This window comes from Bacillus siamensis KCTC 13613, assembly GCF_000262045.1.
GTDB classification, from domain to species: Bacteria; Bacillota; Bacilli; order Bacillales; family Bacillaceae; genus Bacillus; species Bacillus siamensis.
The window spans coordinates 1-230,686 of the sequence record NZ_AJVF01000039.1; the positions used below are offsets into that span (position 1 = coordinate 1).

Here is a 230,686-nt window from a genome sequence, read left to right on the forward strand (position 1 = left end):
TTATTTAAAACTTTGAATTAACAGGTACGTTTTGTCTTGTTTAGTTTTCAAAGAACTTTTTTGCTTCTCTTGAAGCGACCTCTTAATCATAACATTTTCAGTTTGATAGGTCAATACTTTTTCGAAAAAACTTTTTTTAGCAGACTGTCTTTATGTTGAAAAGACAACAAAAAGAATTATATCAGCATCATCGCTGTGTGTCAAAGCTTTTTTCGTTTCTTTATATAGAAAAAGCGCAGCCTGTTACAGCTGCGCTTTTTCATCTATTCTTCTTCCATTTCTTCCGGCTCTTCTTCATTCTTTTCCACTAGTGCCACAGTGGCCACGTGCTCTTCATCGGACATGCGGATCAGACGGACGCCTTGTGTTACACGTCCCGTAGTGGAGATATCGTTAATATCCATTCTGATTAACACGCCGCTTGCCGTAATAATCATTAAGTCTTCTTCGCCTCTTGTAGCTTTTACTGTTACTAGCGGACCGTTGCTGTCAGTGATTTTACATGTTTTAAGGCCTTTTCCGCCCCGGCTTTGGACTCTGTATTCTGAGGCCGGCGTACGTTTGCCGTAGCCGTTTTCTGTCACTATGAGAACATGGGAGTCTTCTTCAAGAATCTCCATGCCTACCACGACATCATCATCTGTCAGCGTGATGCCTTTGACACCTGCAGCGGTGCGCCCCATTTGTCTTACATCTTCTTCAGGGAAACGGATCAGCAAGCCGTTCTTCGTTCCGATGATGATTTGTTTCTTGCCGTCAGTCAGACGGACGGCCATCAGTTCATCGTCTTCCCGAAGACCTAAAGCGATCAGTCCGTTATTCCGTATATTCGCAAACTGGGACAGTGCCGTACGTTTCGACACCCCTTGTTTGGTCGTGAAGAAGAGGTAAAGCTCCTCATCAAATGTGCTGACCGGAATAATGGCATTAATCCATTCGCCTTTTTCAACCTCCAGGAGGTTAATAATCGGAATGCCTTTTGCGGTACGGCCGTATTCAGGAATTTCATATCCTTTTGAACGATATACCTTCCCTTTATTAGAGAAGAATAGAATCGTATCGTGCGTCGATGTAGAAATTAAGTGTTCCACAAAGTCATCTTCATTCGTTCCCATTCCCTGCACGCCTTTTCCGCCCCGTTTTTGGCTGCGGTATGTGGACGCTGGGAGACGCTTAACATAGCCGTTATGAGTCAGCGTGATGACGATGTTTTCTCTCTCGATGAGATCTTCATCCTCAATTGTTTCAAGACCGGACGTAACGATTTCAGTGCGTCTCTCATCATTGAACCGCTCTTTGATTTCGTTGAGTTCTTCACGGATGATCTCGAGCACTCTTTCTTCATTGGCTAAAATATCTTTCAGCTCGGCGATAAGCGCAACAAGTGATTGATATTCCTCTTCGATCTTTTCGCGCTCCAGACCGGTTAATCGCTGAAGACGCATGTCCAGAATGGCTTGCGCCTGTTTTTCAGTCAGTGAAAATTGTTCGATTAAACCCGTTCTCGCAATTTCAGCCGTCTGAGAACTACGGATAAGAGAAATCACCGCGTCTAAATGATCGAGAGCGATTCTTAACCCTTCCAGAATGTGAGCTCTCGCCTCCGCTTTGCGAAGTTCGTAAGCCGTTCTGCGTCGGATCACGACCTTTTGGTGATCAAGATAATGCTCCAGACATTCTTTCAGGTTTAATACCTTCGGCTGTCCGTCAACGAGCGCCAGCAGGTTGATTCCAAAAGACGTCTGCAGGGCCGTTTGTTTGTACAGGTTATTCAGAATGACGTGAGCATTGGCGTCACGGCGGATCTCGATGACGACTCTCATTCCGTTACGGTCGGATTCGTCACGCAGATCGGTGATTCCTTCGATTTTTTTGTCCCGGACGAGATCTGCGATTTTTTCAATTAATCTCGCTTTGTTGACCTGATAAGGAAGTTCCGTGACAATAATTCTTTCTTTTCCCGAGGATGTCTCTTCGATTTCAGCCTTAGCCCGGATCGTGATTGATCCCCGTCCGGATTCATATGCCTTGCGGATGCCGCTCCGGCCTAAAATCTGACCGGCCGTCGGAAAATCCGGGCCCGGAATATATTCCATCAGCTCTTGGATTGTGATCTCAGGATTCTCACTTACGGCAAGCACGCCTTCAATGACTTCTCCAAGCTGATGCGGGGGAATGTTTGTCGCCATTCCGACCGCAATACCGGCAGCTCCGTTTACGAGCAGATTCGGAAATCTCGAAGGCATGACGGCAGGTTCTCTTTCTGAACCGTCATAGTTGTCTTGATAGTCAATCGTGTCTTTCGTAATGTCACGCAGAATTTCCATTGCGATTTTTGACATTCTCGCTTCTGTGTAACGCATCGCAGCCGCAGAGTCGCCGTCAACTGAACCGAAGTTGCCGTGTCCGTCAACAAGCATGTAGCGGTAGTTAAAATCCTGCGCCATTCTGACCATTGATTCGTAAACCGCTGAATCACCGTGCGGGTGGTACTTACCGATAACTTCGCCGACGATACGGGCAGATTTTTTATATGGTTTGTCACTGGTCATGCCTAAATCATTCATTGCGTACAAAATCCGTCTGTGAACCGGCTTCAGACCGTCACGCACATCCGGAAGCGCCCGGGATACGATAACGCTCATTGCATAGTCCAGGAAGGATGTCCGCATTTCCTGGCTGATATTGACTTCACGTACTTGTGGTGTGTTTTGTTCACTCATTAAAAAAACCTCCCTGAAGTATCACATGAAATAATGTGGGAGTAGATTGTCCATTATGATCTTCAATACGATTTCACTATTCTCCATTATATCAATAAACTTGTGTTTATACACATTAATTTAGCAGAATATACGGGTTTTGCGGGTTTGCAGAGGCTGCTTGAAGCCGCTTTGAGAAAAAAGCCTTATTTCTTAACGAAAATAAGGCTTTCATGGTTAAATATCAAGGTTTTTCACATATCTGGCGTTTGCTTCTATGAAGTTTCTGCGCGGTTCTACTTTGTCGCCCATCAGCATTTCGAACGTCTCATCAGCATCCATCGCATCTTCAAGATTGACTTGCAGAAGCGTTCTGGTCGCCGGATCCATTGTCGTTTCCCAAAGCTGAGTCGCGTTCATTTCTCCGAGACCTTTATAACGCTGGAGGCCGGGCTTAGGCGATTGCGGAAGCTCTTTTAAAAGCTCGTCAAGCTGCTTATCGTTATAAGCGTATTCCACCCGTTTTCCCTGCTGCACTTTATAAAGCGGCGGCTGGGCAATGTAGACATAGCCGTTTTCGATGATTTCCCGCATGTATCTGTAGAAGAACGTTAATAAAAGCGTTCTGATGTGGGCGCCGTCGACATCGGCATCCGTCATGATGACTACTTTATGATAACGCGCTTTTTCAAGATTAAAATCTTCTCCGATACCCGTGCCGAGAGCCGTAATCATTGATCTGACCTCATTATTTGAGAGAATCTTATCAAGTCTGGCTTTCTCAACGTTCAGAATCTTACCGCGCAGCGGCAGAATGGCTTGGAAATGGCGGTCCCGTCCCTGTTTCGCTGATCCGCCCGCAGAGTCACCCTCTACGATATAGAGCTCGGAAATGCTCGGATCTTTAGAAGAACAGTCCGCCAGTTTGCCCGGCAGATTGGAAATCTCAAGCGCGCTTTTGCGGCGGGTCAATTCCCGCGCTTTTTTCGCCGCCATCCGCGCTCTTGCGGCCATTAAGCCTTTTTCAACGATTTTGCGGGCTGAATCCGGATTTTCAAGAAGGAATGTTTCCAGCGCAGCAGAAAACAGCGTATCAGTGATCGTTCTTGCTTCAGAGTTGCCGAGCTTCGTTTTCGTCTGCCCTTCAAATTGCGGATCAGGGTGCTTAATTGAAATAATGGCAGTCAGCCCTTCTCTCACATCATCCCCGCTTAAATTCGGATCATTTTCTTTGAAAATCCCTTTTCTTCTTGCATAGTCGTTTATGACACGGGTCAGACCGGTTTTAAATCCGGCCTCGTGCGTGCCGCCTTCGTATGTGTTGATATTATTCGCGAAAGAATAAATATTGCTTGTATAGCTGTCGTTGTATTGCAATGCAACTTCAACCGTAATGCCGTCTTTCTCGCCTTCGATATAAATCGGCTCTTCGTGAACGACTTCTTTGGAACGGTTTAAGTACTCAACGTAGCTCTTGATTCCGCCTTCGTAGTGGTACTCGTTTTTCCGTTCTTGTCCTTCACGTTTGTCTTCAATCGTGATGTTTACGCCTTTTGTCAGGAAGGCCAATTCGCGGACACGGTTTGAAAGCAGATCATAGTCATATACAGTTGTTTCTTTGAAAATTTCCGGATCGGGAACGAAGTGCGTAATCGTCCCGGTCTTGTCAGTGTCACCGATCACTTCAAGATCAGCCGCCGGAACACCGCGTTCATACGCCTGATAATGGATTTTCCCGTCACGATGAACCGTAACATCAAGAGTGGTCGACAAGGCGTTTACGACAGACGCCCCTACACCGTGAAGACCGCCGGATACTTTATATCCGCTTCCGTCAAATTTACCGCCGGCGTGAAGAACGGTCATGATGACTTCAACCGCAGGGCGGCCCATCTTCTCTTGGATACCGACCGGAATTCCGCGCCCGTTGTCTGTAACGGTAATGCTGTTATCTTTCTCAATCACGATGTTAATATCTGTACAATAACCGGCCAGGGCTTCGTCTATACTGTTGTCGACGATTTCCCATACCAAATGGTGAAGGCCTTTGCTGTTAGTTGATCCGATGTACATCCCCGGTCTCTTTCGAACAGCTTCCAACCCTTCTAATACCTGTATCTGATTCTCATCATAACTATTTTGCTGCTGTTCCATAGCCATGCACATTCACCTACACTTTTCTTAAACGATATATTCATTGTAAAGATCCGCTAAGAATCTATTTCTAACATAAATTGCGCACGTTTCTTCAGTGTGCCGGAAGATAAGGGAGAGTAATATATATTCTCAGTCGTGACTACGATAGACTTTGGCGTGCCGTTTACGGACGGCACTACTTTTTCTTTCTGTCTGTCCAGAAATTCTTCAACGATCGGCGATACATTGACCTTGCAGTCAAAAATGCCGACGATATCGCGTGTTGAAACGACAAAGTCGTCACCTAAATGAATATACAATCGCTCACCTCATTTCTTCACTTCACTAACGCACCGTTTTCCACACGGAACATTCCTGCTTGATGTAAGGTTTCGTGGTCAATGCCATCCACGCTCGTCGTGGTGACAAATGTCTGCACACGGCCTTGGATTGTATGAAGCAAATGGGACTGGCGGTAATCATCCAGCTCGCTTAGTACATCATCCAAAAGTAAAATGGGATATTCTCCGATTTCTTCATGAATCAAATCTATTTCGGCCAGTTTCAAAGACAAAGCCGTCGTACGCTGCTGTCCCTGCGAACCGTAAGTCTGCACATCGCGTCCGTTCACATAAAAAAGGACATCATCCCGATGCGGTCCGAATAAGGTGACGCCCCGTTCTATTTCTTTTTCTTTTAATTTCGAAAAAGACTCCTGGTAGCTGTTACCTATTTTCGACAAATCTTTAGGATCTGATACATCAAGCGCCGTGTGATACTTAAGCGTCAGTTCCTCAAGCCCCCGGGAAATGCCCGAATGGATCGGCTGCGCCCATTTTTCAAGCTGCGCCGTAAACTGCAGACGTTTGGCGACAACTTTTGCGGCTGCCTCAATCAGCTGATCAGTGAGAACGTCAAGCATAGTCCGGTCAGTCTGTTTCCGGCTTTGCAGCTGTTTCAGAAAATGATTCCGCTGGGAAAGGATTTTTTGATAAAGAGATAAATCATACAGATAAACAGCAGAAACCTGCCCGATCTCCATATCAAGAAATCTCCTCCTGACCTGCGGGCTGCCTTTGACGAGATTTAAGTCCTCCGGGGCGAACATAATGGTGTTCAGCGCTCCGACATACTGACTGAGTTTTTGCTGTTCTATGTGATTGACCTTGCCCTTTTTACCTTTTTTGGAGATGACTAACTGCATCGGGATGTCCCCGTTGCGCTTCATCACTCTTCCTTCTATTTTAGCATAGTCTTCGTCCCACCGTATAAGTTCTTTATCATTTGAGGTGCGGTGTGATTTTGCCATCGAAAGGACATAGATGGCTTCCATCAGATTGGTTTTGCCTTGGGCGTTCTCTCCGATGATCACATTCACCTTGTTTTCGAATTGAAGCTCAGCGCGCTCATAATTACGGTAGGATGTTAATTCTAAATTTTGGATATACAACCGCTGTCACCCGCTTTAATTGACGACTTGAAATGAACCAAATCCTTCAATCGCGACCACGTCTCCAACATAAAGCTTTCTGCCGCGGCGATTGTCAGGTTCATTGTTGACTGTCACCTCATGCTCGCTCAGAAACCATTTCGCCATACCGCCGGACTGAATCACATCGGCTAATTTTAAAAACTGGCCAAGCGTAATCATTTCTGTGTCAATCGAAATCGGATTTGCCATAATATCGACCTCTTTCAAATATCACTAATATCTAATTGTACTAAAAAATCCTGAAATAAGGAAAGGGAAAACTTGAGGGAGCTGGCTGATGAACAGAAAAGCTGCCGAACTAAGCCGGCAGCACATTCTGTTTGATTAATACGTTCGGACCGGAAGGATGAGCTGAACGATGGTTTCATCATTCGGCGTACGGATAAGAAACGGTCTCATCGCTCCCGTAAAGCTGATACGGATGTCCGCTCCTTCAAGTACTTTCAGTGCGTCCATCATATATTTTGGACTGAATGAAATATTTAATTCCTCACCGTCAATCCGGTCAGCGAGCACAGCTTCGACCACTTTCCCGATTTCAGGAGAATTTGATGAAATTTCAAGCGAGTCCGCCGGTTTGGCAGAAAGCTTTACAACGTTGTTGCGGCCTTCTCTCGCCAATAAAGAAGCACGGTCTATCGCCTGTAAAAATTCTTTTGTGTTCACGACGATTTCCGTTTTGCTTTCCTGCGGAATCAAGCTGGTCGTATCCGGATAGTTTCCGTCAAGCAGCCTTGAGAAGAACAAGACGTTTTTCGCTTTAAACAGAACTTGGGTTTCTGTAATGACGATATCCACCAGCTCTTGATTGTCATCAAGAATTTTGCTCAGCTCGGTTAAACTTTTTCCGGGGATGACGACGTTATAAGAGCTGTCTTCCGGAATATCAAGCTTTGCTTTTCTTAAAGCGAGCCGATGGCTATCCGTGGCAGTGCATAATAATTCACCGTTTTCCACTTTCCAGTTTACACCTGTCAAGATAGGGCGTGTTTCTGAGGCGGACACAGCAAACACGGTTTGACGGATTAAGTTTTTCAAAAGATCCGTCGGAATCTGAATGGCATGGTGCTCTTCGATTTGCGGAAGATGCGGATATTCATCTGCATCAAGACCGTTCAAATTAAATTCCGCTTTTCCGGAACGGATAATTGTTAAATATTGATTTTGAACTTCGATTTCAACCGTCGCCATCGGCAGTTTTTTAACGATTTCGCTGAAGAAACGCGCTTGCAGCACGATACTTCCCGGCTGATCAATCGTTACGATTTCTTTGTCATCATCTTCTTTCGGAATGAATGACTCGATTGAAATATCAGAATCGCTTCCCGTAAAAGATACTCCTTCATCTGAGGCTACGATCTTAATACCGGTGAGAATGGGAATTGTGGTTCTGGATGAAACGGCTTTTAGAACGTCTTGTACACTTTCAACTAAACGATCTTTTTGAATCGTAAATTTCATGTTTATCCTCCTAACGGATAATATAATTAATATATTTTAAAAATAGCAGTAGTAATAGTAGGGCCTGTGGATTTGTGGATAAGTTGTGAAAAAGACAGGAAACACAGCCTATCCACATGTGGACAGACTGTGCATGGCTAGCGAAAAGTTATTCACACTTTCCCCGATTCATCCGCGGGCTCTTTTATTTAAGCTGTTCTTTTATTTCTTTTACCTGCTGCTGAAGCTGCTCGTCATCAATCAGCAGTTTTGAAATCTTTTCATGAGCATGAATGACGGTTGTATGGTCTCTCCCGCCAAATTCTTCCCCGATTTTAGGCAAAGAAGAGTCTGTCATTTCTCTGGAGAGATACATGGCAATCTGCCTTGGGAACGCAACCGATTTCGTACGCTTTTTCGCTTTGAAATCTTCAAGCTTAATGTTGAACTGCTGTCCGACAATCCGCTGAATCTCTTTTATCGTGATGACCTTAGGCTTTGCGGAAGGAATAATATCTTTCAATGCCTCTGCAGCCAGGTCCGCATTAATGTCTTTATTGATTAAAGAGGAATAGGCAACAACCCGGATTAATGCCCCTTCCAGTTCACGGATGTTGCTGTCAATCTGATTCGCGATGTAAAGCATGACCTCGTTCGGAATATCAAGGCCTTCCGCCTTCGCTTTCTTTCTCAGGATGGCAATCCGCGTTTCCAGATCAGGCGGCGTGATATCCGTAATCAATCCCCATTCGAACCGCGAACGCAGACGGTCTTCAAGGGTCGGAATTTCTTTCGGCGGTCTGTCGCTGGAAATCACGATTTGTTTGCTTTCTTCATGAAGCGTATTGAATGTATGGAAAAACTCTTCTTGTGTTTGTTCTTTTCCGGCTAAAAATTGAATATCATCTATCAAAAGTACATCAACATTCCGGTAGCGGTTGCGAAAATCAACGGCTTTATTGTCGCGGATTGAGTTGATGAATTCATTTGTGAATTTTTCAGAAGACAGGTACACCACTTTGGCTGAAGGATTATGATCAATGACATAATGGCCGATTGCGTGCATTAAGTGGGTTTTTCCTAAACCGACTCCCCCGTAAATAAATAAAGGGTTGTACGCTTTAGCGGGTGCTTCCGCTACAGCCAGTGATGCTGCATGGGCGAATCGGTTTCCCGATCCGATGACAAATGTGTCGAATGTATATTTCGGGTTGAGCATGCTTTGGGGAAAATCAGACGGTTCCTCTTTTGCCGCTTTTTTCACTTGCGGTTTCGGCAAAAAGTCTTCTGCATCCTGATTTTGAGGAATGACAAATTTGACGCTCAATTCTTCCCCGGTCAATTCATATATGGTATCTGCAATGAGATGTAAGTACCTGGACTCCAGCCAGTCTCTGGCAAATTCATTGGGAGCGGTGATGGTTAAGGTATCTCCTTGCAGCGAATGGGCTTTCGTCGACTTCATCCAAGTTTCGAAGCTCGGTTTGCTTAACTTTTTCTCTATCTGAGCTAAAGCTTGATTCCAAAGATCTAATATATTCTCCATTATCCGGCACAGCCCTCCTTTTCTTTAAAATCAGCACTCTCCTCCTGTTATAGAACACAAAAAAAGAGCATATGGCTCTGACCATTCGTACACACGAAATGTTGAAAACATATAGTATAGTAGAAAAATAGCTTTTCGACAAATTCCACAAGTTGTGGACAACAATCTACACAAGCTGTGTGAAAACAATCCACAACTTATCCACACTTTGTGGATAAAGAGAACGGAGTGAATAAGTAATTAAGAGTTAAAACACAAATATAATATCAAATTAAGCGAGGACTTGCAATGGTTCTCGTAATCTTATCCACAAACCTGACAACTTGTTGAAAAATCTTTGTCCACAGGGGTTAGCAATGTGAAAATGTTGTCGATAACGGTTGTGGATATTAAAAAAAGGCCAAAAAATTATCCACATACCATTTTTTCTGGAGGGCGCGCGGCGTTTTTGCGTTAAAAAAAGGAATATGAAAATTAAGGTTTCTAATCTGGTTAAGGTATGTTATCCTATTATGGTTGTAAGAAATAAAAGCACTGCTGAAGTTGACAATGAATAGGCAGCACAAATATAATAAGTAAGACTGTCTTTAACAGCTATTCCTCGAGGGAGGTGTCATAAATGAAAAGAACATTCCAACCGAATAACCGTAAACGCAGTAAAGTTCATGGCTTCAGAAGCCGTATGAGTTCAAAAAACGGTCGTCTAGTATTAGCACGCCGTCGCCGCAAAGGCAGAAAAGTATTATCAGCTTAGGCCACTGAATAATGTCAGTGGTCTTTTTTCACATTAAGAGAAAAGAGATCATGCGTCGCCCGGTACTGGAGAAACTTCTTCAGTATTCCGGCGGCCCGTTTTTTTTAGATAGTAATAAAAGTTTCTGCGAGTGAATATCGGAGTGAATCAAAGTGAAGAAGCGAAATCGGTTAAAGAAAAATGAAGATTTTCAAAAAGTGTTTAAACGCGGAACGTCTATGGCAAACCGCCAGTTCGTGCTGTATACGCTTGATCAGCCGCAGCAGGAAGAGCTCCGGGTAGGGCTTTCTGTCAGTAAAAAAATCGGCAACGCCGTCGTGCGCAACCGGGTGAAGCGGTTAATCAGACAGGCGGTTCAGGAGGAAAAAGAGCTGCTCAAGCCGAAAGATTTTATTATTATCGCCAGAAAACCCGCCGCCGACCTCAGTTTTGAAGAAACAAAAAAAAGTCTGCAGCACTTATTCAGAAAAACCTCTTTATATAAGAAATCTTCGTCAAAATAGCTCATATTTTGTTTTCTTCACGTTTTTAAAAGCGCTTCCTTTTGTTTGGCGAAAAATGACCGCCATTTAAAACTGAAAGATGCTAAAATACATACAAGGTTTATAAAGAATGGTATAGGAGGAAACGTTCTTGAAAAGGAGAATATGGTTACTACTGAGTATGGTCGGTATGCTCGTCCTGCTGGCCGGATGCTCGAGTGTAAAAGAGCCGATTACGGCGAATAGTCCGCATTTCTGGGACAAATATGTTGTGTACCCATTGTCAGAAGTCATTACGTACGTAGCGAAACTGACGGGCGATAACTATGGTTTATCGATCATCATCGTTACGATTTTAATCCGTCTGCTGATTCTGCCGCTGATGATCAAGCAGCTTCGAAGCTCAAAAGCGATGCAGGCGCTTCAGCCGGAAATGCAGAAGCTTAGAGAAAAATACAGCTCAAAAGATCAAAAAACACAGCAGAAGCTTCAGCAGGAAACAATGGCCCTGTTTTCAAAGCACGGGGTAAACCCTCTGGCGGGATGTTTTCCGATCCTGATTCAAATGCCGATTTTGATCGGATTCTACCACGCGATTATGCGTACGCAAGCCATTTCACAGCACAGCTTTTTATGGTTTGATTTAGGAGAGAAAGATCCTTACTATATTCTTCCTATCGTTGCCGGTGTGGCCACTTTTGTCCAACAGAAGCTGATGATGGCCGGAAATCCATCTCAGAATCCTCAAATGGCAATGATGGTATGGATTATGCCGATCATGATCATCGTATTTGCGATCAACTTCCCGAGTGCGCTTTCTCTTTATTGGGTAGTCGGAAACCTGTTTATGATTGCTCAGACATTCCTTATTAAAGGGCCTGACATTAAACACGATCCGGAAACGCAGAAAGCGGGAGGAAAGAAAAAGTGAAGAAGGTGACTGCTGCGGGACGGAATGTCAAAGAAGCAGTTCAATCAGGCCTTCAGGAACTTCAACTGACGGAAGATCAAGTAGAAATAACGGTGGTGCAGGAAGAATCTAAAGGATTTTTGGGTATTTTCGGAAAAAAGAATGCGATCGTAGAACTGGAAGAGAAAAAAAATCCTGTTCAGGAAGCGAAAGCGTATCTGGAAGAAATCATCAATTCCATTGCGGGGCCTTCTGAGATTGTCACGGAAGAAAACAAAAAAACAGTTTGTTTTCATATTAAAGGTGAAAAAGCAGCGCTGCTTATTGGCAAAAGAGGACAAACACTCAATGCTCTGGAAACATTGACGCAGCTTGTTTTGAACTGCGGCTCCGGTCAGTATCGCCACGCCGTTGTCGACGCTGAAAATTATCGTCTGAAAAGAAGAGAAATTCTGGATCAGCTGGCAAACAGGCTGGCCAAGCAGGTGTCGAAAACAAAAAAAGATGTGCATTTGGAACCGATGCCGTCAGGCGAAAGAAAAATCATCCATGACGCTCTGTCGAGACACCCAAATATCAAAACTTTTTCTACCGGTGAAGGCCGGTACCGCCATCTCGTTATTTCCCATAAAGATAGCAGAAAACCGAAGTCCGGGTAAAATCGGAACTTCGGTTTTTTTATTGGCGAAAATGGCTCTATTCCTAAGCAGAATCGCATTTTTTGCGTTTAAGTTTTTTCTTTTTCGGTGTATGCTGTTGATAAAAAAGGTTTTAGGAAATAAAATTAATTGTTATTCACATGTGGATAAGTTAAAGTAATAAGGGATGAATTTCTGTCTTTGTGGATAACGTATCTTCCACTTCAAACCAAACTATGTTATCTTTTAATTTTGGCGTAAATCAATTTTTTATATAGATGGAAACAGAGATAAAGAGAGGTGAACAGCATGGATACAATTGCAGCGATTTCAACTCCGATGGGTGAAGGCGCCATCGCGATCGTTCGGCTGAGCGGGCCGGAAGCCGTGAAAATTGCCGACAAAATGTACAAGGGTCCGAAAGGCAAAACGCTCAGTTCGGCAGAATCGCATACCATTCATTACGGGCATATCGCAGACAGCACGACGGGACGGATTATTGAGGAAGTGATGGTGTCTGTTTTAAGAGCGCCCAGAACATTCACAAGGGAAGATGTCATTGAAATCAACTGTCACGGAGGAATTGTGACGGTTAATCAGGTGCTCCAGCTTGCTTTAAGAGAAGGTGCGAGACTGGCGGAACCCGGTGAGTTTACGAAGCGCGCATTTTTAAACGGACGGATTGACCTTTCACAGGCGGAAGCGGTGATGGATCTGATCAGGGCCAAAACGGACCGTGCCATGAATGTCGCCATGAACCAGATGGAAGGACGGCTTTCCGCACTAGTCCGCCGTCTTCGGGATGAATTGTTAGAAACACTTGCCCATGTTGAGGTTAATATAGATTATCCGGAATATGATGACGTCGAAGAAATGACACATCAGCTTCTAGTGGAGAAAGCGGGCGGCGTGAAGAAAGAAATTGAAGCGCTGCTTCGTACGTCTGAGCAGGGGAAAATTTTACGCGAGGGATTGTCTACCGTGATCATCGGCCGTCCGAACGTCGGGAAATCTTCTTTGCTTAACAGTCTTGTCCATGAAACGAAGGCGATCGTAACGGATATTCCGGGAACGACGCGTGATGTGATTGAGGAATATGTCAATGTCCGAGGCGTGCCGCTCCGGCTTGTCGACACCGCCGGAATCCGTGAGACCGAAGACATCGTCGAAAGAATCGGCGTAGAACGCTCACGCCAGGTTCTGAAGGAAGCGGATCTCATATTGCTTGTGCTTAACCACAGCGAAGAGCTTTCTGAGGAAGATGTGAAATTATTTGAAGCTGTTGAGGGAATGGACGTCATAGTCATTATGAATAAGACGGATCTTGAGGCTAAGATTGACGCTGAGCGCGTCAAGGAGCTTGCGAAAGGCCGGCCTGTCGTCACGACCTCATTGCTGAAAGAAGAAGGTATACAAGACTTAGAAGAAGCGATCCAGTCGCTATTTTATACAGGAGCGATCGAAAGCGGAGATCTCACATATGTCAGCAATACCCGTCATATCTCGATTCTGCATCAGGCAAAGCAAGCGATTGATGATGCGCTGAACGGAATTGAACAGGATGTTCCGATTGATATGGTGCAAATTGATCTGACAAGGTGCTGGGAGCTGCTGGGCGAAATCATCGGTGATGCCGTCCACGAAAGCTTAATTGATCAGCTCTTTTCACAATTTTGTTTAGGTAAATAAAAGGGAGGAAAAAACCATGGGGTATGAAGCAGGCCAATACGACGTAATCGTCATCGGCGCCGGGCATGCCGGTGTTGAGGCTGCCCTCGCATCCGCGCGCCAGGGAGCTAAAACGCTTGTTTTGACGATTAATCTTGATATGGTTGCGTTTATGCCATGTAATCCGTCTGTCGGCGGCCCCGCAAAAGGGATTGTCGTCCGCGAAATTGACGCGCTCGGCGGAGAAATGGCTAGAAATATAGATAAAACTCATATTCAAATGAGAATGCTGAATACAGGGAAAGGTCCGGCCGTACGGGCGCTGCGTGCGCAGGCGGATAAATTCCAATATCAGCATGAAATGAAGCATACGCTGGAAAAAACACCGAATCTGACACTTCTTCAAGGGATTGCCGAGCGTTTAATCATTGAAGACGGTGAGTGCCGCGGTGTCATTACGCAAACCGGTGCTGAATATAAGGCAAAATCGGTCGTGCTGACAACCGGAACGTATTTAAGAGGGCGGATCATTCTCGGAGATCTGTCTTACTCAAGCGGCCCGAATAACCAGCAGCCGTCTATTAAACTTTCTGAGCACTTAGAGGAGCTTGGTTTTGATCTCGTTCGTTTTAAAACGGGAACGCCTCCTCGCGTCTCAAGCGATTCCATTGATTACAGCAAAACGGAAATCCAGCCGGGAGATCCGGTTCCGCGCGCTTTCTCATATGAAACGGTTGAATACATTACCGATCAGCTGCCTTGCTGGCTGACTTACACGAGTCCTGAGACTCATGAGATCATTGACAGCAACCTGCATCGTTCACCAATGTATTCCGGTATGATTAAGGGAACAGGACCGAGATATTGCCCTTCCATTGAAGATAAAGTCGTTCGCTTTAATGATAAACCGCGTCACCAGATTTTCCTTGAGCCGGAAGGCAGAAATACGCAGGAAGTATACGTTCAAGGTTTATCCACGAGCCTTCCTGAGGACGTTCAGCAGCGGATGCTGGCGACCATTCCGGGACTGGAAAAGGTGCAGATGATGAGAGCCGGATACGCGATTGAGTATGATGCGATCGTACCGACGCAGCTCTGGCCTACACTGGAGACGAAAAAAATCCCTAACCTGTACACGGCCGGTCAAATTAACGGTACATCAGGCTATGAGGAAGCAGCCGGGCAAGGAATTATGGCAGGAATTAACGCAGGCCGCAAAGCGCTTGGAAAAGAAGAGGTTATCCTCAGCCGTTCCGATGCGTATATCGGCGTATTGATTGATGATTTGGTAACGAAAGGAACCAATGAACCGTACCGTCTGCTGACTTCACGGGCGGAATACAGACTGCTGCTCCGCCATGACAACGCGGATCTTCGTCTGACGGAAATCGGCCATGAGATCGGCTTAATTTCGGATGAGCGCTATGAAGCGTTTGAAAAGAAAAAAGCGGCGATCGAGGCTGAGAAAAAACGTCTCTGGTCTGTTATTATCAAGCCGTCTCCTGAGAATCAGGAATATATCCGTTCACTCGGCGGAAGCGAGCTGAAAGATGGAGTGCGCGGCACAGATTTAATGAAACGTCCGGAAATGAACTATGAAACAGTGACAAAACTTGCGCCTGCTGATTCTCCGGTTCCGCAAGATGTGGCGGAACAAGTGGAAATCCAAGTGAAATATGAAGGATATATCGAAAAATCCTTGCAGCAAGTGGAGAAGCTGAAGAAGATGGAAAACAAAAAAATCCCTGATCGGATTGATTATGACGCCATTAAAGGAATTGCTACTGAAGCCCGTCAAAAGCTGAAAGAAGTACGTCCTTTATCAGTTGCTCAAGCCTCCCGTATTTCCGGGGTCAATCCGGCAGACATTTCAATCCTGCTGGTTTACCTGGAGCAGGGCCGTATTGCCAAGGTAGCTGAATAGAAAGGATGACGGCATGAATATAGAGGAATTTACATCCAGTTTAGCGGAGAAAGGGATTTCCCTTTCTGACCGCCAGCTGGAGCAATTCGAGTTGTATTACCAGATGCTCGTGGAATGGAACGAAAAAATGAATCTGACGTCCATCACTGAGAAAAAGGAAGTATATCTAAAGCATTTTTATGATTCGATTACGGCGGCATTTTATATTGATTTTGAAAAGATCACCACCCTTTGTGACGTTGGCGCCGGTGCCGGTTTTCCAAGCCTGCCCGTCAAAATCTGCTTCCCGCATCTGCATGTCACCATCGTCGATTCACTGAATAAGCGGATTACGTTTTTGGAAACTCTCTCTGATGCTTTACAATTAGAGCATACGACATTTGTCCATGACAGGGCAGAGACATTCGGACAGCGGAAGGACGTCCGGGAAAGCTTTGATCTCGTGACCGCTCGTGCGGTGGCGCGTCTGTCAGTCCTGAGTGAGCTTTGTCTGCCGCTTGTCAAGAAAAACGGCGTATTTGCGGCACTAAAAGCAGCAGCCGCTGATGAAGAGCTGAAAGCGGGGCAAAAGGCGATTAAAGTATTGGGAGGAGAGCTTGAACAAGTTCATTCATTTACACTTCCCGTCGAAGAAAGTGAACGGAACATTATGATCATTCGCAAGACGAAAAGCACTCCGAAAAAATATCCGAGAAAACCGGGTACTCCGAATAAATCGCCAATTGAAGGGTAATTTAGACAGCCTGATGTGACAATTCCATCATATTTTCTGCAAAATTGATGAAGATACAGCAGGAAAAACCATGAGAAAATAGAATTATAAAAATGGCAGTTTTTAAAGGTGGTGTAGGTACATGAAGCATTCATTCTCTCGTTTCTTCGGGTTTGGTGAGAAGGAAGAGGAACCGGAGATAGCAGAGCATGATACAAACAAAGAAGAGATACTCGAAATACCGGTACATGCTATCGTTCCCAACCGTTTTCAGCCACGCACCATTTTCTCAGATGAAAAGATCAAAGAGTTAGCAATGACTATCCATACACACGGCATCATTCAGCCGATTGTTGTCAGACATACAGAAGATGAAGGACAATATGAGCTCATTGCGGGTGAAAGGCGCTGGAGAGCGGTACAGACGCTTGAATGGGAAAATATCCCTGCAATTATAAAGAACTTCTCTGATACGGAAACAGCTTCTGTCGCTTTGATTGAAAACCTGCAGAGAGAAGAATTGTCCTCCATTGAGGAAGCTCATGCGTACGCAAGGCTGTTAGAACTTCATGATTTAACACAGGAAGCCTTGGCGCAGCGCTTAGGAAAAGGCCAGTCAACGATTGCGAACAAGCTCCGATTGTTAAAGCTCCCTGAACCCGTCCAGGATGCGATTATGGAGAAAAAAATCACGGAACGCCATGCAAGAGCCCTGATCCCGCTCAAACAGCCGGAGCTTCAGGTCACATTGCTTGCGGAAATCATCGAGAAAAGCTTAAACGTCAAGCAGACGGAAGACCGAGTGGTGAAAATGCTTGAACAGAATAAGCAGAAACCGAAGCCGAGACGCAAAGCGTTCAGCAGGGATACAAGAATTGCGATGAATACGATTCGCCAGTCCTTGTCCATGGTGGAAGACAGCGGCGTCAGACTGAATACTGAGGAAGAAGAATTCGAAGAGTACATTCAGCTTACCATTCGGATACCTAAATAAAAACTCTCCTGATCAGCAGGGGAGTTTTTATTTTAGTCAAAAAACTATTTTAAAATAATAATAGATGTATTCTGCACTATGTATTATAAATGTAAAAATTTATCTTTTTGTGTCGCGAATTGTCTTTTTACAGTCAAAAAAGTCACTTTATCGGAGAATTTATAAGAGAAAGTGTCTTTTTTGTTTGCATTTTTTTCACTTGCTGATAAACAAATTATGAAAAAAATAAAACGCTTTACTCTTTTTTTGATAAGATAGAAACAAGACAGTACATGTTCATGTGAAGGTAGGTGACATCGTGGGAAAAATCATAGCAATTACGAACCAAAAAGGCGGAGTCGGGAAAACAACGACTTCTGTTAATCTGGGGGCTTGCTTAGCTTACATAGGTAAAAGGGTTCTTCTTGTTGATATTGATCCGCAGGGCAACGCAACGAGCGGATTAGGGATTGAAAAAGCCGATGTGGATCATTGTGTGTACGACATTTTAGTAGATGACGCAGATGTAACAGATATTATTAAACCGACTTCAGTAGAGAACTTAGATGTCATTCCAGCCACAATCCAGCTTGCGGGAGCGGAAATCGAATTGGTTCCGACGATCTCACGGGAGGTAAGGCTGAAAAGAGCATTAGAATCAGTGAAACAAAATTACGACTACATGATTATTGATTGTCCTCCGTCGCTCGGGTTATTAACGATTAATGCGCTTACCGCATCAGATTCAGTTGTTATCCCGGTTCAGTGCGAATACTACGCTCTTGAAGGATTGAGTCAATTATTAAATACAGTTCGGCTTGTGCAAAAACATTTAAATACAGACTTAATGATAGAAGGAGTGCTTCTGACGATGCTTGATGCCAGAACGAATCTCGGCATTCAAGTGATAGAAGAGGTGAAGAAATACTTTAGAGATAAGGTGTATCAAACCATTATTCCTCGTAATGTCCGTTTAAGTGAGGCGCCGAGTCACGGCAAGCCGATCATATTATACGATCCGCGTTCGAGAGGTGCGGAAGTATATTTAGATTTAGCAAAGGAAGTGGCAGCGAATGGCTAAAGGCGGGCTCGGAAAAGGGATTAATGCGTTGTTTAATCAAGTTGATTTGTCTGAAGAGACAGTGGAAGAGATTAAAATCAGTGATTTGCGCCCCAATCCTTATCAGCCAAGAAAACAATTTGATGATGAGTCATTAGCTGAACTGAAGGAATCCATCATTCAGCATGGCATTCTTCAGCCCATTATCGTGAGAAAATCACTGAAAGGCTACGATATTGTAGCCGGAGAACGCCGTTATCGCGCTGCAAAGCTTGCCGGCAAAGAAACAGTGCCGGCTATCGTGCGGGAGTTATCTGAATCGCTGATGCGGGAAATCGCTCTTTTGGAGAACCTTCAGCGTGAAGATTTATCACCGCTTGAAGAAGCTCTGGCATATGATTCACTGCTGAAACATTTGGATATTACCCAGGAACAGCTCGCTAAACGGCTCGGGAAAAGCAGACCTCATATTGCCAACCATTTGAGACTGCTGACACTGCCTGAAAGCATCCAAAACCTTATTGCAGAAGGTACGTTATCCATGGGGCACGGCAGAACCTTGCTCGGTTTGAAAAATAAAAACAAGCTTGAACCGCTGGTGAAGAAAGTGGTTGAAGAACAGCTGAACGTCCGTCAGCTTGAACAGCTCATTCAACAGTTAAACAATAATGTTCCACGTGAAACAAAGAAAAAAGAACCTGTTCAAGATGTGGTGTTAAAAGAGCGGGAATCATATTTGCAAAATTACTTCGGAACAACAGTCAATATTAAGAGACAAAAGAAAAAAGGGAAAATTGAGATTGAGTTTTTCTCAAATGAAGACCTTGAACGTATCCTCGAACTGTTGTCAGAAAGAGAAGCATAAAAACCATCTTTTTATAAAAGATGGTTTTTTTATATACGTCTTGTCAGCTTATGAAACGGACTGAGCCGTTCCTGCCGTTCTTCTGATTTATCCGTCAGCTGTAATCCCTCTGCCAAAACATTCGCCATGCTCATCACAAGATGAAGCCTCGTATTCTGCAGGACAAAATACTCCATAAACCCGCTGACATTGACGATTCCATTAATATGAACGTCACCGATCTCAGGAAGGTCTTTTTGAACACCGGCTCCGGGCTTCAGCGGTCCATCGCCAATTTGAAATGACCCTACACTTTTAACGCGGCCTAAACAAGCGTCAACCGCTATAATAAACGGATTTTTATGTATATGTTGAATATGTTTTAGTTTGTCTTTCATATTTACGGCGTGAACGGGGTCTGACAATGTTCCGTAAACGTGTAATCTGCCTAACTTCATGTTTTCTAACTTTGTTCCCACAAGCGGACCTAATGAATCTCCGGTTGATCGATCTGTACCGATACACACGGTGACTAACGGCCTGCCGCCTGCTTTACGTAAAGATGAAGCAAGGATCGCTTGTATTTGATTCGCGGCAGAGGAATCCGTGTGGGACACATATTGTTTTGCCCGTTCCTGAGAAAAAAGCCCGCCTTTTCGATTCATAGGGTTCACTTCCTTGTCATGTCATACGAGTATTACACTGATGTTTGTGGTGATGTATGGTTGTTTACAGTATATCCAGCACTGTCTTTTTTTATGCTTATGTCATAATCAATCTGCCGGGTAAAAAAATGAACCTGAAGCTGTTGTTCTTCAAGTTCATGAAAGGTATAAGACCATATGATCTACATCGACATATTGTTGGTGATCTAATTTCAGCGCTCTTTTTTCTGTAGAGAAGAGGATAAAACCTAACTGAGCGTAGAGTTTTTTTGCAGGTTCATTGGTTGAAGTAACCGAGAGGTGGAGCTGTTCCGTATCTTTCATCTTTTTTGCTTGGCTGATGGCTTCAGTCATTAAGGCTTTTCCTGCGCCTGATCCTCGATGTTTAGGAGAAACATACATAGAACCGATAACCGCAATGTGTCTTAGTTTATAAAGCGGATGATTGGATATTTTAATGATGCCTATAAGACTGTCTTTCTCAATGGCGCCAAGCACTATAGCATTGTCGGCTTCAAGCCTGGCTTTGAATTTTTCGGGCGGCCATTCTTTCTCCTCATCATAGCTGACCGCAAATGCGTCCGGGTGATCTTTTAATGCTTTGAGCCTGATGCTGGAGTAAAGCTGGGTGTCACTTGCGGTTAAACGCCTGATGTACATGATTTGAGCTCCTTACACGAATGAATTTTCTGTGTAGTCAATCATCTTTATCGTACCATATTTGTCCCGTTTGTATGAATGATTGCCGCTGTCGCTCAATATAGTAGCAATATGCGGGGATTATCAGAAATTTTATGAGGTGATAAGGTTGTGGAGAGCCGGAATGAGGTGGATGCTGCTCATATTAAGCAGCCAGATTGGAGCCGGGTATGCAAGCGGGCAGGAAATATGGCAGTTTTTCGGTGTTGAAAGCGGACTGGCCATTGTATTGTTTACAGTCATGTTCACCATTTCGGCTTATATTGTGCTGAAGATCAGCTATCAGGTCCAATCAACGCACTTTTTACCTGTGCTTGAGCATTTGATGGGGCCGGCTCTTGCCAAAATCTATGATATTCTTATCATGTTTTATTTATTTTCAACGACGACGGTCATGATTGCCGGTGGCGGTGTGACGCTGCAAATGTACAAGCTGCCGTTTTGGATCGGTATTTTTCTTCTGTGCATTGTGACCATCTGTTTATTCTTTTGGGATATAAAAGGAATATTATCTCTGAATAGCATTTTGATACCGATTCTTGTAGCGGGGCTGTTATATGCATTGATCTTTTTTCAGACAACCCATCACTATACGTGGACGATAGATTTGACCCGTCAATATAATTGGCCGGCGAGCATTACCTTTACATCATTAAATATCCTTTCTGTTGTGGCGGTTCTTTCTTCTGTCGGGAAGGATATGAAAGGACTTGGGGAAGCGAAAATCGCCAGTGTTGTCAGCGGGCTGATTTTCGGTGTGATTTCATTTGTCTACAATGAAACGCTTGTACAGCTCTCAGGCAGTCTCACACATTATGAGATTCCTCTCTTTGCTGTACTTGAAGGTGCTCCTTATCCGTTGTTTCTTTGTATGACAGCCGTGCTTTTTTTAGCCATTTATACGACAACCGTGACTGGTCTGTTCGGGCTGTCCAGCCGCATGCTTGTTTTTGTGAAATTGCCGAGATGGACGCTTGTTCTTCTTCTTTTAGCTGTGATGGTGCCTTTTACGACAATCGGCTTTTCAGATTTAATCGCCATTTTGTATCCCATTTACGGGCTCTTAAGTCTTTATTTGCTGGTATGTCTTCTTCTTTACCCTGTATTAGGGAGATGGAAAAAAGTATAATGCTCATTTTGAGTGCGGCCGTTGCTCTTATCCTGACTTTTTTTGTACAATGAATAAAGCAGTCTATGGAGAGAGGTGAAGGGTCTTGGCGGATAAAGACTTTGGCCTGAATGATATTGTTGAAATGAAGAAGCCGCACCCTTGCGGTGAAAACAGATGGAAAATCATTCGGATGGGAATGGATATTCGGATCAAATGCACGGGTTGTTCCCACAGTGTCATGATTCCGAGAAGAGATTTTGAGAGAAAGCTGAAAAAAGTACTCGTCAAGCATGAGGAGCCTACATCATAAAGGCTGACGCTCATGCTTTTTCATATAGAGGAGAGGAAGAGGCAAGATGAGCAAAGTGCATCAGTCAGCGTGTCCGCTGAATTGCTGGGACAGCTGCGGCTTTTTGGTGGCAGTTGAGGATGGAAAAGTGACGAAAGTAGACGGAGACCCGAGTCACCCCATCACAGAAGGGAAAATTTGCGGCCGGGGCAGAATGCTGGAGACGAAAACGAATGCACCGGAGCGGCTTCGTTTTCCTTTAAAAAAGAAAGATGGCGAATTTGTCCGCATTTCATGGGAGCAGGCGTTAGATGAAATTGCGGAAAAAATGGCGGAGATTAAGGAAACGCTGGGCACTGCCGCTGTGCTGCACAGTCATGATTACGCCAATAACGGTCTTTTGAAAGCGCTCGACCAGCGTTTTTTCAATGGATACGGCGGTGTGACGGAGATTGCGGGCAGCATTTGCTGGGGATCCGGAATTGAGGCGCAGCGCTGGGATTTCGGCCGTTCTTACGGGCATGGACCGCTTGATATTTATCACAGCAAGCATGTGATCGTATGGGGCAGAAACGTGTCACGGACGAATATGCACCTCTATCATCATTTGCAGCAGGTGAAGAAAAAAGGAGCGACACTGACGGTCATTGACCCTATTTTTAACCCGACTGCAAAGCTTGCCGACCGGTATATCTCCGTTAAACCCGGAATGGATGGCTGGCTTGCGGCGGGTGTTTTGAAAATATTATGCCAAACCGGCAGAACGGATGCCGATTTCATTCAAAAGCATTCGATCGGTTTTGAAGAAATAGAAAAGCTGCTGCACACGATTTCTTTGGATGAGATCATTGAGAAAACCGAAACATCTTTAGAAGTGCTTGAATATCTTGCTGATCTATATGCTGACGGTCCCGCTTCTACTTTTATGGGTCTTGGGATGCAGAGATATAAAAACGGCGGCGGGACGATACGCTGGATTGACGCTCTAGCGGCAGCGAGCGGAAATGTCGGTATTAAAGGCGGCGGAGCCAACTTTGGAAATGTCCAAGTCGGTGAAAGCTTTGCAAAGACCGAACTCACCCGTCCTGACCTGAAGAAAAACACGAGAACGTTTTCGATGATGACACAGGCCGAAGAGGCGCTGAACGCAGCCGACCCGCCGATTGAGATGATTATCGTGACGTGCGGCAATCCGCTGACACAGGTGCCGAATACAAAAAAAGTGAAGGAAGCGTTTGAAAAAACACCGGTCACAGTGGCCATTGATTCGGTCATGACCGATACGGCGAAGCTCTGTGACTATGTACTGCCGACGGCCGTTGTTTTTGAAGAAGAAGATATTTATTACTCCAGCATGTACCATCACTATGTTCAGTATGGCAGAAAGCTTGCGGAACCGCAGGGAGAGGCGAAATCAGACCGCTGGATCTGGACGGAGCTCGCCAAGCGTCTCGGATTCGGAGAGCTGTTTGATTACAGTACGGAAGATTTCTTGAAAATGGGGCTCTCTTCTTTGGAGAAAGAAGGAATCACACTTGAGCGATTAAAGGAAAAAGGCCATATGCCGCTTCCAGTCAAACAGGTTCCATGGAATGATTTCCAATTTTTAACCCCGAGCGGAAAGTTTGAATTCGTTTCGTCACTGGCAGAAGAGAAAGGATACAGCGGCCTCCCTCAATTGGAAGTGCCGGAAGAATCCGTTTATCACGACGCCGGGCTGGCCGGGAAATATCCGTATACGCTGCTGTCCATTCACCCGCAGCGCTCCAATCATTCACAGCACGTGCCGTTTATTGAAAAGCTTCAGCAGATTCAGGTGGATCTGTCGCCGGATATCGCCGAGGAGCTTTCACTTCAGGACGGAGATACGGCAGAGGTATACAATGACCGCGGACGTCTGCGCGGCAGGGTGAAAATCATGAAGCAGGCTCACCCGAAGACGGTGAATATAGATGAAGGCATGTGGTCGGCATTCGGAGGTTCGGTCAACATGCTTACAAAAGATTCAAATTCCGATAATGGAATGGGAAGTACGCTTTTTGACTGTCTGGTAGCGGTTAAAAAAGGATAATCTAAGGAGAGAGAGGGCAGGAAATGCTTTTTTCTCAGCTTGTCTTTTCCTATGAACCTCCTTATAATTGCTCTAGGTTTACAATACGTTTAATACGATGATGGTTTGATATAGAGGAGATGAAAGAATGGCTTTAACTGCTGGAATTGTCGGTTTGCCGAATGTGGGAAAATCGACGTTATTTAATGCAATTACCCAGGCTGGTGCCGAATCAGCCAACTACCCGTTCTGTACAATTGATCCGAACGTGGGAATCGTGGAAGTGCCTGATGAACGTCTGCAAAAGCTGACTGAATTGGTGAACCCGAAAAAAACGGTGCCGACTGCGTTTGAATTCACTGATATCGCGGGGATCGTAAAAGGCGCATCTAAAGGTGAAGGGCTGGGAAATAAGTTTCTTTCTCATATCCGTCAGGTAGACGCGATCTGTCACGTTGTACGGGCATTCGCGGATGACAATATTACGCACGTGTCAGGGAAAGTCGATCCGATTGATGATATTGAAACGATCAATCTTGAATTGATTCTTGCCGACATGGAGACAGTCGAAAAACGCATCACACGGGTAAGCAAGCTTGCGAAGCAAAAAGACAAAGAAGCGGTTATTGAATTTGACATTCTGTCTAAATTAAAAGAAGCTTTCGAACAAGAAAAGCCTGCACGTTCCGTTGAATTTACGGAAGAACAGCAAAAGCTTGTGAAGCAGCTTCATTTGCTTACGTCAAAACCCGTGCTTTATGTGGCGAATGTAAGCGAGGATGAAGTGGCTGATCCTTCAGACAATGAATACGTTGCGAAAATCCGTGAGTACGCCGCGGGTGAAAATGCCGAGGTCATCGTCGTCTGCGCGAAAATCGAGTCTGAAATTGCTGAATTGGAAGGCGAAGAAAAGCAAATGTTCCTTGAAGAGCTCGGCATTGAAGAGTCAGGCCTTGATCAGCTGATTAAAGCGTCATACTCTCTTCTCGGCCTTGCGACATACTTTACGGCGGGCGAACAGGAAGTGCGCGCTTGGACATTCAGAAAAGGCATGAAAGCTCCTGAGTGTGCAGGTATCATCCACACTGACTTTGAACGCGGCTTTATCCGCGCTGAAACGGTTGCTTATGAAGACCTCTTGGCAGGCGGCGGAATGTCCGGAGCCAAAGAAGCCGGAAAAGTGCGTCTGGAAGGTAAGGAATATATCGTCCAAGACGGAGATGTCATTCATTTCCGATTTAATGTATAGGACACAGTTGTAAAGGGACAAGAGCTTTGGTATAATATAAACTTGTGAGTAATAGAATTATTGCTCCTTGCCCATTTAAGGGCCGCTTAGACCAAAAGGAGGTGCAAACAGATGAAAAAGTACGAAGTTATGTACATTATCCGTCCAAACATTGACGAAGAGTCAAAGAAGGCAGTTATCGAGCGTTTCAACAACGTTTTGACTTCTAACGGAGCGGAGATCACTGGAACAAAAGATTGGGGTAAACGTCGTCTTGCTTACGAAATCAACGATTTCCGTGACGGTTTCTACCAAATCTTAAACGTTCAGTCTGAAGCTGCAGCGGTTGCTGAATTCGACCGTTTAGCTAAGATCAGTGACGATATCATTCGCCACATCGTTGTTAAAGAAGAAGAATAAGCAATTTGAAATATATAATGTTAAAAGGTGGTCTTTCATATGCTTAACCGAGTTGTATTAGTCGGAAGACTAACAAAAGACCCAGAGCTTCGTTATACGCCAAGCGGTGCGGCTGTCGCCACGTTTACTCTTGCTGTGAATCGTACTTTCACGAACCAGTCCGGAGAACGTGAAGCCGATTTCATTAATTGTGTCACTTGGAGAAGACAAGCCGAAAACGTTGCAAACTTTCTTAAAAAAGGAAGTCTTGCCGGCGTAGACGGCCGACTCCAGACGAGAAATTATGAAAATCAGCAGGGACAGCGTGTCTTCGTGACAGAAGTCCAAGCTGAAAGTGTTCAATTTCTTGAGCCTAAAAGCGGCGGTTCTGGTTCAGGCGGATACAACGAAGGAAACAGCGGCGGAGGCCAATACTTTGGCGGAGGCCAAAATGATAATCCGTTCGGCGGAAATCAGAACAGCCAGAGACGAAATCAAGGGAACAGCTTTAATGATGATCCATTTGCCAACGACGGCAAGCCGATTGACATCTCGGATGATGATCTTCCGTTCTAATAGATTATCGCTATATTCATAACAAGAAAGGTGGGAAATGACAATGGCAGGAGGACGCAGAGGCGGTCGTGCGAAACGCCGTAAGGTTTGTTACTTCACTTCTAACGGCATTACGCACATCGATTACAAAGATGTAGATCTTCTTAGAAAGTTTGTTTCTGAGCGTGGTAAAATCTTACCTCGCCGTGTAACTGGAACAAATGCGAAATACCAACGTAAATTGACTATCGCGATCAAACGCGCACGTCAAATGGCTTTACTTCCATACGTAACTGGCGAGTAAGCCGAAAGAAAAGAGCAAGAGCCTGCGGGCTCCTGCTCTTTTTTTATTATTCCGTCCCCATCCTGCCGAAATGTTTCACATGAAACATGGAAGGGCTTCTTACATCCGTCTTTGTTATCTTGCTCGCCTATTCAAATATGCGTACTTATAAAATGAATTTGTTTATACTGAAGAACAGGGGGTGACTGAGATGGAAACGGAAAGAAATATCCTGACAGATGAGAAGTGGAACACAATCATACACAATGATGTTTCCTATGACGGGGTATTTTATTATGCGGTAAAAACGACGGGGATTTTCTGCCGCCCTTCTTGTAAATCGAGAGTTCCGAATAAGAAAAACGTACTGGTGTTTGATACGGCTGAAGCAGCGATAAAGAGACATTTTCGTCCTTGTAAAAGGTGCCGGCCAAACGGCCTTCGCCTCCCAGATGAAGAATGGGTTGCGCAAATCACTGAGTATATTGACGGCCATTATCATGAACCCCTGACTCTGAGCGTACTGGCAGATATGTGTCACGGCAGCCCCTATCATTTACAGCGGACATTTAAAAAAATCAAAGGGACATCTCCGATTGAGTATATACAGAAAAAGAGACTCGCGAAGGCGGGGGATCTTTTAATGCATACTGATAAAACAGTTATGGAGATCGCTCTGACTGTCGGATTTCCAAACACAGCGCATTTTGCGACCCTTTTCAAAAAGAGAACCGGAAGTTCGCCCACAGAATACAGAAAAACTGCCGGAACGAGACAGGGAGGGTCATTATGAGTAAAGAGACGATGATCTATTGGACACGCTTCACATGGATGGATTGGAGCCTGTATACAGCCGCTACTTCTAAGGGGCTTTGCTTCATAGGTTCAAATCATGGGGACTTTGAAGAACTTGCGCAGTGGGCAGGAAAAGCCATGCCGGAATACCGATTGGTGCGTGATGATGAAAAACTGGCGCCTTACACAGCAGAGCTGTCTGAGTACATCAAAAATGACAGATCGGTATTTTCCGTCCCGCTCGATCTTTATGGGACGGAATTTCAGCTTGCTGTATGGAAAGCGCTTATGGACATACCGTATGGCGAGACATACTCCTATTCGGATATAGCAGAAATGATCCGGAAACCGTCAGCCGTAAGAGCCGTGGGCGCCGCAATCGGGAAAAATCCGGTATTGATTACGGTTCCGTGCCATCGTGTCATCGGGAAAAACGGGAAACTGACCGGATTCAGAGGCGGTTTAGAAATGAAAAAACAGCTGCTGGCATTAGAGGGCAGGCACAATAAAACATGGAAATAGACACATGCTGAATGTTAATACCGGCTGAGCCGGCGGGAGGGAACACATGAAACTGATTTCTTGGAATGTAAACGGCTTGCGTGCCGTGATGAAAAAAAGAGATATCAATACTTACGTTCAGGAAACGAAAGCCGATATTCTATGTCTGCAAGAAACAAAAGTACAGGACGGACAAGTATCATTACAGCCTGAAGGATATCATGCCTATTGGAACTATGCGGTGAAAAAAGGCTACTCAGGCACGGCTGTTTTCTCGAAAGAAGAGCCGCTGCACGTGTCCTATGGGTTGGGAATTGACAGCCATGATCAAGAAGGACGGGTAATCACGCTTGAATTTGAGCACGTGTTCGTCGTCAACTGCTACACGCCAAATGCCAAACGCGGATTAGAGCGAATTGATTACCGTCTTCAATGGGAAGCGGATTTTAAGGATTATCTGCAGAAGCTTGACCGGAAGAAGCCTGTGATCTTATGCGGCGATTTAAATGTCGCACACAGGGAGATAGACTTGAAAAATCCAAAAGCCAACCGAAAGAACGCCGGTTTCTCGGATCAGGAGCGGGAAGCGTTCAGCGCTCTGCTGAACGCGGGATTTACCGACTCGTTCCGCTATTTATATCCCGATCAGGAAGGCGCGTATTCCTGGTGGTCTTACAGGACGAATGCACGCGAGAAAAATATCGGCTGGCGGCTCGATTATGTTATTGTTTCAGACAGGCTGAAGCACCGGATCAGCCAAGCAGCCATTTGTGCCGATATCATGGGTTCTGACCATTGCCCTGTTGAAATGACAGTGGATTTATGATGAGATAGCAGTAAGAGAAATCCACTCTTGCTGCTTTTTTATTATCGAAAATGGAGGAGCACATGGCAAATATAAAAGAGATTGCGAAACTGGCGAATGTGTCGGTGGCCACCGTATCACGCGTGTTAAACCAACACCCGTATGTATCTGAGGAGAAAAGGCGTCTTGTGAATCAAGTAATGAAGGAGCTGGATTATACTCCTAATCGAACTGCCATTGATCTGATTCGCGGAAAGACCAATACGATCGGCGTAATATTGCCGTACAGTGACCATCCCTGCTTTGACAAAATTGTAAACGGTATCACGAAGGAAGCGTTTGCTCATGATTACGTGACAACCCTTCTCCCCACCAACTATGACCCCGCTATAGAGATGACGTATTTCGAACTGCTGAAAATGAAAAAGATTGACGGGCTGATTGTCACCTCCCGCGCGAATGAATGGGAAACAGCCGTGCCTTACCTTGAATACGGACCCATTGTCGCTTGTGAATATACACAGCACGAAGAGATTCCCTGCGCTTATAACGACAGACAGGCGGCTTACAGAGAGAGCTTTATGTATTTGAAAAACCGTGGGCACCAAGATGTTGCTTTTACATGTGTGCGGGAAGCGGAAAAAAGTCCGAGTACGGCCGACAAGGTAAATGCATATAAAGCGGTTTTCGGTTCTCTTGATGAAACCCGCATTATGGTCGGTTGCCATGATATGGACGATGGAAAGCGTGCGGGTGAGCATTTCTGGGGGTTCAGCAAGTCGCCGACGGCCGTCTATGCGCATAGTGATGATGTGGCTGCCGGCTTGTACCAATTTGCGAAAGAACAGAAATGGGACGCGGAGATCATCGGTGAAGGAAATTTGAGCGTCAGCCGGGTTTTGAATATTCCATCTCTGGAACTTCATTTAGAACGGGTCGGAAAAGAAGCATTTTTGCTGTTTTTGCACGGAGAAACGGCTAAAAAACAAATTATGCACCAATTTCAGCAGAAAAAGTCTTGAGCTGAAATGGATTTCATGCCTTATAACTAGATTGAGGAAAAAAGGGAGGCGGACATATGCGAATTGAACATGCAGCGATATGGGTGAAAGATTTAGAACGGATGAAAGAATTTTATGAGAAATACTTCGGGGCAAAGGCCAATGACCTTTACCATAATGAGAAAAAGGATTTCAAATCGTACTTTCTTTCATTTGACTCCGGATGCAGGCTGGAACTTATGAAAAAAGGCGGCATTGATGAAACTCCGTCACAGAATATGACCGGATGGGCGCATCTCGCATTTTCTACAGGCAGCAAGGAGCGGGTGAATGAACTGACGGAGACGTTTAAAAATGACGGATTTCAGGTTGTAAGCGGCCCGCGCGTAACGGGTGACGGATATTATGAGAGCGTGATAGAGGATGGGGAAGGCAATTTGATAGAAATCACAGTGTAACAGTGCGGGGTGAACCCGCACTGTTTTATTGATTATATTTGCTGTGCATTTGTTTTCGGGCCGAAGAGGATTAACAGAACGGAACATAGAAGCCAGCAGCCGCCGATAAACAAAAAGACACTGATGTATCCGAGTTTTACGGCAATAAATCCGACGAGCAGGGAACCGAATATGTTGGAAAAACGGCCGAGCCCGTACGCCAGCCCGCTGCCCGCCGAACGATATTCCGTCGGATACGGCTCTGATGTGTATGCGTATAAATTTGAGGTGAAAACCCGTTCCGTGACGTTGACGACAAATCCAAACACAATAATCATCACGGGAATAAATGTCATGCCGTACAACAGTCCGGCAATGGCAGTCAGAAAAGCGCTTGCGGCCAGAATCCATTTCCTTTGGAACTTTTCGGATATCATGGATCCGAGCAACGCGCCAAGCGGGGCGCCGACAGAGTGAAGCACATTGTACCACAGCGTTTTTTCCATGGTGATGCCGTTGCTTTTCAGCAGGCTGGGCACCCATGAGGCAAAGCCGTAAAAGCCAAAGGTTTCAAGAATCCATACTGCAGACAGGATGATGGTGATCTTTAAATTCCTGCCCTGAAACAGCCCTAAGTAGCCGGCGTGCTTCACTGTATGTACTTCTGCTGCTTCTTTTGGCGCGGGGAGCGGACCTTTTTCTTTCTCTACGCGGGCTTCAAGCCGATTCATAATGGCGTCTGCCTGATCATATGCCCCCCGATTTTCGTGCCAGCGCGGCGATTCCTCAAGCCGGCGGATAAAAAAGAAATAAATGAGACCGGCCGCGCCCCATACAAAAACGAGCCGCCATCCCCATGAGCCTAACGGAATGACAAAAGCGGATACGACGTTTGTCACGGGAACGCCGATTAAGCCGATCATGGCGCAAAAGGAAATGTATTTTCCCCGAACGGAGGATGGGAAGAATTCCGCCAAGTAGCTGTTAGTGACAATCATGGCGGCCGCGACGCCGAGACCTGTCAAAAACCTGAAAATCATTAAGGAAGGAATGTCCCATGCCAGCGCATTCAGAAAAGATGAGATCGAAAAGATAAGAACAAAACAATTCAGCGCTTTTTTCCTGCCGATCCGATCGGACAGCCTGCCGCCGAGCGAGGCGCCCAAAAACATGCCCAGGAAGGACGCAGCCGTGATGTCGGCAATGGTAGACAGCTTCACGCCCCAATGCTCAATCAGCGCAGGAGCCACGTTGCTGAGCGTAAACAGATCAGCGAGATCGAAAAAATAGATGATTCCGAGAGCGGTTAATACTTGATAGTGCACACGCGAAATGGGGAGACGGTCTAATCGGTTCGCTACATTTGAGAATGTCTGATGTTTCATAAAAAACCCCCTGACTTGGCAAAATGTAATCAGAAAATACTGTAAATTCATCTGACAAATACATTATAAAGGTCTTTTTATGGCAAAAACAGAGTGCAAATAACCAGAGCTGAAGGAAACAGCATAGCGCTTTCTTCTTAAAAATATATAACATTTCCTATATCTGATTCTGTTTATATTGTAAAATGTTGAAGGAAAGGAAGTTGATGCATAAATATGAATATGTTTATAAGGCCCGCAGAAGGAAGAAATAGTGTGTGGAGATATCTCCTTTCTCTGTTGGTCATTGCGGGTTTGTTCATTTTTGGAAGCATATTGACCGTGTTTTATATGTTTCTCACGTCCGAGTTCAATCCTTCATTGACGATAGATTGGGATGAAGCGGCATTAAGTGACCCGCTGGCGGATATTTATTTACAGCATATCGTCTATTTCATAGCCATCCCGGGCATTTGGATAGCGGTTCGTTTCATTATGAAACGGCGGTTTTTATCCATCATCACACCGAATCAGTCGCTGAACTGGAAGCGGATTTTCTTTGGATTCGGCACTTACTTTTTGTTGATGTTTATGGCGGGGCTGATTGATTTTTCAATCCATCCGGGTCGCTTCACGCTTCAGGAATTCCATGCTTCACGCTTTCTGCTGCTGTTAGTGGCATCCATCTTTTTGGTGCCGATTCAAACCTCCGCGGAGGAATTTCTCTTTCGGGGTTTTCTGCTTCAGTTCGCCGGAAAACTGACAGCAAATGCGGTGGTTTTGACTGTCATCGTCGGCGGATTATTCGGCGCACTTCATTTCGGAAATCCGGAGATGGAAAACGGGGCGCTCTGGGCGGGAATCGGATATGTCACCATCGGCATGATCTGGACCTTTATCACGATAAAAACAGGCAGTCTGGAGATGTCCTTGGGCGGTCACGCTGCCAATAATATGTTTTTATTTATCTTTCTCACAGAGGATCATTCGGTGTACAGCGGCATTCCGTCGCTATTTGCAACAGCAGCCGGCGGCTATGAAATATATGATTGCATATCGACTCTGGTGATCAATGTCATCTTCGCATGGCTCGCGTTCCGTTTTGTGAAAAAAGAAAAGCAGCAGGCCGCCTAGGCTCTGCTGCTGATTTGTAATGTGTTCATCGCTTCATCAATATCCGTCGTCGGCCTGCGGCAGGTAAAATTTTCACAAATGTAAACCGTCGTTTTACCGTCAATCATTTGATAGCCCGCGGCAAAATCAGAAATGCCTGCAAGCTCTGACGGATGTTCCGCGGCGAGAATCGTATAGGCGGGAGTGAAATGTTCCTGAAGCGCCTCAATGAAACGCTTTCTGTCCGGATCATCTTTGCTTCCGAACACAACGATTTCTTTTTGCGGCATTGTATACGCCAGTACGCTTTGCATGAAGAAAGCGTTGCTGCTCGGGTAGGCCTCTATTTCCCGTTTGAAAACAGAAAACATGGCTTCAGCTTTTTCGATCAGTGATACATCACCCGTCAGGCGGCCGAGGCGAAGCAGCTGGACGGCAGCCGCGCTGTTTCCGGAAGGCACGGCTCCGTCATAAACTTCTTTTTCCCTGACAAGAAGAGTCTCGGCGTCATTCCCCGTAAAGAAGAAACCTCCGTGTCCTTCATCCCAGAACAGATCGAGCATGCTTGTACATAACGTTTTCGCTTTTTGCAGATAAGACGCATCAAAATCCGCTTCATACAGGTCAAGGTAAGCCCAAATGAGAAAAGCGTAATCATCGATAAATCCTTTGTTTTTCACTTCGCCCTCACGGTAGCGGACCATGACGCGCCCGTCCGGCATGAGGTGACGTTCGAGAAAGCGGATCGCTGTTTCCGCCATGCTGAGAAAGTCCCGATCGTGAAATACCTTTGCGGCTTTTGCCAGCCCGGCAATCATGAGCGCGTTCCATGAGGTCAGCACTTTGTCATCTGTGTGCGGATAGCTTCTGTTTTCCCGCGCCTCCAGCAATTTTTTTCTTGCGCCTTCAAGACGTTCGGTCAGCTCATGTCCGGTGAGGCCGGTTTCTTCGAGGATGGCCTCACGCCGCGTGAAAATAAGGTTCGGGATGTTTTCTCCTTCGAAATTGCCTTGATCTGTGATGTTATATACCTTGCAATAAAGCGAGCCGAGTTCATCACCGAGAAGATCCATGATTTCTTTTTTTGACCATATGTAATATTTCCCCTCACGGCCTTCGGTATCAGCGTCTAAGGCTGAGAAAAAGCTGCCGTCTTCATGCATCATTTCCCGCTGAATAAACGTCACGATCTGCCTCGCAACCTGTTTGTAGCGCTCATTGCCCGTGACTTGATAGGCTTCGGTATATGCGGTCAGGAGAAGGGCGTTGTCATACAGCATTTTCTCAAAGTGCGGCACGAGCCATTCATTATCAGTCGAGTAGCGGGCAAAGCCGAACCCGATGTGGTCAAAAATACCGCCGTTCGCCATGCCGTCGAGTGTCTTGGTTACGCCTGCCAATGCCTGTTCCTTACCCGTATAGCTGTAGTAGCGAAGCAGAAACATGAGCATATGCGGCATCGGGAACTTCGGAGCCTGGCCGAACCCGCCGTACACCGTATCAAACCCGCCGGCCAGCTGGCGATACGTGTCATGGACCGCCTGTTCGCCAAGCATGCCCTCAGCCGGGTGAACCTTGACTTCAAGATGAGCGGCGGCGTTTTCAGCAATATCCTCGACATGCTGCCGGTCGTTTGCAAACGTTTCGGACAGATGTTCAAGCACATCGATAAAGCCAGGGCGGTTAAATTTGCTCGTCTTCGGAAAATACGTCCCCGCATAAAACGGCTTCTGATCAGGTGTGATGAACACATTCAGCGGCCACCCGCCCTGCCCCGTCATCAGCTGGCAGATTCTCATATACACGGAATCCACATCAGGCCGCTCCTCACGATCAACCTTGATGGCTATAAATTTATCATTTAGAATACCGGCGATCTCTTCGTCTTCAAAGGACTCGTGAGCCATTACGTGGCACCAGTGACATGTCGAATAGCCGATGCTGACAAGAACCGGCTTGTTTTCGCGTTTCGCTTTTTCGAAGGCTTCTTCTCCCCAAGGGTGCCAGTTTACGGGGTTGTGGGCGTGTTGGAGGAGATATGGAGACTTCTCTGTGATTAAACTGTTGGGTTTGCTATTGTTTGGCATGGGATCACCTTCTTTCGTAGTAAAGATTATTATTTAATTTATTATGAGCGATCTCCCTAATTTTATAACATAATTTCAACGATTACTTTCGTGAGGGTAATCTTTACTTGAATTTTTGCTCTAATAGCGCGAAAGCTCTTCTATAAGTGAAAAAATCACCCCATTGACAACTAATGTTGTTGATTTTATAATAAATTCAAATTTGAATAATAAAACCTTTATTTAGGACGTGGATTTTTCTAGAGAGAACTCTATTTTCGCCACACAACTGTCAGTAGACAATTGTGTGGTTTTTTTTGTGCAAAAAAAAAGGAGGGGGAAACTTTGAAGAAATGGCATTATGCGTTAATTGTTTTTTTAGGTGGATGTTGTTATGGAATATTATCTATGTTTGTTAAACTAGCTTATTTAGCAGGGTATTCGGTGACAGAGGTAACAGGCGGACAATATTTATTTGGAACCTTAATTACTTGGATTCTTGTTTTATTTACAAAAAAGAAAAATGTCACCCGAAGTCAAACACTCAAATTACTGTTATCGGGAATTCCTTTCGGTCTGACAGGTGCATTTTATTATCATTCATTACAAACTCTTAATGCGTCACTGGCTATTATCTTACTATTTCAATTCATTTGGATTGGTACACTTTTCGAGCTTATAATCTATAAGAGAAAACCAAACAAAGAAAAACTTATATCAATATTTATTCTTTTAGTGGGTTCCATACTAGCAGGAGGTATTATTTCTGAAGGCGGAATTGAATTATCATGGCAAGGTACAATTTGGGGACTTTTATCTGCTTTAACATTTGCAACGTCACTTTTTCTCAGTGGTTCAGTAGGGAAAGATACTCCCCCATTACTAAAAAGTGCATTTCTTTCTACAGGTGCTTTAGTGGTTGTATTCTTGATATTCCCACCAATTTATTTATTGGACTTACCCACGCTAGCGGGAGTTGCACCGTATGGATTTATACTAGGTTTGTTTGGAGTTTTCCTCCCTCCTCTTTTATATTCCATAGGAATGCCTCATATTGGTCCTGGACTTGGGACAATTTTAACAGCATCTGAACTTCCAGTAGCTGTTTCCATGTCTGCATTGGTCTTGGGTGAAAGTGTAGGTTGGTCGCGATGGATGGGAGTTATCCTTATATTAAGTGGAATTATTGTTAGTAATGTTAGACAATCATAAAAAACAACTGCAATTAATGCCGGGACAAGATAATCAAATTTGAAGATTGTCTTGTCTGTTTTTTTAAGGGTAGTTATACGAACGTGGCATCAATGACAAGTCGAATAGCCGATGCTGACAAGAACCGGCTTGTTTTCGCGTTGCGCTTTTTCGAAGGCTTCTTCTCCCCAAGGGTGCCAGTTTACTGGGTTGTGGGCGTGTTGAAGTAAATATGGGGACTTCTCCGTGATTAAGCTGTTGGGTTTGCTTTTATTTGGCATGGGATCATCCGCTTTCAATTTGTTTTTCATTCTTACTGTACCACAAGTATAAAATTAAATACTTTAAATATTTCCCCTTTCAAACGTGAAGGTGTTTTTCATTTATCCCATATTATGGGTTAGTCCCCACTGGTCTGCGACAGTTTTATTGTGGTGTGTTCCGGAAAGAGTGGTTATGTTAAGTTACGTTGCAAATAAACAAATTACTAATTCTGTTCTTTTGTTAGCTTTGAGCTTTTGTGATATATGATTTAACTGAAGGAGATTATATGTATTGAATTGATTTAATAAACCTTTGGTGACGGCGGCCGACTTGGTTAAAGGAAAAGAAACAAAGTTGGAAGAGTAGACTTTATGTCTGCTCATTTTTTTGTGCTTAAAATCTGTCAAAAAACAATAATATTGAATAGCACATTTTTAGTAAAAGAAACATAAGTCCAATTCGTTAAGATCGTTTTTTCATATTCTATAAAAAAACTGGAGGTGTATTTTTTGTCAAGTTGGTACGAGGGATTAATCTAAGAGTTGCATAAGAAGCGAGATATAAAATAGATGAAATAGCCCGTCCATACACTTAATTCAGTGCAAGAATTCAAAGCAGCCGCTTGAGTCAAGAAATGAGTTGCTGTTTCTGAGAATATTGCAAAAAACTGAACTATATCCTGAAACTGTATTAACAATGTTATGCGTGTTGCCAACTCTAGTTACGGTAATGAGAGAATGGCTAGGTTCGCCGTTCTTACAGATTGGGCACACTGGGCATTCCAATGCTGTTTTCCTTTTTTTGCTCATTGAGGAAGAGGAGTGAATGGTTGGGGAATTTGGTTTAGGAATTGATCCAGTTCTTTCGGTGTGGAACCTCGGGAAACCACTTGATGGTATTTAACAGTAACGAATGAAAAAAGTAAAAAAATTGAGCGTGTGAGAAAATAATTATTTATTCAAACAGATCATGATATTCATAGTTAGTAAGCAGATTAAATGAGAGGAAGTGGTATGTTTGGTTGTTATCGTACGTGGAACATGCGTAGGAGTGTCATACCGAGCGAGCAGCGGAGCTTCATGCAGGAATGGCTATTGTGTTCATAACGGAAGATTGGTAGGTGGCGTCACAAGTATAACGAACAACACCATCAATGTAACCACAAGTGTTCAAAACACAAACTTGTCGGCTTATCAGGGCATTCTTCTCAGTCACTTAGCGGTTAATCCTATAACTGGTCAAGTCACCCAGCAGTATTTATTCATTAACAGAAACCGATTACAAAGTGTTAGAGTAACTCCTTATACGAAATATAGAGATGCCAATTGTCACCGGGAAAGCCATTATAATATACCTGACATCATTTATCCAGGTGAATGTGTCGGAATTAGGTTTTTTGTAAATAATCGTTATGAAATCAGTAATGGCAGATACCTATATTGGCAAGGGGCAACGAACCACTGTAGATTCAATGAACGCCCTCAGAGTACGAACAGAAGATATGTAAGACAGATCTGGTATTCTCATTGGATACTTAATCCAAATAATCCTGCGGATATTATTGATCAAAAAAAATCAAGAGGGCGAGGGGCTCCTGGAAATGAGCACCGAATTTATGTTTTTAAACTGAGAGATCCATTTAATGGCGAGATCATACCAGTAACTCCAATACTCTCTAATAGAAGGAATTTAAGAATTATTTATCATTAGGTATGACAGAGAGTTAATCTTTGAGGGGGGCCAGTGCAGAAAGGAATTCCTAAAAACAGGCATGCTGGTTCCCCTCTAATAAAAAAGAGAATTGTTTCTTACTAATAAATAATTTAAAGATAAATGTAAATTGGCAATGGTTCCGATTTTGGAACGGAAACGCATATGCGTTAAGAAAGAGCTTTATACACTTATTGTAACTTTCTAGTTATAGTGACACCAATGACAGTCGAATAGCCGACGCTGACAAGGATGGGCTTGTTTCGTGTTTTACTTTTTCACTGTTCCCTGCGTCTGCCTAATGATTGAAGCAGGCTCAAGAGGTAAATCAGTTTGAAATTATTTTTACATACATCCCTTCCTCAGCTTTTTTCTTAGCATTTTCGTTCATCGTTTTAATTTCTTTTGATAATGCAGAGGAAGCGATAAGTTTGTCATCATAGAATACAGACGGATCAATAATCCTCATTTTATTCTTACGATGCAAATGATAATCAGCCTTATCTTCTTTAACAATGACTCGTCGATGTAAGCGGCTTACAAGATTTTTCACATCTATATCCCCGGAAGAACGCAAGATGTTCATTACTTCTTCATCTGTTCCGAGCAGTGTGCTTATGTTAATGATTTCTTTATCCAAAGCGGTTTTTAAAGTCTTAGCCAAATAATCATAACCGTAAATATTAAGAGGATTCATAAAGAAATCAATAACCTCTTTATAATAAATTCTTACAAACCATTCAGCAGTTTTTATATCTTTTAAGTATATTTTTCCTTCTTTAATTATTAGATGATCTAAGAAATGATCAACTTCCTCCATTGTGATGTTTTCGTACCGATACATATCTCTTAAGGTATAATCGATTCTGTCAGCGCATAACTCAGGAGCTGGCTGTTCGAGCAAATTCCAATTAGAGTTGTCTAATAGAATGTCTTTGTAATTTAATCCATATGTACTGAGAATATGGGGGATTTCTGAATCAGTTATGATATGATGATAAATGTTTTCGTGATAATCCTCATTTTTATTGTTAAACACAAAATCAATAACGTGTGAAAATGCAGTATGAGATACATCGTGAAGTAAACCTGCGATTTGTTCTTCTAAAGAGCCGCCCAATTTTTTTATGAGAAGCATTACGCCTATGGAATGTTCATACCTCGTGACATTCCACTTTTGATTCACAACATAACTTGCTCCTCCTTGGTAAATACCTTTTAGTCTTTGTACTGGATGACTGAAAATAAGCTCTTCAAGAATTCCATCTACAACATAATCGCCATAAATACTATCTGTTATCTTCATTTTCCTTACACCCCTTTTATGCGCCAAGCATGGCAAAGAAGCTGCAACCTATCGCATCATGGATTTTCTTTCTTTTAATATTGATATACTTAACATATCACAATTCTGAAAAATTCAGTTAAGCCTGATTTTATTTGCTTCCAAATAGATAAAACACACCCCGACGACTGTAACTGTTCCGCCTAAAAGAGAAATAAAGGCGGGCGCTTCGCCTATCCAAAACCAGGAAATGAGTAAGGATAAAGCGGGTGTTGCGTAAAGTGAAATGGATGCTTCTGAAGCGCCGACGATTGAAGTGACGTATGCAAGTGCAAAGTATGGGATAACCGTTGGGGCGGCCATTTGTGACAAGCACCGGCTGCGAATACATTCCTTTTAGTTGTGGGTTTCAGGATAAGAAAAAAAGCCTTTATAGAAGGCTTTCGGTAAATAATTCATACAGCCGTTTTGCTGTTATTCGGTTAAACCAACTCTTTTGTCATTAAAACATGCGGGATACCGTCTTCCATAAATTCCGGTGAATCTGTCTGATATCCCAGTTTGTGATAAAAGCCTTCCGCTTGTGTTTGTCCATGCAGTTTACATTGAGTGATGCCTTTTTCTTTTATCATGTTTTCTAATTCGCTTATGATTGCTTTGCCCAACCCGTATTTGCGGTAAGGCTTCAGGATGCAGATTCGTTCGAGCTTGCCTGTATGGTTTACGATGCGGACGCGTCCTGTGCCGGCAGGCTGATTTTCATGATAAACCAAGACATGCCCGCATTGTTCCTGAAGCGTATCAAACTGATCAAACTCATCGGATTCGGGTACTTGCTGTTCCTCAATGAATACTGCTTTTCTAATCTCAAGCGCTGCTTGTAAATCAATTTCCGTCGTTATTCTTTTTATCCTCATCATTAACCAATCCTTTTCACATATTAGTCTGGACTGCACGGCTTGCTTGTGGTCTTATAGAAGTAACGATAAAACAATTATATTGTAAATGCAACAAAAATACGAAGGGTTTGAAAAGATATGACTGATATTTTGCGGGAAATCGGCATGATTGCACGGGCATTGGATTCCATCAGCAATATAGAATTTAAAGAATTAGACTTAACAAAAGGGCAGTATCTCTATCTTGTTCGTATATGTGAAAACCCGGGAATAATACAGGAAAAATTGGCGGAAATGATTAAAGTTGACCGAACAACAGCGGCGAGAGCGATAAAAAAACTGGAAATACAAGGGTTTATTGAAAAGCGTCCTGATGATCAAAATAAAAAAATAAAAAAACTGTTCCCGACCGAAAAAGGAAGAAAGGTTTATCCGTTATTGCAAAGAGAAGGAGAGCACTCTGCGGAAGTAGCCTTGGCCGGCTTTACATCTGAAGAAAAAGAAACCATTTTCAGCCTTCTTCAGCGGGTGAGAAAAAATATAGAACATGATTGGGAATATGTGAAGAAGGGAAACAAAAGGGATTATTAATGGATAATAATTACTTTTACTGTGTGGTTGTGTTTTGAATGATTAAAGCCGTAAATGGATACTTTATCTGTAAAATCACCTTCCTCGGTTCCTGCTTCACAATCGGCTGATCGGCTTATTTTTAACGAAAAGTATCAATTATGGTATATTTAAATAAGACAAAATAATTGAAGCGGGGAATGATATGAATACAATCGAAAAACAAAAACGTAAGAAATTTAAAGCAAAATCAATCGTACGGGCCATCATGGTCATCATCGGCGGTATCATTGCCGCGTATGGGCTGGAAACCGTATTGATTCCGAATAGTGTATCTGACGGAGGGGTGACCGGACTCAGCATTGTCGGTTCACAGCTGTTTCATTTGCCTCTTGGGATCTTAATTGCGGTGATCAATATACCGTTTGTCTGGTTGGGATATAAGCAAATCGGGAAAGGCTTTGCGTTCCTATCCATTATCGGCATTGTCTCACTTGCCGCGGGTACAAGCTTTTTCCATCACACGCCGGCTATCATCGAGGGAGACACCCTGTTAATCACCGTTGTCGGCGGGATTATTCTCGGCTTGGGAATGGGCTTGGCACTGCGTAACGGCGGCGCATTAGACGGAATTGATATGCTGGCCGTGCTGCTGTCACGGAAATTGCCGTTCGGCACGAGCGACCTCATTTTATTTTTAAATATCTTTGTGTTTATTTTTGTTTCTTTTGTATTCGGGCTGCAAGGCGCTTTGCTTTCCGTGATTGCTTACTACATTGCGTCTAAGGTGATTCATGTGGTTGAGGAAGGCTTAAGCGGTTCGAAAACATTTCAGATTATCACCAACGAGCCTGCATTAATGGTCGAAACCATTCGTGAGGAATTAGGCCGAAGCGCTACGTATAAAGAAGCATACGGCGGTTTTTCTCATGAAAAATTCAAAGAAATTACATGTGTCATCAACCGTTTGGAAGAGACCAAACTGAAGGAAATTATTAATGACATTGATAAGCACGCCTTTGTAACGGTATATGATGTGGCTGAAGTAAAAGGCAGTAATTTCAGAAAAGTTCATAATCATTAAAAAGCGAGCTGCCGTTCACCGGCAGCTTTTTTTAAAAAGGAGAAAACACTTGCCAAAAAAGAATAACAGATGTATATTATTGATATATCAAACATTGACTAGTCAATTAATTGCGCAAAAGAAAGTAGGGATGGGTTTTGACAGCATGTTGTTCAGAGGAAGGCGAGATTTTATATCAGCTTCAATCACTGCATAAAGTAATCGGAGCGAAGTTTGAAGCGTGCACCGGAATCAGCCAATCCCGTCTTGAGCTTCTCGCCGTGCTCTTTCACGTCGACGAGATCAGTCAAAGCGATCTTCAGAAAAAGGTGAATATTGATGGGGCGGCTGTTACAAGACACTTGAAACAGCTTGAAACCAAAGAAATGGTCACAAGAAGGCGCAAACCTGAGGACAACCGCATTATACTTGTCCGGCTTACTGAACAGGGACGGGAGAGAATTGAGACTTCCAAAAAAGAGAAGGAGCGTTTCATAAAGGAAATGCTTGCCGGTGTCAGCGCGGAAGAACGCAGTATGTTAAAAAACGTATTGTCGCAGATGCAGAATAATATAGAAAATATGAAAGCATAGGAGTGTATTACACATGAAAACAGAACTGAAAACAAACGACTTTATGGACATTATGAAAGGCCGCCGTTCCATTCGGAATTACGATCCGGCTGTAAAAATCAGCAAAGAAGAAATGACTCAAATCTTGGAAGAAGCAACGACAGCACCGTCTTCAGTTAACGCGCAGCCATGGCGTTTCCTTGTCATTGACAGCCCTGAAGGAAAAGAAAAACTCGCGCCGCTTGCCAGCTTTAACCAAACACAAGTCAGCACATCATCTGCGGTGATCGCGGTTTTCGCAGATATGAACAGTGATGACTATTTAGAAGAAATTTATTCAAAAGCGGTCGAACTGGGTTACATGCCGCAGGAAGTAAAAGACAGACAAATCGCTGCGTTGACGGCACACTTTGAAAAACTTCCGGAGCAAGTGAACCGTGAAACGATTCTGATCGACGGAGGCCTCGTTTCCATGCAGCTGATGCTCACGGCACGCGCGCACGGCTATGACACAAACCCGATCGGCGGCTACGATAAAGAAAAGATCGCCGAGGTTTTCGGAATGGATAAAGAGCGTTATGTACCGGTCATGCTGTTATCAATCGGTAAAGCGGCGGACGAAGGATATGCTTCCTACCGTCTTCCTATCGAAACGATCGCACAATGGAAATAAGGTTGAAGTGAAGCTGAGAGGAGAGAGACAGTGGACATTATTGCAGCTGTTTTCGTCGGAATTGTAGCTTTAGAACATGTATTTATCATGATACTTGAAATGTTTTTTATCAATTCGAAGGCTGCCAAGCGGTCTTTCAAATTGCCGAAGCATTTAGAAAGTGATCGGAATGTGGCGGTCATGTTTGCAAATCAAGGTCTGTATAATGGATTTCTGGCTGCCGGCCTCATTTGGGGGCTGATCCTCGGAGCTGATCCGATTGGCCATATGATTCAATTGTTTTTCGTCATCTGCGTGGTCATCGCCGCTCTTTTCGGCGGCTTTACTTCAAACAAATCAATTATCGTAAAACAAGGACTTCCGGCTGTTTTAGCGCTTATTTTTCTTTTAGCGGCGTAGCAGACGGAGTGAGGGCTTCCTTCTCGGAAGCCCTCTTTTTTTATTCTGTTTTGAAGAACAGGTTCGGCCGCCGATGCTTGCGCGCATCGGCTTTTTTTTCGTCAGGACGGCATTGTTCAGCCGAAATGTTCAATCACATGCTGTTTGAATGTTTCAGCAACAGGAGATAAAAATCTGCCTTCTATCCAGGCGAGGCCGATCACGCGCTGGCATTTTGGCCAGCTGATGCGTATTTTTGAGAGGTTGCTTTGATCCAATCCTTTTAAATCAGGCAGGATGGAAACACCGAGACCGGAGGCCGTGAAGCCGGCCGCAGTTGCCGCCTCTTCACTTTCGAACATAATCTTCGGATGGATATCCGCCTGTTCAAATAGCTGATCAGCCGTCATTCGAAGCGCATACCCCTCTTTCAGCAATATAAAAGGTTCTTCGGCGAGTTCATCCAGGGTGACGGTTTCACGATGCGCCAGCCGATGTCCTTTCGGTACATATAAAAAGAGTTCCTCACTCCATAATTGCACCCATCGAATCGACTTTTCGGGTTTAGTGGATGCGAGAAGGCAGAGATCAAGCTTACCTTCTTTCAGCTGATCGAGCAGCCAATAGGAATGATTTTGTCTTAATGTAATGCTGATTGCGGGGTGTTTTTGCTGAAAGGTCTTGATGACATCCGGAACGATGGCTGTCCCGAGTGTATGTAAAAATCCAAGAGAAACCTCTCCTTGATCCGGCTGCAATAAAGCCTGAATTTCCTCTCGGCCGTCAGTATACTCTTTCATCATGGTCTGAACCCGTTTTAAAAACATTGCTCCGTATTTGTTCAATGTAATCGAACGGCCCTGTCTGTCAAACAGCGGAACGCCTAAGTGGGTTTCCAATCGGGAAATTGAGCGGGAGAGTGCTGGCTGTGAGATGGACAATAGCTTTGCGGCTTTTGTGACATGCTCAGTTTGTGCGAGCGTTTGGAAATATTCAAGCTGTTCCCATTCCATCAATGTCACCTCTTTCATTTTATTACTTATAGGCATTATAGATATATGTATTATGCATTATACATCATAAGGGGCAGGTGCCAGTATGGCAATGGCATGTATATGAAGAGCACATCGTCTTTTAACAAAATAACCTTTCTTTTCTTGAAGGATGATTTAATAATACTTTATTGAGTACAGCCCTTCATGGAAGTATTTACGCGGGAATTCAGCATTTCTCCGGCGGGGGCGCAAACCTATTATGGCATTCTCCATGCTAGCGGCTTCGTTTTATGTGCGGCAGCGGCATTCAGTCCGAATTATCACGTGCTCAGGTTCTGCAATGTCTAAGAGTCCTTCAGGGAATGGCATTGGAAGAAATGACTTCGTTGCTATGACGCTGATTTCTTTATTTCATTGAAGCCCGGAAGCTCTTTAAACAGCATGAGTATTTGCTGATTTGCCTAAAAACAATAATGCCACTGACTAAATGCTTAGGGAATACCTTATACCCAAAAAGGACTTGCACTAATAAAATTCATGCCATTCATCGGTTATTATTTTTTCGAATAATTCTATAATTTGTTTTATCAAATACGTAGAGAGGGTGCTTTAACCATGATAGAATTATTTGAACACTCGGAATTTGATAAATGGGATCAAAGGAGAACATCCAGAAGATTGACTCAAGATTTTGAGGTTGAGGTAAGTGCGGATAAATTATCACAACCGATTGATGTTGATGTTTATTTACAGGGCAACACCACCAGGGAAATGAAAAATATGGATGATTATCCTTATCGTTCTGTTGAAAATTCAATTGAATTTATAAAAGAGGTAAGATCTCATGGGATTTATTCGATAACTCTCCGTCTTGTCGGAAAGCCCTCTGATAACTGCTCGGATATATATGATGTCTTAAAGGACCATGTTGATGCGTTTAAGACAATACGAGCACGTTATCCTAAGGGGACTCTCCATATCACAGTGGATCCATTCAGTATTGGATTAAATGAGGACGGAACATGGGGGATTAAACACAGTTCCGGTCAATTAGATTACCTGCAGACCATTGAATTAATTTCTAATATTACTATGAGTTTCAGTCAAGCAGGAACTGACTCTATTTTAACTTTGGGAAGAATTGAAGGTGAGGTCGAAGTAACAAAAAGAGTATTAGAGAAAGTTGGTGCAGACACCACAATCACCTCGTTTTCACAAAATACAGAAACAAAAAATGCTTATATGTATTTAGAAAACACACCAGCACGCTTGGACACAGGTCAAAAAATTTTAGTTGGAAACATCACAGAGATGAACTTACATACGCTTATTGATATTTATGAAGGGACAGATACAGTTATTATAAAACCTATCGAGAATTTCCATTTAATCACATTTACCTCTTTGTTTTTGAAAGATAAATATAAAATCATAGATTTTCTAACCGCTGAAAAAGTAAAAAAAGCACTAAGCAGTCATCCTTCTATGAGAGAGAAAGTTTTAGACATTCTTTTTAATATTGATGATTTTTTTGCAAAGTGCAAGAAAGTCAAAATAGGTGGTTACACTGTTTCAGGTACCTATTATTTACAAAAAAACTTTGAAAATGAGAAAGGAAAGTATTTTTCATTTGGCGTTATTGATGAATTGTTAAAAAATGCTGTTTCTGCTTCAGACTCTAGTATTTCTAAAATTATTGATAGAAATGCATTATGGTATATAAAACAAAAAGGGAAACTGCTTACAGAATCGAAATAAATGATATTAAATTAAATGTATGATAAAAAGAATAACCTTGAGCACCTTGCGCTATGAGCCAGGGTGTTTCATTTCTTTCATACTAAGGAAAGGTGTAAATCTATGAGCAAAATCGAAGTGAATACTCCGCCAAAACTAAATCACCCGTTTCTCGCCGGAATGTTGTTTATGATTGTTGGTACGCTATGTTTTGCCTCAAAGTCGATCTTTATTAAGTGGGCTTACTCATTCGGAGCCACTCCGGAGTCAACGCTATTTTTCAGGCAAGTGATTGCAACCCCTCTTTTTTGCATCATTTTTCTTATATATCGTGCAAAATTATCTGAAAAACCGGCAAAGGCTGATATAGTCAGAGCAGGAATCACGGGTCTGCTCGTTTTTTTTCTATCTCCGCTGTTGGACTTTATCGGGCTGCATTATGTTTCAGCTATTGTAGAAAGGATGCTCGTTATGAGTTATCCGATTTTTGTCATGATTATCTCGTTTTTTGGAAAAATGGAGAAAATCACCGCTGCAGACATCATTTCTGTCGTTGTGGTCAGCATAGGAATCTTTTTTTCCATTGGCGGCTGGAATCTGCACGAATTGAGTGCGAATATATTTGGCGCTTTTCTCGTTCTTCTGTCGTCCGCGGTTTACGGACTTTATTTGGTCCTGTCCGGTCAGCTTGTTCGCAAAGTAGGCAGTATCCGTATGAATGCATATGGGATGTCCTTAGCAAGCATTGCCATGGTGCTTTTTTTAATCATCAGAAAGGGTTTTGGCTATCAGACAGAGTTATGGTCGTTTCAGCCACCCGTATATTTCCTTTTTTTAATCATTGCTGTATTTACAACAGTCGTTCCTTTTTTATTTATGCTGGAAGGTATCAAACGGATTGGGGCAGTAAGAGGGTCTTTGATTTCAATGATGGGCCCGATCATCACAATCATCTTTGGCGCCTTTTTCCTGGGTGAGCGCTTAACAGGGATACAGTGGATAGGTTGTTTCATTGTCCTAAGCATGATTACTTTTTCGGAAGGCAGGAAGATCAAATTAAAAATGAAAACCTGACATGTGAAAGCCTCCCATTTAGGGAGGCTTTCACTGTATTTATTTCATATAATGAATAATGTTTTTAATAATTGTTAAGCCAACCTGATGCTGCGCTGACATGATCGATTCGGGATGAAATTGAATAGCTGCGATAGGAAGATTCCTATGTTCAACTGCCATCACAATGCCCTCATCTGAGATCGCTGTAACCCGAAGGTCTTCAGATACGGACTGTGCAAAAATGGAATGATAAAGGCCTGCCTCAAATTGGTAAGGCACATCTTCGAATAATTTGGAGTTTCCGGTCAGATGTACCAGATGCTTCCTACCGTGTCTCGGTTCATCTAAAATACCAAGTGATCCCCCAAAGTATTCAACAATCGCTTGAAGTCCTAAACAGACACCGATAATTGGGATTTGTTTGCTTATACATAAATAAATGGTTTCATTCATCATAAATTCTGAGGGAAGCCCTGGACCAGGGGAGAGAAAGACTAAATCAAAGTTTTCTTCTTTTAAGATTTTACGAGCATAGCTGTGTCGCATCGTGACCACATCAGCTCCGAACTGCCTTAAATAATTCGCCAGTGTATGAACAAATGAATCCTCATGATCAACCAGAAGAATACTTTTAGAGGAAAGGACTTTGTTTTCCTGACACTTTTCTTCTCCAGCTCTCCTCATAACTCCTCTAATCGCACTCTTGAGAGCCTGTGCTTTTAATTGAGTTTCTTTTTCCTCTTCATCTGGAATAGAATCGTATAATAAAGTGGCACCCACTCTGATTTCCGCCTGATTTTCCTGCATATATATTGTTCTAAGTGTAAGACCGGTATTAATATCGCCATTAAAAGAAATATGTCCGACTGCCCCCCCATACCATTTTCGGGGTGTCTCCTCATGTTGTTCAATCCATTTAACAGCTGACCTTTTAGGAGCTCCTGTAATTGTTACCGCCCACATATGCGTAATAAAGGCATCCAGAGAATCAAAATCCGGTTTTAACTGCCCTTCTATATGATCCACTGTATGAATCAAATGTGAATAGATTTCAGGCTGTCTTCTGCCAATCACCTTGACCGTCCCAGGAACACAAATTCTCGATTTGTCATTCCGGTCAACATCAGTACACATCGTTAGCTCAGATTCATCTTTGTTCGAATTCAACAGCTTAAGGATTTGCTCTGCATCTTCTAACGCATTCTCGCCACGCTTTATTGTACCTGAAATCGGGCAGGTTTCTACCCTTCTTCCTTCTACTCGGACATACATTTCGGGGGATGATCCGACTAAGTATTCCCCGCCTAAATTAATGATGAATCCATAAGGGCTCGGATTCAAATGTTGCAGCCTAAGAAATACATCTGACGGATTATCAGTATACTTTTCATAAAAGCAGTGCGTCGGAACAACTTCGAATAAATCACCCTTTATAAAAGATTGTGCGGCAGTGCGGACCAAATCCGCATATTTTCCTTTCACATACGCTTTCGGCTGGATTTTTACAGCGGGATGTTCATCTTGAAAATATAAATGATCACGTACCAGCGAATTTGTATCATATGATTTATATGAAAATTCATATTGCAGTTGATATGCTGTTGACAGTCTGTGATCGACTATTAAAATTTCGTCAGGTATATAGAGCAGCAGATCGTTTTGATTTTCATTTCGTTTATGTTTTAATTCTGTAGGTTCAAATTGAAAAATCAGATCATAGCCAAACGCTCCATAAAACCCGAGGAATGAATCCTCCGGGGAAAAAAACAAACTCATTATATATTTTATTAAAGTAAAAATGGATGGCTGTTTACTTCTGTTTTCCTCAGAAAAAATTCCTTGTGGACTAATAATTTTTCCCTTCAATTCGGTATTTTTTTCTACAGAGATGTCATAGATTTCTTCAAAATCTGAAAGATGATCGTTTATATATTGTAAGAGCAATTTCCCTCGGTTATTTAAGGCGCGTATTTTAAATGAATCCTTGAACGACCGCAACTCAATTGGCGGATTAACAAACCCCATGTCCCAGCGTGAATAGCGGCCCGGATACTCATAACCGCTTGAAAATAAAGCGCCTTTTTGTGTGTCAACACCTTTTACAATTGTATCAACATGTTCGGCTGCTGTTGCACAATTAAGCAATTTCTGAGTCCGAGTGATGACTAAACCATTTTTTGTGTAATATTGCTTACTTCCATTCTTCAATAACGGGAAGTCTTTAAGAATACTCATGTATGGTTCCTCCTTAATTTACAGGAGAAAACTGAGTTAAACAGTATAAGATTTTTCTACTTTCCTCAGCTATCCTGTCTCAACTAATCTAAACTTTGCTAATCTGTATCTTATTTTATATAACATGATTGAATATTGCAAATTGACTAAAATTAGTGTTTTTGTAATATTGACTCGGAATATACCGTTATTCTATATTTAACCAAAGAATAAATTACCAGTCGAAAAAAAGAGTTTAGAATGAGAATTAGAGGAGCTTAGTTAAGGAGAGAAAGTAAATGGAGATAAATCTTTTGTTAGTCGACGTCTATCCTTTGTTTGGTTATGGAATGAAATCAATGCTTGAAACCAAAAATGATATGGAATCAGTGAATACCCTTTATGTAAAAAGTAAGGAATATTCAATAATAGATGAGTTCCATTTTGAAATTATTGTAATTAATATAGAGCATCATAATATTAGAGAATGTATTGCTTTTTTAAAACAGCTTCAAAGCACAAGATATCGTTTAACGTCCAAAATTGTTGTAATAATAAAAAAGGGGTTGTTCCCAACCTATTTTGATGAATTGATAAACCTTGACGTCAAAGGCTTTATGACTGCCGCTTCGGATGCAGATGGCATAGCCGAGATGTTTTATTTAATTCAAAATGATCAAATAGTAATCAGCAAAGAACTATCAAAACATATGAATAAAAACAGCAACAAAAATTTAACAACTAAAGAAATACAGATAATAAAATTAATCTATAATGAAAAAACAAATAAAGAAATTTCTCATATTCTTAACTATTCGATAAGTACGGTAGAATATTATATGACTATGATTTTTAATAAACTCTCTGTTAAATCAAGAGTTGGCGCAATTAGAGAGGCGAACAAACTGGGGATATTAGCCAACAAATAATATTCAATATTCCTCATTAAGCACACAGTACAAAACAAGAGCCGATGCGCGCAAGCATCGGCTCTTGTTTTGTACGGAATCGAGGCGTTATTTAATCTTTCATCGCCTTCAAAATATCACGATAAGTGCCGATTTCTTTTTCGTTAACGAAATAACATTTCGATGTCGGCCAGCTGTTTTTCCAGCTTGCTGACGTGTTTCGTTAAGATCTCTACCTTCGTTTTGAGCCAAAGCAAAGTCTCTGGTGTGAATAAAATTCAGTCATCTCTTCAATAGAGAGCCCCGTCTTTTTTTAGCTTTGTAAAAAGGATTGGGTGTCGATGTCTTTTTGAAAGTAAATGCGTACACCGCTTTCTTTTCTTTGCGGCGGGGGCAGCAAGCCGATTTTTAATAACGAAGGATATCGTTATCAGCTTTTTCCAGTCTTTTTTAGCCGGAAGCCAATCTTTCTTACGTATGAATTGTATAAGGAACAAAGGCAGATCTCCTGTAAAAAGCCGCAGGGCTGTAAAGAAAAACGGTGAAATATAACCGAGTCCGATTTTGGTGGGCACCCACAAATACCCCGCACGAACGTAACGATGATAATCGCATTGATGATTTTAAACATATGTTACTCAATCCTTTTTTATTTTTTTACTGAAAGTTTCCTTTCTGCTTATAAAGACTAATAGATGGAGTGAACTCTGTTTTTTAAGAGAGCTGATCGGCAAATATGGTATGATTTACATAATCAGGGAGTGAAGCTTTTGGAGAAGATAATATGAAGAGGGCGTATTACTCTATTTTATACAGCCAGACCGCTATCAATTTAGGATTCTCACTTTATACAATGGCTGTTATCTTGTTTTTGTTTACAAAAACCGGTTCGACGGCGGCGGCCTCTCTCATGACGTTCGTCAGCATTGTATGTCGCGTATTGGGAAGCGCCGTTTTGCCGCTGGTCACCGGCCGGTTTACGCTTCGGTCTTTGTTGATCGGTTCTCAATTGATGCAGGTGACACTGTTAGTCTGTTTGTTTTATGTTATCCAAACCGGTTCATCGGCTTTCTTTTTTCTGCTGCTTTGTCTGATCGGAGGGATTTCTTTTTGCAACGGCTGGTTCGCTCCGATAAAAAGCGCACTGATTGGAGAAATCATTCCTCCTGATCAAAGGGCGAAGGCGAACGGCTTATTATCTGCGGCGGATCAGACCGTTCAGTTTGCCGGATGGTCTCTGGGCGGCGTCATCATCGCATTTTTGGGAGAAAGCTATACAATAATCATCACTGTAATGTTACTGGTTTCTTCGGTTTTGGGCATCATTCTGTTTCTTCAAGTACGCATCTGTGCGACGGCAGCAGTCAGGGAACGTTCACTTTTTGCAGATGCGGCAAGCGGCTGGGTGTATTTATTTCAGCAAAAACAGCTGCGGGCCCTGATAGTGATGGATGTGGTCGAATCGTGGGCAGGCATGATATGGATCGGATCTGTGTCCTTAACTTATGTGCATGACGTCCTTCAAAAAGGAGAAGCGTGGTGGGGATATGTGAACGGAGCCTATTATGCAGGGACGATGATCGGCGGCTTGATCATCTATAGGTTATCCGGTAAGTTTCAGCGAAGCCTCATTCCGCTTATGCTGACGGGAGCCTTGGCGTATGGAATGCTCACTTTTATTTATGGATTGACCAGCAGTGCCGTTCTGGCCCTTTTTCTGGTGCTGTGTATGGGGCCGGCTTGCGTATTAAGAGATCTGACGCAGGAAACCTTTCTTCAAAACATCACGACTGAACAGACACGGGTCAATATATTAGCGGCGAGATCAGCATTCATTCAATTGATCTTTATGTTTTCCATTATTGGTACGGGGATGATCTCGGATGTATTCGGCGTGCGGTTTATTTATATAAGCGCGGGGATTCTTTTATTATTTTCAGCCTTTATCGGGTTTTCTCAGCTGCAAATGAAGAAAACGGTACAGAGCCGCATGTAGCGTGGTATAATCGGGAACGTACGTTCTGTATCGAGAGAGGAGAGGGTTTTGTGGGACATCTGGCACTGCAATTGTATGATTATCATCTTTGGGCAAATCAGCAAATATTCACCCGGCTTAAAGAGCTTCCGGAGGATGTGTACCGTAAAGAGATTCAAAGTGTCTTTCCGTCGATAGCCGGTGTATTGACCCATGTGTATCTGTCGGATAAGGGGTGGTTTGATATGTTCTCCGGAGAGCGTCTGGAGGATACGCTGAAATCAGCTGAACAGCAAAAAGAGGACATCTTGTCTAAAGAGATAGAAGAGCTGGAAGATCTATTTTTGGAATTATCAGACCGATATCAACTATTTTTGCAAAAGGAGGAAAATATCAATCTCTCCCTTGAAATAGAACATCCGTCAGGTGACATCATGAAAACCACGGCGGCCGATATGATTCTCCATGTTGTGAACCACGGAACGTATCATCGCGGGAATATAACAGCCATGCTCAGACAGATGGGGTATGCTTCTGTGCCGACGGATTACGGTATTTATTTATATATAAACAAAAAGTAAACAAGACAGCCAAGTCGGCTGCCTTGTTATATCCGTAAAAAGCCAGATCATATGATTTGGCTTTTTCGTTTGCTAAGACATGTTCTGCAGACGTTCTAAACTGTTTTTCCAATTCGCTTCAAGCGCTGCAAGGGCAGCGGCGTCGTCCTGCTGTTCTAATGCGTGAATGATAGCAGCGTGTTCATTGTAAGATCTGGTCAATGCATCATCTTCGCTGAAATAGCGGATCTCCATTCTCTGGATTTTTACCTTAAGCCCCACAAGCAATTTGCAGAGTTCGGCATTGTCTGTAAGCAGAATGATGCGATGGTGAAATGCATTATCCGCTTCCAGAATGGCCATTTTATCGCCGGCCTTCACCGTTTGAAGCAGCTCTTCATTAAGCTGTTTCAATTCCTGAATCACTGCAGCGTCCATATGCGGGAGGGCTTGCTGCAGTGCGAGTTTTTCAAGCGTCCAGACAATGGAATACAAGTTTTCCGCTTCTTTTAACTCAATCGGAGCGACAAGCGTCCATCTGTTTGCCTTTGTCATGACCAAGCCGTCATCTTCTAAGCGCAATAAGGCTTCCCGTATCGGAGTGCGGCTGATTCCCAATGTTTCCGACAGTTCCTTGTCCTTTAACTTTGTTTCAGGTTTGAGCCTGCCCGTTATGATCCAGTTTCTGAGCGTGTGATACACTTCGTCCCGCATGATGGTTCTTTTCAGCACAGGTTCTTTGTTTTGATTATCCAATGGAACACCTCATGAATCGTAGTATACATACAAGCATTTTAACACAGTCTGAACGCCGGTTAGAAATGAAGAGTGATCTAAGGATGAATGGAACCGAGATGCTTTATCTCAATATGCTGAAAGTCAGCGGAACCGCCTTCAGAATAGAGCGTGATTCCCTGATCTTCGGGTTTTGGAAACACTTCATTTGTGAGAACGGTTTTTCCGTCATCTGCAAATACTTCAATACTCGTTTTATCCACGAGAATTTTCAGATGAACGCGCCCTTTATTTCCGTCAAATGGCGCTTTGCTTTCAGTATATGTCCCGGTTTTATCAGGCTGATCTGTAAATGATCTGTTCACATAGGCACAGCCGTCTTCAGCTGAAATACCGACATCAATATGCCGCTTTTGGTCTGCTGATTCTCTGAGTCTGACGCCTGCATTTTTGATATCGGACCAAGAGATATCCATGTCAAGCTGATACGTATCACCCTTGATCGGCAGTGTTTCAGAACCGTTCACCTGTTTGTCTTCAGTGCCGTCCGTTGAAGAGGTTAATTGGTTCAATGCTTCAACCGGCTCTGACATCAGGCTGTAGGTGCCGCCATCCTGCTGCTGAAGGCGGATTTCACGAACGATAGAATCCGTGCCGTTAAAGCCGTTCTTTAGTGTCGGAGTTTCATTGGGATAATCCCAATTGTTCATCCATGCCAGTGCATAGCGTTTTGTCAGCGGATCTTTGCTATTGCCGTCCTCAAATGTGACGCCGCCGTACCAGTCAAACCCGTAATCGAGCCATTGCGGTTCCGCTTGATCGGCAGTAAATTCTTTTCCGTCAAAGTTTCCGGTCCAATAAGCGTACGTATTCGGTTTGCCCTGAGGTTTGCCGTTTGCGCTTGCGCCGAGAATCCACTTGGCCGTGCCGTCATCTGCACGCATCATATAAAGGTCAGGGCATTCGATGAGGCCGATCTGCTGGGTAATAAAACCGCCCGTGTAATGCCAATTCTTTAAATCGGATGATTCATAAAAGCCGATTTTTTCGCCCTCGGCCATGGCCATCACCCATTTATTATCCTGTTCATCCCAGATTACCTTCGGATCCCGGAAATCTTTAGTGCCCGGGTTTTTCATGACGGGCTGATCACTATAGGATGTAAATGTTTTTCCTTTATCCGTGCTGTACCATAAATATTGTTCCTGTGCTTCGGTTTTGGCCGTCGGCTGCGTTGTAATGGCGACGAGTGCGTTTTTGCCGAAGCCTGCCGTGTTGTGTTTATCAATGACGACAGAACCGGTCCATATATCACCGTTTGGGTTGGTGTATTTCGGAATAGCCGTGCCTTCGTCCGTCCAGTGCACCAAGTCCTCTGATACGGCGTGCCGCCATTCTGTGCCGTTGCCGTTCGGATAATCCCGATTATAAAGATAATAGTAATGATATTTCCCATCGAAAAAAATGGGTTTTTGAGGGTCGTTTTTCCATTTGTCCGGGGTTGTAAAATGATATGCCGCCCGGTAATCGGGTTCATTCTTCGTGTTTGTTTTAGAGGAATTGTTGCTTTTGTCCGGCAGTAAGCCGACAAACAGGAACGCACCCAGAATGAGCAATATTGCAATGGGCCATTTTCGTGCCATGATTGAATTCACCATCTTGTTTAGAAATAAAAGAAAATGCCAATGAAATATGGCATTTTCTTTTTATTATGATTAGTTGTTAACCGTAAGCTGTCCTTGTTCAAGGATGCTGTTTTTGACAACGGATGTTTTCTTGCCTTTGATGTTCATTAAGAAGCTTGGCGCAAAAGTTGCCTTTTTATCCTCAAAGAAGCCTCTGTTTGTCATGTAGCTTGTGATCACGACATTGTTGCCTTTGGCTTGAGGCACTGCGAAGTGAGAGTATGTGAACGTCACATCGTTAGGATCAAGACCCATTTGCAGTACAAGACCTGTTTTGTTCAGCGGCTTGTAAGGACCTGTTAAAGAGTTTGATACATAACCAAGCATGTAAATATCGTTTGAATTAATACCGTCGATTGTCATTTTTGAACCGCGTGAATCAGTGAACAAGTACCATTTGCCGTTCATTTTGAAAACGTTCGCCCGCTCGATTTCATCAGTTACCGTGTTTGAAGTGATCAGCGGCTTCATGACTTTTTTCAATGTGTAATCATTATTTAACTCTATCATACCGAGGGCGCCGTTCGCTAATTCAGCATCGCGTTTTTTAGCACTCTGCTGAAGCTTCTGGCTTTCTTTACGGAAGAAGTTCGTGCTGCCGCCGTAGTACGCTTTGTTAAATAAAGATTCTTCGCCTTGGTATCCGTTTTCTGTTCCTGTATTGGCTTCGAATACAAGGTATTTATGGCCTTTGTCTTCAACGTAGTGAGGGTCTCTCAGCGTATGGTTGTCGCCGGATGTATAGTTGCCTTCATCGATAAACTGCTGAACGTTCTGATATGTTTTTCCGTCGCCGTCAAAAATCGTTTTGTGATCTTCCACTCCGTTGATGTTGAGCGTGCTGTCGGATTTTGACACATTTACCTGCGCCGTTGTAAGACTTTGTTTACCGTAATGTTTACCGGAAAAGTCAGTGTAGAATAAACGGATTTTTCCGTCAGAAGTAAGGGTAGCAGAACCGGACCATTCTTGTGTCTGTTCTTTCAGGATTTCATCGTTGGCGTCGAACTTATCGCTGTCTTTAAAGACACGGCCCGCGTTTTTCCAGCTGTCAATCGAGTTGTCGCCGACTTTTTGATAAAACATGTAGATTGATGTGTCATCAGCGTCTTTCGGGCTTCCTGCAAGTGCAAACACGACGTGATAGCCGTTGTATTCAGCTACTGTTCCGTCAGCGTTTTGGAGCGGCCAGCTGTCCCACACATCCAGTCCTTTTGCAGATTCAATATTTTTAATCGTTGATTGATCGAATTGAGGCACTTGGTATTTTTCACTTTGCTGCTGTTTAGGGATCTGCAGCATATCATGGCGTGTGATATGAGAGACGCCGTACGTTTCTTTGTAAGGTTTTTGGGTATTTTCTTTCGCGAAGGCTTGAGTTGCTCCCCCTGCCAGAAGTGCAGTTGTAAAAGTTAGAACTGTGGCTCGTTTTGCAAATTTTTTGATGTTCATGTCCATGTCTCCTTTTGTATGTACTTTTGTTGCGATCTGCCGATTCGATCCTCCCGCATTCATGGATGGCAGGTTTGTTACAGAAAAAAAGACCTAAAATATGCAAGGGGTGACGCCAAAGAATACACTTTGCCCTTAACACATTTTAGGTCTTGCCTGCTTTATCAGTAACAATCCTGCATGATTTACTTGTCGACATCATTCTATTAGACTCTGAATCTATTGACAACTGGTCTAATTTCCTCTTTTGGAAGATAGTAAAATGAAAAAAGGCCCTTTAATATATGGGTAATTGAGACTAAGGGGTGCTCCAGGCCTAGGAAAAAACCTCTCTAAAAAAAGAGAGGTTATTTTTTCTTGATAGATAATAAAGCGATGGTGGCTAAAATCAATAAAGTACCCAGCCATTCTGATATTCCGAAGGGAACATGCAGCCAGATCACCGCTAAAAAAGCTGCCGACAGCGGCTCTGCGCAGGCGAGCAGGCTGGTTTCAGAGGCACTCAGATATTTCAGGCTTTCCAAGTAGCAATAAAAAGCGATGAGCGTTCCGAAAATGATGATAAATACAATCGCGGCATATGCGGATAATGACCATTGGCCTTCAAACTTCCAAGGCGGCCGGACTAAACTGAGAGCGGCTCCGCCGATCAGCATGCCCCATCCGACAATAATGGCGGAGCCCCATTTCTTCAAAAGCCGATGCGGCTGAAGAGTGTAAAACGCCAGCGCAAAGGCTGAGCTGATCCCCCAAAAGACGGCCAGGCCGGATATGGAGAGGCTGCCGGCATTCCCGTGCGTGACCAAAATAAATGTGCCTGCAGCCGCTAATAAGACGGCGAGCAGTTCTTTTCCTGAAGGCATTCTCTTTGCGCGGATCGCTAAAAAGCATGTAATAATCGCCGGCCCTAAATATTGGAGAACGGTAGCGGTGGCCGCATTGCCGTACTCAATTGCCGCGAAATAGGTGTATTGAACGCCTAACATTCCGAAAATCCCGAATAAAAGAAGGGGAACTATGTCCTGTCTGTCTTTCCAAACAGCCCATATGCGTCCTTTTTCTTTGCGGTACGCGATTCCGAGCAGAAGCGCCCCTGAAAGCAGCAGCCGTACAGAGGTCAGCCATTCGGTATTAAAATGGCGGTCCTGAAACAGATACTGGGCAACTGTTCCTGAGACACCCCATAAGATAGCTCCTGTAAGCACAAGCCAAATTCCTGTTGTTCGTGAATAGGAAAGAGCAGCGTGTTTTTCCAGCGCAGAACCCTCCTCGCTGTTTTGATTTACAATGAATAGAAAAAGGCGCCTTTCATGTGATATATTATATATTACATACTAAAACGCGTCAAAGCGATTTTTTGGTGAGCGCTTACAAAAAAAGCCGTAAAAAAACACCCCGGGAACCCGCCGGGGTGTTTTGGTTATTCTGCAATCGCGTCTGTTAAAACAGGAACGACTTGTTTCTTTCTGGATACAACACCTTTTAAAAGAGCCGTGTTGTTTTCTAAAGTGACGTTGAATGCTTTTTCCACTTTTGACGCCTGATCGCCGATGGCAAGCGCAAGAGAATCGTTTTCCAAAATGTCCGTAATCACGAGAAGGAACAGATCAAGGTTTTTCTCAGCAATGACTTTTGAAAGGGCCGCTTCTAATTCCGGCTGACGCTTTTTGACATCTTCAATATCAACTGTGTTGACTTGGGCGATTTCGACTTTTTTGCTGCCGAGCGTGAACTCTTTCGCATCAAGGGAAATCAGCTCTTCCACCGTTTTTTTGCTTAAGTCGGCGCCTGCTTTAAGCATGTTTAAGCCGTACTCTTCCGCATCTACGCCGGCAATTTCAGCAAGCTCTTTTGCCGCCGCGATATCCTGCTCTGTGCAAGTCGGAGATTTAAATAAAAGTGAGTCGGAAATAATCGCTGACAGCATAAGACCGGCAATTTCTTTCTCGATTTTCACGTTATTTTCTTTGTACATTTTGTTTAAGATCGTAGCCGTACAGCCGACCGGCTCTGCACGATAGTAAAGAGGCTCCGCCGTTTCGAAGTTGGCGATACGGTGATGGTCAATGACTTCAAGAACCTGAACGTCTTCAATATCCTTGATGCTTTGCTGGCGTTCATTGTGGTCAACAAGGATGACGCCGTTTACTTCGTTTGCGGCTGTTTCCACGAGACGCGGGCTTTCCTGCTTGAAATAATCAAGCGCGTATTGAGTTTCGCCGTTGACTTGTCCTAGGCGGACAGGCTCAGCATTGAAACCGAGTTTGTTTTTAAGATCAGCGTAGGCAATGGCAGAGCAAATGGTATCTGTGTCTGGGTTTTGATGTCCGAAAATAAGAATTTTTTCCATAATAACTCCTTGTCCTTTTTTGTAGTGTAAACAATCTTTTTATAGTTTAACACGTCTTGCGGAGGGTGTAATCTTCAAAACCTTAAAAATTGATGTGAAAAAGAAGCATTTTTGTTGAGAGTGGGAGCAGATTGCGAGTAAAATACTGGGTAAGTCAGATGCTAATCAGCATGTAGTATCAAAAAAGGTACTATGGAGGATGAATTATGAACATATATCCGAATAAAGAAGGTTGCCCGGTTGAGCTGACACTTTCCGTTATCGGGGGAAAGTGGAAGGGTATTTTGTTTTATCATATGATCGGCGGAAAAAAGCGGTTTAATGAGTTTCGGCGCATCTGTCCCAGCATTACGCAGCGTATGCTGACGCTTCAGCTTCGGGAGCTTGAGGCGGACGGCATCGTGCATCGTGAGGTGTATCAGCAGGTGCCTCCAAAGGTTGAGTATTCACTCACCGAATTCGGCAGGTCGCTTGAACCGATCGTGCTGCAAATGAAGAAATGGGGAGACGCCAACCGGGAATTTCTCGAAACATACCGGGAAAAAACGTCGGCTCAAGATCAGTCCGCTCAAAAATAAGAAGCAGCAAAGGATGAGAGTCCTTGCTGCTTTTTTTTATTTCATGGCAATGGCTTTTCTGGCGTTGCGGACGTCGTTTTTCAGCAATTCGCTCAAGTTATAAGCCGGATATTGACCGCGTTCTTCCATATACTCAAAGACCATTTGGTGCCACTTGATGGCCGCGTTTAAGTGCTTGACGAAGACGATTCTTAATTGAGGTGTGGCCGTTTCTGTAATGGCTCCGGCGTAATTGCGGACAGATGTTTTGGCCATGCTCAGCAGGCCGCCGCTGTAAAAGGAGGAATCAGCCCGCTCTTCTGTCTCATCTTCACGAAAGCCGGGGGCTTCAGGGAAGAAGGGAAGCAGTTCACGCAGATTTTGTTCCAGCGAATGGATGGAAAATCTATAAAGCTGTTTTAATCTGGCATCGCTTACTTCACGTTCCGTTCTTTTTAATTTCACAAGCCCGTTTGCCTGGAAAGCCACTAACTCGTGCAGTTCTAACGTTTCATGCCATGCTAATGTTCTCCGCTCAGTCATGGTGTGAGAATCTCCTTTATCCTTCATTTTCACTATCAGCATATGCCCCGGTCCCGATGTTGTTCCTGATGTTTTGAAGTTTCCAGAAAGGGAAACTCAATGTAAAGGAAATACGAAGCAGAGGTGAAACTATATGTGGGACATGATAAAGAACTTCTTCCTTTTCAGCAGCGGTGTTTTACAGGCAACCACTCTCTTACTTATCGTTATCGTCTTGTTATTTGTACGGAAAACCAAAAAGAAAAACAGAGATACTTCTGGTTTCATGGACGATCAGGATCATTGATACAACGGGCATTCTTTCACTAGGATGTCCGTTTGTCTGTTTTCATGTTTCACATGGAACATTGGAGCCGTCTGTGCTCATTTTACTTACGATTTTGACTTATGTTAGAATAAATACGTGTATTTTGGAGAGTTTATGGAAAATTCAGGTCTTGGAAGAGACATTGCGGCGTCAAAAGAGCAGTCGTCTAAGCTGCTCTTTTCTATTCGTATGTTCTGAATGATACAAGGTTTGAGGTGAGTAAGTGAAGAATACAAGGGCTCTAATAGAAGGCGCCATTTTGATCAGTATTTTTGCAATCATTTCCCTTTTGGTCGTGTACCTCCCTTTACTGGGGGCGATTCTTCTCTTTGCTTTGCCGTTGCCGATCATTCTTTATACTATTCGGCACGGTTTGAAGCCGGGGATATGGATGGGTCTTGCCAGCCTCCCTGTCAGTTTTATTGTGAGTTCGTTTGCCGGGCTTACAGGCGCGTTTACGGCGGCCTGTACGGGGATCGCTATGGGATATTACTTTAAAAAGAAACAGCCCGGTTATGCGGTTGCGGCCGGCGCTATGGCGTGTATGCTGTGCGGTGTCGTTATTTTTGTGTTCAGCATCGTGTTTCTTAATATGAACGTGGTTGATAACACTATGTCCCAGCTTCGAGAGTCGCTGTCTTTAGCAGAAACCATGTCAAAACAGCTGGGTTACGGAGATCAGTTCGGGAAGCAGACCAAGCTGATGGAAAGACAGCTGAGCACGCTTCAATATCTTTTTCCGACTGCGCTTATACTGACCAGCATTGTTTCTGCTTTCCTCAGTTATGCTATGGCAAGGCCGTTTTTAAGGAGGTTTTTCCCTGATCTTCCGAAGATGAAGCCTTTTAGAGAGCTCAGACTCCCGCAAGTCGTTGTTATTTTGTACTTTGTTGTGACGATATTAGGGTTTCTGCATTTAGAAAAAGGGCATATGATGTATTCGGTTTCATTGAATGGGGGATATATTCTCAACTTGCTGATTTGTATTCAAGGGTTAGCGTTTATTTTTTTCTATTGCCATGAGATGGAGATGCCAAAAGCGGTTCCTGTATTAGCGATTGTGCTGGGTGTGCTTTTTCCGCTCATCATGTCCGTGTATCTCCTCTTAGGCATCATTGACATAGGCTTTAACATAAGAAATAAGGTGACGCGAAATTGAGTGTGACTTACAGGTGGGGAGTTGATAGAAATGCCTAGTTTTTATGAAAAGCCGTTGTTTCGGTATCCCATCTATGCATTGATTGCATTGTCAATCATCGTAATCCTCATCAGCATTTACTTTAACTGGCTGATAGGAGCCGTCGGCGTTGTGCTGCTCGCCGTGATCTTGTTTTTCATTAAGCGTGCGGATTCTTTGATCAGAAGAGAAATTGACAATTATATCTCCACGCTATCCTATAGATTGAAAAAAGTAGGCGAAGAGGCATTAATGGAAATGCCTATCGGGATTATGCTGTTTAATGATCAATATTACATTGAGTGGGCGAATCCGTTTTTGTCTTCCTGCTTTAATGAAAGCACGCTCGTCGGGCGCTCGCTGTATGACACATGTGAGGCCGTCGTGCCGCTGATCAAGCAGGAGGTCGATTCGGAAACGATCACCTTGAATGAGCGGAAGTTTAAAGTGGTGATTAAAAGAGATGAGCGCCTGCTTTATTTCTTTGATGTGACGGAACAGATTCAGATTGAAAAGCAGTACGAAAATGAGAGAACCGTGCTGGCATATGTCTTTTTAGATAACTACGATGATGTCACACAGGGGCTGGATGACCAGACGAGAAGCACGATGAACAGCCAGGTCACCTCATTATTAAATGCGTGGGCGCAAGAGTACGGCATTTTCCTGAAGCGGACGTCCTCGGAACGGTTTATCGCGGTGTTAAATGAACACATATTAACGGAGCTTGAAAACGCGAAATTTTCGATTTTGGATGAAATCCGTGAAAAAACATCTGTTCATACGGTATCTTTGACCCTCAGCATCGGGATCGGCGCATCGGTTTCTTCCTTGAAGGAGCTTGGAGATCTGGCGCAGTCTAGCCTCGATTTGGCCCTCGGCCGCGGAGGCGACCAAGTGGCGATCAAAATGCCGAACGGCAAGGTGAAATTTTACGGCGGCAAAACGAATCCGATGGAGAAGCGAACAAGGGTGCGCGCCCGGGTGATTTCCCACGCGCTCAAGGAAATTGTCTCAGAAAGCAGCAATGTCATTATTATGGGTCATAAATTTCCTGATATGGACGCAGTCGGAGCCGCAATCGGAATATTAAAGGTGGCGCAGGCCAACGGCAAGGAAGGCTACATCGTCATTGATCCGAATCAGATCGGATCAAGTGTTCAGCGCCTGATTGAAGAAATTAAAAAATACGAAGAGCTGTGGTCGCGGTTTATCACGCCGGAAGAGGCGATGGAAATTTCAAATGATGACACGCTGCTTGTCGTCGTGGATACACATAAACCGTCCTTTGTGATGGAAGAGCGTCTCGTGAACAAAATCGAGCACATCGTTGTGATTGACCACCACCGAAGAGGCGAGGAATTTATTAAAGACCCGCTGCTCGTTTATATGGAGCCATACGCTTCATCCACCGCAGAACTCGTGACGGAGCTGCTTGAGTACCAGCCGAAGCGGCTCAAAATCAATATGATTGAAGCGACGGCCCTGTTAGCTGGTATAATAGTGGATACGAAGAGCTTTTCCCTTCGCACGGGCTCGCGGACGTTCGACGCCGCTTCTTATTTGAGAGCGAAAGGCGCAGACACGGTTCTGGTGCAGAAAGTCCTCAAAGAATCAGTCGGTTCTTATATCAAGCGGGCGAAGCTGATCCAGCATACAACTCTTTATAAAGAAAATATCGCGATTGCTTCTCTTCCTGAAAATGAAGAGGAGTACTTTGACCAGGTGCTGATTGCGCAGGCTGCTGATTCCCTCTTGTCGATGAGTGAAGTGGAAGCTTCATTTGCCGTAGCCAGACGGGATGAGCATACGGTGTGCATCAGTGCGAGATCGCTTGGCGAGGTCAATGTGCAGATTATTATGGAGGCGCTGGACGGCGGAGGGCATTTAACCAATGCGGCAACCCAGTTATCAGGCATTTCTGTTTCAGAAGCGCTTGTCCGGCTGAAGGAAGCCATTGATGAATATTTTGAGGGAGGCGTTCAGAGATGAAGGTTATTTTCTTACAAGATGTAAAAGGTAAAGGGAAAAAAGGCGAAATGAAAAACGTAGCAGACGGTTATGCACATAACTTTCTCATTAAAAAAGGCCTCGCTGTCGAAGCAAATGCGACAAACATCAGCGCATTGAAAGGACAGAAAGAAAAAGAGAAAAAAGAAGCGATTGCAGAGCTTGAAAGAGCGAAAGATTTAAAAGAAACGCTTGAACAGCTGACTGTTGAGCTGAGTGCCAAATCCGGTGAAGGCGGCCGCCTGTTCGGATCTGTCACAAGCAAGCAGATTGCAGAAGCGCTGCAAAAGTCGCACAAGATTAAAGTGGATAAGCGGAAACTGGAGCTCCAAGACGGTATCCGCACACTGGGATATACAAACGTTCCTGTAAAGCTGCATCCTGATGTTCAGGCTGTGCTGAAGGTTCACGTAAAAGAAGAAGCGTAATATATAATAATAGAAAAACCCGCCGATCCGGCGGGTTTTTTTATGTCAGCAGCGTAAGAAAATGATGAGAATGTTTCATGTCCGATGCTTATCAGATTGCATATGATATTACAACATAACGAAGGATGTGTCGGTATGATGCGATTTTTTTCTGAAACATATTTTAATGATCCGGAAAATAAAAAGACGCTGGAACACTATCCGCTGATCGGGAACGGAAAAGACGGGGAAGTCTATCGCTTAACACACAACAAATGCTTAAAGTATTTCTTTGAAATAGAGACATGCGAGAAGGAATTGGCAGCTTTGCAAATCGGACAAGGTTCCCCAGTGATTCCAAAACTGTATGAATACGGAGATCGTTATATTGTGATGGAATATGTTCAAGGCACCTCCCTTGCCCGCCATATTAAAACAGAAAAATCCATTTCCGAAAAACTGGCGGCTGATATTTTAAATATGCTGGATGAATTAAAGAAAATCGGTTTTACCAGATGGGACGCCGAAATCAGGCACATTCTAATCAACGAACACGGTAATCTTAAAGTCATCGATCATAAAAGAGCCTTTTCCGCAATTGCCCGCTTTCCTGTAAAACTATTAAAAGGATTGAACCAATACGGCCTGGCGGATGAGTTTTTGGACACCATAAAAAAATTAAATCCGTCACGTTACCTGGAATGGCAGCTGCACATGTAAGTTTCTGAAAATCCGCACATGTAAGTTTCCTTTTTTTAGGGTCGTCATATGATACTTGTAACAATTGTTTGGTGGAGTGTGGAAAAAATGGAAGAATACATTATGGTTATCGGCGCTCATCCTGATGATGAACTATTGGGATCAGCGGGCACCATAAAACGGCTGATCAATGAAGGATATAAAGTAATTTCCGTTATTACGGCATTAGGAAGAAAAGAAGAAGCTCATCATATTAAACAATTAGGCGAACGTGCGAATCAAGAGCTTGGAATTGAGAAAGTCATCTTTTTGGAGCATACGAATTTAGAATTGGAATGTATCCCTCTTCATAAGCTTGTCAAAGAATTAGAACAGCTCATTCGCGTCTATCAGCCTGATAAAATCTTTACTCATCATTACGGCGATATCAATATGGACCATCAGAAAACATTCCAAGCAGTTTTAACAGCCGCCAGACCTCTTCCGGATCAAAAGCCGATTGAACTGCTTACGTTTGAAACGCTGTCTTCAAGCGAGTGGGAGAGGAATACGGCTGATAAACTCTTCAAGCCCAATTACTTCGTCAATATCACAGACACGATGGATGCCAAACTCGCGGCGCTTCACCACTACGACGTAGAAATGAGGGATTACCCTCATCCCCGTTCATATGAAGGCGTTAAACATTTAGGAAGAGTCAGAGGGATGACAGCGGGTGTGGAATACGCCGAAGCATTTGAAGTGGTGCGGAGGATCTGGAAATGAACAAGACATTTTCCGTCCCCTATCCGTATATGGTCCAGACGCTTGACCGCTACTACGGGGTCAAAACGCGCCCGCAAAAAAAGAAAGCCATAAAGACACAGATGAAACATGCAGATCAAATTCCGCCGGTATACAGGAAAAAGAAGAAGTTATCCATTTTGATTGCCACGTTTTGGGACTACCCGCACACGGGCGGTTTATCAAACTATATTAAAACGCTTAGTGAAGGCCTGAAAAAGAGAGGCCATAAGGTGGATGTCATATCCCCTAATCTGTTTCCTTCCGACAAAGTAAAAGAACTGCGGGATGCTGTTGTTCCGAAATTAAAAGATTTCTTTAAAGACAGATACGGGGATTATAACGATCATATTTTGAGAAATAATCGGCTGATGTTTGTATACGAGCAAATGCTTCAAAAGATTCCTTTGGAAAGATATGATGTGTTCCACGCTCAAGATTTATTTACAGCCAATATGTTAGGCAGGTTCAATCAAATCTATAAGAAACCTTTATTTTTTACACCGCATGGCATGTTTACTTTCAACAGACTTAAATTTCACATATTTAAAAAAGGCTCGGTAGAAGAGATTTATTATAAAACATTAGAGATGAAAGCCATTGAATACGCAGACCGCCTGATTATTATCAGCGATACGTTCCGCAGGCCGCTCATGAAGCTCGGGGCCGAACAGAAAGACATGACAACGGTGGTCACGGGAATTGATTACGATACAAAAACAGGCTGGAAAAAGAAAATCCCGTTACCGAAAAATAAGATTATCATCTCGTGTATTGCAAGATTAGGCCCGAGAAAGGGACATAAGTATTTGCTGGAGGCACTCTCGCGAATTCCGTCTGATGTACTTGATGATGTGGAAGTGCTGATCGCAGGAGACGGAGAGACAAGGAGAGCCCTGGAGGAACAGGCTCGAAAACTGAAACTATCAATGGTCTCCTTTTTAGGAAAAAGAGACGATGTTCCCGCTATTTTGAATATGACGGACATATTCGTACTGCCGACCATTAATGATAGTCTGCCCATTTCGATTATTGAAGCGATGTTCAGCAGTACGGCTATCATCGCGACCGATTGCGGGGGCATCCCGGATCTCATCCGCCATAACAAAACAGGGCTGATTGTCGAGCCGGGAAATGCAGAGGCGCTAGCCCGGGCTTTAACGTTTTTTATCTCTAACAAATCTGCGCGGAAAAAAGCTGCTTTAAATGCAAAGGCCTACGCAGAGAAGCATTTAAGCAGCGAGACGATGATAAGAAATATTGAATCCATTTATCAAAATACCATCAAGCTCGGAGGGAGATTATGAAACACGAACATGCGGCCGTTGTACTTGATTTCAGTGCAAACGGGATCGGGATGATTCAAAGCCTGGCCCGAAGAGGAATAGATATTTACGCGTTTGACACGGAGGAACCTTATCGTATCGGAAAATCAAGATTGGCAGATTGCGGGGTCTGTCCCAGCCCTTTAACACAAGAGAAAGAACTGCTGACATTTCTGACTGATTTCGGGAAGCGATTTCAAGCAAAACCGGTTCTGTACGCAGGATCTGATGATTATGCGGGATTCATATCCAAATTCCGCGACACATTAGCCGGTTTTTTTTTATTTTTGCTCCCGAGCCGCTCTCTGTTAGAGACGGTTTTAGATAAAAGCAAAGCATATGAATTAGCGATGAAGCACAACATTCCCTGCCCGAAAACCTTTTTTCCGAACAATCAGGATGAACTGGAAGAGGCCATCGCCAATATTGACTTCCCGTGTATTTTAAAACCGGTGGCCGGCCATGAATACAGAAAAAAAGTAAACAAAAAAGCAATAGTGATGAAGGATGCCGCACAATTGCGCAGGGAGTTCAGCTCCTACAGAAAAAATGGAGAACTGCTCGTGCAGGAGATCATTCCCGGAGACAATCAATGTTTTTATAAAGTGGCGACTTTTTATGATGACCAAATGAAATTAATGGGCTTGTTTTCTCTGCAAAAAAACCATCAATTTCCCGCTGATTTTGGCGCTGGGGCTCATGTCGTGAGCAAACGGGTTCCTGAATTAATTGAGAAGACCCTGCCGTTTTTTGAAGCGATTCAGCTCAAAGGAGTAGGCATGGCGGAATTTAAAAAGGATCCGCGGGACAATGTTTACAAGTTTATAGAAATAAATCCGCGCTTTTGGCTCAGCCATAGCCTGACGGAATCTGCAGGCGTTCATTTCGTTTACATGTACTATCTGTATTTGACCGGACAAAATGTAAAGCCTCAGCTCGAACAAAAAGAAGGAATCAGTTGGATTTATGAGGTGCGTTACTTCTTAACGTTTTTGAAGAAACGAAAAAGAGGAGAAATGACATTACGGCATTTTTGGAGAGGATTTAAAGGAAAAAAAGAATATGCCCTTTTTGCTTGGAATGACCCGATGCCGTTTATCAGAAACACTTGGTCCCATCTCAAAAACAGCTGGAAACGGAAGCGGAAGGAAGATCGGCATGTATGAAAAGGATCGTTTGTATGCTGCGTTTCAGAAACTGAGAATTGACGAAAAACTATCGTATTCACTTGGCGAAAAGGCGGCTGTGAATCCGGACGGCATCACATGTCTGAAATCAACGGACAGAAGCGCCATTTATAAACTCCTTGTGAAAAAGAAATCCGGGACCGTACCGCTGATTTTGAAGGTGTATAAATCTTCCCGTGAAAAAAACGCGGTCGAGATTAATATATACAGTAAAGCCCGTTCTGTCTTAGGGGATTTGCTGCCGGAAATCTATCTTATCGAAGAAAGCAATCATGAAACATGGATATTTATGGAGTTTGTCAGCCAGATCAGGGGACAGCTTACATTTCATCCTCAGCATTTCAAATATATTATTCCGTCTGTCGCAGAACTGCACAGCCGCACCTTTGAAAACAAGAAAATTTCTGACGGAAAATGGCGGTCATGGCTCCCGGTATATGAATCGGAAACGATGAGGAAGGGGCGTAAAAAGCAGATCAAAAAGACAGCGGAATTATTGGATAGGGCCCTTAAAGATGAACGTACAAAAGATATCGTCAAGCCTCATTATCGGCAGATCTCTCACTTGCTGGAGCAAAAAGGACCGGATTTTTTCCCTGAATTGATACAAAACGGCTCGGCCATTACACATGGCGACCTTCATATGCAGAATATCTGCACCCATGACGCGTCCGGCCATGAACCGTGGGACATTCAATTCATCGATTGGGAATCAGCAAAATACGCGCCGGTTTGGTTCGATATGACGGTTCTGGTTGAGATTCTGCTCGGCTTCAGAAAAGATTGGAGCCGCCACGCAGAAGACATTCGGACGTTTTGTGTAAAAGTGTATGCGAAAGAAATGAAAAAGCGGGGCATTCATTTTGAGACGCCCCCTATGACGCTTTATAAAATGGCTTATGTGCAGAGAACCCTTGAGAAAGGGCTTCATACCCAATTGCGGAGAATATTCGACAATCGGGGAGGAGAGCTGCTGCCCTATCATGCAGACAAAGTGTCACAATGGGGACTGGAATTAGGTTTATAGGTTTGAGAGAGGGGGAGCGGGTTTGAGAGAAGAGATCGGGAGGCCGTGCAGTCTGGTGCCTCCTGCCTTATTGCGCGTCATGGATCAATTTTATGGCATCGGCCATCAAGATGAACAAGAGCTGCATTCATTTTGTGCGGAAAGAAAAAGCTCCCCCAAACGAAAAAGGCTGTTGCGTATTTTGTACGCAACTTTTCTCAAGTACCCGAATGTCGGAGGATTGGCGAGCTATATCACGTCAGTTAAGACAGGTTTTGAGCGCGCCGGTCATCAGGCGGATGTCATCTCGCCCCTTCAAATGCCGCCATCGTTTTTTCAGGAAGATATTCCGCGTGCGGCTGATGCAGTCAGAGTGTTTCTTCTTGGCAGATACGGCGCCGCAAACGAAAAACTCGTCAAAAATCTCAGCTATTTACATGTATTTCAACGATTTTTGATGGAAAAGGATTTAGAGCAATACGATCTGTTTCATGCGCAGGATTTGTTTGCGGTATTTTTGCTGGGACATCTTAATCAAACGGTTCGGCGTCCTCTTTTCTTCACGCCGCATGGACATTTTACGAAAAGCCGGATGAAGTTTCATAAAATCCAAAAGGGCTCAATTGAAGAGGCATACTTCTCTGAGATAGAAAGACAGGGCATTCGGGCTTCGGATAAAATCATTACCATCAGCGACTCCTTTCATGCGCCTCTTCTGGAGTACGGTGCAAAAGAAACACAGCTGACGACTGTTTATACCGGCATTGACATCCGGGATGCACCCGAGCCAAAACGTGCTGAGAAGCTCGTGATTGCGTGTGTTTCCCGCCTGACAGAACGAAAAGGACATGACGTGCTGCTGGACGCTCTCGCACAAATCCGGCAGCACTTATCCGGAGTTGAAATATGGATAATCGGAGACGGGAACATGCGGGGTTTTCTTGAAGAGAAGAGACGGAAACTGGGTCTTTCAAATGTGTTTTTCTTCGGAAAACGGCGTGATGTGCCGGCGCTTTTGGCTGAATCGTCTATTTTTGTTCTGCCTACATTGAATGATAATTTTCCCATAGCGATCATCGAGGCGATGTTCTCAGGTCAGGCCATTGTCGCAACTGACTGCGGGGGGATCCCTGAGATGATCCGGCATGAGATAACAGGCCTTATCTGTCAGCCCGGCAGCATACGGGAGCTTGCCGATGCCCTCTTAAGACTGATTACGGATCAAGCTCTCAGAGAACAGTTTGGAAAAGCAGCAAAGACCTATGCCGGCCAGCATCTGCGTCAGGAGAACATGGTTTCACAAATAGACAGTATTTATCAAACATTTTTTTTAAATGAGTGATTAAGAGCAAAGCAAAGAGACTGGGTTTTGATCTCGTCTCGTCCGGCCGCCATTCCTTATTTACCTATAAGAAAAAGAGGCGGAAAGCCATTGCTTCCGCCTCCCGCACATATATATGAGGGAACAGCCTTTATTTTTGATCGTTCTCTTTTTGGACTTCAGCTAATTTGGCAAGCAGAATGTGCTGAGGCATGTGCATGATTCTTTCAAGCGGCATATTCAGTGATTCTGCAAGCTTTTGCGCCGTTTCAGCGGAAATTTGCAGCGGTTTCATGTGATCACTCCTTCCGTTTCTTTATTGTACTAAAATCAAAATTCTATCGTAAGAGGATATGACAAAGAAATGGAGGTTTGATAAGCCTGGCTTTATAACAGAATGGGGGAGGTTTTTTATGCAATCGCCATTGATGTTATTACAGCTGAAGCTGGCTGATTATCAGAAAAAGGCCGCAGAACTGCGGACAATTGACGAATTTATCATACTTAAACAGACATTGCAGGAAATGATGAAAGTATTTGCCGCCTGTGAAGAATGGGATCTGTATCAAAAAACGGCTGATCTCATGGCGCAGACAGTGCTGCAGATCCGCTTCATCGAATAAGAAAAGCCCTCGCGCGGGCGAAGGCTTTTCTTAAAAGGAACGTTCCTCTTCAATGTTTTTATGCTGATCATAAATGACAAGCTTAGCCGGGCTGTTCTCTTTCGCCATCTGCTCCGCTTTTTCGATTGCCGCGTCCTTTGATGTACAAAGAGCCGTCGGCGCCACATTTTCTGCCTTCACAAACCATCCGTCTGCATCAATACTTGGCGTTACTGCATATGTCTTCATCCTTCTTCCCTCCTGGGTTTGGTTTGTTTATTTGTTTCCCGGCATTCGGAACGGCAAAACACATAACCCTCTCCTGACAAATACAGGGAAAGTGATATTTTTCTATTCTTTTTCATGAGAAATGGTAAAATGGAGTTTGGATATTTTTTAAGGAGAGGACGGTGCTTAGCATGACAGACCTTCTGAATGATCGGCTGCCGCCGCAAAACATAGAAGCTGAGCAGGCCGTGTTAGGTGCTGTTTTTTTACAGCCGTCTGCGTTGACACTGGCTTCTGAAGTGTTGATTCCGGATGATTTCTACAGAATGTCACATCAAAAAATTTACAATGCCATGCTCGTGCTCGGAGACCGCGGCGAACCGGTTGATTTGATCACGGTAACGTCAGAGCTTGCGAATACCGATTTGTTAGAAGAGGTGGGAGGCGTTTCTTACCTGACGGATATCGCGAATTCCGTTCCGACAGCGGCTAATATAGAATATTACGCGAAAATCGTTGAGGAAAAATCAATTCTCCGCCGTTTAATCAGAACGGCGACCTCGATCGCCCAAGACGGGTATACGCGCGAGGATGAAGTTGAAGATCTATTAAGCGATGCGGAAAAAACGATTATGGAGGTTGCGCAGCGAAAAAACTCGGGCGCCTTCCAAAATATTAAAGATGTGCTTGTGCAAACATATGACAATATTGAGCAGCTTCACAACCGGAAAGGCGATATTACCGGGATTCCGACCGGCTTTATTGAGCTTGACCGGATGACGGCGGGTTTCCAGCGAAATGATCTGATCATTGTCGCAGCCCGTCCGTCCGTGGGGAAAACGGCGTTCGCCTTAAATATTGCGCAAAACGTGGCCACCAAAACGGATGAGAGCGTCGCGATTTTCAGTCTTGAGATGGGAGCCGAGCAGCTTGTCATGCGTATGCTCTGTGCCGAAGGGAATATTAACGCCCAAAATCTCAGAACGGGAAATCTGACGGAAGAAGATTGGGGCAAGCTGACGATGGCGATGGGAAGCCTGTCAAACAGCGGTATCTTTATAGATGACACCCCAGGCATCCGCGTCAGCGAAATCCGTTCAAAATGCCGCCGGCTGAAGCAGGAAAACGGATTGGGCATGATTTTAATTGACTACTTGCAGCTCATTCAGGGAAGCGGCCGTTCAAGCGACAACCGCCAGCAAGAGGTATCGGAAATTTCACGGGCGCTAAAATCGCTGGCACGGGAGCTTGAAGTTCCGGTCATCGCCCTGTCTCAGCTCTCCCGGGGTGTTGAGCAGCGGCAGGATAAACGTCCGATGATGTCAGATATCCGTGAGTCAGGAAGTATTGAGCAGGATGCCGACATCGTCGCCTTCCTGTATCGTGATGATTACTATGATAAAGAATCGGAAAACAAAAACATCATCGAAATCATTATTGCCAAACAGCGTAACGGCCCGGTGGGCACCGTCTCACTGGCTTTTGTGAAGGAATACAATAAGTTCGTAAACCTGGAAAGACGCTTTGATGACGGCGGTGTTCCGGCAGGTGCGTAAAGCCTCAAGCGATGTCTTGAGGCTTTTTTTCATCCGAAAGAATGAGAGAATGCCGTCCGTTCTGCAGTCGATAAAAAGAAAGCGCTTTTATATAATAGCATCAAGGGAGGAATGATGATGACAATTGCATTTTCGCAATTCCAAGCGGCGCAAATCCGGATTGCCCGGCCGACCGGACAGCTCAAAGAAATCATCAGGTTTTATGAAGAGGGCCTCGGACTGAAGAGGGTCGGCAGCTTTTCCGGACATAGAGGCTACAGCGGCGTCATGTTCGGCCTGCCTCATACGCAATATCATTTAGAATTTACCGAAGAAACGGGCGCGTCTCAGCCGGCGCCCGTTCCGCACGGCGACAGCCTGCTTGTCTTTTACATCCCGGATTCTCAGGAGGTCATTCGCATCAGCACGAGGTTAAAGCAGATGGGATATGAAGAGAAAGAACCCGAAAATCCGTACTGGGAAGAAAAAGGCGTGACCATCGAAGATCCCGACGGCTGGCGGATCGTTCTAATGAATACAAGCGGCATATAAATGACTGTCTGGAGAACCCGGGATACGGGTTCTTTGTTATGTTAAAGTATGAAAGTTTCGGGAGTAATAGATAACAAATGAAAGAGAAAACGCTTTTAAACGGAGTTAAGGCGAACAAATATAGAATGATAAGATTTTAATGTTCGGATTTACGATTGACTTTCTGTTTCGGCACTGATACACTTAATTTGTTTGAATGAGATATCGTTTTGAAAGGTTAACGGAGGTGCACGGATATATGTCTTCAGTAGTCGTAGTAGGTACGCAGTGGGGCGATGAAGGAAAAGGTAAAATTACAGATTTCCTATCAGAAAATGCAGAAGTGATCGCACGTTATCAAGGCGGAAACAATGCAGGACATACCATCAAGTTTGATGGCGTCACGTACAAGCTTCATTTAATCCCATCAGGAATTTTTTATAAAGAAAAAGCGTGTGTCATCGGGAACGGAATGGTTGTTGATCCGAAAGCGCTCGTAACGGAGCTTGCGTATCTTCATGAACGCAATGTGAGCACGGATAACTTGAGAATCAGCAACAGAGCCCACGTGATTCTTCCGTATCATCTGAAACTGGATGAAGTAGAGGAAGAACGCAAAGGGGCCAATAAGATCGGCACAACGAAAAAAGGCATCGGACCTGCTTATATGGACAAAGCGGCGCGGATCGGCATTCGGATCGCAGACCTGTTAGATCGCGACGTGTTTGCAGAAAAGCTTGAGCGGAACCTTGAAGAGAAAAACCGTCTTCTTGAAAAAATGTATGAAACGGACGGCTTCAAAATTGAAGATATTCTGGATGAGTATTATGAATACGGCCAGCAGATTAAAAAGTATGTATGCGATACATCCGTCGTCTTAAATGACGCGCTGGATGAAGGCCGCCGCGTCTTATTTGAAGGCGCTCAAGGGGTTATGCTTGATATTGACCAAGGGACATACCCGTTTGTCACTTCATCTAACCCGGTCGCCGGAGGGGTGACGATCGGTTCAGGCGTAGGCCCGACAAAAATTCAGCACGTCGTCGGTGTATCGAAAGCGTACACAACCCGTGTCGGTGATGGTCCTTTCCCGACTGAGCTGAAAGACGAAATCGGAGATCAAATCCGTGAAGTCGGACGCGAATACGGCACAACGACAGGACGCCCTCGCCGTGTCGGTTGGTTTGACAGCGTTGTTGTCCGCCACGCCCGCCGCGTCAGCGGAATCACAGATCTTTCTCTGAACTCAATTGATGTGCTGACTGGCATTGAAACGCTGAAGATCTGTGTCGCTTACCGCTATAAAGGTGAAGTGATTGAAGAATTCCCTGCAAGCCTGAAAGCTCTCGCTGAGTGTGAACCGGTATATGAAGAAATGCCTGGCTGGACGGAAGATATTACAGGCGCAAAAACGTTAAGCGACCTTCCTGAAAATGCGCGCCATTATCTGGAACGCGTGTCTCAGCTGACAGGTATTCCGCTTTCTATTTTCTCTGTCGGTCCTGACCGTTCACAAACGAACGTCATCCGCAGTGTATACCGTGCTAACTAAGGATTTGCAGCAGACAAGCCTCCGTGACCGGAGGCTTGTTTTTTCATGTAGGAAAAAAATAATAGATTTTTTTCAAAAAAGTAGTTGCCACTTTCGAATATTCTATGATATTATAAATCTCGTTGTTACGGAACAGCTTCAATAGAGTACTGCAAGAAAGCTTTTGTCTGAATGCTCTATGATACATAATCCGACACATCAAGAGCCATTAGCTCAGTTGGTAGAGCATCTGACTTTTAATCAGAGGGTCGAAGGTTCGAGTCCTTCATGGCTCACCACTTTTTATGGCCCGTTGGTCAAGCGGTTAAGACACCGCCCTTTCACGGCGGTAACACGGGTTCGAATCCCGTACGGGTCATTGATTTACTTTAGCGTTATTGCTAACTCCTTATTTGTCCTGGGAGGGCCGCCACGATACGGTTCCCCGGACAAATTACTGTAAGGTCCGGTAGTTCAGTTGGTTAGAATGCCTGCCTGTCACGCAGGAGGTCGCGGGTTCGAGTCCCGTCCGGACCGCCATTTTACTTTACTTTATAGTATAGAAAAGAAACATCTGGCTCGGTAGCTCAGTTGGTAGAGCAACGGACTGAAAATCCGTGTGTCGGCGGTTCGATTCCGTCCCGAGCCACTTACCCAAACGCATCTGCAATAGTAGGTGCGTTTTTTCTTTGTGATAAAAAAAGGGAGAGCCGGCTTTTCAGCCGGCCCAGAAGAAGACGTCAAACAGTAGACGGCGTTTTTTTTCGTGAGGTTTCAAAAAAATATTATTTTTTAAAAGAAAATAAAAAACATGACAAAAGGATGGCAGTTCAATACGTTTTTGCGCTGTTCTCTTTAATTTTTTTATCTTTTGACCTGAAACCGTTATAATAGACGGGGAACGTTTTTCACGATCCGAATTGTGATCATCATGAAACATCAATAGATGAAATGAAGTCATTCTGGCAGGAGGAAAATCAAGATGATGGATAAGAAAATCCTTGTAGTCGATGATGAAAAACCGATTGCAGATATATTAGAGTTTAATTTAAGAAAAGAAGGCTATGACGTGCACTGTGCGTATGACGGAAACGAAGCCGTAGAAATGGTGGAGGAGCTTCAGCCCGATTTAATTCTATTAGATATTATGCTTCCGAATAAAGACGGAGTTGAAGTGTGCCGGGAAGTCCGGAAAAAATATGATATGCCGATTATTATGCTGACGGCAAAAGACTCGGAGATTGACAAGGTCATCGGACTTGAAATCGGAGCGGATGACTATGTCACTAAGCCTTTCAGCACGCGTGAGCTTCTGGCCCGCGTCAAAGCAAACCTGCGCCGCCAGCTTACGGTTGCGCCGGCTGAGGAAGAATCAGCTTCAAATGACATTCATATCGGTTCCCTCGTCATCTTCCCTGACGCTTATGTCGTATCAAAAAGAGAAGAAACGATCGAGCTGACCCATCGTGAATTTGAATTGCTGCATTACTTAGCTAAACATATCGGACAGGTCATGACGCGTGAGCATCTGCTGCAGACTGTGTGGGGCTATGACTATTTCGGTGACGTGAGAACGGTGGATGTGACAGTTCGCCGCCTTCGCGAGAAAATCGAGGATAATCCGAGCCATCCGAACTGGATCGTCACAAGACGGGGTGTCGGTTATTACTTGAGAAACCCTGAACAGGACTAACCGGCGATGAATAAGGTTGGTTTTTTTCGGTCGATTCAATTTAAGATCACGCTGATCTATGTGCTTCTTATTATCATTGCCATGCAGATTATCGGCGTGTACTTTGTGAAACAGGTGGAGAATTCTCTTCTCAAGTCCTATGAATTATCGTTAAATCAGCGGATTGACAACCTTTCCTATTATATTGAGCAGGAATATAAAGGGGACAATGACGGCACCGTCATTAAGGATGACGTCAAGCGTATTTTGAATGATTTTACGAAAAACAATGAAATACGGGAAATTACCTTTGTTGATAAAAGCTATGAGGTTGTCGGTTCTTCGAGGCCTTATGGCGAGGAAATAGCGGGGAAACAGACGACAGACCCGATTTTTAAACGGATTTTCTCTACAAAACAGGCCTATTCAAAAAAATATTATGATCCTAAAAGCAAAAACAGAGTGCTGATTTCGGCAAAACCGGTCATTACAGAGAATCAGGAAGTTGTCGGCGCGATATATGTCGTGGCCAGTATGGAAGATACTTTTAACCAAATGAAAACCGTCAACTCGATCCTTGCTTCAGGAACAGGCTTAGCCCTCGTTCTGACGGCTCTTCTCGGTATATTTCTCGCCCGGACCATTACCCATCCGCTGTCGGATATGCGTAAGCAGGCGATGGAACTGGCAAAAGGGAATTTCTCCAGAAAGGTTCGAAAATACGGGCATGATGAAATCGGTCAGCTCGCAACAACTTTCAACCATCTGACGAAAGAGCTTGAAGATGCCCAAGCCATGACGGAAGGGGAGAGAAGAAAGCTTTCTTCCGTTATTGCGTATATGACGGACGGCGTCATCGCCACGAATCGCAACGGGGCTATTATTCTGTTAAACAGCCCTGCGCTTGAGCTGCTGAATGTTTCACGTGAAACGGCTTTAGAGATGCCGATTACGTCTTTATTGGGCATAAAAGAGAACTTTACATTTGAGGATTTAGTAGAACAGCAGGACTCCATGCTGCTGGAGATCGAACGTGACGATGAAACGACTGTGCTGCGGGTCAATTTCTCCGTGATTCAGAGAGAGCACGGAAAAATTGATGGTTTAATCGCGGTTCTTTATGATGTCACCGAGCAGGAAAAACTCGATCGCGAGCGCAGAGAATTCGTTGCGAATGTGTCCCATGAACTTCGGACACCGCTGACGACAATGCGAAGCTATTTAGAGGCGCTTGCAGAAGGCGCGTGGGAAAACAAAGAGATTGCTCCGCGTTTCTTAATGGTGACCCAAAATGAAACTGAGCGCATGATCAGATTGGTGAATGATCTGCTTCAGCTTTCTAAGTTCGACAGCAAAGATTATCAGTTTAATCGAGAGTGGATTCATATGATCCGCTTTATGTCTCTGATTATTGACCGTTTTGAAATGACGAAAGAACAGCATGTCGAATTTATCCGCGAGCTGCCGGACAGAAATCTGTACGTGGAGATTGATCAGGATAAAGTGACGCAGGTTCTCGATAATATCATTTCTAACGCATTGAAATACTCACCGGAAGGCGGACATGTCACCTTCTCAGTTGATGTGAATGAGAAAGAAGAGCTGCTCTACATCAGCGTAAAAGATGAAGGGATCGGCATTCCGAAAAAAGATGTGGAAAAAGTATTTGACCGTTTCTATAGGGTGGATAAGGCGCGCACGAGAAAGCTCGGCGGCACCGGACTCGGCCTTGCGATTGCAAAAGAGATGGTTCAGGCGCACGGCGGTGACATTTGGGCCGACAGTGTAGAAGGCAAAGGCACGAAGATTACATTTACTCTTCCATATAAAGAAGAGCAAGAGGATGATTGGGATGAGGCGTGAAAATATAAAAACAGTCATACTGTCGGTGCTAGTCGTCATTAGTCTTGTTTTAACATGGGGAATTTGGACATTCCAGCCCAATTTCTCAGAAGGCACGGCCTCAACCAAATCGACTGTCCGGGAAAAGCATAAAATTGATAAAACGAGCCAAAAAATGTCGCAAACGGTAAAACCCCGGGATATGTTCATTCATACAAACGGCTCTCATTATAAAGTGGTTGATGAAACGCTCTTTAATGACCTGTGGGCGGATTTGCCGCAATGGGAAGTAAAAGGGATGAAGGATATTTCTGATCAATACGACAAACTCGGTTTTAAAAATTGGCTTTACGGCAGAAATGGGAATTCGGCAAAGCTCGATCTGCAATTCAATGACACCATTCCGATTGATTTCTTCCAATCGATGTTTAAATGGTCGAATCCGTCAATGGAATACAGCTCATTTGACCATATTGTCATTCCGTTTAATGAGAATAAGCCGAATAAGAAGATTTACATGGTCTCTTACAGCAAACAGCTGATTCTGGAAGTGACTGTCGAGTCTGCAAATTACCGCAATCTGATGAATGAGCTGTACAGCAAAAAATCGAGTATGCCGTTATACCACCTCTATTCGGTCGGAAAAAGCAAAGAATTTCTCATGCCGAATGCGCGGTTTAATATGAAGGAAAAAGAATTTATCACTGAAACCATTAAGACGAACCTGTTTAAGCAGACACTCTTTAATGATCCGAGCACGGTCAGAGAGGACCCGAATTACAATCGGAACGTGCTGACTGACGGAATCAGCCGTCTGGAAATCAATTCGACGCAGCGGCAGATTCAGTTCCAGCACCGGAACCTGGCGCAAAGCGCTTCTTACCAAACGGGAGAGCTGATTAAGAAAAGCTATAAATATTTAGAGGATACGGGGAGCTGGACGGATCATTATCAATTTTTCAATGTGAGTGATAACCAGCAGCTGAGTTTCTACATGTTTAAAGACCAAATGCCTGTCATCAACAGCATGTCTAAGCCTTTCGGGTCCGGGCCTGTTATGACCCTGCAATGGGCCAATGACGAGGTTCTCAGCTACAAGCGGCCGAACTATGTTCTCGGGCCGAATCCGATTAAAACAAAAGACGTAAAAATGATGAGCGGCAATGAGATTGTGTCTCTGCTGGAGCAGCAGGATAAATACGATGTCAACAAAATCGACCAGATCTTCCTGTCCTATCAAATGGTATCTTCGTCAACGAATGATCTTGTTGAGCTGGAACCCGTCTGGAGTATGAAAATCAACGGGAAGATCGTTCCGATTACGAAAGATCTGCTGGGGAAGGAGGAGGCCGATAATGGAGTGGAATAAGACAAAAACGATCTTCATCATTGCCTTCCTCATCCTCGATATTTTTCTCGGCTATCAGTTTTTTGAAAAACGCTCAAGCAGTGAATACGAAGTGATTAAAAATTCAAATGTGGAAAAAGACATGGAGATGGATCATATCACATTCGGCAACCTGTCTTCTGATTCCGCGACGGGCTACCGGCTGACGGCGGGCCAAAAGGTATTCACCGCGGAAGATATTGATGCCTTGAAGGATCAAAAGCCTTTAATGGAGATGCCGGCGGATGATCACAAGGTCACGACGCTGAAAATGAAATTTACCGATCCGGTCGGTTTATCGAAGCAAAAACCGCAGGATGATGCGGAATCGCTTGTGAGCTCTAAAATAACCGGCGGTGAAAAATATAAACTGTGGAAAGTCGACAAGGATCAAAAACAGATCATTTTTTACCAGACGTATGACGGACAGTTTATTTATCAGGATTTTGACTCGTCCACTGATGCGATCGGACAGGTGATTCTGCATCTGAACGATAAAAACGAGGTCGTGTCTTACGAGCAGACCATGCTGGAGTCATTCAAGCGAATCCAGACGGAAAGCCTGATTCCTGAGCTGGATGCGGTCGAATTATTGTATTCTCAAAATTACTTAAAAGCGAATTGCGCCGTCAAAAGCGTCAAGTTCGGCTATATTGCCCAATACCCGCTGACAAGTACGCAGGTGCTGGCGCCGGTATGGAGAATCACAATTGAAGATAAGTCAAAAGGGACGAAGAAAAAGACACAGCAAACGTACACTGTGAATGCATTGGAAAGCACAGTCATTGATAACAATCAAAATAAATAATGGAGTGAGAACAAATGAGCTTGCAATTTAGCGTTCTTGCGAGCGGGAGTACCGGAAACGCGTTTTATCTGGAGACAGAGGAGCACTCTTTTCTGGTGGATGCCGGCCTGAGCGGTAAAGCGATGGACGGGCTGATGGAGAGAATCGGCCGCAAGATAGACGACGTGGACGGCATCTTTGTCACTCATGAGCACAGCGACCATATTAAAGGGCTCGGCGTCATTGCGAGAAAGTACGGTCTTCCCGTCTACGCCAATGAAAAGACGTGGAAAGCGATGGAGAATCAGATCGGCAAGCTGGATACCGGACAAAAGTTTTTGTTCCCGATGGAAAGCGTGAAATCTTTCGGAGGGCTTGATGTTGAGTCATTCGGCGTCTCTCATGACGCGGCCGAGCCGATGTTTTATGTTTTCCATTACCAAGGCAGAAAGCTCGCGCTGATGACGGACACCGGATATGTGAGCGACAGAATGAAAGGCATTATCCGTTCGGCCAATGTATTTGTGTTTGAAAGCAACCATGACGTCGGCATGCTGCAAATGGGCAGATACCCTTGGAGCATTAAGCGGCGGATTTTAAGCGATGTCGGCCACGTCTCAAATGAAGACGCGGCGCTCGCCATGACCGATGTCATCGGCGACGGCACATCACGCATTTATTTGGCGCATCTGAGCCAAGACAACAATATGAAGGAACTGGCGAGAATGTCCGTGCAGCAGACATTGGCTGCGAAAGGATTTGTCGCGGGGGAAACGTTTCAATTATTTGATACCGATCCGAAAATCCCGACGCCGCTGTGCGCCGTGTAATTTTTCCAAATGAATCATGATTATTAATCCGCGATATAACCCACACTATAAGCAAATTGAGTTCTCTTGAAAGGATTTGAGATAGGGTGGATTATAATCGCGATGATGAACAGTACGCCCCCGAACAGCCCCGCCGCAGCAAGAGAGGATACTTCCTTTCTAGTCTGATCGGTGTCATCGTCGGGGCCGCGCTCATGGCTTTACTGCTGCCGTACTGGACAGGCGGAGACCATGGTGAAAGCAGCAAAGGCGCCAATCAGCGTATCGGAAGCGAACAAGTGAAAACAGTCAACGTAAATGTCAACGATGCTGTCACGAATATGGTCAGCCGTGTATCGGATTCGGTAGTCGGCGTTCTCAATATCCAAAAGACCGATATTTGGGGAGAGGGCGGCGAAGCGGGAAGCGGGTCCGGTGTCATTTACAAAAAGAACGGAAACACTTCCTATATCGTAACCAATCACCATGTCATTGAAGGTGCGACTGAGATTGAGATCAGTCTGAAAGATGACTCGCGCGTGCCTGCCGATCTGATCGGGAGCGACCGTCTGATGGATCTGGCCGTGCTGAAGGTGAAGTCTGATAAAATCAAATCGGCCGCCCAGTTCGGCAATTCCGATCAAGTCAAAGTCGGAGAACCGGTCGTGGCGATCGGAAATCCGCTCGGGCTTGAATTTGCGGGATCAGTGACACAGGGAATCATTTCTGGCAAGGAAAGAGCGGTGCCCGTTGACTCAAACGGCGACGGACAGCCGGACTGGAATGCGGAAGTGCTGCAGACTGACGCCGCGATTAATCCCGGCAACAGCGGCGGCGCTTTGATGGATATATCGGGTAAGGTGGTCGGCATCAACTCAATGAAGATCGCCGAATCCGCCGTTGAAGGAATCGGCCTGTCCATCCCTTCAAAGCTTGTCATTCCCGTTATTCAGGATTTAGAAAAATACGGAGAAGTCAGACGGCCTTTCCTCGGTATCGAAATGAAATCTTTAACGGATATTGCGAGCTACCACTGGAGCCAGACGCTGAAACTTCCGAAAGGTGTTAAAACCGGGGCGGTCATTATGGGTGTCGACGCGTTTTCACCGGCCGGCAAAGCAGGGCTGAAAAAGCTTGACGTGATCACCGGTTTCGACGGTCATAAGGTCAACGACATTGTGGATCTTCGTGAACGTCTGTATCGCAAAAAGATCGGCGACCGTGTGAACATCACGTTCTACCGTTCAGGAAAGAAAAAAACAGCGGAAGTCAAACTGACAGAAGCAGATCGATTACAGAAATAAAAAAGCAGCCCGGACATCCGGGCTGTTTTTTATTGTTTTATTTGTTAATATGATGAAGAAAAGGGGAGGTGAAACACATGAAAACGGCTGATGTGATCATCGTATTGAATGAAATCGAGGGTGAATGCGAAGGAAGAATTATTTTAGAATGCAGAATTTAAGAAAATGAAACATGTCATATCAAACGTCCTTTTTCAGGGCGCTTTTTTTATGCCGTTTTTTCCTGAAGGCGGGCCGCAACACGCTCAATTGATAATAGGCAGAAACAGACTGATGCTGCAAAATCGAAGCGGCAGGTGAAATTATTGTGATGTGCAGACTGCACCGTTTTAGGCGTTGACTTTAACCAATTCAGCTTAGATTCCGTTTTGTTTCAGATAAAAGCGAATAATAGAAGAGGAAGCGAAAAAAATAAGCACAGGCTGATACATCTAAGGAGAGACTGCATCATGAATAAGTTGAAAGGCATCCGGCTGCTGAGTGCAGACGGCGGGTCTGCACTCATTGATTTGATAACGATGGGGGAAGACAATACCATCGAGGCACATATCCGCTCTTTACGCGAAAAGCTGAAGGACAAAGAGCACAAGGTGCGGGGCGCCGAATGCAGGGCGGACCTGGGATGAAGCGGAGAAAGCTGTTCAGAACCCTGCGATTCCAGCTCCTGTTCAGGTCACTGGCGATTTTGGCCCTGCTGTTATGCTTCATCGGAGGCACTCAGTACATGTTTATGGCACGGACGATGTATGAAAATCAGGCGGCCAGCATCCAAAGCTATATCCATTCAATGGATCAAAGTGTATGGAGGTCAATCAAAACCCTTGCCCGTTCCGAAACACCGGCTCACCCGAATTTGATTTCCCCCGGGATGACGGCTGCTTTTATCAATCCATCATACAAGATGTCTGTTTTATCAGAAGACCCGCAAGCGGGAGCCGCCCCATCTTTTCCGAAAAACGTGTATCGGGATGCGCTGACAGACCCCATGGCGCTTCACTATCAGGTGGCTCACAATAAAGCGGGTAAGGAAATCATCGTCGTGTTTCAGGCGATTTCCGTTGACGGAAGACAGGCGGGAGTTGTGCAAATGAGTACGCTGACACAGCCTCTGAATGATTCGCTTTTCCGCCAGATCGGCATTTTTGCGGTGCTTTCCTTTGCGGCTCTGGTTATCGGGCTGTTTGTTTTCTTACCGATGATCCGGCTCACACTCAAGCCATTATCGCGCATTAGGCGTATGGTGGATGACATCAATGCCGCCAGTCTCGATAAACGGCTGCCGATTGATAAAAGGCAGGCAGAAATGGAGTCGCTGGGCATATCCATCAATCAGATGCTGGGACGGATTGGAACCGCGTTTCAGGCTGAAAAAGAAGCGAAGGAGCGCATCCGGCAGTTTGTATCAGACGCGTCACATGAGCTGAGAGCACCGCTTACCTCCATTCACGGCTTTATTGAAATTTTAATGCGCGGAGCGGCGGAGAAGCCGGAGCAGAAAGAAAAAGCGCTTCAAAGCCTGTACGCGGAATCCGCCAGAGCGAATAAGCTGATAGAGGACCTTCTGTTTCTAGCGAAGATGGACCGGGAGCCGAGCTTTGAAATGAAAAAAGGCGCGCTGGGAGACGTCATTTTGGAAATGGAGGCTCAGCTGAGGCTGCTGGCGGGAAACCGGAAGCTCGAGTTTTTTGTCGATCAAAAGATTGAAGCCGTTTTTGACAAAGACAAAATGAAGCAGGTCATTCTCAATCTTTTTTACAATGCGGTACAGCATACGGATAAAGAAACGGGCGTCATCACCGTCTCCCTGCAGAAAGACGGCGGAATCATGCTCATGATGGCGGACAACGGAGCGGGCGTCGCCCCGGAGCATGTGCCTCATTTGTTTGATCGGTTTTACAGGGCACAAACCTCCCTATCCCGTAAATACGGCGGCGCCGGGCTGGGTCTTGCCATTACAAAAACCATTATCGACAGCCATAACGGAACAATTGAAGTGAAAAGCGAGCAGGGAAAAGGCTCCGTGTTCGTAATCCGGCTGCCGGGGTAAGCCTGTTGATCAAAAAGATCCCGCTCATACAAGAAGAATAATAAAATTCACCCGGACTATTTAGAATAGGAAAAACGGATGGAAGCCGCAGGAAAAAACCGATCCGAATCGTGTATGCCGATTATTATCCGAACGCGGGCCGGAGCGGACGTATCTGTCCCCCGCGTCAGCCAATTCAATGATTTAAGATTTGAAAACAGTGAACACGAAACGCAGACGGTCGGTGACATCTAAAGGAAGTCAAGGACTTCTTCAGGCTGAACAAAGCCTTTAAATATCTGGTGCTGTCACTCTCCGTTTTCTTTGCGATTACATCGGTTTTTTATATCGGAAGGGCTGTCCGTGCGTCACATATCCGTTATTTTTGCGGGACTGTCCATCTTACAGGCGCTGTGCTCCATCTTTTCTTCAAAGCCGGCGGAAAAATTCACGCCGAGGCGCGTGCTTCTGCTGACATTCTGCATCATCGGGGCGGCCTATCTGTTTATACCTTCGGGCAGCCTGTACGTGACGATAGCCGCTTTTGTCGTCATTAACACGCTCTATGACGTGATAGAACCCGTCTCCAGTCAGGCGGTGAACAATGAGATTCCGTCAAGAACGAGAGCCACGCTGCTGTCGATTATCAGTTTGATGACCTCGCTCTTCATGTTCATTGCCTTTCCGTTTATCGGATTCTTAACGGACTATTTTGATTCAGCCTTGCTGCTGACCGCAATCGGGGTGTTATCCATCTTATTGTCGCTGTTTATGATGCTCAGCTTTTACAAACTGAAAGCGAGCGTCGCCATCCAGTCGAGAATACGGAACATACATTGGCAGTGAGCGAAAACTTTTGGTTTACCGGGGAGCAGCTCGCCAATCAGACATAACCAGACGAAAGGCTGAGGAGCATCTCAGCCTTTTTTCAGTTGGATTCATTTCATCCGGTCCAGACCGAATTTTTTCAGGCGGTATTGCAGGCTTTGTCTGCTGATTCCGAGCTCGTTTGCCGTTTTGGATATGTTATTGCCGTGTTTTCTCAGGGTCTTTTCGATCATATATTTTTCGAAGTTCTCCATTTTATCTTTTAAATCAGTGCCGGGCTGGGTGCTTGCGGCGGCTTTGGCGTCCGTGTCAGCCGGTTTGATTTTCATGCGGTATTGATAAGGAAGGTGGGCCGCCGTAATTGTCGTTTCATCCGTCATAAAGTTCATGGCGCCTTCAATCATATGTTCAAGCTCGCGAATGTTGCCCGGCCAGTCATATTCCAGGAAGAATCGCTGTACATCGTCACTGATCGAATCGACATGCATTTGGAACAGGTGATTGTTTTTCTGGATAAAGACTTCGGCCAGAGGCAGAATGTCTTCTTTGCGCTCCCGGAGCGGCGGAATAATCAGCGTGACAACGCTTAATCGGTAGTATAAATCTTTGCGCAGCCGCTCTTCTGAAATGGCGGTGATCGGGTCTTCATTCATCGTGGCGATGATGCGGACGTCGATCGGTTTGTCCTGCGCTGATCCGATGCGCCTGATTTTCTTTTCCTGAAGGGCGCGGAGCAGCTTTGCCTGCAGGCTGAGATTGAGAGAATTGATCTCATCAAGGAGAAGTGTGCCTCCCTGCGCCTGCTCAAATAAGCCCGGCTGGTCGATGGCTCCGGTAAAGGCGCCTTTTTTCGTGCCGAATAAAATGCTTTCGACCAGACTGTCCGGCAGGGCGGCGCAATTTTGTGATATGAACGGGGCGCCTGAGCGCTGGCTGCCGTTGTGAATGCTTTGGGCGAACAGTTCCTTGCCCGTTCCCGTCTCACCGGCCAAAAGTACGGACGATGACGTGCGGGTTGCCCGTTTCGCGTTTTCGATGACTTCCCGGATAACCGGGCTGCTGCCGAGAATGCTGTCAAACGTGTAGCTGTTTTGTTCTTTTCTGTGCATATTCTCCCTGATCAGCCGTTCGAGCTTGGTGACGTCTTTGGCGATCTCCACGGCGCCTTTGATCTCGCCGTTTTGCACAATCGGGAAGGTGTGGTTGATCGTCGTGATTTCCTGGCCTTTGTTATTGAAATAGCTTTGCTTTACATTTTTAATCGTTTTGCCTTCCTGAAGGGCTTGGACGAGTGTGCTGTCCTGCTGACTGGAAAACATAAATACATCAGTCAGGTTTTTATGCAGGACGTCCCGTTCATCCATATCTTCAATCTGCATCATTTTCTTATTGTAAATGACGGTGCTGCCCTTTTCGTCCACCACATGCAGCCCGACATCAATCTCTTCCAGAATGCTTTGTAACACGAGTGTGAAAAATTCGCTGGTTGTGTGCAGGTCAATTCCCCCTCCCAATCGTCGTAACATTCATTATTTTAAAATAAATTGATCAGGAAACGCAAAAAAATTTTGCGCTTGCCTGAAGTTTGCACGCAAACTGCCGGAAAATTTTGCAGGATGAGAAAGAATGCTGGCGAAATATCCCGTTTTTTCGGATTGGCACGGAACTTGCTTTATAAAAAGGGAAAGCAAGATCTTATGTTGAATGATATACAAAACAAGGGGGAATCAGATTATGTCAGCTTTCACAAAATCTCAAGAGATTATCAGCCAAACTTCACATTACGGTGCGAACAACTACCATCCTCTTCCGATCGTTATTTCTGAAGCGCAGGGTGTTTGGGTAAAAGACCCTGAAGGCAATCAATATATGGATATGCTCAGTGCTTATTCTGCCGTGAACCAGGGACACAGACATCCGAAGATTATTCAGGCGCTGAAGGATCAGGCGGATAAAATCACTTTGACGTCACGCGCGTTCCATAACGATCAGCTCGGCCCGTTTTATGAGAAAACAGCCAAGCTGACGGGAAAAGATATGATTCTGCCGATGAATACGGGGGCGGAAGCTGTTGAATCCGCTGTCAAAGCGGCGAGACGCTGGGCATATGAGGTCAAAGGAGTAGAAGATAATCAGGCGGAAATCATTGCGTGTATCGGCAACTTCCACGGCAGAACGATGCTTGCGGTATCCCTTTCTTCAGAAGATGAGTATAAACGCGGTTTCGGACCTATGCTTCCTGGTATAAAATTAATTCCATACGGAGATGCGGAAGCGCTGCGCCGGGCGATTACGCCGAACACAGCCGCTTTCTTATTCGAACCGATTCAGGGAGAAGCGGGCATCGTCATTCCGCCGGAAGGATTTTTACAAGAAGCGGCCGCTATTTGTAAGGAAGAAAATGTGCTCCTGATTGCTGATGAAATTCAGACGGGACTCGGCCGGACAGGGAAAAGATTCGCGGTTGACTGGGAAAATATCGTACCGGATATGTTTATCTTGGGCAAAGCGCTCGGCGGCGGGGTCTTCCCGATTTCGTGCATCGCGGCGAACCGTGATATTCTCGGCGTGTTTAATCCGGGTTCCCACGGCTCGACATTCGGCGGAAACCCGCTCGCTTGCGCGGTATCGCTCGCATCTCTTGAAGTCCTAGAGGAAGAAGGGCTGGCAGAGCGTTCCCTTCAGCTTGGCCGGTATTTTAAAGAAGAGCTTGAGAAAATCGATAACCCGATCATAAAAGATGTGCGCGGCCGCGGCCTGTTTATCGGCGTGGAACTGACTGAAGCGGCCCGCCCGTACTGTGAAAAGCTGAAAGGCGAAGGGCTTTTATGCAAAGAAACACATGATACCGTGATCCGGTTTGCACCGCCGTTAATGATTTCCCAGGAAGACTTGGACTGGGCGGTCCAAAAGATCACAAACGTGCTTCAAAACGCGTAAAACCTTGATATAGCAACGCTTTCCCTCGGCTTGTATGGAATTTACAAATAAAAAATTCAGCACACTCTATTTGCGCGGCGACAGTATTTTAGTATAATGTATCTTTATGTACGAAAATGAATTTCATATAACTTTCATATACAAATAGAGGCTCTTTGGACAGCAAATCGGTTTCAAAGCACCGGCTTGGTTCCAATACAAGTTGCTGAAGGGGTGCAGAATAGTGAATACAAATCAAAAAGAGAATCAGCTTCAGCGCACAATGAAATCGCGCCATTTGTTTATGATTTCATTGGGCGGAGTAATCGGCACCGGGTTTTTCCTGAGTACCGGATATACAATCAACCAGGCGGGACCGCTGGGCGCGGTTCTGTCTTATCTGGTCGGCGGTTTTATTATGTTTTTGACAATGCTCTGCTTAGGCGAGCTTGCGGTTGCCCTTCCCGTATCAGGGTCGTTTCAGACGTACGCCACCAAATTTATCAGCCCCGCTTTCGGTTTCGCATTCGGCTGGCTGTACTGGCTCGGCTGGGCGGTGACATGCGCCATTGAGTTTTTATCTGCGGGACAATTGATGCTCCGCTGGTTTCCGCATGTTCCCGTATGGGTGTGGTGCCTCGTGTTTGTCGGGCTGATGTTTCTTTTGAACGCCATTACCACAAAAGCGTTCGCTGAGTCGGAATTTTGGTTTTCCGGCATTAAAATTTTAGTCATTCTGCTGTTTATTATTTTGGGAGGCGCCGCCATGTTCGGCCTGATCGATCTGAAACACGGCGAGCAGGCACCTTTCTTCTCTCATTTTTATGAGGATGGATTGTTTCCGAACGGCATGAAGGCGATGCTTGTTACGATGATTACCGTAAACTTCGCGTTCCAGGGAACGGAGCTGATCGGGGTTGCCGCGGGAGAAAGTGAAGACCCCGAGAAAACGATTCCGCGCTCTATCCGGCAGACGGTATGGAGAACGCTTGTCTTCTTCGTTCTCTCTATCATCGTCATTGCCGGCATGATTCCGTGGAAGCAGGCGGGAGTGGTCGAAAGCCCGTTTGTCGTGGTGTTTGAACAAATCGGAATCCCGTATGCCGCTGATATCATGAACTTTGTTATCTTAATTGCGCTGCTGTCAGTGGCCAACTCAGGCCTGTTTGCATCGACGCGTATCCTATATGCCATGGCGAACGAAGGACAAGCTTTTAAAGCGCTCGGCAAAACAAATAAACGCGGCGTGCCGATGAACGCGCTGATTGTGACGCTGGCCGTCGCCTGCCTGTCGCTGCTGTCTAAAGTGGCAGCGCCGGAAACCGTTTATATGTTTCTTTTATCATTAGCCGGACTAAGCGCGCAGGTCGGCTGGATTACGATTTCTCTGTCGCAGCTGATGTTCAGACGGAAATACATCCGCGAAGGCGGCAAAGTGAAAGACCTTAAGTTTAAAACACCGCTGTACCCGGTGCTGCCTATTGTCGGGCTGACATTAAATACGGTCGTTCTGATCAGTCTCGCATTTGATTCAGAACAGCGGCTCGCCCTTTATTGCGGCATCCCGTTCATGGCGGTGTGCGTTATCGTCTATCATCTGTATGTAAAAAAGCATAAACAGTCAGAAAAACAGATAGAGCTTTAAATCTTTTCGTGTCCAAGTCATCTTTGAGAAACCCGCACAGGACAACATACAACATGTTGAGGTGGAAAAACGGATGAACAAGAATATCTCAGTTATTGGAATGCCGATGGATTTAGGACAAGCACGACGCGGAGTGGACATGGGCCCAAGCGCCATCCGCTACGCGCATCTCATTGAACGGTTATCTGACATGGGGTATGCGGTGGAAGACTTAGGCGACATCCCCGTCAATCGTGAAAAACTCAAAAATGATGAAGAGCTGAAAAATCTGAACTCTGTGCTTTCGGGGAACGAGCAGCTCGCCCACAAGGTGGACAGCGTTATTGAGAATGAGCGGTTCCCACTCGTCTTGGGCGGCGATCACAGCATCGCGATCGGAACGCTGACAGGAACGGCCAAGCACTATAAACAGCTCGGCGTCATCTGGTACGATGCGCACGGCGATTTAAACACGCTGGAAACATCGCCGTCAGGCAATATTCACGGAATGCCGCTGGCCGTCAGCCTCGGCGTCGGGCACGACACATTGGTGAATCTGGGCGGCTATGCCCCGAAAATCAAGCCGGAAAACGTCGTCATCATCGGCGCGAGATCGCTTGACGAAGGCGAGCGTGAATACATTAAGGAAACAGGCATGAAGGTCTATACGATGCATGAGATTGACCGCCTCGGCATGACGAAGGTCATTGAAGAAACCATTGACTACCTGTCAGACTGTGACGGCGTTCACCTCAGCCTTGATCTCGACGGCCTCGATCCGAGCGACGCGCCCGGCGTAGGGACGCCTGTCGTCGGCGGCATCAGCTACCGTGAAAGCCATTTGGCAATGGAAATGCTGCATGATGCCGACATTATCACCTCAGCTGAATTTGTCGAAGTCAACCCGATCCTCGATCACAAAAACAAAACCGGCAAAACAGCGGTTGAGCTGGTGGAATCTTTGTTGGGAAAAAAACTATTATAAAATATGCGCCTCCGCACCTGCGGAGGTTTTTTTGTTGCCACGAGGAAACTAGCAGGCTGTCACCCTCTTTTTGACCCTGTAAATATGATATATTTATTACACAAAATGGGAAAGGGAGGTGTCCTGACAGATGGCTGAGGTGATGGCCCACGAAACTGTTGCGAAAAAAATCAGTGACTGGTATGAAGAAATCAAAAAGCACAACACCGAATCGGCTGAGGCATTAAGAGAACAACTGCTTACAGATCTGCAAAATATGACACAAAATCAAACGGTGCTCCTTTATTTTAATTTAATTGATTCCCGCTATAAGCTATTGATGGAAGAGTATGAGAAAACAGACGGCATTTTAAAAACGATCCAGCTGACCGCTGATAAAGAAAAAACAGACCAGATGATTCAATACTATTATTACTTTTTTTCCGGAATGCACGAGTTTTACCAAAAACGGTTCATGAACGCCATTAATTTTTACCGGATTGCTGAAAGCAGGCTCCGGCACATACCGAATGAGATTGAAAGAGCCGAGTTTAATTATCAAGTGGCGATTGCCTATTATGAAATCCGCCAAAACTACTTTGCGATGAACCATGCGGAAAAAGCATTAGAGATCTACAAAGCGAACGAAATGTACGCGGTCAGAGAAGCACAGTGTTTAATGGTGATCGGCTGTAACAGAATGGACCTGTTTCACTACCAGAAAGCTGAAGAGCTCCTGCAGACGGCAGTCCATCAAGCCGCCAAAGCGGGCGATCCGCACATTGAAGCGCTCGCCCACTTTAACGCAGGCATTTGCTATGAAAGACAGGAGAAATTGGAGGAGGCGCGAGTCGAATTTGAAATGGCTCTCGATCAAAAGGAGCATTTGCGATCAGCGTATTCGGTGCGGAGTCTGTACATGCTGGCCAGAGTATTATTGAAGCAGGAACAGACGGATGAGGGACGGTTTTGGCTGCATAAAGCGCTGAATGCCGCAGAAGACAAAAACGAGCCCGTATATACCCAAAAGCTGCGCATCTTACAGCATGTATTTATTGACCACAGTGAAGAAGCGCTTGAATCAGCTTTCGCCGAGTTAAGAAGGAAAGAGCTGTGGAGTGACGTTTCCGATTTATCGTATCAAGCCGCAACGCATTTTAAAAAACAGGAGAATTACAAACTGGCGGCGAAGTATTTTCAGGAATCAATTGATGCCAATGACCAAATTTTGAGATTGACGGAGGGGATTCGTAATGAAAACATGTAAATTCATTGTACTCTCAGCAGCTTTAGCAAGTCTCATTTCGATTGGATTATTTGCGCAAACTGGTTCAACGGCACAAGCCGAACAAATCATAAAACCGGCGGAAAACGGAGCCTTCGGATAATACTTCATGAACCGCTTTCAGTCTGTGTTTTGTAAGGAGTGATTCAATGGCTATCACGCTGCAGCCGATGACAGGACAAGAATTTCAGTCCTATCTCGCTCATTCAACAAAGCATTACGCTGAAGATAAGGTAAAAGCAGGAACGTGGCTGCCTGATGAAGCGCCGGAATTAGCGGAGCTGGCGTTTGAAGACCTGCTTCCTGACGGCCTGGAAACGGCCGATCACTATTTATGGACGCTGACATTAGACGGTAAGGAAAATGCCGGCTGGCTGTGGCTGCACGCCGATCCGGATCACCCGCAGCACGACGCATTTATTTATGATTTCGGCCTTCATCCGCCCTTCCGCGGCAAAGGCTATGCAAAAGAGGCACTCGCAAGGCTGGAGGACAAAGCCAAAGATCTGGGTGTCCGCAAGATTTCTCTCCATGTATTCGCTCATAACGAAACGGCGCGGAAGCTGTATGAGAAGACGGGATTCCTGGAGACCGATGTGATTATGAGCAAAAAGCTGTCATGAAAAGAGGCCCGCACGATGGGCCTCTTTTGTTATTCATTTCCCGGGCAATGGCGGTAAGTTTTTGGACGGGCTCCGTATTGGCAGCTAAATGAAATCGCGGCGTTTCATCGGCGTCAAGCTGATCCGCCTTTACCGAGCTCACGGCAGGGGGACGCCTTTGATCAGCCGTCCTCCTTCATGGCGCCGACGGTTTCTTCAATCGGCATCCGCGGATCAAGCAATGCAGATCATAAAGGTGCTTTTCCGACAAGCTCTTCATTTGATCCAATCCACATTGATCACCCCGAGATGAACGGCATGACTCACTCTGGCTGCCGTAGTCCTTCCTGCATGCCCATGCACCCTAACCCCAATGAGAAAACCGCAACGACCCGATTGTTATGTATTTGATAAGACGATTATGCATATATTTTACTGTTGTTATAAAATTTTTAAAAATCTGTAAATTGGCTATTTTTTTATCGCAATTCCGTCATATAATGCAAATGTGGAAAAATTATACTTTGAGAAAAGAGGCGAAGTAATATGTGTAAAAAGCTGTTCAAAGCTGTCCTCCCGTTTGCCCTGTCGTTCACCATGGTTCTGTCGTTCTCCGGTACGAATGTCAAAGCGAAAGAAACAGAAGCAGCCCGCTACGCAAAAGAAATCGCAGAGCTTCAGCAGGGCACAACCCCGCAAGACGTTATCCGATCCGCCAAAGAGCTTGCCGAGCAGAAGCACGTTTCAACAGAAGCGATTCTCAAGCAGTTTCATCAAGAAATCACAGCAGATAAGGTGCAAGGAAATGTAATCGCTTCCAAAGACGGACTCTCTGCAATGGGCGGATCATCAGGCACAAAAAAACTTCCGAAAAGCACAAAAGGCAATATTTATTACACGAACTCATACACGGCTTTTTACAACCACGGGCATGTCGGCATGTATTCATCCGCTGATAAAATTGTCGAATCCGTGCCGGGGGACGGCGTCCGCCAGATCGCTTATAATGGAAGAGAAGTCGAAGACAATTCAATCGTCCAGACCTTGAAAGTCACTGATGCCCAAAAACAAGCCGCCGCTGACTGGGCTGTATCAAGAGTGGGTGATGAATACTCCTTCAACTTCGTCAATAACAGAAATACGGGCCATGAAGGCGCCAAAAACTGCTCAAAACTGCTGTGGTCGGCATTCCTTTTAAAAGCCGGGATTGATATCGACTCTAACGGCGGCTTAGGCGTATATCCGCGCGACATCACAAGCTCGTCTTACACGACCACGATTCTGACCATTCGCTAAGGGGAACAACGTGAAAAAAATTATCTGGATACCCTTAGTGTTCATCCTTGCGTCAGGGGTCTTATGCTTCTTCTATTTCCGTACGGAAGAGCCTGCGGAGGTTGCGAGGGACACATTAAATGACCCTGATTTTCTGAAAGATAAAGAAGCGCTGCTGTATTTCTCCACTGCGGCTGATCAAGACACATTCGGCGGCGGAAAAAGCTATGCCCTCTTCGCCGATAAAAAGGGGCGGCTCTCTTCTTATCAAATGAAGGGGCTAGAGCTCGGATCGGCCAAAGTGAATGACGGCAGCGTGCTGCTGGAGGACAAAAAAGGAATCTACACCGTTCAAAATGGTCTTCACATATATAAAAGAGCGTATCAGCATACGGGAGACAGCGCCGGGTATATCGAACGGACGAAAGGCTTTTACACGCTGTACAATTCGGGCTACGACAAGAGCGGCGGCAGCTATCGCTCAGAGCTGTACCGCCAGATTGACGGCAGGTGGAAGCAAGACGTCATCCCGCACTATATCCGCGCTTCAGGCTTTTTTAAAGATCATCTTTTCGCGCTCACGCCGACAGATGACGAAAAAGGATATCACATCCAAGACATTCAGGCCGATAAAGAAAAGCTCCATACAAAATCCATCGCGACATGGACGTATAAAGAAGGCACGTCAGTCGAATCCCAGCTCGCCGCGGACGACGGCGGCGTCTGCTTTGTCACCAGAGGGGAAAAAGCAGAACACATCTACCAAATGGTGAAAGTTATGAGAAAGAGCGGCGCGATCAAAACATATGACATCGCCGCTTATAAAAATGACGAACAGACTATCTATGACTCCATGCCGTTCAGCTTCAAAAAAAGCTTTTTCATGGAGCGGCGCAGCTTCTATTTCGTTGACGGCTTCGGAAACGTGTACCGCATCAACCCTGAGACCGGAAAAAGCAAAAAGGCCTTCACCCTCCCCGCATCACGAATGAAAGCCGACTTCAAAGACCTGACGCATCAAAACGAAAAGCTGTATCTGTTCACATACAGCTACAAAAAGACCGCCAAAATCGAATCCTTCGACCTGAAAACGGGCAAAAAACTGAACGACCGGACCATTCCCAGCCTGCAAGACATCGTGACACCGAAAAGCCATCTCAAGCTGTACGATGTGCAGGTGATGGGCGGGTTTTGAGAAGGAAAAGCAGTCATCATAATGAAAATATAAACTTTGGATTATATAAACAAAAAAACCTTTTATTGGTTTACTTGTACTCATTTCAGGATATAGAGTAGTAGACTGAATAAAAGGAGGATATATAGTGAAAAAACGTTTCAAATGGTTTGTGGGAGTAGTTATTTTTGTTTTCATGTTCAGTTTTTCAGGTGTGACAGAAGCTATTAGTACAAAGACAATAAAGGATGAAATCACATGCCCTGTCTGTGATAAAACGATTAAGTCTGAAGGCAGTAAAAAAGACAGACAAAAAGCTTTGGATATCGTCAAAGACAGAGATGATTTGGATATGGATAAAACAGAAGTCTTTGTAACTGTTTTAAATAATAAAGATCATAAGATTGCATTGGTTCATTATGAAGACCAGCAAAATCATTCATTTGCGCAGAGGTATATTAATTTAAACACTAAGCAAATCGTTTTATCAGTAGAGGGTATAGGAAAATGGGACAAAGAAAAAAAAGAAGGAAACTTCAAATTAAGAGTTGGAGATAAAGAAATTATTAATGAAGATTTTAATCAAGATGGATTAAAAGGCAAGGGGAATAATGCTTTAGTGAACTCTGTCAAAAAAGCATCTCCGGCAAAATCAAAATTGGAGTCCTGTAACGATTTAGTCACAAAAATGCTGGGGCTGGGATCCAGTATTGCTTGTGCAGGTGCTTGTATGGCTGTCGGAGGTGCTGTCGGCGCAGTAGTGTGCTCGCCCTTATGTTTAGCAATTGAAAATGGAGTTGGCGAAGCAGGTGCTAAAGAAATTTGCGAACAATTCTTTGGTTGAAATATGCAGATTTGAAAAGAGCTTGCCGCTTTTGGTAAGCTTTTTATAATGAAACGTTACTGCAAGAAAGAAGGTGTTCATTTGAAATCATTCAGTCTCTTCTTATTGTTGTCCGTCATTTGTATAACCATTGTTTTTGTCATAATGAATATGTTGATTGGATACCCGGATGTGAGCAACGGAACATTGATTATGATTGTATATATCGTTGTGACCCTCATAATCAGGCTATATAGCAAGAAGAAAGCCGACCGAACATAGAAATAGAGGAATTTGCACCGTAAAAGCAGAAGACAGTCAGATGAAGGAGGGAGCCGATGAAGAAAAAGCTTGCCGCGGTGACCGTCACCATTCTCCTGGTTTCGGTGATAACCAACTCTTTTTTAAACGGCGGAAAGCCGGACTGGATTGATGTATGCTGTACGCTGCTGGCGTGTCTATTAGGAATTCTGTTCGTCCTTCGCTTAGAAAAAAGAGAAAACACGTAAAGAGCCGGATGCTGCAAACGCCGGCTCTTTTTGCGCGTGATTTGCCGAATTGTGGATAAAACTCAGCCCGAAGCACTACTAACATGTGTATAAATAGGTTATATTGAGAAGAGAACAATTGCCGCGCGCAAAAGAAAACCGGAGGATGTAACAATGAAAACCGCTTATTATTCTTGTGAAGAACATATCGAAACCGTGCTGGACATGTACATAGATGATCATGAGCTTCCGCCCGAAATCAGAAAAATCGAACATACTAACAGTTTATCCACAGCCTGTGAATTATGTGGGGACACTGCAACATATCTAGTAGGGAACGAATGATCCTACACAAAATACAGAAAAGATATCCACAATTGTGGACAATATATATGAATAACTTGTTTCTAAAGTGGGGATGACCTGTGAATATCAATATTGTGACCATCGGAAAGCTAAAAGAAAAATACCTCAAGCAAGGCATTGAAGAATACAAAAAACGACTCTCAGCCTACGCAAAAATCGACATCATCGAACTTCCGGACGAAAAAGCTCCGGAAAACTTGAGCGACCAAGACATGAAAATCGTCAAAGACAAAGAAGGCGAACGCATCCTGGCCAAAATCAGCCCGGACACCCACGTCATCGCCCTCGCCATCGAAGGAAAAATGAAAACATCCGAAGAACTGGCCGATACAATAGATAAGCTGGCGACTTATGGAAAAAGCAAAATCACCTTCGTCATCGGCGGCTCACTCGGCCTAAGCGACGCCGTCATGAAACGGGCAGACGACAAGCTGTCATTCTCAAAAATGACATTTCCTCATCAGCTCATGCGGCTGATTTTAGTGGAGCAGATTTACCGGGCTTTTCGAATTAACCGTGGGGAGCCTTATCATAAGTGAGTGAGGTTTTTAATATAATGATTCAATATTTTTTTGCTGATACAAATGAAGAAATAAAAAAATGTATATATAGATAAAAATATGTCAAGAAGAGCTATACCACAAATAGCGGTAAAATAAAGGTGGAAATTGTTATTGAAAGAGAGAGGCTAGAAAAATTGCGAGGTTTATCAAACAAATTGATAGGTCTTTTTCTTTATTTTAATCAGTAATCTTGGTGTTAAATTAATCCGAAAACCAAACCTTAATTTTTAAAAAGAAAGTGAAAATATATAAGAACTTTAAAAGGTCAAGGTTATAACTTCGTTCTCATTAGTAATCTAGGACAAAGATTATGATAAAATAGGAATAAAGTTGGGATTTTAAAAGTGTTCAGGGGGATTTAATTAATGAGTATCAAAGCAGATATAGATTTTCAAAAGGATTTATTTGATGCGGCAACTAGGATGAGAGGAAGTATCACTCCATCAGACTATAAACATTATGTATTACCATTGATATTTCTACGTTATGTATCATTACGTTTTGATAAGCGAAGAGCACAAGTTGAGGTAATGGCTAATGACCCAAAGAGTATTTGGTATTCAGAAGACCAAGAAGTAAGAGAAAGTATTCTAAATGATCCAGACCAATACAAATCAGAAAATGTATTTATGGTTCCAGAAGAAGCAAGATGGTCTTATCTAGTAGAAAAGGCTAATGACAGTAATATTAAAGGTATTTTAGATAATGCTATGAAATTAATTGAGCAAGAAAACCCTGAATTGGAAGGGATCTTGCCACGTATTTTTCAAGGTTCTAACTTACCCGCAGAAAATGTGGCGGGGCTTATTGAAATATTCTCAAGGGATGTATTCAGTGCACGTCATGAAGATAGTGTCGATGTACTGGGCCGTACATATGAATATTTCATTGGGAATTTTGCATCTAGCGAAGGAAACAGAGGAGGGGAGTTCTTCACACCTTCCTCAATTGTAAAACTTCTTGTTGCTATGATGGAACCTATTGAAGGAACAGTGTTTGACCCGGCTTGTGGTTCTGGAGGAATGTTTATTCAATCAGAAGCATATTCAGACATGGGAAATGCCCTTTCATTTTATGGTCAAGAAAATGTAGAAACAACTTTACGATTAGGAAAAATGAATGTTTTACTTCATGGCATGAATGCAGAGATTAGACTCGGAGATTCTTTATTAAATGATCAGTATCCAGACCTAAAGGCGGATTATGTTATTGCTAATCCACCTTTTAACGTCGATACATGGGGAGCAGAAAAAATTTCAAAGGATGACCCTCGTTTAATTGGACCAGTTACCAACGCGAATGCAAACTATATGTGGATGCAACACTTCCTTTACCATTTAAGAGATGGTGGTACAGCAGGTTATGTAATGGCAAATGGTGCAATGACAACAAGTGTTACAGGTGAAAAAGAAGTACGTCAGAAATTAGTTGATGACCAATATATCGATTGTATAGTTCAACTACCTGAAAAACTATTTTTCACAACAGGAATACCATGTTGCTTGTTTTTCTTAAGTAAGAATAGGGACGGGGCTAATGGATATAGGAAACGTTTAAATGAAATTCTTTTTATTGATGCTAGAAAAATGGGCTCATTGGTTAGCAGAAAGCAAAAAGCGCTATCACAAGAAGAAATTGAAAAAATTGCGTCCGCTTACCACCAATATCGTAACTTAGATGATGATTTTATAGAGGAAACAGGATTCGCCAAAGTAGCCAATATTGAAGTTGTAAAAGAAAAAAATTATAAATTAACTCCGGGTATCTATGTTGGTACTGTTCAAGAAGAGGAAGATAATGTTCCATTCGAAGAGAAAATGGAGGGATTGAAAAATTCCCTTCGCGAACAATTTGCTGAAAGTAATCAACTCCAAGAAAAAATCTTAAACGATTTGGAGGATTTAGTTTGATTTTTCAAAAAGTTAAATTAGGTGACGTATTAACTTTTAAGAACGGTAAAGCGATTAATGATGAAAAAAGAGATAAAGACGGAAAATATTTGATATATGGTTCAAATGGAATTATTGGAAAAACCAACGAGGTCTTAGTTGAAGGGGAAAATATTATAATAGGCAGGGTTGGAGCATACTGTGGATCTCTTAGGTATATAAATCAACCGTCTTGGATAACGGATAACGCTATTTATGGGATTTCTAGTGAAGAGGTTGACGACAGATACATGTATTTGCTTTTAACTACCTTAGATTTAAGGAATTATGCTGGGGGAAGTGCGCAGCCATTACTAAATCAAACTGTTTTAAAGAATATTTCAGTCAATATTCCCCAGAAAGCAATTCAAACCAAAATTGCAGATATATTATTTAACTTATTGGATTATATAAAACTTAATAATAGTATTAACGAGACTTTAGAGACATTAGCATTAACATTTTACAAAAAATGGTTTATGGATTTTGGTCCGTTCCAAGACGATGAATTTGTTGAATCTGAATTAGGTTTAATTCCTAATGGGTGGGAAGTAAAGGAATTAAAGGATATCTCAAACATCTTAATGGGACAATCGCCAAAATCGGAATTTTATAACCAAATGGGCGAAGGGTTGCCATTTCATCAAGGTGTTACGAATTTCGGTAATAGATTTCCAACAAATCTAACGTATTCTTCAAAACTTTTAAGAGTCGCTGAGGAAGGAGACTTTCTTATTAGTGTAAGAGCACCTGTAGGGAGAATAAACATTGCTCATACAAAAATGGTTATAGGCAGAGGGTTAAGTGCAATCTCCTCAAAAACAAATACACCTTCATATTTATTATATACACTAAAAGTAATATTTAATGAAGAGGATAGGTATGGTTCTGGAACTATATTTAATTCAATAAATAAAGGGGAGTTAGAAAGCCTAAAGGTTATTGTTCCAGACCAAAAAATAATGAACGAATTTGAAGCTAAAGTATCCAAAATTGATCAGTTGATTAAAATAAACCATGAACAAACGATAATTGTAACTAACACAATGGACTACCTTCTCCCGCGTTTAATATCGGGGGAGATAGATATTTCAGAAGCAGCAGAAAAAGTAAGGGAGGTTATATCAAATGAGCAACCGGAGCCGTCTGTATGAATCTGACTTTGAGGAAACAACGATTGAGAGGCTAAAAAATTTAGGTTATGAATATATTCCTGCCTATGGGTGGGGGACACGTTCATCATTATCTGATGTTGTTATGGAAAAAAGGTTGGAAAAGTATCTTTATGATACTTATCCTACCTTTCCAAAAGAACATATGCCTGCATTAATATCTCAGATTACTAATGTAGACGGAGTTACAGTTGAACAGCGAAATGAAAGATTTCATGAAGTGTTAACAAAAGGAATAGATTTTAAAATAGAGCAAGAAAGTGATGAAAACCAATTTTACCATATCTCCCCTATCAATTGGGAAAAGCCTTTAGAAAATGATTTTGTGGCAATGAATCAATTGGCTATCGAAGGGAGAATGTCACGACGACCAGATATCATTGTTTATATTAATGGATTACCGCTTATACTTTTTGAATTAAAAAGCCCTTATATAGAGAATACCACAGTTCAAGATGCCTACACACAAGTGAAAAATTACACCTACGATATAGCCCAACTATTTAATTATAATGCGTTTTCTGTTATTTCAGACGGTACAACAACTTTGCATGGAATGCCATTTGCACCAATCGAGTTTTTTGCCGCTTGGAAATCTATTGACGGCGTTAGGATAGACAATAATATCGCAAATACAATGAAAACCCTTATAGAAGGTTTATTCCAAAAAGACCGTCTACTAAACTATATTCGTAACTTTATCGTCTTTATGGACAACGGCAAAACAAAAGCAAAAATTGGAGCCAAGTATCATCAGTTTTTTGGTGTGAACTTTGCTATCCAAGAATCTATTCGAGCAACAAGACCAAATGGAGATAGAAAAATTGGAGTTGTTTGGCACACTCAGGGATCAGGTAAATCAATATCTATGTTATTCTTTGCCGGTATCTTAATACGCCATAGTGAAATGAAAAATCCAACTGTTGTGATTCAAGTGGATCGAGCCGATTTAGACAATCAATTACATGACACATTTGTTGAGGGAAGAACCCTCGTAGGTCATGTTAAACAGGCTGATTCTGCCAGTGATTTAAGACAACTCTTAAAAAATGAATCTGGCCAAATAATATTTACCACTATTGAAAAATTCCGTTTGAAAGAGGCGGAAGGTGTTCATCCAGTTCTTTCTGAACGAGAGAATATTATCGTGATAGCAGATGAAGCGCATAGAACACAATATAATGATGCTGGATATGCAGGCCATATAAAAACGGCTCTACCCAATGCCAGCCATATCGGTTTTACAGGTACTCCGGTTGATTTTGCAGGAAGAAGTACGAATGAAGTATTCGGTCATACGATTCATACCTATGATATGCTTCAGGCAGTTGAGGACAATGCAACAGTTCCAATCTATTATGAATCACGTCTAATTAGATTAGGGGTGACTAACGAAGAATTAGATAATCAAATTGATGAGTTAGGGACTAGTGAAGGTAATGATGAATTTGAGAAACACCGTAGAGCATGGGCTGCTCTCGCGAAGTTGGCTGGAACTAAGGAACGTGTCGAGGAACTAGCCAAAACAATTGTTGATCATTTCGTTGAAAAACAATCAGTAACACCTGAAGCAAAAGGCATGATTGTATGTATGAGTCGTGAAAACTGTGTTGCTCTTTATAATGAAATGCGTAATCTACCTAATTGTCCACTAGTTGAAATTATTATGACTGGTGATGTATCAAAGGACCCAGAAGAATGGCGTCAAAAACAAGAGGGTAGTGATTACTCCCATATAAAATCTAAAGAGGAGCAAGAGGCTGTTAAAGCACAGTTACGTGATTCAGAGGACCCGCTCAAACTTGTTATTGTTCGGGATATGTGGCTAACTGGCTTTGATGCAAAACCTTTAACTTATCTGTACGTTGATAAGCCTATGAAAGGGCATAGTCTTATGCAAGCAATTGCACGTGTAAACCGTGTATTCCCCGGTAAGCAAGGTGGAACAATTGTAGATTTTATTGGAATTGCAACCCAACTAAGAGAAGCAACCAAAAAGTATACTGATAGTGGGGGTAAAGGAGATCTAACCTTTGACATTGAACAAGCAGAAGGTTTGTTTTGGGGCCTTTTACAAGAAGTAAGGGAACTTATCCCTCAAAAACTTTATTCAAACAACCTGTCCTTAAATGAGTGGCGAGCACTACCAAAAGTTGAACGGGAAGATTTTATTGCTGAGGTGGTTAATCACTTTTTAGGTGGTGAAGAAAAGGTATTTTTAGAAGCGCAAGTCAAACTTGCTAAATCCCATAAACTTGTTTCTCACCTTTCCTCTGTAACTGCAGTTTCAGGAGAAGTATTATTATATGACATTGTAAAGACACAACTTCGCAAAATATCTCAACCAATTGGTGGAGATGGCCAGAACGATAACAATTATGAAAAGAAATTAGGACAAATTGTAAATGAAAGTGTAAGTTCTTATGGTGCCTTGGATCTGTTTGAAATTGCAGGAATTGAAAAGCCTAACATATCAGTACTAGACGAGGCCTTTTTAACAGGGTTAGTCGAAAACCCCCATATTGATTTACGAATGAAATTGTTGAGGCAACTTTTGGAGGATGAAATTAAGGTTAAATTTAAAAAGAAGAACCCAAAAGGTAAACAGATGAGTGAAATGTTAAAGAAAACGATCGAAGAATATCACAACAGAGTAATATCAGCAGCAGATGTTATTCGTTTTATGGTTGAGATGAGAAATAACCTAGACGAAGAGACAAAGCGAAGAATGGATTTAGGGCTAACTGAAGAGGAAGTAGCGTTTTATGAAATAATCGCAAATATGGAAAACGCTACATTCGATAATCAGTTTATGGCAGGTTTAGTTCATCAAGTTGTGAAAAACATGAAAAAAGAATTTCAAGTTGATTGGACCAACCCACACCGCCAAGATATCTTATCAAAAGTTAATCTCGCAGTAAAAGCTACATTAATAAAAAATAAAATAAAGCCTGAACAATTGAAGTTTTTGACCAACGCCTTTGTAGAGGAAGCGAAAGAACAGTTTAAAGACTGGCCAATTGATGCTTAAGTAGCGATATAAAGTTAGAATGCACGGGAACAGTCATGAATTTAATTTTTCAATATATCTTTATAAATAATTTAGAGTAGATTTTTATTCTACTCTTTTTTTGTGAAAAGGAAATATACGCGTGTATAAATACATATTAAATACTAAAACTAATTTTCTGATTCTTGATGACAATCAAAGAAAAAAGAGTGAAGACTAACTCTAATTCTTTTATGGATATGAGATAATACTATTGCGAAAAATTGCAAGAATATACATAGTTAATGGTTTTAACTCTTTTTAGTAATGACTGTATGACCAAATTCTAACAATATAAACCTATTCCTTATTTGGAAATGCTTTTGTATAGTTTTTAGTATGAATATATTTAACCAAATAGTATAGAGAATAGAGTGAAGAAGTAGAAGTAAAGTTTAGAGATAAACATATGGCTATAATCGAAAAGAGAATATGATAGAAAGTTCAAGGTATTCTGGTGGACAAAAAGTACTCCACCAATACGAGTAGTTTTAAAAGTGAGTTTGTATTTTCTAGACAGATTTTAAGCATACTTCAAGAAATACCACCCCCTAACATGACTACGATTAGATAAGTTGTATGGTTTAAGGTTCTATTACCATTAAAAGTATATATATAACTTAGAAGAAGTAGCACCGTCTCTAACGTCGCACAATACCCGAATGGATAAACAAAATAATGTATCGTAGGATCCTACTAAAAAAATGCGTTCTCACCTTCAAAACGAAGCGGCTTTATCAGACTCATCCTTCTTTTTCATGTTTATAAATAACATCAAAGAAATTCCTCTTCGGGTTGGTTTGGCATCGGTTAATTCAATTTTTTAAATTTGTGTTCGTTCAAAATAACGTCCTCCAATAATTATATTTGTATTATTTTACGATTTATAAATTTAATTGTGGAAAAAAATTCTATGAGTAAATGACCAGACTTGACAGCAATTTGCAGAGTTAAATGAGATATTGAAAAAACCCTAAGAAAAGAGCCCAGAGGTGTCACCTCTGAGCCTCACATCCCTCACTCCATATACCGATACTCCCGCAAACTCTCCAAAATCGCAACTTCCTGCAACAATTCCTCACCAACATTCGTTTCCTTCACTTTCTTCCGCTCAAGCTCCTTGTCCACTAATCGTTTCACCGTTAAGACATCGGTGCCGGTGCTTAGGACCTCTGCCTTTGAGTTAAAGTGTTTATGAGCAACGAGCTGCATGCCGTAGGAGTTGTATAGCAGCGTGTAGCCGGCGATGCTTGTTGTGGATTGGCACGCTTTGGAGAAGCCGCCGTCGATGACGATGATTTTTACGTTCCCAATGTTTCCCCAACCCCAAAAAGAAGCCATCATTCAAGAATCCCTCTTTGAATCACAGCTTCTTTTTTGCTATATCAGTATAAATCCCTTTGCGCAACGGAAACCTAGTGGAAAAGGTTTCTGAAAGGAGGGGGCGTATGATGAAGAAAAGTAAAAAAAACCAAAATAAAACATCCTTGGTTTGGAAGATGGCGATTGCCTCTGCGGTTTCTTGGGAAGCGGCAAAACTGGCGGGTTCTAAACACCCGTATTTGGCTCCTCTATCCGTTATCTTATGTTTGCAATCAACCATAGATCAGTCGGTTCGATTTTCTTTTCATCGGATTGCGGGAACGGTCATCGGAATCATGTTAACCTCTTATCTTGTCAGTTACTTACAAATGAATGGCTGGATGCTGGGGCTGTTACTATTAGGCGGGACTTACATTGCAAAGTGGTTGCGAATAGATGAAACGGTTCTGCATCAGGTAGCCCTCACCATTTTATTGGTATTTACGTTTGAACGACACTCTAAAGATTATGCAATGGATCGGATCATCGATACGGTGATCGGCGTCGTCATCGCGATTCTGGTTCATATGTTTCTTTTTCCGCCGGACTATACAAAAAGGGCAGCGGACTCATTTCAAACATTGGCTCATCAGCTTTCTGACACACTTTTAGACCTTTCCCAATGGGTGCAATCAGAGTGGGGACAAGGAAAAGGGACGCTCATGGAAGATAAAGTGAATAACCTTCTGCAGGAGCTGCATACGGCAAAAGAGATGCTGCAAACAGCCTCTGAGAGCTTGAAATTCAACCCCATCAGAAAAAAACATAAAATCATTCTTGCAAGATATCAAACAGAGATGCAAAAGATGAATGCTGGATATGAGTATATATCCAATGTCGTGAAAACGTTAAAAGAATGGGAAAGGGAAGGAGCTTTATCTTCAAGTGACAAAAGGGAGCTGGGCAATGATTTACAAGTGTTAAGTGAATTTTTTGCGGGTTTTAAAGGAATACAGCTCGGTGAAACAGACAATTGGAAACAGAAGGAACAGAATGTGCTATTGGAATCTCTCCGTTCCGGCATGCAGTCGCACCCGCCGCCCGGTCATAAGGTCTATAAAGACTCTTTTTTTTTAGAAACGAAGAAATTGCTGAAGAGTTTGTAATGTTCTCTGGAAAAAAAGAATATGGATATACAGATGATCAGGTAAAAACGGGGGAAATCAAATGGATGATATACACCGGATTTTGGATGTCATCGCGGCTTCTGCGAAAGCTAAGGTACTGGCTACCATCATTAAAACAGAGGGGTCCGCTTATAAGAAGGAAGGGGCCTCCATGTTAATTTTAGGGGACAAAACAAGAGTCGGAATGTTATCCGCCGGTTGTCTGGAGGAAGATCTTGCTGAAAGGTCAGAGCAGGTCTGGGCTGCGGGAGAGCCGTTGATTGTCCGCTTTGATATGAGTGCGGAGGACGATTTATCCTGGGGGCAGGGTGTTGGCTGTAATGGTGCTTTGACGGTGTTGCTTGAGCCTGTAAAAGGGGAATTGGAACGAAATCTGATGACAGTCAAGACATGCTTAGATGAAAAAAAGTCTGTGACCCGAGTGAAACGATTCACTGAAACGTTAGAGCCGAAGGAAGATCTGTATATAGCTGAAGACGGCAGAGTGTTTGGAAGCGGGGATATGGAACAAGGCTGTATTCAAAAACTGAGACAGACAGAAAAGGGAATCAAAAGGGATGAACATACATCTGATTTATTTTTTATCCATCAGATGGTTCCAAAACCTTGTCTATACGTCTTCGGAGCAGGAGAAGATGCAAGGCCGCTCGTTTCGTTGGCGGCTCGTGCGGGCTTTCATGTGACGGTGATTGACTGGCGTCCCGCTTTATGTCATCACGGCCATTTTCCTGAAGCCGGCCATTTGATAACGGGAGCGCCGGAAGAAGTCATAGAAGGCCTGAGCATGACCCAAAGGGATTTTGTTGTTATTATGACGCACAGCTTTCAAAAAGATCAGATCATTTTACATACATTAAAAAATAAGAATGTGTTTTATAAAGGTGTATTAGGCCCCAGAAGGCGCACCGAGCGGCTATTAGGCGGAGCTGAGATTCCAGAGGATATTCATTCCCCTATCGGCCTTCCCATCGGGGCACAAGGGCCTGAGGAGATTGCTGTAAGCATTGTCGGCGAGATGATTAAAGAAATGCGAAAACAAAGGGCTCGCTTATGAAAACAGCAGGTATTTACCTGGCAGCCGGTACAAGCAGACGCATGGGGACGGATAAGCGCAGCTTATTTCTCAATGGAGTCTCCCTCGGAAGTATGGCGCTTAAACATGCCCTGTTATCTGAATTAGATCATATTTTTGTTATAACGAGAAAGGGAGATTCACTGCATTGGCTTTCGGATTATTTCTTTTTAAATCCCATGTCAAATAAGTGGAGTCAGGCAGAATGTGAGCAAGCGGGTAAGGGCCAAGGCCATTCTATACAATGCGGTTTGAAAAAAGCGGCAGCGTACGAGGCTGACGCCGTTATCATTCTCCTTGCAGATCAGCCGTTTGTCACCGCAGATATCATCAATACGTTGATTGATTCTTATCAAAAGGAGCGCCGCTATTCATTTATCGCCGCTGAAAATCAGCATCTTCCTATGCCCCCCATTTTATTCTCAAATCAATGTTTTCCAGTATTGCATCAGTTAAAGGGAGATCAGGGCGCCCGGCACGTGATCCGTGAAAGTATGGTCAAGACGGGAAAAATGATCAGCTTTCAAGACCCTTTGCTTTTTTATGACGTAGACACGGCTGAAGATTATACTTTCCTGCTGAATAAATTCGGGGAGTGAATGAGTTGGAGTATATCGGGAAAAGTGTCATTCGGAAAGAGGCCCTTGAAAAAGTGACGGGTAAGGCGAAATATACGGATGATTTACATGCAACAGGCACATTACACGCAAAAATGCTGATCAGCCCATATGCTCATGCCGATATTGTGTCTATTGATTTTTCAGAAGCCTGGAAGATTCCCGGAGTGAAAGCGATATTGGGCGATGAACCTCTTCCGCTTGCAGGTGAAGAAATTAAAGACAGGCCGCCGATTGCTTATAAAAGGGTCAGATACCACGGTGAGCCGGTTGCTGTAGTTGTGGCGGAAAATCCAATCATAGCCAAAAAGGCCGCGGATGCCATTAAAGTGTCCTATAAACCTCTTCCCGTCGTCAATTCCCCCCGTGAGGCTTTTCAAAAAGATGCTCCCCTCGTCCATGAACATGTTGACCGCTATGAGAAGAAGGCAGGTGTATTCCCGGTTCCGAAGACAAATATCGCGAACCTGGATAAAATCAGAAAAGGAAATATTGAAGACGGGTTTAAGGAAAGTGATGTGACAGCAGAATTCCAAATTTCCTTTAACCCTTCTGATCACGCAGCTATGGAGACAAGGTGCTCGATTGTTGAAATTCGGGCTGATGAGGAGATTATCATGACTACATCCTCTCAAGCTCCTTTTGCCATTAAAAAATTAATGGAGTGGTACTTTGGAATTGAACCCGGAAAGGTTATCGTCAAAACCCCTTTAGTAGGAGGGGCGTACGGGGGAAAAGCAGCCGTTCAGTTAGAGGTCATTGCCTATTTGGCATCAAAAGCAGTCGGAGGCCGGCCCGTCAAATTATTTAATACGAGAGAAGAGGATATGATCACATCTCCTGGTCATATAGGATTGGATGCCATTGTTAAATTAGGGGCCACAAAGGATGGAATTTTAAAGGCGGCAGACATTCAGCTTTTATTTGATGGCGGAGCATACTCTGATAAAGGAGTGGACATCAGCCGGGCTGCGGTGGTTGATTGTACGGGTCCGTACGCTATCGATCATATATCGTGTGATTCATATTGTATGTATACGAATCATCCATATCCAAGCGCATTTAGGGGCTACAGCCATGCTGAAGTGTTATTTGCCTTTGAGCGGACGATGGATGTATTGGCGGAAAAGCTGAACATGGACCCGTTAGAACTCCGCTATAAAAATGCCATTCGTCCCGGTGATACTACACCTACTCAAGTTCGTCTCAATTCAAGCACGGTCGGAAATGTGCCGAAATGCATTGAGAGATTGAAGGAATTAATGAATTGGTCCGAGGGACAGAGAATTGAAATCGACGGCCGGAAGATACGGGCAAAGGGGATCAGCTGTATTTGGAAAACCTCAACATTTGATACAAATGCAACGTCCGGGGTGATTTTAACCTTTAATCCCGATGGAAGCATTAATTTGATGTCAGGGGTAGTGGAAATTGGAACAGGGACTAAAACAGTGTTAGCCCAAATCTTGGCGGAACGAATGAAAATGGATATAAGCAAAATTCACGTAAAAATGCTTGTAGACACCCAAACAACGCCCGAGCATTGGAAAACCGTGGGGAGCAGAGGGACGTTAATGGCCGGAAGAGCCGTACTGAATGCAGCGGAAGAAGCCATTCGAAAGCTTAAGGAAGTGGCATCATGCGTGTTGCGGGTTCCTGTCGAGGAATTGGAAGTGGCAGACGGAAAAGTTTATTTTATAGATTATCCTGCTGTACATGTTGACATAAAAGACATTGCTTACGGATATACGTTTCCAAATGGAAATACCATCGGCGGCCAAATCATTGCGAGCGGCAATTACACATTAACCCGGATGACGAATTTAGACAGGGAAACGGGAAGAGGAAAGCCGGGACCCGAATGGGCTGTAGGTGCTCAGGGAATTGAAGTTGAGTTGGATAAGCGGGATTATACGTATCAGATCACAAAAGCCTATTCTGTTGTAGATATAGGAACTGTACTGAATGAAAAAGCTGCAAGGGGTCAAGTGATGGGAGGGATGAGTATGGGAATCGCATTTGGAGGAAGAGAAACCTTTGTATTTGATCCGTATGGCAGAGTATTAAATCCTCAACTCAGAACATACAGACCCCTTCACTATGGAGAGCAGCCTGAATATATCATTGAATTTGTTGAAACCCCGCATGTGATTGCGCCTTATGGAGCGCGCGGCGGCGGGGAACACGGACTGTTGGGGATGCCTGCAGCATTAGGAAATTGCCTTTCCGCCGCTTTAGGAGTCCAATTGAATCAACTTCCTCTCATTCCCGAACAATTATGGAGGACGCAAATGGGGTGGAAAGATGATACCGTTTGATTTCGACTATTTTAAGCCGAAGACCATACAAGAAACAACCCGTCTGTTTCACTCGCTTGCGGCTGAAAAGAAAACACCAATGTATTTTTCCGGCGGCACGGAAATTATCACGTTAGGAAGGCTGAATATCGTCTATACGGATGCAGTGATAGATATGAACGCACTTCCGGGATTTCACGCCATCCGTTTTTATGAACATGATCTGGTGATCGGAGCGGGCGTGTCATTAACGAAACTGGAGGAAGAAAATCCATTTCCGCTATTAAGTAAAACAGTAAGTGAAATTGCGGATCGGACATCTCGAAATAAAATCAGCCTGGGCGGAAACATTTGCGGGGGCATCTATTACCGTGAGGCCGTGCTGCCGCTGCTGATTTCTGATAGTTTGCTAGGGATTGCAGGGAGAGCGGGGATTCATTACCGTCCCATAAATAAAGTATTTAACAAGGAAATACAGTTGCGAAAAGGAGATTTTTTATTTCATATCGTTGTCGATCGAGCGTATGTTGACTTGCCGTTTGTCAGTATCAAAAGAAGACAGCAGTGGAATGTCGGCTATCCATTGGTGACAGTCTGTGCGCTGAAAAAAGATGATGAGATCAGAATGGCCTTCAGCGGCGTATGTCCATTTCCTTTTCGTTCTGCTGAAATGGAGGCTGTGCTTAACGATAAAAGCGGCACAGCAGAAGATAGAGTGCGCAGGTCTTTACAGTATGTACCTAAACCCGTACTTGATGATGCAGAAGGCTCAAGTGAATATCGGATATTTGTCTTGCAGCATACAATCTTAGATGCCTTACAAGAATTAGAAGGAGGTTCCCATGTCTGATCCTATTACGTTGAAAGTAAATGGCGAAGAAAGACAGATTACGGTCAGACCGGCCGATACTTTGTTATTTGCTCTCCGTCTTCGTCTCGGATTAACTGGTTCAAAGCCGGGCTGCTTAAATGGTGATTGCGGCGCCTGTACGGTATTAACGGACGGGATACCGATGAAATCTTGCTTAATGCTTGCGGCAGAAGGGGAAGGAAAGGACATTACGACAATTGAAGGACTTATCAATACGCCGATTCAAAAGGCTTTTATTGAAAAATTTGCGTTTCAATGCGGATATTGCACACCTGGTTTTCTCATGAATTGTCATGCTTTAGTGAATACTGAGCCGAATGCAAGTGATGAAACGATTAAAAATTGGCTGGAGTCCAATATTTGCAGATGTACGGGTTATAAGGAGATTGAAGAAGCGGTTAAATCGGTTTTACATACAGGGAAAGGGGATCATTAGCCGTTGTTACGGGGAATCATAAAAAAGAGCCCAGAGAATCATCCCTGAACTCCATATTCCTCAATTCATATACCGATACTCCCGCAGTTTCTCCAAAATCGCGACTTCTTTCATCAGTTCTTCACCGACATTCGTTTCTTTCACTTTCTTACGCTCCAGCTCTTTGTCAACTAATCGTTTCACTGTTAAGACGTCGGTTCCGGTGCTCAGCACTTCGGCCTTGGAGTTAAAGTGTTTATGGGCGACGAGCTGCATGCCGTAGGAGTTGTATAAGAGCGTGTAGCCAGCGATGCCTGTTGTGGATTGGTAGGCTTTGGAGAAGCCGCCGTCGATGACGATCATTTTTCCGTTTGCCTTGATCGGATCTTCGCCTTCGATTTCTTTTACCGGCGTATGGCCGTTGATGATATGGCCATGATCCGGGTTGAGCCCGAATTCCTTCAGGATGTTTCGGCAGGCTGCCTCGTCTTCACGCAAATAGTAATACGGGTTTTTCTTTTCTTTATGCGTTTCCTTCTCTTTGATGAAATACCGCTCAAAGGTGGTCATGGCGCGTTTTCCGAAGAGGGAGGAATACTCGCCTGTCCATAAGTACCAGACCATATCTGTCGCCAGGTCATCGGTTTCTTCCGGATGGGCAAACGCTTCCCGTAAGAACCGTTCAAATACATCGAGAAGCTCACGGCCCGCATAAGCTTTATCCTCAATCATCATCGTTTCCATATTGCCGTTTTCGTCAACAGGAATACAGCCGTGAATCAACAGGTTGCCGTTATATTTTAAATACAGGCTGCCTTTTTTCATCATAAAATTCATATGGCGGCCCAGCTTTTCGGAATTCTGGACAGAGAACAGCAGCTTGTCCATGACTTCTGCTTCTTCTTCTAATAGCTGATCGGGCTGTTTGGGATTCACTGTCGCGAAGCAGGTGTTTTCCAGTTGATACGTTTTTCCGTTCAGCGTGATTTCATTGCGGTCATAATCAATCTTTTCCAGTAACAGCCGTTCTTCCATATTAAAATCCGGCCGTCTCTTAATAATCGGGCTCTCAAGCTTGAATTGGATCATCGCGATCGCCTGATGGATTTTTGTGATTTGCTTAATCTCATCTTCCGGTCTGTTTTCGGTTGCTTTCGGGCGGAAAGCCGGGTTATCATCATAATATTTTTCGGCAAGGTTCAATAGCGGTCTCAGATTGATGCCGTAGACGTCTTCAATAATGTCCAGGTTGTCATAGCGGGCACAGATACGGATAATATTGGCCAGACATACTTTGGAACCGGCATAGGCGCCTATCCAGAGAACATCGTGATTCCCCCATTGAATATCCACTGAATGATAGTTGATCAGTTCTTCCATAATCCTGTCCGGCTGCGGTCCGCGGTCATAAATATCGCCGACAACATGCAGATGGTCGACCACCAATCGCTGAACGCTGTAAGCAAGCCCGCTGATCAGCTTATCAGCTTGGCCGAGCGCGATGATCTGTTCTATGATTTCGGAGTAATATTGTTCTTTGTTGGCGGCTTGTTCTGTTTTGTACAGCAGCTCTTCGGAAATATAAGCAAATTGGGCAGGCAGCGCTTTGCGCAATTTGGAGCGGGTGTACTTGGAAGAACAATATGAAACGAGCTTAATCATCCGATGAATCGTTTCTTTATACCACTCGTTTAATGCCGCTTTCGTATCAAAGTCATGTTTGATCAGCTTCAGTTTGTCCTCCGGATAATAAACCAAAGCTGCCAGTTCATCAATTTCTCTATCGTAAATGACGCCGCTGAAAATATCGCGGATCTTCTCTTTTACTCTTCCTGAACCGTTCCGCAGCACGTGCTGGAATGCCTGATACTCTCCGTGCAGATCACTGACGAAATGCTCGGTTCCTTTCGGCAGGTTCAGTATCGCTTTCAGATTAATGATCTCTGTGACCACTTTTTCTTCACAATCGTATTTTTGTGCGAGCAGATCTAAATATTTGGTTTCCAATCTCGTCCATCCCCTTTTTATTTACGAGCGATTGCATGATAAGGTGAATTTAAAGTATGACATAATGTTTACATCATTAGACCTTATATGATAGTACCTCATAAGTCCTTTTTGAGACAAACAAAACAGAAAATACGGCGCTTAAGGCATCAACATATACCTTCCGCAGACAGCTCATCACCCTATTGACAAATGATTAAACTTCCATTAAAATAAAAAGTTAGCTGATAGTTATTTCTATCGGAAACTTAATACGTAGCAGGCTATGATTGCTGTGGGTCGCACTACAGCAGGAGCGGCTTCTGGAGAGACCGCGGGTTTTCCGCGGCGCCGAAGGGTTCACAATCTCAGGCAAAAGGACAGAAGAGTACCGAATATGTATTTGGCATGCTGTTGATTGTCAGCGGCGCAAATATAATTTGATATTCTTATGACCATGAGATTGGAGGGCATCCAATCTCTTTTTTTATTGGCTTTATTTTCTCGTCGTTCATCAAAAAGTAAGGAGGAGTCAGGTGTGGAACAGCGAGAGCTAAAGAGGGACTTGTCGAATCGGCACGTGCAGCTGATCGCCATTGGCGGCACGATCGGCACCGGATTGTTTTTAGGGTCTGGTAAGGCGATTCAGCTGGCGGGTCCTTCTATCATCTTTGCGTATTTTATTGTAGGTATTGCGCTTTTTTTCGTCATGAGGGCGCTGGGAGAACTGCTGTTATCTAAAGCGGGGTACCAATCATTAACGGATATTGCCGAGGCGTATTTAGGGCCGCGTGCGGCGTTTGTCACCGGCTGGACTTATTGGTTTTGCTGGATTATGACGGCTATGGCGGATGTGATCGCCGTCGGTGTATATGTGAAATATTGGTTTGACATTCCGCAGTGGGTTCCTGCACTTATCTGTTTGCTCATTTTATTAGGGCTTAATCTGTTAACGGTCAAGATTTTTGGAGAATTGGAGTTTTGGTTCGCCTTAATTAAGGTGATCACGATTCTTGCGTTAATTGTCATCGGTGTAGTTTTGCTGGTGATTGGGTTCAAAACGCATACCGGAACGGTTTCAGCGGCGAATCTGTGGGAGCACGGCGGCTTGTTTCCAAACGGGTTTTCAGGCTTTTTGCTGTCGTTCCAGATGGTGATCTTCGCTTATGTCGGTGTGGAATTAGTGGGTGTGTCGGCAGCGGAGACATCAAATCCGAAAAAAAACATTCCGTCCGCTATCAACAAAATCCCCTTGCGTATTTTATTTTTCTACGTGGGGGCATTGATCATTCTTTTATGTATTAACCCTTGGACGCAGCTGAATGCGGCGGAAAGTCCTTTTGTGAAAACCTTCAGCTTAGTCGGCATTCCGGTGGCCGCGGGGATCATTAATTTTGTCGTATTAACGTCGGCCGCTTCTGCTTGTAACAGCGGGATGTTTTCTACAAGCCGGATTTTGTATAACTTAAGCAAAACGAAACAGGCGCCGGCAAGTTTCGCGAAGCTGAATAAAAACCATGTGCCGAGCAGCGCATTATGGGTATCGGTCATTGTGCTGTCAGCGGGCGCTCTTTTAAGCAAATTGATACCGGAAGAAGCGTTTGGCATCGTGACCACCATCAGCGCAATTTGTTTCATTTGGGTGTGGGGCGTGATCCTTGTCTGTCATATCAGATACAGGAAAACCCGTCCGGACTTACACGCAAGCTCGTCTTTCAAGGCGCCGTTCGCGCCGTTTATCAATTACGCCGTGCTGGCGCTGTTTGCCGCCATTCTGGTGATTATGCTGTTTGCGGATGCGACGCGCCCGGCTTTGCTGCTGACGCCGCTATGGTTTATTGGACTGTTTCTTATCTATCGGGCGAGAGGGAGCAAGACATAAAGGTTATGAATGAAATAGTCATCAGAATTTCACGAAAAAGACAGCATACCGCTTGCAGTATGCTGTCTTTTTCTTTCGTTGACCAGGCGCATATAGGAAACAAGCTATTTGTGCCTTAAAGGGAACGGTGGATAGCGACAAGCCTTATATAAATAGATTAGAGAGTCAACAACTAAAAAAGACTCGAATCATTTTATTAAAAGAAAAAGTATGCCTCCCAAAATACAAATTAAAAAAAAGAAAATGGATGAGTCAGTAAAAGACTTTCTTTGCAATTCAAATAACCCCTTTCTAATTAAAGGAAAAAAGTAGTAGATATAAATGGAAATATATTGATATTTTAACAAGGGTAATGTTAACATTACCCTTAAAATTCAAATGATATAGAAAACAGGCGAAAAAGTGGGAGCAGCTGCAAAACGATGAGGAAAAGCATGTGTTGGCGGAGCAAACCCTAACTGATAACATAAAAAGCCGCCATTCATATGGCGGCTTTTTTACATTAATTCCGGATCAAATAATCAAATGCGCCTAAAGCGGCAGTTGCACCTGATCCCATTGAGATAATGATTTGGTTGTACGGGCCGTCTGTGCAGTCCCCTGCGGCGAATAGGCCGGGAACGCTTGTTGCGCCGCTCTTATCGACGATGATTTCGCCGATGCGGTTGCGTTCGACAGTTTCGTCTAACCATTCTGTATTAGGCACGAGACCGATTTGGACGAATACACCTTGAAGTTCAACGTGTTTTTCTTCGCCTGTTTCACGGTCAACGAACGTAATGCCGTTTACGTTTTGGTCGCCTGTGATTTCTTTCGTTTGTGCATTTTTGTGCACAGTGACGTTTGGCAGGCTGTAAAGACGTTTTTGCAGGACTTCGTCTGCTTTCAGTTCAGGCGCGAACTCCAGCACAGTCACGTGATTGACGATACCTGCAAGGTCAATCGCCGCTTCGATTCCGGAGTTTCCGCCGCCGATAACGGCTACGTCTTTGCCTTCAAACAATGGTCCGTCACAGTGCGGGCAGTATGCAACACCTTTGTTCTTGAACTCTTGCTCACCAGGTACGTTGACATTACGCCAGCGGGCACCTGTTGACAGGATCACTGTTTTACTTTTCAGTACAGCGCCGTTTTCGAGTTCAAGTTCGAAGAAGTCTTTTTTCTCAAGGCGTTTCGCGCGCTGAAGGTTCATGACGTCAATATCATAATCTTTCACGTGCTCTTCAAGGCTTGCAGCGAGCTTCGGTCCTTCAGTCGCTTTGACGCTGATGAAGTTTTCGATGCTCATGGTGTCGAGTACCTGGCCGCCGAAGCGTTCAGCGACGACACCGGTGCGGATGCCTTTACGCGCCGTGTAGATCGCCGCGCTTGCGCCGGCAGGTCCGCCGCCGACAACAAGAACGTCAAACGGCTCTTTGTCGGCAAACTCAGACGCATCTGCGCCGCTGCCCATTTTCGCGAGAATCTCTTCGATGGTCATACGGCCGCTTCCGAAAGATTCACCGTTTAAGAAAACAGTCGGAACAGCCATAATGTTTTTGCTTTCTACTTCTTCTTTGAATGCCGCGCCGTCAATCATTGTATGAGTGATATTCGGGTTGAGCACGCTCATCATGTTTAATGCTTGGACGACATCAGGGCAGTTGTGGCACGTCAGGCTGATATAAGACTCAAAACGGTATTCTCCGCTGATGTTCTTAATCTGGTCAATGACCTTTTGATCAGCCTTAGGCGCTCTGCCGCTGACTTGAAGCAATGCCAGCACTAATGATGTAAATTCGTGGCCGAGAGGAACACCGGCGAATGTAACGCCTGTGTCTTCTCCGGTACGATTAACGCTGAAGCTCGGTGTTCTGTTTAATTCAGTTTTTTCAACTGAAATTTTAGATGACATGGAAGCCAGTTCGTCAACGAGAGCCAGCATGTCCTTAGAAGTGTCATCATCACCGGCGCTTACTTTGAGAACAATGTCGTTCTCAATTAGCTGCATGTATTGATTTAATTGTGCTTTGATATTTGCATCAAGTACCAATTGAATGCACTCCTTAGATTTTACCTACCAAATCAAGGCTAGGTGTAAGTGTTTCGCCGCCTTCTTCCCATTTAGCCGGGCAGACTTCACCTGGGTTTTGACGAACGTATTGAGCTGCTTTTACTTTGTTTACAAGGTTGCTTGCGTCACGGCCGATACCGCCTGCATTGATTTCAACTGTTTGGATCACGCCATCAGGATCGATGATGAATGTTCCGCGGTCAGCAAGACCAGTTTCTTCGTCAAGAACGTCGAAGTTGCGGGAGATCGTTTGAGATGGGTCACCGATCATTGCGTAAGTGATTTTGCCGATTTTTTCAGAGCTGTCATGCCAGCCTTTGTGTACGAAGTGAGTATCTGTAGAAACAGAGTATACTTCCACGCCTAATTCTTTCAGTGCAGCGTATTGTCCTTGAAGATCTTCAAGTTCAGTCGGGCAAACGAAAGAGAAATCTGCTGGGTAGAAGCAGAAAACGCTCCATTGACCTTTCAAATCTTCGTTTGTTACATCGATGAATTCACCGTTTTTGAAAGCTTTTGCTTCGAATGGCAGTACTTCTTTTCCGATTAAAGACATAATATCTTCCTCCTGAAATGTGATTTTAAAATATATTAAAAAGACAAAGCATTCACTTTATCTTTCAATAATAATTCTAATTATATATAGATTATTAAATAACATTTATTTTTTGTCAAGCTATATGAGGTATTATTTTCTGCTTTTTTTGCTTTATACGTTAAAAATCGCTTGGTATAAGCGGTTTGGCGCTGTTTATCACGTTCAGCGCCGGGCGGAAGGGGGATTCTCAATTGGTGAAACGAAATAGTGGGATTCAACCCCTCTATATGGCAGTATAAACCAAAGGGGGTATGATCATGCAAATAAATAACATTACTTTGTACAGTTGTGCTTTAGAGGAGACGAAAGACTTCTACGTAGGGGTGTTGGGTTTTTCTTTAGCGGGTGAGTCCGATGATTCGTTTACAATCAAGGCGGGAGAAAGTGAATTGGAATTCAGGCGCGCCGATTCTCAATCTCATCCGGCGTATCATTTCGCGTTTAACATTCCGAATAATCGTTTTGATGAGGCGAAGGCGTGGATAAAGGATAAAGTCGTTTTTCAAACGGAAGATGGGGAGGATGAGGTGTATTTCTCTCATATACATGCGCGTTCCTTTTATTTCAAAGATCCGTCCAACAATCTGGCGGAATTCATCGCGAGAGACACATCGCCGGCAAGCGCGGAACGTTTTTCGATTGAGTCCGTCCTGAATATCGGCGAGGTGAATCTGACGGCTGCCGAGGTGGTATCGACCGGGAAGGAGCTGCAGCGTTTCGGTATACCGGTGAGAGACGGCGCGCCTCTTAAGGAGAACGGGTTTCATTTTATGGGTGATTACAATGATGGGGCGTTTTTGCTTTTAGGGCGGAACGGGCGCCGCTGGATTTTTTCTGATCAGCATGCGGAGTTTCATCCGCTGTCTGTCATTGTGAACGGGACGATCCGCATTGAGGCTGACGGAAAAGGCGGCATTGACATCAAGCCGGCGCAGCCGTCATAAAAAAGCCCGGGCTCAAAAGGCCCGGACTTAAGGACATTATTTATAAACAACCCGGGTGCTGCACATGATGTCGTGCAGCGTTTTTTTCTCTCCGAAGGCACCCATAATGAAACCGATATAAAGAATGACCTTAGATATGATATAAGCGAAAGCGCGTCCGAAGGCCTGGCCGATGGAAACGCGTCCGCCATCTTCATTGACGACCTTAAGGCCGAGCAATGCTTTTCCCAGTGTCCCCTGCATCTTTGAGGCTGTGAGCAGGCTGAAATATAAGATGCTGATCACAAAAGAGCTCACAAGAATCGGGATGACGCCGAACACCAGAAAAGAGATGTTAAACTGATTTTCGGTCATGAAGGGGTCAGCCGCCGCAACGCCTGCCGCAAATAAAAAACTGACTGCAAATTGAATGATAAAAATCGGAATTCCTATAATGATCTGATCAATGACATACGCCAGAAACCGAATCCAAAATCCTGCCGGTCTTTCCATGTATCTTTTTCTCTCCCTTGCTTTAATCTGCCATATTATACGTAATCATGCCGGATTTTGCAACGGAGCTTAAGCTTCTGCGAGCGGCCTCTTTCCCCATGCTAAGCGTCCCATGATCAGCCCGAAAGCCAGAAGGGCAAACATGATGCCGCACCACATCAGCTGATGGATTCCCAAATGTGAAATAAACCAGCCGCCCGCCGCCGTTCCGATGGTGATGCCGAGGTTGGAAAAGGAGACAAACAGGCTGTTGCCGAATTCGGGGGCCTCCTTTGCTTCAGCAGTAAGCCATGTCTGACTCACAATGAGACCGCCGGAATGAACGGCGCCCCATACGAAGACAAGGACGGCCATCGGTGCGAAAGACGTCCCAAACCCATATATGAGCAAGTAGGCGGCTGTATAAAGAAGCGGAAACAGGATGACGGTCTTTTTCATATTTTTGTATAACAAAGCGCCGAAGACGAAATTCCCGGCTATCATAATCACCCCGAAGCTCATCAGCATGAAGCTGACCCATGTGCCGTTCATATTGGACACCCGTCCGAGGTACTCCGCAAAATAGCTGTAGACAGAAAACATGGCCGCAAAGAGACAGGTAACGGCAGCGATATTAAGCCACAAGGCCGGTTTGCGAAGGATGCCGAGCTGGCTTCTGAAAGACATTTTTTCTGTGACCGGCATGGATGGCAAAAAGAGAAGAATGCCCATGAACGCGATGAGACTGACGATCGCGCCGAATAGGAAGGCTGATTCAAGGGAGAGACGCTCAGCCAGATAGGATGTGAAAGGGACGCCGAACGCAAAGCCGGCGGTGATGCCTGAAAAGACTTTCGTTACGGCTTTTCCGGATTGGCCGGCGGGAACAAGGCGGGCCGCGGCCGCAAGCGCTACAGAAAAGAACACGGGGTGGCATAAAGCCGGAATGATCCGAAACGCAAGCATGACACTGAAATGCGCCGTATACGCGTAGACTGCATTAGAAACGGCAAACATCAGCACCGCCAAAAGCAGAATGTATTTCCGGTTTATACCTGAGGCAAGCAAGGTCAAAAACGGTCCCGACACAGCGACGATGAATGCGAAAATACTGACAAGCCACCCCGCTTTTGAAGCGGCCATTTGAAATCTGTCCGCCACTTGCGGAAGAACGCCGATAATGCCCATCTCGGTCGTGATAATCCCGAAAACCCCTAGTGCCAAAAATAGAATGAAGATGGAACTGCTTTTTTTCATTGTTATGTATGCCTCCTTTTATAACTACATATACAGAAAAATAGATATGTTAGAACAAAAAAAGCCCTCCTTTCATGGTTATAGCTGGTGCTGAACATAGTCAGCGAAGGCTTTAATTTGTTTTTCATTCCTTCTGTAATAGGTCCACTTTCCGATTCGTTCAGATTCCAGCAGGCCGGCTTTTTGCATCGTCAGCAGGTAGCTGGAGATGACGGACTGCGCAAGCCCCGACTTTGCCTGAATATCACCGACGCAAATTCCGGTGCGGAAACTGAGGCCCTGCTCAAGATAAGGCCTTTCATCAAAATGGTCCTCCGGGTGTTTAAGCCATGTCATAATATCACTTCGTGTTTTGTTAGATAGCGCTTTATGAATCAATATCGGTTCCATAACGTTTATTATATCTATTTTTCTGGATTTGTAAATTCGTTTTTGGTAAAACATTCTCAAATTAAGTAAATATCGTGTTAAAATATAACATATTATCAGATTACCGGTAAAAAATCCGGGTATTTGTCAGGAGGATATTCACATGAATCAAAAGAAAAAAGGTACGGTCACGGTGACCTTGCTGTCCGCTCTGATGTTTTGTCTGTTGCCGGTCATCGTCTCGCTTTCTCCGCTTGCAGAAACGGGGCCGAACGCGAATCGTTTTAACTCCGCGGGCATGTGGGCCGCCGTCGGTCAGATCCTTGTTATATATGCGGTCCCGCTCATTATGTATGTTCTCGGTGTTCGTGGCATGAAAATCATCATGGCCGTTTTTTGCGGAATCGGGCTTATCATTTGCGCGGCTGTCTTGTTGGTGGCGTTATTGACCGCCATTTCCTTAGGGCAGGAGCTGTCTCTTTATTACGGTCTTCTCGTTTGGTCAGGCGCGGCTTTTATCGTCAATGTGGTGTGGTACATTGCCGCGTTTCGTTCCTCTCCGAAACATCAGCAGCAGTCTATGTGACATTTGTTCTATAAATCTACTTAAAATACAAATATTTCATAGAATGATTATGGTATGATTATAGCGGTATAGCAGTTTTTAATAGAAACGGGAGGAACTTACATTGAAAAAAAAGACAGCTTCACTTCGAATGAAAACATTGGCAGCCGGCGCTGCGGTTGCTGCGGCTTTATCTGTGGGAGCGGTTTCTGATCTGCCGGGGGCAAAATGGCTGCATCCGGCGGCTGCTCAAGCTGCGGAAACGATATTTAAACAAAATCATGCGGCATCCGGTTTCTTGACGGGACGGTATGACGCGCAGGCCATGTCTCCGACGATGTTCAACTGGTCAAGGGAAAGCCGGTTCACAAGCACTGCCGACGGCGCGTTAAAATGGGAAAAGAATGTCCCGGCCAACCCTCAAAACGGTGCGGGAGCCGCGGTTGACGGAGACGGCACCGTATTTATTCAATCAAAAGACGGGAAGCTGACGGCATATCATCCGGACGGTTCTGTGAAATGGGTGACGGAAAACCTCGGGACAACTTATACGCTGACTCCGGTGCTCGGAACAAACGGTGTCATTTATCTTCCTTCTCACGATAAAAAACTGTATTTCATCGACAAAGAAACCGGAAATATTTTAACATCGGTTCCGCTGAGCGGAGCGCCGAGTTCCGATGCGGCTATCGGCTCTGACGGCACGCTGTATGTGTCGACGCTGGATAACTATATCTATGCGATTAAACCGACGTCGCCTTCGACATGGACGCAAAAGTGGAAATTTAAAACAAACGGCGTGGTCGGCTCCGCTCCCGTGTTAGCATCAAACGGCACGCTGTATACGGCAACGTACAATAATATCTTTTACGCGATCAATTCCGGAACGGGCCAAGTGAAATGGTCAAAAACGACGTCCAACGGGTTTAAAGGTTATCCGGTTATTGATAGAGACGGCACCGTTTACGCCGGAAACCAGGACGGCAGCTTATACGCCTATACATCAACGGGCGCTGTAAAATGGACGTTCCCGTTAAACGGTTTCTCCAGCTCTTCATTAGCGATTGACCATAACGGCAATGTGTATATTGGTTCGGGAAGCGGCGAGCTGTTTTCCATCAGCAAAACCGGTAATATGAACTGGTCTTTCTATACGGACGGGCCTGTGAGAACGGCGCCGCTGATTGATGCAGACGGCAATGTGTACTTCGGCTCTGACGATAAAAACGTCTATGCGGTTGACGCTGACGGTAATGAAAAATGGCGCTATCAAACAGACAGCAATGTCATTTCCTCCCCGGTTCTGGCTGAAGACGGCACGCTTTACGTCGGCACTTATACGAAACTGCTCGCATTCGGGGCAAAAAAATAATAAAAAAGAATCCGCGTCATCTGCGCGGATTCTTTTTTTATTTAGAGGCTTGAATAAAAACGCCTTTTTCATGAGAAAATTCTTTAAAGCCGTACACACCGTGATATGAACCGATTCCGCTCGTATTAACGCCGCCGAACGGAAGGTTAACGTCAGTGAAATGAACGACGACATCATTGATAGAAGCGTTGCCGGACGTCGTGTGCTGCAGGACATAATCGATCAGCTCCTGATTACGGCTGAATACATATAAGGCAAGCGGCTTGTCCCGGTCAGTGATGTAATCAACGGCTTCACTGATATCTTCGTAATTCATAATCGGCAGAATCGGTGCGAAAATCTCCTCCTGCATGATCTTCATATCAGGCGTGACGTTTGTCAGCACGGTCGGAGAAATCGTGCGGTCATACGCATCGAATACGCCGCCGAAGGCCGTTTTCGCCCCTTTTTCAATGGCATCATCATATAGAGCTTTGACACGGTTAAAGTTGCGCTCATTGACAATCTGCGTGAATTTATTGCGGTCAACCGTATGATCATCCTCCATAAAACCTGCATTGACAATGGTTTGCAGGAGATCTGTAAAGGTGTCCTGTACATCTTCCTTCATAAGGAGATAGTCAGGAGCGATACATGTTTGCCCCGCATTGACAAATTTGCCGACGGCGATTTTTTTCGCTGCGTCCATTAAATCATAGCCGCTGTCAATGATCGTCGGGCTTTTTCCGCCAAGCTCAAGCGTGACGGACGACAAGTGCTTCGCCGCTGCCGTCATGACGATTTTGCCGACATTCGTGCTGCCGGTGAAGAAAATGTGGTCAAACGGCTGGTCGAGCAGTTCTGTCGCGACATCAACCTCACCTTCAAAAATGGCGACTTCTTTTTCATGAAATGCTTCACGAATGACTGTCGCGGCAATATGGCTCGTCTCCATCGTAAAGTCAGACAGCTTCACAATCGCGCTGTTGCCGGCCGCAATGGCGGCGGCAAGCGGAGCCATCGTCAGCATAAATGGATAATTCCATGGGCCGAGAATTAAGGTGACGCCTTTTGGCTCGTACATTAATACGCCGTCAGCGTCGGGGCTGACGGATGAGCCGACGCGTTTCGGCGCCATCCAGGTGTCGAGATTGTTCATATTATCTTTAATCGCCTTGATCGTTCCCTGCGTTTCCGCTCTTTTCACCTCATGATAAGGCTTGCGGACGTCCCGTCTGATCGCCTCGATGATTTCTTCTTCATGAGCGGTGACGGCATCTAAAAAGCGCTGAAGCTTTTCTTTGCGCTGCTCGGCTGTTGAAGCACGCAGTGTTTTTTGATTTTTTTTCTGAAGCTCAAAGACGCGTTTGATGTCTGCTTTTATATGCTGATCCATCGGTCTTCCTCCTCTGGTTGCTTTTTTGTTTCTTCAGGGCCTATTATAGTGTGATGTGATTTTGCGGCAAAGACAGCGTAAACGCATCTATACGTTACCGTACAAATTGCGGTGATCTGTCTAATGAAAGGAGTGTCTCTTATGCCGGATTCTGTGACAACTGACATCAAACAAGCGCTCTTGGTTATGCTTGGGGAGCGGGATATCCGCCGTGTGACCATGAAGGATATCGCCGAACGGGCGCACGTGAGCCGGGGGACACTGTACCTTTATTACGAGGATAAATATGCAATTTTAGAAGATATAGCGGAAGAAATGAAGGACGGGCTGAGTGAAGCGCTGTATGATTCGCTGAAGCATAAAGATGTGCTTCATTTAAATGGCGGCTGGCAAAAAGTGCATCCGACCCTGTCTTTTGTTGACCGGCACCGGGTGTTTTTCCAAACGATGATGGATCGTCAAAAAATGCCGTATTTTCACTTTCATGCGTTTTTTAAAGATGTATTCCGGCATGATGTGCTTTTGTCACCGGTGAATGCAAATTTCTCACCGACCGAACAGGATATGTACATTCATTACCGCTCTTTATACACGTATGCCATTGTGTTGTACTGGCTGAATGAGGAGCCCGGGGCATCACCGGAAGCGATCAGCGGGCAGGTGTGGGATTTGATTTCTCAAAAACGGTTTTACTGGCTGTTCGGCCGCCGGGTGCCGGAACAAGAAGAAAAAAAGCCCGCCGACCGGCGGGTGGCACGGACGAGGCAGGCCTTGCAAGAGGCTATGATCGGCTTAGCAGCGGAAAAAAAGGATTACGCGGCGATTACGATTTCCGATATTGCCCGTCAAAGCAACCTCCGCCGTGCCACTTTTTATGACCATTATGCCAACAAAGAAGCGTTGCTGAAAACGATCATTCATCAATCATGCCGGGAGCTGATCGGATTATTGACGGTAAAGGGAGATCCTGCTGACTGCTCCATGGAAGAAGCGGAAGCTGCGCTCGTCAGACTTTTTTCCGCACTGTCGGAAGGCATGCCGCTCGTCCATTTTTTGAGAGAGGGTTCCGGAGTGCCTGACGTCATCCCGGAAATGTTCAGAGCGCTGCAATCGTTTTATCTTCATCAGCCTCTGCACATTCAGGCGGGCAAAAAGCTCTATGCATACTATGTCGCATCCATGCTCGTCGGTCTGATTCAATATCGCCTTCATGAAGGAAAAGACCACGCGCCGGACATGCTGGCCCGGGAATTTCTCCAGTTTTTGGATGTGAAGAAGTATCGGGTGATTTTGCTGTGAAGATGATGAAAAAGAACTCCAAAACAGGCGGAGTTCTTTTTTTCTGTTTTCTTTGAGAAGTGCCGATATGAAGTGTCCGGCTAAAAAGAAAACCTGCCATATGACGCCAGATCAGCATTTCTGCTGCCAAACATGACAAATGTCATATTCGGGGCATGATGGCTGCTACTACAAAAGCGTCCGGCGCCCCGTTATACTTGGGATCATAATGAAAAAGAAGGGACGTGACATCCATGATCAATCACGCCGCAACTCAAAAACAAGCGTCTTTAAAAAAGCAGGTTGCCGCATTTTCCGGCGCCGATACAAAGCATAGTGTCATTCAGCTTCTCAACACGTTTGTACCGTTCTTTGCCCTTTGGTTTCTTGCTTACTTCAGCCTCGATGTCTCCTATTTTCTGACCCTCGCCTTTACTGTAATAGCAGCGGGATTTTTGACAAGAATCTTTATTATTTTCCACGACTGCTGCCATCAATCCTTTTTCAAACAAAAGAAGCTGAACCGGCTGTTTGGGTTTATTTCAGGTGTGCTGACACTGTTTCCATTCTCTCAATGGCAGCGCAGCCACTCCATTCATCATGCGACAAGCAGCAACTTAGATAAACGGGGAACAGGCGATATTTGGATGATGACCGTCAAGGAATACAACGAAGCGTCAGCCTGGACAAAAGTACGCTACAGACTTTATCGCAATCCGTTTATTATGTTTATTCTCGGCCCGATTTACGTATTTCTGATTAAAAACCGTTTCAATGTAAAAGGCGCCCGCCGCAAGGAACGCTGGAACACCTATTTCACGAACGCGGCGATTGTCTTATTGGCTGCTGCGACATGCCTGCTTGTCGGCTGGGAAAACTTTTTGCTTGTTCAGGGTCCGATTTTCCTTATTTCGGGGTCAATCGGCGTCTGGCTCTTTTATGTCCAGCATACGTTCGAGGATTCTTATTTTGAAGCCGATGAGCATTGGGACTATGTGCAGGCCGCGGTAGAAGGAAGCTCCTTTTATAAGCTTCCGAAGCTTTTGCAATGGCTGACGGGCAATATCGGCTACCATCATGTCCACCACTTAAGCCCGAAAGTGCCGAATTACAAGCTGGAAGCGGCTCACGAGGGGCACGAGCCTTTAAAAAATGTACCGACCATTACGCTTAAAACAAGTCTTGAATCCATGAAATTCCGTCTGTGGGATGAGGATGAAAAGCAATTTGTCACCTTTCGGGAGGCGCGGAAAACACCGCCGCCCCAGCAGGTGCCGAAAGAACCTTTAAAGAAAAATGCCTGATATGGCGCGCGGCTCTTTCTGTTATCAGAAAGGGCCTGCTCTTTATGTGTGAGGATGCAATAAAGGCGGCGTTTTGGTAAAGTGATGGTAGACACAAGCGGCAGAAGGTGGAATAAGGATGAAGAAATATTTTAAATTTCAAAAACTGAATGGGATTTCTCCTTATATATGGACGATTTTTTTCATCTTGCCTTTTTATTTTATTTTTAAAAGCTCTTCTACCTTTGTCATCGTGGCCGGCATCATTTTCACGCTTGTTTTCTTTGGCGCATATCGCTTTGCATTTGTTGCAAAAGGCTGGCCGGTTTACTTATGGGCGCTTCTTCTGATCGGCATTTCGACCGGATCAGTCATGCTGTTCAGCTATATTTATTTCGCTTTCTTTATCGCCTACTTCATCGGCCATATCCGGGACAAAGTTCCATTTTACATCTTATATTACATTCATATCATCAGTGCGGCGATTGCCGTCAACTTCAGCCTTGTTCTGAAAAAAGACTGGTTTTTGACGCAAATCCCGTTTATCGTCATTACTCTGATCAGTGCCATCCTGCTTCCGCTCAGCATTCGAAGCAGAAAGGCACGAGAGCGCCTCGAGGAGAAATTAGAATATGCAAATGAACGAATCGCGGATCTTGTGAAGCTGGAAGAAAGGCAGCGCATCGCCCGGGACCTTCACGATACACTTGGACAAAAGCTCTCCTTAATCGGACTGAAAAGCGACCTTGCCCGGAAGTTGATTTACAAGGACCCTGAACAGGCCCGCACTGAGCTGAAAAGTGTTCAACAGACGGCCCGCACCTCCTTAAATGAGGTCAGACAAATTGTCTCGTCGATGAAAGGCATCCGATTGAAGGATGAGCTCAGCAATGTTCGGCAAATTCTTGAAGCGGCAGGAATTGAATTTGTGTATGAAGAAAAAGAAGCGCCAAAACATATCTCTCTGCTGAACGAAAACATCGTCAGCATGTGCATTAAAGAAGCCGTCACCAATGTCGTGAAACACAGCGGCGCCAAAGTATGCCGCATCACCATTCAGCAGCTTTGGAAAGAGGTTGTCATTACGGTAGAAGATGACGGCAGCTTTCAATGCAGAGAAGATCGCTTTTTTTCACAGGGAAACGGCCTGCTTGGAATGAGAGAACGGCTTGAATTCGCGAATGGCAGTTTAGCCATCGATACAGCTGCCGGAACAAAGCTGACCATGAGAATCCCAAATGATTCAAAATCAAAAGAAAAGGATGGTAGCAGATGATCAACATCTTCATTGCCGAGGATCAGCAAATGCTGCTTGGCGCACTCGGTTCGCTGTTGAATTTAGAAGAGGATATGACGGTTGTCGGCCAAGGCACAAGCGGCCAGGATGCCATCGATTTCGTCGAAAAACACGCTCCTGACATCTGTCTGATGGATATTGAAATGCCCGGGGTATCAGGACTTGAAGCGGCGGAAAAACTCAAGGACAGTGATGTGAAAATCATCATTTTGACGACCTTTGCCCGCTCCGGCTATTTTCAGCGGGCGCTAAAAGCGGGCGTCAGCGGTTACATGCTCAAGGACAGTCCGAGTGAGGAGCTCGTCAGCGCCATCCGCAGCGTTATGAAAGGAAGACGCGTCTACGCCCCTGAATTAATGGAGGACATCTATGGTGAAGAAAACCCGCTGACTGAACGGGAAAAAGCGGTGCTCGAACTCGTCGCAGACGGGAAAAATACGAAAGAAATCGCAAACGCCCTCAGCATCAAAAGCGGTACAGTCCGCAATTACGTTTCGATGATTCTGGATAAATTAGAAGTGAAAAATCGAATTGAGGCCATTACCCGATCAAAGGAAAAGGGCTGGTTTAAGTAACCAGCCCTCCTTGTTCAGCCAGTGTTTTTGCACTGGCTTATTTCTTTTTCGCCGTCACTCTGTCTCTTCCTTCCACTTCTTATCAATCAGCATTTTCCCCGGCCATGTGTATGCCATGATGCCGCCGTCTGCTGTGATGTCTTCTCCTGTGACGTAAGAACTGTCGTCTGAAGCGAGGAAGAGCGCGACAGCCGCCATTTCTTCCGGTTTTCCGAGCCGGCCGAGCGGCGTGATCCATTTGTTGGCTTCACGGAACGCCTCGCCCATTTCGTCTTCTTTCGTGCCTGCCAATTTATCAATGAGCGGCGTTTCAATCGTGCCCGGCGATAAGGAATTGACACGGATTCCGTTTCTGGCGTAATCAATGGCCATCGCTCTCGTCAGGTTCGTGATTCCGCCTTTTGCGGCGTTATAGCCGGAGCGGTCAAGGTCTGCAGCCCGGCCTGACATGGAGGAGGTGTTAATGATAGAGCCTCCCTTTTCGAGCATAAGCGGAATGAGATATTTGCTGCACAGAAATGTGCCGCGCAGATCGACGGCGATGATCCGGTCAAAAAGCTCGACCGGGTATTCATGGACTTTGCCGCCCTCTTGGTCAACACCGGCATTGTTAAAAAGAATATCAATTGTTCCGTACTTTTGCTGAATGCCGTCTGCAAAAGACTTTACGTTTTCTTCATCTGATACATCAAGATGAAAGGCCTCTGCTTCTCCGCCGTTTTTTCTGATGGCGCTGACGGTTTCATTCAGTTCGCTTTCATTGATGTCACCGCAGATCACGCGGGCGCCTTCATCGGCGAAAACCCGTGCCGTCGCTTGTCCGATGCCTGTCGCGGCCCCTGTGATGATTGCGGTTTTGTCTGTTAATCTTCCCATATTGCGATTCCTCCTTTTTCTATATCTGTTCCCGCTGAATAGGGGGATAAACATATAGAACTCCATTTCTAAATACCTATTAAATATGTTAATATTATGTATATACATCATTGGGAGGCTTACATATTTTGAAGATACATCATAAGAAGGAGATAGCGTTTTATTGTTATACCGTTGTCCCTATATGGTTTGCTATCTCCATCGTCATCGCTATTTTTTCTCATGACATCACATTTCCTCTCACCGTAAGAAATGTTCTGCATGAGTTTTTGCGAAACATGGGATCTCTTCTCTTATTTAGTTTGTTTTTCTACCCGTCATACATATGGATGAAGAAGGAATTCGGCCGCTGGAAAGAAGAAGAAAAGAGAGGATGATCAGCATTCTCTCTTTTTTATTGATAAAATGGGTGAAATGAATCCATTAACATGTTAAATTTACAATATATGCATCTGCTGATTCAGTTGACAATTGTCACCGCATATGATAAATAGATGCTGAAAAGATTTTACATACCATCAAAGCATAATTAAAGGAGAGATCTGAAGTGCGGAAAAAAAAGTTTAAAGCAGAATCCAAGCGTTTGCTGGATATGATGATTAACTCCATTTATACGCAGAAGGAAATTTTTCTCAGAGAGTTAATTTCCAATGCGAGCGATGCGATTGACAAAATCTATTACAAGGCGCTAACCGATGATTCTTTAACGTTTGATCAAGACAATTACTACATAAAAGTGACGGCGGACAAAGATGCAAGAACGCTCACTGTCACAGATACCGGTATCGGAATGACAAAAGACGAGCTTGAACAGCATCTCGGAACGATTGCGAAAAGCGGTTCACTCGCTTTCAAGCAAGAAAATGACACGAAAGACGGCCATGACATTATCGGCCAGTTCGGCGTCGGGTTTTATGCGGCGTTTATGGTGGCTGATAAAGTCACGGTGAAAAGTAAAGCGCTCGGCAGTGACGAGGCGTATGTATGGGAGTCGGAAGGGGCTGCCGGCTACACGATCGAGCCGTGTGACAAGGAAACCGTCGGTACTGAAATCACCCTGAAAATAAAAGAAAACACAGAAGATGAAAGCTATGATGAGTTTTTAGAAAACTACCGCATCAAAGCGATCGTGAAAAAGTACTCAGACTTTATCCGCTACCCGATCAAAATGGAAGAGACGGTCAACAAGCCGAAAGAGGGCAGCGAGAACGAGTTTGAAGAGGTTCAGGAAGAACAGACGGTCAACAGCATGGTGCCGATCTGGAGAAAAAACAAAAGCGAGCTGACGGATGAGGATTACGAGGCTTTTTACGCTGAAAAGCATTATGGCTTCGATAAACCGCTGACCCACGTGCACATCAGCGTCGATGGAGCGGTGCGCTACAATTCGATTTTGTTTATTCCGGAAAACATGCCGTTTGACTATTATACGAAGGAATTCGAAAAAGGATTGGAGCTGTATTCCAACGGCGTGCTGATCATGAACAAATGCGCCGACCTGCTTCCGGATCATTTCAGCTTTGTAAAAGGCATGGTGGATTCTGAAGATCTGTCGCTGAACATTTCCAGAGAAATGCTGCAGCATGACCGCCAGCTGAAGCTGATTGCGAAAAACATCAATAAAAAAATCAAAGCCGAGCTGAAGAGCCTGCTGAAGAACAAAAGGGAAAAATACGAATCTTTCTATGAATCTTTCGGCAGACAGCTGAAATTCGGCGTCTACAATGATTTTGGCGCGAATAAAGACGTATTAAAAGACCTGCTTCTTTTCTATTCTTCTAAAGAGAAAAAGCTCGTCACACTGGATGAATATGTGTCCAGAATGCCTGAGGATCAAAAATATATCTATTACGCGTCCGGCGATTCATATGAGCGGATTGAAAAGCTGCCGCAAACTGAAATGGTGGCGGACAAAGGCTACGAGATTCTATATTTCACGGAAGATATTGATGAGTTCGCGATCAAAATGCTGACAAGCTATGAGGAAAAAGAGTTCAAATCCGTATCTAGCGCCGACTTAGGCATCGACAGTGACGAAGATGAAAAGCAGACTGAAGCCGAAGAAAACGAATATAAAGACCTGTTTGAAAGCATGAAAGACATTCTTGCGGATAAAGTCAAGAATGTCAGAGCATCAAAACGCTTAAAATCTCATCCGGTCTGCTTTGCGACAGACGGCGAAGTGACGATCGAAATGGAGAAAGTGTTAAACGCCATGCCTGACAGCCAGCAGGTCAAAGCGGAAAAAGTGCTGGAAATCAACCCGAATCACGAAGTGTTTGAGACGTTAAAGAACGCGCACGGACAAGATCGGGAAAAGCTTGCTTTATACACAAATCTTCTCTACAATCAGGCGCTGCTGATTGAAGGGCTGCCGATCCATGATCCGGTCGAATTTACGAATGATATTTGCAAAGTTATGGTATGACGCCAAAAAAGGAATCGCCCAGCGGGGGCGATTCCTTTTTTATCACAGCGTGCGCTGTTTAAGAATTTGATTTTGTTTGCTGCGCTTCTTTAAGGAGAACCGTTTTTTCAAGTGCGTTTCGATTTCTTCTAAACTTCTGCCCTTCGTTTCAGGAACGATGTAAGCGGCGAAGAAGAAGGATGTGAGGCAGATGACTGAGAATATTCCGAATACCCAGCCAATGCCCATGGCGCTCAGCATAAGCGGGAATACCAGTGAAACGACCAGGTTTGTTGCCGACAGAATCAATGTCGTAAATCCGGTTGCCGCCCCGCGTGCGTTTGACGGGAACAGCTCCGGCATCAGGACCCATACGACGGGACCCCATGTCGCCTGGTAAAAGACGATATAGATTCCGAGAAACAGCACGGTCAGCCAAGCCGTTGAAGCTGACAGGCCGGCCAGAAGGAGAATGGCTGATAATGACGCCAGGCTCAAGGTGATGCCGATGCTTCCCCACATCAGCAGTTTTTTCCGGCCGATCCGGTCAATTAGGATCATGGCGGTGATACACATGATGACGTTTAAGACACCGATTCCCATTGTGCCGAGAACGGACGCCGAGGTGCCGAGTCCGGCCTTTGTAAAGATGGTCGGCGCATAGTAAATCACCGTGTTGATACCGACCGCCTGCTGGAAGATGGCGAGGCCGATCCCGATCAGCAGCATAGGGCGGATCCATTTTGCTTTCAGCAAGCCGAGCGTAGATTCTTTTTTCTCAGCTTCACCTTGTTTCATTTCCGCCAATTCAACGGCGATATCCTCTTTGTCGTGCGTCATTTCCATGACTTGTCTGGCTTCCTGTTCACGGCCGCGTTTGACGAGCCATCTCGGTGATTCCGGCATAAACGCGATTCCGATTAATAACAGCGCCGCCGGTACTGCGGCGAGACCGACCATCCAGCGCCAAGCTTCAAATGGGGTGAATATGTAATTCACAATATATGCAAGTAAAATTCCGGTTACAATCATTAAGTTATTCAATGTGCCAAGCGTTCCGCGTATTTTTGTCGGAGCCATCTCAGAAAGATAAACGGGAACAAGCGCCGTTGAACCGCCGACGGCTAATCCGAGAATGACACGTGAGATGATCAGCATGGTGACGGTTTGCGAAGCTGCGCAGGCAAGCGCGCCAAGAATAAAAATGAGTGAAAGGACGAAAACGACTTTTCTCCGGCCCCATCGGTCAGAGCATGTCCCGCTTAAGGCGGACCCGAAAATCGCACCGAGCAGCAGCATGCTGACGACCAATCCCTCAGTCAGCGTGTTTAAAGGAATATCATTGTTGATAAAAAGCAAAGCCCCTGAAATCACGCCGGTGTCATAACCGTAAAGCAGCCCGCCTAATGCTCCGAAAAAGTAAATCAGGTATTTTTTGGTGTTTTTCTTCACAGATGATCCTCCTCATCTTTTTGGAACGCATAATAGTTTATTTAGATAACTATTTCATTCCCCTGTGAAAAAAATATAAACCTTCAAAAAAAACACGCCCTTTTAAAGGCGTGTTTCTTTTTTCTTAGGAAAACAGCTTGTCGATAAACGCGATTTCTTCCGCAGAAAGCGTAATGGAGGCTGCTTTCATATTGTCTTTTAATTGATCCGCGCGTTTGGCGCCCGGAATCAGGATGTCGATTTCAGGTCTGGCCAAATACCAGGCAAGCACGATATGTGCCGTGTCGGCATTGTGCTTCTCGGCAATCGGTTTGAGCTGGTTGACTTTTTTGATGTTTTCTTTAAACTGCTCCCCTTGGAAATGCGCCTGATCATTGCGCAGATCGCCTTCAGGGAAGGTGGTGTTCTCGTCGTATTTGCCGGCTAACAGTCCGGATACGAGCGGGAAGTACGGGATGAATGAGATGCTGTGTTCTGTCGTATAAGGGAAGAAAGTCTTTTCCGCCTCGCGGTTCAGCAGGTTGTATTCCCCTTGAATCACATCGACTAAGCCATTCTTATTGGCTTCTTTCAGCTGCTCCAGAGAGAAATTGGAGACGCCGATGGAACGGATTTTTCCTTCTTTTTTCATCTCATTCAATGCTTGGACAGCTTCGTCCTTCGGCGTGTGCTCATCCGGGAAATGGATGTAGAATAAATCAATGTAATCAGTCTGCAGACGTTTCAGGCTGTCTTCAACTGATTGTTTCAAAAAGGCCGGTGAATTGTCGAAAACAAAGTCATCGCCTTCTTTTCTGTGCGCGGCTTTTGTGGCGATGAAGACATCCTCGCGGTTAAACTCTTTCAGCACCTCGCCGATTAATTCTTCAGAACGGCCCACCCCGTAAATATAGGCGGTATCTAACATGGTAACGCCGCTTTTAATCGCTTCCCGGACCAATTCTTTTCCCGTCTCTTCATTCAGATTCGGATAGAGATTGTGTCCGCCGACCGCATTTGTTCCCAAACCGATCGGAAATACTTGTAGGTCAGTTTTGCCGATTGTTACTTTGCTCATGTTTTCGCCCCCTGAAAAAGTAAATTAGGATATCACAGCGCCTGCCGGAAAAATACGGAAGCGCATTCTCTATTAATTGTAACGCTATGCCAAGTGAATGTCGATTTGGTGCTCTTGACAATACTTTGTATATTCCTCATCAAGCTGCTGAGAAGTGACGATGCTGTGAAGCCGATCGAAAGGCGCGTATGTCAGAAGCGTGGATTTGCCGAATTTGGAATGGTCCGCGAGCAGATACACTTCGTTTGCCTTTTCGGAAATTTTCTTTTTCACCTCGTATTCCAGCAAGTCGGAATTCGTCAGGCCGTGGGTGATCGTTGTCCCGGTAGCGGACATGAACGCCTTGTTAATATTGTATTTATTGAGGGTGCTCGGATCATCAATGCCGACAAATGACCTTGTCTTCCGCTTGTAGTTGCTGCCGATAATGATCAGGTCGACATTTTTCATGGATGAAGCGGCGTTAATAATATCAAGACTGTTCGTCAGCACCGTCACATTCTTATCCGGATCAAGCGTCTCCAGCATCGATTTGGTCGTCGTGCCGGAATCAATAAACACAAGATCGTGATCCTCGATAAACCGTGACGCATAACGGGCGATTTTGATTTTTTCATCCTGATGTTGAATGGTGCGGTTTTCAAAAGGGACGAGCATGGATTTTTCTGCTGATGTCACGCCGCCGTACACCTTTTTGATCACCCCTTTTTCCGCAAGCTTATTAATATCGCGTCTGACCGTGTTTTTAGAGACGTTGAAAACCTCGCACAGCTCATCCAGCGAAGTGGCTCCGTGTTTGAGAATGTATTCTTCCATCTCCTGAATCCGCATCAGTTTCATAAAAAAACTCCTTCTAGAATTCTTAAAGTAATTAAAATATATAATAAACACCAAGAGTTAATCAATAGTTACTTAACAAATGATAAAAAAGATGGATCTCCCGTACGATTCGACACCATTCTTCAAGTTCCTGTTTTCCTGCTCTAAAAAGGTATAATGAAAATAATGAAAAAATTTTGATTTTTTAGATTGACTTGAAGTGGTGTGGGGATTAAAATGTAACCAAGAAATGACCAAAATGTAACCCGTAAAATTAAAAATGATAGATGTAACCGTTTGCTTGGGTCGGTACATGACCAACTTTTACATGGGAAGAATGGGAGACACCATCATTTTAGCATTTGTAAGCGTTTAATTCATGTCTTTTGTATGTAAAAGATGAATATATCCATCCGTTATTACCCAGCTGAACAGGATGTTTACTATTTAAGGAGGCAATGAGCATGGCAGAGATCAGAAAACTGAAAAACTACATCAATGGTGAATGGGTTGAAAGTAAGACAGATCAATATGAAGACGTTGTCAATCCGGCTACAAAAGAAGTGATGTGCCAGGTTCCGATTTCTACGCGGGAGGATGTGGAATACGCCGTCCGCTCAGCGTCAGAAGCGTTTAAAACATGGTCAAAGACGGCAGTGCCGCGCCGTGCGAGAATTCTATTTAACTATCAGCAGCTTCTTCAGCAAAACAAAGAAGAGCTTGCCCGTCTGATTACTTTGGAAAACGGTAAAAACACGACAGAAGCACTCGGTGAAGTGGGACGCGGAATTGAAAACGTCGAATTCGCAGCGGGCGCGCCGTCACTCATGATGGGCGATTCACTTGCCTCTATCGCCACAGATGTAGAAGCGGCGAACTACCGCTATCCGATCGGGGTGGTCGGCGGCATCGCACCGTTCAATTTCCCGATGATGGTCCCGTGCTGGATGTTCCCGATGGCCATTTCGTTAGGAAATACGTTCATTCTGAAGCCGTCTGAGCGCACGCCGCTGTTAACGGAAAAACTGGCAGAGCTGTTTGAACAGGCCGGTCTGCCGAAGGGCGTCTTCAATGTCGTGCACGGCGCGCATGACGTCGTAAACGGCATTCTTGAGCATCCGGAGATTAAAGCCATCTCATTCGTCGGTTCAAAACCTGTCGGCGAGTATGTTTTCAAAAAAGGCAGCGAACATTTGAAACGAGTGCAGGCGTTAACGGGGGCGAAAAACCACACGATCGTGCTGAATGATGCCCACCTTGAAGATACAGTCACAAACATTATCGGAGCGGCATTCGGTTCGGCAGGAGAGCGCTGTATGGCATGCGCGGTTGTGACCGTTGAAGAGGGAATCGCCGATGAGTTTATGGCGAAATTACAGGAAAAGGCCGCGGACATCAAGCTCGGAAACGGACTGGATGACGGCGTGTTCTTAGGCCCGGTTATCCGCGAGGACAACAAGAAGCGTACGCACAGCTATATTGAAAAAGGCATCGAAGAGGGAGCGAGACTGCTTTGTGACGGCCGTGAACATGTAACGGAAGACGGCTATTTCGTCGGACCGACGATTTTTGATAACGTGACGACAGATATGACGATCTGGAAAGATGAAATCTTTGCGCCCGTTCTGTCGGTCATGCGTGTGAAAAACTTAAAAGAAGCGGTTGACATCGCCAACCAGTCTGAATTTGCGAACGGCGCCTGCCTGTTCACTTCAAATGCGAACGCGATCCGCTACTTCCGTGAAAATATTGACGCGGGAATGCTCGGGATCAACCTTGGCGTCCCGGCGCCGATGGCATTCTTCCCATTCTCGGGCTGGAAGTCTTCTTTCTTCGGCACACTGCACGCAAACGGAAAAGACAGCGTCGACTTTTATACACGTAAAAAAGTCGTGACGGCACGATACCCGTCTCCTGACTTCAATTGATCTGACAGCCGGCCCGGACGGCTTTGTGATTCCGTCCGGGTTTTCTTTTACCATCAATTAAGGAGGAATACACATGAGTCATTTGCTGCGCAAACCGCAGGCCGATGAGATTTCTCAAGGCGTGAACATCATACATGACGTCACTTCAGCCAATTCAGGCCTCAAATACGTCGGATTTAAAGTCGTTGATCTCGCTCCCGGCTCAACATATACAGAAGATTTGAAAAAGACGGAGTGCTGCATCGTGGCGGTCACGGGAAAAATCACCGTCACAGATCATGATCAGACATTTGAAAGCATCGGCACCCGTGAAAGCGTATTTGAAAGAAAGCCGACGGACAGTGTTTATGTGTCCAATGACCGCTCCTTTGACATCACAGCCGTCAGCGGGGCGAGGGTCGCGCTGTGCTACTCTCCGTCCGAACACCAGCTTCCGACAAAGCTGATTAAAGCGGAAGACAACAGTGTGGAACATCGCGGCAAGCTGGCAAACAAACGAACCGTTCATAACATTCTCCCCGATTCAGATCCATCGGCAAACAGCCTTCTCGTTGTTGAAGTTTACACGGACAGCGGCAACTGGTCGAGCTATCCGCCGCATAAACATGACCAAGACAATCTGCCGGCTGAATCCTTTTTAGAAGAAACCTATTACCATGAAACGGACCCGCCGCAGGGGTTTGTCTTCCAGCGTGTGTACACGGACGACCGCTCGATTGACGAGACGATGACCGCAGAAAATGAAAACGTTGTCATCGTGCCGGCGGGCTATCACCCGGTTGGTGTTCCGGACGGGTATACCTCTTACTACCTGAATGTAATGGCGGGACCGACACGAAAATGGAAGTTTCATAATGATCCGGCCCATGAATGGATTCTGGAACGCTGACAAGTGAGGAGTGGCAGATAACAATGAAATATACATTTAATGAAGAAAAAGAGTTTGATATTGTCGCGATCGGACGCGCGTGTATTGATTTGAACGCAGCGGAATACAATCGGCCGATGGAAGAAACGATGACGTTTTCTAAATATGTCGGCGGTTCCCCGGCAAATATTGCGATCGGCAGCGCCAAGCTCGGATTAAAAGCCGGTTTTATCGGCAAAATCCCGGACGACCAGCATGGCAGATTCATCGTTTCCTATATGCAGGGAAAGGGCGTTGATACGTCACAAATGGCCGTTGACAAAGAAGGGCGCAAAGCCGGACTCGCTTTTACGGAAATTCTCAGTCCCGAAGAGTGCAGCATTCTGATGTACAGAGATAACGTGGCGGATCTGTATCTTGAGCCGTCGGAAGTCAATGAAGGCTACATCGCAAACGCGAAAATGCTGCTCGTATCAGGCACGGCGCTTGCAAAAAGCCCGTCGCGCGAAGCTGTCCTAAAAGCGGTGCATATCGCAAAAAAACATGACGTAAAAGTCGTTTTTGAGCTCGACTACCGTCCGTATACATGGCTATCGGCAGAAGAAACCTCCGTGTATTACACGCTGGCGGCGGAACAATCCGATATCGTCATCGGAACGCGTGACGAATTTGACGTGATGGAAAACCGCAGCGGCGGAGACAACGATGAAACCGTCCGCCGTTTGTTTGCGCATTCCGCCGATCTTGTCGTTATTAAGCACGGGGTTGACGGATCATACGCATACAGCAGATCGGGAGAAGTTTTCCGGGCGCGCGCCTATAAAACAAAGGTGCTCAAGACATTTGGAGCGGGTGATTCCTATGCGTCTGCCTTCATCTACGGACTTGTCAGCGGCCGGGATATTGAAACGGCCTTAAAATACGGGAGCGCTTCCGCTTCCATCGTCGTCAGCAAACACAGCTCGTCAGAAGCCATGCCGGCTGCCGATGAAATCCTCGAACTGATTGAAGCACAGCACAGCCTGAATGGTAAATAGAACGTGTAAAAGGTGGGATCGTTTGTGGGCAAGACAATTCGCTTAACGACAGCACAAGCGCTGATTAAATTCTTGAACCGGCAGTATATTCATGTTGATGGGAATGAAGAGCCGTTCGTTGAGGGCATTTTCACGATTTTCGGCCATGGAAATGTGTTAGGGATCGGGCAGGCGCTTGAGCAGGACGCCGGGCACCTGAAAGTGTATCAAGGCAAAAATGAACAAGGCATGGCGCATGCCGCAATGGCATACAGCAAGCAGATGCTGAGAAGAAAAATTTACGCGGTATCGACATCGGTCGGTCCGGGTGCCGCAAATTTGACGGCTGCCGCGGGTACGGCGCTGGCCAATAACATTCCGGTGCTGCTGCTTCCGGCTGATACCTTTGCGACGAGGCAGCCTGACCCGGTGCTTCAGCAGGTGGAGCAGGAATACAGTGCCGCCGTCACGACAAACGATGCGTTAAAGCCCGTGTCCCGCTATTGGGACCGCATCACCCGCCCCGAGCAGCTGATGAGCAGCTTAATCCGGACCTTTGAAGTGATGACGGATCCGGCAAAAGCGGGACCGGCGACAATCTGCATTTCTCAGGATGTCGAGGGAGAAGCATATGATTTTGATGAACGCTTCTTTGAAAAACGCGTTCATTACATAGATCGGATGCAGCCGAGCGAGCGTGAGCTGAGAGGCGCCGCGGAGAGAATCAAGGAGAGCAGCCGTCCCGTCATTTTAGTGGGCGGCGGCGCGAAGTATTCCGGGGCACGCGAGGAATTGATTGCGCTTTCTGAAACATACGGGATTCCGCTTGTCGAAACGCAGGCCGGAAAGTCAACGGTTGAAGCCGATTTCGCCAACAATCTGGGCGGCATGGGCATCATGGGCACACTCGCCGCGAACAAAGCCGCCCGTCAGGCTGATCTTATCATCGGTGTCGGCACACGGTATACGGACTTTGCGACATCCTCGAAAACGGCGTTTGATTTTGACAAAGCAAAATTCCTGAATATCAATGTCAGCCGCATGCAGGCTTACAAGCTTGACGCATTTCAGGTCGTAGCCGATGCGAAGGTGACGCTCGGCAGACTGCACGGCTTATTAGACGGATACAAAAGTGCATTCGGCACGGCGATTAAAGACTGGAAAGATGAATGGCTCGCTGAACGGGACCGGCTCGGCAAAGTCACTTTTACACGTGACGCATTCGAACCGGAAATTAAGAACCATTTCTCACAGGACGTGTTAAACGAGTATGCCGACGCACTCGAGACTGAGCTGCCGCAAACAACGGCGCTGTTGACCATCAACGACACGATTCCTGAAGACAGCGTCGTCATCAGTTCGGCGGGCTCTCTTCCGGGAGATCTGCAGCGGCTGTGGCATTCCAATGTCCCGAATACGTACCATCTGGAGTACGGCTATTCCTGTATGGGATATGAAGTATCAGGCACACTCGGCCTCAAGCTGGCCCACCCCGACAAAGAAGTCTATTCACTCGTCGGTGACGGAAGCTTTCTGATGCTGCACTCAGAACTGATTACCGCGCTTCAATATAACAAAAAAATCAATGTCCTGCTCTTTGATAACTCCGGCTTCGGCTGTATCAGCAACCTGCAGATGGATCACGGCGGCGGCAGTTATTTCTGCGAGTTCCGCACAGAGGACAATCAGATTTTAAACGTTGATTACGCGAAGGTGGCAGAGGGCTACGGTGCTAAAACATACAGAGCCAATACGGTTGAAGAGCTGAAGGCGGCGCTTGAAGATGCGAAAACGCAAGACGTATCCACTTTAATTGAAATGAAGGTTCTGCCGAAAACGATGACGGACGGCTATGACAGCTGGTGGCACGTCGGCGTGGCGGAAGTGTCTGAGCAGGAAAGCGTTCAGTGGGCATTCGAAGCGAAAGAGATGAAGCTGAAGTCTGCGAAGCAGTACTAGAGGGGAGGCATCACGATGGGCAAACAAGATATTCTGTGGGGTATCGCCCCCATTGGATGGCGCAATGACGATATGCCGGAAATCGGAGCCGGGAATACGCTGCAGCATCTGTTGAGCGATATTGTCGTCGCCGGCTTTCAAGGAACGGAAGCGGGAGGGTTTTTCCCTGAACCTTCCGTCCTGAATAAGGAACTGGCTCTCCGGAACTTGCGGATTGCGGGGAAATGGTTCAGCAGTTTTATCATTCAAGACGGTATTGAAAAAACGGCTGAATCATTTACGGAACACTGCGATTATTTGCAGAAAGTCGGAGCGGATGTCGCCATCGTTTCTGAACAGACGTACAGTGTCCAGGGCTTGGACATTGATGTTTTTAAGAAAAAACCGCACTTCTCAGATGAAGAATGGGTTACGCTGTGCAATGGCTTGAACCGTCTCGGGAAAATCGCGGAGGAATACGGGCTGAACCTCGCTTTTCATCATCATCTCGGCACAGGCGTCCAGACGGCGGAAGAAGTTGACCGGCTGATGGAAGGAACGGACCCCCGGTATGTCCATTTACTTTATGATACCGGCCATGCCTATATCTCCGATGGAGACTGCATGACGATTCTCAACAAGCATATGGATCGGATCAGACACGTTCATTTCAAAGATGCGCGGATTGACATTATGGAGCGGTGCAGACAAGAAGGCAAATCATTCAGGCAGTCGTTTTTACAGGGCATTTTCACGGTTCCCGGAGACGGATGCATCGACTTTACCGAAGTGTACCGGACGCTCATCCGTCATGATTATTCAGGCTGGATCGTCATTGAAGCCGAACAAGACCCCGCAATCGCCAATCCGCTTGAGTACGCGCTGATAGCGAGAAAGTATATCGACAGTGAACTGCTTGATCCTGCAAATTAGAGGGGGGCTTATATGAATCGTGCCATGGCGGAATCAGCTTTCAGCAAAAGGGCCATCTATGACCGGTATTTTGCTCATATGTGTGACGGCCATCGGGCTTGTCTTCACACCGAATACGTCCGGCAATCCGCTTGAACAGATTCAGCAGGAACTGTACGGTGCTCCTCAGGACGGCAGCGACAAAAGAAAGACGAGAACCATTATTTGATTATCAGAAGGAGTGGCGATCAATGAACTTACGTATAGGTGTTATCGGAACCGGTGCTATCGGAAAGGAGCACATCAACCGCATCACAAATAAGCTGTCCGGAGCGGAAATTACCGCTGTAACAGATGTGAATCAGGAGGCCGCGAAGCAGACCGTTCAGGATTTCGAATTAAACGCCTCCGTTTATCCTGATGACGACAGCCTCCTCGCTTCTGAAAATGTGGACGCCGTCTTAGTGACAAGCTGGGGCCCGGCTCACGAGTCCAGCGTTTTGAAAGCGATTCAGCACGGAAAGTACGTGTTTTGTGAAAAGCCGCTCGCCACAACGGCAGAAGGCTGTATGCGCATCGTCAAAGAAGAAATGAAGACGGGCAAACGTTTAGTCCAGGTAGGCTTCATGCGCAGATATGACAGCGGTTACATTCAACTGAAAGAAGCGATCGACAATCGTGCGGTCGGCGAGCCGCTGATGATTCACTGTGCGCACCGCAACCCGACAGTCGCATCGAATTATTCAACAGACATGGCCGTCGTCGATACGCTCGTTCATGAAATTGATGTCCTCCACTGGCTCGTCAATGATGATTATGAATCCGTACAAGTCATCTATCCGAAGAAATCAAAAAATGCGCTGCCGCATCTCAAAGATCCGCAGATGGTCATCATCGAAACAAAAGGCGGTATCGTCATCAATGCCGAAATCTATGTGAACTGCAAATACGGCTATGACATTCAATGTGAAATCGTCGGGGAAGACGGTGTTATCAAGCTCCCGGAGCCATCAAGCATCAGCTTGAGAAAAGAAGGAAAACTCAGCACCGATATCCTGATGGATTGGCAGCGCCGATTTGCGGCTGCGTATGATGCGGAAATTCAGGACTTCATTGAGTCGATCCGGAAAAAAGGCGAAGTCAGCGGTCCGACGGCATGGGACGGTTATATTGCCGCGGTGACAACTGACGCGTGCGTAAAAGCTCAGGAATCCGGACAGAAAGAGCCAGTGGCGCTGCAAGAAAAACCGGCATTCTATCAATCCTTTACGACTGTGAGCAAATAATAGATTTGGAGTGAAAACAATGAAACTGGCCTTAGATCCATCCATGTACCGTGATGATTTAACGTTAGAGGAAATGGTCTATAAAACGGCGGAGCTCGGATACGAGTATATCGAACTGTCCCCGCGCGAGGATTTCTGTCCTTTCTACAAATATCCGAAAGTCGATTCAGCAAAAATCAAACAATTGAAGCGTCTTTTAAAGGATACAGGCGTGAAGCTGTCCTCTCTTCTGCCGCTTTACCACTGGGCGGGGCCTGATGAAGACCGCCGCCAGGCCGCTGTGCGCAACTGGAAACGGGCGATCGAAATTGCGGTTGAGCTTGAAGTGGATTTGATGAACAGTGAATTCAGCGGTTCAAAATATGATCCGTTGACAAGTGAAGAAAAATTCATCAAATCCATGGATGAGCTGCTGCCCGTCTTTGAAAAAGAAGGCGTTAAACTCAATCTGCAGGCCCATCCATACGATTTTATCGAAACGCACAAAGGTGCGATGAATATGATCCGCGCGCTTGATAAGGATTGGATCAATCTTGTCTACTCGACGGCGCATACGTTCTTTTACGATGACGGCAAAGGCGATATTGCGACTATGTTTGATGAAGCCGGCGGCCGCCTCACACATGTTTTATTTGCAGATACCTTTAATCATAAAGCGGCTCACGGCCTGCGTTACATCGTCAATCCGCCTGATGCGAAAGTAACGGTTCATCAGCATTTGGACATCGGGCAAGGCGAGGTTGATTTTGATACGATTTTCAAAAAAATGAGAGAGATGAAATTCGACGGAATTGCGACGAATGCCGTTTTCGCTTGGGTCGGCGAAAGAGCGGATGAATCAAGCAGGTTCATGCTTAAGAAATTAAAAGAAGAATTAGGTATGGCATAAGCTTTAGTACGGAGTTCGGCGGGGCGGAAAGGCTCCTCAGCTAAACGCAGATGGGAGAGGCTGACATGAAACTTTGCTTTAATGAAGCGACTACGCTGGAGAATTCAAACTTGAAACAGGATTTAGAGTTGTGCGAAAAGCACGGCTATGATTATATTGAAATCCGCACAATGGATAAGCTGCCGGAATACTTAAAAGACCATTCACTGGCCGATCTGGCGGAATATTTTCAAACCCATCACATTAAACCGCTTGCCCTGAACGCACTGGTTTTCTTCAACAACCGTGATGAGCAGGACTATAGGGAGATCATTTCGGAATTCAAAAGCATGATGGAAACGTGCGAAACGCTCGGCGTGAAATATGTGGTGGCCGTGCCGCTTGTGACAGAGCGGAAAATCTTGAAAGAAGAGATCAAAAAGAGCAGCGCAGAGGTGCTGACTGAGCTTTCGGACATCGCGGAGCCGTACGGCGTAAACATTGCCCTTGAATTTGTCGGCCACCCTCAATGCACGGTCAATACATTTGAACAGGCGTATGACATCGTGAACGCTGTCGGCCGCGATAATGTCGGGCTTGTGTTTGACAGCTTCCATTTCCACGCGATGGGCTCCAATATTGAAAGCCTGAGGCAGGCGGACGGAAAGAAAATTTTCATCTATCATATCGACGATACAGAAGATTTCCCGATCGGATTTTTAACGGATGAAGACCGTGTCTGGCCGGGGAAGGGAGCGATTGACTTAGACGCCCACCTGTCAGCGTTAAGGGATATCGGATTCAATGATGTTGTCTCCGTAGAACTGTTCAGGCCTGAATATTATAAGCTGACCGCGGAGGAAACGATCAAAACGGCAAAGGAAACAACGGAAGCCGTCGTATCAAAATACTTCTTGAAGGAGGCGTGAACATGGCTTTTGTCACCATGAAACATCTTCTTGCAGAAGCGAAACGGGAGCAGTATGCAGTCGGCCAGTTTAATATAAACGGTCTGCAATGGACGAAGGCGATTCTGCAAGCGGCGCAAAAGGAGCAATCGCCGGTCATCGCCGCGGCTTCCGATCGTCTGGTCGATTATTTAGGCGGCTTTAAAACGATTGCCGCCATGGCCGGCGCATTAATGGAGGAAATGGCCATTACCGTTCCCGTCGTGCTTCATCTTGATCACGGAAGCAGTGCGGAACGCTGCAGACAGGCCATTGACGCCGGATTCAGTTCAGTGATGATTGACGGCTCCCATCAGCCGATTGACGAGAATATCGCGATGACAAAAGAAGTCACTGATTATGCCGCAAAGCACGGTGTGTCAGTAGAAGCCGAAGTCGGCACGGTCGGCGGCATGGAAGACGGTCTGGTCGGCGGTGTCCGCTATGCCGATATCACAGAATGTGAGCGGATCGTCAAAGAAACCAGCATCGACGCGCTGGCCGCCGCCCTCGGCTCCGTACACGGCAAATATCAGGGTGAGCCGAATCTCGGATTTAAGGAGATGGAAGCGATCTCCCGCATGACTGATATTCCTCTCGTTCTTCACGGGGCATCCGGAATTCCGCAGGATCAGATCCAAAAAGCCATCACGCTCGGCCACGCGAAAATCAATATCAACACGGAATGTATGGTCGCCTGGACAGACGAAACACGCCGCATGTTTCAGAAAACCAGCGATCTGTATGAGCCGCGCGGCTACATGATACCCGGCATTGAAGCTGTAGAAGAGACGGTGCGAAGCAAAATGAGAGCGTTCGGATCAGCCGGAAAAGCCGCTAAGCAGCCGGTCGGCTGAATGAAACCACCAACCGCCGGAATGGCGGTTTTTTTGTGCGGTGTTGCGTCCGTACGCCCGAAACGATTATGATGATGGCAACAGCGTAAAAACGGGAGTGGTTCAGTTTGAATAAAATCATGATAGTAGAAGACAGTGAAGACATTCGCGGACTATTGCGGAATTACCTTGAAAAATACGGCTATCAAACCGTGGCCGCCGATGATTTTACAGCTGTTCTTGATGTTTTTTTGCGGGAAAAACCTGATGTGGTGCTGCTTGATATCAACCTGCCGTCCTATGACGGGTATTATTGGTGCCGGCAGATCCGCCAGCATTCCACAAGCCCGATCATTTTCATCTCAGCCAGAAGCGGGGAAATGGATCAGGTGATGGCGATTGAAAACGGCGGAGACGATTATATCGAAAAGCCGTTTTCCTACGATATTGTGCTCGCGAAAATCAAAAGCCAGATCCGCAGAGCATACGGAGAGTACGCCGCCAAGCAGGGAGAGAAAGTGGTTGAATATGCCGGTGTGCAGCTCTTTGTCGAACGGTTTGAACTGCGCTTTCAAGACGAAAAAAGCGAGCTTTCTAAAAAAGAAAGCAAGCTTTTGGAGGTGCTGCTGGAGCGGGGAGAAAAGGTGACGGGGAGAGACCGGCTCATGGAAAAAACGTGGGACACCGACATTTTCGTCGATGACAATACACTTAACGTGTATGTCACGCGGCTCAGAAAAAAACTGCGGGAGCTGAATGCGCCTGTTTCCATTGAATCGGTGCGGGGTGAAGGCTACCAGCTGAGGGCGCTGTCATGAAGCTGTTTCTCCGTTCCCATGCCGTGCTGATTCTGCTTTTTCTCCTTCAAGGGCTGTTTGTCTTCTTTTATTACTGGTTTGCGGGTCTTCATTCTTTTTCCCACCTGTTTTACATATTGGGCGTGCAGCTTCTTATTTTGGCAGGGTACCTGGCCTATCGCTGGTACAAAGACCGCGGCGTGTATCATTGGCTCAGCTCGGAGCAGGAAGGGACGGACATCCCGTATCTCGGTTCTTCAGTGTTTTGTTCAGAGCTGTACGAAAAGCAAATGGAGCTGATCCGGATGCAGCACCAGAAGCTCCATGAGACCGAAGCCAAGCTCGACGCGCGGGTGACGTATATGAATCAATGGGTGCACCAAGTAAAGACGCCGCTGTCGGTCATTAATTTAATCATTCAGGAAGAGGATGAACCCGTCTTTGAACAAATCAAAAAAGAGGTCCGGCAGATTGAATTCGGGCTGGAGACGCTCCTTTATTCATCACGGCTCGACCTGTTTGAGCGGGATTTTAAAGTCGAAGCGGTTTCCTTATCAGAGCTTCTCCAATCGGTCATTCAAAGCTATAAACGGTTTTTTATTCAATACCGAGTCTATCCGAAAATGGACATTCGCGATGATCATCAGATTTACACCGATGCCAAATGGCTCAAATTTGCGATCGGCCAAGTGGTCACAAATGCGGTCAAGTATTCGGCAGGCAAGAGTGACAGACTGGAGCTGAATGTCTTCCGCGATGAAGACAGGACGGTGCTTGAAGTCAAAGATTACGGTGTCGGCATTCCCTCGCAGGACATCAAGCGGGTGTTTGATCCTTATTTCACCGGCGAAAATGGGCGGCGTTTCCAAGAGTCTACAGGAATCGGTCTCCATCTCGTCAAAGAAATTACGGGCAAGCTCAATCATACGGCGGACATCAGTTCGTCCCCCGGTGAAGGGACATCGGTTCGATTTTCATTTCTTACAAAAATGTAAGACTGCGTTAAGAAAACAACATAGCTCGTTTTGCTTCCCCTTGATAACATGGATTCATGTCAAGGGGATTTTTTATGCTGAACGCCCCGGCACTACATGAAAGCAGCCCTGATCAACAAGAATAAAACCATAAGGAGGATTCTCATGGCGAATATGCTTGAAGTCAAACAGATAAATAAAACCTATAAAGGACAAGTATCCTATCAAGCCTTAAAACAAATTTCATTTTCAATAGAAGAAGGCGGGTTCACGGCGGTGATGGGACCGTCCGGCTCCGGAAAGACAACGCTTTTGAATATCATTTCAACGATTGACCGTCCGGATTCAGGCGATATCCTGATTCACGGAGAAAATCCGCACCGGCTGAAGCGGACAAAGCTCGCCCATTTCCGCCGCAAGCAGCTCGGATTTGTGTTCCAGGATTTCAACCTTCTGGACACGCTGACGATCGGTGAAAATATCATGCTGCCGTTAACGCTTGAAAAAGAAGCGCCGTCTGTCATGGAAGAAAAACTGCTCGGCATCGCGAAAAAGCTCGGAATCGAAGACCTGCTCAACAAACGGACGTTTGAAGTATCCGGCGGACAGCGCCAGCGGGCCGCCATCGCAAGAGCGGTCATTCATAAGCCGTCACTCATTCTCGCCGATGAACCGACTGGAAATCTTGATTCCAAAGCGTCAAAAGACGTCATGGAAACGATGCAGAGCCTGAACCAGGATGATCATGTCACGGCTTTGATGGTGACCCATGATCCGGTTGCGGCAAGCTACTGCCGCCGTGTCATCTTTATAAAAGACGGCGAGCTGTTTAATGAGATTTACCGCGGGGAAAACCGCCAAGTCTTTTATGAGCAGATTCTTGATGTGCTGTCTATGCTGGGGGGAAACGCAAATGACCTTTCTTCAGTTCGCTTATAAAAACGTCACGAGAAACAAAAGGGCCTATCTTGCATTCTTCTTGAGCAGCGCCTTTTCCGTGTTGATTTTCTTTACCTTTGCGATGTTCCTGTTTCATCCGGCACTAAAGGAAGGCTACCTGAATAACATCGCCAGAAAAGGCTTAACCGCAGCGGAATGGATGATCTTTGTTTTTTCTTTCTTATTTGTTCTGTATTCGGTTAATGCCTTTTTGAAATCGAGAAATAAAGAATTCGGTATTCTGCTGATGCAGGGCATCACGCCGGTGCAGCTGAGAAAGCTCATTACGGCGGAAAACATGATCATCGGCGTCATGTCGATCGCAGCCGGGATTATCGGCGGGTTCATTTTTTCGAAAACGTTCTTTACGGTCGGCGCTTATATTTTAGAAATGGACGCGCTGCCTCTGTATATGCCTTGGAAAGCGCTCGGCATGACGGCCGGCGGATTTCTGCTCTTATTTTTCCTTTTATCGCAGTTCACGATCCTTTTTGTCAGATCAAATACAGTGATCAAATTAATAAAGGGCACTGACAAGATCAAGCCGGAGCCGAAGCCGTCCGTGCTTCTGTCCTTATTCGGCATCGCCTGCCTGTGCGGCGGATACGGCATGGTTCTGAAAGGCAATGTCCACGGGACTGAACCGTTCATCATTTTACTGCTTACCGTCATCGGCACGTATTTCTTTTTCAGCCAAAGCAGCATCTGGATTCTGCGCGCGCTGAAGAAGTGGAAAACCTTTTATCTGCGCGGGAAAAATGTCATTTGGGTTTCTGATCTTGTCTATCGTTTAAAAGATAACGCCCGCCTGTTCTTTATCGTCAGCATTATTTCCGCGGTAGCCTTTACGGCGACGGGCGTGCTCGCGATGTACAAAGCGACCGTCGGGGCGGAAGAGTCCGCCTATGAGATGGAGTATGTATCTTTCAGCAGCAATCCAAAAGAAAAGACTCATTTGAAAGATATTGACCATGAATTGAAAACACACGGCTTTACGTATAAGAAAGACAAAATAGATGTTTCCTATGTCCGCTATCAGGAAGGGGATACTGTTCCGCCTGTTTATATGATCAGCGAATCGGAGGCGGCGAAGTACTTCCATGTTAAGCTGAACGGCCTGAAACATGGTGAGGCCGTCTATTTCCCGGGCACGTATGACCGCAATTTCAAAAACGAAGCGCCGGATCAGCTGAAGCTGCTGAACCAAAAAGGCAAGCCGTCCGGCCAAAAACTGTCGGTAAAAGAAGTCGAAAAACCGCTGATTTCATTGAATGCCATCATCGCGGTGAACGATCAAACCTTTGATCGGCTGAAATCACTTGGTGATAAAGCGTCATTATACGGCTACAGCTACGATCATTGGAAAGACAGTCTTGGGATCAGCCAATCCTTGAAAAATGAGATTTACGGCAACTATATTGACGTGCATTCTGATTTTATGGCAAAAGCGGGCACCTACTATGATACGGTGCAGCTGCCGAGCTTGAGTTTATTCATCGGCCTGTTTATCGCGATTGTCTTCTTTGTCGCGGCAGCAAGTTTCTTATATTTCAGGCTGTTCACCGATTTAGATGACGACCGGGAGCGCTACCGTTCATTGGCCAAAATCGGTCTGAGTGAGCGTGAAATGTCACAAAGCGTGACGATACAATTGGCGATTCTCTTCTTCTTTCCATTTGTCATTGCCGTCATGCATACGCTGTTTGCCTTGAGAACATTGGCTGTGGAAGGTTATTCCGATGTAGCGGGGCCGCTCAGTCTGACCATCGGAGGATTTTTCATTTTTCAGCTTCTGTTCTTCCTTGCGGTGCGGTCAAGCTATTTGAAAAAACTGAACAAGTAAGGGGAGTGTAAAGATGAAAAAAGCATTGGCAATCTTGGCCGTCTTGGCGGCCGCTGCCGTCATATGCGGGCTTCTCTTTTTTCATAACGATGTTACAGACAGATTTAATCCGTTTATTCACCAGCAAGATGTTTATGTACAGATTGACCGAGATGGCAAACATCTTAGCCCGGGCGGTACTGAATATACATTAGACGGATACAACGCATCCGGAAAAAAAGAAGAAGTGACCTTTTTCGCCGGGAAAGACCTCCGAAAGAATGCCTATTTGAAGGTGAAGGCGAAAGGAAAGTATGTCGAGACTTGGGAAGAAGTCAGGTTTAAAGATATGCCGGACTCCGTACAGTCGAAATTAAAGTAATCATACAAAACGGCACAGCGTCAGACTGTGCCGTTTTCTTATTTTTTATTTTCTTCGGCCCGTTTGATCAGCATGTCGGTTATGATATCCATCTGTTTGCTGACGGCAATCGGGTCATACGGATAGAAGGTGTTGTAGTCGTTGATAAAGACACGATTGTTCTTTACGGCGTCGAGATTTTTCCAAACGGATGAATCTTTCAGACGCTCAAATGTTTTGCTTTCTCCATTCGGATTGTAATCAGTGATGAACATATAATCAGCCGCATATTGAGGGATGACCTCTTGGGAAACCTGTTTCATGGCGCCCGTTTTCATGATGTCTTTTTCAATATTGGCCGGCGCTTTTAATCCGAGTGCGTTATAAACGGCTTGGCCGCCGCGGCCGGAATTGTCATTGAAAATCCAGATCTCGCCTTTATCCGTCGTTTCATAAAGGCCGACTGTCTCGTCTTTGCCGATCACACGTTTGAGGCGCTTTTGATCGGCTTCGGCTTTTTTGTTGAAGTCTGCCATAAAGCTTTTGGCTTTATCCTTCGCCCCGGCAATATCGCCGAACAGGCTGACCGTATCTTTCGTATTTTTTGCGGTGTTAAAAGGAATGACAATCGTCGGCGCGATTTTCGAAAGTTTTTCGTATTGATCATCCTTCATCAGCACGATTAAATCAGGCTTCAGCTGCATTACTTTCTCCACATTGACGGGATTGCCGATGTCCGTGGTGTTTTTCAGCTGTTTTTGGATAAATGGATTTTTGAAAGCCCATGAGCCCGCTCCGACGACATTTGCGTCAACGGACAGCAGCTCACCCGCATAAAAGTCAGTGACGATCCGCTTCGGATGTGCGGGTATGTCAATTTTTCCTTTTGTTGATTGATATGTACGCATGTCTGTTTTTCCTTTGCCTGATGCGGAGCCGCTGTTTTCCTTCGCGCCGCTGCAAGCGCTTAAGGCGAAAACAAGCAGAAGTGCCAGGCCGATCAGCCACGATCTTTTCTTCATCATGATCCCCCTATTTTAGTGATAATGATTATCATTATTAATATAGCAGGAAGACCTTATTCCGTCTATGTTTTTATAGAAATCCTTTCTTGATTATCCATGTTATAGTAGTAAAGGAGGAGGAATGAATGTTGATTACGAAAAGAGGAACTTGGTGGGAAGTGCTGCACAGCTGGTGGCTGCTGCTGACTTTTGCGCCGTTTGCGCTCACCGCTTTCTTGGCCTTTTTCTATATCGGCTACCGGGCCAAGAACAAAAAATGGCTGAAATACGGACTTATCTATTTTATTATTTTAGCAATTGCTTTTGTGCTGCCGAGCACACTCGGTGTGTATATCGTGCTGCCTCTATGGGTCATCGCCATCATCCACGGGCTGAAGGTGCGGGCGTCTTATTTGATACAGCTTGATGTGTTTAAACAAAACGTCGAAGCGAGAGCGTATGAAGCGGTTAGGCACGAGGCGGAGGAAAAATTCGGCGGAAAACCCGCTCAGCGCATTGACCTGACAAAACAGAGATAAAGACAAATGACAAAGCCGGTATCCTTGTGCTTTGTCATTTGCGTGATCGGGCTATTGCTGGTATGAATGCTGCTGGAACGGTGTGTGATGCTGGGTTTGCGGGAATGATGAAACGTTAGCGTTTGTCATCGGTGAAGTCAGATGTCCGCTTACTTCCTGCTGCAGCTGGTTGCACACATTCACGATTTGCTGACATTTTTGGATGGCCATTTCATGACCCTGCAGCGCTTGCTGAATGGTATGAACGGCATGCTGCTCATGGTTCAGCATCTGCTGAAGCATTTGAATGTTTTGCTGTTCCTGCTGGAGCATTTGCTTGTACTGCTGGCTGCTTTGCTGTGTCTGCTGAATAAGCTGCTGTGCGGTTTGGCGGCATTGCTGCAGCTGATTTCCGCTGTATTGGTTTTGGTACATCATGAAAACCTCCTGGAGTGATTGATTTTACATATTTATCATGTGAAAGAAAATGTGAGGCATTCATGCAAGAATGGCATTCAAATATTTACCTGTTATGTACAGAGCGGAATACAAGGCTCGGGAATGGCCTGTCGAGCTTTGTATTCCGGCCCTTTTTCTCAGAAGCCGCCTTCTGTAGCGTGAAAAGGGATATTGAGTCTGTTTTCGACTGCACGCAGGCGCTGATTCAAACGGTTTAAGCGGCGGGTATGGATTTCAATGGACTGGCTCAGCCGTCTGATCTGCTCATTCATCCGCGTGATTTCCCGGTTTTGGCGCTGGTCTTCTTGTGAGAGGCGGGTAAGCTCTCTCGTTTGCTCGGCATTTTGTCTTTCAAGCTGGGCAACTCTCCGTTCTAAACCTGTCGGCTGCCGCTCTTCGGACTGGTAGGGCGCATAATAGCTTTCCTGCTGATACGGCTCATACTCAACGCGGTTCACTTCGTATTCCTGCTGCTGAGGGAAATAGGCAGGCGGGGTGTAGTACTGATATGGGTTCATTCATCATTCTCCTTATCTAGTGAAGTCTTTATACACTATGTAGTCAATCGCACAGTGCCACGGCATCCGCCTAACTTACAGGCGTAAAAAAAGCTGCAAAGGAAGGTGATCATGTTGCGGGACATACGGATTTTCATCATGATGGTTCTTGTTTTCGGATGCGTCATGATAACAGGCTGCTCGCAAAAGAAAGCGGACGAGACCCCTTTTTATTACGGGACATGGGATGCGGGGCTGAAGCCGGGCCCGATGGACGGAGTCAGATCTGAAACCGTCACGTTTACGAAAGACAGCGTGCTGACAAAGCAGGTCATTAAAGGCCGCGGCGAGGTTCCTATGCCCTCGGATGCTTACAAGGTGATCTCACAAAACACGGACGGAACGATCGAGATTGAATACCTCGGACATCCGCATCCCGTCAAAAGCACGTTGAAAAGAGGAAAAAACGATACGCTCATTTGGAAGATATACGGAGAAACAAAAACAATGACAAGAATAAAAACCGGCGGGGAGGATGCACATGAGAAATAAAGCTGCCGACAGACTCGTTTTGACGGGTGTCATCGTACATATCATTCAATGGTTTTCACTGGTATGGTTATTTTTTATGCTTTTAGATCAGTTCGGGCGTTTTACTATTTATAATCCCAATGTCGTAAACGGCAGCATGCAGTCTTTTTCATTCTTTGATATGATGCGCGCTCTTCTGTTTTCCGGCACGCTGCGGAATACGCTCCTGCTGTTTCTGTTTGCGGCGCTGCTCATTTACTTATGGGTGAACGCCCTGTTTATTCTGCTAGAAATCGTTTCTTACATCATGATCAGGCGGAACAGCCGTTCATTATGGGCATACTTTCCCGCAGCGATGGGAATAAAGCTTGCCCTTCTGGACATAGCGGCCGTCCCTTTCTTTGCGGCGGGGTTGATTCTTTTAAAGCAGAAAACAGAAAACGGCGCAGAACAAACCGATAAGAGGACAAGACGGCCCCGTAACCGGAGACAGATCCGGTATAAGCAGAGAAGGCGGAGAAATCCGTCCGTTTAATTTTTCTTTGAAACGAAAAAACGATATGATGAAAGCATAAGACGAAAAGGATACAAAGGAGATGCAGGATGTACAAGTTAATCGCAATAGATATGGACGGAACACTATTAAACGATCATCATGAAGTGACGGCTGAAGTCCGCGGGGCGCTTGATGCCGCTAAAGCGGAAGGGGTCAATATCGTCCTGTGCACGGGCCGGCCGATCGGCGGCGTGCGGCGGTATTTGGAAGAGCTGAACTTACAGGAGGAAGGCGACTTTGTGATTGCTTATAACGGCGCCCTCGTCCAAAATACGTATACAAACGGTGTCGTGGCCGAGCAGTCATTAGGTTATGAGGATTTGAAGTCCCTTTACGAGCTGAGCTTACAGCTGGACACTCCGATGCATTACTTTGACACAGCTAATCTGTACACGCCGAACCGGGATATCAGTGAATACACGGTTTACGAATCATATATTACGAAAGTGCCGCTTCATTTCCGCACGATTGATGAGGTGCCGAAGGATATTCTGATTCCGAAAGTCATGTTCATCGACGATCCGGACAAGCTGGAGAAAACGATCGCTTCCATCCCGGAATCATTCACGGAAACATACACAATGGTCAAAAGCGCGCCGTTCTTTCATGAGATTCTTCACCCGAAAGTCAGTAAAGGAAACGCGGTCAAGCTGCTGGCTGAAAAACTCGGAATTGAACAAAAAGACGTCATGGCAATCGGCGATAACGGCAATGACATGTCTATGATTCAGTGGGCCGGCTGCGGTGTCGCAATGGCCAATGCCATCCCGGAAGTAAGGGAAATTGCAAATTTTGAAACAAAATCAAACAACGAACACGGCGTAGCGCATGCGATTCAGGAGCTTGTGCTGAAAAAATAGGCACCCCATCAGAGGGTGCTTTTTTACCGCGTGTTTTGGTGATATGATAAGCGGAGAGGGGAGGCGCGATATGGATCGTGAAAAACAGCAGCTCAGCATAGAAGCGGCAAAACTATATTATCAATCAGATTACAGCCAGCAGCAGATCGCCGAACGGCTTAATCTGTCACGCCCCACCGTTTCGAGGCTGCTTCAGTACGCAAAGGAAAAAGGATATGTCCAAATTCGCGTCATGGACCCGTTTGAGGATCTGGACGAGCTCGGCGCGAAGCTGGAAGAAAAATACGGGCTGCTTGAGGCGCACGTCGTCTTTTCTCCAAGTGACGATTACCAGGCCATTACACATTACTTAAGCCGTTATGGCGCAGACTATATGCATAAAACCGTAAAGGACGGCGATATACTCGGCGTAAGCTGGGGGACGACGATGTACCAGATCGCAAGCCGCATGGAGCCGAAGCAGGTAAAGAGCGTTGAAGTCGTACAGCTGAAAGGCGGCATCAGTCATTCCAATGTCAATACGTATTCGTCAGAAACGATTCAGCTGTTCGCCGAAGTATTTCAGACCATGCCGAGGTATTTGCCGCTGCCGGTTATATTTGACAGCGCCGATGTGAAACAGATGGTCGAGCGGGACAGACATATTAAGCGGATCATTGAAATGGGCAGACAAGCCAATATCGCGCTGTTTACGGTCGGAACCGTCCGGGATGAGGCGCTGCTTTTCAGACTCGGCTATTTCCGGGAAGAAGAGAAACAATTGCTGAAAGCGCGCGGAGTCGGCGATATTTGTTCGCGTTTTTTTGACGAGGAAGGCAGGATCTGCAGCAGCAGCATTAACGGCCGGACGATCGGAGTCGAGCTCAGCGACTTGAAAATGAAAGAACGTTCGATTCTGGTGGCGGGCGGCAGCAGAAAATGCAAGGCCATTCACGGGGCCCTGAAAGGAAAGTACGCCAACGTTTTGATTACCGATCAGCACACGGCCAAAAAACTCATTCAAGAATTGTGACAATTCATGAACATAATTTCAATAACCAATTTACATATGTTCAAAATTCGGTTATTCTAAACGTATCCTAGGAAAAAGGAAGTGCATACAATGTCAATTGCAAGTCAAATAGACCATACTGCTTTGAAACCGCATACACAAAAAGCAGATATTTTACAACTGATAAAAGAAGCAAAAGAGTATAAATTCGCATCCGTTTGTGTGAACCCGACTTGGGTCAAACTCGCAGCGGAGGAGCTGAAGGGCACGGGAGTTGACGTTTGCACCGTTATCGGATTCCCTCTCGGCGCAACGACATCGGAAACAAAAGCATTTGAAACGAAGGATGCCATCTCAAAAGGAGCCACTGAGGTTGACATGGTCATCAATATCGGCGCATTAAAAGACGGTGATGATGAGGCTGTTGAGGCTGATATCCGCGCGGTAGTTGAAGCAGCTGATAAAAAAGCGCTCGTCAAAGTGATCATCGAAACATGTCTTTTGACAGATGAAGAAAAAGAGCGCGCGTGCCGTTTGGCGGTATCCGCAGGCGCCAATTTCGTCAAAACGTCTACCGGTTTTTCGACAGGCGGGGCAACGGCTGAAGACATTGCTCTCATGAGAAAAACAGTCGGACCGGACATCGGGGTCAAAGCATCAGGCGGCATCAGAACAAAAGCTGATGTTGACAGCATGATTGCAGCGGGCGCGAGCCGGATCGGCGCAAGTGCGGGCGTCTCTATCGTGAGCGGCGGAGACAGCGGCAGCAGCGACTATTAATCAGCAGTGCGGAAGCTGAAAGCTTCCGCCATCCTCTTTCTTTGTTGATGCATAAAAAATTGTAAGCGAATACAAATAAAAGGAGAACACATATGAAGTATCTCATCGGAATTATCGGTATCATTGTGTTTTTAGGTCTTGCCTGGCTCGCCAGCAATGGCAAAAAAAGAATCAGAATCCGGCCGATCGCGGTCATGCTCGTGCTGCAGTTGATTCTCGGTTACATTCTCCTCAACACCGGTATCGGGAATTTTCTTGTCGGCGGTTTTGCAAAAGGATTTAACTATTTGCTGGAATATGCATCAGAAGGGATTAACTTTGTATTCGGCGGACTTGTGAATGCGAAACAGACGACGTTCTTCATGAGCGTGCTTCTGCCGATCGTCTTTATATCCGCTTTAATCGGAATTCTGCAGCATTGGAAGGTCCTCCCCTTCATCACGAAGTATATCGGTCTTGCGTTAAGCAAGGTGAACGGAATGGGGAAAATCGAATCTTACAACGCTGTCGCCTCCGCAATTTTAGGGCAATCAGAAGTGTTTATCAGCTTGAAAAAACAGCTCGGCTATCTTACTGAACAGCGCTTATACACGCTTTGCGCATCTGCTATGTCGACGGTCTCAATGTCGATCGTCGGTTCTTACATGATGATGCTGAAGCCGGAATACGTCGTGACGGCGCTTGTGCTGAACTTATTCGGCGGATTTATCATCGCTTCTATCATCAACCCGTACACCGTCAGCAAAGAAGAGGATTTGATTGTCGTTCCTGAAGAAGAAAAGCAATCCTTTTTTGAAGTGCTCGGTGAGTATATAATGGATGGATTCAGAGTCGCCGTTGTCGTAGCGGCGATGCTGATCGGATTTGTCGCACTCATTGCCCTGGTCAACGGCGTTTTTAACGCGGTCTTCGGCATTACATTCCAGGCGCTGCTCGGCTATGTCTTCGCGCCGTTTGCGTTTTTAACCGGTATTCCGTGGAATGAAGCGGTGAGCGCGGGAAGCATTATGGCGACGAAAATGGTATCGAATGAATTTGTGGCGATGCAGACGCTCTCATCCGGCGATTTCCATTTCAGCGCGCATACTCAGGCAGTGGTATCGGTATTCCTTGTCTCATTTGCGAATTTCTCCTCTATCGGTATCATTACGGGTGCGGTGAAAGGGCTGCATGAAAAGCAAGGAAACGTCGTCGCGCGGTTCGGGCTGAAGCTGCTGTACGGCGCAACGCTCGTCAGCTTCCTGACAGCGGCGATCGTGGGATTGATTCACTGAACATAATTGAAGGACAGGTGATAGATCATGAGAATGGTAGATCTTATTGTAAAAAAACAAAACGGAAAAGAACTGACAACAGAAGAAATTCAATTTTTCGTAAAAGGATATACGGACGGAAGCATCCCTGATTACCAGGCGAGCGCCCTTGCCATGGCGATTTACTTTCAGGATATGACAGATCGGGAGCGCGCCGATCTGACAATGGCGATGGTCAATTCAGGGGAAACGATTGATCTCTCCGCCATCGAAGGCATCAAGGTCGACAAGCACTCTACGGGCGGTGTCGGCGACACGACGACTCTCGTACTCGCACCGCTCGTCGCGGCGCTCGGCGTTCCCGTTGCTAAAATGTCCGGACGCGGCCTCGGCCATACGGGGGGAACCATTGATAAACTGGAAGCGATCGAAGGCTTCCACGTGGAATTGTCAAAAGATGAATTCATCAAGCTTGTGAATCGTGACAAAGTAGCCGTCATCGGACAAAGCGGCAACTTGACGCCTGCCGATAAAAAGCTGTATGCGCTGCGTGATGTAACGGGTACGGTGAACTCCATCCCGCTGATCGCAAGCTCCATTATGAGTAAAAAAATCGCCGCCGGAGCAGATGCGATCGTGCTTGACGTCAAAACGGGCGCCGGCGCGTTTATGAAAACGGATGAAGACGCCGTGAACCTCGCCAAAGCAATGGTCCGCATCGGAAACAACGTCGGCCGCCAGACGATGGCCGTGATTTCTGACATGTCACAGCCGCTCGGTTTTGCGATCGGGAATGCCCTGGAGGTTCAAGAAGCCATTGATACGTTAAGAGGGGAAGGCCCTGAAGACTTAAACGAACTCGTCCTCACGCTCGGCAGCCAAATGGTCGTATTGGCGAAAAAAGCCGAGACATTGGAAGAAGCGAGAACGAAGCTGCAGGAAGTCATGAAAAACGGAAAAGCGCTTGAAAAGTTCAAAGAGTTCCTGAGCAATCAGGGAGGAGACGCTTCCGTCGTTGACGAACCGTCCAAACTTCCGCAGGCGGCGTACAAAATTGACGTCCCGGCAAAAGAAGCGGGTGTCGTTTCAGAAATCATCGCTGACGAAATCGGCGTCGCAGCGATGCTGTTAGGCGCGGGACGTGCGACAAAAGAGGACGAAATCGACCTTGCCGTCGGCATCATGCTCCGTAAAAAAGTCGGTGACAAAGTCGAAAAAGGAGAGCCGCTCGTCACCCTTTACGCCAACCGCGAAAACGTTGACGACGTGACCGCCAAAGTCTATGACAACATCCGCATCTCAGAAAAAGCGGAAGCACCGAAGCTGATTCATACGCTGATTACGGAATAAGAAAAAAAGGCACATACCCCTTAAGTATGTGCCTTTTTTTATGGCATGGTTTTATCCAAATGAATGTCACGAAAGCGATCGGAACGAGAGGATATAACGGCGTGCGGAAGGTCAGATCTGTGAGGCGGCCGCTGTTTTTTACATCATGCTTTCGAAATAAGAGCTGAGACAGGGCAATGCTCATCCACACCACGACGCCGGCAAATCCGGCTGCAGCGTCGTACTGCTGCGCAGGAGAACCGGATACACATATCGGCAGCCGCCGCGGCCGGAACCTGCAAACTCATCCAGCATGGAAAAGCCATCACAGCCGCCATCAAAACCCCCAAAACCATCCGGCTTAACTCCAACGGCACCATTTCCGGGGAAATGACCAGAACCTGAACAATAACCGGCAGCAGCAAAGCCCGAATCAACCTGAACGGCACAAATTATGACGGCGTCTCCTGAAAGAATGGGACTCAGGCAAGTGAGAAGGAAGTCGTAACGTTCAGTGTGCTGAGCAGTGACGGCGAGGCTGTTTGGGGAGTGGAGTGAACCAGCACCAGTTCTATTTGGAGGGTGCTTTTTTGCTTGCTAATTAGGAAAATGACCTTCTATTGCTTTTAATAAACTATTTGAATTATGATGGATTCAACCTCTATCGTTTACTGAAACAGTATAAATAGAAAACTCAAAATATGAATACATATCTAAGAAAAACGAAAGGAAGTTTAATTTTGAAAAAAACAATAAAAGTAGCCGCCGCAGTTATACAAAATGAAAACAATGAAATTTTATGTGCTCTACGTTCGCCAAAAATGTCTCTTCCTAATCTATGGGAGTTCCCTGGTGGAAAGCTTGAAGAAGGGGAGAATGCACAGGAAGCACTTGTGCGAGAAATTGAAGAGGAACTGGACTGTAAAATTGTTGCAGGCGATGTGATAGCTGATATTCATCATGAATATGAGAAGGTCATCGTAAATTTAATATCAATAAAAGCGAAGATTGTATCAGGGAAGCCGGTAGCGAAAGAGCACGCAGAATTCAGATGGGTGCCTATCCATGAGCTTGAATCACTAGAATGGGCACCCGCTGATCTTCCGACAGTTTCTGCTTTAATTCGTTAAATCCACATACAAGTTTTCTGGGACAGGCTGATGGAGCTTCCATTTGACATTCATTGGCTTGTCTCCGTGGCTTGATACGTAATCTGCTTCTCCTAAATAAATAAATGGTAAAGTAATGTTGTGCATTTCAGTGAATTTCCTCACAAATAAATGAATATGGTATCCTTTTTCCTTATGATGAATAAAGTTTTGCCCTACGCTTGAAGCATGTGAGGTTTGATTTTGACTTTGCCAGTGAAAATGGCTAGGATCAATAAAATAATCTTTATATAGCAAATGATCTTCTACTTTTTCTGACTTATTCAAATTGATAAAGATTAAATAGTGATTTTTAACTCTACGTACACCCTCTCGCCAAGTCCCTTCCTGATCAGTTGACTGAAAAAGATAAATGAGTTCATTTCTAGTATAGGTTTGATACATTGTAAGCTTTATCTCTTTTGAAGTCAGGGTTTCAATATTATTCATTCTACGATACTCCATAAGGCCGAATTGCACACGCTCCATGAGATAGTCCCCAAAAATAGGATCTTCTAAGATTTGGTTCACTTCAGGGGCTACCTCAAATGTATGATCTTTAAAAGAGCCGAATGACCAATTCTGTTTCTGAACGGGCTTTGCTAAACGCTCCATTGCCCGTTCAATAAGATTATCATGAGTATTTGTTGTGATTTTGATATGAAATTGTTGCTCTAATGTCTCTTTTACTTTTTCGACCGTAATGATATTAGCATGAAAGGCACAATGCAAAATCAACCATTCATAAGGCCATTTAATAGGTAATTGCTGCTCTAATCTGGCTACCATTTCTACAACCATTGAATGATTGAGAATGAGCTGATCTGATTCGTTCAAATCGTCCATTTTCTTTTTTGTCTGTACCCATGACTTGTATTTCTTTATAAAAAAGGTAAGCCCAGGTGCCTGTTCGGAGTATAGAAAATCAATTAACTCTGGAGAGCGTCCTAGCTCTTGTTTAAATTGCTTGTATAACGTTTTCAGCATGGCATCTGAATTTAGTTTAATATGATCGATCTTATTCAAAATTTCTTTCTTCGTTACAGCTGAAAGGTCAACATATGATCCTCCAGGTAAATCTGCAAACTCATGCGTCACGGCCACTCGGAGGGAATCTTTATCAAACGATTTTTGGCTTGTTTGTCCAGATAGTGCGAGTGGAATAACGAATGACTTTTGATAGTTTCCGATAAAGTCCAGTATCGTTACAAACTCTTTGTCATCAGTTTTTCTTAGTCCCCGTCCTAATTGTTGAATAAAAATCGTTGGTGATTCTGTTGGTCTAAGGAACAATAGTAGATTGAGTTTTGGAATATCTATTCCTTCGTTGAAAATATCTACTGTAAATATAAGTTCTAAACTGTGGTGCGGGTCCTCCAATTGTCGAATGATCTCTTGTCTTTTTGAAGGAGAATCATTTCCTGTTAAGTAAGTTGTATAAAATCCCAATTTGTTAAATTCATCACTCATGTATATTGCGTGTTCGACGTTTGTACAGAATCCTAAGCCAACCATTTTCTCGCCGTGAAATCCATACATGTTGATCATCTTAATGATATATTCTACTCGTTTATGAGTTTTTAAATGATTGACTAGAGATTTCTCTTCGTACAGCCCATTTTTCACTTTTACTTTTTCGTAATCTACAGTATGATCTGAAATTCCGAAATAGTGAAATGGCGCAAGTAGCTCTGCCTTTAGAGCGTCGCGAAGCCTGATTTCATAAACTACATTATGATCACAAATCTGAAGCACATCTTTACCGTCAAGACGCTCTGGTGTTGCAGTTAAACCTAATAAAAACTTTGGTGTAAAGTAGTCTAATACAGCTTGATAGGTAGATGCTTCAGCATGATGGAATTCATCAATCACAATGTAGTCAAATTCATCTGTTGAAAAGGATTCCAAAGTTTCTTTTTTGTGTAATGTTTGTACAGTGCTAAATAAAAAGCGCTTATCTCTTTCTTTTTTTGTTCCAGTCAATAAACCAAAGTCTTTATGATTATTTGTGACTTTCTGGAATGTTTCGATTGCTTTTGTAAGTAACTCTTCCCGGTGGGCAAGAAAAAGATATTTATTTGGTTTAAATTGCTCAAAATCAAATGCTGCTAAAAATGTTTTTCCAGTGCCAGTGGCGGCGATGATGACGGCTTTTGTTTCCCCTTCGTTTCTTGTTTTTTTAAGGTTTCGTAATGCTTCTTTTTGCATAGCATTCGGGGACATTTTCGTTTTGTAAAGAGAGTTTTGAGCAACAAAGGAAGCACTTACTTTTTGGCTTCCTGCTTGGAATTCCTCATAGGCTTGTAAAAATTGTTCGTCAACAGGCTGTGTCTTTTCATTCCAAACCGTGTCAAACAAATCTTTTGTTTGTTGATAAACAGGGAGATATCTGGTTTCGGGTAGTCTAACATTTAACTCATACCCTGTCGTAAGGGCAGCTTGCGATAGGTTTGAAGACCCTACAATGACACTATGCTGTCCAGAACAGCGTTCAAATAAGTATGCCTTCGTATGGAAGGATTTTTTATATTCATTTACAATTCTCAACTGAACATTCTCAAATTGAAGAAGATGTCTTAATGCCTTTGGCTCTGTAATACCCATATAGGTTGATGTAATGATGCGTACAGGGACGTGTCTTTTAGCAAGCTCCTGAAGCGGAGGAATCAGGAGTTGAACACCAGACCACCTTGTAAAACTAACCATAAAGTCTACACGGTCTGCCGTTAACATCTCGTGTTTTAATGCTTTGAAAAAGTTATCATGAGTTTGATGATTTCCTAGCAGTTTCAGACGATGCAGAGAAAATTCATCTGAAACAGGAAGTTCCATTTCATTTAAGCTGTAGAGCACTGTGGAAAGCGGTAATGAGAAATTCGTATGTTGTCCCAGCTGAGATGAAATCTTCTCGCTCAGTTGAATCGCTTGTTCATACTGATTTTGATCCACAAGTGCTTGAAATGTCTCGCTGAGTTGTTTTGCTGTATGTAAAGTCAAAACCTCTGTATATTCTTTTGGGTTAACTGGTTGAATGTGATGTGGTGTTGGATAATGTTTTTGCTGTTGCTGAATTTCCTCATGGAAGCCTCTATGATTTCTCATCATAATCTCCTTTTTTATATCAATAATTCCATTTTATCACTACTTTTACCAATAGGTAATACTGAAAAAGGAGAGAATAAAGTCCTATTAAGCGTTTATAAAAATAATGCTGAGGTAAGTTTGGTGGAGTATTCTTATATAGCAAAGGAGGATCAATACTTTATATTTAATTGGTACATCCGTTAAAATGTAAGCGTTGACACCCCATAAATCCAGTGCTAAAGTATACATATCAACCCAATATCATTCACCTAGGATTGTTACTGCAAACCGCAGGCAAAACCTAAATTGCGTCAGACCGGGGAAGACCTCCGTGTGCTGTGCAGTTTAGGTTTTTTTTATACCCTTTTTTGGAGGTGATGCTGATTTCATAACAAAAAAGCCGGAGAAAGGCGGCCACCTTTCGTCCGGCAGTTCCCCCATTTTTAAGGAGGTAGACTCATGGACTATCATAAAATATCAAAAGAGATATTACAACTTGTCGGCGGGGAGGAGAATGTTCAGAGTGTCGTCCATTGCATGACGCGGCTTCGTTTTAATCTGTATGATAATGCGAAAGCAGATCGGGACGGGCTGGAACAGACGGAAGGCGTGATGGGGACAAATATCAGCGGCGAGCAATTTCAGATCATTATCGGCAATCATGTGCCGAAGGTGTATCAGGCTTTAATGGAGAGCAGCGGGCTCAACAATGAAAGCGCAAACAAAACTTCAAAGCAGAAGAAAAATGTGCTGAGCGCCGTGTTTGATGTGATTTCCGGCGTGTTTACACCGATTCTGCCGGCCATTGCCGGAGCGGGCATGATAAAAGGACTTGTCGCGTTAGCGGTGACATTCGGCTGGATGTCGGAGAAGAGCCAGACTCACAGCATTCTTACGGCTGTCGGTGACGGTACGTTTTATTTTCTGCAGATTTTGCTTGCGGTAAGCGCGGCGAGGAAATTCAGATGTAATCCGTACGTGGCGGCTGCTGTGGCGGGTGCGATTTTGCATCCGGATTTGACGGCCTTGCTTGGGTCTGGGAAAAGCATCTCCTTTATCGGTCTTCCTGTAACCGCTGCCACGTATTCATCGACAGTCATTCCGATTTTGCTGGCGATCTGGCTGATGTCCTATGTGGAGAAGGGAATCGATCGAATCACTCCTTCTTCTTTGAAATTGATTGCTGTTCCGATGCTTACGCTTGTGATCGTCGTGCCTGTCACACTGATCACAGTCGGCCCGCTCGGCGCGATTCTCGGAAATGATCTGTCTGTCGGCGTCAATTATTTGTTCAGTCATGCGGGGATTGCCGCAATGATTCTGCTGGCCGGCACATTTTCGCTCATCATTATGACGGGGATGCATTATGCGCTTGTGCCGATCATGATCAATAACATCGCTCAAAACGGACGTGATTACATTCTGCCTGCGATGTTTTTGGCGAACATGGGGCAGGCCGGCGCGTCATTTGCGGTTTTCTTGAAATCAAAAAACAAAACCTTTAAGTCACTTGCGTTTACGACGAGCATTACGGCTTTGATGGGCATAACCGAACCTGCCATGTACGGCGTCAACATGAGATTGAAAAAACCGTTCGCGGCTGCTTTAATCGGCGGCGCGGCAGGCGGAGCTTTTTACGGTGTAACGGGCGTCGCTTCCTACATTGTCGGCGGAAACGCGGGTCTGCCGAGCATTCCGGTCTTTATCGGGCCGACGTTTCTTTACGCGCTGATCGGGCTTTTTATCTCGTTTGCGGCGGGTATGGCGGCGGCACTGCTGATCGGGTTTGAAGATGTACAGTCTGAACGGGACAAAGCATCTGAAACGCCGGGTGTGACGGCTGGCGGAGAAATCATTCACAGCCCGATTAAAGGCGAAGTGAAAGCATTAAGCGAAGTGAACGACAGCGTGTTTTCCGGTGGAATGATGGGAAAAGGTTTTGCGATTCTGCCTGAAGAGGGCGCGGCGGTTTCTCCCGTAGAAGGCAGGGTGACAGCCGTATTTAAAACAAAGCACGCCATCGGCATTACGAGTGCCCGGGGAGCCGAAATTCTCATTCATATCGGGCTTGATACGGTACGGCTGGATGGCAGGCATTTTGAAATGCACGTCAAAGAAGGCGATGCCGTCGCGCTGGGAGATCTGCTGATTACTTTTGATATCGAAGAGATAAAGGCTGCCGGCTTTGACATGATGACGCCGGTCATCATTACGAATACGGATCAATATTTATTTACAGACGTGAAAAAACGCGGAATGGTCAAACCGAACGAAGCGCTGCTGGCGTTATCCTGAAAAAGAGGTGGAGAAAACATGAAGAGATTTCCGGAAGGTTTTTTATGGGGCGGCGCAACGGCTGCCAATCAGATTGAAGGAGCTTATAAAGAAGGCGGCAAAGGACTTTCTACGGCGGATGTCTCCCCGGACGGCATTATGTCTCCGTTTCATGAGACGGACGATGCACTGAATCTGTATCACGACGCGATTGATTTTTATCACCGCTATCAAGAGGATATCGCCCTGTTTGCGGAGATGGGCTTTAAAGCGTTCCGCATCTCCATTGCATGGACGAGAATTTTTCCGAACGGCGATGAAACAGAACCGAACGAAGAAGGGCTGCAATTTTACGATCGTCTTTTTGACGAATTGAGGAAACATCAGATCGAACCGGTCGTCACGATTTCTCACTATGAGATGCCGCTCGGTCTGGTAAAAAACTACGGCGGCTGGCGAAACCGCCAAACGGTCGATTTCTATGAACGGTACGCCCGCACGGTTTTCACCCGTTATAAAGACAAAGTGAAATATTGGATGACCTTCAATGAAATCAACGTCGTTCTCCACGCTCCGTTTACAGGCGGCGGTCTTATATTCCGGGAAGGCGAAAATAAACAAAACACGATGTACCAAGCAGCCCACCACCAATTTGTGGCGAGCGCGCTGGCGGTAAAAGCCGGCCATGAGATCATCCCGGATTCACAGATCGGCTGCATGATCGCCGCGACGACGACATATCCGATGACGCCAAAGCCGGAGGATGTAGATGCGGCAATGCAAAAAGAGCGGAGCACGCTGTTCTTTTCTGATGTGCAGGCGAGGGGCAGCTACCCGGGCTACATGAAGCGCTTCTTTAAAGAAAACGGAATTACGATCGAGATGAAGGAAGGGGACGAGGCGCTCCTGAAAGAACATACGGTGGATTACATCGGCTTCAGCTACTACATGTCGATGACGGCCAGCACGGCGCCTGAGGACCTGGCGCAGGCTAAGGGAAATCTCCTCGGCGGCGTGCAAAACCCGTACCTGAAATCTTCCGAATGGGGCTGGCAGATTGATCCGAAGGGATTGCGCATCACCTTAAACACGCTGTACGACCGTTATCAGAAACCGCTCTTTATCGTCGAAAACGGCCTCGGCGCGGTTGATGAGCCGGAGGAAGACGGAAGCATTCAGGATGAATACCGCATCGATTATCTGCGTGATCATTTAATAGAAGCAAGAGAGGCGATTGAAGACGGCGTCGACCTGATCGGCTACACGTCGTGGGGGCCGATTGACCTCGTCAGCGCCTCAACAGCAGAAATGAAAAAACGCTACGGCTATATTTATGTCGACCGCGGCAATGACGGAAAAGGCACATTTGAAAGAAAGAAAAAGAAAAGCTTTTATTGGTATAAAGACGTCATCGCCACAAACGGAGAAAGTCTGTAAACATAATGTTCAGGAGAAAGCCGGCAAGATTGACATTCAGCAAAGAGAGGAGGACAATAAAAGCAGAAAGGCGGGATTCATATGTTTAAAAAAATTCTTGCAGCAGTAGACGGTTCAGACATGAGCAGCAAAGCTCTGGATGCAGCGATCCATCTGGCGAAAGAACAGCAGGCGGAACTCACCATTCTCTATGCGGGACGTGAAGCCGTTGTCTCCACAACAGCCTTAACCGGCATTGTCTATGTTCCGGAAAACTTCATTGAAGACATCAAACATGAAGTCGAGCAAAAAGGAGCAGCTATTCTGGAAGACGCTAAGCAGAAAGCGGCGGAAAGCGGAGTAAACGCGGAAAGCCTGTACGTTCAAGGCGAACCTGCACATCAAATTTTAAACATAGCGAAAGAACAGCATTTCAATCTGATTGTCGTCGGAAGCCGCGGAATCAGCGGATTTAAAGAAATGATGCTCGGAAGCGTGAGCCACAAAGTCTCACAATTGTCTCCTTGCCCTGTACTGATCGTTCATTAAACAGACGGCCCTGCTGATGCGGGGCTTTTTTTAATGTGATAAAACCGCCGTCTTCGAAAAATAGGATGAAATCTTCCTCTGAATCAAGTAAAATGGCTGTTAGTATTTGTCTGAATAAACAGTCAATGATATGGGGGACGCGAATCAATGCAAGCTAAACAAACATCAAATGCCGTTATCAAAATGGTCATTTCCATGGTCATTTTCGGATCAATCGGCTTTTTCTCAGAACATACGAATGTGCCTTCAATTGAACTGGTCTTTGTGAGATGTCTGTGCGCCTCATTGTTTCTGGGCGTTTGCTGGTTTGGTTCCGGACGGTACCGCACCGAACAATGGAACCGGCGTGAGGTGCTGCAGACACTGGCCTGCGGATTTTTTCTCGTGCTGAACTGGGTGTTTTTATTTAAATCATTTGAGGAAACATCAGTGACGATAGCGATTTCCGTTTATCATTTGGCACCGGTTCTCGTCCTTCTTCTAGGAAGCCTTATATACCGGGAAAAACTGCATCTTGTGTCCGTCAGTTCCATCGTGATTTGTTTTCTGGGCACCGCTCTGATTTCCGGCATCAACGGAAATACATCATTTTCTCAGCTGATGGGATCGGGTATTATTTGGGCCGTGCTGGCCGCCCTTTTTTACGCCTTTACGACACTGGCCGGGAAAGGTATTAACAGCCTCAGCCCATATGCCGTCACCTGTTTGCAGACCGGATTGGGCGTCATCATTCTTCTCCCGTTCGTCCGTTTCGGCGCTTTTTCTGATTTGTCGCAGGTGAACTGGATCATGATTGTATCGACCGGTATCATCCATACGGGGATTGTGTATTTGCTCTTTTTTGACAGCTTGCGGTTTTTATCCACCCGGTTTATTTCAATCATCGTATTTCTTGATCCGGCAGTGGCGATTGTGCTTGACACCGTATTTACGGGATTTCGCCCCGACCTTTATCAATCTTTGGGGATTGTGTTGATTTTTGCGGGAATGGCGCTGTCCTTGATTCGAAAGCATAAAGCCGTGCCTGCGGAGGCTCAGGCAGACAGCACCCGAATATAGGCGGCCGTACCGGCTGCTTTTTTATTTTGGGGCTTTTCAGCCATAACGAAAAAGCAGACAAACAGATCATGGAAAAAGAGGATAGTAATTGTATAATACTTCATGTGTTTACAATTTAAGAGATTAAAGGAGTGAAGGGCATGAAAAAGAAGACGCGTCATCTCGCTTTCTTGGCTGCACTCGGCTTTGCGCTTTGTCTGGCCATCGTATGTTCCGCATCCAAGCAGGCAGAAGCGGCAGCGGCGTATCCGGATGTGATGCAGGGACTTACCGGGTTTGCGGGAAATGCGAAGGATCATAACGGAAAAGCAAAACCCGCCGTATCGGGAGGCCAGGGCGGCCCCGTCGTCTACGTCAGCAATCTCAATGATTTGAAAAACAATGCGGGCGGGACAGACCGCAAAACCATTGTCATCACAAGTGATATTTACTCCCCGGGTAAAGCCGTTGTGACAGTCGGCGCCAATAAAACCATCGTCGGCTCGTATACCAGCCACAGGCTGATCAACATCTATCTGACAACAGGCTCCGGCTCAAACAATGTGATTTTCAAAAACCTCATTATCAGCCATAGTGCAGCCATTACGGGCAACAACGACATTCCGATGTACATAGCGAACGGACAGAATTACTGGATTGACCACGTGTGGTTTGAAGGGCACAGCTACAATCCGAACAGCCACAGCGATTTGGGAAAGCTTCTGTATGTCGGCGCCAAAGCTGATTTTGTGACGCTGTCTAATTCTAAATTCTCCGATCATCTGTACGGCCTGATTCTCGGTTATCCGAATGATGATAACGAAGGACGCAATTATATCGGCTATCCGCACATGACGATCACCAACAACTATTTTAATAACGTCTATGTCCGTTCACCGGGCCTGATGAGATACGGCTATTTTCACGCGAAAAACAACTATGTAACCAATTTCAATTTAGGGTTCACCATTCATACAAACGCGACTGTCTTCTCAGAAGCCAACTACTTCGGCAACGGAAATGAAAAAGGCGGAATGATAGACGACTACGGGACGGCCCAATTTACCGACATCGGTTCATTCCCGTCGCTCATAGCCCCGAAATCACCGCGCACCGGCTGGAATCCGAGATCCAATTACAGCTACGGCACGCTTTCAGCGCAGGATGCCAAAAACTTCGCCCAATCCTACGCGGGAGCACAAAATACAAATCTCCGCTATCCATAATACGAAAAACCGCCCTAGCAGGCGGTTTTTTTATATGAGTCAAAGGTTAGAAGTTCCTGTACTCCCTAAAATAACCTTTAATGTCTACTTGTATTATGGATTTGTATTACAAGTGGGGTATCTGTAAAATTTAAAAAAAGAACAAGTGAAAAAGCAGTCCCCGAATGTTCCGGCAAAACGTCAGGGTAAAGCGGCGGCGTTTCGCGTATAATGAGGGGAGCCTGACAGAGAAGGAGTTTAGTCATGAATGAGTTTAATGAATACGCGATCAGCCCCGATATCCAACGGGCGCTGAAAGGATTGCAATACACCGAGCCGACTGAAGTGCAACGGCGCGTCATCCCCGCCGCGCTGCAAAAAAAAGATCTCGTCGTCAAATCGCAGACGGGGAGCGGCAAAACAGCGGCCTTCGGCATTCCGATCTGCGAGCTTGCGGAGTGGGAGGAAAACAAACCGCAGGCCCTGATTTTAACGCCGACCCGCGAGCTTGCGGCGCAGATTAAAGAAGATATCACAAATATCGGCCGTTTTAAACGGATAAAAGCCACGGCGGTTTTCGGAAAAGCTTCTTTTGATAAACAGAAAACCGAACTGAAGCAAAAAAGCCACGTTGTTGCCGGAACGCCGGGACGAGTGCTTGATCATATAGAAAAAGGGACGCTGCCGCTTGAACGGCTGGCGTATGTGGTGATTGACGAAGCGGACGAAATGCTGAATATGGGATTTATTGAACAGGTGGAAGCCATCATTCAGCATCTGCCGAAAAACAGAGTCACCATGCTCTTTTCAGCGACGCTGCCGGACGACGTCGAGAAGCTGAGCCGCACATATATGAAAGACCCTGAATTGATTGAAGTAAAAGCGGAAGGCCTGACGACAAAAGATATTGAGCATTTTGTCACCGGAACAGCAGAAGAGGACAAATCATCATTGCTGCGTGATGTCCTGATCACCGAAAATCCGGACAGCTGCATCATATTCTGCCGGACTAAAGAAAGAGTCATCCAGTTAACCGATGAGCTGGACAGGCTGGGCTATCCTTGCGATAAAATTCACGGCGGCATGGTGCAGGAAGACCGCTTTGACGTCATGAATGAGTTCAAGCGCGGCGAGTTCCGCTATCTCGTTGCGACCGATGTTGCCGCCAGAGGAATTGATATTGAAAACATCAGCCTCGTCATCAATTATGATATTCCGCTAGAAAAAGAAAGCTATGTGCACCGCACCGGCCGAACGGGGCGCGCCGGACACCGCGGCCGGGCCATCACGTTTGTGACGCCGTTTGAATCGCGGTTTCTGAATGACATTGAGACATATATCGGTTTCCGCATCCAAAAGCGGGAAGCACCGTCAGAAAAAGAAACAGCAGAACGGAAAGCGGCTTTTGCGGAAAAATTGAACGCCCGCCCAGACGTCAAAACAGACAGAAGCGAACAGTTAAACAAAGACATCATGAAGCTGTATTTTAACGGCGGGAAGAAAAAGAAAATCAGAGCCGTTGATTTTGTAGGAACGATCGCCAAAATCGACGGTGTGACAGCTGATGACATCGGCATTATCACAATCATGGACAACGCCTCTTACGTGGAGATTTTAAACGGAAAAGGCCCTCAAGTTCTTAAAGTGATGAAGAACACAACCGTCAAAGGGAAAAAGCTGAAGGTGAATAAAGCGAATAAATGATGAATGACCTGCTCCCAGTTAAAGGGGCAGGTCATTTTGCTGCTGGCTGATATCGGCATTGTTCTCCTCAGGCACAAATGCAAGGATGGCGATCCCGATCACAAATAATAAAATCAGGCTGAACACGGCGGCTGACGAATTCCCGGTCAGCTGGGCGGTCACGGCAATCAAAAGCGGGCCGATAATCGAAGCGAACTTGCCGAAGATATTGTAAAAGCCGAAAAACTCATTGGCGTGCTGTTTGGGGACAAGCTTGGCAAAGTAAGAGCGGCTCAGCGCCTGAATACCGCCTTGGGAAGTGGCGACAAGCATAGCCAAAACCCAGAAATCAAAAGCGGAATCCATAAAATAAGCATACGTGCAGACAATCATATACACGCCGATCCCGGCATAAAGCATCGTTTTTCCCTTAAACCGTTCGGCCAGCCGCCCGTACAAAATCGAAAAAGGCGCGGCGATAACCTGTGTGACAAATAAAATAATCAGCAGATTTGCCGCGCTGATGCCGAGGTCTGCCCCGTATGAGGTCGACATCGTAATGATGGTGCCGACCCCGTCAATGTAGAAGAAATAGGCGAGCAGAAACAAAAACAGCGCCCGGTACTTCCTGATCTGCTTCAGCGTGCCGGCCAGCCGTTTAAAACTGCTGACGACAAGCCGCGGCTCTCTCTCGATATAATAGCGCTGGCGGACGCGGCGAAGGAGCGGGATCGAAAACAGTCCCCACCAAGCAGCCGTAATCAAAAAGGCAATGCGGCCCGCAGTCTGGGCTGACAGCGGAATCACCCCCGCTTGTGCTGACAGAATGACGGCAATGCTGAGGAGAAAAGGGATCGTGCTGCCGATATAGCCCAGCCCAAACCCCCTGGCCGACACCATATTCATCCGCTCCTTTGCGGCCACATCAACGAGAAACGCATCATAAAACACATTAGACCCGGCAAAGCCGATCGTGGAAATCGTATAACAAATTAATAACAGCATCCAAGATTCGCCGGGAATCAAAGCCAGCGCGGCGGTGCCCGCCACACCAATCAGAAAAAAGAAGGCAAAAAACCGTTTCTTGCATCCTTTGTAGTCGGCAATCGTTCCTAAGACGGGGCTGAGCATCGCCAAAATAAAAGTCGCGGCGGCAATCGTATACCCTAAATAAGCGGTGGAATCCGCCGCGCTGACGCCGTTTTCCGCCGCGGCCGCTTTAAAAAACAGGGGAAATACCGCCGTCATAATAATGACCGAATAAGCTGAATTGGCCCAATCATACAGCATCCAGCTGCTTTCTTCTTTCGAAAACCGTTTCATCACACACGCTCCTTCTCAAAAACCGGTTCTCTGCATTATATGCGCCTCATCTGCATCGTTGGACAATGTTTTCTGCATCCTGTTTTCTGATTGACCTGGAGATATTGACCTAGTACAAAAAGGATGTACAATCAAGGTGTAGCAGGTAAATGGTCAGGCGGGAGGGAGACGGAATTGAAGATTGCGAAAGTCATTAATAATAATGTCGTCAGTGTGCTCAAAGAAGGCAATCAGGAATTGGTCATCATGGGCCGGGGCATTGCTTTTCAAAAGAAAACGGGAGACCCTGTAGATGAAGCCCGCATTGAGAAAGTGTTCACGCTCGATAACAGAGATGTATCCGAAAAGTTCAAAACCCTTTTGTATGATATCCCGATCGAGTGTATGGAAGTATCCGAAGAGATTATCAGCTATGCGAAATTACGGCTCGGCAAAAAGCTCAACGACAGCATTTATGTGTCGCTGACCGACCATATTAACTTTGCCATCCAGCGCAATAAGAAAGGGCTGGATATCAAAAATGCCTTGCTGTGGGAAACAAAAAGGCTCTACAAAGACGAATTTGCAATCGGAAAAGAATCGCTGATCATGGTAAAAAACAAGACTGGCGTGTCTCTGCCGGAGGATGAAGCAGGCTTTATTGCGCTGCATATTGTAAATGCCGAGCTGAATGAGGAGATGCCCAATATCATCAGCATTACAAAAGTCATGCAAGAAATTTTGAGTATCGTAAAATACCATTTTAAGATTGAATTCAATGAAGAATCGCTTCACTATTATCGGTTTGTCACGCATTTAAAATTTTTCGCACAGCGTCTTTTTAACGGCACGCACATGGAAAGCCGGGACGATTTTTTGCTGGAGACAGTGAAAGAAAAATACCACCGGGCGTATGAATGCACGAAGAAAATCCAAACCTGCATTGAGAGAGAGTATGAGCACAAGCTCACCAGTGACGAGCTGCTGTATTTAACGATTCATATAGAAAGGGTAGTCAAACAAGCATAATGAGAGCGTTATCATTTATTCATTTTACATATGAGCCTAAATTACAATGAGTGCGGATTATCTCTTACTGTGCTAATGTAATTTAGGTTTTTTAAGATTGATTATTATCATTATTCTGACCGATGTTCCCTTTAAAAGAATGATGTATGATCAGAAGAGAAAACGCTTTCGAATAAAGGGAGGGGAATGCCGACATGCCTTATCGTATGAAACGGGTGCTGCTGCTTCTTGTCACTGGATTGTTTTTGAGTTTGTGTGCGGTCACTTCTAGTGCTTCGGCTCAAACAGGCGGATCGTTTTTTGAACCTTTTAACAGCTATAACTCCGGATTATGGCAAAAAGCAAATGGTTACTCGAATGGAGATATGTTTAACTGCACTTGGCGTGCAAATAACGTATCCGTGACGTCATCAGGTGAAATGCGTTTGGCGCTGACAAGTCCGTCTTATAATAAGTTTGACTGCGGGGAAAACCGTTCGGCTCAAACATATGGCTATGGACTTTATGAAGTCAGAATGAAACCGGCTAAAAACACAGGGATTGTTTCATCGTTCTTTACTTATACAGGTCCAACGGATGGGACTCCTTGGGATGAGATTGATATCGAGTTTTTAGGAAAAGACACAACAAAGGTTCAATTTAACTATTATACAAATGGCGCGGGAAACCATGAGAAGCTGGCGGATCTCGGATTTGATGCAGCCAATGCCTATCATACGTATGCGTTCGATTGGCAGCCAAACTCTATTAAATGGTATGTCGATGGGCAATTAAAACATACTGCGACCACCCAAATTCCGTCAGCGCCGGGGAAAATCATGATGAATTTGTGGAATGGTACGGGTGTTGATGACTGGCTCGGTTCCTACAATGGCGTAAATCCGCTATACGCACATTACGACTGGGTGCGTTATACAAAAAAATAATGTATAGAAAAGGATTTCCGCTTACGGAAATCCTTTTCTGATTAAAACGAAATAATCCCAATCAAAAGCGCCGCAATTGTCATGACAATCGTTGTCCCCACGGCCCATTTAATGGTGAATTTTTGATGGTCGCCAAAGCTGACGCCCGCCATTCCGACCAATAGATAGGTGGAAGGCACAAGCGGGCTGAGCAGATGCACCGGCTGGCCGAGCAAGGAGGCCCTTCCGATTTCAGCGGCGTCTATTCCGTAAGCGGAAGCGGCTTCGGCAATGATGGGAAGGACACCGAAATAAAAGGCGTCATTTGACATGAAAAAGGTGAACGGCATGCTGGCAATCGCAGTGATCAGCGGCAGGTGCGGGCCCATGGCATCAGGAATGAGTGAAACGAGAGAATGCGCCATCGCATCCACCATTTTTGTACCGGAGAGAATGCCTGTGAATATGCCTGCCGCAAATACCATGGACACAACGTTTAACGCGTTCCCCGCATGCGCCGAGATCCGCTTCTGCTGCTCTTTGACATTTGGATAGTTAACCATCAAGGCGATGGCGAACGCGGTCATGAAAAGAACAGGGAGCGGGAGCAGGCTGGTGATCAGAGCGGCCATCAGAGCGACAGTCAGCAGCAGGTTAAACCATTGGAGAGCGGGACGCTTGAGCGGCGTCGCATCCGGATCGGAGGACGGCGCGTGATCAAGCGAAATGACGCCGAGCCGCTTCCGTTCTTTCTTTCCGAGGAGATAAGCAACGGCGATCACCCAAAGAATGCCGGCAATCATGGCGGGAATCAGCGGAGTGAAGACCTCTGACGTGTCCAATTTCAAGGAAGCCAAAACCCTCGCCGTCGGCCCGCCCCACGGAATAATATTCATGACCCCTGAACCGAGCATCGCAATCCCCGCTAACACCAAACGGTTCATGCCGAGCCGTTTATAAAGAGGCAGCATCGCCGCAATCGTAATCATATAGGTCGTTGTCCCATCTCCATCGAGCGAAATGGTCATCGTCAGGACCGCTGTGCCGACGGCGATCTTTAACGGATCTCCTTTGACAAATGATAAGATTTTGGCTATGAGAGGGTCAAACAGACCTGAGTCAATCATAATGCCGAAATATAGGATGGCGAATAACAGCATGATACCGGTAGGAGCGAGGTCTGTCACGCCCTGAATCATCATCCCGCCGAGATCTTTGCCAAATCCGCTGATCAGGGCAAACACAACAGGAACGACAATCAAGGCAATAAGAGCGGAAAGCCGGTTAGACATAATAAGGTACATAAAAACAATGATCATCACAAAACCGAGTATGGCAAGCACGATAGGACCTCCCTTTTTCAACGGATGTTTTGGAAAGCGCTTCCATGATTTCTTTCTGTCACGAAGGCTTATTTCAAATGTGTATGACCGCATATTTAGATATAGACCTAAAATCCTATTGAGCCGATCAGCAGTTTATATAGGGAACACCGCGGGTAAATGTGCTGTAGAATGTTTCGTTTTAAAAAGGGGGAACTGACATGAGTGATGATCAAAACAAACGAGTAAATGAGCACTCAAAAGACGAGCAGCTTGAGCAGTACAGGTCCGATAACAGCGGGAAGAAAATGACGACCAATCAGGGACTTCGTGTGTCTGAGGATGAGCATTCTTTAAAAGCGGGTGTCCGCGGCCCTACGCTGATGGAGGATTTTCATTTTCGTGAAAAAATGACGCATTTTGACCACGAGCGGATTCCGGAGCGGGTCGTTCATGCCCGCGGGTACGGCGTTCATGGGCATTTTCAGGTGTACGAACCGATGACGGAATATACACGGGCGAAATTTTTACAGGATCCGTCTGTCAAAACGCCTGTCTTCGTCCGTTTCTCAACAGTGGCGGGCTCCAAAGGGTCAGGCGACACAGTCCGTGACGCCAGAGGATTCGCGACTAAGTTTTATACCGAAGAAGGGAATTACGATCTCGTCGGCAACAATATTCCGGTATTCTTCATTCAGGACGCGATCAAGTTCCCGGATCTCGTCCATGCCTTTAAACCGGAACCGCACAATGAAATGCCGCAGGCAGCGACGGCTCATGACACGTTCTGGGATTTTGTCGCCAACAATCCTGAATCCGCGCACATGGTCATGTGGACGATGTCTGACCGCGGCATCCCGCGAAGCTACCGAATGATGGAGGGCTTCGGCGTGCATACATTCCGTTTCGTCAACGAGAAAGGAAAAGCGCGTTTCGTGAAATTCCACTGGAAGCCGGTTCTCGGCGTGCATTCTCTCGTATGGGATGAGGCGCAGAAAATTGCCGGGAAAGATCCCGATTTCCATCGCCGCGACCTGTGGGAGACCATTGAAAACGGCGGCAAAGTCGAGTATGAGCTCGGTGTTCAGATGATTGACGAAGAAGATGAATTTAAATTTGACTTCGATATCCTTGATCCGACGAAGCTGTGGCCGGAGGAACTGGTTCCCGTCAAGCTGATCGGAAAAATGACCCTCGACCGCAATCAGGACAATGTCTTTGCGGAAACGGAGCAGGTCGCATTCCACCCGGGGAATGTCGTACCGGGTATTGATTTCACCAATGACCCGCTCCTGCAGGGACGGCTTTTCTCTTATACGGATACACAGCTCATCCGTCTTGGCGGACCGAATTTTCACGAGATTCCGATCAACCGGCCGGTCTGCCCGTTCCATAACAACCAATACGACGGCTACCACCGGATGACGATTAATAAGGGCCCTGTCGCCTATCATAAAAACTCTCTGCAGAACAATGATCCGTCGCCGGCCTCAGAAGAAGAAGGCGGATACGTTCATTATCAGGAAAAAGTAGAAGGCAGAAAAATCCGCCAGCGCAGTGAGAGCTTCAATGACTATTTTTCTCAGGCGAAGATGTTCTGGAACAGCATGTCTCCCGCCGAGAAAGAACATATCATCTCCGCGTTCAGTTTTGAGGTAGGAAAAGTGAAAAGCAAGGATGTGCAGCAGCAGGTGATTGATGTCTTCAGTCACGTCGACGCTGATCTTGCCGAGCGCGTTGCGAAAGGAATCGGCGTGAACCCGCCGCCAAAGGACCGTGAATCTGATGAAACTTTCACTTCTCCGGCCTTAAGCCAGGAAAATACGGTAAAGACGGCAGCCACAAGGCAGGTCGCGGTTTTAGCCGATCACGGGTTTGCCGATGAGGAAGTCAAACAAGTGCTTGACGCATGCAAACAGGCGGGAGTCAGAGCCGATATCATCAGTCCTGTGCTTGGAACGATCAAGGGAGAAAACGGCACGGAGCTCGAAGCGTCAGCCACTTTCTTGACAGCGGATTCCGTCCTGTATGACGCTGTTTTCATTCCGGGCGGACAACAAAGCACTGACAGCCTCAAAGCCAAAAAATCGGCTAAAGATTTCGTCAGTGAAGCCTTCAGCCATTACAAAGCGATCGGCGCCTCCGGTGAAGGAAAAGAACTTCTCGCCCTCGCCGCCGGAACCGAAAACGGCCCCGGCCTTGTTCCGGACGGAAACTGCGAACAATTTCTGAAAGCCGTGGCAGCGCATCGGCATTGGGACAGGAAAATATAAGAATGAAAAAGCGCCTTTTTATGAGAGGGGCGCTTTTTTTCTTGTGAAAGTGAACGATCGGAACGAAGCATTAATATGGGAAGAAAACGAAAATCGCTTCCGTGCAATCCGCACCTTCCGCTGTGAAATAATATGTTTCACCCTCTTTGGTTTACTTCCGCTCTGTGTTTGTGTATCTTAGGGATAGATTTTCTGGAGGAGCGAATGATAGTGAAGCCGTTTACCGAAAAACAACTCGAAGAATATTACCGGCGTGACGAAAACATGATGATTTTGGTGTTTGCCCAATGGTGTGTCAATCATGACCTTGATCCGATGGCGATTTACAGCAGGGCCTATCCCGGACAGCCTTTAAACGAAGAGCTGCGAAAAACGGCTGAAGAGCTTGTCGTGCCGAAGGAGGAATCAGAACCGATTCCTGATCAAACCGTCATCGGCGTTTTGGAGATGTTCGGCAACTCCGATCTGGCGGAAGCTGTTTATGAAGCCATTGCGCAAAGACCTTCACGGTAAAAGAGGCATGGATGATCCATGTCTCTTTTTTTATGGAGAAAATGTGAGGGAAGGCCCAGAAACAATTTCCTGATCTGCGCTGTCTATAGTGTGTAACCCGTTTTCAAAAAGGGAACGGGTAAATGAAAAGGAGGAGTTGTGATGAAAAAGACATTCAAAATGATGGCAGCCGTGCTTTTGGCAGTGCTGACAGCCGCGCCGTTCGGAGGTTTCGCCCCTTCAGCCGAAGCTGCACAAACCGCCAAGCCCGTTGTCAAAAGCCATACGTATAAGCATGTAAAGCAGCTGACATACCCCGAGGTCACAAATACGGGAAACGCATCTTTTGAAAAGAAAATCAATCAGGACTTCAAACGCTATATTGAAAACTCGTACAAAGAATATGTGAAAAACAAACAAGACGGTGAGAAACAAGGCTATAAAGCGGAATACCAAGCAGACTTCAAGGTGAAGTATAATCAAGGCGGAAAGCTCAGCATTCTGACGGAAAACTACATTTACACAGGCGGCGCACACGGGCTGACATCCGTTCAGACCTTTAATTACGACCTGGCCGCAAAAAAACGGGTCACACTCCATGATGTGCTGAATACGAAAACGAAAGGTAACAAAACGAGAGACTATCTTTACGGCTACATCAAGAAACATGACGATCTGTTCGATCAGGACGTCAAAAAACAGGAGATCATCCTGAACAACGAAAGACCTTTCTTCTTTACGAAAAACGGCATTGCCGTTGTGTTCGGACAATACGATCTCGGGCCGTATGCGGCAGGAATCCGGGATGTTTTCGTGCCTGCATCCGTCTATCAATAAAAAAAAAAGCGATATCGCTCCAAAACGGAGCGGTATCGCTTTTTTTCTTTTACCAGACAAACAATCCGACAATCGCCGCGCTCAATAAGGAAACGGCAATTCCGCTGACAAGCAGCTTCCAGACATTTTTCCCGATGATGGCTGATTTTTCACCATCAAGCAGAGATTGATAAGATCCGTAGATCATACCGATGGTGCTGAAGTTTGCGAATGATGTCAGGAATGTCGTCGCAACGGCAATCGTGTGCGGCGGAAGTGATTTCAGCTGCCCTTTCAGATCGGCCATCGCCACAAACTCGTTCGTCGCGAGCTTGATGCCCATCAGCTGTGCGACATACATCGCGTCATGTCCGCCTAATCCGAGAAGGAAGGCAAACGGACTGAAGATGTATGAGAAAATCTTTTGAATGGTCAAACCGTGCACGAACAGTCCGAGCACGCCGTTTAACGCGGCGGTTAACGCCACATACCCGATCACCATCGCTAAAATGACAATCACCATGTTCATGCCGACAAGCATACTGTTAGAAATCGTGGAGAAGAAATCCTTTTTCTCCGCTTTTGAAGGTACGTAAATGATATCGTCCTCTTTAGAAACGTCCACGGGATTCAGCATATTTGCGATTAAAAGCGCATTTAAGCAATTCAGCGGGATGGCTGTAAACACATAAGTGGACGGAACCATCGTCAAGTACGATCCGATGATCGAGCCGCTGATGCTGCTCATACTCATCAGCCCGAATGTCAGAAGCCGATTGTTGTTGACGGCGGCAAGCTGCTGGCGGATGACGGCTAGGGCTTCCGTATTTCCTAAAAACATCATCTGAATGGAGAAAAAGCTCTCCAGCTTCGGCAGACGGGATATTTTAGAAATCAGCCAGCCGATTTTATCAATGAGCCACGGCAGAATACCGAAATACGACAGCATATCAAAGAAGGTCACGACGAAGATAATCGGCAGCAATGCGCTGAAGAAAAAATCAACCGTCGGATTGGCCATGACAGACGGAAAAGCGAACGCAATCCCTTGACTGGCGCAGGAAATCAGCCATGTAAAGAACGCGCCGATCTTCCCGATGACAAAGCCGCCGACTTTTGTCCCTAACATAAACCAAGTAATCAGAAACTCAAAGACGAGGAGCATGACAATCGGACGCCATTTAATCTTCTTCTTGTTGGGAGAGCATAAGAAAACAACAGCCATGACAACAATGAGACCGACAATGTTCAATAAAAAGTACATGTGAGCAACTCCTATAAGGGTATTATGGAAATAAAAAAAGCTCTTATTCGTCACAAATTCCTGAAAGCCAGAAAGTGTGATAAATAAGAGCCAAAAGAAAAGAATAGACTGACAGCATCATATGCTTTTCACTCGTTCAAATTTATGCAAACTTTCTTGTAGTCTAGTCTTTTACGGCACTAGGTAGAAACAATCAGACCATATTACTGATCATATACAAGAATAACGATATTACATGAGATAGCAGTATTTTATCGTTTCAATTTTTGAAAATCAACCTTTTTAGATATTTTCAAAATAATAAATTTATATTATAAATAAAGAAAATAAAGGATATGTAAAAGTAATTGGATAATAAAGGTATAATATGCTCCTAAAAACCGTTCCGGTTCATTGTAAAGGCTGGATGCAGCTGGTAAAATGGATCTGAGGGCACAGCCTTCAAAAGACGGCAGAAAAGGGGTCATTTTCGTGATCATCCAGTTCATTCGTTACAGATAATGAGAGGTATAGATAAATAGGTTAAACTTCCAATTTTGCGAGGTTTATTTGTCTATGCCTTTTTCATTTCATCGAAATAACGAATGAATGAGGTGTTTTTATTGACGTCTATAAAAAGAAAACGCGCGGAATTACTGCAATCGTGCCAGTCCGTATTCAGGTGTCCGCTATGCCGCATGGCCATGGCGGTCTCACAAAATCAAAGCTTGATATGCGGAAACGGGCATACATTTGATATATCAAAACAAGGATATGTGAATTTCCTCAATAAAGCGGTCAAAACACGCTATGACAGGCAGCTGTTTGAAGCGAGACGCGAGCTGTTTGACAGCCGGGAGTTTTTTGCGCCGGTTCAAAAAGAGATCGCCGCCATCATCAGCCGCATTCAATCTCCGCAAACAACTGCGGCGATATTGGATGCGGGATGCGGAGAAGGCTCTCATTTAGCCGCCGTATGCAAATTGCTTCAGCCCGCTTTTTCCGTGACGGGAATCGGCATTGATCTCTCGAAAGAAGGTGTGCTGCATGCCGCAAAGGCCTTCGGAGATCATTTGGTTTTTGCCGTCGCTGATGTGGCGGGTGCGCCGTTTGCCGACAGCTGTTTTGATGTCGTGATGTCTGTTTTATCACCTTGGAATTACAAGGAATGCAGCAGGCTTTTACGAAAGGGCGGCACAGTCATTAAAGCGGTGCCGCGGCGTGATTATTTGAAGGAAGTAAGGGAATTCTTTTTCGGAGACAGTCCCCGGCGGAATGACACCGCCGATTCAGCGGCCTGCCGTTTCCAAGCGGGCTTTCAAACCTTTGAGCGCAAACGGCTGCGTTACAAGAAGACGTTATCGCAGCCTGATCTTGAACGGCTTGTGAAAATGACGCCCCTAACATGGAAATGCACTGAAGAAAGCATTCAGCGGTTTATCGGCCGGAAAGCGGCTGATATCACGATAGATATCGAAATTTTAATCGGGACCGATCCACTGTAAAACGGAAAAGACACGCGATTAGCGTGTCTTTTTTTTATTTCCAGACTTCACCGGCAATATCGACGACATTGCGCAGTTTTGCCCATTGCTGTTCTTCTGTGATCAGGTTTCCTTCCTCAGTGGAAGCGAATCCGCATTGCGGGCTGAGGCAAAGCTGATCCAGGCTGACATATTGAGAAGCTTCTTCAATCCGGCGTTTAACCGCGTCCTTGTCTTCGAGATCGCCGTGTTTCGACGTAATCAAACCGAGCACAAGCTGGAGATCAGAGCGCTTGACATAACGGAGCGGTTCAAAGCCGCCGGAGCGGGAATCATCATATTCCAGGAACAATCCGTCAAGGTCAAGCCCGTCAAAAATCGTTTCCGCCGCCGCATCATATCCGCCTTCAGCCGTCCATGTGGACTGGAAGTTGCCGCGGCAGATATGCATCGTAACCTTCAAGTCGGCAGGACGGTCTTTGATGGCGTCATTAATAGAAGCTGCGAACAGCCCGCGCAGCTCATCCGGCGTCGTTCCGAATGCTTCAATCTGACGAAGCCCCGCTTCAGATAAGAAAACGGCCCATGCGGTGTCATCGAGCTGAAGATAGCGGCATCCGGCGTCATAGAAAGCTTGAATCGCTTTTTTATACGCCTTTGATACATCATGCTGAAATTGTTTGTAATCATTCTGATACGCCGCTTTTTCCAATTTTCCGCGGAAAAACAGCATATTCGGGCTTGGAATCGTCATTTTTGGAACAGCATCGCCGGCAATGCTGTGAAGAAATTTATAATCTTCGAGCATCGGATGCTGAGAAAAATCAATATCTCCCGTTACTTTAATGCCGCGCGCTTTCGTCTGTACATTGTGAAACTGAATGCCGCTATCTGGTGTAAACGCTTCGACGCCGTCTAAGTTTTCGAGAAAATCAAAATGCCACCAGGCCCGGCGGAATTCGCCGTCAGTCACGACATTGAGGCCGGTTTCTTTCTGCTTTTCCACGCTGCGGATGATTTCTTTGTTTTCGATTTCGCGCAGCTGTTCTGCCGAAATCTCACCCGCCGCTCTTTGCAGGCGGGCTTGCTTCACAGCCGCCGGCCGGAGCAGGCTTCCGACCTGATCCGCGCGAAACGGCGGGTTTTTTCTAAGAAGAGTGTGCAATGATTGTTCTGTGTTTTGCTGTGACATGAACGATTCCTTCTTTCCTCAATGAAATATAAAAAGCTCTTCCCTTGGATAGGGAAGAGCTTGCGTCCGCAAATCTCAACCTTATCTTCAGGATTTAGCACCATTCTGCTGAACAGCGGTTGCCGGGTATCATAGGGCCAGTCCCTCCACCTCTCTTGATAAGGAAATATGCTATTTTTCAGAATAAACTGTAATACTCTTAATCTTAGTATATTATCTTATATTGTCAATATATTTCGATAAATATTTTTATTTATCACCCTCAAATAGAATCATATCTATCACGATTGCGATCGCAAGACAAAGAACAATATCCTCTTCATTTTCAATCTCCAGATGATAGGAATCACCCCAGCTCATCCATGATTTGGTGACGGTCATCCGGTTTGATTTCCCGTCTGTCACTTGAAAATTCCGTCCCCACACATCGCCGGTAATATCCCAGCCGACTCCGGAAATTTCAAATTTCGGTTTGAAAAACGTCACTTTCTTGATGACTTGGCATACAGGCTTGCCGCCGACGGAAATTTCGTAACGGGGAACGAGCGACATCAGTTTCTGACTGACACTGGCGAGCGTGCGGCCGTCCAAATCGGACAGCTTCAGTTCGTCACCGAAAGAAAACAGCTTTCCCTCCACATTGAAAACTTCTTTTCCGCTTTCAAGAAACACTTGAAACCGATTCTTAAACGTAAACATCCGCTCTTTGATATAAAAATGATACATAAAAAAACTCCTTTTTTATGTTGTACGTAAAAAGGAGACGGATGGTTTCATATTCGAGGGGTGCACAAAAAAAGGCTGCCGATTTTGCGGCAGCTGTCGTTTTTATGATAGCGGCATCCGGCGTTTCTGACGGATCGCATTTAAATCAATGATGTTATTCGTGTCGGCAGCTGTCACCAGCGGGCTTGTCTTTGGCGTTTTCCGGCGGTTGTCCTTACTGAAAGAGAAAACCAGGTATCCTGTCAAAGCAGCAAAAATAAGTAGCATCATTTTACATACCTCCCAAAAAAAGTTTTGGTATTATTATTGTACGAAAAAACAAACGAAAAGTATTCAAACAATTGTCACTTTTTTAAAAAATAAAGACATTTTCCGTAAAAATGACTATGATCTGCGGTTGATTTTGCTCTTGTTGTGGTTCTATAGATTGTATCGGCTGCTGAGTGATTATCATTTATATAACTTTTTCACTATTTTTTGACAGTGCCGAATTAACTATACATTGTTTTCGTTTGCCTTGTGTTATTCAGTACCCTAAAAAATCCTGCGATATGCAAAATAACTGCTTCTAACGGAAGATTATGATTTGATAGCGCTTTCCTTACTTTTTGTAAGAAAACGAGATGTTATCTTACAAAAAATCGTCTGAACATTTTCCGCAGCTTTTTAAAAGGGTTCGATTTCGTCTCCAGAACGCGGGGGTCTTTTAAGGTTTTTTTCAATTCTCTTGCTACAGTGCCTCTTGCCATAGTCTTCACTCCTTCTTTCCAATTCATACCTTATATACGGAAAGAAAGAAGGAAAGGTTTCATGTGAAAGAAAAAAACCAAAGCAGGGAGCTTTGGTTTTACGCGCGTTCTTCAAATAGCCTGGCGATCTCAACAATGACGTTTACCGCCTTTTCCATATGGTCGACGGAAATGTATTCATATTTTCCGTGGAAGTTTTCGCCGCCCGTGAAGATGTTCGGTGTCGGCAGTCCCATGTAAGAGAGCTGTGATCCGTCAGTTCCGCCCCGGATCGGTTCGATAATCGGTTCGATGCCGAGGTTTTTCATGGCTTGATAGGCGATGTCGACAATTTCTTTGACCGGTTCGATTTTTTCTCTCATGTTGTAATATTGATCATGCAGTTCAAGCTTGATGCTTTCCTTGCCGTATTTAGCTGCAAGCGCGTCGGCGGTTTTCTGCATAAATTCTTTTCGTTCTGTAAAGCGGTCTCTGTCAAAGTCTCTGATGATGTACGACAGGGCGGCTTCAGAAACGTCTCCGTTCATTGAATTTAAGTGATAGAAGCCTTCATACCCTTCCGTATATTCCGGCGCTTCTTCTTTCGGCAGCGCGTGATGAAATTCCATCGCGATTTTTGAAGCGTTGACCATTTTGTTTTTCGCCGTTCCGGGGTGAACGCTTTTTCCGTAACAAGTAAGCTTTGCGGAGGCTGCGTTAAAGCTTTCATATTGCAGTTCGCCGAGGGGGCCTCCGTCTACCGTGTAGGCGAATGCGGCGTTGAAGCGGCCGACATCGAATTTGTGAGGTCCTCTGCCGATTTCTTCATCCGGCGTGAATGCGACCCGGATCGTCCCGTGTTTGATGTCCGGATGTTTGATTAAGTACGCCATTGCCGTCATGATTTCGGCAATGCCCGCTTTGTTGTCGGCTCCGAGCAGCGTCGTGCCGTCGGTTGTAATCAGCGTCTGGCCTTTATAGCGGGAAAGCTCCGGGAATTGCTCAGGCGACAGGATGACGTTGAGTTTGTCATTCAGAACGATATCATGTCCGTCATAGCTTTCAATAATCTGAGGATTCACATTTTTTCCGGTGAAATCAGTCGCTGTATCTACGTGGGCCAGAAAACCGATCGTCGGCACGTCTTTATCCGTATTTGCCGGAAGAGTCGCCATGACGTATCCATTGTCATCGACTGTGATTTCTTTCATGCCGATCGACTTTAATTCATCTGCCAGCATGTTGGCCAATGTCAGCTGTCCGGGGGTTGATGGACAGTTTTCATTGTTTTCGTCAGACTGTGTATCGACTTTTACATAAGAAGTAAAGCGTTCAATGATTTCGTTTTTCATACCGTCATCTCCTTTGTCTTATCTTACCATGTGCGGGGGAGGGATTTCTATTTCACTTACCCGTTTGAATTACGCGAATGAAAACAAAATATGAAGAAACGATGACTAAACGATTAAACTTTCTGAAAATGGATGATTGAGGAAGAAAAAACCTATATAATATGGTCAATTCATTCAATAGGGAGGCTTTCTTCATGGCGATTTTAGTGACAGGCGGAGCGGGTTATATCGGAAGCCACACATGTGTCGAGCTGTTAAACAGCGGCTATGACATCGTGGTTCTGGATAATCTGTCAAATAGTTCACCGGAAGCATTGGAGCGTGTGAAAGACATTACCGGAAAAGGGCTTGTGTTTTATGAAGCGGATCTCCTTGACCGTGATGCCGTTCACCGGGTGTTTGCTGAAAATGAGATTGAAGCCGTCATTCATTTTGCGGGTTTAAAAGCGGTCGGTGAGTCTGTGGCTGTTCCGCTCCGTTATTATCATAATAATCTGACGGGGACGTTTATTTTATGTGAAGCCATGCAGGCACACGGTGTGAAAAAAATCGTCTTTAGCTCATCAGCAACGGTTTATGGCGTTCCGGAAACAACGCCGATCACCGAAGATTTTCCGTTAAGCGCGACCAATCCTTACGGGCAGACCAAGCTGATGCTGGAACAGATTTTGCGCGATCTGCATAAGGCGGACCCTGAATGGAGCATTGCGCTGCTCCGCTACTTTAATCCGTTCGGCGCGCATCCGAGCGGCCGGATCGGAGAAGACCCGAACGGCATCCCGAATAATTTAATGCCGTATGTCGCCCAAGTCGCTGTCGGCAAGCTTGAGCAATTACAGGTGTTCGGCAATGATTATCCGACAAAGGACGGCACCGGCGTGCGGGATTACATCCATGTCGTTGACCTTGCCGAGGGTCACGTCAGAGCGCTTGAAAAGGTGCTGGACACAACGGGCGCCGACGCCTATAATCTCGGCACGGGAAGAGGCTACAGCGTTCTTGAAATGGTCAAGGCGTTTGAAAAAGTATCAGGAAAAGAAGTGCCGTACCGTTTTGCCGACCGGCGCCCGGGAGACATTGCCGCATGCTTCGCAGACCCGGCAAAAGCGAAGGCAGAATTAGGCTGGGAAGCAAAGCGCGGCCTTGAAGAAATGTGCGCTGACTCTTGGAAGTGGCAGTCCTCCAATGTGAACGGGTACCAAAAGGTATAAAAGAAAAGAGACCTTCAAATGATGAAGGTCTCTTTTGCTATGATCATTATTTAACTTTTACTTCAACATCGTTGCTGAATTTTAATTTCCAAGTGCCTTTAGAGTATGCGTTTTTATCAACTTCAAAAGCTTTTACGTCAGTAACTTTAATGTTCGGGTTCAAGTCACTTAAAATTTTACTGTTGTCTACTTTTGTTTCTGTTGCATAGCTTGAAGAAGCATCAATATCTGAATCATAGGATGTTCCTTTAGAATCTACTAATTTCGCTCTTGGAATGGAGAAAGAGCTTAACGGCTTGTCTGACACATTTTTAACTGTGTATTGAACAGCTACGATAACGCCGCCGTCAGACGCTTTTTTCTCGACAAATTGAGAGCCTACTGAATCTCTTTTTTCCACTTTCGTCACAGTCACTTCTGTTTTTTCTGTCTTAACAGTATCACCGATGTTATACAGTTTTTCCTTGGACTCCGCAGCTTTTGAGGACGCAGTTTTAGATGATGAAGATCCGCCTCCGCCGCCGATATTTACGAGAATGATAATAACCACTACTGCCAGAAGCAATGTGATGATTTTATGTCTCATAAAAAAGTTTCTCTGATCTTTACCGCAGTTTGGGCATTTTTTAACGCCTTTAGCGATTTCTTTGCCGCATGCCTTACAAGACACTAAGTTGCCTGCCATAATATTTCCTCCTATGTAAACTATTTCTTAAAAACTACATACTATAATGCCTGTAAAATAACCTATAGTCAATACAATTTTGAGAAAAATAGTATTTTGATGATTTTTTAGTCATATATTTTAAGGGCCTTTATTAGTATCGGCAGGCCGTTCGAATTTTTCATAGGTTTATGGAAAAAAGAGTGGTTGAACATGTTCGTGATTTCCCGTATAATCTTGAAAGAAATATAAAAACTGAACATAAAAAACAGTGGTTTTCTAGGGTTCCGCAATGTGAATTGGTCTGGACCGAGAGAAAACACACAGCAGGTTCCTGCTGTGACACGGTGGGATAAAAGCCCGGGAGTTTCTGCTCTTTTGATGAAGAGTGCTCTCCCGGGCTTTTTTGATTTTATAAAAAGGGAGTGTCTGGGATGAAAAAGAGGTTGCTGGATGTGCTGATGCTGATGATTGGGGCTTTTATCTTCGCATTGGCCGTTAATTTATTCGCCATTCCGAATGATCTTGGAGAGGGCGGGGTAACGGGGATTACCTTGATCTTGTATTATGTGTTTGAATGGTCGCCCGGGGTGACGAATATCATTTTGAACGGGATCTTATTGATCATCGGATATAAGTTTTTAGACGGTAAAACAACGCTTTATACGATCATTACCGTTGTCGCCAACTCGCTGTTTCTGCATCTGACGCATGACTGGCACTCGCCGTCACATGAACTCATTATTAATACTATTTTTGCGGGTGTGTTTGCCGGTGTCGGAATCGGAATCATTATCCGAGTCGGAGGCACGACTGCGGGATCTGCCATTTTGGCGAGGATTGCGAACAAATATCTCGATTGGAATATCAGCTATGCGCTTTTGTTCTTTGATCTGATTGTCGTCTTCAGTTCTTATTTCATCATCGGTGCGGAAAAAATGATGTTTACCATTGTGATGCTGTACATTGGAACGAAGGTGATGGACTTTATCATTGAAGGGCTGAATACGAAAAAAGCGGTGACGATCATATCTGAGCATAAGCACGAAATCGCTGAGCAGGTCAACACGCTTATGGACAGAGGGGTGACGCTGCTGTCGGGTAAAGGGAATTACACGGGACAGTCGAAAGAAATTTTATACATCGTCATCCAGAAACAAGAGCTCTCCATGCTCAAGAAAATTATTAAAAGCTGTGATACAAAGGCATTTGTCATTGTTCACGATGTGCGGGACGTCTTTGGTGAAGGCTTCGTCGATATCTCTAAATAAAAAAGATCCCTCTGCCGGTGCGGAGGGTTTTTTTATATGCCGGGGAGAAACGGTAATGATCCGTTTCCCGGGAAATAGCCGGAAAGCTGTTTCTAAAATGAAGTAGATACAACCCGCAGGACGTTTTATACTGAAAATATAATAGAGCGATAGAGAGGAGCGCATATGAACCCGTTATTGGCAATTTACCCGAGGGCTGTGCTGTCTGATACGTGCTGTACGGCAGAGGATGTCTTTTGTTTTTATGATGAGAAGAGGCGGGTCTATGTCGCCATTCCGAAGGAGGATATCACCCCGAAGGAGAAACTGCTTCTGGAATCGTTTTTGACACCTGCTGAAGAGAAAGGCGTTTTTTTTGCGGAGACGGCGGAAGCAAAGAGGTGGCGGCGTTTTCTGCTGGAAGAGGGACTGGTTCCTGACGTCAAAGAGTCTCGTGTCCGTTTTATTCATTATGACTTAATGGGGGAACGGAACTGGGGGGCGTTTACGGAAGCGTTGCGTCATTTCTGGCCGATGCCGTATACGGTTGTCCGGACGGGAAGGGATCAGGGTGTGATTGTAGAGGAAGAAAAGCTTGAAGCCCCTGATCCGGGTGATATCGCATCTTTTGTGAAGGTTTCTGAATGTGATTTTTATTTCAGTGTCCGTTTCTTCATCGGTAGGTATTACGGTGCCGGGGAACGTCTGCGCCTTCATTACCGGAGAGAACAGCAATATTTTCAGATTGGAAGGCGTCATCTCCCGCAGCTGAGCACGCTGACCGCGGAAACGGTATTTCCGGCCATGCTCTCGGAAGAAAGCAGAGAAAAGCTCTCTGCATTGCTTCACGAAGAGGCGGTGTTGCTGTTTCAGAAAGAACCGGAGCTGAAGCATACGATTCAGACTTTTATTGAACATAACTCAAACATGTCGCTCACATCGAAAAAACTGCATTTGCACCGCAACAGTCTTCAATATCGGATTGATAAATTTGCGGAACGCTCAGGTATTGATATTAAGACATATCGGGGCGCCCTGCTGGCTTATTTCATTTGCCTGCAGTATGAAAAATCACATTAAATAGGAAATGTGCACGAAGGCTGCTGGCTTTTTTTATGAACATTGCCTATACACGCCGCCGCCGGACGCTGTTACAATCCTATTTAAGAAAGCGTTTACAAATAAAGGGGGATATACATGGCGGAACTTCGGCTCGAGCACATTTATAAGTATTACGATCAAAAAGAAGCGGCTGTCGATGATTTTAACCTTCATATTAAAGATAAAGAGTTTATCGTGTTTGTCGGTCCGTCGGGATGCGGAAAGTCGACAACATTGCGGATGGTTGCCGGGCTGGAAGACATCTCGAAGGGCGATTTTTATATCGGAGACACGAGAGTGAATGATATCGCTCCTAAAGACAGGGATATCGCCATGGTGTTCCAAAACTATGCGCTGTATCCGCATATGACGGTCTATGATAATATCGCTTTCGGTCTGAAGCTGAGGAAGATGCCGAAACCGGAGATTAAAAAACGGGTCGAAGAAGCAGCGAAAATGCTGGGGCTCACAGAGTATCTGCACCGCAAACCGAAGGCGCTCTCCGGCGGGCAGCGGCAGCGTGTTGCATTAGGACGGGCGATCGTCAGGGACGCCAAAGTGTTTTTAATGGATGAGCCGCTGTCAAATCTGGATGCAAAGCTTCGGGTGCAGATGCGGGCTGAAATTATTAAGCTTCATCAAAGACTGCAAACAACTACCATCTATGTGACTCACGACCAAACAGAAGCGCTGACGATGGCGACACGCATTGTAGTCATGAAGGATGGGAAAATTCAGCAGATCGGCACGCCGAAAGAAGTCTATGAACATCCGGAAAACGTTTTTGTCGGCGGGTTCATCGGCTCCCCCGCGATGAACTTTTTCAAAGGAAAGCTGACAGACGGCGCCATTCAGATCGGTTCAGCCGCTCTCAGCGTGCCGGAAGGGAAAATGAAAATGCTCCGGGAAAAAGGGTATGCCGGCAAAGGTGTTATCTTCGGCATCCGCCCGGAAGACATACATGATGAGCTGATTGTGGTAGAATCCTATAAGAATTCATCCATCACAGCTAAAATCAATGTCGCGGAATTGCTCGGGTCAGAAATTATGGTTTATTCCCGGATCGGGGATCAGGATTTTATCGCCCGGATTGATGCCCGCCACGACATTCATGCCGGTGAGGAATTGACTGTCGCTTTCGACATGAATAAAGCTCATTTTTTCGACAGTGAAACAGAAATCAGAATCCGCTCATAACGCAAAGCCGGACAGCTGGATGTCCGGCTTTTTTGATGTAACAATTTTTGCCCGTCGACCGATATAAAAAGTAAATAGCAGACAGAAAGCAGGAAAACCATGAAACGCATAATCACGTGCATGTGCCTTTTGGCTGCTCTGTTAACGCTTGCCGCCTGTTCTGACCATGAGGCAAGTGCCGAAGAGAGCATTCCGAAGGCAGAAGCGCACCACGATAAAAAGTCTGTAAAGCGCCAAATCAAAAAGGAGCCGGATACGTCCGCCTGGGTTAAAACGAAAGGAACGGCGAGACTGCCGATTCTGATGTACCACAGCATTTCTGAGGGAAACAGCCTGCGTGTGCCGAAGGAAGAATTCCAGCAGCATATGAAGTGGCTTCATGATCACGGCTATTATACGATGACTCCGGAAGAAGCCTATCTGATGCTGACGGAGGATAGAGAGCCGCGTGAAAAATGCGTTCTGATCACATTTGATGACGGCTATACCGACAATGTGAAAGCGGCGTATCCTATTTTAAAGAAATATAAGATGAAAGCGACCATCTTCATGATTGGTAACTTTATCGGACATAAAAATCACTTGACTGAGAAGCAGATGAAGGAGATGGCCGCACACGGCACTTCCATTCAAAGCCATACGATGAACCATCTCGAATTGAACGGGCTCACGCCTCAGCAGCAGCGACGCGAAATGGCGGACTCTAAGCGTTTATTTGATCAAATGTTCGGGCAGCGGACGTCTGTAATCAGTTACCCTGTCGGACGATATAATAAGGAAACATTAAAAGCCGCACCTGCTGCAGGCTACCGTATGGCGGTCACGACGGAGCCGGGAGCGGCATCGAGAGATCAGGGGCTTTATGCGCTTCACCGTGTCCGTGTGTCGCCGGGCATGTCCGGTACGGCATTCGGCTCTTATATCCAAAATGTGATGAAATAACAGAGCCTCCGCATATGGCGGAGGCTTTTTCCCGTTTAATAGAATTGATGAAGCAATAGGAGGGTGACGCTCACGGTAATCGCCCCGCCGATTCTGGTCGATACTTGGGCAAACGGCATAAGCTCAAGCCGTTCAGCGGCGCTTAAGATCGCGACGTCGCCTGTGCCGCCCTGACCGGAATGGCAGGCATTGATGACCGCCGTCTCAATCGGGTACAGGTTCAGCCATTTACCGGTCAGAAAACCGACGGCTATCATTGTAATGACGATGGATAAAATGGTAATGATATTGCTGATATTAAACGCCGCAATCAGTTTGTCCCACGGTGTCATTGAAACGCCGATCGCAAATAAGAGCGGATAGGTCACGGCTGTCGAGAAAAAACGCGAAACGCCGAAAGCTCCGTTTTCAATCGAGGCCGGCGCCAGCCTGAACAGCTTAATAAGCACGGCAAGGACGAGCATCACGACAGGAGCCGGAAGCTGAAAGAAATCATGCGCCAGCATGCCGACCAAATACAGAGAAACCGCTAAAATCCCCCCCGAAGCGAAAAAAGACAGATTAAACGCATTGTCATTGGCCGGCTGTTCAAATACAGGAGCGGATTGATCAGACTTATCAACCTTCCCGTTGCCCGTCCATTCCGGCTTGCGTTTCCCGATGACATTCAGCAAACCCGATAACATAATGGCGCACAGGCTGCCGAGCATGATGGACGGCAGCACAAGCGCAAAGGCGTCTCCCTGGGACATCGGCATAATATCGGAGTAGCCGATGGATAAAGGAATCGCGCCTTCACCGACACCCCCCGCCATAATCGGAACGACGATATAAAGCAGCGTGTGCTGAAAGCCGAGCCCGAGCAGCGTCCCGACGCATAAGCCGACGATGGCGGCCGCGATAGAGCCGGCGATCAGCGGAATAAAAATCTTAACGAAAGCTTTGACGAGCGTCTCTCTTTTCATCCCGAGAATACTGCCGACGACGATACCGGCAATAAATAGATAGAGAAAGTTGGAGCTTTCCGTGAATTCTGTTGTTGATGTAATAATGTCTTTCGGAAGCAGGTGGTAGTAGACGACAGCGGACGGAATAAAGGTTGCGAGGATCGCAGGGCCGCCGATGGACCGCACGATCGGAATGGATTTTCCGATCTGGCCGAAGGTAAATCCGAAAAAACTCATGACGGCAATTGATGTCAGGATGTCGCTTTTTACATCGTGTTTCATGACAAACACCGTAATAAGCAAGAAGAGCAGGATATAGATAGGAAGAGGAATAATGCCGATTCTTATATTCATTGCTCTGGCAAACCAATTATCAGTCCGTTGCTGTTTTGGGATTGAATCCGTTTGCAAATTTGGTTGAAGTTCTCCCATGCTTGTTCCCCCAGTCGTTATGTAGTAAAAAACATCCCCATTTAAAGTATACTAAAAAATTTAAATTGTTCATATATTATGAATTTACTAGAAAACATACTTTCACCTCATTTTCTTTCTTAAAAAGGCGATTTGGCGGCCTTTCCCGCTGAATAAAGCATTTTGTTCGCCACACGAATAAAAAAGAGGTACGATATGGAAGGGACAAAAATCCTAGATGCCGACATAAAATCTCTACAAATTCGACATTAATCGGTCACAATTTCAGCCTATTTTTAGGTATATCGATCTTTTTTTTTAGGCGGAATCGTTGTAAAGTAATGATATTGAATCATTTCTATGACAGCCGGCTGCCCCCCCAGGGAGTGCAGGCTGATAATTCATTAGTTTTGACAAATTTGTGAAACGTTGAGCAAATATATCATTTCTTGTGAAATACCGAGCAATGGTTTTGTCGTGTTTGTGAAATGTTGAGCAATTTACCAGATTGGAGGAAAAACATCATGAGTGAGTTGGTTTTAGCCCGCATACAATTTGCATCTACAACATTGTTTCACTTCCTGTTTGTGCCTATGTCTATCGGGCTTGTGTTTATGGTTGCTTTGATGGAGACGCTTTATGTTGTCAAAAAACAAGAGACCTATCTCAAAATGGCTAAATTTTGGGGACATCTCTTTTTAATTAACTTTGCTGTCGGCGTCGTCACAGGGATTCTTCAGGAATTCCAGTTTGGATTGAACTGGTCTGATTATTCCCGTTTTGTCGGAGACGTATTTGGCGCTCCACTTGCGGTTGAAGCGCTTTTGGCGTTCTTTATGGAATCTATTTTTATCGGATTATGGATTTTCGGCTGGGACCGTTTATCTAAAAAAGTGCATTTGCTTTGCATTTGGCTTGTATCCTTCGGGACGATTATGTCATCTTTCTGGATTTTGACGGCAAACTCATTCATGCAGGAGCCGGTCGGCTTTGCGATTAAAAACGGCCGCGCGGAAATGAATGATTTCGGGGCGCTTTTGACAAACCCTCAGCTTTGGGTTGAATTCCCTCACGTCATTTTCGGGGCGCTTGCAACGGGTGCTTTCTTTATCGCCGGTGTCAGCGCATATAAATTATTGAAGAAAAAAGAAGTGCCTTTCTTCCATAAATCTTTCAAGCTTTCTATGATTGTCGGTCTGATCGCCGGTATCGGCGTTGCGTTCAGCGGACATATGCAGGCTGAGCATTTAATGGAATCGCAGCCGATGAAAATGGCCGCCAGTGAAGCGCTTTGGGATGACAGCGGTGATCCTGCCGCGTGGACGGCTTTTGCGAACATTGATACGAATAAAGAAAAAAACACATCAGAAATTTCAATTCCTTACGCACTCAGCTACTTGGCTTATCAGAAGTTCAGCGGCAGTGTTAAAGGGATGAAAACTCTTCAAAAAGAATACGAAAAAACGTACGGAAAAGGCGACTATATCCCGCCTGTTAAAACGACGTTCTGGAGCTTCCGCATTATGGCGGGTGCAGGCGCGCTTATGATTTTTGCCGCGATTGCCGGCTTTATTCTGAACCGCCGCAAAAAGCTTCATACGAGCAAGTGGTATTTACGGGGCATGATCGCACTGATCGCATTCCCGTTCATTGCGAACTCTGCCGGATGGATTATGACTGAAATCGGACGCCAGCCGTGGACGGTCATGGGGCAATTGACGACCGCACAATCCGTTTCGCCTAACGTAACGACGGGATCTCTGCTGTTTTCAATTATCAGCTTCGGCGTCATGTACTTGATTTTAGGCGCGCTGCTTGTTTTCCTATTCGTTCGTGAAATTAAAAAAGGTGCGGACCATGATGATCACAAGGATGTTCCTGTATCAACAGATCCGTTCAGTCAGGAGGTCTACCATGGGGTCACTTCATGATCTTTGGTTTATACTCGTTTCGATTTTGTTTGTCGGATTTTTCTTTTTAGAAGGTTTTGATTTCGGTGTCGGCATTTCGACCCGATTTCTTGGCCATAATGAATTAGAACGCAGAGTGCTGGTTAACACCATCGGCCCGTTCTGGGATGCGAATGAGGTGTGGCTGATCACAGGTACGGGAGCGATTTTCGCGGCATTCCCGAACTGGTATGCAACGATGCTCAGCGGATATTACATTCCGTTTATCATCATTCTTCTTGCCTTGATGGGCCGCGGCGTGGCATTTGAATTCCGCGGGCAAGTGAACAATCTGAAATGGGTCAAAACATGGGACTGGGTGATTTTCTTCGGAAGCCTTATCCCGCCGTTTTTATTCGGCCTTATCTTTACAAGCTTGTTCCGCGGTGTGCCGATTGACGGACACATGAACATTCACGCAGGTTTTTCAGATATTGTGAACGTGTATTCCGTTCTTGGCGGAGCAGCCGTCACCCTTCTTTCATTCCTGCACGGTTTAATGTTTATCACCTTGCGCACGATCGGTGATTTACAAGAGCGTGCGAGAAAAATGGCAAAACGCGTAATCGGTGTTATCTTTCTTGTTGTACTTGCTTTCTTTGCGATGTCTGCATACGATACGGATATGTTTACACGCCGGGCAAACATCACGATTCCAATATTCGTGCTGATTGTCATCTGCAACGTTCTTGCCATTGTGTTCATGAGCAAGAAAAAAGACGGCTGGGCATTCGGTATGACCGGCGCGGGTCTCGCTTTGACAGTCGCGATGATTTTTATCTCCCTGTTCCCGCGCGTCATGGTCAGCTCGCTGAAAAGCGCGTATGACTTAACAGTAGCTAACGCGTCTTCCGGTGATTATTCACTTAAGGTCATGACAATTGTCGCACTGACTTTGCTGCCGTTTGTCATCGGCAGTCAGATCTGGAGCTATTATGTCTTCCGGAAACGCGTCAGCCATAAGGAGCCTATGACTTATTAATGGGAAAAGACCTGTTTCTTTATAAAGGAATGAAGCGGATTCTTGCGATCATTACGGGATTAACGATCATACAAACGGCCGCCATTATCTTGCAGGCGGAATGGCTGAGCCAGGCGGTAACCGGATTATTTAATGGGAAGCGGATTGCTTCTCTTTATCCGGTTATCGGTTTTTTCCTGCTTGCGTTTTTGGTCCGGCACGCGGTGACAACGGTCCGGCAGAAAATCGTGTACCAATATGCCGCGCAAACCGGCGCAGACTTAAGAAAAAGATTTCTTGAGCAATTGTTCCGTCTCGGCCCCCGCTTTGCGAAAAAAGAGGGGACAGGCCGGATGGTGACGCTGGCGATGGAAGGCATCAGCCAGTTCCGCCGCTACTTAGAGCTGTTTCTGCCGAAAATGGTCAGCATGGCGATCGTGCCGGCTGCCGTTGTCATTTACGTGTTTTTTCAGGATAAAACATCGGCTTTGATTCTGATTCTTGCGCTTCCGATTTTGATTGTATTTATGATCCTGCTCGGACTTGTCGCACAGAAAAAAGCCGATCGCCAATGGAAGTCCTATCAGACGCTTTCCAATCATTTCGTGGATTCGCTCCGCGGACTGGAGACATTGCGGCTTTTAGGATTAAGCAAATCACACAGCAAAAATATTTTTCATGTCAGTGAGAGATACCGCAAGGCGACGATGAGCACACTCCGGGTCGCGTTTTTATCATCATTCGCCCTTGATTTCTTCACGATGCTGTCGGTGGCGACAGTGGCGGTGTTCCTCGGCTTGCGGCTGATAGACGGGCAGATTCTTCTCGGTCCGGCATTGACCGCGCTGATTCTTGCGCCTGAATACTTTCTCCCGGTCCGCGAGGTGGGAAATGATTACCACGCGACATTAAACGGGCAGGAAGCGGGAAAAACCATTCAGGCGATTTTGGCGCAGCCCGGTTTTAAAGAAGAAAAGCCGCTCGAGCTTGATACGTGGACTGACGGAGATGAATTACAGCTTACGCGTTTGTCCGTCCGTGAATCGATGTCTGAATTTAATCTGTCCTTTAAAGGGAAGAGAAAAATCGGGATTATCGGGGAAAGCGGCGCGGGAAAATCGACTCTCATTGATGTGCTGGGCGGCTTTTTAGAGCCTGCGTCCGGTGAGATCAAGGTAAACGGTGAATCCCGCTCGCATCTGCAGTCGGACGGCTGGCAGAAGCAGCTGCTCTATATTCCGCAGCATCCGTACATTTTTGATGACACGCTTTTGAATAATATCCGGTTTTATCATCCTGATGCTTCCCGTGAGGAAACGGCGCAGGCCGCTGCTTCGGCGGGTCTTTCCGAACTGATTCGTGATCTGCCCGGCGGTCTTGACGGCCGGATCGGCGAGGGCGGACGGGCGCTCAGCGGAGGGCAGGCTCAGCGTGTCGCGCTGGCCAGAGCCTTTTTAGGAAACCGTCCGATTCTCCTTTTGGATGAGCCGACCGCTCACCTTGATATTGAAACAGAGTATGAAATAAAAGAAACGATGAAAGACCTATTTGAAAATAAGCTTGTTTTTCTGGCCACTCATCGTCTTCACTGGATGCTTGAAATGGACGAAATTATCGTGCTTGATGACGGCGCGGTGGCGGAAATCGGCACCCACGACGAATTGATGGCGAAACAAGGCGTATACGCCAAACTTGTAGAGGCGCAACTGGGGGAAAGAACATGAGGAAAGAAGAATGGATTCTGCCGTATATTAAGCAAAATGCCCGTTTGTTTGTTCTTGTGATTTTTTTAGGCGCGGTGACGATTTTTTCGGCGGCCTTTCTCATGTTTACTTCCGGTTTTTTGATCTCAAAGTCAGCAACTAGGCCTGAGAATATCCTGCTGGTGTACGTTCCGATTGTGGCCGTGCGCACCTTCGGGATCGCCCGTTCAGTTTCCCGGTATGCCGAGCGTCTGACGGGGCATCATATCATTTTGAAAATCGTGTCCGACATGCGGGTGCGGCTTTACAATCTGCTGGAGCCGGCCTCTCTCATGCTCTCTTCCCGTTTCCGGACGGGCGACATGCTCGGCATTTTGGCTGAGGATATTGAGCATTTGCAGGATGCGTTTTTAAAAACGATTTTCCCCGGGGTTTCCGCTTTGCTGCTCTATGCGGCATCCGTTATCGGGCTCGGCTTTTTTTCCTGGCCGTTTGCCGCTCTTGCGGCGATTTACCTGTTTGTATTGGTTGTCTTATTTCCGGTTGTGTCGCTTCTTGTGACGAGAGCGAAAAACATGAGGCTAAAAAGCGGACGGAATACGCTCTACAGCCGGCTGACAGATGCCGTGCTCGGCGTGAGCGACTGGATGTTCTCGGGACGTCAGGCCGCCTTTATTTCCTCTTATGAAGAGAAAGAAAAGGCATGGTTTGACCTCGAGAGCAAACGTCAGCGATTTACGAGGCTGCGCGATCTCGCCGCACAATGCCTTGTCGGCGGCTTCATATTGATCATGCTGTTCTGGACGGCAGGTCAGTATGCGGACGGCAGCATCGCCAACACGATGATCGCGGCCTTTGTGCTTGTTGTATTTCCATTGACGGAGGCGTTTTTGCCCCTTTCGGATGCGCTGACGGAAGTACCTTCTTATCAGGATTCGATCAGAAGAATGAGTAAGGCGGCTCCGGAGCTGCGGGGGCGTGAGGTGAAGCAGTCAGATGAGAAACTGGATGTCACTGATGTGACACTGGCGTTTGATAACGTGTCATTTTCTTATGATCAGCACAGTCATGTGCTTGACCGCTTTTCCTTCACTCTCCGCCAGGGTGAAAAAATGGCGTTGCTCGGCAGGAGCGGCTCCGGTAAGTCGACCTCTCTCGCTTTAATTGAAGGCGCCTTAGTTCCCGATTCAGGCAAAGTGACACTGAACGGGCTGGAAACTGCGGCCGTGCAGGATCAGATTTCCTCAGCGGTAGCCGTTTTGAATCAGAAGCCTCATCTCTTTAATACGAGCATTATGAACAATATCCGGCTCGGAAACGGCAAGGCGAGTGATGAAGATGTTAAGCGTGCGGCGCGGCAAGTGAAGCTGCACGACTATATTGAATCATTGCCTGACGGGTATGAAACATCCGTGCAGGAGACGGGGATTCGTTTCTCAGGCGGGGAACGTCAGCGGATCGCACTTGCCCGCATTCTGCTTCAGGATACGCCGGTCATTATTCTTGATGAACCGACGGTCGGCCTTGATGCGGTCACTGAACGCGAATTGCTTGATACGATTTTTGACGTCTTTAAAGAGAAAACGATTCTCTGGATTACACACCATCTAGCAGGTGTGGAAACAGCTGATAAGATTGTCTTTTTAGAAAATGGAAAAGCAGAAATGGAAGGAACCCATCAAGAGCTGCTTGCAGAAAACGAACGGTACCGGAAGCTTTACCGTCTTGATGTTCCGATCAGAACATAAACAGCCGCAAACGTGCGGCTGTTTTTTTGTGCGGTTTAAAATCTCTTCTTGTTTGGAATATAAATAAGAGACAGAAGAGGAGGTACAGAGATGAACATACTGGATTGGACGGAACGGGATGTGAAAGATACATTGCCAAAGCGTGAGGCAGACAGCCATAAGGGGACGTTCGGGACGGCGTTATTGCTGGCCGGAAGCGATGACATGCCGGGAGCCGCCCTTCTTGCAGGTTTGGGCGCGATGAGAAGCGGTGTCGGCAAGCTCGTCATCGGTACATCGGCAGGCGTCATCCCGCTCATTGTCCCGGTGCTGCCGGAAGCGACGTACTGGCGGGACGGGTGGAAAAAAGCCGCGGCGGGTCAGCCGGAAGAAACCATCCGGGCCGCGGCCATCGGGCCGGGGCTTCCCCAAACGGACGAAGTGCAGCAGGCGGCTGACCAGCTGCTTTCTGCCGAGTATCCCGTCATACTGGATGCGGGCGCCATAACAAAAAGAACCTATCCGGAAAGGAAAGCCCCGGTGATCTTGACGCCTCACCCCGGCGAATTTTCAAGAATGACCGGCCTTCCGATTCAAGAGATTCAACAGAATAGAGCGGCATATGCCGCGGAATGGGCGGAGCGGCTTCATGTCACGATTGTCCTGAAAGGAAACGAAACCATTATCGCTTTTTCTGACGGGGAGTGCCGCCGGAATACAACCGGAAACGGCGCGCTTGCAAAAGGCGGGACCGGCGACACGCTGACGGGAATGATTCTTGGCATGCTGTGCTGTCATCAAGACCCGAAGCATGCCGTATTGAACGCCGTCCGCCTTCACGGCGAATGTGCGGAGTTATGGACGAAAGAGCACTCCGCACATACCTTATTGGCGCACGAACTTTCCGAACTGCTGCCGCGTGTATGGAAGAAATATGAATAAAGAAAAGGCGTCTTCATAGGGAAGGCGCCTCTTTTTGTTTTAACCTTGATTTCATCAGAACATAATACAACAGCGACGGAACGGCCAGCCCGACAACCCAGGCGATGTCGCCTCCGCCGAATATTTCAGCGAGCGGCCCGATGTAAAAGGACGTATTGATAAACGGGATTTCTAGTATGATCGACAAAACGAAGGCGGCCGCTGTAATCCAGTTGACCCTGCCGTATTGTCCGTTGACGTCAAACATCGATTTGACGTGGTATTTTCCGCGGCGGACAAAATAGTAATCCACGAGGTTGATCGCTGTCCATGGAATTAAGAAATAACTGATGAAAAAGATGAAATTTAAAAACAGTTCCATGAAATTGCTTTGGCCCATGAGACTTAATACAGTACCCGCTGCCGTCACATAAAGGATCATTACCACTCTCGTTTTCGGCGTCACCTTCAGTTTTAAAAACGGCTCCAAGGTGGTCGTGGTTGACATAAAGGCTCCGTATAAATTAAAGACGTTGATCGCCATTTGTCCGAACAGGACGATGATCAGCATAATAAAGGAAAACGGGCCGAACAATCGGACAATTTCATTTCCGGCATTAGCAGTGAATCCCGGGAGCGCCGTCGTCAAAATAGCGCCGAGAAGCATCATCCAGATAGAACTGACTGACGTACCTGCGTAGCTGTACCAAAAGGTATGCGATGCCGGTGTTTTGACCGGCAGATAACGGGAATAATCTGCGACATATGGCGCGTATGCCAGCTGCCATGTGGCCACCGCGCTGACCGCCACTAAGAAAACAGGCAGATCTAATGAGCCGGGCACCCAGCTTCCTGAGGGAATCGGCAGTTGAAAAATAAGAATCGTTGCAGCAAAAAAAACGGCAAAGGAGGTCCAAGAGAGGATTTTCTGCATTTTGTGAATCAGATCATGACCGTAGATCGTGAGTAAAAAACAGATGGCGCTTAAGCCGATAATACACCATGAAGCCGGAATCGGGACAAAGCTGCTCAGTGTACCGGCTGCGAGAATCGTACTGCTCGCAAAGAAGCCCAGGTAGATAAACATGACCAAAAAGAGGGGCAGAATCGCTCCGATCACGCCGAATTGCGCGCGGCTTTGAATCATTTGCGGAATTCCGAGCTGAGGTCCTTGTGCGGAATGAGACGCCATAAAGATTGCGCCGATAAAGGTTCCGATCATAATGGCGGCGATACTCCAAAAGAGATCGAGTCCCATTGTAACGGGCAGTGTGCCTGTGACTAACGTTGTTATATGCATATTCGCCCCGAACCAAACGGGGAATAAATCTTTGGCCTTTCCGTGTCTTTCGTGATGCGGAATATGTTCAATCGTTCGCCTTTCTACTTTCAATAGATAATCTCCTCCGTATGTCTTCTTTTAACATAAAGTCATAGCTTAACAGATTGACTTACCGTTTACAAATTCCAGTACACAGGAAAAACATTGTAAAGCCTCGCTGACAGCCGTTCTGAGATTTTTTGTGAAACTGAACAGACACTGCCGCCAAAACGATTTACCGGGGTTTAAAAGGCATGGAGATGCTTACGGACTAATATGTATGAAGGAGAAATGTGTCAATCTTTTGACGAATGGAGCTATTATTCGCTAAGCTTTAAGAATAGTTTACTTTGTGTAAATTTCATAAACGAAAAGGGGATTGATGATATGTGTACAAGTCTTACATTGAAAACGGCAGATGGTAATCACCTATTGGCGCGAACGATGGATTTTGCTTTTCAGCTCGACACCGACGTCATGCTGTACCCTCGTCAGTACAGCTGGAAAAGCGAAGCTGACGGCAGGCTGCATAAGACGAAATACGCATTTATCGGCATGGGGAGAAATCTCGGCAATATTCTGTTTGCCGACGGCGTGAATGAAAAAGGGCTGTCTTGTGCGACGCTGTATTTTCCGGGATTTGCGGGATACGAGAAAGCGCAACGGGAGGGCACGTGCCGCATCGCTCCTCATGAGTTCGTCACATGGGCCTTATCAAACTGTGAATCTCTTGAAGACGTAAAGGAAAAGCTCGCTTCACTGACAATTGTAGAGAAGAAGTTAATGTTATTGGATACGGTGCTGCCCCTTCATTGGATTTTATCAGACCGCACGGGTGGCTGCATTGTGATCGAGCCGACGCCGGAAGGTATGAAAGTCTATGACAACAAACCCGGAGTGATGACCAACAGTCCTGAATTTCCTTGGCATGTGACCAATCTGCGCCATTATATCGGAATCAGGCCGCAGCAGTCAGAAAGCAAAACATTGGGCGGAATGACATTAACCGCATTCGGCCAAGGGTCAGGAACGATCGGGCTTCCCGGTGACTACACGCCGCCATCCCGATTCATCAGGGCCGCTTACCTGAAAGAGCATTTAGAGCCTGCCGCTCATGAAACAGATGGCGTTACGGCCGCTTTTCACGTGCTGTCCAATATGAATATTCCAAAAGGCGCCGTGATCACCGAGGAGAATGAAATTGATTATACACAGTATACGTCCGTCATGTGCTGTGACACGGGGAGCTATTACTTTCATCTGTACGACAACCGGCAGATCCATAAAGTAAGTTTATTCCATGAAGATCTTGACCGTCCGGAGCCGAAAGTATTTGCTGCTGTGGCGGAGCAGAATATACAGGAGCTTAATTAGCTCAAAAAAAACAGGACGCGATTGTCCTGTTTTTTTGTTTAATACGGATCTGACGGATGGCTTTCCCGTTCAGCCTGCTTTGCCGCCTGTGCCGCATCCGTAGTGCCGATCGGCCCGCCGCTGTTGCTTTCGGAGGCTTTTTTCAGCCCTTCAGCCACGCGTTTTCCGTAGTCCGGATCTGCTTTTGTGAAATTCTCAATCATTTGGTCCTGAATGTCTTTCCGGCAGGAAGAGAGCGTATTGACCAAGTTTGTGATCAATTCGTTCCGTTCAAATTCTGAAAAACGGCGATACGTTTCTCCAGCTTGGCCGAAGTTATTCGACCGGTCGATCGCTTCCCGCTTCACATCGCCTTCGACATGAGGCGTATGGTCTTTCCCATCCTGCTTCGCTTCTTTAAGTCCGCCCATAATAGACGGCTCATAATTGACGTGCGGGTTTTGCCCTTCTGCCCGATCGACCCGATACTGCATTTGCCCGCCTTCCTGGTTGGTGGCGACATGCTTTTTCGGCGAGTTGATCGGAAGCTGCAGGTAATTTGCGCCGACGCGGTACCGCTGGGTATCTGAATAGGCGAATGTCCGCCCTTGAAGCAATTTATCATCTGAAAAATCAAGCCCGTCCACCAGCACGCCCGTTCCGAATGAGGCTTGTTCCACCTCGGCATGGTAGTTTTCCGGATTTTTATTGAGCACCAATTTGCCGATCGGCTTCCAAGGAAAATCGTCTTTATACCACAGCTTTGTCGGGTCAAGCGGATCAAAATCCAGTTCGGGATGCTCGTCATCAGTCATGATTTGGGCATACACTTCCCACTCCGGATAATCGCCTTTTTCAATCGCGTCATACAAATCCTGTGTCGCATGGTTAAAGTTTTTCCCCTGAATCTCTTCCGCTTCCTTCTGTGTCAGATTGCGGATGCCCTGTTTCGGTTCAAAGTGATATTTGACGAGCACGGCTTTTCCTTCTTCATTGACCCATTTGTACGCATGGACGCCTGAGCCCTGCATCTGCCGGTAGTTGGCCGGGATGCCCCACGGCGAAAACAAGAAAGTGATCATATGAGTCGCTTCCGGTGATTGGGAGATGAAGTCGAAAATACGCTCACCGTCCTGTATGTTCGTAACCGGATCAGGCTGAAATGCGTGAACAAGATCCGGAAACTTCAACGGATCACGGATAAAAAAGATTTTCAAGTTATTGCCGACCAGATCCCAGTTGCCGTCTTCCGTATAAAGCTTAACGGCAAAACCCCGGGGATCACGCAGTGTTTCCGGCGAGTGCTTTCCGTGATTGACGGTTGAAAAGCGCACAAACGCCGGTGTTTTCGTTCCTTTCTTTTGGAACACCTTCGCCCTTGTGTATTTTGAAATCTCCTCGTCTCCAAAACTTCCGTACGCCTCAAAGTATCCGTGTGCACCGGCGCCGCGCGCGTGAACGACGCGCTCCGGAATCCGTTCACGGTCAAAGTGGCTGATTTTCTCCAAAAAATCATAATTCTCCAATGTCGTCGGCCCTCTATTGCCGACTGTCCTGACATTCTGGTTGTCAGTGACCGGATGGCCCTGCCGGTTTGTCAGCGTGTCTTCTGACTCGCCTTTACCGGTCGTCTTACTGGAAAGCGCTTCTTCGCTGTCTTTGTTATTTTCCATTGCTGAACCCTCCTTTTTGAACGGTATCAATATGCCCAGCAGAGCCATTTTTTAAAACCCGTTTTCAAAAGAAGAGGTTATTCCGCAATCGGCGTTAAAGATCCGCCGTTCCATACTCAGGCCAGCCATAACAGCCATAAATAAAGCCCGATCAGGGTGATGAATAACGTCGGAACGGTTAATATCAGACCTGTTTTGAAATACATTCCCCAGGAAATTTTCACGTTTTTCCGGCTCAGCACATGGAGCCATAACAATGTCGCCAGCGACCCGATCGGCGTGATTTTCGGCCCGAGGTCCGAACCGATAACATTCGCGTAAATCAATGCTTCTCTCATCAGCCCGTGAGCGTCCGTTCCGCTGATGGCTATGGCGTCAATCATCACCGTCGGCAAGTTATTCATAACGGAGGACAGAACCGCAGCGATAAAACCCATTCCGAGTGTCCCCGCAAACAGTCCGTGATCCGCCGCTTTCTGAATAAGCTGAGAAAGAAGATCCGTCAGTCCGGCATTCCGCAAGCCGTACACGACAACATACATGCCGACAGAAAAAAACACGATGGCCCACGGGGCGTCCCTGATGACTTGTTTTGCAGGGACGGCGGGGCTTCGCTGCGCCAGAATGAGAAAAATAACCGCGATGGAGCCGGCAACGAAGGACACAGGGATCGACAGCAGCGCGCTGACGAAATACCCGATCAATAAAACGGCCAGGACACCCCATGATAACCGGAAAAGGCGCTCATCCTTAATGGCGGATGCAGGATGTTTCACAAGGCCGGTGTCAAACCGTTTCGGAATGTTTTTTCTGAAATAGAGATACAGCACCAAAATGCTTGCCGCCAAAGAAAAGAGGTTGGGCACCAGCATACGTGATGCATATTCAATGTATCCGATATGAAAGTAATCCGCGGATACGATATTGACCAAATTGCTGACCACGAGCGGGAGCGAGGTAGTATCGGCGATGAACCCTCCGGCGATAATAAACGGTAAAATCAGCTTTTCAGGTAAATCTAAAGCCCGCACCATCGCCAGTACGATCGGCGTCAAAATGAGCGCCGCTCCGTCATTGGCAAACAGGGCGGAGACCACAGCCCCTAAGACGGAAACATAGAGAAACATCCGCAGCCCGCTGCCTTTGGCCGCCATGGCCATATGCAGCGCGGCCCATTCAAAAAATCCGATGCTGTCAAGAATCAATGAAATGATAATAATGGCGATAAAGGCAAGTGTCGCATTCCAGACGATTCCCGTCACTTCCGCGATATCATGCAGGCTGACTGCCCCCGCAATCAAAGCGAGGACCGCTCCGCCGCAGGCAGACCAGCCGATTGATATGTGTTTCGGCTGCCAAATGACAAATACAAGTGTCAGCACAAAAATCAGCGCTGATAAAACCGCAATTCCCAAGAATATATCCTCCTTATCGGCATGAAACAGCGACTTCTTTTTGCCGCAATGTCTGTAAAACGCCGTCCTTTTCGTCTATCTGCTGCAGAATGGAGCGGACCAGCGCGTATTCCGGACCGGACGGATGAATGGCATAGTACCGCCACTGGCCTTCCCGCCTTTCCCGCACAAGCCCGGCGTTCTTTAATTTCCGCAAGTGCTGGCTGATGCCGGGCTGACTCATGCCAAAAATGGCCGTCAGCTCACAGACACAATATTCTTTCTCCTTCAGAAATTTCAGCATCAAAAGCCTTGTCATGTCGCTGAGAAGCTTGAGGCATTGGCTGACCCCTTCGGAACTTAAGGCGTTATGCTGTCGTTGCATGCTCTCACTCCTTTTTTACATCATTATATAAGCATCTGTTTATATAAGTAAATAACAATATAAAAAAGCCGGCTTTGCACGTTTTGCAAAACCGGCTCATGTTTATTTTTGGAACAGCTTTTTCGCTTCATCCATTGCTAATTTATTTCCCAGTGCCGAATAATCAAGCCAAGGCTGATCGGCAATCTTATAGACGTGGTTTGCTTTCACGGCCTTCAGCCCTTTCCATACAGCGCTTTTTTGCAATTCTTTAAAAGCTTGCTGTGACTTGTCGTCTCTGTTAACGACCACGAAAATCGCATCTGCGTTGTAATCCGGCAGCACTTCTTGAGAAATGACCTCATAAGGGCGGGAGGTGTTCATGTCTTTAATGCCGTCAGCAGGCTTCAGTTTCAGGTCATCAAACAGAATCGGACCCATCGGGCGGCGTGTGCTGAAGACGCGAAGTTCTTTTGCATTCACGCGGATCGCCATGACTTTGGCGTTTTTCCCTAATTCCTTATCGATCATAGATTTGACTTGTTTTGTTTCATCTTCGTAATCTTGAATAAAGGTTTTCGCTTCTTTTTCACGGTTGACGATTTTTCCGATGTCTTTTAAATGATCGCGCCAAGTGCCTTTATCAAGGTCGAAAACGTGTGTGTTTCCGATTTTCTTGTATTTTGACACATCTTTTCCTGCAAATTCTTTATCAAGATAAATGTTGTCAGGGTTCAGTTCGAGTAACGCTTCCATATCCGGATCTGAGGCAGGGCCGAGTTTTTTCGTGTCTTTCAGCTGATTTTTTACATGAGGGAGAAAATCTTTTAATTCTCCGCCCACGACGGAACCGGCCGGTGTAATGCCGAGAGCCAGCAGGTCATTTGTCAGGTGAATGGACATCGAAGCGATTTTATGATCACCGGATGCCTTTTTTGTCTCTGGCTGTGTTGAATCGGATTGGCAGGCTGCCAATAAAAAAATACACATGAAACTGACGAGGGCAATTATTTTTTTCATGAGAAGACTCCTTGTTTTATGTTTTGATTTTCATAACCAGATAGAGAAAATACGGCGCGCCGATGGCTGCCGCAACCACCCCGGCCGGAATGGCGTTCGGCTGAAACAGGGAGCGGCCGATGGTATCGGCCGCGACAAGAATGACGAGGCCGATTAACCCCGCAATCGGGATGATATGCTGATGCATGGTGCCGACGAGCCGTCTCGTCAAATGTGGGGCGGCAAAGCCGATAAAGCCGATTCCGCCGGCCATCGCCACACTCGCGCAAGACAGGCCGACCGCTATGGCGATCAGCATGATCCTTTTTCTCTGCACGTGTGCGCCAAGCCCCGCGGCGGCCTGGTCACCGAGCATTAAAATGTTCAAAGACCGGGCGTTAAGCCATGCAAGCGGTGCGAGAATGCCGATCCAGGGCAATAGAGACCATACGTGAATCCAGTCCCTGCCCCAAACGTTCCCCACCAGCCAGCGGGAAGCGAATGTATAGGTTTCTTCATTCAGACGCAGCGACATAAACAATGTAACGGCGCTGAAGCCTGCGGAAACGGCGATCCCGACTAACAGCATGCGGATCGTTAAAAAGCCGTTCAGCCTGTCGTACGTGAGCACTACGATCAGCAGAGCGGCGAGGGTTCCGCCCGCAAACGTAAATAACGGGATGAACATCGACGCCTGCGCCTCAAGTGAATGAAAGAACGTGATATACATCATCAGTCCGAACGAAGCCCCGGCATGAAGCCCAAGGATTCCCGGATCGGCAAGCGGATTCCGGGATACGCCCTGCAAAATAGCGCCCGACACGCCTAAACCGATACCGGCCAGCATCGTCACCAGTATCCGGGGGAGCCGGTAATCGAATAAAACGGTTGTACTTTGAAACGTGCCGTATCCGAACAGCGTTTTTCCCACCGTAAAGGGAGAAAGCCGGAATGAGCCCGTATGCAGCCCGATCAGAATAATGCAAACGGCGATGATCAGCAGAATGAGGCCTGCCGCCGCCGCTTTTTTGGTTTCCTTCTGCACCTTCATTTATAATTCTCTCCCTTCCTTGCGGGCAATATAAAGAAAGAAAGGGACACCGACAAGGGCGACCATGATGCCTATTGCCAATTCTCTCGGGGGACTGACCGTTCGCGAGGCCAAGTCGGCCAAAATCAAAAGAATCGCTCCAAGCAACGCGGACATCGGAATAATCAGCCTGTACGTAACGCCGACGATCTTGCGGGCGATATGGGGGATGACCAGCCCGACGAAGCCGATTGCACCGGCAGCGGAAACAGACACACCGGCAAGAACAACGGCGATCATTAATCCCGCGGCACGCGTCAGAGCAGTGTTCACCCCTAAATTCGCCGCAACGTCATTTCCCATTGAGAGAAGGGTGACGGACCGGCCCATGAATGTCGCGAGAATGATGAAGACCGCAATCACGGGAGCAAGGACTTGTAAATGAGCCCACTTGATTCCTGAGACCCCGCCGGCGTACCAGAAGGCCAAATCCTGGCTTAAATCGTAATAAATCGCCACACCTGTGCTGAGTGAATGTAATAGAGCGGCTACAACCGCCCCGGCAAGCGTCACTTTTAAAGGTGTCATGCTGCTTTTTCCCGCCGCGCTGATAAAGAAAATCAAGCCTGTGCTTGCCAGTGCGCCCAAAAACGACATTACCATCAGCAGGGCGTATGACAAATGAGGGAAAAAAGCAAAGCTGAGCGCAACAACAAACATGGCTCCTGCATTTACGCCTAAGACACCCGAATCGGCAAGCGGGTTTCTCGTGACACCTTGCATGAGGGCGCCGGCTGCTGCAAAGGCGGCGCCTGTAACGGCCGCGCCGAGCACTCTCGGAAGGCGCAATTCATGAATGATCTGCTGGCCCGTCATGTTTGGATTGTAATCAGCAATCGCCGACCACACCGTATGTAAAGTAATGTCTTTCGCGCCGAATGAGACGGCGAAAAAAATAGACACAAGCAGTCCGATTACCGCGATCAGGAAGAAAATCCCGTTTTTTAAGATGCTGATCAGACGGCTTGCGGACGTGACAGAATCGCTCAAAAATCAATTCACCTACTTTTATGATCATTGTCCGGTATTTATTGAACATGAGAATCATTTTCATTTGAACCATCATATTATAACCAGCCGATTTTCAAAACGCAATAGAGTGTTCAACAATGATGCCCTTTTTTCTTTCATGTTTATATTGTAAAAAAGAAGTGAAAAACGTGAAAGAGGAAATTGAATATAATCAGAAAGGGGGGAGACAAATGGCGGGAGAACGAAAGCCTTTGCCGATTGAATTTTACCAAAGACCGTCAGTAGAGCTTGCTCCTTTATTGCTCGGCTGTCTCTTAGTAAAAGAGACGGATGAGGGAACGGCTTCAGGCTTTATCGTGGAAACGGAAGCTTATATGGGAGCGGATGACCGAGCGGCGCACAGTTTCGGCAACCGGCGCACGAAACGGACGGAAATTATGTTCCACGAGGCGGGCCGCATTTATACATATGTCATGCACACCCATACATTAATGAACGTCGTCGCCGCTGACATCGGCATTCCGCAGGCCGTGTTAATCAGGGCGGCAGAGCCCCATGAAGGTCAGTTCCTGATGGAGCGCAGGAGACCGGGCAGACCCCCGAGAGAGTGGACAAACGGCCCGGGGAAGCTGACGAAGGCGATGGGCATTTCAATGAACGACTACGGCGGCATGATCACGGAACAGCCGCTGTATATTACGGAAGGCTTTACACCGGAGCATATATCAACAGGCCCGAGAATCGGGATTGACAACAGCGGAGAAGCCCGGGATTATCCGTGGCGCTATTGGGTGACGGGGAACCGGTATGTCTCACGCTGACCATGTTTACAGCCGCTGATAACAGGGGAAAGACAAGGTAAAAGAAAGGGGATTCAAACATTGAAAAAATTTTTCAAAACAATTATCAAATGGGCGCCCGTCATCTATCCGATCATCAGAAAAATCGTAAAAGAACGGAAGTCATCTAAGCGAAACCGCATGTCCGCTTCCCGAACAGCCGGCTGATCCGGCTGTTTTTTTACGGGCTTTGCCTCAGGCTGCTGCATTGACTTGAAAACCTCCCCATTATAGAATTTACATACATTTACCCCTTTTTCATCCTTTTTGCCTATTTTTTACGTCTGCATCTGATCTGATAGGAGGTTTTTCTCATGCTTCATGGGCGGCTTCGTGAACTTCTGCGCTTGCTTTTAGCTGCTGAAACACCGGTTACAAGCTCAGTCATCGCTGCAAAAGTAAAGGTAACGACGCGGACGGTCCGCAATGACATAAAGGAACTGCAAACCATTGTCGAAAAACACGGCGCTTCCATTCAATCTGTCAGAGGGAGCGGCTATAAGCTGCTGATCCGGGATGAGCAGCCGTTTAAAAACTGGCTTCAGGACAATTTCCAGCAGAACAGCGCCGTGCCGATTTTTCCCGAAGAACGGATAAATTATCTGATGAAAAGACTGCTTCTGACCGACGGCTACCTCAAGCTGGATGACTTGGCAGAAGAATTGTTCATCAGTAAATCCACGCTTCAATCCGATCTGAAAGAAGTAAAAAAACGGCTCCGCCCCTATGACATCATTTTGGAAACAAGGCCGAACTACGGCTTTAAGCTGCGCGGCGAAGAGCTCCGTCTCCGTTATTGTATGGCGGAATACTTAGTGGACGACCGCGAGCCTGAGCCTGATCTCCTGAGTGAGAAGGCCGGTATTCTGCCGAAAGACGACATTCAAGTGATCCGATCAGCCATTATGAAGCAGGTTCGAAACCATAAGATCCCGCTTTCTTTCTTCGGCCTGAACAATCTCATCATCCATATCGCCATTGCCTGCAAACGAATCCGGACAGAAAACTATGTATCTCTCATTCCGGAGGATCTTCATGATATTAAGCTTGAAACAGAATATCAGTCAGCGGAAGCCATCGTCAAAGAGCTTGAATCGGCGCTATCCGTCACCTTTCCCGAACAGGAAACCGCCTATATCGCCATTCACCTGCTCGGGACAAAACGCATGACCCAGTCACAAATGGAAGGAAAAGAGCTTACAAGGCTGATAGACGGGGAGACCAGCCGTTTGACGGAGGCGATGATTGAAGCCATTGAGCGGGAGCTGAAGCTCGGAATCACGGACGACAATGAGCTGAAAGCGGGTCTGGCGCTCCATATCAAGCCGGCGATTAACCGAAACCGGTACGGAATGAACCTGAGAAACCCGATGCTTTCCGCTATAAAGGAAAATTACCCGCTAGCATTTGAAGCGGGAGTGATTGCGGGAATCGTGATTAAGGAGCAAACCGGCATTGATATTCATGAAAATGAGATCGGGTATTTGGCGCTTCATTTCGGAGCGGCCATCGAAAGGAGAAAGACAGAACGGCCGCCTAAGCGCTGCTTGATTGTCTGTGCGTCCGGCGCCGGCAGTGCACAGCTTTTAAGAGAAAAGCTGCGTTCACGGTTCGCAAAGCGCCTTGAAATCGTCGGCACAGCTGATTACTGCAGCCTTGACCAGCTTTCTTTTGAGTCGATTGATTTTGTGGTCAGCACAGTGCCGATCAAAAAAGACCTGCCTGTTCCCGTATTAAAGGTTCATACACTGTTGGGCGGCGGGGATTTTACAAAAATCGACGCCATGCTGGAAGAAAAGCGGGAACAATTGAACTTTCTGAAACCGGAGCTGGTATTTTTGCAGCAGGATCTGGAGACGAAGGAGGACGTCATCCGTTTTCTCGGACATCAGGTTGCAAAAGCCGGCCTCGCTTCTGATACTCTGACCGATTCTATTTTTGAAAGGGAAGCGATTTCCCCTACGAGTTTCGGCAATCTCACGGCGATTCCGCATCCGCTCGTTCCGCAGACAGACACGACGTTTTGGGCGGTGTGCACGCTGAAGAAACCGATTGACTGGGCGGATAAGCGTGTCCAATTTGTCTGCCTGCTTTGCGTCGAGAAAGAAAGCAAAGCCGACCTCCAGCATATGTACAAATGGCTAGGGGGCATGCTAGATGATCCGGCTGCGGTGAGCCGTCTCTTAAAATGCACAAACTATCACGAGGTTTTACAAGTATTCAGAGACAAACGATCAGAGAAAGACCGGGATACACCTTTTTTCCGTTAGCAGCGGAAAAAGCCTGAGTAGTTATGAAAGCGATTTCATAATATGATGGTACTAACACCGAGACATACAAAATATCAAACTTTCAGGAGGTCTTTTACATGAATATATTACTCGTTTGTGCAGCAGGGATGTCAACAAGCTTACTCGTCACAAAGATGGAAAAAAGCGCGCAGGAACAAGGAAAAGAATATAAAATCTGGGCTGTGTCAGGCGATTCAGTCAACCAGCATATAGATAAAGCGGACGTATTGCTGCTTGGGCCTCAAGTCCGTTATTTGCTTCCGCAGCTGAAAAAATTGGGTGAATCAAAAGGAGTGCCGGTTGAAGTCATTAATACCGTCCATTACGGCACATGCAACGGAGCGGAGGTTCTGAAATCAGCAGAACAGCTCGGAAACGCATCGTAGAAAGGGGCGGGCCGTGTGAATAAGGTGAATCAGTTTTTAGAAGAGAAAGTCATGCCCATTGCCGGGAAAATTGCTTCCCAGCGGCATCTGCAAGCATTGCGTGACGGGATCATCCTCACCATGCCGCTTATCATCATCGGTTCGTTTTTTCTGATCATAGGCAACCTGCCGATTCCGGGATACGCGGATTTCATGGCGAAGACGTTCGGAAGCGCGTGGTCTCAAAAACTGCAATATCCGGTTGATGCGACCTTTGAAATCATGGGCCTTGTCGCCGCTTTTGGAATCGCCTACCGTCTGGCCGAAAAATACGGGGTGGACGCTTTATCGGCCGGTGCGATATCTCTGGCGGCGTTTCTTTTGGCAACGCCGTACAAAGTTCCGTTTCTGCCGTCCGGCGCAAAAGAGGAAATCATGGTCGGCGGCGGCATTCCGCTTTCTCTCATGGGAAGCAAAGGGCTGTTTGTCGCGATGATCATCGCCATGCTGTCGACGGAAATCTACCGCTTGATCATCCAGCGGAATTTCGTCTTCAAAATGCCGGACGGCGTGCCTCCGGCGGTCAGCAAATCGTTTGTCGCTTTAATTCCCGGTTTTGCCGTCGTCTTTCTCATCTGGGGTGCGCGTTTAATCGTCGAAGCGACGCCGTTTGAAAGCCTTCATAATATTGTAAGCGTTGTACTGGGGACACCGCTTTCGATTCTTGGCGGAAGTCTCGGCGGAAGCCTGGTAGCTGAAGCGGTTCAAATGCTCTTGTGGGCGTGCGGATTACACGGGGCGAACATTGTCGGCGGCGTCATGGCGCCGATCTGGTTCGGAGCGATGGATGCCAACCGGATTGCATTTCAGGCGGGTGATGCGCTGCCGAATATTTTCACCCAGCAGTTCTTTGAAATCTGGATCAACATCGGCGGAAGCGGCGCGACACTGGCGCTCGTGGTCACCATGTTTCTCCGCGCGCGAAGCAAGCAGATGAAGCAGCTTGGGAAACTCGCCATCGGGCCGGCTGTCTTCAATATTAATGAGCCGATTATTTTCGGAATGCCGATCGTCATGAACCCGATGCTTCTCATCCCGTTCATCATCACACCGCTTGTCACACTGACTCTTACTTATATCGGCATGAGCACAGGCCTCGTCGCCAAACCTGCCGGCATTGCCGTCCCGTGGACGATGCCGCCGATTTTCTCCGGCTATCTGGCCACAGGCGGAAAAATATCAGGGGCTGTCATGCAGGCGATTAATATCATCGCAGCCTTTATAGTGTACTATCCGTTCTTCAGAATGTGGGATTCGCAAAAGCTGAAAGAAGAAAACGAACTTGAACAATCGCAGGCGCCAGCCGTACAGGGAGACGAAAAAGCCGTGCTTTAGAGAAAGGGAGTGAAACACATGAATGAGAAAATGGAACAGACCATTTTTCAGATCATCCTGCATGGCGGCAATGGCAGAAGCGCATCAATGGAGGCCATTGCCGCCGCAAAGCGGGGAGACAGAGCCCTGGCGGAAGAAAAGCTTCAGGAAGCCGCAAGGGAACTGACTGAAGCCCATCATTATCAGACAGAACTGATCCAAAATGAAGCCGGCGGAGAAAAAACAGACATGACGCTTTTGATGGTACATGCGCAAGACCATTTAATGAATGCGATGACCGTGAAAGACTTGGCCGCAGAGTTAGTCGAGATTTATGAAAAAGTGAGTCTGCAAGGGGGAGCAAAAATATGACAAAAGGAATTAAAATTGTAACGATCGGCGGAGGTTCAAGCTATACACCGGAGCTTGTGGAAGGCATCATTAAGCGCTATGATGAACTGCCTGTCAGAGAATTATGGCTCGTCGACATTCCTGAAGGCGAGAAAAAGCTCAATATCGTCGGCACGCTTGCAAAACGCATGGTCGAAAAAGCGGGGGTTCCGATAGAGGTTCACCTGACGCTTGACCGGAGAGAAGCCTTGAAGGATGCGGATTTCGTAACAACTCAATTCCGCGTCGGTCTTCTTGAGGCCCGCGCCAAAGATGAACGGATTCCGTTAAAATACGGCGTAATCGGGCAGGAGACAAACGGTCCGGGCGGTTTATTCAAAGGGCTGCGCACCATTCCGGTTATTCTGGAAATCGCAAAAGACATCGAAGAGCTTTGTCCGAATGCATGGCTCGTGAATTTCACAAACCCTGCCGGCATGGTTACCGAGGCCTTGCTCCGCTACTCGAATCTTACAAAAGTCGTCGGCCTCTGCAATGTGCCGATCGGCATTAAAATGGGCGTCGCAAAAGCATTGGATGTCGATGTCAGCCGGATCGAGGTGCAATTTGCCGGGCTGAATCACATGGTCTTCGGATTAGATGTTTTCTTAGACGGCGTCAGCGTGAAGGATAAAGTCATCGAAGCCATGGGAGACCCGGAAAACGCCATGACGATGAAGAACATTTCCGGAGCGGAATGGGAGCCTGAATTCCTGAAAGCGCTCGATCTGATTCCTTGCGGCTACCACCGCTATTATTTCAAAACGAAAGAAATGCTCGAGCATGAAATAGAAGCGTCACAGACGGAGGGCACACGCGCCGAAGTCGTGCAGAAGGTTGAGAAAGAACTGTTCGAACTGTATAAAGATCCGGATCTCGCCATCAAACCGCCGCAGCTTGAGAAACGGGGCGGAGCGTACTACAGTGACGCGGCCTGCAACCTGATCAGCTCCATCTATAACGACAAACATGATATCCAGCCCGTCAATACGATAAACAACAGCGCGATCGCCAGCATCCCGAATGACTCAGCAGTCGAAGTGAACTGTGTCATAACGAAAGACGGACCGAAACCGATCGCCGTCGGTGATCTGCCGGTATCCGTCCGGGGGCTCGTCCAGCAAATCAAATCATTTGAACGCGTGGCCGCTGAAGCAGCCGTCACGGGAGATTATCAAACGGCGCTCCTTGCGATGACAATCAATCCTCTCGTCCCGTCAGACTCCGTGGCAAAGGCTATTCTGGATGAAATGCTTGAAGCGCACAAGGAACATCTGCCTCATTTCTTTAAGTCAATTGAAGCATAAAAGCACCAAAAAAACCCGGAAGCGATTCCGGGTTTTTTGTTTATTTTGATTCGCTTAATGAGGCGACTTCCGTCGTCCAGCCGAACACGTCGGCTTCTGCGCCTTTTTGAATGCCTGTAATGGTATCATACAGTTTCTTCGAGATCTCTCCGGTTTCACCGCTGCCGATGACAAGACTTTCATCATTCCAGATCAGTTCGCCGACCGGAGAAATGACCGCCGCCGTACCGGTTCCGAACGTTTCTTCCAATCGGCCGTCACGATGCGCCTGAATGACTTCATCGATCGAAATTTTCCGCTCAGACACAGTCAATCCCCAATGTTTGAGCAGGGTGATGACGGAATTTCTCGTAATTCCTTCAAGAATGCTTCCGTTCAGCTCGGGCGTCACAATTTCGCCGCTGATTTTGAAAAAGATGTTCATGCTGCCGACTTCTTCGATGTATTTTTTCTCAATGCCGTCAAGCCATAGCACCTGGGAAAAGCCCTTCTCCTCCGCAACCTGCTGCGCCTTCAGGCTTGAAGCGTAGTTGCCGGCCGTTTTCGCGTTTCCCGTACCGCCTTTGACAGCGCGCACGAACTCGTTTTCCACGGCGATTTTCACCGGTTTAATGCCTTCTTTGTAATAAGAGCCGACCGGCGACAGAATGATAAAAAGCTTGTACGTATGGGATGCCGCTACACCGAGGAAAGGCTCGGTCGCAATGATAAACGGACGGATATAAAGGGAAGTGCCTTCCGCTTTCGGAATCCAGTCTTTGTCGATGGCTACGAGCTGTTTCAGGCCTTCAAGAACAAGCTCTTCATCAATGAGCGGGATGCAAAGACGGTCATTTGACTGATTCAGGCGCTCCATATTTTTCTCCGGTCTGAACAGAAGCACCTCCTGATCCTTCGTTACATACGCTTTAAGCCCTTCAAAAACGGTTTGGCCGTAATGATAGACCATAGCCGCAGGATCCATTGAGAAGGGCTGATAAGGGATAATTCTCGGATCGTACCAGCCTTGGTCCGCATCGTAATCCATAACAAACATATGGTCGGTGAAAATTCGGCCGAACGCAAGGTTATGGGGGTCCGGTTTAGGTTTTTTGGCTGAAGTCAATTCAACACGAATGTCTTGTTTCATAATGTTCTGTCTCCCTATTGGTGTTATTGTCAAACTTATTTGAAAATAATTTATATTCTATTGTATACCTTCAACAAATATTCGCAATAGTTTTCCTCAAATTTGTGAAAAAATCAAATCACACAAAAAGCAGGGGAAAGAATCCCCCCTGCGTGTTCGTTTTTTCTGTATTCGGTCATCACCGTGCTCAGTGAACCGTCACTTTGCCGGTTTTGTAAAACTGCTCCATCGCTTTATCGACGTACACCCAGCCCTTCCAGGCGATATGGATGGTGTCTTTCATAAAGTACGGATCATATTCGTGCCCGGATAAGTCGGCAACCTGAAAGCCCTTCGCTTTAATTTGCTTTGTGACTTTTTTGTAGTAATCAGTCCGGCCTTTTTTCGGGAAGCCGGTGTAGTCATACCATTTTCCGTTGACCGGAATAACCACGAACATCGGTTCAGCGCCGGCATCTTTCAGAATGTCCAGCATATCCTCAAAGTCGTGATATTCGACTGATTTGGCGTATGTTCTTCCTTTGTTGATTCCTTTCACTCTCTTTAACTTCGGCTTAATTTTTTTATAAGAAGTGTCATCGATATAGAAAGGATTGGACTTGGAACTCCGTTTTCCTAATTGCGCGGCGGCTGTTTTTAACTCTGACCACGATTTTCCTTTTAGGTTTTCAGAGATCGTCCGCTCAGGACCCTTGGTTTCTCCCATTGAATAATAAAGATCTTTTTTCTCAAGCAGAGAATAGTAAGCCTTGGCGGCCGGCATGACCGTTTTCACTTTCCATGATTGGCCGTTGACCATTCCTTTGTACAATTCAGAAAGGACGGCATCATGCTGAACGACTTTAAAACGAAGCATGCGTTTCATCATGTTCTTTTTGACCGCGGGATCAATCTGGTCATTAAATGCTAAATCCAATGCCTGAAGTGATGAAAAATTCGGTGCAAAGTGCTGTTCATCAGAACCTTTTTTAATAAACCATTGAGGAGAAACAATGAATACCAGTTTTTTGCCTTTCAGCTGCTGGTAATGCGCCGCAAAGTTTACGGCGTGTATCAGGGATTGATCCCCGCCTTTTCCGACAAGATAAGGCGTAAAGCCTTGGTTGTTCACTTGAAAATAGTTGGACGGGTGAAACTCATCTAATCTTGAAAGCTCGGAAGAACCGAAAATCGGCAGATACTTCGAGTCTTCGAACATTTTGTTTTGCAGATAGAGCCCTTGGAACATATTCGGGTTTAAGGCCGCTGCCGACTCTTCGACACGTTTTTCAGGAATGAAGCGCGTAAGCCATGAAGCCGGAACTGCGATAGCTCCGACAAACAGGACAAACGCTAAAATAATTGGTCCAAAGAAACGCTTTTTCATTTACTTCAACTCAGTCAGTTTGTTTACAATGTTGTTTGGCGTATTCCACTCGTCACGGTCAAACTCAGTGATCGGCACTGTAATGCCGAAGCGGTTTTCAATGGCAACAAGCAGCTCTACAGTTCCGAAAGAATCAAGCAGTCCTTCTTCAAAGATTTCAATATCAGGATTTTCTTTCACAGCGTCCTCCTGACAAACTTCAGCTAATACGTCTAATACTTCCTGTTTAAATTCCATGTGTTTTCAATCTCCTTTAGTGATGAAATGGTTTTCCTGAGAAAATATAAAATCCGAAACATACGAAATGGAATGTGATGACGATGGCTAAAAACGCCGTAAAACGATTGGCGGGCAGCCACTTGTATTTCTTATTCCATTTCTCAAAAAAGTTATACCCCGTCATTAACACGGCATGGTACAGGCCGTACACAATATATTGCAGGGCGAGCCCGTGCCAGACGCCCATCAGCATGAACAGCAGGAAATACCCGATGTTCGAGACGGCCATCCGGTTCTTTATCCATTTTTTCTTTGTCATCCAGAAAACAAAGCGCATAAATACGTAGTCTCTGAACCAAAAGGATAAGGACATGTGCCAGCGGTTCCAGAAGTCTTTAATGTTTCTGCTGATAAACGGCTTATTAAAGTTTTCCGGAGATTTGATACCCATAATGTAGCTGACACCGACGGCAAACATCGTGTAGCCCGCAAAGTCGAAAAACAGGTACAAGCTGTATCCGTACATGTACAGCACATTGCTCCACAGTTTGCTGTGGGTGATATGAGACAGATTCATAATGAAATACGTGTTAATCGCATATCCGATAATGAATTTGTACAAGAAACCGATAAAAATTTTATGAATGCCGGTATACAGTAAATCAGCATATTCTCCCTTTGTCCATACTTTCTGTTCGTCCTTGGCAAATCTGCGGTATCTGTCGATCGGACCGGAAGAAATGGTCGGGAAAAACATAATAAAGTACAAAAGGCGGTGAAGCGGCATTTTTTCTTTAATCAGCCCGTCTCTCGTTTCCATGATCAGCTGGACGCCTTTAAATGTCAAATAAGAAATTCCTAAGAAACTGATCAGGTTATGAACCGGATGGTGAGGCACCGGCGGAAAGAAAAACGGCCATAATTTAGATAAAAACAGGGGTAAAATGGACGCGATCACGGCCATGCTGAAGACAAAGCCGCTGTTGGCTTTCAGTCTGTAAGCGAGATACCCCCTGATTAACAGCACCTGCCACAGCGTAAAGATACATAGTGCAATGACGCCGTGCAGATCATGCGAGAAAATCAAAGCCAATACGATGATGGATATAAACATGTTGTATCCTTGGAATCTCTTGCCGTTCAGCCCTAAAATAATCGTCGGCAAGAGAAGGATTCCAAGTAAGATAAAAAAGAAAAACGAGCTGTAAGGCGTCATACAAGAACCTCTTCGCCAATGCGTTTACGGTCGATTTTTCCGTTCGCAGTCATTTGAATGTGATCCTGATAAATGAATTTTCTCGGAATCATGTAAGCCGGAAGCGAAGCGGCCAGCTCTTTCTTAATAGCGCTTGTCAGCTGGAATTCTTTTTCGAAATCATGTTTTTCAGGCACGATGGCGGCAATTAGATATTCGACAGGTCCGTTAGGCTGATACGGGATGACAACCGCTGAGCGTACATATTGAGACTGCCTTACATGCACTTCGATTTCCTCAAGCTCCATTCGGTAGCCGTGAAGCTTTATCTGGAAATCCAGGCGTCCTTGGCAGAAAATCTGACCTTCTTGAGCATAACCGGCATCACCCGTATGATATGCCCACTGTCCGTCAACAGAGAAAAACGCTTTTTCCGTCAGAGACGGCTCGCCGAGATACCCTTTGCTTACGCTCGGGCCGGCAATGATGATTTCCCCTTTTTCTCCGTCCGGAAGCTTATTCCCGTTTTCATCCATGATGAAGATATTCATATCAGGTTTTGCAAATCCGACGGGCAGAGATTCATTTTCATCGATGACCTGCTGCGTGATTTCAACGGAGGTGACGGCAACCGTTGTTTCAGTCGGGCCGTATGTATTGAATACGCGGGCCTTCGGAAAACGGTTTAACAGTTCCTGTGCCACGGCAGCCGGAAGCGCTTCTCCGCAAAACATAAATACTTCTGCGTCAGGCAGGAGCTCCTGCGTAAAGCCGGGGTCCATCAGACACATTTGGACGAAAGACGGCGTCGATGTCCAGACGTTCAATTTGGATTTCTCCAGCTCTTCAAATAGTACTTTCGGTTTATTGATTTTGTCTTTTGTTACACAGTGCAGCGTACCTCCCGTTTGAAGCGACGGGAAAATGTCCATGACAGATAAATCAAAAGAAAACGGAGCTTGGTTTAAGAATGTCTTGCCTTCGCCCACAGGAAAATCCCTGCAGATCCAGTCTGTGAAGCTTTGCAGGTTATCAGCTGATATCTGCACGCCCTTCGGATTTCCCGTGCTGCCGGACGTGTAAATAATGTAAAACGTGTCCTGATCTTTTACCCAGTTCTCACGGCTGAGGTCTGCATCTCCGTCAGCTGCAAGCTCTTCGGGTGTAACGGTTTTAATCAGATTGCTCCCCGTATCGACTGCATCGCCCGATACGCTGATGAGCAGCTCTGCGCCTGAGCTTTCAATGATTTTGACGATCCGCTCTGCCGGAATGGACACATCGACAGGGATGTAAGGGCGGCCCGCTTTGACGCTTCCTAAGAAAGAAACGATCATATTCGGCTCCATATGTCCGTAAACCAGGACAGGTGTTTTCGAACCGTCAGCCGTATGTTTTTGAATGCCGGACGCAACCCGCTCCGACAAATCCCATAATTCCCCGTAAGTGAGGGAATGATCTAAGGAACGAAACGCTTCTGCCTGAGGCTTGGCGTCTGCATATGTTTTTATAGCATCAAGTAGTTTCATAGTTATCCTCCCCGATTAGAAATCGTTGTAAATATAAGTGCCGGTATTGGCTGTATGAAATCCATACATCCAAAAGAGCAATACTAATATCAGAAAATAAAAGCCCGTATGAAACGTCCATTTAACCAATGTATTTTCATAAGCACGTTTTAATTTTTGCATCATGTTAAAATTCCTTCCCCGCGTATTCAATAATTACACCAGTATATGACGATTAGATTAACAAAAAGTTTCAAAATATGTCTAATATCCTAAGCTTAAAATTTCCTTAAAAATGAATGAGAAACAAAAGGATGGAAAATACGCATGTATAAATTGGCAAATGATCATACTAAAAAAGCGCATGTTCAGGCGGGATTTTTAACTTATCGTAAATATAAATGAGGTAAAAAAATTTCGGCGGCTTTTTCTTACGCAGGCTTGTGCCGAACCCCAATGGGGAAGGGCGGAAAGCCGTTTTCGGCAGCAAAGCTGACGGAGCGCCGCATCTTGTGAAATGGGGAAGAAATTATTATGATAGATAAGGTAGCAGAAAACATAAAAACCCCAATTCAACACTACTGTTATCGGCTGACTGTGAAAGCCTTTTAATAGAAAGGAAGAGGAAAATGAATCAAAACAATATGGGAGGCAGCCAAAAGACGCCTGAAAAAGAAAGCATGGGCCGCATTTTATGGCAGTTAACCCGCCCTCATACATTGACGGCATCGTTTGTGCCCGTACTTCTCGGCACTGTATTGGCGATGTTTTACGTAAAGGTTGATTTCCTGCTGTTTTTGGCCATGCTGTTTTCCTGCCTTTGGATCCAGATCGCCACGAACTTATTCAATGAATATTACGATTTTAAACGCGGTTTAGATACGGAGGATTCTGTCGGTATCGGCGGAGCGATCGTCCGCCACGGCATGAAGCCGAAAACGATTCTGCAGCTGGCGCTCGGCTCTTATGCGATTGCCCTCGTGCTCGGTGTTTATATCTGCATGAGCAGCAGCTGGTGGCTTGCGGCAATCGGCCTTGCCGGCATGCTGATCGGCTACCTGTATACGGGCGGCCCGCTGCCGATTGCGTATACACCGTTCGGTGAACTATTCTCCGGTATTTGCATGGGCTCTGTGTTTGTCCTTATTTCTTTCTTCATTCAGACTGGCGGAATTAATGAACAGAGCATTTTGATTTCCATCCCGATCGCCATCTTGGTCGGCGCGATTAACCTGTCCAATAATATCCGTGATATTGAAGAAGATAAAAAGGGCGGACGTAAAACGCTGGCGATTTTGATGGGGCATAGGGGAGCCGTCATGATACTGGCCGCGTCCTTTGCTATCGCCTACATCTGGATCGTCGGTCTTGTTATCATGGGATATACAAGCCCGTGGCTGTTCCTGGTCTTTTTGAGCGTGCCGAAACCCGTTCAGGCCGTGAAAGGCTTCGTGAAAAACGAAATGCCGATGAACATGATTATTGCGATGAAATCAACGGCGCAAACCAATACATTCTTCGGATTCCTGCTTTCCATCGGACTCCTGATCAATTATTTCCTGATCAAATGACAAGGCAAATGCCATAACGGCATTTGCTTTTTTTATGACATAATCTTCACGATTTTGTAAAGAACCTGACCGCCGACCGAACCGTCTGATATGTGGACAGCAAAGCAAGGAGATGAAAAAAATGGACTTGTCAACAGCCCATATGGATGATTTAAAAACGGTCATGGAAGATTGGAAAAATGAATTATTAGTTTATAAATTCGCTTTAGATGAGCTGGATACGAAGTTTTCTATCATCAGTCAGGAATATAATCTGATTCACGGGCATAACCCGATCGAGCATACAAAATCACGCGTTAAAAGTTTCGAGAGTATCGTCAATAAACTGATGCGCAAAGGCTGCGATGTGACGACGCAAGAAATGAAAGAGCATATTCATGATATCGCAGGTGTCAGGATTATCTGTTCTTTTATATCAGATATTTATAATGTCGCTGAGGTTTTGAAACAGCATAAGGACCTGAAGATCGTGAAGGTGAAGGATTATATTAAACATCCGAAGCCGAACGGCTACCGCAGCCTGCATTTGATTATTGAAATTCCCGTCTATTTGACGAATCGGGTGGAATATGTGAAGGCGGAAATCCAAATCCGCACCATCGCCATGGATTTTTGGGCGAGCCTTGAGCATAAAATTTATTACAAATTAAATAACGAAGTCCCGAAGCATCTGACTGACGAGCTGAAGGAAGCGGCGGACATCGCCCATTATTTAGACGAAAAGATGCTTGGGATTAAGAAAGAAGTCGATTAACCGATTGGCGCATTACAAACAGCCGGACTGCAAATAAAAGCGGTCCGGCTGTTTGTTTATCCAATGACGCTCACCGTTTTTCGCTGTCGGCCTTGATGGGCTTGCCGCCGTTCACATAGACCTCGCCGCTAAGATCATTTTCTTTCCTCACTCCAAACAAAGAAGAAAGATATCAACTCGTCAACAGCACATTCCCGCAGAAAAAATGTGTAAGATCGGGGTTTACTTTTGAAAAAAAGGGAAAGAAAATGATACAACAAAAAGGGAGATGAATATCAGTGGGAAAGAATGAAACAATGCATATCGTATCATGTGCCGATGATAATTATGCTCGTCATTTGGGTGGGATGTTCGCTTCTTTATTGATGAATATGGATAAAACAAGGAATGCCAAATTATATGTGATCGACGGCGGAATTACTGCCGAAAACAAGGACAAGCTTGAACAGACTGCGATGTCATTCGGAACGCCGCTTGAATTTTTAGAAGTGGATGCTGATCAATACAAACATGCGGTCGAAAGCAGCCACATTACAAAAGCGGCTTATTACCGCATTTCCATACCTGATTTAATTAAGGATGAGTCCGTAAAGCGGATGATTTACATTGATTGCGATGCAATTGTGATGGAAGATATTTCGGTTTTATGGGATTTGGATATTTCCCCGGCAATAGTTGCGGCAGTAGAAGATGCCGGACAGCATGAAAGACTGAAAAAAATGAATATCAGCGACACGGCCAAGTATTTCAATTCCGGCATTATGATTATAGATTTTGAACCTTGGAGAAAACAGAATATTTCCAAAAAAGTGATTGATTTTATCAATGAAAACAGTTCGGAGGATTTTCTCGTGTTTCATGATCAGGACGCGCTTAACGCGGTCTTATATGATCAATGGCATGAACTGCATCCGCGCTGGAACGCGCAGACGCATATTATCATGAATGAGAAAACGCCTCCTGAACTGATCGACCGTATACGTTACAGAGAAACACGGGCCGAACCGGCCATCGTCCATTTCTGCGGCGGAGACAAGCCTTGGAATACAGGCACCGCGCACCCGTACCGTGATCATTATTTCCGATATATGTCCTTTACGAAATGGAACACGATCGATCGCCCGGCCATGAACCAATAGGCAGATGGGAGAAAAACGCTTATGAAGCCATGATGCGGCTCATAAGCGTTTTTTTAATGTTTCACCCGAATCGCACGCACGCGTTTTTGCAGGCTGGTCTTTTCAGCAGATGGCTTCAGCAGGCTGACCGCCGTTTGGGCCGCTGATTTTGCCTTTTTCGTTTTGGTTTTTTCGGCCGTTTTCACTTTGTCCCTTGCCTGCTTCCGGTTGAGTTTCTCTTTTATCCGGTCAAGCCGTTTTTCCAGAGCGGTTTTTTCTTTTCCCGGCTGAAGCTCGCTGACTGCTTTTTTGGCTTTTGCAGCGTTGGCCTCAGAGGTCTTTTTTTCGGCCTGTCTGACGCTGGCCCCAGCAGTTTTCAAAAGGCCTGAATTGACAGCGTCAAGCCGCTTTTGCAGCCCTTTTTTCTCTGATCCGGCCGGTAATTTCCGGATGGCGCTTTGTGCCGCATTAACGGCGGTTTTTTTCTTTTGTTTTTCGGCAGTCCGGACTTTGTCTTTGGCGTCCGTCACATTTCTTGCTGTCTGAACTTTATTGATTCGGGACTCGAGGGCGGTTTTTCCCTTTGACTTGGAAAGCTTGCTGACGGCCGTTTTTGCTTGATTGATATCTGCCTGCTTTTTCGTTTTTTCCGCTTTTATTACGGCCCGTTCGGCAAAGCTCTTTTGCTTTGCGTGATATTGCGCCAGCCCGTACCCGAATTGGCTGTCACGTCCGGGAGCGCCCAGATCTTTGATGTTTTGCTGCATCTGCTGCCGGAGCTGTGTATTTGTTTCTTCCGGATATTTTTGCTTGAGCAGTGCGAACATTCCGGTGACGTGCGGCGCGGCTTGAGATGTGCCGTCAGCCACGGCGTACATTTGATTCAGGTACGTGCTCGTAATATTGGTGCCGGGTGCGGTAAATTCAATTTGTTTTCCGGTCGTGGAAAAAGCCGCAAGACCGTTTTTTTCGGTTGACGCTGAGACTGCCGTTACGCTGCTGTAGGCGCCCGGATAATTGACGGGTTTTTTGTTGCCGTCGTTTCCTGCGGCGGCTACGATCACAATGCCTTTTTTGTATGCTTTGTCGACGGCGTCGTGAAGAATTTTGCTGTCTGCGTTAGTTCCGAGACTCATATTGATGATGTCCATTTTGTTGGCGATGGACCAGTCGATCGCTTTAAGAAGGCTTTTGAGATCTCCCGCGCCTTTTCTGTCCAATGCTTTAACCGCATATAACCGGACATCCGGCGCGATGCCGTCAATGCCGTATCCGTCATGTTTGGCGGCAATGATGCCGGCGACATGCGTACCGTGCCCGTTGTCATCTTTGTATGAAGATGTATAGCTGACTGCGGAATAGCCTCCCGCAATGGAAAGGTCATCGTGAGGGTAAATGCCGCTGTCAATGACAGCCACTTTCACCTTTTTTCCCGTCAAGCCTTCTTTCCAGGCCTGCTTGACCTGAGTGGGCTCTATATCCCATTGCGGCAGCGTGTAACTGCTGCTTGAGGCCGCTGTTAACGGGTGGATATCAGAACCGCCTGCTGCCTGAAAGGATACATTGTCTTCAACATATAAAATGTCAGGATCATGTTTCAGGTCTTTCACCGTTTCCGAATCAGCCGACACGGCGACTGCGGGAAGATGCTGATAGGTCTGTTCTACATCCGCTCCGCTGTCTATGGCGGACTCCTTGCCGTTATTATTTTTGTAGACCACGATAACGTCCCGGTCCTGTGTCTCGGCGTGAGCGGGTGCCGCGGCGGCGAACAGGGTGACGCACAAGGCCGCGGCCATGATCGGTTTCAGGGTGTGATACATTGTGATTCCCCCTTTTTCTTTATATATCGGCAGTGCGGAATTCTTTTTTTCCTAAGGGATAAGGAAAATTTCTGTATGCAAATGTAAGCGTTTCCAAAATATGATGGAGAAAATGCTTTAAGACATCTGCGCAATGAACTCAAAAAGGGGGGTTTTTTGATAAATGAGTACGTTTAATCGGGTAATGGAAGAAAAAATCATGCCTGTCGCCGGAAAAGTCGCCGGCCAAAGGCACTTAAGAGCTTTGCGGGACGGCATTATTTTGACTATGCCGCTTATTATCATCGGATCGGTTTTTCTGATTCTGACGAGTCTTCCGATTCCCGGTTATGCCGATTTTATGGCTGGTCTTTTCGGTGAAAATTGGGTTGAAAAGCTTGGGTATCCCGTGAATGCGTCCTTTGACATTATGGCGCTTGTCGCCGCCTTCGGGATTGCTTACCGGCTTGCGGAAAGCTATGAGGTCGATGCCCTGTCGTCGGGAGCCATTGCCCTTGCCGCCTTTTTATTGGCGACACCGTATCAGATTCCTTTTATTCCTGACGGCTCGTCAACAGAGATTATGGTGGGGGGCGGCATTCCGATTTCGCTGCTCGGAAGCAAAGGTCTGTTTGTCGCGATGATCATAGCAATGCTGTCTACGGAAGTGTACCGGTTTATCGTACAAAGAAATATCGTCATTAAGATGCCTGACGGAGTGCCGCCTGCGGTCAGCAAATCGTTTGTTGCGCTCATCCCCGGTTTCATTATTATTACGCTCGTATGGCTGGCCCGTCTGTTTATTGAAATAACTCCTTTTAAAAGCCTCCACAATGTCGTAGGCGATCTGCTGGGCACCCCGCTGTCTATTTTGGGCGGGAGTCTCGGCGGAAGTCTTATCGCCGAATTCGTGCAAATGCTGCTTTGGTCGTGCGGCATACACGGCGCGTCCATTATCGGCGGCGTCATGTCGCCGATCTGGTACGGGGCGATGGACGCCAACCGTTTGGCTTTTCAGGCGGGAGAAGCGCTGCCGAGCATTTTTACGACACAGTTCTTTCAAATATGGATCAATGTCGGCGGAAGCGGCGCAACGCTTGCCCTTGTGCTGACCATGCTTGTGCGCTCCAGAAGCAAACAGATGAAACAGCTCGGCCGACTCGGCATCGGACCCGCGATCTTTAACATTAACGAGCCGATTATTTTCGGGATGCCGCTCGTCATGAATCCGCTGTTAATCGTGCCTTTTATCATCGCACCGCTCTTGACCATTACGGCGACGTACATCGGGATGAGCACGGGAATGGTGGCAAAACCGGCGGGAATCGCCGTGCCGTGGACGATGCCGCCGCTGATTTCCGGTTATCTGGCGACGGGCGGGAAAATCTCCGGTTCGGTCATGCAGCTGATCAACCTCCTGATTACATTTATCATTTATTATCCGTTTTTCAGAATGTGGGATCTTCAAAAATGGAGAGAGGAACGGGCAGCAGAACAAAACGTCACAGAAGAAATATAAAAAAAACGGGCGCTTCTGCCCGTTTTTTTTAACGCTGGAAAAATTCGATCCATTCGCCGTCAGGTCCTTCAATGTAAAAGTAGCGGTACCCGTTCGGAAGCGTCGTGATTTCTTCATCGATAAATACGGCGCCCTGACGCATTGCATGCGTGAATTCCGCCGCGATATCTTCAGTTAATAAAGCGATATGATGCACTTTTCCTTCTGCGGGGAGCTCGCTGCTGTAGCCTTGAATCAGCTCAATCTCCGTCTCAGGCCCTTCCTGAAAGCCGAGAAAAGCAAGTTCAATAATGCCGTTCGTATGAGTGATACGATCCTTTAACTGCATACCGAGAACGTCTTGGTAAAAAGCAATGGATGTTTCAATATCTTTGACCATAATGCCTGTATGGTCGATTCTTTTGGCTGTCATGGTTTTCCCCCTGTTTTGAATTTTTCGGGACAATGCATGTTTTATGGTACGATAAGAGAAAGCAAAACGAAAGAGGAATGCACAATGAAGCTACTTACAGTGAAAGATACATTTGCCGGAAAGCTGAAAAAAGGATTCCCCCTGATTGAAAAAGACGCTCTGTCCGGAAGCTCGGCTCACTTAACAGAGGGCGATCTTTTTGATGTAACATCCGAGAAGGGCGAATTTATCGGGAAAGGCTATTACGGTTTGCAGAATAAAGGAGTCGGCTGGGTGCTGTCCCGTGCGAGAGACGAACAAATCGACGGACGTTTCTTTCTGAACAAGCTGAAAAAAGCGGCTGAAGCAAGAGTCCATCTGTTTGAGGCGCCCGATACGACGGCGTTCCGTCTGTTCAACGGTGAGGGCGACGGCATCGGCGGCGTCACCATTGATGTCTATGACGGTTATCTGCTGATTCAGTGGTACAGCAAAGGCATTTACGCATATAAGGACAGTTTGATTGAGGCGATTGACGGCCTGGAGCTTTCTTATAAGGCGATCTACGAAAAGAAACGGTTTGATACCGCCGGACAGTACGTGGAAGACGACGACTTTGTCAAAGGTGAAAGAGGAGACT

The 230,686-nt window shown here is 45.7% G+C and carries 209 protein-coding genes, 4 tRNA genes, 7 pseudogenes and 4 riboswitches (1 of these 224 cut by a window edge); of the genes and pseudogenes, 153 read left to right on the plus strand and 67 right to left on the minus strand.

The features are described 5' to 3' along the window. Positions 1–263: 263 nt before the first annotated feature. The 7 genes from gyrA to dnaA all read right to left on the minus strand — a co-directional run bounded on the left by gyrA (position 264) and on the right by dnaA (position 9,316). Positions 264–2,723: a DNA gyrase subunit A gene (gene gyrA / locus Y79_RS0108620; RefSeq protein ID WP_016937309.1), complete on the minus strand. Its 2,460-nt coding sequence runs from the start codon at positions 2,721–2,723 to the stop codon at positions 264–266. Positions 2,724–2,939: 216 nt separating this feature from the next. Further along, on the minus strand, positions 2,940–4,856 hold the full coding sequence (gene gyrB / locus Y79_RS0108625) for a DNA topoisomerase (ATP-hydrolyzing) subunit B (protein WP_029575274.1): 1,917 nt from the start codon (positions 4,854–4,856) through the stop codon (positions 2,940–2,942). Positions 4,857–4,912: 56 nt separating this feature from the next. Then, the gene (remB, locus tag Y79_RS0108630) at positions 4,913–5,158 is read right to left on the minus strand and encodes an extracellular matrix regulator RemB (RefSeq protein WP_004392908.1); all 246 of its coding nucleotides are present in this window, start codon (positions 5,156–5,158) and stop codon (positions 4,913–4,915) included. Positions 5,159–5,175: 17 nt separating this feature from the next. Continuing rightward, positions 5,176–6,288 carry a DNA replication/repair protein RecF gene (gene recF / locus Y79_RS0108635; protein WP_013350724.1) on the minus strand — a complete coding sequence of 371 codons (1,113 nt, stop codon included), beginning with the start codon at positions 6,286–6,288 and terminating at the stop codon, positions 5,176–5,178. A gap of 15 nt (positions 6,289–6,303) precedes the next feature. Then, positions 6,304–6,519 carry a ribosome maturation protein RlbA gene (rlbA, locus tag Y79_RS0108640; RefSeq protein WP_004392910.1) on the minus strand — a complete coding sequence of 72 codons (216 nt, stop codon included), beginning with the start codon at positions 6,517–6,519 and terminating at the stop codon, positions 6,304–6,306. 135 nt (positions 6,520–6,654) lie between these two features. Beyond that, positions 6,655–7,791: a DNA polymerase III subunit beta gene (gene dnaN, locus Y79_RS0108645; protein WP_016937311.1), complete on the minus strand. Its 1,137-nt coding sequence runs from the start codon at positions 7,789–7,791 to the stop codon at positions 6,655–6,657. Between the two features lie 184 nt (positions 7,792–7,975). Next, on the minus strand, positions 7,976–9,316 hold the full coding sequence (dnaA, locus tag Y79_RS0108650; RefSeq protein ID WP_016937312.1) for a chromosomal replication initiator protein DnaA: 1,341 nt from the start codon (positions 9,314–9,316) through the stop codon (positions 7,976–7,978). A 619-nt stretch (positions 9,317–9,935) separates the two neighbouring features. Here dnaA and rpmH point away from each other — a divergent pair. The 10 genes from rpmH (at position 9,936) to Y79_RS0108695 (ending at position 19,302) form a co-directional block, all read left to right on the plus strand. After that, positions 9,936–10,070, plus strand: a complete 135-nt coding sequence (rpmH, locus tag Y79_RS1000000120790) for a 50S ribosomal protein L34 (protein ID WP_003178075.1) — start codon at positions 9,936–9,938, stop codon at positions 10,068–10,070. 152 nt (positions 10,071–10,222) lie between these two features. Beyond that, positions 10,223–10,573: a ribonuclease P protein component gene (gene rnpA / locus Y79_RS0108655; RefSeq protein WP_016937314.1), complete on the plus strand. Its 351-nt coding sequence runs from the start codon at positions 10,223–10,225 to the stop codon at positions 10,571–10,573. 160 nt (positions 10,574–10,733) lie between these two features. Further along, positions 10,734–11,483, plus strand: a complete 750-nt coding sequence (gene spoIIIJ, locus Y79_RS0108660; protein ID WP_014471334.1) for a YidC family membrane integrase SpoIIIJ — start codon at positions 10,734–10,736, stop codon at positions 11,481–11,483. Beyond that, positions 11,480–12,121, plus strand: coding sequence for an RNA-binding cell elongation regulator Jag/EloR (jag, locus tag Y79_RS0108665; protein ID WP_016937315.1), 642 nt, complete (start codon positions 11,480–11,482; stop codon positions 12,119–12,121). Before spoIIIJ ends, jag begins: the two co-directional genes overlap by 4 nt. A gap of 288 nt (positions 12,122–12,409) precedes the next feature. Then, positions 12,410–13,789, plus strand: a complete 1,380-nt coding sequence (mnmE, locus tag Y79_RS0108670) for a tRNA uridine-5-carboxymethylaminomethyl(34) synthesis GTPase MnmE (protein WP_014419389.1) — start codon at positions 12,410–12,412, stop codon at positions 13,787–13,789. A 16-nt stretch (positions 13,790–13,805) separates the two neighbouring features. Further along, positions 13,806–15,692, plus strand: coding sequence for a tRNA uridine-5-carboxymethylaminomethyl(34) synthesis enzyme MnmG (gene mnmG / locus Y79_RS0108675; protein ID WP_016937316.1), 1,887 nt, complete (start codon positions 13,806–13,808; stop codon positions 15,690–15,692). Positions 15,693–15,705: 13 nt separating this feature from the next. Then, positions 15,706–16,425 (plus strand): 16S rRNA (guanine(527)-N(7))-methyltransferase RsmG, encoded by a 720-nt coding sequence (gene rsmG / locus Y79_RS0108680; protein ID WP_016937317.1) that lies wholly within the window; start codon positions 15,706–15,708, stop codon positions 16,423–16,425. 121 nt (positions 16,426–16,546) lie between these two features. Then, positions 16,547–17,398, plus strand: a complete 852-nt coding sequence (gene noc / locus Y79_RS0108685) for a nucleoid occlusion protein (protein WP_016937318.1) — start codon at positions 16,547–16,549, stop codon at positions 17,396–17,398. Between the two features lie 298 nt (positions 17,399–17,696). Then, the gene (gene soj / locus Y79_RS0108690) at positions 17,697–18,458 is read left to right on the plus strand and encodes a sporulation initiation inhibitor protein Soj (RefSeq protein ID WP_007409899.1); all 762 of its coding nucleotides are present in this window, start codon (positions 17,697–17,699) and stop codon (positions 18,456–18,458) included. Beyond that, positions 18,451–19,302 carry a ParB/RepB/Spo0J family partition protein gene (locus Y79_RS0108695; protein ID WP_016937319.1) on the plus strand — a complete coding sequence of 284 codons (852 nt, stop codon included), beginning with the start codon at positions 18,451–18,453 and terminating at the stop codon, positions 19,300–19,302. Before soj ends, Y79_RS0108695 begins: the two co-directional genes overlap by 8 nt. Before the next feature lie 29 nt (positions 19,303–19,331). On the opposite strand, the gene yyaC is transcribed toward Y79_RS0108695, so the two are convergent. Together yyaC and Y79_RS0108705 are read right to left on the minus strand one after the other, a co-directional pair. Continuing rightward, positions 19,332–19,946 (minus strand): spore protease YyaC, encoded by a 615-nt coding sequence (gene yyaC, locus Y79_RS0108700; RefSeq protein ID WP_016937320.1) that lies wholly within the window; start codon positions 19,944–19,946, stop codon positions 19,332–19,334. A gap of 156 nt (positions 19,947–20,102) precedes the next feature. Then, positions 20,103–20,606, minus strand: coding sequence for a GNAT family N-acetyltransferase (locus tag Y79_RS0108705; protein WP_016937321.1), 504 nt, complete (start codon positions 20,604–20,606; stop codon positions 20,103–20,105). A gap of 163 nt (positions 20,607–20,769) precedes the next feature. Between Y79_RS0108705 and Y79_RS0108710 the strand changes: the two genes are divergently transcribed. From Y79_RS0108710 to Y79_RS0108765, 12 genes are all read left to right on the plus strand, one after another. Then, positions 20,770–21,774: a YkvI family membrane protein gene (locus Y79_RS0108710; RefSeq protein WP_016937322.1), complete on the plus strand. Its 1,005-nt coding sequence runs from the start codon at positions 20,770–20,772 to the stop codon at positions 21,772–21,774. Positions 21,775–21,859: 85 nt separating this feature from the next. Then, a complete protein-coding gene (locus Y79_RS0108715) occupies positions 21,860–22,066 on the plus strand; it encodes a DUF951 domain-containing protein (RefSeq protein WP_004392973.1) in 207 nt (68 codons plus the stop codon). Positions 22,067–22,112: 46 nt separating this feature from the next. Further along, positions 22,113–24,116 (plus strand): molybdopterin-dependent oxidoreductase, encoded by a 2,004-nt coding sequence (locus Y79_RS0108720; protein ID WP_016937323.1) that lies wholly within the window; start codon positions 22,113–22,115, stop codon positions 24,114–24,116. A gap of 127 nt (positions 24,117–24,243) precedes the next feature. After that, positions 24,244–25,344, plus strand: a complete 1,101-nt coding sequence (gene ychF, locus Y79_RS0108725; RefSeq protein WP_016937324.1) for a redox-regulated ATPase YchF — start codon at positions 24,244–24,246, stop codon at positions 25,342–25,344. Between the two features lie 111 nt (positions 25,345–25,455). Then, positions 25,456–25,743, plus strand: coding sequence for a 30S ribosomal protein S6 (gene rpsF, locus Y79_RS0108730; RefSeq protein WP_004392977.1), 288 nt, complete (start codon positions 25,456–25,458; stop codon positions 25,741–25,743). A 39-nt stretch (positions 25,744–25,782) separates the two neighbouring features. Next, complete coding sequence (gene ssbA, locus Y79_RS0108735) at positions 25,783–26,298, plus strand: single-stranded DNA-binding protein SsbA (protein WP_016937325.1); 516 nt, start codon at positions 25,783–25,785, stop codon at positions 26,296–26,298. A 43-nt stretch (positions 26,299–26,341) separates the two neighbouring features. Then, positions 26,342–26,581 carry a 30S ribosomal protein S18 gene (gene rpsR / locus Y79_RS0108740; protein WP_004392983.1) on the plus strand — a complete coding sequence of 80 codons (240 nt, stop codon included), beginning with the start codon at positions 26,342–26,344 and terminating at the stop codon, positions 26,579–26,581. A 190-nt stretch (positions 26,582–26,771) separates the two neighbouring features. Then, positions 26,772–27,353 carry a bifunctional transcriptional activator/DNA repair enzyme AdaA gene (locus Y79_RS0108745; protein ID WP_029575276.1) on the plus strand — a complete coding sequence of 194 codons (582 nt, stop codon included), beginning with the start codon at positions 26,772–26,774 and terminating at the stop codon, positions 27,351–27,353. Next, positions 27,350–27,877, plus strand: coding sequence for a methylated-DNA--[protein]-cysteine S-methyltransferase (locus Y79_RS0108750; protein WP_016937326.1), 528 nt, complete (start codon positions 27,350–27,352; stop codon positions 27,875–27,877). The genes Y79_RS0108745 and Y79_RS0108750 overlap by 4 nt, the downstream gene beginning before the upstream one ends. A gap of 46 nt (positions 27,878–27,923) precedes the next feature. Then, positions 27,924–28,682 (plus strand): exodeoxyribonuclease III, encoded by a 759-nt coding sequence (gene xth / locus Y79_RS0108755; RefSeq protein WP_016937327.1) that lies wholly within the window; start codon positions 27,924–27,926, stop codon positions 28,680–28,682. A gap of 62 nt (positions 28,683–28,744) precedes the next feature. Further along, on the plus strand, positions 28,745–29,683 hold the full coding sequence (locus tag Y79_RS0108760) for a LacI family DNA-binding transcriptional regulator (RefSeq protein ID WP_016937328.1): 939 nt from the start codon (positions 28,745–28,747) through the stop codon (positions 29,681–29,683). A 56-nt stretch (positions 29,684–29,739) separates the two neighbouring features. Then, positions 29,740–30,120, plus strand: a complete 381-nt coding sequence (locus tag Y79_RS0108765) for a VOC family protein (protein WP_016937329.1) — start codon at positions 29,740–29,742, stop codon at positions 30,118–30,120. A gap of 32 nt (positions 30,121–30,152) precedes the next feature. Here Y79_RS0108765 and Y79_RS0108770 read toward each other — a convergent pair whose 3' ends face one another. Further along, a complete protein-coding gene (locus Y79_RS0108770) occupies positions 30,153–31,484 on the minus strand; it encodes an MFS transporter (RefSeq protein WP_016937330.1) in 1,332 nt (443 codons plus the stop codon). Between the two features lie 216 nt (positions 31,485–31,700). On the opposite strand from Y79_RS0108770, the gene Y79_RS0108775 reads away from it, so the two are divergent. Next, positions 31,701–32,597 (plus strand): CPBP family intramembrane glutamic endopeptidase, encoded by an 897-nt coding sequence (locus Y79_RS0108775; protein ID WP_016937331.1) that lies wholly within the window; start codon positions 31,701–31,703, stop codon positions 32,595–32,597. Here Y79_RS0108775 and Y79_RS0108780 read toward each other — a convergent pair. After that, entirely contained in the window at positions 32,594–34,663 is a 2,070-nt protein-coding gene (locus Y79_RS0108780; protein WP_016937332.1) for a thioredoxin domain-containing protein, read from the minus strand. The two genes, Y79_RS0108775 and Y79_RS0108780, sit on opposite strands and share 4 nt — an antisense overlap. 324 nt (positions 34,664–34,987) lie before the next feature. Between Y79_RS0108780 and Y79_RS0108785 the strand changes: the two genes are divergently transcribed. After that, positions 34,988–35,854, plus strand: a complete 867-nt coding sequence (locus Y79_RS0108785) for an EamA family transporter (RefSeq protein ID WP_016937333.1) — start codon at positions 34,988–34,990, stop codon at positions 35,852–35,854. A 92-nt stretch (positions 35,855–35,946) separates the two neighbouring features. Here the strand turns inward: Y79_RS0108785 and Y79_RS1000000120795 are convergent. The 4 genes and pseudogenes from Y79_RS1000000120795 to Y79_RS0108800 all read right to left on the minus strand — a co-directional run. Continuing rightward, a pseudogene (locus tag Y79_RS1000000120795) lies at positions 35,947–36,114 on the minus strand (DUF255 domain-containing protein); the annotation flags it as partial. Between the two features lie 2,021 nt (positions 36,115–38,135). Further along, on the minus strand, positions 38,136–39,113 hold the full coding sequence (locus tag Y79_RS0108790; RefSeq protein WP_029575277.1) for an HD domain-containing protein: 978 nt from the start codon (positions 39,111–39,113) through the stop codon (positions 38,136–38,138). 114 nt (positions 39,114–39,227) lie between these two features. Further along, a pseudogene (locus Y79_RS0108795) lies at positions 39,228–39,446 on the minus strand (EamA family transporter); the annotation flags it as partial. Positions 39,447–39,574: 128 nt separating this feature from the next. Beyond that, positions 39,575–40,009 (minus strand): GNAT family N-acetyltransferase, encoded by a 435-nt coding sequence (locus Y79_RS0108800; RefSeq protein WP_016937336.1) that lies wholly within the window; start codon positions 40,007–40,009, stop codon positions 39,575–39,577. A gap of 120 nt (positions 40,010–40,129) precedes the next feature. On the opposite strand from Y79_RS0108800, the gene Y79_RS0108805 reads away from it, so the two are divergent. The 5 genes from Y79_RS0108805 (at position 40,130) to Y79_RS0108825 (ending at position 43,268) form a co-directional block, all read left to right on the plus strand. Next, positions 40,130–40,582 (plus strand): MarR family winged helix-turn-helix transcriptional regulator, encoded by a 453-nt coding sequence (locus Y79_RS0108805; protein ID WP_016937337.1) that lies wholly within the window; start codon positions 40,130–40,132, stop codon positions 40,580–40,582. A gap of 184 nt (positions 40,583–40,766) precedes the next feature. After that, positions 40,767–41,645, plus strand: a complete 879-nt coding sequence (locus tag Y79_RS0108810; RefSeq protein ID WP_016937338.1) for a YitT family protein — start codon at positions 40,767–40,769, stop codon at positions 41,643–41,645. A gap of 137 nt (positions 41,646–41,782) precedes the next feature. Continuing rightward, on the plus strand, positions 41,783–42,217 hold the full coding sequence (locus Y79_RS0108815; protein ID WP_016937339.1) for a MarR family winged helix-turn-helix transcriptional regulator: 435 nt from the start codon (positions 41,783–41,785) through the stop codon (positions 42,215–42,217). A 13-nt stretch (positions 42,218–42,230) separates the two neighbouring features. Then, complete coding sequence (locus tag Y79_RS0108820) at positions 42,231–42,869, plus strand: nitroreductase family protein (RefSeq protein WP_004393039.1); 639 nt, start codon at positions 42,231–42,233, stop codon at positions 42,867–42,869. A 30-nt stretch (positions 42,870–42,899) separates the two neighbouring features. Further along, entirely contained in the window at positions 42,900–43,268 is a 369-nt protein-coding gene (locus tag Y79_RS0108825) for a DUF1304 domain-containing protein (protein WP_016937340.1), read from the plus strand. 116 nt (positions 43,269–43,384) lie between these two features. Here the strand turns inward: Y79_RS0108825 and Y79_RS0108830 are convergent, their stop codons facing one another. Beyond that, entirely contained in the window at positions 43,385–44,260 is an 876-nt protein-coding gene (locus Y79_RS0108830) for a LysR family transcriptional regulator (protein ID WP_016937341.1), read from the minus strand. Between the two features lie 186 nt (positions 44,261–44,446). Between Y79_RS0108830 and Y79_RS1000000121235 the strand changes: the two genes are divergently transcribed. From Y79_RS1000000121235 to Y79_RS0108840, 3 genes are all read left to right on the plus strand, one after another. After that, on the plus strand, positions 44,447–44,590 hold the full coding sequence (locus tag Y79_RS1000000121235; RefSeq protein WP_155816732.1) for a hypothetical protein: 144 nt from the start codon (positions 44,447–44,449) through the stop codon (positions 44,588–44,590). A 267-nt stretch (positions 44,591–44,857) separates the two neighbouring features. Continuing rightward, the gene (locus tag Y79_RS0108835) at positions 44,858–46,000 is read left to right on the plus strand and encodes a hypothetical protein (protein WP_016937342.1); all 1,143 of its coding nucleotides are present in this window, start codon (positions 44,858–44,860) and stop codon (positions 45,998–46,000) included. 102 nt (positions 46,001–46,102) lie between these two features. Continuing rightward, positions 46,103–47,053 (plus strand): DMT family transporter, encoded by a 951-nt coding sequence (locus Y79_RS0108840; protein WP_016937343.1) that lies wholly within the window; start codon positions 46,103–46,105, stop codon positions 47,051–47,053. 39 nt (positions 47,054–47,092) lie between these two features. Here Y79_RS0108840 and Y79_RS0108845 read toward each other — a convergent pair whose 3' ends face one another. After that, the gene (locus Y79_RS0108845) at positions 47,093–49,270 is read right to left on the minus strand and encodes an anthranilate synthase component I (RefSeq protein ID WP_016937344.1); all 2,178 of its coding nucleotides are present in this window, start codon (positions 49,268–49,270) and stop codon (positions 47,093–47,095) included. 278 nt (positions 49,271–49,548) lie between these two features. Here Y79_RS0108845 and Y79_RS0108850 point away from each other — a divergent pair, with 278 nt between their 5' ends. The 3 genes from Y79_RS0108850 to Y79_RS0108870 all read left to right on the plus strand — a co-directional run bounded on the left by Y79_RS0108850 (position 49,549) and on the right by Y79_RS0108870 (position 52,713). After that, entirely contained in the window at positions 49,549–50,178 is a 630-nt protein-coding gene (locus tag Y79_RS0108850) for a response regulator transcription factor (protein WP_016937345.1), read from the plus strand. 763 nt (positions 50,179–50,941) lie between these two features. Next, on the plus strand, positions 50,942–52,153 hold the full coding sequence (locus Y79_RS0108865; RefSeq protein ID WP_016937348.1) for an MFS transporter: 1,212 nt from the start codon (positions 50,942–50,944) through the stop codon (positions 52,151–52,153). Between the two features lie 50 nt (positions 52,154–52,203). Beyond that, positions 52,204–52,713 carry a DinB family protein gene (locus tag Y79_RS0108870; RefSeq protein WP_016937349.1) on the plus strand — a complete coding sequence of 170 codons (510 nt, stop codon included), beginning with the start codon at positions 52,204–52,206 and terminating at the stop codon, positions 52,711–52,713. Positions 52,714–52,785: 72 nt separating this feature from the next. Here Y79_RS0108870 and Y79_RS0108875 read toward each other — a convergent pair whose 3' ends face one another. The 5 genes from Y79_RS0108875 to Y79_RS0108895 all read right to left on the minus strand — a co-directional run bounded on the left by Y79_RS0108875 (position 52,786) and on the right by Y79_RS0108895 (position 58,914). Continuing rightward, on the minus strand, positions 52,786–53,448 hold the full coding sequence (locus Y79_RS0108875; RefSeq protein ID WP_016937350.1) for a GntR family transcriptional regulator: 663 nt from the start codon (positions 53,446–53,448) through the stop codon (positions 52,786–52,788). Positions 53,449–53,525: 77 nt separating this feature from the next. Further along, positions 53,526–55,082 (minus strand): glycoside hydrolase family 32 protein, encoded by a 1,557-nt coding sequence (locus tag Y79_RS0108880; protein ID WP_420535157.1) that lies wholly within the window; start codon positions 55,080–55,082, stop codon positions 53,526–53,528. Positions 55,083–55,142: 60 nt separating this feature from the next. Continuing rightward, the gene (locus tag Y79_RS0108885; protein ID WP_016937352.1) at positions 55,143–56,564 is read right to left on the minus strand and encodes a glycoside hydrolase family 68 protein; all 1,422 of its coding nucleotides are present in this window, start codon (positions 56,562–56,564) and stop codon (positions 55,143–55,145) included. 347 nt (positions 56,565–56,911) lie between these two features. Beyond that, on the minus strand, positions 56,912–57,820 hold the full coding sequence (locus tag Y79_RS0108890) for a DMT family transporter (RefSeq protein WP_265586274.1): 909 nt from the start codon (positions 57,818–57,820) through the stop codon (positions 56,912–56,914). 164 nt (positions 57,821–57,984) lie between these two features. Continuing rightward, positions 57,985–58,914: a manganese-dependent inorganic pyrophosphatase gene (locus Y79_RS0108895; RefSeq protein ID WP_004393053.1), complete on the minus strand. Its 930-nt coding sequence runs from the start codon at positions 58,912–58,914 to the stop codon at positions 57,985–57,987. 206 nt (positions 58,915–59,120) lie between these two features. Between Y79_RS0108895 and Y79_RS0108900 the strand changes: the two genes are divergently transcribed. Then, positions 59,121–59,492: a winged helix-turn-helix transcriptional regulator gene (locus tag Y79_RS0108900; protein WP_016937354.1), complete on the plus strand. Its 372-nt coding sequence runs from the start codon at positions 59,121–59,123 to the stop codon at positions 59,490–59,492. Positions 59,493–59,528: 36 nt separating this feature from the next. Here Y79_RS0108900 and Y79_RS0108905 read toward each other — a convergent pair whose 3' ends face one another. Further along, on the minus strand, positions 59,529–60,014 hold the full coding sequence (locus tag Y79_RS0108905; RefSeq protein WP_016937355.1) for a spore coat protein: 486 nt from the start codon (positions 60,012–60,014) through the stop codon (positions 59,529–59,531). Positions 60,015–60,147: 133 nt separating this feature from the next. Between Y79_RS0108905 and Y79_RS1000000121240 the strand changes: the two genes are divergently transcribed. From Y79_RS1000000121240 to Y79_RS0108955, 10 genes are all read left to right on the plus strand, one after another. Next, positions 60,148–60,300: a hypothetical protein gene (locus Y79_RS1000000121240; RefSeq protein WP_016937356.1), complete on the plus strand. Its 153-nt coding sequence runs from the start codon at positions 60,148–60,150 to the stop codon at positions 60,298–60,300. A gap of 244 nt (positions 60,301–60,544) precedes the next feature. Then, positions 60,545–61,480: a YybS family protein gene (locus Y79_RS0108915; protein ID WP_029575278.1), complete on the plus strand. Its 936-nt coding sequence runs from the start codon at positions 60,545–60,547 to the stop codon at positions 61,478–61,480. Positions 61,481–61,510: 30 nt separating this feature from the next. After that, on the plus strand, positions 61,511–63,490 hold the full coding sequence (locus Y79_RS0108920; protein WP_016937358.1) for a DHH family phosphoesterase: 1,980 nt from the start codon (positions 61,511–61,513) through the stop codon (positions 63,488–63,490). Further along, complete coding sequence (gene rplI / locus Y79_RS0108925; protein WP_016937359.1) at positions 63,487–63,936, plus strand: 50S ribosomal protein L9; 450 nt, start codon at positions 63,487–63,489, stop codon at positions 63,934–63,936. Before Y79_RS0108920 ends, rplI begins: the two co-directional genes overlap by 4 nt. A gap of 135 nt (positions 63,937–64,071) precedes the next feature. Next, a complete protein-coding gene (locus tag Y79_RS0108930; protein ID WP_029575279.1) occupies positions 64,072–64,635 on the plus strand; it encodes a protein kinase family protein in 564 nt (187 codons plus the stop codon). An 87-nt stretch (positions 64,636–64,722) separates the two neighbouring features. Then, positions 64,723–65,379 (plus strand): PIG-L deacetylase family protein, encoded by a 657-nt coding sequence (locus tag Y79_RS0108935; protein WP_016937360.1) that lies wholly within the window; start codon positions 64,723–64,725, stop codon positions 65,377–65,379. Then, entirely contained in the window at positions 65,376–66,704 is a 1,329-nt protein-coding gene (locus tag Y79_RS0108940; RefSeq protein ID WP_016937361.1) for a glycosyltransferase family 4 protein, read from the plus strand. The genes Y79_RS0108935 and Y79_RS0108940 overlap by 4 nt, the downstream gene beginning before the upstream one ends. Then, positions 66,701–67,888, plus strand: coding sequence for a carboxylate--amine ligase (locus Y79_RS0108945; protein WP_016937362.1), 1,188 nt, complete (start codon positions 66,701–66,703; stop codon positions 67,886–67,888). The genes Y79_RS0108940 and Y79_RS0108945 overlap by 4 nt, the downstream gene beginning before the upstream one ends. Continuing rightward, positions 67,881–68,936 carry a phosphotransferase gene (locus Y79_RS0108950; protein ID WP_016937363.1) on the plus strand — a complete coding sequence of 352 codons (1,056 nt, stop codon included), beginning with the start codon at positions 67,881–67,883 and terminating at the stop codon, positions 68,934–68,936. Before Y79_RS0108945 ends, Y79_RS0108950 begins: the two co-directional genes overlap by 8 nt. A gap of 22 nt (positions 68,937–68,958) precedes the next feature. Next, positions 68,959–70,257, plus strand: a complete 1,299-nt coding sequence (locus Y79_RS0108955; protein WP_016937364.1) for a glycosyltransferase family 4 protein — start codon at positions 68,959–68,961, stop codon at positions 70,255–70,257. Between the two features lie 130 nt (positions 70,258–70,387). On the opposite strand, the gene Y79_RS1000000120800 is transcribed toward Y79_RS0108955, so the two are convergent. Then, positions 70,388–70,531: a YycC family protein gene (locus tag Y79_RS1000000120800; protein WP_016937365.1), complete on the minus strand. Its 144-nt coding sequence runs from the start codon at positions 70,529–70,531 to the stop codon at positions 70,388–70,390. Positions 70,532–70,649: 118 nt separating this feature from the next. Between Y79_RS1000000120800 and Y79_RS0108965 the strand changes: the two genes are divergently transcribed. Further along, the gene (locus tag Y79_RS0108965) at positions 70,650–70,859 is read left to right on the plus strand and encodes a hypothetical protein (protein WP_016937366.1); all 210 of its coding nucleotides are present in this window, start codon (positions 70,650–70,652) and stop codon (positions 70,857–70,859) included. Between the two features lie 30 nt (positions 70,860–70,889). Here the strand turns inward: Y79_RS0108965 and Y79_RS0108970 are convergent, their stop codons facing one another. Beyond that, a complete protein-coding gene (locus Y79_RS0108970; RefSeq protein ID WP_016937367.1) occupies positions 70,890–71,087 on the minus strand; it encodes a DUF2188 domain-containing protein in 198 nt (65 codons plus the stop codon). 170 nt (positions 71,088–71,257) lie between these two features. Here Y79_RS0108970 and dnaB point away from each other — a divergent pair, with 170 nt between their 5' ends. The 16 genes and pseudogenes from dnaB to Y79_RS1000000120375 all read left to right on the plus strand — a co-directional run. Then, positions 71,258–72,622: a replicative DNA helicase gene (gene dnaB, locus Y79_RS0108975; protein ID WP_016937368.1), complete on the plus strand. Its 1,365-nt coding sequence runs from the start codon at positions 71,258–71,260 to the stop codon at positions 72,620–72,622. 117 nt (positions 72,623–72,739) lie between these two features. Further along, positions 72,740–73,153, plus strand: a complete 414-nt coding sequence (locus Y79_RS0108980; protein WP_016937369.1) for a VOC family protein — start codon at positions 72,740–72,742, stop codon at positions 73,151–73,153. Positions 73,154–73,391: 238 nt separating this feature from the next. Continuing rightward, on the plus strand, positions 73,392–74,684 hold the full coding sequence (locus tag Y79_RS0108985) for an adenylosuccinate synthase (RefSeq protein WP_016937370.1): 1,293 nt from the start codon (positions 73,392–73,394) through the stop codon (positions 74,682–74,684). Between the two features lie 202 nt (positions 74,685–74,886). Then, a tRNA-Lys gene (locus Y79_RS0108990) sits at positions 74,887–74,962 on the plus strand. 8 nt (positions 74,963–74,970) lie between these two features. Beyond that, positions 74,971–75,042 (plus strand) — tRNA-Glu (locus Y79_RS0108995). Between the two features lie 84 nt (positions 75,043–75,126). Further along, positions 75,127–75,203, plus strand: a tRNA-Asp gene (locus Y79_RS0109000). A gap of 36 nt (positions 75,204–75,239) precedes the next feature. Next, positions 75,240–75,312 (plus strand) — tRNA-Phe (locus Y79_RS0109005). Positions 75,313–75,648: 336 nt separating this feature from the next. Next, positions 75,649–76,356: a cell wall metabolism DNA-binding response regulator WalR gene (gene walR, locus Y79_RS0109015; RefSeq protein ID WP_004393104.1), complete on the plus strand. Its 708-nt coding sequence runs from the start codon at positions 75,649–75,651 to the stop codon at positions 76,354–76,356. 6 nt (positions 76,357–76,362) lie between these two features. Further along, positions 76,363–78,198: a cell wall metabolism sensor histidine kinase WalK gene (gene walK / locus Y79_RS0109020; RefSeq protein ID WP_016937371.1), complete on the plus strand. Its 1,836-nt coding sequence runs from the start codon at positions 76,363–76,365 to the stop codon at positions 78,196–78,198. After that, positions 78,188–79,546, plus strand: coding sequence for a two-component system activity regulator YycH (gene yycH, locus Y79_RS0109025; protein ID WP_016937372.1), 1,359 nt, complete (start codon positions 78,188–78,190; stop codon positions 79,544–79,546). The genes walK and yycH overlap by 11 nt, the downstream gene beginning before the upstream one ends. After that, the gene (locus Y79_RS0109030) at positions 79,533–80,372 is read left to right on the plus strand and encodes a two-component system regulatory protein YycI (RefSeq protein WP_016937373.1); all 840 of its coding nucleotides are present in this window, start codon (positions 79,533–79,535) and stop codon (positions 80,370–80,372) included. Before yycH ends, Y79_RS0109030 begins: the two co-directional genes overlap by 14 nt. A 14-nt stretch (positions 80,373–80,386) precedes the next feature. Beyond that, positions 80,387–81,181, plus strand: coding sequence for an MBL fold metallo-hydrolase (locus Y79_RS0109035; RefSeq protein ID WP_016937374.1), 795 nt, complete (start codon positions 80,387–80,389; stop codon positions 81,179–81,181). Positions 81,182–81,267: 86 nt separating this feature from the next. Then, the gene (locus Y79_RS0109040) at positions 81,268–82,464 is read left to right on the plus strand and encodes a S1C family serine protease (protein ID WP_016937375.1); all 1,197 of its coding nucleotides are present in this window, start codon (positions 81,268–81,270) and stop codon (positions 82,462–82,464) included. A gap of 449 nt (positions 82,465–82,913) precedes the next feature. Beyond that, a complete protein-coding gene (locus Y79_RS1000000121485) occupies positions 82,914–83,090 on the plus strand; it encodes a helix-turn-helix domain-containing protein (RefSeq protein ID WP_016937377.1) in 177 nt (58 codons plus the stop codon). Continuing rightward, a complete protein-coding gene (locus Y79_RS0109060) occupies positions 83,087–84,511 on the plus strand; it encodes a sensor histidine kinase (protein WP_016937378.1) in 1,425 nt (474 codons plus the stop codon). Before Y79_RS1000000121485 ends, Y79_RS0109060 begins: the two co-directional genes overlap by 4 nt. Positions 84,512–84,697: 186 nt before the next feature. Then, positions 84,698–85,336, plus strand: a pseudogene (locus Y79_RS1000000120375) (MFS transporter); the annotation flags it as partial. A gap of 92 nt (positions 85,337–85,428) precedes the next feature. Here the strand turns inward: Y79_RS1000000120375 and Y79_RS0109070 are convergent. Further along, positions 85,429–86,844 (minus strand): sigma-54 interaction domain-containing protein, encoded by a 1,416-nt coding sequence (locus Y79_RS0109070; protein WP_050544525.1) that lies wholly within the window; start codon positions 86,842–86,844, stop codon positions 85,429–85,431. Between the two features lie 208 nt (positions 86,845–87,052). On the opposite strand from Y79_RS0109070, the gene Y79_RS0109080 reads away from it, so the two are divergent. The 15 genes from Y79_RS0109080 (at position 87,053) to Y79_RS0109160 (ending at position 103,532) form a co-directional block, all read left to right on the plus strand. Next, positions 87,053–88,258 (plus strand): ornithine--oxo-acid transaminase, encoded by a 1,206-nt coding sequence (locus Y79_RS0109080; RefSeq protein WP_016937379.1) that lies wholly within the window; start codon positions 87,053–87,055, stop codon positions 88,256–88,258. Positions 88,259–88,481: 223 nt separating this feature from the next. Then, positions 88,482–89,882, plus strand: coding sequence for an amino acid permease (locus Y79_RS0109085; RefSeq protein ID WP_016937380.1), 1,401 nt, complete (start codon positions 88,482–88,484; stop codon positions 89,880–89,882). 73 nt (positions 89,883–89,955) lie between these two features. After that, the gene (gene rocF, locus Y79_RS0109090) at positions 89,956–90,846 is read left to right on the plus strand and encodes an arginase (RefSeq protein ID WP_016937381.1); all 891 of its coding nucleotides are present in this window, start codon (positions 89,956–89,958) and stop codon (positions 90,844–90,846) included. Positions 90,847–90,976: 130 nt separating this feature from the next. Next, positions 90,977–92,092, plus strand: coding sequence for a response regulator aspartate phosphatase (locus tag Y79_RS0109095; RefSeq protein ID WP_016937382.1), 1,116 nt, complete (start codon positions 90,977–90,979; stop codon positions 92,090–92,092). Then, on the plus strand, positions 92,079–92,213 hold the full coding sequence (locus Y79_RS1000000121825; RefSeq protein WP_007407881.1) for a hypothetical protein: 135 nt from the start codon (positions 92,079–92,081) through the stop codon (positions 92,211–92,213). Before Y79_RS0109095 ends, Y79_RS1000000121825 begins: the two co-directional genes overlap by 14 nt. A 46-nt stretch (positions 92,214–92,259) precedes the next feature. Next, entirely contained in the window at positions 92,260–92,733 is a 474-nt protein-coding gene (locus tag Y79_RS0109105; RefSeq protein WP_016937383.1) for a GNAT family N-acetyltransferase, read from the plus strand. A gap of 525 nt (positions 92,734–93,258) precedes the next feature. Further along, on the plus strand, positions 93,259–94,008 hold the full coding sequence (locus tag Y79_RS0109115) for a YiiX/YebB-like N1pC/P60 family cysteine hydrolase (protein WP_016937385.1): 750 nt from the start codon (positions 93,259–93,261) through the stop codon (positions 94,006–94,008). Between the two features lie 10 nt (positions 94,009–94,018). Beyond that, on the plus strand, positions 94,019–95,182 hold the full coding sequence (locus Y79_RS0109120; protein ID WP_016937386.1) for a hypothetical protein: 1,164 nt from the start codon (positions 94,019–94,021) through the stop codon (positions 95,180–95,182). Positions 95,183–95,309: 127 nt separating this feature from the next. Next, on the plus strand, positions 95,310–96,005 hold the full coding sequence (locus Y79_RS0109125) for a hypothetical protein (RefSeq protein WP_016937387.1): 696 nt from the start codon (positions 95,310–95,312) through the stop codon (positions 96,003–96,005). A 317-nt stretch (positions 96,006–96,322) separates the two neighbouring features. Further along, positions 96,323–96,493, plus strand: coding sequence for a hypothetical protein (locus Y79_RS1000000121490; RefSeq protein WP_004393146.1), 171 nt, complete (start codon positions 96,323–96,325; stop codon positions 96,491–96,493). A 153-nt stretch (positions 96,494–96,646) separates the two neighbouring features. Then, on the plus strand, positions 96,647–96,817 hold the full coding sequence (locus Y79_RS1000000120805) for a CxxH/CxxC protein (RefSeq protein ID WP_004393147.1): 171 nt from the start codon (positions 96,647–96,649) through the stop codon (positions 96,815–96,817). An 80-nt stretch (positions 96,818–96,897) separates the two neighbouring features. After that, a complete protein-coding gene (gene rlmH / locus Y79_RS0109145; RefSeq protein ID WP_013354196.1) occupies positions 96,898–97,377 on the plus strand; it encodes a 23S rRNA (pseudouridine(1915)-N(3))-methyltransferase RlmH in 480 nt (159 codons plus the stop codon). Between the two features lie 389 nt (positions 97,378–97,766). Then, positions 97,767–99,311, plus strand: a complete 1,545-nt coding sequence (locus tag Y79_RS0109150) for a type I restriction-modification system subunit M (protein ID WP_016937389.1) — start codon at positions 97,767–97,769, stop codon at positions 99,309–99,311. Next, positions 99,308–100,483 (plus strand): restriction endonuclease subunit S, encoded by a 1,176-nt coding sequence (locus Y79_RS1000000120460; protein ID WP_016937390.1) that lies wholly within the window; start codon positions 99,308–99,310, stop codon positions 100,481–100,483. The genes Y79_RS0109150 and Y79_RS1000000120460 overlap by 4 nt, the downstream gene beginning before the upstream one ends. Continuing rightward, positions 100,458–103,532 carry a type I restriction endonuclease subunit R gene (locus Y79_RS0109160; RefSeq protein ID WP_016937391.1) on the plus strand — a complete coding sequence of 1,025 codons (3,075 nt, stop codon included), beginning with the start codon at positions 100,458–100,460 and terminating at the stop codon, positions 103,530–103,532. Before Y79_RS1000000120460 ends, Y79_RS0109160 begins: the two co-directional genes overlap by 26 nt. Before the next feature lie 1,035 nt (positions 103,533–104,567). Here Y79_RS0109160 and Y79_RS0109165 read toward each other — a convergent pair. Then, positions 104,568–104,858: pseudogene (locus Y79_RS0109165) on the minus strand (fructose-bisphosphatase class III); the annotation flags it as partial. 143 nt (positions 104,859–105,001) lie between these two features. Here Y79_RS0109165 and Y79_RS0109170 point away from each other — a divergent pair. The 6 genes from Y79_RS0109170 (at position 105,002) to Y79_RS0109195 (ending at position 111,332) form a co-directional block, all read left to right on the plus strand. Continuing rightward, entirely contained in the window at positions 105,002–106,018 is a 1,017-nt protein-coding gene (locus Y79_RS0109170) for an FUSC family protein (protein ID WP_029575283.1), read from the plus strand. 61 nt (positions 106,019–106,079) lie between these two features. Then, positions 106,080–107,093, plus strand: a complete 1,014-nt coding sequence (locus Y79_RS0109175) for an XdhC family protein (RefSeq protein WP_016937394.1) — start codon at positions 106,080–106,082, stop codon at positions 107,091–107,093. After that, complete coding sequence (locus Y79_RS0109180) at positions 107,090–107,710, plus strand: NTP transferase domain-containing protein (protein WP_016937395.1); 621 nt, start codon at positions 107,090–107,092, stop codon at positions 107,708–107,710. Before Y79_RS0109175 ends, Y79_RS0109180 begins: the two co-directional genes overlap by 4 nt. A 5-nt stretch (positions 107,711–107,715) precedes the next feature. After that, complete coding sequence (locus Y79_RS0109185; protein WP_016937396.1) at positions 107,716–110,046, plus strand: xanthine dehydrogenase family protein molybdopterin-binding subunit; 2,331 nt, start codon at positions 107,716–107,718, stop codon at positions 110,044–110,046. Next, a complete protein-coding gene (locus Y79_RS0109190) occupies positions 110,033–110,875 on the plus strand; it encodes an FAD binding domain-containing protein (RefSeq protein WP_016937397.1) in 843 nt (280 codons plus the stop codon). Before Y79_RS0109185 ends, Y79_RS0109190 begins: the two co-directional genes overlap by 14 nt. Next, positions 110,868–111,332, plus strand: a complete 465-nt coding sequence (locus Y79_RS0109195; protein WP_016937398.1) for a (2Fe-2S)-binding protein — start codon at positions 110,868–110,870, stop codon at positions 111,330–111,332. Before Y79_RS0109190 ends, Y79_RS0109195 begins: the two co-directional genes overlap by 8 nt. A gap of 60 nt (positions 111,333–111,392) precedes the next feature. Here the strand turns inward: Y79_RS0109195 and fbp are convergent, their stop codons facing one another. Next, complete coding sequence (gene fbp, locus Y79_RS0109200; RefSeq protein ID WP_016937399.1) at positions 111,393–113,318, minus strand: fructose-1,6-bisphosphatase; 1,926 nt, start codon at positions 113,316–113,318, stop codon at positions 111,393–111,395. Between the two features lie 292 nt (positions 113,319–113,610). Further along, a riboswitch (glycine riboswitch) is annotated at positions 113,611–113,691 on the plus strand. A 144-nt stretch (positions 113,692–113,835) separates the two neighbouring features. Between fbp and Y79_RS0109205 the strand changes: the two genes are divergently transcribed. Continuing rightward, entirely contained in the window at positions 113,836–115,179 is a 1,344-nt protein-coding gene (locus Y79_RS0109205) for an amino acid permease (protein WP_016937400.1), read from the plus strand. Positions 115,180–115,681: 502 nt separating this feature from the next. Here Y79_RS0109205 and ahpF read toward each other — a convergent pair. Both ahpF and ahpC read right to left on the minus strand, forming a co-directional pair. Then, positions 115,682–117,211 (minus strand): alkyl hydroperoxide reductase subunit F, encoded by a 1,530-nt coding sequence (gene ahpF / locus Y79_RS0109210; RefSeq protein WP_016937401.1) that lies wholly within the window; start codon positions 117,209–117,211, stop codon positions 115,682–115,684. A gap of 13 nt (positions 117,212–117,224) precedes the next feature. Further along, positions 117,225–117,788, minus strand: coding sequence for an alkyl hydroperoxide reductase subunit C (gene ahpC, locus Y79_RS0109215; RefSeq protein WP_004393188.1), 564 nt, complete (start codon positions 117,786–117,788; stop codon positions 117,225–117,227). A 299-nt stretch (positions 117,789–118,087) separates the two neighbouring features. Between ahpC and Y79_RS0109220 the strand changes: the two genes are divergently transcribed. Continuing rightward, on the plus strand, positions 118,088–118,774 hold the full coding sequence (locus tag Y79_RS0109220) for a VOC family protein (RefSeq protein ID WP_016937402.1): 687 nt from the start codon (positions 118,088–118,090) through the stop codon (positions 118,772–118,774). 36 nt (positions 118,775–118,810) lie between these two features. On the opposite strand, the gene Y79_RS0109225 is transcribed toward Y79_RS0109220, so the two are convergent. From Y79_RS0109225 to Y79_RS0109235, 3 genes are all read right to left on the minus strand, one after another. Next, a complete protein-coding gene (locus Y79_RS0109225) occupies positions 118,811–119,266 on the minus strand; it encodes an RDD family protein (RefSeq protein WP_016937403.1) in 456 nt (151 codons plus the stop codon). Positions 119,267–119,335: 69 nt separating this feature from the next. Then, complete coding sequence (locus Y79_RS0109230; RefSeq protein WP_016937404.1) at positions 119,336–120,502, minus strand: MFS transporter; 1,167 nt, start codon at positions 120,500–120,502, stop codon at positions 119,336–119,338. A gap of 78 nt (positions 120,503–120,580) precedes the next feature. Continuing rightward, positions 120,581–120,892, minus strand: a complete 312-nt coding sequence (locus tag Y79_RS0109235) for an ArsR/SmtB family transcription factor (protein WP_015240918.1) — start codon at positions 120,890–120,892, stop codon at positions 120,581–120,583. 142 nt (positions 120,893–121,034) lie between these two features. Here Y79_RS0109235 and Y79_RS0109240 point away from each other — a divergent pair, with 142 nt between their 5' ends. Beyond that, positions 121,035–121,457 carry a DUF5391 family protein gene (locus tag Y79_RS0109240; protein WP_016937405.1) on the plus strand — a complete coding sequence of 141 codons (423 nt, stop codon included), beginning with the start codon at positions 121,035–121,037 and terminating at the stop codon, positions 121,455–121,457. A 130-nt stretch (positions 121,458–121,587) separates the two neighbouring features. Further along, positions 121,588–122,808: an outer membrane protein assembly factor BamB family protein gene (locus tag Y79_RS0109245; RefSeq protein WP_155816746.1), complete on the plus strand. Its 1,221-nt coding sequence runs from the start codon at positions 121,588–121,590 to the stop codon at positions 122,806–122,808. Positions 122,809–122,845: 37 nt separating this feature from the next. On the opposite strand, the gene Y79_RS0109250 is transcribed toward Y79_RS0109245, so the two are convergent. Further along, positions 122,846–124,183, minus strand: coding sequence for an aldehyde dehydrogenase family protein (locus tag Y79_RS0109250; RefSeq protein WP_016937407.1), 1,338 nt, complete (start codon positions 124,181–124,183; stop codon positions 122,846–122,848). Between the two features lie 141 nt (positions 124,184–124,324). Here Y79_RS0109250 and Y79_RS0109255 point away from each other — a divergent pair, with 141 nt between their 5' ends. The 4 genes from Y79_RS0109255 (at position 124,325) to Y79_RS0109270 (ending at position 128,616) form a co-directional block, all read left to right on the plus strand. After that, positions 124,325–125,482, plus strand: coding sequence for a TetR/AcrR family transcriptional regulator (locus Y79_RS0109255; protein WP_016937408.1), 1,158 nt, complete (start codon positions 124,325–124,327; stop codon positions 125,480–125,482). 233 nt (positions 125,483–125,715) lie between these two features. Next, positions 125,716–126,765: a Delta(5) desaturase DesA gene (gene desA, locus Y79_RS0109260; RefSeq protein ID WP_016937409.1), complete on the plus strand. Its 1,050-nt coding sequence runs from the start codon at positions 125,716–125,718 to the stop codon at positions 126,763–126,765. A gap of 118 nt (positions 126,766–126,883) precedes the next feature. Continuing rightward, positions 126,884–128,020: a sensor histidine kinase gene (locus Y79_RS0109265; RefSeq protein WP_016937410.1), complete on the plus strand. Its 1,137-nt coding sequence runs from the start codon at positions 126,884–126,886 to the stop codon at positions 128,018–128,020. Further along, on the plus strand, positions 128,017–128,616 hold the full coding sequence (locus Y79_RS0109270) for a response regulator transcription factor (protein ID WP_016937411.1): 600 nt from the start codon (positions 128,017–128,019) through the stop codon (positions 128,614–128,616). Before Y79_RS0109265 ends, Y79_RS0109270 begins: the two co-directional genes overlap by 4 nt. A 54-nt stretch (positions 128,617–128,670) precedes the next feature. On the opposite strand, the gene Y79_RS0109275 is transcribed toward Y79_RS0109270, so the two are convergent. Beyond that, positions 128,671–129,492 (minus strand): SDR family oxidoreductase, encoded by an 822-nt coding sequence (locus Y79_RS0109275; RefSeq protein ID WP_016937412.1) that lies wholly within the window; start codon positions 129,490–129,492, stop codon positions 128,671–128,673. Positions 129,493–130,039: 547 nt separating this feature from the next. Here Y79_RS0109275 and htpG point away from each other — a divergent pair. Then, positions 130,040–131,920, plus strand: coding sequence for a molecular chaperone HtpG (htpG, locus tag Y79_RS0109285; RefSeq protein ID WP_016937414.1), 1,881 nt, complete (start codon positions 130,040–130,042; stop codon positions 131,918–131,920). A gap of 42 nt (positions 131,921–131,962) precedes the next feature. Here htpG and Y79_RS0109290 read toward each other — a convergent pair whose 3' ends face one another. From Y79_RS0109290 to Y79_RS0109300, 3 genes are all read right to left on the minus strand, one after another. Next, the gene (locus Y79_RS0109290; RefSeq protein WP_016937415.1) at positions 131,963–133,351 is read right to left on the minus strand and encodes a sugar porter family MFS transporter; all 1,389 of its coding nucleotides are present in this window, start codon (positions 133,349–133,351) and stop codon (positions 131,963–131,965) included. Positions 133,352–133,475: 124 nt separating this feature from the next. After that, entirely contained in the window at positions 133,476–134,408 is a 933-nt protein-coding gene (locus Y79_RS0109295; protein ID WP_016937416.1) for an aldo/keto reductase, read from the minus strand. 84 nt (positions 134,409–134,492) lie between these two features. Then, positions 134,493–135,248, minus strand: coding sequence for a DeoR/GlpR family DNA-binding transcription regulator (locus Y79_RS0109300; RefSeq protein ID WP_016937417.1), 756 nt, complete (start codon positions 135,246–135,248; stop codon positions 134,493–134,495). A 443-nt stretch (positions 135,249–135,691) separates the two neighbouring features. Between Y79_RS0109300 and iolA the strand changes: the two genes are divergently transcribed. The 15 genes and pseudogenes from iolA to Y79_RS0109375 all read left to right on the plus strand — a co-directional run bounded on the left by iolA (position 135,692) and on the right by Y79_RS0109375 (position 150,740). Further along, complete coding sequence (gene iolA / locus Y79_RS0109305) at positions 135,692–137,155, plus strand: methylmalonate-semialdehyde dehydrogenase (protein ID WP_016937418.1); 1,464 nt, start codon at positions 135,692–135,694, stop codon at positions 137,153–137,155. A gap of 73 nt (positions 137,156–137,228) precedes the next feature. Then, the gene (gene iolB, locus Y79_RS0109310) at positions 137,229–138,044 is read left to right on the plus strand and encodes a 5-deoxy-glucuronate isomerase (protein WP_016937419.1); all 816 of its coding nucleotides are present in this window, start codon (positions 137,229–137,231) and stop codon (positions 138,042–138,044) included. 23 nt (positions 138,045–138,067) lie between these two features. Continuing rightward, positions 138,068–139,060, plus strand: coding sequence for a 5-dehydro-2-deoxygluconokinase (gene iolC / locus Y79_RS0109315; RefSeq protein WP_016937420.1), 993 nt, complete (start codon positions 138,068–138,070; stop codon positions 139,058–139,060). Positions 139,061–139,084: 24 nt separating this feature from the next. Then, on the plus strand, positions 139,085–140,998 hold the full coding sequence (gene iolD, locus Y79_RS0109320) for a 3D-(3,5/4)-trihydroxycyclohexane-1,2-dione acylhydrolase (decyclizing) (RefSeq protein ID WP_016937421.1): 1,914 nt from the start codon (positions 139,085–139,087) through the stop codon (positions 140,996–140,998). A gap of 15 nt (positions 140,999–141,013) precedes the next feature. Beyond that, positions 141,014–141,910, plus strand: coding sequence for a myo-inosose-2 dehydratase (gene iolE / locus Y79_RS0109325; protein ID WP_016937422.1), 897 nt, complete (start codon positions 141,014–141,016; stop codon positions 141,908–141,910). 58 nt (positions 141,911–141,968) lie between these two features. Then, positions 141,969–142,118 (plus strand): annotated as a pseudogene (locus tag Y79_RS0109330) (MFS transporter); the annotation flags it as partial. A gap of 22 nt (positions 142,119–142,140) precedes the next feature. Continuing rightward, positions 142,141–143,175: a bifunctional inositol 2-dehydrogenase/D-chiro-inositol 1-dehydrogenase gene (gene iolG, locus Y79_RS0109335; RefSeq protein ID WP_016937424.1), complete on the plus strand. Its 1,035-nt coding sequence runs from the start codon at positions 142,141–142,143 to the stop codon at positions 143,173–143,175. A 19-nt stretch (positions 143,176–143,194) separates the two neighbouring features. Further along, positions 143,195–144,064: a sugar phosphate isomerase/epimerase family protein gene (locus tag Y79_RS0109340; protein ID WP_016937425.1), complete on the plus strand. Its 870-nt coding sequence runs from the start codon at positions 143,195–143,197 to the stop codon at positions 144,062–144,064. Positions 144,065–144,129: 65 nt separating this feature from the next. After that, entirely contained in the window at positions 144,130–144,972 is an 843-nt protein-coding gene (gene iolI, locus Y79_RS0109345) for a 2-keto-myo-inositol isomerase (protein ID WP_016937426.1), read from the plus strand. 2 nt (positions 144,973–144,974) lie between these two features. After that, the gene (gene iolJ / locus Y79_RS0109350) at positions 144,975–145,847 is read left to right on the plus strand and encodes a 6-phospho-5-dehydro-2-deoxy-D-gluconate aldolase (RefSeq protein WP_016937427.1); all 873 of its coding nucleotides are present in this window, start codon (positions 144,975–144,977) and stop codon (positions 145,845–145,847) included. Between the two features lie 107 nt (positions 145,848–145,954). After that, positions 145,955–146,644 (plus strand): two-component system response regulator YxdJ, encoded by a 690-nt coding sequence (yxdJ, locus tag Y79_RS0109355; RefSeq protein WP_016937428.1) that lies wholly within the window; start codon positions 145,955–145,957, stop codon positions 146,642–146,644. Further along, entirely contained in the window at positions 146,641–147,618 is a 978-nt protein-coding gene (yxdK, locus tag Y79_RS0109360; protein WP_016937429.1) for a two-component system sensor histidine kinase YxdK, read from the plus strand. Before yxdJ ends, yxdK begins: the two co-directional genes overlap by 4 nt. Positions 147,619–147,762: 144 nt before the next feature. Beyond that, positions 147,763–148,536 carry an ABC transporter ATP-binding protein YxdL gene (gene yxdL, locus Y79_RS0109365; RefSeq protein WP_016937430.1) on the plus strand — a complete coding sequence of 258 codons (774 nt, stop codon included), beginning with the start codon at positions 147,763–147,765 and terminating at the stop codon, positions 148,534–148,536. Continuing rightward, positions 148,511–150,379 (plus strand): ABC transporter permease YxdM, encoded by a 1,869-nt coding sequence (gene yxdM, locus Y79_RS0109370; protein ID WP_016937431.1) that lies wholly within the window; start codon positions 148,511–148,513, stop codon positions 150,377–150,379. The genes yxdL and yxdM overlap by 26 nt, the downstream gene beginning before the upstream one ends. 13 nt (positions 150,380–150,392) lie before the next feature. Continuing rightward, positions 150,393–150,740: a YxeA family protein gene (locus tag Y79_RS0109375; protein ID WP_016937432.1), complete on the plus strand. Its 348-nt coding sequence runs from the start codon at positions 150,393–150,395 to the stop codon at positions 150,738–150,740. A 38-nt stretch (positions 150,741–150,778) separates the two neighbouring features. Here the strand turns inward: Y79_RS0109375 and Y79_RS0109380 are convergent, their stop codons facing one another. Then, on the minus strand, positions 150,779–151,741 hold the full coding sequence (locus Y79_RS0109380; protein ID WP_016937433.1) for an iron-hydroxamate ABC transporter substrate-binding protein: 963 nt from the start codon (positions 151,739–151,741) through the stop codon (positions 150,779–150,781). Positions 151,742–151,869: 128 nt separating this feature from the next. Here Y79_RS0109380 and Y79_RS0109385 point away from each other — a divergent pair, with 128 nt between their 5' ends. Next, a complete protein-coding gene (locus Y79_RS0109385) occupies positions 151,870–152,262 on the plus strand; it encodes a hypothetical protein (RefSeq protein WP_016937434.1) in 393 nt (130 codons plus the stop codon). Between the two features lie 51 nt (positions 152,263–152,313). Here the strand turns inward: Y79_RS0109385 and Y79_RS0109390 are convergent, their stop codons facing one another. Beyond that, complete coding sequence (locus Y79_RS0109390; protein ID WP_016937435.1) at positions 152,314–152,676, minus strand: hypothetical protein; 363 nt, start codon at positions 152,674–152,676, stop codon at positions 152,314–152,316. 161 nt (positions 152,677–152,837) lie between these two features. Next, on the minus strand, positions 152,838–153,218 hold the full coding sequence (locus Y79_RS0109395; RefSeq protein WP_016937436.1) for a hypothetical protein: 381 nt from the start codon (positions 153,216–153,218) through the stop codon (positions 152,838–152,840). A gap of 111 nt (positions 153,219–153,329) precedes the next feature. On the opposite strand from Y79_RS0109395, the gene Y79_RS0109400 reads away from it, so the two are divergent. The 7 genes from Y79_RS0109400 (at position 153,330) to Y79_RS0109430 (ending at position 159,518) form a co-directional block, all read left to right on the plus strand. Then, a complete protein-coding gene (locus Y79_RS0109400; RefSeq protein WP_016937437.1) occupies positions 153,330–153,749 on the plus strand; it encodes a lipocalin family protein in 420 nt (139 codons plus the stop codon). After that, positions 153,739–154,263: a hypothetical protein gene (locus Y79_RS0109405; protein WP_016937438.1), complete on the plus strand. Its 525-nt coding sequence runs from the start codon at positions 153,739–153,741 to the stop codon at positions 154,261–154,263. Before Y79_RS0109400 ends, Y79_RS0109405 begins: the two co-directional genes overlap by 11 nt. Before the next feature lie 68 nt (positions 154,264–154,331). Further along, on the plus strand, positions 154,332–155,144 hold the full coding sequence (gene yidA / locus Y79_RS0109410; protein WP_016937439.1) for a sugar-phosphatase: 813 nt from the start codon (positions 154,332–154,334) through the stop codon (positions 155,142–155,144). Positions 155,145–155,214: 70 nt separating this feature from the next. Continuing rightward, positions 155,215–156,156 carry a sugar-binding transcriptional regulator gene (locus tag Y79_RS0109415; protein ID WP_016937440.1) on the plus strand — a complete coding sequence of 314 codons (942 nt, stop codon included), beginning with the start codon at positions 155,215–155,217 and terminating at the stop codon, positions 156,154–156,156. Positions 156,157–156,246: 90 nt separating this feature from the next. Then, the gene (gene deoC / locus Y79_RS0109420) at positions 156,247–156,915 is read left to right on the plus strand and encodes a deoxyribose-phosphate aldolase (protein WP_016937441.1); all 669 of its coding nucleotides are present in this window, start codon (positions 156,247–156,249) and stop codon (positions 156,913–156,915) included. A 92-nt stretch (positions 156,916–157,007) separates the two neighbouring features. Next, positions 157,008–158,189 (plus strand): NupC/NupG family nucleoside CNT transporter, encoded by a 1,182-nt coding sequence (locus Y79_RS0109425; protein ID WP_004393280.1) that lies wholly within the window; start codon positions 157,008–157,010, stop codon positions 158,187–158,189. Positions 158,190–158,216: 27 nt separating this feature from the next. Next, positions 158,217–159,518, plus strand: a complete 1,302-nt coding sequence (locus tag Y79_RS0109430; protein WP_016937442.1) for a pyrimidine-nucleoside phosphorylase — start codon at positions 158,217–158,219, stop codon at positions 159,516–159,518. A gap of 73 nt (positions 159,519–159,591) precedes the next feature. On the opposite strand, the pseudogene Y79_RS1000000121715 reads toward Y79_RS0109430, so the two are convergent. After that, positions 159,592–159,735, minus strand: a pseudogene (locus Y79_RS1000000121715) (amino acid permease); the annotation flags it as partial. On the opposite strand from Y79_RS1000000121715, the pseudogene Y79_RS1000000121905 reads away from it, so the two are divergent. Then, a pseudogene (locus Y79_RS1000000121905) lies at positions 159,725–160,055 on the plus strand (lipocalin-like domain-containing protein); the annotation flags it as partial. The pseudogenes Y79_RS1000000121715 and Y79_RS1000000121905 sit on opposite strands and share 11 nt — an antisense overlap. 182 nt (positions 160,056–160,237) lie before the next feature. Then, positions 160,238–160,627 carry a (deoxy)nucleoside triphosphate pyrophosphohydrolase gene (locus Y79_RS0109445; protein ID WP_016937445.1) on the plus strand — a complete coding sequence of 130 codons (390 nt, stop codon included), beginning with the start codon at positions 160,238–160,240 and terminating at the stop codon, positions 160,625–160,627. Here the strand turns inward: Y79_RS0109445 and Y79_RS0109450 are convergent. Next, positions 160,616–163,747 carry a DUF3427 domain-containing protein gene (locus Y79_RS0109450; protein ID WP_016937446.1) on the minus strand — a complete coding sequence of 1,044 codons (3,132 nt, stop codon included), beginning with the start codon at positions 163,745–163,747 and terminating at the stop codon, positions 160,616–160,618. The genes Y79_RS0109445 and Y79_RS0109450 overlap by 12 nt on opposite strands. A gap of 441 nt (positions 163,748–164,188) precedes the next feature. Between Y79_RS0109450 and Y79_RS0109460 the strand changes: the two genes are divergently transcribed. The 6 genes from Y79_RS0109460 to Y79_RS0109485 all read left to right on the plus strand — a co-directional run bounded on the left by Y79_RS0109460 (position 164,189) and on the right by Y79_RS0109485 (position 171,915). Further along, positions 164,189–166,024: a beta-glucoside-specific PTS transporter subunit IIABC gene (locus tag Y79_RS0109460; RefSeq protein ID WP_016937448.1), complete on the plus strand. Its 1,836-nt coding sequence runs from the start codon at positions 164,189–164,191 to the stop codon at positions 166,022–166,024. An 18-nt stretch (positions 166,025–166,042) separates the two neighbouring features. Then, a complete protein-coding gene (locus Y79_RS0109465; protein WP_016937449.1) occupies positions 166,043–167,440 on the plus strand; it encodes an aryl-phospho-beta-d-glucosidase in 1,398 nt (465 codons plus the stop codon). An 81-nt stretch (positions 167,441–167,521) separates the two neighbouring features. Then, a complete protein-coding gene (locus Y79_RS0109470; protein WP_016937450.1) occupies positions 167,522–167,968 on the plus strand; it encodes a universal stress protein in 447 nt (148 codons plus the stop codon). Positions 167,969–168,115: 147 nt separating this feature from the next. Further along, on the plus strand, positions 168,116–169,027 hold the full coding sequence (locus tag Y79_RS0109475) for a DMT family transporter (protein WP_016937451.1): 912 nt from the start codon (positions 168,116–168,118) through the stop codon (positions 169,025–169,027). A gap of 140 nt (positions 169,028–169,167) precedes the next feature. Continuing rightward, positions 169,168–170,232 carry a polysaccharide lyase family 1 protein gene (locus Y79_RS0109480; protein WP_016937452.1) on the plus strand — a complete coding sequence of 355 codons (1,065 nt, stop codon included), beginning with the start codon at positions 169,168–169,170 and terminating at the stop codon, positions 170,230–170,232. Positions 170,233–170,475: 243 nt separating this feature from the next. Continuing rightward, complete coding sequence (locus Y79_RS0109485) at positions 170,476–171,915, plus strand: DEAD/DEAH box helicase (RefSeq protein ID WP_016937453.1); 1,440 nt, start codon at positions 170,476–170,478, stop codon at positions 171,913–171,915. 18 nt (positions 171,916–171,933) lie between these two features. Here Y79_RS0109485 and Y79_RS0109490 read toward each other — a convergent pair whose 3' ends face one another. Next, positions 171,934–173,220, minus strand: a complete 1,287-nt coding sequence (locus Y79_RS0109490) for an MFS transporter (protein ID WP_155816734.1) — start codon at positions 173,218–173,220, stop codon at positions 171,934–171,936. Positions 173,221–173,391: 171 nt separating this feature from the next. Here Y79_RS0109490 and licT point away from each other — a divergent pair, with 171 nt between their 5' ends. Both licT and bglS read left to right on the plus strand, forming a co-directional pair. Then, on the plus strand, positions 173,392–174,225 hold the full coding sequence (gene licT, locus Y79_RS0109495) for a BglG family transcription antiterminator LicT (protein WP_016937455.1): 834 nt from the start codon (positions 173,392–173,394) through the stop codon (positions 174,223–174,225). A gap of 194 nt (positions 174,226–174,419) precedes the next feature. After that, the gene (bglS, locus tag Y79_RS0109500; protein ID WP_016937456.1) at positions 174,420–175,151 is read left to right on the plus strand and encodes a beta-glucanase; all 732 of its coding nucleotides are present in this window, start codon (positions 174,420–174,422) and stop codon (positions 175,149–175,151) included. A 41-nt stretch (positions 175,152–175,192) separates the two neighbouring features. On the opposite strand, the gene citH is transcribed toward bglS, so the two are convergent. Continuing rightward, positions 175,193–176,473, minus strand: coding sequence for a citrate transporter CitH (gene citH / locus Y79_RS0109505; protein WP_016937457.1), 1,281 nt, complete (start codon positions 176,471–176,473; stop codon positions 175,193–175,195). Positions 176,474–176,673: 200 nt separating this feature from the next. Here citH and Y79_RS0109510 point away from each other — a divergent pair, with 200 nt between their 5' ends. The 3 genes from Y79_RS0109510 to Y79_RS0109520 all read left to right on the plus strand — a co-directional run bounded on the left by Y79_RS0109510 (position 176,674) and on the right by Y79_RS0109520 (position 180,054). Next, the gene (locus Y79_RS0109510) at positions 176,674–178,725 is read left to right on the plus strand and encodes a catalase (RefSeq protein ID WP_016937458.1); all 2,052 of its coding nucleotides are present in this window, start codon (positions 176,674–176,676) and stop codon (positions 178,723–178,725) included. A 204-nt stretch (positions 178,726–178,929) separates the two neighbouring features. Beyond that, on the plus strand, positions 178,930–179,238 hold the full coding sequence (locus Y79_RS0109515; protein ID WP_016937459.1) for a hypothetical protein: 309 nt from the start codon (positions 178,930–178,932) through the stop codon (positions 179,236–179,238). Between the two features lie 141 nt (positions 179,239–179,379). After that, on the plus strand, positions 179,380–180,054 hold the full coding sequence (locus Y79_RS0109520) for a DUF3298 and DUF4163 domain-containing protein (RefSeq protein WP_016937460.1): 675 nt from the start codon (positions 179,380–179,382) through the stop codon (positions 180,052–180,054). 49 nt (positions 180,055–180,103) lie between these two features. Here the strand turns inward: Y79_RS0109520 and Y79_RS0109525 are convergent, their stop codons facing one another. Then, on the minus strand, positions 180,104–181,297 hold the full coding sequence (locus tag Y79_RS0109525; RefSeq protein WP_016937461.1) for a NupC/NupG family nucleoside CNT transporter: 1,194 nt from the start codon (positions 181,295–181,297) through the stop codon (positions 180,104–180,106). Positions 181,298–181,436: 139 nt separating this feature from the next. Beyond that, a riboswitch (purine riboswitch) is annotated at positions 181,437–181,537 on the minus strand. A gap of 362 nt (positions 181,538–181,899) precedes the next feature. Here Y79_RS0109525 and Y79_RS0109535 point away from each other — a divergent pair. Then, positions 181,900–182,781 carry a putative RNA methyltransferase gene (locus Y79_RS0109535; protein WP_016937462.1) on the plus strand — a complete coding sequence of 294 codons (882 nt, stop codon included), beginning with the start codon at positions 181,900–181,902 and terminating at the stop codon, positions 182,779–182,781. Between the two features lie 34 nt (positions 182,782–182,815). Here Y79_RS0109535 and Y79_RS0109540 read toward each other — a convergent pair whose 3' ends face one another. From Y79_RS0109540 to pepT, 4 genes are all read right to left on the minus strand, one after another. Then, a complete protein-coding gene (locus Y79_RS0109540; RefSeq protein WP_016937463.1) occupies positions 182,816–183,952 on the minus strand; it encodes a 5-methyltetrahydropteroyltriglutamate--homocysteine S-methyltransferase in 1,137 nt (378 codons plus the stop codon). Positions 183,953–184,030: 78 nt separating this feature from the next. Continuing rightward, a riboswitch (SAM riboswitch) is annotated at positions 184,031–184,117 on the minus strand. 84 nt (positions 184,118–184,201) lie between these two features. Next, positions 184,202–184,678: an LURP-one-related/scramblase family protein gene (locus Y79_RS0109545; RefSeq protein ID WP_016937464.1), complete on the minus strand. Its 477-nt coding sequence runs from the start codon at positions 184,676–184,678 to the stop codon at positions 184,202–184,204. A gap of 102 nt (positions 184,679–184,780) precedes the next feature. After that, complete coding sequence (locus Y79_RS1000000121495) at positions 184,781–184,948, minus strand: hypothetical protein (protein ID WP_003150808.1); 168 nt, start codon at positions 184,946–184,948, stop codon at positions 184,781–184,783. 577 nt (positions 184,949–185,525) lie between these two features. Next, entirely contained in the window at positions 185,526–186,758 is a 1,233-nt protein-coding gene (gene pepT / locus Y79_RS0109560; protein ID WP_016937466.1) for a peptidase T, read from the minus strand. Positions 186,759–186,952: 194 nt separating this feature from the next. On the opposite strand from pepT, the gene galE reads away from it, so the two are divergent. Next, positions 186,953–187,969 carry a UDP-glucose 4-epimerase GalE gene (galE, locus tag Y79_RS0109565; RefSeq protein WP_016937467.1) on the plus strand — a complete coding sequence of 339 codons (1,017 nt, stop codon included), beginning with the start codon at positions 186,953–186,955 and terminating at the stop codon, positions 187,967–187,969. 46 nt (positions 187,970–188,015) lie between these two features. On the opposite strand, the gene Y79_RS0109570 is transcribed toward galE, so the two are convergent. Next, a complete protein-coding gene (locus Y79_RS0109570) occupies positions 188,016–188,555 on the minus strand; it encodes a DUF4352 domain-containing protein (RefSeq protein WP_141228469.1) in 540 nt (179 codons plus the stop codon). A 346-nt stretch (positions 188,556–188,901) separates the two neighbouring features. Beyond that, positions 188,902–189,002: riboswitch (guanidine-I (ykkC/yxkD leader) on the plus strand. Positions 189,003–189,067: 65 nt separating this feature from the next. Between Y79_RS0109570 and Y79_RS0109575 the strand changes: the two genes are divergently transcribed. The 4 genes from Y79_RS0109575 (at position 189,068) to Y79_RS0109590 (ending at position 193,123) form a co-directional block, all read left to right on the plus strand. Continuing rightward, a complete protein-coding gene (locus Y79_RS0109575; protein WP_016937469.1) occupies positions 189,068–189,904 on the plus strand; it encodes a YitT family protein in 837 nt (278 codons plus the stop codon). Positions 189,905–190,069: 165 nt separating this feature from the next. Next, positions 190,070–190,963 (plus strand): PucR family transcriptional regulator, encoded by an 894-nt coding sequence (locus Y79_RS0109580; protein WP_016937470.1) that lies wholly within the window; start codon positions 190,070–190,072, stop codon positions 190,961–190,963. Between the two features lie 117 nt (positions 190,964–191,080). Next, positions 191,081–192,181 (plus strand): ABC transporter ATP-binding protein, encoded by a 1,101-nt coding sequence (locus tag Y79_RS0109585; RefSeq protein WP_016937471.1) that lies wholly within the window; start codon positions 191,081–191,083, stop codon positions 192,179–192,181. Between the two features lie 99 nt (positions 192,182–192,280). Next, positions 192,281–193,123, plus strand: a complete 843-nt coding sequence (locus Y79_RS0109590; RefSeq protein WP_016937472.1) for a polysaccharide deacetylase family protein — start codon at positions 192,281–192,283, stop codon at positions 193,121–193,123. Between the two features lie 35 nt (positions 193,124–193,158). Here the strand turns inward: Y79_RS0109590 and cimH are convergent, their stop codons facing one another. Further along, on the minus strand, positions 193,159–194,502 hold the full coding sequence (cimH, locus tag Y79_RS0109595) for a citrate/malate transporter CimH (RefSeq protein ID WP_016937473.1): 1,344 nt from the start codon (positions 194,500–194,502) through the stop codon (positions 193,159–193,161). A 503-nt stretch (positions 194,503–195,005) separates the two neighbouring features. Here cimH and Y79_RS0109600 point away from each other — a divergent pair. From Y79_RS0109600 to Y79_RS0109620, 5 genes are all read left to right on the plus strand, one after another. Then, the gene (locus tag Y79_RS0109600) at positions 195,006–196,412 is read left to right on the plus strand and encodes a cytochrome ubiquinol oxidase subunit I (RefSeq protein ID WP_016937474.1); all 1,407 of its coding nucleotides are present in this window, start codon (positions 195,006–195,008) and stop codon (positions 196,410–196,412) included. Further along, entirely contained in the window at positions 196,396–197,412 is a 1,017-nt protein-coding gene (cydB, locus tag Y79_RS0109605) for a cytochrome d ubiquinol oxidase subunit II (protein ID WP_016937475.1), read from the plus strand. Before Y79_RS0109600 ends, cydB begins: the two co-directional genes overlap by 17 nt. After that, positions 197,412–199,115, plus strand: a complete 1,704-nt coding sequence (gene cydD, locus Y79_RS0109610; protein ID WP_016937476.1) for a thiol reductant ABC exporter subunit CydD — start codon at positions 197,412–197,414, stop codon at positions 199,113–199,115. The genes cydB and cydD overlap by 1 nt, the downstream gene beginning before the upstream one ends. Then, positions 199,112–200,842: a thiol reductant ABC exporter subunit CydC gene (gene cydC, locus Y79_RS0109615; RefSeq protein WP_016937477.1), complete on the plus strand. Its 1,731-nt coding sequence runs from the start codon at positions 199,112–199,114 to the stop codon at positions 200,840–200,842. The genes cydD and cydC overlap by 4 nt, the downstream gene beginning before the upstream one ends. 90 nt (positions 200,843–200,932) lie before the next feature. Next, entirely contained in the window at positions 200,933–201,763 is an 831-nt protein-coding gene (locus tag Y79_RS0109620; RefSeq protein WP_016937478.1) for an NAD(P)H-hydrate dehydratase, read from the plus strand. Positions 201,764–201,776: 13 nt separating this feature from the next. Here Y79_RS0109620 and Y79_RS0109625 read toward each other — a convergent pair whose 3' ends face one another. Beyond that, the gene (locus tag Y79_RS0109625) at positions 201,777–203,135 is read right to left on the minus strand and encodes a purine-cytosine permease family protein (RefSeq protein ID WP_016937479.1); all 1,359 of its coding nucleotides are present in this window, start codon (positions 203,133–203,135) and stop codon (positions 201,777–201,779) included. Positions 203,136–203,450: 315 nt separating this feature from the next. On the opposite strand from Y79_RS0109625, the gene Y79_RS0109630 reads away from it, so the two are divergent. Then, positions 203,451–204,437: a choloylglycine hydrolase family protein gene (locus Y79_RS0109630; RefSeq protein WP_016937480.1), complete on the plus strand. Its 987-nt coding sequence runs from the start codon at positions 203,451–203,453 to the stop codon at positions 204,435–204,437. A 38-nt stretch (positions 204,438–204,475) separates the two neighbouring features. Here the strand turns inward: Y79_RS0109630 and katX are convergent, their stop codons facing one another. The 6 genes from katX to Y79_RS0109660 all read right to left on the minus strand — a co-directional run bounded on the left by katX (position 204,476) and on the right by Y79_RS0109660 (position 210,896). After that, on the minus strand, positions 204,476–206,089 hold the full coding sequence (katX, locus tag Y79_RS0109635) for a catalase KatX (RefSeq protein ID WP_016937481.1): 1,614 nt from the start codon (positions 206,087–206,089) through the stop codon (positions 204,476–204,478). Between the two features lie 116 nt (positions 206,090–206,205). Next, entirely contained in the window at positions 206,206–207,504 is a 1,299-nt protein-coding gene (locus Y79_RS0109640) for an arsenical efflux pump membrane protein ArsB (protein ID WP_016937482.1), read from the minus strand. A gap of 13 nt (positions 207,505–207,517) precedes the next feature. Continuing rightward, a complete protein-coding gene (locus Y79_RS0109645; protein WP_016937483.1) occupies positions 207,518–207,868 on the minus strand; it encodes an ArsR/SmtB family transcription factor in 351 nt (116 codons plus the stop codon). 102 nt (positions 207,869–207,970) lie between these two features. Further along, complete coding sequence (locus Y79_RS0109650; RefSeq protein WP_016937484.1) at positions 207,971–208,867, minus strand: ABC transporter substrate-binding protein; 897 nt, start codon at positions 208,865–208,867, stop codon at positions 207,971–207,973. Between the two features lie 16 nt (positions 208,868–208,883). After that, a complete protein-coding gene (locus tag Y79_RS0109655; protein WP_016937485.1) occupies positions 208,884–209,897 on the minus strand; it encodes a FecCD family ABC transporter permease in 1,014 nt (337 codons plus the stop codon). Beyond that, positions 209,898–210,896, minus strand: coding sequence for a FecCD family ABC transporter permease (locus Y79_RS0109660; RefSeq protein WP_050544528.1), 999 nt, complete (start codon positions 210,894–210,896; stop codon positions 209,898–209,900). Positions 210,897–211,138: 242 nt separating this feature from the next. On the opposite strand from Y79_RS0109660, the gene Y79_RS0109665 reads away from it, so the two are divergent. From Y79_RS0109665 to licH, 7 genes are all read left to right on the plus strand, one after another. Continuing rightward, on the plus strand, positions 211,139–211,729 hold the full coding sequence (locus Y79_RS0109665; RefSeq protein ID WP_029575285.1) for a DNA-3-methyladenine glycosylase: 591 nt from the start codon (positions 211,139–211,141) through the stop codon (positions 211,727–211,729). Positions 211,730–211,789: 60 nt separating this feature from the next. Further along, the gene (locus tag Y79_RS1000000121830; RefSeq protein ID WP_265586273.1) at positions 211,790–211,915 is read left to right on the plus strand and encodes a hypothetical protein; all 126 of its coding nucleotides are present in this window, start codon (positions 211,790–211,792) and stop codon (positions 211,913–211,915) included. 146 nt (positions 211,916–212,061) lie between these two features. Further along, complete coding sequence (licR, locus tag Y79_RS0109675; RefSeq protein ID WP_016937489.1) at positions 212,062–214,017, plus strand: transcriptional regulator LicR; 1,956 nt, start codon at positions 212,062–212,064, stop codon at positions 214,015–214,017. Positions 214,018–214,115: 98 nt separating this feature from the next. Beyond that, entirely contained in the window at positions 214,116–214,424 is a 309-nt protein-coding gene (gene licB / locus Y79_RS0109680; protein ID WP_003150863.1) for a PTS lichenan transporter subunit IIB, read from the plus strand. 15 nt (positions 214,425–214,439) lie between these two features. Continuing rightward, positions 214,440–215,798: a PTS lichenan transporter subunit IIC gene (gene licC, locus Y79_RS0109685; RefSeq protein WP_016937490.1), complete on the plus strand. Its 1,359-nt coding sequence runs from the start codon at positions 214,440–214,442 to the stop codon at positions 215,796–215,798. Positions 215,799–215,816: 18 nt separating this feature from the next. Beyond that, complete coding sequence (licA, locus tag Y79_RS0109690; RefSeq protein ID WP_016937491.1) at positions 215,817–216,149, plus strand: PTS lichenan transporter subunit IIA; 333 nt, start codon at positions 215,817–215,819, stop codon at positions 216,147–216,149. Then, entirely contained in the window at positions 216,146–217,474 is a 1,329-nt protein-coding gene (gene licH / locus Y79_RS0109695; RefSeq protein ID WP_016937492.1) for a 6-phospho-beta-glucosidase LicH, read from the plus strand. The genes licA and licH overlap by 4 nt, the downstream gene beginning before the upstream one ends. 40 nt (positions 217,475–217,514) lie before the next feature. On the opposite strand, the gene Y79_RS0109700 is transcribed toward licH, so the two are convergent. The 6 genes from Y79_RS0109700 to Y79_RS0109725 form a co-directional block, all read right to left on the minus strand. After that, complete coding sequence (locus Y79_RS0109700) at positions 217,515–218,606, minus strand: branched-chain amino acid aminotransferase (RefSeq protein ID WP_029575286.1); 1,092 nt, start codon at positions 218,604–218,606, stop codon at positions 217,515–217,517. Positions 218,607–218,790: 184 nt separating this feature from the next. Beyond that, on the minus strand, positions 218,791–219,969 hold the full coding sequence (gene dltD / locus Y79_RS0109705; RefSeq protein WP_016937494.1) for a D-alanyl-lipoteichoic acid biosynthesis protein DltD: 1,179 nt from the start codon (positions 219,967–219,969) through the stop codon (positions 218,791–218,793). Then, positions 219,970–220,206 carry a D-alanine--poly(phosphoribitol) ligase subunit 2 gene (dltC, locus tag Y79_RS0109710; RefSeq protein ID WP_003150875.1) on the minus strand — a complete coding sequence of 79 codons (237 nt, stop codon included), beginning with the start codon at positions 220,204–220,206 and terminating at the stop codon, positions 219,970–219,972. It abuts the gene before it with no gap. A 16-nt stretch (positions 220,207–220,222) separates the two neighbouring features. Next, a complete protein-coding gene (dltB, locus tag Y79_RS0109715; protein WP_016937495.1) occupies positions 220,223–221,404 on the minus strand; it encodes a D-alanyl-lipoteichoic acid biosynthesis protein DltB in 1,182 nt (393 codons plus the stop codon). Then, entirely contained in the window at positions 221,401–222,912 is a 1,512-nt protein-coding gene (gene dltA, locus Y79_RS0109720) for a D-alanine--poly(phosphoribitol) ligase subunit DltA (RefSeq protein WP_016937496.1), read from the minus strand. The genes dltB and dltA overlap by 4 nt, the downstream gene beginning before the upstream one ends. Before the next feature lie 15 nt (positions 222,913–222,927). Continuing rightward, positions 222,928–223,077 (minus strand): teichoic acid D-Ala incorporation-associated protein DltX, encoded by a 150-nt coding sequence (locus tag Y79_RS0109725; RefSeq protein WP_013354059.1) that lies wholly within the window; start codon positions 223,075–223,077, stop codon positions 222,928–222,930. A 443-nt stretch (positions 223,078–223,520) separates the two neighbouring features. On the opposite strand from Y79_RS0109725, the gene Y79_RS0109735 reads away from it, so the two are divergent. The 3 genes from Y79_RS0109735 to Y79_RS0109745 all read left to right on the plus strand — a co-directional run bounded on the left by Y79_RS0109735 (position 223,521) and on the right by Y79_RS0109745 (position 226,355). Continuing rightward, complete coding sequence (locus Y79_RS0109735) at positions 223,521–224,462, plus strand: 1,4-dihydroxy-2-naphthoate polyprenyltransferase (protein WP_016937498.1); 942 nt, start codon at positions 223,521–223,523, stop codon at positions 224,460–224,462. Positions 224,463–224,583: 121 nt separating this feature from the next. Next, the gene (gene ywaC, locus Y79_RS0109740; RefSeq protein ID WP_007407732.1) at positions 224,584–225,216 is read left to right on the plus strand and encodes a GTP pyrophosphokinase YwaC; all 633 of its coding nucleotides are present in this window, start codon (positions 224,584–224,586) and stop codon (positions 225,214–225,216) included. Positions 225,217–225,494: 278 nt separating this feature from the next. Continuing rightward, complete coding sequence (locus Y79_RS0109745) at positions 225,495–226,355, plus strand: glycosyltransferase family 8 protein (RefSeq protein WP_016937499.1); 861 nt, start codon at positions 225,495–225,497, stop codon at positions 226,353–226,355. A gap of 53 nt (positions 226,356–226,408) precedes the next feature. On the opposite strand, the gene Y79_RS0109750 is transcribed toward Y79_RS0109745, so the two are convergent. After that, complete coding sequence (locus tag Y79_RS0109750) at positions 226,409–228,157, minus strand: S8 family peptidase (RefSeq protein ID WP_016937500.1); 1,749 nt, start codon at positions 228,155–228,157, stop codon at positions 226,409–226,411. Between the two features lie 163 nt (positions 228,158–228,320). On the opposite strand from Y79_RS0109750, the gene celB reads away from it, so the two are divergent. After that, positions 228,321–229,655 (plus strand): PTS cellobiose transporter subunit IIC, encoded by a 1,335-nt coding sequence (gene celB / locus Y79_RS0109755; RefSeq protein ID WP_016937501.1) that lies wholly within the window; start codon positions 228,321–228,323, stop codon positions 229,653–229,655. Positions 229,656–229,683: 28 nt separating this feature from the next. Here celB and Y79_RS0109760 read toward each other — a convergent pair whose 3' ends face one another. Further along, positions 229,684–230,067, minus strand: a complete 384-nt coding sequence (locus tag Y79_RS0109760; protein WP_016937502.1) for a VOC family protein — start codon at positions 230,065–230,067, stop codon at positions 229,684–229,686. Between the two features lie 84 nt (positions 230,068–230,151). Here Y79_RS0109760 and Y79_RS0109765 point away from each other — a divergent pair, with 84 nt between their 5' ends. Beyond that, positions 230,152–230,686 carry the beginning of a class I SAM-dependent rRNA methyltransferase gene (locus Y79_RS0109765; protein WP_016937503.1) on the plus strand. The gene runs 653 nt beyond the window's last position, so the window shows 535 of its 1,188 coding nt (coding positions 1–535); its start codon is at positions 230,152–230,154; its stop codon lies beyond the right edge, outside the window.

Excerpts from the sequence above, each read along its gene's own strand:
- licH (WP_016937492.1), top strand. The coding sequence starts at position 216,146 with ATGACAAAAGGAATTAAAATTGTAACGATCGGCGGAGGTTCAAGCTAT.
- yyaC (WP_016937320.1), bottom strand. The coding sequence starts at position 19,946 with ATGAATCGAAAAGGCGGGCTTTTTTCTCAGGAACGGGCAAAACAATAT.
- Y79_RS0109655 (WP_016937485.1), bottom strand. The coding sequence starts at position 209,897 with ATGAAGGTGCAGAAGGAAACCAAAAAAGCGGCGGCGGCAGGCCTCATT.
- yxdK (WP_016937429.1), top strand. The coding sequence starts at position 146,641 with ATGAAGCTGTTTCTCCGTTCCCATGCCGTGCTGATTCTGCTTTTTCTC.
- Y79_RS0109190 (WP_016937397.1), top strand. The coding sequence starts at position 110,033 with ATGATACCGTTTGATTTCGACTATTTTAAGCCGAAGACCATACAAGAA.
- Y79_RS0109520 (WP_016937460.1), top strand. The coding sequence starts at position 179,380 with ATGAAAAAGACATTCAAAATGATGGCAGCCGTGCTTTTGGCAGTGCTG.
- Y79_RS0109240 (WP_016937405.1), top strand. The coding sequence starts at position 121,035 with ATGAATCAAAAGAAAAAAGGTACGGTCACGGTGACCTTGCTGTCCGCT.
- Y79_RS0108965 (WP_016937366.1), top strand. The coding sequence starts at position 70,650 with ATGCAATCGCCATTGATGTTATTACAGCTGAAGCTGGCTGATTATCAG.
- ywaC (WP_007407732.1), top strand. The coding sequence starts at position 224,584 with ATGGACTTGTCAACAGCCCATATGGATGATTTAAAAACGGTCATGGAA.
- desA (WP_016937409.1), top strand. The coding sequence starts at position 125,716 with ATGATCAATCACGCCGCAACTCAAAAACAAGCGTCTTTAAAAAAGCAG.
- Y79_RS0109620 (WP_016937478.1), top strand. The coding sequence starts at position 200,933 with ATGAACATACTGGATTGGACGGAACGGGATGTGAAAGATACATTGCCA.
- Y79_RS0108985 (WP_016937370.1), top strand. The coding sequence starts at position 73,392 with ATGTCTTCAGTAGTCGTAGTAGGTACGCAGTGGGGCGATGAAGGAAAA.
- Y79_RS0108705 (WP_016937321.1), bottom strand. The coding sequence starts at position 20,606 with ATGTACATCAGGCGTTTAACCGCAAGTGACACCCAGCTTTACTCCAGC.
- Y79_RS0108800 (WP_016937336.1), bottom strand. The coding sequence starts at position 40,009 with ATGAGGATAAAAAGAATAACGACGGAAATTGATTTACAAGCAGCGCTT.
- Y79_RS1000000121235 (WP_155816732.1), top strand. The coding sequence starts at position 44,447 with ATGGAAGTATTTACGCGGGAATTCAGCATTTCTCCGGCGGGGGCGCAA.
- Y79_RS0109395 (WP_016937436.1), bottom strand. The coding sequence starts at position 153,218 with ATGAACCCATATCAGTACTACACCCCGCCTGCCTATTTCCCTCAGCAG.
- gyrA (WP_016937309.1), bottom strand. The coding sequence starts at position 2,723 with ATGAGTGAACAAAACACACCACAAGTACGTGAAGTCAATATCAGCCAG.
- ychF (WP_016937324.1), top strand. The coding sequence starts at position 24,244 with ATGGCTTTAACTGCTGGAATTGTCGGTTTGCCGAATGTGGGAAAATCG.
- Y79_RS0109245 (WP_155816746.1), top strand. The coding sequence starts at position 121,588 with ATGAAAACATTGGCAGCCGGCGCTGCGGTTGCTGCGGCTTTATCTGTG.
- Y79_RS0108750 (WP_016937326.1), top strand. The coding sequence starts at position 27,350 with ATGAGTAAAGAGACGATGATCTATTGGACACGCTTCACATGGATGGAT.
- Y79_RS0108905 (WP_016937355.1), bottom strand. The coding sequence starts at position 60,014 with ATGACTGAGCGGAGAACATTAGCATGGCATGAAACGTTAGAACTGCAC.
- Y79_RS1000000121825 (WP_007407881.1), top strand. The coding sequence starts at position 92,079 with ATGAAAACATGTAAATTCATTGTACTCTCAGCAGCTTTAGCAAGTCTC.
- galE (WP_016937467.1), top strand. The coding sequence starts at position 186,953 with ATGGCGATTTTAGTGACAGGCGGAGCGGGTTATATCGGAAGCCACACA.
- Y79_RS0109220 (WP_016937402.1), top strand. The coding sequence starts at position 118,088 with ATGCAAATAAATAACATTACTTTGTACAGTTGTGCTTTAGAGGAGACG.
- Y79_RS1000000121240 (WP_016937356.1), top strand. The coding sequence starts at position 60,148 with ATGTGGGACATGATAAAGAACTTCTTCCTTTTCAGCAGCGGTGTTTTA.
- rplI (WP_016937359.1), top strand. The coding sequence starts at position 63,487 with ATGAAGGTTATTTTCTTACAAGATGTAAAAGGTAAAGGGAAAAAAGGC.
- Y79_RS0109430 (WP_016937442.1), top strand. The coding sequence starts at position 158,217 with ATGAGAATGGTAGATCTTATTGTAAAAAAACAAAACGGAAAAGAACTG.
- Y79_RS0109380 (WP_016937433.1), bottom strand. The coding sequence starts at position 151,741 with ATGAAGAAAAGATCGTGGCTGATCGGCCTGGCACTTCTGCTTGTTTTC.
- Y79_RS0108945 (WP_016937362.1), top strand. The coding sequence starts at position 66,701 with ATGAAACACGAACATGCGGCCGTTGTACTTGATTTCAGTGCAAACGGG.
- Y79_RS0109400 (WP_016937437.1), top strand. The coding sequence starts at position 153,330 with ATGTTGCGGGACATACGGATTTTCATCATGATGGTTCTTGTTTTCGGA.
- Y79_RS0109175 (WP_016937394.1), top strand. The coding sequence starts at position 106,080 with ATGGATGATATACACCGGATTTTGGATGTCATCGCGGCTTCTGCGAAA.
- noc (WP_016937318.1), top strand. The coding sequence starts at position 16,547 with ATGAAGCATTCATTCTCTCGTTTCTTCGGGTTTGGTGAGAAGGAAGAG.
- rsmG (WP_016937317.1), top strand. The coding sequence starts at position 15,706 with ATGAATATAGAGGAATTTACATCCAGTTTAGCGGAGAAAGGGATTTCC.
- Y79_RS0108760 (WP_016937328.1), top strand. The coding sequence starts at position 28,745 with ATGGCAAATATAAAAGAGATTGCGAAACTGGCGAATGTGTCGGTGGCC.
- Y79_RS0109030 (WP_016937373.1), top strand. The coding sequence starts at position 79,533 with ATGGAGTGGAATAAGACAAAAACGATCTTCATCATTGCCTTCCTCATC.
- celB (WP_016937501.1), top strand. The coding sequence starts at position 228,321 with ATGAGTACGTTTAATCGGGTAATGGAAGAAAAAATCATGCCTGTCGCC.
- Y79_RS0109665 (WP_029575285.1), top strand. The coding sequence starts at position 211,139 with ATGGCGGGAGAACGAAAGCCTTTGCCGATTGAATTTTACCAAAGACCG.
- rpsR (WP_004392983.1), top strand. The coding sequence starts at position 26,342 with ATGGCAGGAGGACGCAGAGGCGGTCGTGCGAAACGCCGTAAGGTTTGT.
- Y79_RS0109650 (WP_016937484.1), bottom strand. The coding sequence starts at position 208,867 with ATGAAAAAAATAATTGCCCTCGTCAGTTTCATGTGTATTTTTTTATTG.
- iolG (WP_016937424.1), top strand. The coding sequence starts at position 142,141 with ATGAACTTACGTATAGGTGTTATCGGAACCGGTGCTATCGGAAAGGAG.
- Y79_RS0108935 (WP_016937360.1), top strand. The coding sequence starts at position 64,723 with ATGGAAGAATACATTATGGTTATCGGCGCTCATCCTGATGATGAACTA.
- Y79_RS0109150 (WP_016937389.1), top strand. The coding sequence starts at position 97,767 with ATGAGTATCAAAGCAGATATAGATTTTCAAAAGGATTTATTTGATGCG.
- Y79_RS0109570 (WP_141228469.1), bottom strand. The coding sequence starts at position 188,555 with ATGAGACATAAAATCATCACATTGCTTCTGGCAGTAGTGGTTATTATC.
- rlbA (WP_004392910.1), bottom strand. The coding sequence starts at position 6,519 with ATGGCAAATCCGATTTCGATTGACACAGAAATGATTACGCTTGGCCAG.
- Y79_RS0109300 (WP_016937417.1), bottom strand. The coding sequence starts at position 135,248 with ATGAAACTGATGCGGATTCAGGAGATGGAAGAATACATTCTCAAACAC.
- ssbA (WP_016937325.1), top strand. The coding sequence starts at position 25,783 with ATGCTTAACCGAGTTGTATTAGTCGGAAGACTAACAAAAGACCCAGAG.
- Y79_RS0109035 (WP_016937374.1), top strand. The coding sequence starts at position 80,387 with ATGAGCTTGCAATTTAGCGTTCTTGCGAGCGGGAGTACCGGAAACGCG.
- Y79_RS0109160 (WP_016937391.1), top strand. The coding sequence starts at position 100,458 with ATGAGCAACCGGAGCCGTCTGTATGAATCTGACTTTGAGGAAACAACG.
- Y79_RS0109235 (WP_015240918.1), bottom strand. The coding sequence starts at position 120,892 with ATGGAACCGATATTGATTCATAAAGCGCTATCTAACAAAACACGAAGT.
- walK (WP_016937371.1), top strand. The coding sequence starts at position 76,363 with ATGAATAAGGTTGGTTTTTTTCGGTCGATTCAATTTAAGATCACGCTG.
- Y79_RS1000000120800 (WP_016937365.1), bottom strand. The coding sequence starts at position 70,531 with ATGAAACCGCTGCAAATTTCCGCTGAAACGGCGCAAAAGCTTGCAGAA.
- Y79_RS0109460 (WP_016937448.1), top strand. The coding sequence starts at position 164,189 with ATGGACTATCATAAAATATCAAAAGAGATATTACAACTTGTCGGCGGG.
- dnaN (WP_016937311.1), bottom strand. The coding sequence starts at position 7,791 with ATGAAATTTACGATTCAAAAAGATCGTTTAGTTGAAAGTGTACAAGAC.
- Y79_RS0109600 (WP_016937474.1), top strand. The coding sequence starts at position 195,006 with ATGAGTGAGTTGGTTTTAGCCCGCATACAATTTGCATCTACAACATTG.
- Y79_RS0109425 (WP_004393280.1), top strand. The coding sequence starts at position 157,008 with ATGAAGTATCTCATCGGAATTATCGGTATCATTGTGTTTTTAGGTCTT.
- rocF (WP_016937381.1), top strand. The coding sequence starts at position 89,956 with ATGAACAAGAATATCTCAGTTATTGGAATGCCGATGGATTTAGGACAA.
- dnaA (WP_016937312.1), bottom strand. The coding sequence starts at position 9,316 with ATGGAGAATATATTAGATCTTTGGAATCAAGCTTTAGCTCAGATAGAG.
- Y79_RS0109580 (WP_016937470.1), top strand. The coding sequence starts at position 190,070 with ATGAACCCGTTATTGGCAATTTACCCGAGGGCTGTGCTGTCTGATACG.
- Y79_RS0109725 (WP_013354059.1), bottom strand. The coding sequence starts at position 223,077 with ATGATGCAAAAATTAAAACGTGCTTATGAAAATACATTGGTTAAATGG.
- Y79_RS0109105 (WP_016937383.1), top strand. The coding sequence starts at position 92,260 with ATGGCTATCACGCTGCAGCCGATGACAGGACAAGAATTTCAGTCCTAT.
- walR (WP_004393104.1), top strand. The coding sequence starts at position 75,649 with ATGGATAAGAAAATCCTTGTAGTCGATGATGAAAAACCGATTGCAGAT.
- Y79_RS0109540 (WP_016937463.1), bottom strand. The coding sequence starts at position 183,952 with ATGTCACAGCAAAACACAGAACAATCATTGCACACTCTTCTTAGAAAA.
- Y79_RS1000000120805 (WP_004393147.1), top strand. The coding sequence starts at position 96,647 with ATGAAAACCGCTTATTATTCTTGTGAAGAACATATCGAAACCGTGCTG.
- Y79_RS0109295 (WP_016937416.1), bottom strand. The coding sequence starts at position 134,408 with ATGAGCAAAGTAACAATCGGCAAAACTGACCTACAAGTATTTCCGATC.
- Y79_RS0109070 (WP_050544525.1), bottom strand. The coding sequence starts at position 86,844 with ATGTTACGACGATTGGGAGGGGGAATTGACCTGCACACAACCAGCGAA.
- iolA (WP_016937418.1), top strand. The coding sequence starts at position 135,692 with ATGGCAGAGATCAGAAAACTGAAAAACTACATCAATGGTGAATGGGTT.
- Y79_RS0108920 (WP_016937358.1), top strand. The coding sequence starts at position 61,511 with ATGCCTAGTTTTTATGAAAAGCCGTTGTTTCGGTATCCCATCTATGCA.
- Y79_RS0109230 (WP_016937404.1), bottom strand. The coding sequence starts at position 120,502 with ATGAAAAAAAGCAGTTCCATCTTCATTCTATTTTTGGCACTAGGGGTT.
- Y79_RS0109545 (WP_016937464.1), bottom strand. The coding sequence starts at position 184,678 with ATGTATCATTTTTATATCAAAGAGCGGATGTTTACGTTTAAGAATCGG.
- cimH (WP_016937473.1), bottom strand. The coding sequence starts at position 194,502 with ATGGGAGAACTTCAACCAAATTTGCAAACGGATTCAATCCCAAAACAG.
- Y79_RS0108805 (WP_016937337.1), top strand. The coding sequence starts at position 40,130 with ATGACTGATATTTTGCGGGAAATCGGCATGATTGCACGGGCATTGGAT.
- Y79_RS0108930 (WP_029575279.1), top strand. The coding sequence starts at position 64,072 with ATGATGCGATTTTTTTCTGAAACATATTTTAATGATCCGGAAAATAAA.
- Y79_RS1000000121495 (WP_003150808.1), bottom strand. The coding sequence starts at position 184,948 with ATGATGCTACTTATTTTTGCTGCTTTGACAGGATACCTGGTTTTCTCT.
- Y79_RS0108845 (WP_016937344.1), bottom strand. The coding sequence starts at position 49,270 with ATGAGTATTCTTAAAGACTTCCCGTTATTGAAGAATGGAAGTAAGCAA.
- dnaB (WP_016937368.1), top strand. The coding sequence starts at position 71,258 with ATGACAGACCTTCTGAATGATCGGCTGCCGCCGCAAAACATAGAAGCT.
- Y79_RS0108840 (WP_016937343.1), top strand. The coding sequence starts at position 46,103 with ATGAGCAAAATCGAAGTGAATACTCCGCCAAAACTAAATCACCCGTTT.
- Y79_RS0108780 (WP_016937332.1), bottom strand. The coding sequence starts at position 34,663 with ATGCCAAACAATAGCAAACCCAACAGTTTAATCACAGAGAAGTCTCCA.
- Y79_RS0109385 (WP_016937434.1), top strand. The coding sequence starts at position 151,870 with ATGTTGATTACGAAAAGAGGAACTTGGTGGGAAGTGCTGCACAGCTGG.
- iolI (WP_016937426.1), top strand. The coding sequence starts at position 144,130 with ATGAAACTTTGCTTTAATGAAGCGACTACGCTGGAGAATTCAAACTTG.
- bglS (WP_016937456.1), top strand. The coding sequence starts at position 174,420 with ATGCCTTATCGTATGAAACGGGTGCTGCTGCTTCTTGTCACTGGATTG.
- Y79_RS0108980 (WP_016937369.1), top strand. The coding sequence starts at position 72,740 with ATGACAATTGCATTTTCGCAATTCCAAGCGGCGCAAATCCGGATTGCC.
- Y79_RS0108720 (WP_016937323.1), top strand. The coding sequence starts at position 22,113 with ATGAGCAAAGTGCATCAGTCAGCGTGTCCGCTGAATTGCTGGGACAGC.
- Y79_RS0108810 (WP_016937338.1), top strand. The coding sequence starts at position 40,767 with ATGAATACAATCGAAAAACAAAAACGTAAGAAATTTAAAGCAAAATCA.
- katX (WP_016937481.1), bottom strand. The coding sequence starts at position 206,089 with ATGGAAAATAACAAAGACAGCGAAGAAGCGCTTTCCAGTAAGACGACC.
- Y79_RS0109465 (WP_016937449.1), top strand. The coding sequence starts at position 166,043 with ATGAAGAGATTTCCGGAAGGTTTTTTATGGGGCGGCGCAACGGCTGCC.
- Y79_RS0108950 (WP_016937363.1), top strand. The coding sequence starts at position 67,881 with ATGTATGAAAAGGATCGTTTGTATGCTGCGTTTCAGAAACTGAGAATT.
- Y79_RS0108895 (WP_004393053.1), bottom strand. The coding sequence starts at position 58,914 with ATGGAAAAAATTCTTATTTTCGGACATCAAAACCCAGACACAGATACC.
- Y79_RS0109485 (WP_016937453.1), top strand. The coding sequence starts at position 170,476 with ATGAATGAGTTTAATGAATACGCGATCAGCCCCGATATCCAACGGGCG.
- Y79_RS1000000121485 (WP_016937377.1), top strand. The coding sequence starts at position 82,914 with ATGAATAAGTTGAAAGGCATCCGGCTGCTGAGTGCAGACGGCGGGTCT.
- Y79_RS0109415 (WP_016937440.1), top strand. The coding sequence starts at position 155,215 with ATGGATCGTGAAAAACAGCAGCTCAGCATAGAAGCGGCAAAACTATAT.
- iolJ (WP_016937427.1), top strand. The coding sequence starts at position 144,975 with ATGGCTTTTGTCACCATGAAACATCTTCTTGCAGAAGCGAAACGGGAG.
- Y79_RS0109470 (WP_016937450.1), top strand. The coding sequence starts at position 167,522 with ATGTTTAAAAAAATTCTTGCAGCAGTAGACGGTTCAGACATGAGCAGC.
- iolB (WP_016937419.1), top strand. The coding sequence starts at position 137,229 with ATGAGTCATTTGCTGCGCAAACCGCAGGCCGATGAGATTTCTCAAGGC.
- Y79_RS0109515 (WP_016937459.1), top strand. The coding sequence starts at position 178,930 with ATGATAGTGAAGCCGTTTACCGAAAAACAACTCGAAGAATATTACCGG.
- ahpC (WP_004393188.1), bottom strand. The coding sequence starts at position 117,788 with ATGTCTTTAATCGGAAAAGAAGTACTGCCATTCGAAGCAAAAGCTTTC.
- Y79_RS0109060 (WP_016937378.1), top strand. The coding sequence starts at position 83,087 with ATGAAGCGGAGAAAGCTGTTCAGAACCCTGCGATTCCAGCTCCTGTTC.
- pepT (WP_016937466.1), bottom strand. The coding sequence starts at position 186,758 with ATGAAAAACGAAATCATTGAACGCTTTACTTCTTATGTAAAAGTCGAT.
- Y79_RS0109760 (WP_016937502.1), bottom strand. The coding sequence starts at position 230,067 with ATGACAGCCAAAAGAATCGACCATACAGGCATTATGGTCAAAGATATT.
- cydB (WP_016937475.1), top strand. The coding sequence starts at position 196,396 with ATGGGGTCACTTCATGATCTTTGGTTTATACTCGTTTCGATTTTGTTT.
- gyrB (WP_029575274.1), bottom strand. The coding sequence starts at position 4,856 with ATGGAACAGCAGCAAAATAGTTATGATGAGAATCAGATACAGGTATTA.
- Y79_RS0109575 (WP_016937469.1), top strand. The coding sequence starts at position 189,068 with ATGAAAAAGAGGTTGCTGGATGTGCTGATGCTGATGATTGGGGCTTTT.
- mnmG (WP_016937316.1), top strand. The coding sequence starts at position 13,806 with ATGGGGTATGAAGCAGGCCAATACGACGTAATCGTCATCGGCGCCGGG.
- Y79_RS0109225 (WP_016937403.1), bottom strand. The coding sequence starts at position 119,266 with ATGGAAAGACCGGCAGGATTTTGGATTCGGTTTCTGGCGTATGTCATT.
- Y79_RS0108865 (WP_016937348.1), top strand. The coding sequence starts at position 50,942 with ATGAAGAGGGCGTATTACTCTATTTTATACAGCCAGACCGCTATCAAT.
- cydC (WP_016937477.1), top strand. The coding sequence starts at position 199,112 with ATGAGGAAAGAAGAATGGATTCTGCCGTATATTAAGCAAAATGCCCGT.
- Y79_RS0108970 (WP_016937367.1), bottom strand. The coding sequence starts at position 71,087 with ATGAAGACATATGCAGTAACGCCAAGTATTGATGCAGACGGATGGTTT.
- iolC (WP_016937420.1), top strand. The coding sequence starts at position 138,068 with ATGAAATATACATTTAATGAAGAAAAAGAGTTTGATATTGTCGCGATC.
- dltC (WP_003150875.1), bottom strand. The coding sequence starts at position 220,206 with ATGGAATTTAAACAGGAAGTATTAGACGTATTAGCTGAAGTTTGTCAG.
- Y79_RS0108770 (WP_016937330.1), bottom strand. The coding sequence starts at position 31,484 with ATGAAACATCAGACATTCTCAAATGTAGCGAACCGATTAGACCGTCTC.
- Y79_RS0109250 (WP_016937407.1), bottom strand. The coding sequence starts at position 124,183 with ATGGATCAGCATATAAAAGCAGACATCAAACGCGTCTTTGAGCTTCAG.
- Y79_RS1000000121490 (WP_004393146.1), top strand. The coding sequence starts at position 96,323 with ATGAAGAAAAAGCTTGCCGCGGTGACCGTCACCATTCTCCTGGTTTCG.
- licR (WP_016937489.1), top strand. The coding sequence starts at position 212,062 with ATGCTTCATGGGCGGCTTCGTGAACTTCTGCGCTTGCTTTTAGCTGCT.
- Y79_RS0109450 (WP_016937446.1), bottom strand. The coding sequence starts at position 163,747 with ATGAGAAATCATAGAGGCTTCCATGAGGAAATTCAGCAACAGCAAAAA.
- Y79_RS0109340 (WP_016937425.1), top strand. The coding sequence starts at position 143,195 with ATGAAACTGGCCTTAGATCCATCCATGTACCGTGATGATTTAACGTTA.
- Y79_RS0108900 (WP_016937354.1), top strand. The coding sequence starts at position 59,121 with ATGAACATATATCCGAATAAAGAAGGTTGCCCGGTTGAGCTGACACTT.
- Y79_RS0109630 (WP_016937480.1), top strand. The coding sequence starts at position 203,451 with ATGTGTACAAGTCTTACATTGAAAACGGCAGATGGTAATCACCTATTG.
- Y79_RS0108820 (WP_004393039.1), top strand. The coding sequence starts at position 42,231 with ATGAAAACAGAACTGAAAACAAACGACTTTATGGACATTATGAAAGGC.
- Y79_RS0109180 (WP_016937395.1), top strand. The coding sequence starts at position 107,090 with ATGAAAACAGCAGGTATTTACCTGGCAGCCGGTACAAGCAGACGCATG.
- deoC (WP_016937441.1), top strand. The coding sequence starts at position 156,247 with ATGTCAATTGCAAGTCAAATAGACCATACTGCTTTGAAACCGCATACA.
- Y79_RS0109095 (WP_016937382.1), top strand. The coding sequence starts at position 90,977 with ATGGCTGAGGTGATGGCCCACGAAACTGTTGCGAAAAAAATCAGTGAC.
- Y79_RS0109525 (WP_016937461.1), bottom strand. The coding sequence starts at position 181,297 with ATGTACTTTTTATTGAACATTGTCGGTCTCATTGTTGTCATGGCTGTT.
- Y79_RS0108790 (WP_029575277.1), bottom strand. The coding sequence starts at position 39,113 with ATGAAGATAACAGATAGTATTTATGGCGATTATGTTGTAGATGGAATT.
- Y79_RS0108830 (WP_016937341.1), bottom strand. The coding sequence starts at position 44,260 with ATGGAATGGGAACAGCTTGAATATTTCCAAACGCTCGCACAAACTGAG.
- Y79_RS0109255 (WP_016937408.1), top strand. The coding sequence starts at position 124,325 with ATGCCGGATTCTGTGACAACTGACATCAAACAAGCGCTCTTGGTTATG.
- Y79_RS0109080 (WP_016937379.1), top strand. The coding sequence starts at position 87,053 with ATGTCAGCTTTCACAAAATCTCAAGAGATTATCAGCCAAACTTCACAT.
- Y79_RS0109590 (WP_016937472.1), top strand. The coding sequence starts at position 192,281 with ATGAAACGCATAATCACGTGCATGTGCCTTTTGGCTGCTCTGTTAACG.
- Y79_RS0108885 (WP_016937352.1), bottom strand. The coding sequence starts at position 56,564 with ATGAACATCAAAAAATTTGCAAAACGAGCCACAGTTCTAACTTTTACA.
- licA (WP_016937491.1), top strand. The coding sequence starts at position 215,817 with ATGAATGAGAAAATGGAACAGACCATTTTTCAGATCATCCTGCATGGC.
- Y79_RS0109375 (WP_016937432.1), top strand. The coding sequence starts at position 150,393 with ATGAAAAAAGCATTGGCAATCTTGGCCGTCTTGGCGGCCGCTGCCGTC.
- Y79_RS0109115 (WP_016937385.1), top strand. The coding sequence starts at position 93,259 with ATGTGTAAAAAGCTGTTCAAAGCTGTCCTCCCGTTTGCCCTGTCGTTC.
- dltA (WP_016937496.1), bottom strand. The coding sequence starts at position 222,912 with ATGAAACTACTTGATGCTATAAAAACATATGCAGACGCCAAGCCTCAG.
- Y79_RS0109510 (WP_016937458.1), top strand. The coding sequence starts at position 176,674 with ATGAGTGATGATCAAAACAAACGAGTAAATGAGCACTCAAAAGACGAG.
- xth (WP_016937327.1), top strand. The coding sequence starts at position 27,924 with ATGAAACTGATTTCTTGGAATGTAAACGGCTTGCGTGCCGTGATGAAA.
- Y79_RS0109750 (WP_016937500.1), bottom strand. The coding sequence starts at position 228,157 with ATGTATCACACCCTGAAACCGATCATGGCCGCGGCCTTGTGCGTCACC.
- Y79_RS0109735 (WP_016937498.1), top strand. The coding sequence starts at position 223,521 with ATGAATCAAAACAATATGGGAGGCAGCCAAAAGACGCCTGAAAAAGAA.
- Y79_RS0109585 (WP_016937471.1), top strand. The coding sequence starts at position 191,081 with ATGGCGGAACTTCGGCTCGAGCACATTTATAAGTATTACGATCAAAAA.
- Y79_RS0109275 (WP_016937412.1), bottom strand. The coding sequence starts at position 129,492 with ATGGGAAGATTAACAGACAAAACCGCAATCATCACAGGGGCCGCGACA.
- Y79_RS0109645 (WP_016937483.1), bottom strand. The coding sequence starts at position 207,868 with ATGCAACGACAGCATAACGCCTTAAGTTCCGAAGGGGTCAGCCAATGC.
- rpsF (WP_004392977.1), top strand. The coding sequence starts at position 25,456 with ATGAAAAAGTACGAAGTTATGTACATTATCCGTCCAAACATTGACGAA.
- Y79_RS0109195 (WP_016937398.1), top strand. The coding sequence starts at position 110,868 with ATGTCTGATCCTATTACGTTGAAAGTAAATGGCGAAGAAAGACAGATT.
- yxdL (WP_016937430.1), top strand. The coding sequence starts at position 147,763 with ATGGCGAATATGCTTGAAGTCAAACAGATAAATAAAACCTATAAAGGA.
- cydD (WP_016937476.1), top strand. The coding sequence starts at position 197,412 with ATGGGAAAAGACCTGTTTCTTTATAAAGGAATGAAGCGGATTCTTGCG.
- yxdM (WP_016937431.1), top strand. The coding sequence starts at position 148,511 with ATGACCTTTCTTCAGTTCGCTTATAAAAACGTCACGAGAAACAAAAGG.
- Y79_RS0109405 (WP_016937438.1), top strand. The coding sequence starts at position 153,739 with ATGAGAAATAAAGCTGCCGACAGACTCGTTTTGACGGGTGTCATCGTA.
- Y79_RS0108695 (WP_016937319.1), top strand. The coding sequence starts at position 18,451 with ATGGCTAAAGGCGGGCTCGGAAAAGGGATTAATGCGTTGTTTAATCAA.
- iolE (WP_016937422.1), top strand. The coding sequence starts at position 141,014 with ATGGGCAAACAAGATATTCTGTGGGGTATCGCCCCCATTGGATGGCGC.
- Y79_RS0108940 (WP_016937361.1), top strand. The coding sequence starts at position 65,376 with ATGAACAAGACATTTTCCGTCCCCTATCCGTATATGGTCCAGACGCTT.
- Y79_RS0109480 (WP_016937452.1), top strand. The coding sequence starts at position 169,168 with ATGAAAAAGAAGACGCGTCATCTCGCTTTCTTGGCTGCACTCGGCTTT.
- dltB (WP_016937495.1), bottom strand. The coding sequence starts at position 221,404 with ATGACGCCTTACAGCTCGTTTTTCTTTTTTATCTTACTTGGAATCCTT.
- Y79_RS0109265 (WP_016937410.1), top strand. The coding sequence starts at position 126,884 with ATGAAGAAATATTTTAAATTTCAAAAACTGAATGGGATTTCTCCTTAT.
- Y79_RS0108835 (WP_016937342.1), top strand. The coding sequence starts at position 44,858 with ATGATAGAATTATTTGAACACTCGGAATTTGATAAATGGGATCAAAGG.
- Y79_RS0108765 (WP_016937329.1), top strand. The coding sequence starts at position 29,740 with ATGCGAATTGAACATGCAGCGATATGGGTGAAAGATTTAGAACGGATG.
- licB (WP_003150863.1), top strand. The coding sequence starts at position 214,116 with ATGAATATATTACTCGTTTGTGCAGCAGGGATGTCAACAAGCTTACTC.
- spoIIIJ (WP_014471334.1), top strand. The coding sequence starts at position 10,734 with ATGGTCGGTATGCTCGTCCTGCTGGCCGGATGCTCGAGTGTAAAAGAG.
- Y79_RS0108850 (WP_016937345.1), top strand. The coding sequence starts at position 49,549 with ATGGAGATAAATCTTTTGTTAGTCGACGTCTATCCTTTGTTTGGTTAT.
- dltD (WP_016937494.1), bottom strand. The coding sequence starts at position 219,969 with ATGAAAAAGCGTTTCTTTGGACCAATTATTTTAGCGTTTGTCCTGTTT.
- yycH (WP_016937372.1), top strand. The coding sequence starts at position 78,188 with ATGAGGCGTGAAAATATAAAAACAGTCATACTGTCGGTGCTAGTCGTC.
- Y79_RS0109475 (WP_016937451.1), top strand. The coding sequence starts at position 168,116 with ATGCAAGCTAAACAAACATCAAATGCCGTTATCAAAATGGTCATTTCC.
- Y79_RS0108710 (WP_016937322.1), top strand. The coding sequence starts at position 20,770 with ATGAGGTGGATGCTGCTCATATTAAGCAGCCAGATTGGAGCCGGGTAT.
- Y79_RS0108775 (WP_016937331.1), top strand. The coding sequence starts at position 31,701 with ATGAATATGTTTATAAGGCCCGCAGAAGGAAGAAATAGTGTGTGGAGA.
- yidA (WP_016937439.1), top strand. The coding sequence starts at position 154,332 with ATGTACAAGTTAATCGCAATAGATATGGACGGAACACTATTAAACGAT.
- Y79_RS0108745 (WP_029575276.1), top strand. The coding sequence starts at position 26,772 with ATGGAAACGGAAAGAAATATCCTGACAGATGAGAAGTGGAACACAATC.
- Y79_RS0109390 (WP_016937435.1), bottom strand. The coding sequence starts at position 152,676 with ATGTACCAAAACCAATACAGCGGAAATCAGCTGCAGCAATGCCGCCAA.
- Y79_RS0109270 (WP_016937411.1), top strand. The coding sequence starts at position 128,017 with ATGATCAACATCTTCATTGCCGAGGATCAGCAAATGCTGCTTGGCGCA.
- Y79_RS0109170 (WP_029575283.1), top strand. The coding sequence starts at position 105,002 with ATGAAGAAAAGTAAAAAAAACCAAAATAAAACATCCTTGGTTTGGAAG.
- rpmH (WP_003178075.1), top strand. The coding sequence starts at position 9,936 with ATGAAAAGAACATTCCAACCGAATAACCGTAAACGCAGTAAAGTTCAT.
- mnmE (WP_014419389.1), top strand. The coding sequence starts at position 12,410 with ATGGATACAATTGCAGCGATTTCAACTCCGATGGGTGAAGGCGCCATC.